188 protein-coding genes, 2 tRNA genes and 2 pseudogenes (2 of these 192 cut by a window edge) are annotated in these 230,686 nt (G+C 68.8%); 90 read left to right on the forward strand and 102 right to left on the reverse strand.

Going from position 1 to position 230,686, the window contains the following annotated elements; genetic code table 11:
* The 6 genes from ABN028_RS04735 to rpsT all read left to right on the forward strand — a co-directional run.
* Window positions 1–1,019, forward strand: the 3' portion of a protein-coding gene (locus ABN028_RS04735; protein ID WP_349695750.1) for a phosphotransferase family protein. It extends 40 nt beyond the left edge of the window; only the last 1,019 of its 1,059 coding nucleotides appear in the window; the start codon falls outside the window, past its left edge; the stop codon is at window positions 1,017–1,019.
* Window positions 1,020–1,021: 2 nt separating this feature from the next.
* Complete coding sequence (locus tag ABN028_RS04740; protein ID WP_349695751.1) at window positions 1,022–2,089, forward strand: ABC transporter ATP-binding protein; 1,068 nt, start codon at window positions 1,022–1,024, stop codon at window positions 2,087–2,089.
* A complete protein-coding gene (locus ABN028_RS04745; RefSeq protein WP_349327613.1) occupies window positions 2,073–2,999 on the forward strand; it encodes an ABC transporter permease in 927 nt (308 codons plus the stop codon). The genes ABN028_RS04740 and ABN028_RS04745 overlap by 17 nt, the downstream gene beginning before the upstream one ends.
* Window positions 3,000–3,174: 175 nt before the next feature.
* Window positions 3,175–4,092 carry an ABC transporter ATP-binding protein gene (locus ABN028_RS04750; RefSeq protein ID WP_349695752.1) on the forward strand — a complete coding sequence of 306 codons (918 nt, stop codon included), beginning with the start codon at window positions 3,175–3,177 and terminating at the stop codon, window positions 4,090–4,092.
* A gap of 46 nt (window positions 4,093–4,138) precedes the next feature.
* A complete protein-coding gene (locus ABN028_RS04755) occupies window positions 4,139–4,855 on the forward strand; it encodes an ABC transporter permease (protein WP_349695753.1) in 717 nt (238 codons plus the stop codon).
* A gap of 431 nt (window positions 4,856–5,286) precedes the next feature.
* Window positions 5,287–5,547: a 30S ribosomal protein S20 gene (rpsT, locus tag ABN028_RS04760; RefSeq protein WP_349327609.1), complete on the forward strand. Its 261-nt coding sequence runs from the start codon at window positions 5,287–5,289 to the stop codon at window positions 5,545–5,547.
* 333 nt (window positions 5,548–5,880) lie between these two features.
* On the opposite strand, the gene holA is transcribed toward rpsT, so the two are convergent.
* The 4 genes and pseudogenes from holA to ABN028_RS04780 form a co-directional block, all read right to left on the reverse strand.
* Window positions 5,881–6,993, reverse strand: a complete 1,113-nt coding sequence (gene holA / locus ABN028_RS04765) for a DNA polymerase III subunit delta (protein ID WP_349695754.1) — start codon at window positions 6,991–6,993, stop codon at window positions 5,881–5,883.
* A gap of 238 nt (window positions 6,994–7,231) precedes the next feature.
* Window positions 7,232–9,553 (reverse strand): annotated as a pseudogene (locus ABN028_RS04770) (ComEC/Rec2 family competence protein); the annotation flags it as partial.
* Window positions 9,550–10,437, reverse strand: coding sequence for a ComEA family DNA-binding protein (locus tag ABN028_RS04775; RefSeq protein ID WP_349695755.1), 888 nt, complete (start codon window positions 10,435–10,437; stop codon window positions 9,550–9,552). The pseudogene ABN028_RS04770 and the gene ABN028_RS04775, both read right to left, overlap by 4 nt.
* 451 nt (window positions 10,438–10,888) lie before the next feature.
* Window positions 10,889–11,872, reverse strand: a complete 984-nt coding sequence (locus tag ABN028_RS04780; protein WP_349695756.1) for a phosphotransferase family protein — start codon at window positions 11,870–11,872, stop codon at window positions 10,889–10,891.
* Between the two features lie 252 nt (window positions 11,873–12,124).
* Between ABN028_RS04780 and ABN028_RS04785 the strand changes: the two genes are divergently transcribed.
* Window positions 12,125–12,655: a pyridoxamine 5'-phosphate oxidase family protein gene (locus ABN028_RS04785; RefSeq protein WP_349695757.1), complete on the forward strand. Its 531-nt coding sequence runs from the start codon at window positions 12,125–12,127 to the stop codon at window positions 12,653–12,655.
* A gap of 86 nt (window positions 12,656–12,741) precedes the next feature.
* Here the strand turns inward: ABN028_RS04785 and ABN028_RS04790 are convergent, their stop codons facing one another.
* From ABN028_RS04790 to ABN028_RS04805, 4 genes and pseudogenes are all read right to left on the reverse strand, one after another.
* Window positions 12,742–14,343 (reverse strand): class I tRNA ligase family protein, encoded by a 1,602-nt coding sequence (locus tag ABN028_RS04790; RefSeq protein WP_349695906.1) that lies wholly within the window; start codon window positions 14,341–14,343, stop codon window positions 12,742–12,744.
* Window positions 14,344–14,605: 262 nt separating this feature from the next.
* Window positions 14,606–15,145, reverse strand: a pseudogene (locus ABN028_RS04795) (class I tRNA ligase family protein); the annotation flags it as partial.
* A 211-nt stretch (window positions 15,146–15,356) separates the two neighbouring features.
* Window positions 15,357–17,921 (reverse strand): leucine--tRNA ligase, encoded by a 2,565-nt coding sequence (gene leuS, locus ABN028_RS04800; protein WP_349695758.1) that lies wholly within the window; start codon window positions 17,919–17,921, stop codon window positions 15,357–15,359.
* A 312-nt stretch (window positions 17,922–18,233) separates the two neighbouring features.
* A complete protein-coding gene (locus tag ABN028_RS04805; RefSeq protein ID WP_349695759.1) occupies window positions 18,234–18,491 on the reverse strand; it encodes an ATP-binding protein in 258 nt (85 codons plus the stop codon).
* A gap of 58 nt (window positions 18,492–18,549) precedes the next feature.
* Between ABN028_RS04805 and ABN028_RS04810 the strand changes: the two genes are divergently transcribed.
* Window positions 18,550–21,834, forward strand: a complete 3,285-nt coding sequence (locus ABN028_RS04810; protein WP_349695760.1) for an AfsR/SARP family transcriptional regulator — start codon at window positions 18,550–18,552, stop codon at window positions 21,832–21,834.
* A 46-nt stretch (window positions 21,835–21,880) separates the two neighbouring features.
* Here ABN028_RS04810 and ABN028_RS04815 read toward each other — a convergent pair whose 3' ends face one another.
* Entirely contained in the window at window positions 21,881–23,773 is a 1,893-nt protein-coding gene (locus ABN028_RS04815) for an SLC13 family permease (RefSeq protein ID WP_349327591.1), read from the reverse strand.
* A gap of 47 nt (window positions 23,774–23,820) precedes the next feature.
* On the opposite strand from ABN028_RS04815, the gene ABN028_RS04820 reads away from it, so the two are divergent.
* The 4 genes from ABN028_RS04820 (at window position 23,821) to ABN028_RS04835 (ending at window position 29,987) form a co-directional block, all read left to right on the forward strand.
* Window positions 23,821–25,491 carry a hypothetical protein gene (locus ABN028_RS04820; protein WP_349695761.1) on the forward strand — a complete coding sequence of 557 codons (1,671 nt, stop codon included), beginning with the start codon at window positions 23,821–23,823 and terminating at the stop codon, window positions 25,489–25,491.
* Between the two features lie 100 nt (window positions 25,492–25,591).
* Window positions 25,592–26,140 (forward strand): Uma2 family endonuclease, encoded by a 549-nt coding sequence (locus ABN028_RS04825; RefSeq protein WP_349695762.1) that lies wholly within the window; start codon window positions 25,592–25,594, stop codon window positions 26,138–26,140.
* A gap of 35 nt (window positions 26,141–26,175) precedes the next feature.
* Window positions 26,176–29,073 (forward strand): SCO1167/SCO6262 family helicase, encoded by a 2,898-nt coding sequence (locus ABN028_RS04830; protein WP_349695763.1) that lies wholly within the window; start codon window positions 26,176–26,178, stop codon window positions 29,071–29,073.
* A complete protein-coding gene (locus ABN028_RS04835; protein WP_349695764.1) occupies window positions 29,070–29,987 on the forward strand; it encodes an SWIM zinc finger family protein in 918 nt (305 codons plus the stop codon). Before ABN028_RS04830 ends, ABN028_RS04835 begins: the two co-directional genes overlap by 4 nt.
* Here the strand turns inward: ABN028_RS04835 and ABN028_RS04840 are convergent.
* Genes ABN028_RS04840 through ABN028_RS04860 form a run of 5 tightly spaced genes read right to left on the reverse strand, consistent with a single transcriptional unit; the run spans window position 29,975 to window position 34,515 of the window.
* Window positions 29,975–30,781, reverse strand: a complete 807-nt coding sequence (locus ABN028_RS04840; RefSeq protein ID WP_349695765.1) for a class I SAM-dependent methyltransferase — start codon at window positions 30,779–30,781, stop codon at window positions 29,975–29,977. The two genes, ABN028_RS04835 and ABN028_RS04840, sit on opposite strands and share 13 nt — an antisense overlap.
* Window positions 30,782–30,812: 31 nt before the next feature.
* On the reverse strand, window positions 30,813–31,592 hold the full coding sequence (locus tag ABN028_RS04845) for a TrmH family RNA methyltransferase (RefSeq protein WP_349695766.1): 780 nt from the start codon (window positions 31,590–31,592) through the stop codon (window positions 30,813–30,815).
* A 58-nt stretch (window positions 31,593–31,650) separates the two neighbouring features.
* Window positions 31,651–32,679 carry a Gfo/Idh/MocA family protein gene (locus tag ABN028_RS04850; RefSeq protein ID WP_349327580.1) on the reverse strand — a complete coding sequence of 343 codons (1,029 nt, stop codon included), beginning with the start codon at window positions 32,677–32,679 and terminating at the stop codon, window positions 31,651–31,653.
* Window positions 32,676–33,803 carry a Gfo/Idh/MocA family protein gene (locus ABN028_RS04855; protein ID WP_349327579.1) on the reverse strand — a complete coding sequence of 376 codons (1,128 nt, stop codon included), beginning with the start codon at window positions 33,801–33,803 and terminating at the stop codon, window positions 32,676–32,678. The genes ABN028_RS04850 and ABN028_RS04855 overlap by 4 nt, the downstream gene beginning before the upstream one ends.
* 40 nt (window positions 33,804–33,843) lie before the next feature.
* A complete protein-coding gene (locus tag ABN028_RS04860; RefSeq protein ID WP_349695767.1) occupies window positions 33,844–34,515 on the reverse strand; it encodes an ATP-binding domain-containing protein in 672 nt (223 codons plus the stop codon).
* A gap of 22 nt (window positions 34,516–34,537) precedes the next feature.
* Here ABN028_RS04860 and ABN028_RS04865 point away from each other — a divergent pair, with 22 nt between their 5' ends.
* Together ABN028_RS04865 and ABN028_RS04870 are read left to right on the forward strand one after the other, a co-directional pair.
* Window positions 34,538–35,365, forward strand: a complete 828-nt coding sequence (locus ABN028_RS04865) for a hypothetical protein (protein WP_349695768.1) — start codon at window positions 34,538–34,540, stop codon at window positions 35,363–35,365.
* Between the two features lie 504 nt (window positions 35,366–35,869).
* Window positions 35,870–37,096, forward strand: a complete 1,227-nt coding sequence (locus ABN028_RS04870; RefSeq protein WP_349695769.1) for a GNAT family N-acetyltransferase — start codon at window positions 35,870–35,872, stop codon at window positions 37,094–37,096.
* 16 nt (window positions 37,097–37,112) lie between these two features.
* On the opposite strand, the gene ABN028_RS04875 is transcribed toward ABN028_RS04870, so the two are convergent.
* Together ABN028_RS04875 and ABN028_RS04880 are read right to left on the reverse strand one after the other, a co-directional pair.
* Window positions 37,113–37,583: a ribose-5-phosphate isomerase gene (locus tag ABN028_RS04875; protein WP_349695770.1), complete on the reverse strand. Its 471-nt coding sequence runs from the start codon at window positions 37,581–37,583 to the stop codon at window positions 37,113–37,115.
* Between the two features lie 43 nt (window positions 37,584–37,626).
* Complete coding sequence (locus ABN028_RS04880; protein WP_349695771.1) at window positions 37,627–38,964, reverse strand: ROK family transcriptional regulator; 1,338 nt, start codon at window positions 38,962–38,964, stop codon at window positions 37,627–37,629.
* A gap of 92 nt (window positions 38,965–39,056) precedes the next feature.
* Here ABN028_RS04880 and ABN028_RS04885 point away from each other — a divergent pair, with 92 nt between their 5' ends.
* The 3 genes from ABN028_RS04885 to ABN028_RS04895 all read left to right on the forward strand — a co-directional run bounded on the left by ABN028_RS04885 (window position 39,057) and on the right by ABN028_RS04895 (window position 45,160).
* On the forward strand, window positions 39,057–40,391 hold the full coding sequence (locus ABN028_RS04885) for an MFS transporter (protein WP_349695772.1): 1,335 nt from the start codon (window positions 39,057–39,059) through the stop codon (window positions 40,389–40,391).
* 64 nt (window positions 40,392–40,455) lie between these two features.
* Window positions 40,456–41,748, forward strand: coding sequence for an MFS transporter (locus ABN028_RS04890; protein ID WP_349695773.1), 1,293 nt, complete (start codon window positions 40,456–40,458; stop codon window positions 41,746–41,748).
* Window positions 41,749–41,845: 97 nt separating this feature from the next.
* Window positions 41,846–45,160, forward strand: a complete 3,315-nt coding sequence (locus tag ABN028_RS04895; RefSeq protein WP_349695774.1) for a M36 family metallopeptidase — start codon at window positions 41,846–41,848, stop codon at window positions 45,158–45,160.
* Window positions 45,161–45,315: 155 nt separating this feature from the next.
* Here ABN028_RS04895 and ABN028_RS04900 read toward each other — a convergent pair whose 3' ends face one another.
* Window positions 45,316–45,945: a mycothiol-dependent nitroreductase Rv2466c family protein gene (locus ABN028_RS04900; RefSeq protein WP_349327569.1), complete on the reverse strand. Its 630-nt coding sequence runs from the start codon at window positions 45,943–45,945 to the stop codon at window positions 45,316–45,318.
* 250 nt (window positions 45,946–46,195) lie between these two features.
* Between ABN028_RS04900 and pepN the strand changes: the two genes are divergently transcribed.
* Window positions 46,196–48,760, forward strand: coding sequence for an aminopeptidase N (gene pepN, locus ABN028_RS04905; RefSeq protein ID WP_349327568.1), 2,565 nt, complete (start codon window positions 46,196–46,198; stop codon window positions 48,758–48,760).
* A gap of 62 nt (window positions 48,761–48,822) precedes the next feature.
* Here pepN and ABN028_RS04910 read toward each other — a convergent pair whose 3' ends face one another.
* From ABN028_RS04910 to ABN028_RS04920, 3 genes are all read right to left on the reverse strand, one after another.
* Window positions 48,823–49,659: a nucleotidyltransferase domain-containing protein gene (locus tag ABN028_RS04910; protein ID WP_349327566.1), complete on the reverse strand. Its 837-nt coding sequence runs from the start codon at window positions 49,657–49,659 to the stop codon at window positions 48,823–48,825.
* A 115-nt stretch (window positions 49,660–49,774) separates the two neighbouring features.
* Window positions 49,775–50,164 (reverse strand): DUF5130 family protein, encoded by a 390-nt coding sequence (locus ABN028_RS04915; protein ID WP_349695775.1) that lies wholly within the window; start codon window positions 50,162–50,164, stop codon window positions 49,775–49,777.
* Entirely contained in the window at window positions 50,151–50,585 is a 435-nt protein-coding gene (locus ABN028_RS04920) for a hypothetical protein (protein ID WP_349695776.1), read from the reverse strand. Before ABN028_RS04920 ends, ABN028_RS04915 begins: the two co-directional genes overlap by 14 nt.
* 140 nt (window positions 50,586–50,725) lie before the next feature.
* On the opposite strand from ABN028_RS04920, the gene ABN028_RS04925 reads away from it, so the two are divergent.
* Complete coding sequence (locus ABN028_RS04925; protein WP_349327560.1) at window positions 50,726–51,655, forward strand: mechanosensitive ion channel family protein; 930 nt, start codon at window positions 50,726–50,728, stop codon at window positions 51,653–51,655.
* A gap of 106 nt (window positions 51,656–51,761) precedes the next feature.
* Here ABN028_RS04925 and ABN028_RS04930 read toward each other — a convergent pair whose 3' ends face one another.
* Window positions 51,762–52,187, reverse strand: coding sequence for an OsmC family protein (locus tag ABN028_RS04930; RefSeq protein WP_349327558.1), 426 nt, complete (start codon window positions 52,185–52,187; stop codon window positions 51,762–51,764).
* Window positions 52,188–52,434: 247 nt separating this feature from the next.
* Here ABN028_RS04930 and ABN028_RS04935 point away from each other — a divergent pair, with 247 nt between their 5' ends.
* From ABN028_RS04935 to ABN028_RS04980, 10 genes are all read left to right on the forward strand, one after another.
* Window positions 52,435–53,448: a LacI family DNA-binding transcriptional regulator gene (locus ABN028_RS04935; RefSeq protein ID WP_349695777.1), complete on the forward strand. Its 1,014-nt coding sequence runs from the start codon at window positions 52,435–52,437 to the stop codon at window positions 53,446–53,448.
* A 295-nt stretch (window positions 53,449–53,743) separates the two neighbouring features.
* Window positions 53,744–55,558 (forward strand): ABC transporter substrate-binding protein, encoded by a 1,815-nt coding sequence (locus ABN028_RS04940; protein ID WP_349695778.1) that lies wholly within the window; start codon window positions 53,744–53,746, stop codon window positions 55,556–55,558.
* A gap of 10 nt (window positions 55,559–55,568) precedes the next feature.
* A complete protein-coding gene (locus ABN028_RS04945) occupies window positions 55,569–56,669 on the forward strand; it encodes an ABC transporter permease (protein WP_349695779.1) in 1,101 nt (366 codons plus the stop codon).
* Complete coding sequence (locus ABN028_RS04950) at window positions 56,666–57,589, forward strand: ABC transporter permease (RefSeq protein WP_349695780.1); 924 nt, start codon at window positions 56,666–56,668, stop codon at window positions 57,587–57,589. The genes ABN028_RS04945 and ABN028_RS04950 overlap by 4 nt, the downstream gene beginning before the upstream one ends.
* A 9-nt stretch (window positions 57,590–57,598) precedes the next feature.
* Complete coding sequence (locus ABN028_RS04955; protein ID WP_349695781.1) at window positions 57,599–58,603, forward strand: ABC transporter ATP-binding protein; 1,005 nt, start codon at window positions 57,599–57,601, stop codon at window positions 58,601–58,603.
* A 195-nt stretch (window positions 58,604–58,798) separates the two neighbouring features.
* On the forward strand, window positions 58,799–59,884 hold the full coding sequence (locus ABN028_RS04960) for an ABC transporter ATP-binding protein (RefSeq protein ID WP_349695782.1): 1,086 nt from the start codon (window positions 58,799–58,801) through the stop codon (window positions 59,882–59,884).
* 129 nt (window positions 59,885–60,013) lie between these two features.
* Entirely contained in the window at window positions 60,014–60,592 is a 579-nt protein-coding gene (locus tag ABN028_RS04965; protein WP_349695783.1) for a globin, read from the forward strand.
* Window positions 60,593–60,743: 151 nt separating this feature from the next.
* Window positions 60,744–62,435: a glycoside hydrolase family 13 protein gene (locus ABN028_RS04970; protein ID WP_349327547.1), complete on the forward strand. Its 1,692-nt coding sequence runs from the start codon at window positions 60,744–60,746 to the stop codon at window positions 62,433–62,435.
* A 346-nt stretch (window positions 62,436–62,781) separates the two neighbouring features.
* Complete coding sequence (locus ABN028_RS04975) at window positions 62,782–63,042, forward strand: hypothetical protein (protein ID WP_349695784.1); 261 nt, start codon at window positions 62,782–62,784, stop codon at window positions 63,040–63,042.
* Between the two features lie 202 nt (window positions 63,043–63,244).
* Window positions 63,245–65,605 (forward strand): glycoside hydrolase family 95 protein, encoded by a 2,361-nt coding sequence (locus ABN028_RS04980; protein WP_349327545.1) that lies wholly within the window; start codon window positions 63,245–63,247, stop codon window positions 65,603–65,605.
* Window positions 65,606–65,661: 56 nt separating this feature from the next.
* Here the strand turns inward: ABN028_RS04980 and ABN028_RS04985 are convergent, their stop codons facing one another.
* The gene (locus ABN028_RS04985) at window positions 65,662–67,047 is read right to left on the reverse strand and encodes a Gfo/Idh/MocA family protein (protein WP_349327544.1); all 1,386 of its coding nucleotides are present in this window, start codon (window positions 67,045–67,047) and stop codon (window positions 65,662–65,664) included.
* 266 nt (window positions 67,048–67,313) lie between these two features.
* Here ABN028_RS04985 and ABN028_RS04990 point away from each other — a divergent pair, with 266 nt between their 5' ends.
* Both ABN028_RS04990 and ABN028_RS04995 read left to right on the forward strand, forming a co-directional pair.
* Window positions 67,314–68,162: a DUF1707 SHOCT-like domain-containing protein gene (locus tag ABN028_RS04990; protein WP_349695785.1), complete on the forward strand. Its 849-nt coding sequence runs from the start codon at window positions 67,314–67,316 to the stop codon at window positions 68,160–68,162.
* Window positions 68,159–68,986 carry a GNAT family N-acetyltransferase gene (locus tag ABN028_RS04995; protein ID WP_349695786.1) on the forward strand — a complete coding sequence of 276 codons (828 nt, stop codon included), beginning with the start codon at window positions 68,159–68,161 and terminating at the stop codon, window positions 68,984–68,986. The genes ABN028_RS04990 and ABN028_RS04995 overlap by 4 nt, the downstream gene beginning before the upstream one ends.
* A 12-nt stretch (window positions 68,987–68,998) precedes the next feature.
* Here ABN028_RS04995 and ABN028_RS05000 read toward each other — a convergent pair whose 3' ends face one another.
* Entirely contained in the window at window positions 68,999–69,409 is a 411-nt protein-coding gene (locus ABN028_RS05000) for an acyl-CoA thioesterase (protein ID WP_349327540.1), read from the reverse strand.
* A gap of 131 nt (window positions 69,410–69,540) precedes the next feature.
* Window positions 69,541–70,089: a YceI family protein gene (locus tag ABN028_RS05005; protein ID WP_349695787.1), complete on the reverse strand. Its 549-nt coding sequence runs from the start codon at window positions 70,087–70,089 to the stop codon at window positions 69,541–69,543.
* A gap of 107 nt (window positions 70,090–70,196) precedes the next feature.
* On the opposite strand from ABN028_RS05005, the gene ABN028_RS05010 reads away from it, so the two are divergent.
* Window positions 70,197–70,730 (forward strand): MarR family winged helix-turn-helix transcriptional regulator, encoded by a 534-nt coding sequence (locus ABN028_RS05010; RefSeq protein WP_349695788.1) that lies wholly within the window; start codon window positions 70,197–70,199, stop codon window positions 70,728–70,730.
* Window positions 70,731–70,736: 6 nt separating this feature from the next.
* Here the strand turns inward: ABN028_RS05010 and ettA are convergent, their stop codons facing one another.
* The 5 genes from ettA to ABN028_RS05035 all read right to left on the reverse strand — a co-directional run bounded on the left by ettA (window position 70,737) and on the right by ABN028_RS05035 (window position 78,469).
* Window positions 70,737–72,419 (reverse strand): energy-dependent translational throttle protein EttA, encoded by a 1,683-nt coding sequence (gene ettA, locus ABN028_RS05015; protein ID WP_349327537.1) that lies wholly within the window; start codon window positions 72,417–72,419, stop codon window positions 70,737–70,739.
* A 205-nt stretch (window positions 72,420–72,624) separates the two neighbouring features.
* The gene (locus ABN028_RS05020) at window positions 72,625–73,296 is read right to left on the reverse strand and encodes a single-stranded DNA-binding protein (RefSeq protein ID WP_349327536.1); all 672 of its coding nucleotides are present in this window, start codon (window positions 73,294–73,296) and stop codon (window positions 72,625–72,627) included.
* Between the two features lie 193 nt (window positions 73,297–73,489).
* On the reverse strand, window positions 73,490–74,782 hold the full coding sequence (gene larA, locus ABN028_RS05025; RefSeq protein WP_349695789.1) for a nickel-dependent lactate racemase: 1,293 nt from the start codon (window positions 74,780–74,782) through the stop codon (window positions 73,490–73,492).
* Window positions 74,783–74,832: 50 nt separating this feature from the next.
* Complete coding sequence (locus ABN028_RS05030; protein ID WP_349695790.1) at window positions 74,833–76,668, reverse strand: ABC transporter ATP-binding protein; 1,836 nt, start codon at window positions 76,666–76,668, stop codon at window positions 74,833–74,835.
* A complete protein-coding gene (locus ABN028_RS05035; protein WP_349327533.1) occupies window positions 76,661–78,469 on the reverse strand; it encodes an ABC transporter ATP-binding protein in 1,809 nt (602 codons plus the stop codon). The genes ABN028_RS05030 and ABN028_RS05035 overlap by 8 nt, the downstream gene beginning before the upstream one ends.
* Before the next feature lie 220 nt (window positions 78,470–78,689).
* Between ABN028_RS05035 and ABN028_RS05040 the strand changes: the two genes are divergently transcribed.
* Window positions 78,690–78,765: transfer RNA gene (locus ABN028_RS05040), tRNA-Arg, on the forward strand.
* 608 nt (window positions 78,766–79,373) lie between these two features.
* Here the strand turns inward: ABN028_RS05040 and ABN028_RS05045 are convergent.
* The 3 genes from ABN028_RS05045 to ABN028_RS05055 all read right to left on the reverse strand — a co-directional run bounded on the left by ABN028_RS05045 (window position 79,374) and on the right by ABN028_RS05055 (window position 82,109).
* Window positions 79,374–80,303, reverse strand: a complete 930-nt coding sequence (locus ABN028_RS05045; RefSeq protein ID WP_349695791.1) for an NAD-dependent epimerase/dehydratase family protein — start codon at window positions 80,301–80,303, stop codon at window positions 79,374–79,376.
* Window positions 80,304–80,390: 87 nt separating this feature from the next.
* Window positions 80,391–81,332: an RNA polymerase sigma factor SigJ gene (sigJ, locus tag ABN028_RS05050; RefSeq protein ID WP_349695792.1), complete on the reverse strand. Its 942-nt coding sequence runs from the start codon at window positions 81,330–81,332 to the stop codon at window positions 80,391–80,393.
* Between the two features lie 465 nt (window positions 81,333–81,797).
* Window positions 81,798–82,109: an EamA family transporter gene (locus tag ABN028_RS05055; RefSeq protein WP_349327529.1), complete on the reverse strand. Its 312-nt coding sequence runs from the start codon at window positions 82,107–82,109 to the stop codon at window positions 81,798–81,800.
* Window positions 82,110–82,143: 34 nt separating this feature from the next.
* On the opposite strand from ABN028_RS05055, the gene ABN028_RS05060 reads away from it, so the two are divergent.
* Window positions 82,144–82,209: transfer RNA gene (locus ABN028_RS05060), tRNA-OTHER, on the forward strand.
* A 268-nt stretch (window positions 82,210–82,477) separates the two neighbouring features.
* The gene (locus ABN028_RS05065) at window positions 82,478–83,383 is read left to right on the forward strand and encodes an aminoglycoside phosphotransferase family protein (protein ID WP_349695793.1); all 906 of its coding nucleotides are present in this window, start codon (window positions 82,478–82,480) and stop codon (window positions 83,381–83,383) included.
* A gap of 1,625 nt (window positions 83,384–85,008) precedes the next feature.
* Here the strand turns inward: ABN028_RS05065 and ABN028_RS05070 are convergent.
* A complete protein-coding gene (locus ABN028_RS05070; protein ID WP_349327527.1) occupies window positions 85,009–85,716 on the reverse strand; it encodes a sulfotransferase family protein in 708 nt (235 codons plus the stop codon).
* An 87-nt stretch (window positions 85,717–85,803) separates the two neighbouring features.
* The gene (locus ABN028_RS05075) at window positions 85,804–86,205 is read right to left on the reverse strand and encodes a hypothetical protein (RefSeq protein ID WP_349327526.1); all 402 of its coding nucleotides are present in this window, start codon (window positions 86,203–86,205) and stop codon (window positions 85,804–85,806) included.
* An 825-nt stretch (window positions 86,206–87,030) separates the two neighbouring features.
* On the opposite strand from ABN028_RS05075, the gene ABN028_RS05080 reads away from it, so the two are divergent.
* On the forward strand, window positions 87,031–87,444 hold the full coding sequence (locus ABN028_RS05080) for a VOC family protein (protein WP_349327525.1): 414 nt from the start codon (window positions 87,031–87,033) through the stop codon (window positions 87,442–87,444).
* Between the two features lie 176 nt (window positions 87,445–87,620).
* Here ABN028_RS05080 and ABN028_RS05085 read toward each other — a convergent pair whose 3' ends face one another.
* Window positions 87,621–88,115, reverse strand: a complete 495-nt coding sequence (locus ABN028_RS05085) for a nuclear transport factor 2 family protein (protein ID WP_349695794.1) — start codon at window positions 88,113–88,115, stop codon at window positions 87,621–87,623.
* A gap of 148 nt (window positions 88,116–88,263) precedes the next feature.
* Between ABN028_RS05085 and sigJ (ABN028_RS05090) the strand changes: the two genes are divergently transcribed.
* Window positions 88,264–89,190 carry an RNA polymerase sigma factor SigJ gene (gene sigJ, locus ABN028_RS05090; protein WP_349327523.1) on the forward strand — a complete coding sequence of 309 codons (927 nt, stop codon included), beginning with the start codon at window positions 88,264–88,266 and terminating at the stop codon, window positions 89,188–89,190.
* On the opposite strand, the gene ABN028_RS05095 is transcribed toward sigJ (ABN028_RS05090), so the two are convergent.
* The gene (locus tag ABN028_RS05095) at window positions 89,132–90,781 is read right to left on the reverse strand and encodes an FAD-dependent monooxygenase (protein WP_349695795.1); all 1,650 of its coding nucleotides are present in this window, start codon (window positions 90,779–90,781) and stop codon (window positions 89,132–89,134) included. The two genes, sigJ (ABN028_RS05090) and ABN028_RS05095, sit on opposite strands and share 59 nt — an antisense overlap.
* 220 nt (window positions 90,782–91,001) lie before the next feature.
* On the opposite strand from ABN028_RS05095, the gene ABN028_RS05100 reads away from it, so the two are divergent.
* The 3 genes from ABN028_RS05100 (at window position 91,002) to ABN028_RS05110 (ending at window position 93,686) form a co-directional block, all read left to right on the forward strand.
* Complete coding sequence (locus ABN028_RS05100; RefSeq protein WP_349327519.1) at window positions 91,002–91,421, forward strand: hypothetical protein; 420 nt, start codon at window positions 91,002–91,004, stop codon at window positions 91,419–91,421.
* Window positions 91,422–91,432: 11 nt separating this feature from the next.
* Window positions 91,433–93,007, forward strand: a complete 1,575-nt coding sequence (locus ABN028_RS05105) for a multicopper oxidase family protein (RefSeq protein ID WP_349327518.1) — start codon at window positions 91,433–91,435, stop codon at window positions 93,005–93,007.
* A gap of 244 nt (window positions 93,008–93,251) precedes the next feature.
* Window positions 93,252–93,686, forward strand: a complete 435-nt coding sequence (locus tag ABN028_RS05110; RefSeq protein WP_349327517.1) for an ester cyclase — start codon at window positions 93,252–93,254, stop codon at window positions 93,684–93,686.
* Window positions 93,687–93,917: 231 nt separating this feature from the next.
* Here the strand turns inward: ABN028_RS05110 and sigJ (ABN028_RS05115) are convergent, their stop codons facing one another.
* On the reverse strand, window positions 93,918–94,829 hold the full coding sequence (sigJ, locus tag ABN028_RS05115) for an RNA polymerase sigma factor SigJ (protein ID WP_349695796.1): 912 nt from the start codon (window positions 94,827–94,829) through the stop codon (window positions 93,918–93,920).
* 157 nt (window positions 94,830–94,986) lie between these two features.
* Here sigJ (ABN028_RS05115) and ABN028_RS05120 point away from each other — a divergent pair, with 157 nt between their 5' ends.
* Window positions 94,987–95,616: an LUD domain-containing protein gene (locus ABN028_RS05120; RefSeq protein WP_349695797.1), complete on the forward strand. Its 630-nt coding sequence runs from the start codon at window positions 94,987–94,989 to the stop codon at window positions 95,614–95,616.
* 397 nt (window positions 95,617–96,013) lie between these two features.
* On the opposite strand, the gene ABN028_RS05125 is transcribed toward ABN028_RS05120, so the two are convergent.
* Window positions 96,014–96,523, reverse strand: a complete 510-nt coding sequence (locus tag ABN028_RS05125; protein WP_349695798.1) for a hypothetical protein — start codon at window positions 96,521–96,523, stop codon at window positions 96,014–96,016.
* Between the two features lie 53 nt (window positions 96,524–96,576).
* On the opposite strand from ABN028_RS05125, the gene ABN028_RS05130 reads away from it, so the two are divergent.
* The 4 genes from ABN028_RS05130 to ABN028_RS05145 all read left to right on the forward strand — a co-directional run bounded on the left by ABN028_RS05130 (window position 96,577) and on the right by ABN028_RS05145 (window position 99,527).
* Window positions 96,577–97,020 carry a phosphotransferase gene (locus tag ABN028_RS05130; RefSeq protein ID WP_349695799.1) on the forward strand — a complete coding sequence of 148 codons (444 nt, stop codon included), beginning with the start codon at window positions 96,577–96,579 and terminating at the stop codon, window positions 97,018–97,020.
* Complete coding sequence (locus ABN028_RS05135) at window positions 96,986–97,384, forward strand: phosphotransferase (protein WP_349695800.1); 399 nt, start codon at window positions 96,986–96,988, stop codon at window positions 97,382–97,384. Before ABN028_RS05130 ends, ABN028_RS05135 begins: the two co-directional genes overlap by 35 nt.
* Before the next feature lie 327 nt (window positions 97,385–97,711).
* Window positions 97,712–98,740, forward strand: coding sequence for an ankyrin repeat domain-containing protein (locus tag ABN028_RS05140; protein ID WP_349695801.1), 1,029 nt, complete (start codon window positions 97,712–97,714; stop codon window positions 98,738–98,740).
* A gap of 250 nt (window positions 98,741–98,990) precedes the next feature.
* Complete coding sequence (locus tag ABN028_RS05145; protein ID WP_349695802.1) at window positions 98,991–99,527, forward strand: GNAT family N-acetyltransferase; 537 nt, start codon at window positions 98,991–98,993, stop codon at window positions 99,525–99,527.
* A gap of 177 nt (window positions 99,528–99,704) precedes the next feature.
* Here the strand turns inward: ABN028_RS05145 and ABN028_RS05150 are convergent, their stop codons facing one another.
* The 8 genes from ABN028_RS05150 to ABN028_RS05185 form a co-directional block, all read right to left on the reverse strand.
* Complete coding sequence (locus ABN028_RS05150; RefSeq protein ID WP_349327503.1) at window positions 99,705–100,628, reverse strand: sulfotransferase family protein; 924 nt, start codon at window positions 100,626–100,628, stop codon at window positions 99,705–99,707.
* A gap of 182 nt (window positions 100,629–100,810) precedes the next feature.
* Window positions 100,811–102,226, reverse strand: coding sequence for a PhoX family protein (locus ABN028_RS05155; RefSeq protein WP_349695803.1), 1,416 nt, complete (start codon window positions 102,224–102,226; stop codon window positions 100,811–100,813).
* A 127-nt stretch (window positions 102,227–102,353) separates the two neighbouring features.
* On the reverse strand, window positions 102,354–102,911 hold the full coding sequence (locus ABN028_RS05160) for a hypothetical protein (protein ID WP_349695804.1): 558 nt from the start codon (window positions 102,909–102,911) through the stop codon (window positions 102,354–102,356).
* Between the two features lie 29 nt (window positions 102,912–102,940).
* Entirely contained in the window at window positions 102,941–103,696 is a 756-nt protein-coding gene (locus tag ABN028_RS05165; protein WP_349695805.1) for a hypothetical protein, read from the reverse strand.
* Window positions 103,697–103,742: 46 nt separating this feature from the next.
* Window positions 103,743–104,225 (reverse strand): hypothetical protein, encoded by a 483-nt coding sequence (locus ABN028_RS05170; protein ID WP_349327497.1) that lies wholly within the window; start codon window positions 104,223–104,225, stop codon window positions 103,743–103,745.
* A 99-nt stretch (window positions 104,226–104,324) separates the two neighbouring features.
* Window positions 104,325–104,519 carry a hypothetical protein gene (locus tag ABN028_RS05175; RefSeq protein ID WP_349695806.1) on the reverse strand — a complete coding sequence of 65 codons (195 nt, stop codon included), beginning with the start codon at window positions 104,517–104,519 and terminating at the stop codon, window positions 104,325–104,327.
* Between the two features lie 5 nt (window positions 104,520–104,524).
* Complete coding sequence (locus ABN028_RS05180) at window positions 104,525–105,091, reverse strand: hypothetical protein (RefSeq protein WP_349327494.1); 567 nt, start codon at window positions 105,089–105,091, stop codon at window positions 104,525–104,527.
* Window positions 105,091–105,591, reverse strand: coding sequence for a MauE/DoxX family redox-associated membrane protein (locus ABN028_RS05185; RefSeq protein WP_349327493.1), 501 nt, complete (start codon window positions 105,589–105,591; stop codon window positions 105,091–105,093). Before ABN028_RS05185 ends, ABN028_RS05180 begins: the two co-directional genes overlap by 1 nt.
* A gap of 619 nt (window positions 105,592–106,210) precedes the next feature.
* On the opposite strand from ABN028_RS05185, the gene ABN028_RS05190 reads away from it, so the two are divergent.
* The 6 genes from ABN028_RS05190 (at window position 106,211) to ABN028_RS05215 (ending at window position 112,580) form a co-directional block, all read left to right on the forward strand.
* Window positions 106,211–108,022 carry a polysaccharide pyruvyl transferase family protein gene (locus ABN028_RS05190; RefSeq protein WP_349695807.1) on the forward strand — a complete coding sequence of 604 codons (1,812 nt, stop codon included), beginning with the start codon at window positions 106,211–106,213 and terminating at the stop codon, window positions 108,020–108,022.
* Between the two features lie 7 nt (window positions 108,023–108,029).
* On the forward strand, window positions 108,030–108,806 hold the full coding sequence (locus tag ABN028_RS05195; RefSeq protein WP_349695808.1) for a hypothetical protein: 777 nt from the start codon (window positions 108,030–108,032) through the stop codon (window positions 108,804–108,806).
* Between the two features lie 5 nt (window positions 108,807–108,811).
* Window positions 108,812–109,633 carry a glycosyltransferase gene (locus tag ABN028_RS05200; RefSeq protein ID WP_349327490.1) on the forward strand — a complete coding sequence of 274 codons (822 nt, stop codon included), beginning with the start codon at window positions 108,812–108,814 and terminating at the stop codon, window positions 109,631–109,633.
* Window positions 109,634–109,891: 258 nt separating this feature from the next.
* Complete coding sequence (locus ABN028_RS05205) at window positions 109,892–110,923, forward strand: ABC transporter ATP-binding protein (RefSeq protein WP_349695809.1); 1,032 nt, start codon at window positions 109,892–109,894, stop codon at window positions 110,921–110,923.
* Window positions 110,920–111,732: an ABC transporter permease gene (locus ABN028_RS05210; protein ID WP_349327487.1), complete on the forward strand. Its 813-nt coding sequence runs from the start codon at window positions 110,920–110,922 to the stop codon at window positions 111,730–111,732. The genes ABN028_RS05205 and ABN028_RS05210 overlap by 4 nt, the downstream gene beginning before the upstream one ends.
* Entirely contained in the window at window positions 111,729–112,580 is an 852-nt protein-coding gene (locus tag ABN028_RS05215) for an ABC transporter permease (RefSeq protein ID WP_349327485.1), read from the forward strand. Before ABN028_RS05210 ends, ABN028_RS05215 begins: the two co-directional genes overlap by 4 nt.
* A 36-nt stretch (window positions 112,581–112,616) precedes the next feature.
* Here the strand turns inward: ABN028_RS05215 and ABN028_RS05220 are convergent, their stop codons facing one another.
* From ABN028_RS05220 to ABN028_RS05230, 3 genes are read right to left on the reverse strand one after another with little or no spacing between them, the layout of a single operon-like run.
* Window positions 112,617–113,876, reverse strand: a complete 1,260-nt coding sequence (locus ABN028_RS05220; protein WP_349695810.1) for an RNA polymerase sigma factor — start codon at window positions 113,874–113,876, stop codon at window positions 112,617–112,619.
* 32 nt (window positions 113,877–113,908) lie between these two features.
* The gene (locus tag ABN028_RS05225) at window positions 113,909–114,244 is read right to left on the reverse strand and encodes a YciI family protein (RefSeq protein WP_349327483.1); all 336 of its coding nucleotides are present in this window, start codon (window positions 114,242–114,244) and stop codon (window positions 113,909–113,911) included.
* Window positions 114,245–114,279: 35 nt separating this feature from the next.
* Entirely contained in the window at window positions 114,280–114,906 is a 627-nt protein-coding gene (locus ABN028_RS05230; RefSeq protein WP_349695811.1) for a dihydrofolate reductase family protein, read from the reverse strand.
* A 431-nt stretch (window positions 114,907–115,337) separates the two neighbouring features.
* Here ABN028_RS05230 and ABN028_RS05235 point away from each other — a divergent pair, with 431 nt between their 5' ends.
* A complete protein-coding gene (locus ABN028_RS05235; RefSeq protein WP_349327481.1) occupies window positions 115,338–115,898 on the forward strand; it encodes a hypothetical protein in 561 nt (186 codons plus the stop codon).
* A 211-nt stretch (window positions 115,899–116,109) separates the two neighbouring features.
* Entirely contained in the window at window positions 116,110–117,252 is a 1,143-nt protein-coding gene (locus ABN028_RS05240; protein ID WP_349327480.1) for a glycoside hydrolase family 183 protein, read from the forward strand.
* Window positions 117,253–117,285: 33 nt separating this feature from the next.
* Here the strand turns inward: ABN028_RS05240 and ABN028_RS05245 are convergent, their stop codons facing one another.
* The 7 genes from ABN028_RS05245 to ABN028_RS05275 form a co-directional block, all read right to left on the reverse strand.
* On the reverse strand, window positions 117,286–118,023 hold the full coding sequence (locus tag ABN028_RS05245) for a transporter substrate-binding domain-containing protein (RefSeq protein ID WP_349695812.1): 738 nt from the start codon (window positions 118,021–118,023) through the stop codon (window positions 117,286–117,288).
* A gap of 113 nt (window positions 118,024–118,136) precedes the next feature.
* Entirely contained in the window at window positions 118,137–118,976 is an 840-nt protein-coding gene (locus ABN028_RS05250; protein ID WP_349327478.1) for an ABC transporter permease, read from the reverse strand.
* Window positions 118,969–119,766, reverse strand: a complete 798-nt coding sequence (locus ABN028_RS05255) for an ABC transporter permease (protein ID WP_349327477.1) — start codon at window positions 119,764–119,766, stop codon at window positions 118,969–118,971. The genes ABN028_RS05250 and ABN028_RS05255 overlap by 8 nt, the downstream gene beginning before the upstream one ends.
* The gene (locus ABN028_RS05260; RefSeq protein ID WP_349327475.1) at window positions 119,763–120,797 is read right to left on the reverse strand and encodes an ABC transporter ATP-binding protein; all 1,035 of its coding nucleotides are present in this window, start codon (window positions 120,795–120,797) and stop codon (window positions 119,763–119,765) included. Before ABN028_RS05260 ends, ABN028_RS05255 begins: the two co-directional genes overlap by 4 nt.
* 121 nt (window positions 120,798–120,918) lie before the next feature.
* A complete protein-coding gene (locus ABN028_RS05265; protein WP_349695813.1) occupies window positions 120,919–123,846 on the reverse strand; it encodes a discoidin domain-containing protein in 2,928 nt (975 codons plus the stop codon).
* Window positions 123,847–123,860: 14 nt separating this feature from the next.
* Window positions 123,861–126,590 carry an NEW3 domain-containing protein gene (locus ABN028_RS05270; protein WP_349695814.1) on the reverse strand — a complete coding sequence of 910 codons (2,730 nt, stop codon included), beginning with the start codon at window positions 126,588–126,590 and terminating at the stop codon, window positions 123,861–123,863.
* Window positions 126,591–126,883: 293 nt separating this feature from the next.
* On the reverse strand, window positions 126,884–127,687 hold the full coding sequence (locus ABN028_RS05275) for an SAM-dependent methyltransferase (RefSeq protein ID WP_349695815.1): 804 nt from the start codon (window positions 127,685–127,687) through the stop codon (window positions 126,884–126,886).
* A gap of 632 nt (window positions 127,688–128,319) precedes the next feature.
* On the opposite strand from ABN028_RS05275, the gene ABN028_RS05280 reads away from it, so the two are divergent.
* Complete coding sequence (locus tag ABN028_RS05280; RefSeq protein WP_349695816.1) at window positions 128,320–129,153, forward strand: alpha/beta hydrolase; 834 nt, start codon at window positions 128,320–128,322, stop codon at window positions 129,151–129,153.
* A 46-nt stretch (window positions 129,154–129,199) separates the two neighbouring features.
* Window positions 129,200–130,288, forward strand: a complete 1,089-nt coding sequence (locus ABN028_RS05285) for a hypothetical protein (protein WP_349327469.1) — start codon at window positions 129,200–129,202, stop codon at window positions 130,286–130,288.
* 112 nt (window positions 130,289–130,400) lie between these two features.
* On the opposite strand, the gene ABN028_RS05290 is transcribed toward ABN028_RS05285, so the two are convergent.
* The 3 genes from ABN028_RS05290 to ABN028_RS05300 are packed head-to-tail and all read right to left on the reverse strand — an operon-like array spanning window position 130,401 to window position 132,985.
* Window positions 130,401–131,186, reverse strand: coding sequence for an ABC transporter permease (locus tag ABN028_RS05290; RefSeq protein ID WP_349695817.1), 786 nt, complete (start codon window positions 131,184–131,186; stop codon window positions 130,401–130,403).
* 15 nt (window positions 131,187–131,201) lie between these two features.
* Complete coding sequence (locus ABN028_RS05295; RefSeq protein WP_349695818.1) at window positions 131,202–131,972, reverse strand: ABC-2 family transporter protein; 771 nt, start codon at window positions 131,970–131,972, stop codon at window positions 131,202–131,204.
* Entirely contained in the window at window positions 131,969–132,985 is a 1,017-nt protein-coding gene (locus ABN028_RS05300) for an ABC transporter ATP-binding protein (RefSeq protein ID WP_349327466.1), read from the reverse strand. The genes ABN028_RS05295 and ABN028_RS05300 overlap by 4 nt, the downstream gene beginning before the upstream one ends.
* 107 nt (window positions 132,986–133,092) lie before the next feature.
* On the opposite strand from ABN028_RS05300, the gene ABN028_RS05305 reads away from it, so the two are divergent.
* Window positions 133,093–133,839, forward strand: a complete 747-nt coding sequence (locus ABN028_RS05305; RefSeq protein WP_349695819.1) for a MerR family transcriptional regulator — start codon at window positions 133,093–133,095, stop codon at window positions 133,837–133,839.
* On the opposite strand, the gene ABN028_RS05310 is transcribed toward ABN028_RS05305, so the two are convergent.
* Window positions 133,789–134,733, reverse strand: coding sequence for a helix-turn-helix transcriptional regulator (locus ABN028_RS05310; protein ID WP_349327463.1), 945 nt, complete (start codon window positions 134,731–134,733; stop codon window positions 133,789–133,791). The genes ABN028_RS05305 and ABN028_RS05310 overlap by 51 nt on opposite strands.
* 141 nt (window positions 134,734–134,874) lie before the next feature.
* Between ABN028_RS05310 and ABN028_RS05315 the strand changes: the two genes are divergently transcribed.
* From ABN028_RS05315 to ABN028_RS05325, 3 genes are all read left to right on the forward strand, one after another.
* Window positions 134,875–136,074, forward strand: coding sequence for an XdhC family protein (locus ABN028_RS05315; RefSeq protein ID WP_349327462.1), 1,200 nt, complete (start codon window positions 134,875–134,877; stop codon window positions 136,072–136,074).
* A 90-nt stretch (window positions 136,075–136,164) separates the two neighbouring features.
* Window positions 136,165–136,506 (forward strand): hypothetical protein, encoded by a 342-nt coding sequence (locus ABN028_RS05320; RefSeq protein WP_349327461.1) that lies wholly within the window; start codon window positions 136,165–136,167, stop codon window positions 136,504–136,506.
* 119 nt (window positions 136,507–136,625) lie between these two features.
* Entirely contained in the window at window positions 136,626–136,892 is a 267-nt protein-coding gene (locus ABN028_RS05325) for a GlsB/YeaQ/YmgE family stress response membrane protein (RefSeq protein ID WP_349695820.1), read from the forward strand.
* A 75-nt stretch (window positions 136,893–136,967) separates the two neighbouring features.
* Here ABN028_RS05325 and ABN028_RS05330 read toward each other — a convergent pair whose 3' ends face one another.
* The gene (locus tag ABN028_RS05330; RefSeq protein ID WP_349695821.1) at window positions 136,968–137,585 is read right to left on the reverse strand and encodes a TIGR03086 family metal-binding protein; all 618 of its coding nucleotides are present in this window, start codon (window positions 137,583–137,585) and stop codon (window positions 136,968–136,970) included.
* Window positions 137,586–137,657: 72 nt separating this feature from the next.
* Between ABN028_RS05330 and ABN028_RS05335 the strand changes: the two genes are divergently transcribed.
* Window positions 137,658–138,128, forward strand: coding sequence for a MarR family winged helix-turn-helix transcriptional regulator (locus ABN028_RS05335; RefSeq protein WP_349327458.1), 471 nt, complete (start codon window positions 137,658–137,660; stop codon window positions 138,126–138,128).
* Between the two features lie 11 nt (window positions 138,129–138,139).
* Here the strand turns inward: ABN028_RS05335 and ABN028_RS05340 are convergent, their stop codons facing one another.
* A complete protein-coding gene (locus ABN028_RS05340; RefSeq protein WP_349327457.1) occupies window positions 138,140–139,054 on the reverse strand; it encodes a LysR family transcriptional regulator in 915 nt (304 codons plus the stop codon).
* A gap of 90 nt (window positions 139,055–139,144) precedes the next feature.
* Between ABN028_RS05340 and ABN028_RS05345 the strand changes: the two genes are divergently transcribed.
* Together ABN028_RS05345 and ABN028_RS05350 are read left to right on the forward strand one after the other, a co-directional pair.
* Window positions 139,145–139,510, forward strand: a complete 366-nt coding sequence (locus ABN028_RS05345; protein ID WP_349327456.1) for a MerR family transcriptional regulator — start codon at window positions 139,145–139,147, stop codon at window positions 139,508–139,510.
* A gap of 183 nt (window positions 139,511–139,693) precedes the next feature.
* Window positions 139,694–140,701 (forward strand): aldo/keto reductase, encoded by a 1,008-nt coding sequence (locus ABN028_RS05350; RefSeq protein ID WP_349327455.1) that lies wholly within the window; start codon window positions 139,694–139,696, stop codon window positions 140,699–140,701.
* A 33-nt stretch (window positions 140,702–140,734) separates the two neighbouring features.
* Here ABN028_RS05350 and ABN028_RS05355 read toward each other — a convergent pair whose 3' ends face one another.
* The 5 genes from ABN028_RS05355 to ABN028_RS05375 all read right to left on the reverse strand — a co-directional run bounded on the left by ABN028_RS05355 (window position 140,735) and on the right by ABN028_RS05375 (window position 145,850).
* A complete protein-coding gene (locus tag ABN028_RS05355; protein ID WP_349327454.1) occupies window positions 140,735–141,898 on the reverse strand; it encodes an NYN domain-containing protein in 1,164 nt (387 codons plus the stop codon).
* 146 nt (window positions 141,899–142,044) lie between these two features.
* On the reverse strand, window positions 142,045–142,704 hold the full coding sequence (locus ABN028_RS05360; protein WP_349327453.1) for a response regulator: 660 nt from the start codon (window positions 142,702–142,704) through the stop codon (window positions 142,045–142,047).
* Window positions 142,701–144,107: a sensor histidine kinase gene (locus ABN028_RS05365; RefSeq protein ID WP_349695822.1), complete on the reverse strand. Its 1,407-nt coding sequence runs from the start codon at window positions 144,105–144,107 to the stop codon at window positions 142,701–142,703. Before ABN028_RS05365 ends, ABN028_RS05360 begins: the two co-directional genes overlap by 4 nt.
* Before the next feature lie 181 nt (window positions 144,108–144,288).
* Window positions 144,289–144,498 carry a hypothetical protein gene (locus ABN028_RS05370; RefSeq protein ID WP_349327451.1) on the reverse strand — a complete coding sequence of 70 codons (210 nt, stop codon included), beginning with the start codon at window positions 144,496–144,498 and terminating at the stop codon, window positions 144,289–144,291.
* A gap of 86 nt (window positions 144,499–144,584) precedes the next feature.
* Complete coding sequence (locus ABN028_RS05375) at window positions 144,585–145,850, reverse strand: DegT/DnrJ/EryC1/StrS family aminotransferase (RefSeq protein WP_349327450.1); 1,266 nt, start codon at window positions 145,848–145,850, stop codon at window positions 144,585–144,587.
* Between the two features lie 273 nt (window positions 145,851–146,123).
* Here ABN028_RS05375 and ABN028_RS05380 point away from each other — a divergent pair, with 273 nt between their 5' ends.
* The 6 genes from ABN028_RS05380 (at window position 146,124) to ABN028_RS05405 (ending at window position 153,607) form a co-directional block, all read left to right on the forward strand.
* Window positions 146,124–147,932, forward strand: a complete 1,809-nt coding sequence (locus ABN028_RS05380; protein WP_349327449.1) for a peptide ABC transporter substrate-binding protein — start codon at window positions 146,124–146,126, stop codon at window positions 147,930–147,932.
* A gap of 127 nt (window positions 147,933–148,059) precedes the next feature.
* Window positions 148,060–149,091, forward strand: a complete 1,032-nt coding sequence (locus ABN028_RS05385; RefSeq protein ID WP_349327447.1) for an ABC transporter permease — start codon at window positions 148,060–148,062, stop codon at window positions 149,089–149,091.
* Between the two features lie 32 nt (window positions 149,092–149,123).
* Window positions 149,124–149,960: an ABC transporter permease gene (locus ABN028_RS05390; protein ID WP_349327446.1), complete on the forward strand. Its 837-nt coding sequence runs from the start codon at window positions 149,124–149,126 to the stop codon at window positions 149,958–149,960.
* Window positions 149,957–150,964: an ABC transporter ATP-binding protein gene (locus tag ABN028_RS05395; protein WP_349327445.1), complete on the forward strand. Its 1,008-nt coding sequence runs from the start codon at window positions 149,957–149,959 to the stop codon at window positions 150,962–150,964. The genes ABN028_RS05390 and ABN028_RS05395 overlap by 4 nt, the downstream gene beginning before the upstream one ends.
* Window positions 150,957–151,760, forward strand: coding sequence for an ATP-binding cassette domain-containing protein (locus tag ABN028_RS05400; protein ID WP_349327443.1), 804 nt, complete (start codon window positions 150,957–150,959; stop codon window positions 151,758–151,760). The genes ABN028_RS05395 and ABN028_RS05400 overlap by 8 nt, the downstream gene beginning before the upstream one ends.
* An 8-nt stretch (window positions 151,761–151,768) precedes the next feature.
* Entirely contained in the window at window positions 151,769–153,607 is a 1,839-nt protein-coding gene (locus ABN028_RS05405) for a polysaccharide deacetylase family protein (RefSeq protein ID WP_349695823.1), read from the forward strand.
* A gap of 24 nt (window positions 153,608–153,631) precedes the next feature.
* On the opposite strand, the gene ABN028_RS05410 is transcribed toward ABN028_RS05405, so the two are convergent.
* Window positions 153,632–154,531 carry an aminoglycoside phosphotransferase family protein gene (locus ABN028_RS05410; RefSeq protein ID WP_349327441.1) on the reverse strand — a complete coding sequence of 300 codons (900 nt, stop codon included), beginning with the start codon at window positions 154,529–154,531 and terminating at the stop codon, window positions 153,632–153,634.
* 225 nt (window positions 154,532–154,756) lie between these two features.
* Window positions 154,757–155,959, reverse strand: coding sequence for a DegT/DnrJ/EryC1/StrS family aminotransferase (locus ABN028_RS05415; RefSeq protein ID WP_349695824.1), 1,203 nt, complete (start codon window positions 155,957–155,959; stop codon window positions 154,757–154,759).
* 260 nt (window positions 155,960–156,219) lie between these two features.
* Here ABN028_RS05415 and ABN028_RS05420 point away from each other — a divergent pair, with 260 nt between their 5' ends.
* Genes ABN028_RS05420 through ABN028_RS05430 form a run of 3 tightly spaced genes read left to right on the forward strand, consistent with a single transcriptional unit; the run spans window position 156,220 to window position 160,236 of the window.
* Complete coding sequence (locus ABN028_RS05420) at window positions 156,220–157,896, forward strand: hypothetical protein (RefSeq protein WP_349695825.1); 1,677 nt, start codon at window positions 156,220–156,222, stop codon at window positions 157,894–157,896.
* Between the two features lie 22 nt (window positions 157,897–157,918).
* Window positions 157,919–158,980, forward strand: a complete 1,062-nt coding sequence (locus tag ABN028_RS05425) for an NAD-dependent epimerase/dehydratase family protein (protein WP_349695826.1) — start codon at window positions 157,919–157,921, stop codon at window positions 158,978–158,980.
* Entirely contained in the window at window positions 158,980–160,236 is a 1,257-nt protein-coding gene (locus ABN028_RS05430) for a dihydrodipicolinate synthase family protein (protein WP_349695827.1), read from the forward strand. Before ABN028_RS05425 ends, ABN028_RS05430 begins: the two co-directional genes overlap by 1 nt.
* A 36-nt stretch (window positions 160,237–160,272) precedes the next feature.
* On the opposite strand, the gene ABN028_RS05435 is transcribed toward ABN028_RS05430, so the two are convergent.
* The 3 genes from ABN028_RS05435 to ABN028_RS05445 all read right to left on the reverse strand — a co-directional run bounded on the left by ABN028_RS05435 (window position 160,273) and on the right by ABN028_RS05445 (window position 164,140).
* Complete coding sequence (locus tag ABN028_RS05435; protein ID WP_349327434.1) at window positions 160,273–161,982, reverse strand: alkaline phosphatase family protein; 1,710 nt, start codon at window positions 161,980–161,982, stop codon at window positions 160,273–160,275.
* Between the two features lies 1 nt (window position 161,983).
* Window positions 161,984–162,709 carry a CDP-alcohol phosphatidyltransferase family protein gene (locus tag ABN028_RS05440; RefSeq protein ID WP_349327432.1) on the reverse strand — a complete coding sequence of 242 codons (726 nt, stop codon included), beginning with the start codon at window positions 162,707–162,709 and terminating at the stop codon, window positions 161,984–161,986.
* A 273-nt stretch (window positions 162,710–162,982) separates the two neighbouring features.
* A complete protein-coding gene (locus ABN028_RS05445; RefSeq protein WP_349327431.1) occupies window positions 162,983–164,140 on the reverse strand; it encodes a C40 family peptidase in 1,158 nt (385 codons plus the stop codon).
* A 280-nt stretch (window positions 164,141–164,420) separates the two neighbouring features.
* Here ABN028_RS05445 and ABN028_RS05450 point away from each other — a divergent pair, with 280 nt between their 5' ends.
* On the forward strand, window positions 164,421–165,470 hold the full coding sequence (locus ABN028_RS05450; protein ID WP_349327430.1) for an aldo/keto reductase: 1,050 nt from the start codon (window positions 164,421–164,423) through the stop codon (window positions 165,468–165,470).
* A 31-nt stretch (window positions 165,471–165,501) separates the two neighbouring features.
* Here the strand turns inward: ABN028_RS05450 and ABN028_RS05455 are convergent, their stop codons facing one another.
* Together ABN028_RS05455 and ABN028_RS05460 are read right to left on the reverse strand one after the other, a co-directional pair.
* The gene (locus ABN028_RS05455) at window positions 165,502–166,740 is read right to left on the reverse strand and encodes a hypothetical protein (RefSeq protein WP_349327428.1); all 1,239 of its coding nucleotides are present in this window, start codon (window positions 166,738–166,740) and stop codon (window positions 165,502–165,504) included.
* 141 nt (window positions 166,741–166,881) lie between these two features.
* Window positions 166,882–167,811, reverse strand: a complete 930-nt coding sequence (locus tag ABN028_RS05460; RefSeq protein ID WP_349327427.1) for an IclR family transcriptional regulator — start codon at window positions 167,809–167,811, stop codon at window positions 166,882–166,884.
* Window positions 167,812–167,936: 125 nt separating this feature from the next.
* On the opposite strand from ABN028_RS05460, the gene ABN028_RS05465 reads away from it, so the two are divergent.
* From ABN028_RS05465 to ABN028_RS05475, 3 genes are all read left to right on the forward strand, one after another.
* The gene (locus ABN028_RS05465) at window positions 167,937–169,379 is read left to right on the forward strand and encodes an MFS transporter (protein ID WP_349695828.1); all 1,443 of its coding nucleotides are present in this window, start codon (window positions 167,937–167,939) and stop codon (window positions 169,377–169,379) included.
* Between the two features lie 23 nt (window positions 169,380–169,402).
* Window positions 169,403–171,010 carry an arylsulfatase gene (locus tag ABN028_RS05470; protein WP_349695829.1) on the forward strand — a complete coding sequence of 536 codons (1,608 nt, stop codon included), beginning with the start codon at window positions 169,403–169,405 and terminating at the stop codon, window positions 171,008–171,010.
* Between the two features lie 94 nt (window positions 171,011–171,104).
* Window positions 171,105–171,746, forward strand: a complete 642-nt coding sequence (locus ABN028_RS05475) for a LysE family translocator (RefSeq protein WP_349695830.1) — start codon at window positions 171,105–171,107, stop codon at window positions 171,744–171,746.
* 95 nt (window positions 171,747–171,841) lie between these two features.
* Here the strand turns inward: ABN028_RS05475 and ABN028_RS05480 are convergent, their stop codons facing one another.
* Window positions 171,842–172,585: a GntR family transcriptional regulator gene (locus ABN028_RS05480; protein ID WP_349695831.1), complete on the reverse strand. Its 744-nt coding sequence runs from the start codon at window positions 172,583–172,585 to the stop codon at window positions 171,842–171,844.
* A 145-nt stretch (window positions 172,586–172,730) separates the two neighbouring features.
* Entirely contained in the window at window positions 172,731–173,393 is a 663-nt protein-coding gene (locus tag ABN028_RS05485; protein WP_349695832.1) for a hypothetical protein, read from the reverse strand.
* Between the two features lie 200 nt (window positions 173,394–173,593).
* Between ABN028_RS05485 and ABN028_RS05490 the strand changes: the two genes are divergently transcribed.
* The 3 genes from ABN028_RS05490 to ABN028_RS05500 all read left to right on the forward strand — a co-directional run bounded on the left by ABN028_RS05490 (window position 173,594) and on the right by ABN028_RS05500 (window position 176,076).
* On the forward strand, window positions 173,594–174,649 hold the full coding sequence (locus ABN028_RS05490) for an MASE1 domain-containing protein (protein WP_349695833.1): 1,056 nt from the start codon (window positions 173,594–173,596) through the stop codon (window positions 174,647–174,649).
* A gap of 132 nt (window positions 174,650–174,781) precedes the next feature.
* On the forward strand, window positions 174,782–175,324 hold the full coding sequence (locus ABN028_RS05495; protein ID WP_349327418.1) for a sigma-70 family RNA polymerase sigma factor: 543 nt from the start codon (window positions 174,782–174,784) through the stop codon (window positions 175,322–175,324).
* Window positions 175,321–176,076: a zf-HC2 domain-containing protein gene (locus tag ABN028_RS05500; RefSeq protein ID WP_349695834.1), complete on the forward strand. Its 756-nt coding sequence runs from the start codon at window positions 175,321–175,323 to the stop codon at window positions 176,074–176,076. The genes ABN028_RS05495 and ABN028_RS05500 overlap by 4 nt, the downstream gene beginning before the upstream one ends.
* Window positions 176,077–176,169: 93 nt before the next feature.
* Here the strand turns inward: ABN028_RS05500 and ABN028_RS05505 are convergent, their stop codons facing one another.
* The 3 genes from ABN028_RS05505 to ABN028_RS05515 all read right to left on the reverse strand — a co-directional run bounded on the left by ABN028_RS05505 (window position 176,170) and on the right by ABN028_RS05515 (window position 180,289).
* Window positions 176,170–177,444 (reverse strand): flavin-containing monooxygenase, encoded by a 1,275-nt coding sequence (locus tag ABN028_RS05505; RefSeq protein WP_349695835.1) that lies wholly within the window; start codon window positions 177,442–177,444, stop codon window positions 176,170–176,172.
* Window positions 177,441–178,445: an alpha/beta fold hydrolase gene (locus tag ABN028_RS05510; protein WP_349327415.1), complete on the reverse strand. Its 1,005-nt coding sequence runs from the start codon at window positions 178,443–178,445 to the stop codon at window positions 177,441–177,443. Before ABN028_RS05510 ends, ABN028_RS05505 begins: the two co-directional genes overlap by 4 nt.
* A gap of 176 nt (window positions 178,446–178,621) precedes the next feature.
* Window positions 178,622–180,289 carry a LuxR C-terminal-related transcriptional regulator gene (locus tag ABN028_RS05515; RefSeq protein ID WP_349327414.1) on the reverse strand — a complete coding sequence of 556 codons (1,668 nt, stop codon included), beginning with the start codon at window positions 180,287–180,289 and terminating at the stop codon, window positions 178,622–178,624.
* Window positions 180,290–180,821: 532 nt separating this feature from the next.
* Here ABN028_RS05515 and ABN028_RS05520 point away from each other — a divergent pair.
* Complete coding sequence (locus ABN028_RS05520; RefSeq protein WP_349327413.1) at window positions 180,822–182,492, forward strand: glycine/sarcosine N-methyltransferase; 1,671 nt, start codon at window positions 180,822–180,824, stop codon at window positions 182,490–182,492.
* 231 nt (window positions 182,493–182,723) lie between these two features.
* Here ABN028_RS05520 and ABN028_RS05525 read toward each other — a convergent pair whose 3' ends face one another.
* The 7 genes from ABN028_RS05525 to ABN028_RS05555 all read right to left on the reverse strand — a co-directional run bounded on the left by ABN028_RS05525 (window position 182,724) and on the right by ABN028_RS05555 (window position 191,544).
* Window positions 182,724–183,761, reverse strand: a complete 1,038-nt coding sequence (locus tag ABN028_RS05525) for a LacI family DNA-binding transcriptional regulator (protein WP_349327412.1) — start codon at window positions 183,759–183,761, stop codon at window positions 182,724–182,726.
* Window positions 183,762–183,795: 34 nt separating this feature from the next.
* Entirely contained in the window at window positions 183,796–184,566 is a 771-nt protein-coding gene (locus ABN028_RS05530) for an SDR family NAD(P)-dependent oxidoreductase (protein WP_349695836.1), read from the reverse strand.
* A gap of 58 nt (window positions 184,567–184,624) precedes the next feature.
* Window positions 184,625–185,728, reverse strand: coding sequence for a zinc-binding dehydrogenase (locus tag ABN028_RS05535; RefSeq protein ID WP_349327410.1), 1,104 nt, complete (start codon window positions 185,726–185,728; stop codon window positions 184,625–184,627).
* On the reverse strand, window positions 185,725–186,810 hold the full coding sequence (locus tag ABN028_RS05540) for a Gfo/Idh/MocA family protein (protein ID WP_349695837.1): 1,086 nt from the start codon (window positions 186,808–186,810) through the stop codon (window positions 185,725–185,727). The genes ABN028_RS05535 and ABN028_RS05540 overlap by 4 nt, the downstream gene beginning before the upstream one ends.
* Before the next feature lie 4 nt (window positions 186,811–186,814).
* The gene (locus ABN028_RS05545) at window positions 186,815–187,753 is read right to left on the reverse strand and encodes an aldo/keto reductase (RefSeq protein ID WP_349327408.1); all 939 of its coding nucleotides are present in this window, start codon (window positions 187,751–187,753) and stop codon (window positions 186,815–186,817) included.
* 252 nt (window positions 187,754–188,005) lie between these two features.
* Window positions 188,006–190,165, reverse strand: coding sequence for a GMC oxidoreductase (locus tag ABN028_RS05550; RefSeq protein ID WP_349695838.1), 2,160 nt, complete (start codon window positions 190,163–190,165; stop codon window positions 188,006–188,008).
* A 419-nt stretch (window positions 190,166–190,584) separates the two neighbouring features.
* Window positions 190,585–191,544, reverse strand: a complete 960-nt coding sequence (locus ABN028_RS05555; protein WP_349695839.1) for an NAD-dependent epimerase/dehydratase family protein — start codon at window positions 191,542–191,544, stop codon at window positions 190,585–190,587.
* 289 nt (window positions 191,545–191,833) lie between these two features.
* Between ABN028_RS05555 and ABN028_RS05560 the strand changes: the two genes are divergently transcribed.
* Window positions 191,834–192,163 (forward strand): type II toxin-antitoxin system RelE/ParE family toxin, encoded by a 330-nt coding sequence (locus ABN028_RS05560; protein WP_349695840.1) that lies wholly within the window; start codon window positions 191,834–191,836, stop codon window positions 192,161–192,163.
* Window positions 192,164–192,165: 2 nt separating this feature from the next.
* On the forward strand, window positions 192,166–192,486 hold the full coding sequence (locus tag ABN028_RS05565; protein WP_349327405.1) for a helix-turn-helix transcriptional regulator: 321 nt from the start codon (window positions 192,166–192,168) through the stop codon (window positions 192,484–192,486).
* A 25-nt stretch (window positions 192,487–192,511) separates the two neighbouring features.
* Here ABN028_RS05565 and ABN028_RS05570 read toward each other — a convergent pair whose 3' ends face one another.
* The 7 genes from ABN028_RS05570 to ABN028_RS05600 form a co-directional block, all read right to left on the reverse strand.
* Window positions 192,512–192,793, reverse strand: coding sequence for an isoamylase early set domain-containing protein (locus ABN028_RS05570; RefSeq protein WP_349327404.1), 282 nt, complete (start codon window positions 192,791–192,793; stop codon window positions 192,512–192,514).
* Window positions 192,794–192,952: 159 nt separating this feature from the next.
* The gene (locus ABN028_RS05575) at window positions 192,953–195,472 is read right to left on the reverse strand and encodes a GH116 family glycosyl-hydrolase (protein ID WP_349695841.1); all 2,520 of its coding nucleotides are present in this window, start codon (window positions 195,470–195,472) and stop codon (window positions 192,953–192,955) included.
* Window positions 195,473–195,484: 12 nt separating this feature from the next.
* Entirely contained in the window at window positions 195,485–196,516 is a 1,032-nt protein-coding gene (locus ABN028_RS05580) for a LacI family DNA-binding transcriptional regulator (protein ID WP_349695842.1), read from the reverse strand.
* Window positions 196,509–196,925 (reverse strand): hypothetical protein, encoded by a 417-nt coding sequence (locus ABN028_RS05585; RefSeq protein WP_349695843.1) that lies wholly within the window; start codon window positions 196,923–196,925, stop codon window positions 196,509–196,511. Before ABN028_RS05585 ends, ABN028_RS05580 begins: the two co-directional genes overlap by 8 nt.
* Before the next feature lie 230 nt (window positions 196,926–197,155).
* Entirely contained in the window at window positions 197,156–197,350 is a 195-nt protein-coding gene (locus ABN028_RS05590; RefSeq protein WP_349695844.1) for a hypothetical protein, read from the reverse strand.
* 299 nt (window positions 197,351–197,649) lie between these two features.
* Window positions 197,650–198,039, reverse strand: coding sequence for a DUF2089 domain-containing protein (locus tag ABN028_RS05595; protein WP_349327398.1), 390 nt, complete (start codon window positions 198,037–198,039; stop codon window positions 197,650–197,652).
* Window positions 198,039–198,794 (reverse strand): hypothetical protein, encoded by a 756-nt coding sequence (locus ABN028_RS05600; protein ID WP_349695845.1) that lies wholly within the window; start codon window positions 198,792–198,794, stop codon window positions 198,039–198,041. Before ABN028_RS05600 ends, ABN028_RS05595 begins: the two co-directional genes overlap by 1 nt.
* Before the next feature lie 185 nt (window positions 198,795–198,979).
* Between ABN028_RS05600 and ABN028_RS05605 the strand changes: the two genes are divergently transcribed.
* A complete protein-coding gene (locus tag ABN028_RS05605; RefSeq protein WP_349327396.1) occupies window positions 198,980–199,204 on the forward strand; it encodes a hypothetical protein in 225 nt (74 codons plus the stop codon).
* Window positions 199,205–199,229: 25 nt separating this feature from the next.
* On the opposite strand, the gene ABN028_RS05610 is transcribed toward ABN028_RS05605, so the two are convergent.
* A complete protein-coding gene (locus ABN028_RS05610; protein ID WP_349695846.1) occupies window positions 199,230–200,240 on the reverse strand; it encodes a tyrosine-type recombinase/integrase in 1,011 nt (336 codons plus the stop codon).
* A gap of 141 nt (window positions 200,241–200,381) precedes the next feature.
* Here ABN028_RS05610 and ABN028_RS05615 point away from each other — a divergent pair, with 141 nt between their 5' ends.
* The 7 genes from ABN028_RS05615 (at window position 200,382) to ABN028_RS05645 (ending at window position 206,111) form a co-directional block, all read left to right on the forward strand.
* Window positions 200,382–200,906, forward strand: a complete 525-nt coding sequence (locus tag ABN028_RS05615; protein WP_349327394.1) for a DUF5994 family protein — start codon at window positions 200,382–200,384, stop codon at window positions 200,904–200,906.
* A 164-nt stretch (window positions 200,907–201,070) separates the two neighbouring features.
* Window positions 201,071–201,985: a fatty acid desaturase family protein gene (locus ABN028_RS05620; protein ID WP_349695847.1), complete on the forward strand. Its 915-nt coding sequence runs from the start codon at window positions 201,071–201,073 to the stop codon at window positions 201,983–201,985.
* A gap of 62 nt (window positions 201,986–202,047) precedes the next feature.
* Window positions 202,048–202,272: a hypothetical protein gene (locus ABN028_RS05625; RefSeq protein WP_349327392.1), complete on the forward strand. Its 225-nt coding sequence runs from the start codon at window positions 202,048–202,050 to the stop codon at window positions 202,270–202,272.
* Window positions 202,273–202,288: 16 nt separating this feature from the next.
* Entirely contained in the window at window positions 202,289–203,152 is an 864-nt protein-coding gene (locus ABN028_RS05630) for a 4'-phosphopantetheinyl transferase family protein (protein WP_349695848.1), read from the forward strand.
* Between the two features lie 9 nt (window positions 203,153–203,161).
* Complete coding sequence (locus ABN028_RS05635) at window positions 203,162–204,184, forward strand: iron chelate uptake ABC transporter family permease subunit (protein ID WP_349695849.1); 1,023 nt, start codon at window positions 203,162–203,164, stop codon at window positions 204,182–204,184.
* Window positions 204,181–205,242: a FecCD family ABC transporter permease gene (locus ABN028_RS05640; RefSeq protein WP_349695850.1), complete on the forward strand. Its 1,062-nt coding sequence runs from the start codon at window positions 204,181–204,183 to the stop codon at window positions 205,240–205,242. Before ABN028_RS05635 ends, ABN028_RS05640 begins: the two co-directional genes overlap by 4 nt.
* Before the next feature lie 53 nt (window positions 205,243–205,295).
* Complete coding sequence (locus ABN028_RS05645; RefSeq protein ID WP_349327386.1) at window positions 205,296–206,111, forward strand: ABC transporter ATP-binding protein; 816 nt, start codon at window positions 205,296–205,298, stop codon at window positions 206,109–206,111.
* Between the two features lie 24 nt (window positions 206,112–206,135).
* Here the strand turns inward: ABN028_RS05645 and ABN028_RS05650 are convergent, their stop codons facing one another.
* From ABN028_RS05650 to ABN028_RS05675, 6 genes are read right to left on the reverse strand one after another with little or no spacing between them, the layout of a single operon-like run.
* Complete coding sequence (locus ABN028_RS05650; protein WP_349695851.1) at window positions 206,136–207,329, reverse strand: ABC transporter substrate-binding protein; 1,194 nt, start codon at window positions 207,327–207,329, stop codon at window positions 206,136–206,138.
* Between the two features lie 8 nt (window positions 207,330–207,337).
* On the reverse strand, window positions 207,338–208,618 hold the full coding sequence (gene entS, locus ABN028_RS05655) for an enterobactin transporter EntS (RefSeq protein WP_349695852.1): 1,281 nt from the start codon (window positions 208,616–208,618) through the stop codon (window positions 207,338–207,340).
* A gap of 44 nt (window positions 208,619–208,662) precedes the next feature.
* Complete coding sequence (locus ABN028_RS05660) at window positions 208,663–208,887, reverse strand: MbtH family protein (RefSeq protein WP_349695853.1); 225 nt, start codon at window positions 208,885–208,887, stop codon at window positions 208,663–208,665.
* A 17-nt stretch (window positions 208,888–208,904) separates the two neighbouring features.
* On the reverse strand, window positions 208,905–219,482 hold the full coding sequence (locus tag ABN028_RS05665; RefSeq protein ID WP_349695854.1) for a non-ribosomal peptide synthetase: 10,578 nt from the start codon (window positions 219,480–219,482) through the stop codon (window positions 208,905–208,907).
* Window positions 219,479–226,759: a non-ribosomal peptide synthetase gene (locus tag ABN028_RS05670; RefSeq protein ID WP_349695855.1), complete on the reverse strand. Its 7,281-nt coding sequence runs from the start codon at window positions 226,757–226,759 to the stop codon at window positions 219,479–219,481. The genes ABN028_RS05665 and ABN028_RS05670 overlap by 4 nt, the downstream gene beginning before the upstream one ends.
* A complete protein-coding gene (locus ABN028_RS05675) occupies window positions 226,756–228,198 on the reverse strand; it encodes a lysine N(6)-hydroxylase/L-ornithine N(5)-oxygenase family protein (RefSeq protein ID WP_349695856.1) in 1,443 nt (480 codons plus the stop codon). The genes ABN028_RS05670 and ABN028_RS05675 overlap by 4 nt, the downstream gene beginning before the upstream one ends.
* A gap of 168 nt (window positions 228,199–228,366) precedes the next feature.
* On the opposite strand from ABN028_RS05675, the gene ABN028_RS05680 reads away from it, so the two are divergent.
* Entirely contained in the window at window positions 228,367–229,329 is a 963-nt protein-coding gene (locus ABN028_RS05680) for a methionyl-tRNA formyltransferase (RefSeq protein WP_349695857.1), read from the forward strand.
* On the opposite strand, the gene ABN028_RS05685 is transcribed toward ABN028_RS05680, so the two are convergent.
* On the reverse strand, window positions 229,298–230,095 hold the full coding sequence (locus ABN028_RS05685) for a hypothetical protein (RefSeq protein WP_349695858.1): 798 nt from the start codon (window positions 230,093–230,095) through the stop codon (window positions 229,298–229,300). The genes ABN028_RS05680 and ABN028_RS05685 overlap by 32 nt on opposite strands.
* A gap of 116 nt (window positions 230,096–230,211) precedes the next feature.
* Window positions 230,212–230,686, reverse strand: partial view of a UDP-glucose dehydrogenase family protein gene (locus tag ABN028_RS05690; RefSeq protein WP_349695859.1) — the 3' end only. It continues 926 nt past the right edge of the window; 475 of the gene's 1,401 nt are visible here — the last part of the coding sequence; its start codon lies off the right edge, out of view — the gene reads right to left on this strand; its stop codon occupies window positions 230,212–230,214.

The following is a 230,686-nucleotide window of genomic DNA, read 5'->3' on the forward strand; positions in this document are numbered from 1 at the left end:
CCGCGCTCCGGCCGGAGTGGCCCGACCTGCCCGATTTCCTTCGTACGCACATCGAGGAACGGCTCGGCGGGCCCGTCACCGCCGTCGCCAACCAGGGGTCGGGTTTCACCCCGGGGTTCGCGTCCCGGCTGGTCTACGGCAAGGGCGGGACCGCGTTCGTGAAGGCGGCCTCGTCCGAGGACAGCCCGGTGATCGCCGACTGCTACCAGGCCGAGGCACGAATCGTCCCACGGCTCCCCGACGGCGTGCCCACGCCTCGTGTGCGCTGGACCTCAGAGCACGAGGGCTGGGTCGTGCTGTGCTTCGACGACGTGCCTGGCCAGCCACCGGCCCGGCCGTGGGACGCCACCGAACTCGCCCGCGTCCTCACCGCACTGACACCGATGGCGGAAGCCCTCACGCCCGGACCACCAGATCTCGTCGTCCCCGCCCTCGGAGACTGGCTGGCCGACGACTTCGGGTACTGGCGCCAGGTCGCCTCCGCGGGCGCCGACGCACCCGACCCACAGGTCGCCGAGCTCGCGACCCTCGAGGACCAGGCGCTGGACGCCCTCGCCGGCGACTCCGTGGTCCACTGCGACCTCCGCGACGACAACGTGATCATGGGCGACGACGGACAGGTCTGGATCTGCGACTGGAACTGGCCCAGCCGTGGAGCCCCCTGGCTCGACCTCCTCTTCCTGCTGATCTCCGCCCGCGGAGACGGCTACGACGGTGACGCCCTGTTCGCCGCACATCCCCTCGGCGCCGATGTAGATCCCGAAGCGGTCGACGCGGCCCTCGCCGGGCTGAGCGGCTACTTCACCCGGTCGTCGCTCGAACCGGCCGTCCCCGGATCGCCGCATCTACGTACGCACCAGGCGTGGTACGCGCAGGCATGCCTGTCCGGATCGCCATACGCCGCGGCTGGGTCGGCTGACGCTTCGCCCGGATCACCAGGGGAACCCCTACGGGCAGGAATGCCACGCCTCGTCCTGGAGATGGACGGTCAGAGGCGCCCCTGTGCACTAGCGTCGTGACCGTGACCGTCATCTCCACCCAAGACCTCACCAAGAGGTTCCCCCGCGTCACCGCCCTCGACCAGCTCAGCATCGAGGTCGGCCCAGGGGTCACGGGGCTGGTCGGCGCCAACGGCGCGGGAAAGTCCACGCTCATCAAGATCCTGCTCGGCCTCGCGCCGGCCACCTCAGGCACGGCCCGCGTGCTCGGCCTCGACGTCAGCACCGACGGTTCGGCCATCCGCGACCGGGTCGGCTACATGCCCGAACACGACTGCCTGGTTCCGGACGTGTCGGCAACGGAGTTCGTGGTCCACATGGCGCGGATGTCCGGGCTTCCGGCCGCCAGCGCTCGCGAACGGACCGCCGACACGCTCCGCCACGTCGGCCTGTACGAGGAGCGCTACCGACCCATCGGGGGCTACTCCACCGGCATGCGACAGCGGGTCAAACTGGCCCAGGCACTCGTCCATGACCCGAGCCTCGTCTTCCTCGACGAGCCGACCAACGGCCTTGACCCGGCCGGCCGCGACGACATGCTGGCCCTGATCCGCCGGATCGGTGCCGACTTCGGCATCTCCGTCCTCGTCACCTCGCACCTCCTGGGCGAACTCGAGCAGATCAGCGACCACGTCGTGATCATCGACGGTGGACGGCTCCTGCGGTCGTCCTCGACGGCTGACTTCACCCGCGCCACCCCCATGCTCCTCGTCGAGGTGAGTGCACACGACTCCGGCGCGGGCACCACTACCGGACGTGACCGGCTCGGCCAGGCCCTCGCCGCCCGTGGCCACGCGGTCTCCCCCGACGGCCGGATGCTGGTGATCGACGCCACCGACGAACGCATCTACGACGTCGTACGCGACACGGCGGCAGAACTCCACCTCGGCCTCGTCCGGATGCAACAGCGCCGGCACCGGATCGAGGAGGTCTTCCGCGCCAACGAAGTGCAGGCACCGAGCCACGTCGACGGAGCCCACCCTGGCGGGGCCCACACCGACGGGGCTCATGTCGACAGGGCTCATGTCGACGCAACGCACACCGACGAAGCCCACAGCGACGGAGGAGCACGGCATGCCAGTGCCCCATGAGCCCCTACCTGCCGGTCCGGTCGGCGCTCCCGCACCTGGTGGCGTCATCCACGACATCGGCTACCGGAACTACGACGGGGCTCGCCTCGGTCGGGCGTACATCCTGCGGTCGTTGTACGTACAGAGCCTCCGGTCGACCTACGGTCTCGGACGGTCGGCAAAGTCCAAGGTGCTGCCGTTCCTGCTCGCCGGGGCGATGCTCCTGCCGGCCGTCATCGTCGTCGCGGTCATGATGTTCGCCAGGCTCCAGGACCTGCCACTTCCGTATGAGCGGTACTTCGTCGTCACCCAGGCGGTCATCGGCATCTTCGTGGCCTCGCAGGCACCGCAGTTGTTCTCCCGCGACCTGCGGTTCCGCACGATCACGTTGTACTTCTCCCGGCCGCTCACCCGGCTCGACTACGTGACCGCGAAGTTCGCCGCTCTCGCGACCTCGATCGCGATCCTCGTGCTCGGGCCCCTGATCGTGTTGTACGCAGGCACCCTGCTGGCGAAGTTGTCCTTCGGTGAGCAGACGAAGAACTTCGCCGCCGGGTTGGCCGGCGTGGTGGTCCTCGCGCTCGTGCTCGCCGGGGTCGGCGGCGTCATCGCGTCCCTCACGACGCGGCGCGGATTCGGCGTCGCGGCCATCATCACGGTCCTCGTTCTCAGCTATTCCGGTGTCACGATCGCATCTGGGATCGCGCAGTCGGAGAACAACACCACACTCGCCGGCTACTTCGGACTCCTCTCGCCGATCACCCTGGTCGACGGCGTGCAGGTGACCGCGTTCGGGGCGGAGTACTCCGGCGTGATTCCGCCACCGGACACGACCGTCGGTCTGTTGGCCTTCGTCCTCACCGCGGCGGCGGTCGTCGTCGGCTCGTTCGGCCTGCTGCTCCTGCGATACCGGAAGGTGGCGAACGCATGAGCGCGAGGAGCCCCCACGCAGGTACGCCGAGGTACGAGGTGTGCCGGAGTGAGGCACCGCAGCGGTCATGCGAAAAGGGGACCAGCATGAGCGTGAGGAGCCCCCACGGAGGTACGCCGAGGTACGAGGTGTGCCGGAGTGAGGCACCGCAGTGGTCATGCGAAAGGGAAACAGCATGAGCGTCGTCCACATCGACCGTGCCTCCCGCTGGTACGGCAATGTCGTCGCGGTCAACGACATCACGATGACCATCGGTCCGGGTGTCACCGGACTCCTGGGCCCCAACGGCGCCGGCAAGTCGACGCTGATCCACATGATGGGCGGCTTCCTGGCGCCGTCAGCTGGCAAGGTCACGCTGGACGACTCCGCCGTATGGCGGAACCATCTCGCCTACCGCCGGATCGGCCTGGTCCCCGAACGCGAAGCTCTCTACGACAACCTCACCGGCTGGCAGTTCGTCCTCGCCAACGCGAAGCTGCACAAACTGCCCGACCCGCGGGCGGCCGCTGCAGCCGCGATCGCCACGGTGGAGATGGAGTACGCACAGGGCCGCCGGGTCGGTACGTACTCCAAGGGCATGAAACAGCGGATCAAGATGGCGACCGCTCTCGTCCACGACCCGCCGGTCCTGCTCCTCGACGAGCCTTTCAACGGCATGGACCCTCGGCAGCGTCTGCACCTGATGGATCTTCTGCGTTCGATGGGGGCGCAGGGACGCACCGTGCTGTTCAGCTCGCACATCCTCGAGGAGGTTGAACAAGTCGCCTCCCACATCGAGGTGGTCGTCGCGGGGCGACATGCCGCGTCCGGCGACTTCCGGGAGATCCGCCGGCTGATGGCCGACCGGCCACATCAGTACGTCATCCGCTCCAGCGACGACCGGCGGCTCGCCTCATGGCTCATCTCCGACGGTTCGTCGGCGGGAGTCGAACTCGACGTACGCGATCAGTGTCTCCGGGTGCAGGCGGTCGATTTCGCCCGGTTCACCTGGCTGCTGCCGCAGATGGCGCGGGACGCCGAAGTCCGGCTCTTCGAGGTGTCGCCGTCCGACGAGTCCCTCGAGAGCGTCTTCGCCTATCTCATCAGCGCGTGAGCACCACAGCGCCGACCCGCCCGGCCTGACCACCTACGAGGATGCCATGAACGCAACCATCGCCAGACTCACGACGAGCACGCTCCTCGGCAAGCGCCGAGTGCTGCTGTTGTTCATCCTGCCGGTCCTCCTCCTGGCGCTTGCCGCGGTCATCAGAGGCGTCGCCGGTCCGGACTCGGTGGTGGGTACCCCGCTGCTGCAGGCGTTCGCTCTCGGCACCATGGTGCCGCTGCTCGGCCTGATCGCCGGCACCGGCGTCATCGGGCCCGAGATCGACGAGGGGTCGATCGTCTACATTCTCGCCAAGCCCGTGTCGCGGCCGATCATCATCGTGACGAAGCTCGCCATCGCGGCTGGCTGCCTGCTCGCCTTTGCGGCCGTACCGACGTTCGTCGCCGCGGTCGTCGTGTCGGGTCTCGACGGGGGTGTCGCTCTCGGGTTCGGCGTGGGCACGGCGATCGCGGGCCTCACCTACAGCGCGCTGTTCCTGCTCCTGGCCGTACTCACCCGGCACGCGGTGGTCTTCGGGCTCGTCTACGCGCTGATCTGGGAGAGCTTCGTCGGCGGATTCGTACCGGGGGCGAAAACGCTCAGCATCCAGCAGTGGGCTCTGGCGGTCGCCGACAGCGTGATCAAGCAGGACGCGATCGAGTCGGTCATGAGCGCGGGCACCGCCCTGGTGCTCCTCGTCGCCGTGACCGTGGCCGCGACCTGGTTCGCGGGCCACCGGCTCCGCTCCCTCACCCTCACCGAGACCGAGTAGGGAGTTAGTCCGGAGGTTGGAAGGTCCGGCGGTCCTGGGAGGCGGCCCGCACCGCACACCCAGCACCGCACACCCGCACACCCGCACCGCACACCCGCACGCCCGCACTCCCTCCAGGCAGCGCGCCCAGACCCGCCAGCTCGCCCGCCGGACTCGGCGGCCCTTGATCATGCCGGTGATCATGAACCGTCTGGGCCGGGGCGCGCCCCCACCTCCGACCACGACAGGGGGGCTTCTACCCGCGGGCCTTCATGATCATCGACCTGATCACGTCTGCGCTGGGTTCCGGCTGGCCACCGACTCGGCCGCCCCCGGGTTCGCGAGTGTAGGCCCGGTTCCGACGGCTGGTAAGCTGTCCGTTCGCGTGTCCGGCCAGGTCCGGCACGCTCCCATCGTCCATCAGCACAACGTCCGATCGAGGCATTGACTCAGTGGCGAACATCAAGTCCCAGATCAAGCGGATCAAGCAGAACGAGCGCCGGCGGCAGCGCAACAAGTCGGTACGTTCGTCGGTGAAGACGGCAATTCGCAAGTTCCGCGAGGCCGCCGACAGCGGCGACGCCGCCACGGCGCAGGACTCCGCCCGCGTTGCTGGCCGGTTGCTCGACAAGGCGGCCTCCAAGGGCGTGATCCACAAGAATCACGCGGCCAACAAGAAGTCCGCCATCTTCAAGCGGGCCGGCTCCCTCTAGTCGGGGCCGTGCCCCCCAGGTCACCTCTAGCTGGCGCGTCTCTCCCGGGCCCCGTGTAGGCGGCGGCGTCTCTTCCAGGTCACGCCGGGCTCGCGACTCCCCACGTCGACTGCGGCCGGCACTTGCTGAGGCTCCTGTCCGCCAGCCGCTCCCGGATCTAGGCGTGCCCGGCCCGCGTCCCGGCTGCCGGCGTGCCCGAGGTGAGCACGGAGCGAGACCGGTGCACCGTACGCCGGAGGGTCACTGGTCAAGTGTGCAGTGATCTGGATCCGAGGTGACCAATCGCAGCCCCTTCTGGTCGAGGAGACGGACCAGGACCCGGGCGATGTCCCGCTAGTGCTGTCGTGCACGGCTCACGGCGAGGACCGCCTTCTCCAGCGCGTAGTCCGCATCGTCGGCGGCCCCCTTGACGTCGGCATCAGCCTGAGCCGCCGCCTGGATCGCCAACGCAAGTCCCTCGGAGTTCCAGCCGCGTAGCTGGGCGCGCAGCGTCTTGAGCTTCCACGGAGGCACGCCGACCTCACGGGCCAGGTCGCCCTCGCGCAGGCCCCGAGGTGCACCGGCGAGCTTGGCCAGACCGCGCAGGCCTGAGGCGAGCGCGGAGGTCACCAGCACAGGGGCGACCCCGGCACGCATCGCCCAGCGGAGTTGCTCCAGCGCATGCGCCGTGCGACCCGCCAGTGCCGCGTCGGCAACCGCGAAGCTGTTGACCTCTGCGCGACCGGCGAAGTATCGGCGGATGACTTCCTCGGTGATCGCCGTTCCGGCGCTGTCGGAGATCAGCTGGGCCGTCGCCCCCGCGAGCACTCGAAGGTCGCTTCCGACCGCGTCCACCAGCAGACCCGCCGCGTCGTCGTTGATGCGGACGCCCGCCGCCCGGCCCTCACGTTGGACGAAACCGGGCAGCTCGTAACTCCTCAGCGGATCACACGCGACGACACGTGCGCCGGCCTTGCGGAGTTTGTCGGCAACGGACCGGCCCTTCTGCCCGCCGCGGTGGACCAGGACCATGGCGACATCGGGCTCTGGACTGCCGGCGTAGCTGAGGACCGCGTCGGTGGATTCGGCCGGCAGCGTCTCGACCGACCTGACCACCACGATCCGTGCGGATGCGAACAGCGACGGACTCGTGAGCTCGGCGAGACTCCCGGGTGCCAGGTTCACCGCGTCGATCTCGGTGAGGTCGGCTCCTGGATCGACCGAACGGACGGCCTCGACTGCCGCCGCGACCGCGCGATCGGCCAGCAGGTCTTCGGCGCCGAGCACGAGCGTGACCCCGCCGAGAGCTTCGCCAGTGGCCGGTGCGGAACGAGATTTGGCTGCCATCGACGTCAGCATCCCACGAAGGTCCGACAATCCTGGTCTCACCTCCCGTCGACCGGGAGGTCCGGCCCGCGCCCGCCTGCGACTCCGCGTGCCCGACTTCAGCGCTGGCAGCCCCACCATCCGTACCCGCGTCGGTTCGTACGCCCTCGTCGGCCGCTCCCCGGCTCACGATGCCCAGCCCACCACGGTCCTTGACGACGGCGATGGAGCCCGCGAGATCGGTCCGCGCCACCGTGCCGCCGAACGCCTCCACCGTCGAGACGGTCGTCGGTGCGGGATGTCCGTAGTCATTTTCGGCACCGACAGTGATCAGCGCGATGGTCGCGCCAGTTGCTCGCAGGAACTCCTGGTCCTGGTAGCGCGACCCGTGGTGAGGAACCTTGAGCACCGTTGCGCGAAGGTCATGGCCGGACCGCAGCAGCGCCCGCTGACTCGGCGGCTCGATGTCACCGGTGAGGAGGATCCGGATGCCCCTGATCTCGGCCATCACCACGACGCTCGCGTCGTTCTCCACCGAACCCTCCTCGTCGTGCGCAGTTCCGGACGTGGCACCCGGAGGCGGCCCAGCCCCTGGCGTCGCAGGGTGCGGACTGAGCACGGTCCAGGTCACGTCGCCTGACCGCCGGCGCTCACCCGCGACGACCTCGGTGACCCGAACCCCGGTTCCGAGCTCCGAGTCACCGACACGTACGGCTTCGCTGGCGGGCGCGTGTGGGCGGATACCGACCTCCCCCACCGTCCTACCGCGCACGACTCCGGCGAGTCCCGCGGTGTGGTCGTCATGGAAGTGGGTGAGCAGGACGTACGGAACCCGCGTGATGCCGAGGTCGGCCAGGCAGGCGTCCATCTTCGCGCGATCGGGTCCGGTGTCGACCACCACGCCAGTGCGGGGCCCGGACCGCAGGACCAGCGCGTCACCTTGACCGACATCGCAGGCGACCAGAATCCAGCCTTGCGGCGGCCAGCCCGTGATCCACGTCATGGGGACGGGCATGCGGACCGGATGGACAATCCACACGGCGGCCGCGCCTGCCAGGACGAGACTGAGACCGCGCCGCCTCAGCAGTGCCGGTGCGGCGAGAACGCCGACGCCGCACAGCGCGACCAGTACCGCGATGCCCGGCCCGCTCGCCGGCCACGACAGGCTCGCGCCGGGCGCACGCGCCGCGAACGCCCCGACCTCGACGATCCACCGGGCCGCCACTCCGGCCAGAAAGCCGGGAACCGAGGCGATGCCAACGCTGAGCGGCGCCAGGATGGTGGCCACCAACCCGAAGACTGTCGCCGGGAACACCGCCGGTGCAGCGACGAGGTTGGCGACGACCGCGACCACGCTGACCGACCCGGACAGGACCGCGACCAGCGGTGTGCAGGCGAGCTGAGCCGCGAGCGGGACGGCGACCGCCGCGGCGGCGAACCGGGGCAGCCAGCCCGCGAGGCTTCCGGTGTAGACCGGTGCCAACACGAGGATTCCCGCGGTGGCGAGGACCGAGAGGGCGAACCCGAACGACCGCCCGAGCCACGGATCGACGAGGAGCAGGGCGAGTACGGCGATGGCAAGGGCGGGAACGCCGTACCGGCGCGATCCCGCCGCGAGTCCCGCGAGGCCGACCAGCCCCATCGCCGCTGCACGGAGAACACTCGGCTCAGGCCTTGCCAGGACGACGAACCCCAAGGCACACAGCACTCCGAGCACCGGCAGGCCCCACGATCGAAGACCGGCCCAACGCGCGAGACCGAGGACGAACGCAAGCACGATCGTGAAGTTCGCTCCGGACACAGCGGTCAGGTGCGAAAGGCCGGCCGTACGGAAGTCGTCGACGAGGTGCTCGGGCATGCCCGACACGTCCCCGACCACGAGGGCGGGCACGAGGCCACGTTCGGCCTCCGGAAGCCCGGCAACCGCGGCGCGAAGACCGGCCCGCAGCCGGCTCGCCCCCTGGTCGAGCCAGCCTGCAGGCTCGACCAGCTCCGGGGGCGACCGGGCGGCGAGGAGGGCCACTTCTCGTTCGCCGGGCCTGGTCTCGGCGAGCCTTCCTACGGTGCGTACGACGGTGCCGGGGTCGACATCGGCCCAGGCCACAGATCCGGTGAGAACGACCGGCGCCTTCAGCCGGGTGGTCGTACCGCGTGCCACGACCCGGATGATGTCCGCCTCCACCACGACGTAGGTGGACCGGAATCCGCGGTTGGACTCCCTCCGCAGCGGATCGGTCCCCACCCGAAGCTCGGCGGTCACCACGGCGGAGTCAGCGGCGAGGTCGGGGAGAGGGCCGCTTCGCGACGCGGCGATGTGGGCGACCGTCACGAGGCACAGGACGCCGCCGCCCAGACAGACCACGGCCAGCGCCGCGGTACGCCGGTGGAACCGCCGCCGCCGATCCAGGGCGATGAACGCGATTGCCACGACGACGAGACCCACCGCCGCGACGACCACCGGCCGGCGAGGCAGCAGCGGAACGACGAGCGTGCACAGCCAGGCGGTTACGGCCAGCGGCACCAGCCGGGCGTCTACCGGCTGACGCGATGCGGCCGGATCGCGTGCCGGGGCCGGAGCCCCACCGCGCCCAGCTGCGGCCGGCGGCCCGGGCCGGCTCGACCTTCCCGGGCGAAACGCCCTCGTCACGCTCCGAACCAGGCGGCCGCGAACCTGGTGAACGACACTCACTGCACGCCTCACACGGTGACCCGGTCACGAAGGTCCGCGTACGTCCGCTCGCCTATCCCGGTGACATTGCGCAGCTCTTCGATGCTGGTGAAGCCGCCCTGCGACGTGCGGAACTCGATGATGCGCTGCCCCAGCACGGGGCCGACTCCCGGCAGTGTGTCCAGTTCCTCGAGCGTGGCGGTGTTGAGGTTGACCGGGGTGGCGGGCAGGCCGGTGCCGGCTGAGCCTGCCGCCGAACCGCCTTGGAGAGGCGCACCCGGGGCGGGTACGCCGGGAGGGGCGGTGACCCCCACCAGGACCTGCTCACCGTCGGCGAGTGGGCGCGCGAGATTGAGTGCGGCCAGGTCGACGCCGTTCAGGGCGCCGCCTGACGCCGAGACGGCATCGATCACCCGCGAGCCTGCCGGAAGCCGGACCACACCTGGCTTGCGGACTTTCCCCGCCACATGGATGACCAGCGTCGGCGGTGTCGGCGAGGCGCTGGTCGCGGTTGCACCTGGACTGGTCGATGCCACCACAGACGCGGTGGCGATCGGACGCTGAGTGACGCTCTCGCGCACCGGTCGCTCGCGGAGCACCATGACGCCGACACCGCCGACGGCGACCAGTAACAGCACGGCGATGACCACCAGGTGCCCTCGCCGCAGACCCCAGGTGGCGACGCCACCCAGCTCCCCGCCGGCCATTTCCTCGTCCGCCGGAATTCGGCCGTCGGCCCGGAACGGATCCTCATCCCGGAACCGATCCTCATCCCGGAATCGGTCGTCACCCAGCAACCGGTCGTCACCCAGCAACCCGTCGTCATGCCGAAGTCGATCGGCATACGGGAAGCGCTTGTCGGGCTCAGGCTGCTCATCCGGCTCAGGCTCATCGGGCACGTCGGGCTCCTCGGGCACGTCGGGCTCCTCCCTCCCGTCGGGTGCGCCGCCCGGCTCCCCCTGAACACGGACCGGGCCGCCCGCCCGGCTCGGCAACCAGCCACCCACCCGGAACTCTCGCGCAGGCGCTCGCCACAGAGCCTGGACGCGGCGCACCGCACGAACGGTGTCGGACCGGACCCGGCGACGAGTGGTGTGGCGACGAAACACGCCACGACGGTAGGGAGATGCGAGCCCGCCGTCCGCGGAAGCTGCCAGACCTGTGGATGAACCAGCTGTTTCGCAGGTTGTGGACAAAATCCGGGCGCCTGCATCTCCCGGACGCCGTGGGCCGAGCCGAGCCGGGCCGAGCCGGGCACCTCACGCCCCCGGCAAGCTCCCGGCCCGTCGTGGGGGCAGGCAAGCCACCTCACGACGTCACCGCTCCTCGGACTTGACGGCAGGTCCTGAGAGGCAGTCGGCAGAATCCTCAGGCCAGAGAGGCCCAAGGCTCAGGCGGCGACTGGGCGAAGAAACGCAGCACCTCGAGCAACCGGCTCAGTGGCGGTGCCGTCCAGGTGCGTTCGTCCGTCCGCGGTTCCTGGGGGGCACCGTGCAGCGCCCAGCTCAGGTGGTACCACAGGATCCGAGCCGCCCAGCCATGCAACGCCTCTGCCCGCGACCGCGCACCCACGCCGGCCAGATACCCCTCCAACGCGAACGGCACCGCTCGCAACGGGATCTTCGCGAAGTCCACCGCCGGGTCGGCCCACGCGGCATCTCCCCAGTCGACGAGCGTGGCCGTGTCGAAGACACCATCCACGCCGCGGTCAGCGCCCGGACCCAGCAGCTCCAGGTCGGAGGCGACGACGATGTTGGTCGGTGCCGCGTCTCCATGGACGACGACGGGTTCCACGTCCGCCGGGCGCCAACGAGCCAGCCGGTCGAACCAGCCGATGAGCCAGCGTGCCGCATCGACGTCGACGTACCCCACCTCCGCCAACGCCTCCACGGTGGGCCGCGGATCCGATTCGTCGTCGACACCCAGCCCCGGCAGTGGCCCGACCCTGCCTCGCACGAGCCGGTGCAGCCGGGCGAGGCTCAGCCCGACCTGACGGTACGCACCGGCCGCCTCCGTCGGCGACACGCCGAGAGCTCCGAGGTCCCGACCGCGGACGCGTTCGATCACGAGGTAGGGCACGCCGACGACCGAACAGCTGTCGTCGTAGGTCACGACGGCCGGAGTCCGCACCCCCGCCCGCCGCGCGGCCGGGATCACGGTGGCCTCCTTCGCCAACTCCGCCAGGCGTGCACCTCCGCCGCGGGGGATCCGGACCACGAGGTGATCGCCGAGGAAGTAGACGTAGTTGGCCGCGCCCGGGGCGGGAGCGGGCACGATGTCCTCGATCGCGATGTGGTACCGATCGGCGATCGCCACCAGCGCGTCGCGTCGAGAATCTCCACGCAGGTCCACGGGGGCCCAGGGTATGTCACGTGCGGCGGTCCAGCCTGACCGCCGCACCTGTCAGTCCTTGTCGGGTGCTGGTCGTGTGACCCGATCCCAGTCTCCTCGGCCACGGGAGGGTCGCGGTGGAATCGTTGACCACGGCCACTCGGGGCGCTCTTCCCGCGCCGGCTTCGTCGCCGGACTCGAAGGCGGTGGCCCCAGCTGTCGAACTTTGTGGTCGACCCGTCGGCGTCGGTGGGTTCTGCCATCCTCGGGAGGATGTACGAAACAGCTGACGAGCTCCACGACCTGCAGACCCTCCTCGACACCTCGCTCCCCCGCTCCAGCGAACACCTGCGGTCGATCGTGACGCCGGGCGAACGCACGCTGACGGCCTCGCAGCTCACGTCCGTCCTCACCGGGATGTGCACCCTCTCGGTCGCCACGGTGACCGCCAGGGGTGAGCCCCGGATCTCCGGGCTCGACGGACACTTCCTGCATGGGCGGTGGGTGTTCTCGACGGCCGGCACGGCGGTGAAGGTCCGCCACCTGCGAGCGCTTCCCGCGGTCAGCGTCGCGCACCTCCGGGGCGACGACCTCGGGGTGTTCGTGCACGGCACGGCGGAGTTCGTGCCGCAGGACCATCCCGACTGGCGGGCGATCGAGGACCATCTGGCCGCGCACTACGGCAGCTCACCGACCAGCTGGGGTGACGACATCGTTTACCTCAGGGTCGCTCCGCACTGGATGGTGGCGTACGCCTTCCAACCCGCCAAGCTCCTGGCCGACGTGGCGAACGGCGACGCCTGATCCACTCCCATGTGCCCGTCGGCCCGCACGGCGGTTGAGGGTCGAACCTGACTCGGCGTCGCCCGTCCCTGTGCACGAAGCTGCCCTCATGCCGGCACGACGTTCACCAGCTTCGGCGCGCGGACGATCACGGTCCGGACCTGGCGGCCGGCCAATGCGGTACGGACCTTCGTGGATGCGAGGGCGCGCCGCCGCAGCTCGTCCCCGGAGACGTCTGGCGCCACCTCGAAGCGGTCACGCAACCGGCCGGCCACCTGGACCACGCAGGTCACCCGATCAGGGACCAGTAGGGCCGGATCCGCTTCCGGATAAGGGATGTACGCGACGGATCCCCTCACCCCGTCGCTGCCGTGCATCCGCGACCACAACTCCTCGGCCAGATGAGGTGCGAACGGCGCCAGCATCAGCACCAGCGGCTCCGCCGCCTCGCGGGGCACCGTGGCCAGGCCGGCCAGATGGCGCGACAGCTCGGTCAGCCGGGCGATGGCGGTGTTGAACGCCAGTTCGTTCATGTCTCGTCCTACGGCGTCGATCGCCTTGTGCACCACGCGCCTCGTGGCCACCGACGCCGGCAGCGCGGAGACCGTGCAGGCGCCGGAGTCCTCGTCGACCAGCATCCGCCACACCCGCTGGAGGAACCGGTGCATGCCGACGATTCCGTGTGGGTCCCACGGCCGCGACGCCGGCAGTGGCCCGGTGGACATGACATACATCCGGAACGTGTCGGCGCCGTAGCGCGCACACATCTCGTCAGGCGTCACCATGTTGCGCAGGCTCTTGCCCATCTTGCCGAGGCTGCGTTCGACGCGCTGGCCGTGGTACCAGAAGGCGCCGTCCCGCTCGATCACTTCGTCGGCAGGCACGTGGACTCCGCGCGCATCGGTGTAGGAGTACGCCTGGATGTAGCCGTTGTTGATCAGCCGGCGGAACGGCTCGCGACTGGAGACATGTCCCAGGTCGTACAACACCTTGTGCCAGAAGCGGGCGTAGAGCAGGTGAAGGACGGCGTGCTCGACCCCGCCGACGTACAGGTCGACGCCGCCAGGATCAGTCCGGCCGGCGTCGGCATCCCCGGTGTCAACGGCGGCTTGCGGGCCCATCCAGTAACTTTCGTTGGCGGGATCGCAGAATGCCGCATCGTTGTCGGGGTCCAGGTAACGCAGCTCGTACCAGCACGACCCTGCCCACTGCGGCATGGTGTGCGTCTCGCGCCGGTAGTCCTTCGGGCCGTCACCCAGGTCCAGGCGTACCGACACCCACTCCGGCAGGCGGGACAGGGGTGGTTCGGGCTCGGCCTCCCTGTCGTCCGGGTCATAGACCTTGGGCGCGAAGTCGGAAGTCGGCGGCAGCTCGACCGGCAGCATCGTCTCCGGCAGCGCGACCGGACCGTGTTCGTCGTAGACGATGGGGAACGGCTCGCCCCAGTAGCGTTGCCGGCTGAACACCCAGTCCCGCAGCCGATATCTCGGCGCCGTTGTCCCGCCGGCCTCCTCCTCCTCGACCGAACGCCCGATCCAGTGGCGCTGCTGGGACTTCATCGACTCCGGCCAGTCGAGGTGGTCCAGATCCGCCAGCAGGCGGTCGGCGTACACGGTGATCCGCAGCATCCACTGCCGCATCCTCCTCGGGTGGACGGGGAAGTTGCCGCGCTCGCTCCGGCCGTCGACGGTGACTTCCTCGTTGGCCAGGACTGTGCCGAGACCGGGGCACCAGTTTCACCTCCACCTCATCCAGGTAGGCCAGTCGGTGCGCGTCGATCACCTTCCTGCGTTCAGGTTCGGTCATCTCCGACCACGGCCGGTCGTCGGGCGTGGGGCGCACACCGGACTGGAACTCCTTCACCAGCTCGGCGATCGGGCGCGCTCTGTCGGCCCGCTCGTCGTACCAGGAGTTGAAGATCTGCAGGAAGATCCACTGCGTCCAGCGGTAGAACTCCACGTCGGTGGTGGACACACTGCGCCGGTCGTCGTGGGCCATGCCGAGGCGGTTCAGCTGCGCCCTGATCGTGGCGATGTTCTGCTCGGTGGTGATGCGGGGGTGCTGGCCGGTCTGGATGGCGTACTGCTCGGCGGGCAGTCCGAAAGCGTCGAAGCCGAACGCATGCAGCACCCGGAACCCGCACATCCGCAGGTAGCGTCCGTAGACGTCGGTCCCGACGTAGCCCAGCGGATGTCCGACATGCATCGCACCGGAAGGCCCGATGAACATGTCGAGGACATAGAACTTTCTCGTGTCCACCCGGCTGGGGACCGTGGCGTCGGCGTCGGTCGGCAGCCTGTCGTCGGCGTTGGTCGGCCCGGTGGCGACGGCGCCGCCTGCCACGGTGTCAACCTCGCCTTGCGCGGCGAGCGAGCCTGCCGGGTTGGCCAGCTGGAAGGTGCGGTGCACTTTCCAGTACGCCTGCCAACGGCTCTCGATCTCACCGGCCAACTCGCCGTTGTATCGGAACGAAGGGGAGGAAGTGGACGGAGTCGTCTCCTCGACAGTCATGATCGGGCTCGCTTCTCCTCGACTGGGCTTTCCGGATCGGAACGACCACGAGCCGCGCCGACGCGGTGCGAGAAGCACCCGCTGCAGGTCAGCGCGGCTGTCTAAGGAGAAGCACGAGTCGCATAACGTCCAATCTAGCGTGCAGGCCCGGTCGGCGGCCACGGCAAACCGGTGGCTGCCCTACGCCGGTCACCACGAACCGTTGGCGGTCTCACCCGGGGACGATGTTGACGAGCTTGGGCGCTCGCACGATGAGCTTGCGGATCTCGCGGCCACCCAACGCCGCCTGGACCTTCTGCGACGCGAGGGCGAGGTCCCGCAGCTCGTCCTCCGAGACGTCCGGCGACACGTCGAACTTGTCCCGCAGCTTCCCGGCGATCTGCACCACCGCGGTCACCGACTCGGCCGCTGCCAGGTCTTCGTCGTACGCCGGCCAGCCCGCCAAGGCGACCGTGGGCTCGTGACCCAGCCGTTCCCACATGTCCTCGGCGGTGTAGGGCGTCACGACGCTCAGCATCACCGCCAGCGCCTCCACCGCCTCGCGCACAGCGGGATCGGCGGGACCGCACCCGCTGTCGATCGCCTTGCGGATGGCGCTGGTCAGCTCCATCAGCCGGGCGATTCCGACGTTGAACTTGAACGCCTCGACATGCTCGGTGAACGTCTTGATGGTCCGGTGCGTGACCTTGCGCAACGCCACATCGCCGGCCGCGACGTCGACCCCCGGCTCACTGGTCACATCGCCAGCCAGCCGCCAGGCCCGCTGGACGAAACGCAGGGAACCAGCCGGCGAAAGGTCGGCCCAGTCGATGTCGTCCTCGGGCGGACCGGCGAACACCATCGTCAGCCGGATCGCGTCGACGCCGTAGGTCGCGAGCTGCTCGCCCAGGTCCACGCCGTTGCCCAGCGTCTTGCTCATTGCCGCGCCCTCGTTGATGACCTGACCCTGGTTGAGCAGCGCCGAGAAGGGCTCGGTGAAGTCGACGGCACCCATGTCGTGCAGCACCTTGACGAAGAACCTGCTGTAGAGCAGGTGCAGGATCGCGTGCTCCACGCCACCGACGTACTGGCGCACCGGCATCCACCGGCGGACTGCCTCGGGGTCGAACGGGCCTTCGGTGTAGTGCGGCGAGCAGTAGCGCAGGTAGTACCAGGAGGAGTCGACGAACGTGTCCATCGTGTCCGAGTCACGCCGTGCTGGGCCACCGCACTTGGGGCATTCGACGTTGACCCATCCGCCCGCCGCGGCCAACGGCGACGTCCCCTGAGGCGCAAGGTCGGAACCCCGCAGGTCGGGCAGCTCCACCGGTAGCTGCTCGTCTGCGACGGGCACCTCGCCGCACGCCGCACAGTGCACGATCGGGATCGGGCACCCCCAGAACCGCTGCCGCGAGATCAGCCAGTCGCGCAGCCGGAAGGTGATGGCGCCCTTGCCGAGGCCCTTCTCGTCCAGCCAGGCGATGATCCGCGACTTGGCTTCGGCGACGTCGAGGCCGTTGATGCTCACCTCGGCGTTGGCGGAGTTGATCGCCGGGCCCTCCCCGACGTACGCCTCGCCGTCGAAGTCCGCGGGCGGCTGCACGGTCCGCACGATCGGCAGGTCGTACGCCTTGGCGAAGTCCCAGTCGCGCTGGTCCTGTGCCGGGACCGCCATGATCGCGCCGGTGCCGTAGTCGGCGAGGACATAGTCGGCCGCGTAGACGGGGATGCGTTCACCGTTGACCGGGTTGGTCGCGTGGACGCCCAGGAACACTCCGGTCTTGGGCCGGTCGGCTGCCAGGCGTTCGATCTCGGTCTCGCGCTTGACCTGTTCCAGATAGGTCTCGAACGCCTCCCGCTGGTCCGGCGTGCAGATCTCGGCCGCCAGCTTGGCGTCGGCCGCCACGACGAAGAACGTCGCCCCGAACAGCGTGTCCGGCCGGGTGGTGAAGACGGTGACGGGCTCGTCGCGGCCGTCGATCCGGAAGTCGACGTACGCACCCTCGGACCGGCCGATCCAGTTGCGCTGCATGGTCAGGACGCGCTCCGGCCAGGAGCCTTCCAGCAGCGTCATGTCGTCGAGGAGCCGCTGGGCGTAGTCGGTGATCTTGAAGTACCACTGGGTCAGCTCGCGCTTGGTGACCGCCGAGCCGCAGCGTTCACAGTTGCCGGCGATCACCTGCTCGTTGGCCAGCACGGTCTGGTCCTTGGGGCACCAGTTGACGAGGGACGCCTTGCGGTAGGCCAGGCCGCGCTCGTAGAACCGCAGGAACAGCCACTGCGTCCACCGGTAGTACGCCGGGTCGCAGGTCTGCAGCCGCCGCGACCAGTCGAAGGACACTCCGTAGCGTTTGAACGACTCGGCCTGGGTGTCGATGTTGGCGTAGGTCCACTCGGCCGGGTGGGCGTTGCGCCGGATCGCGGCGTTCTCGGCGGGCAACCCGAAGGCGTCCCACCCGATCGGGTGCAGGACGTTGTAGCCCTTCTGGAACCAGTACCGCGCCACCAGGTCGCCGAACGCATAGGCCTCGCCGTGGCCCATGTGCAGATCGCCGGAGGGGTACGGGAACATGTCGAGCAGGTAGCGCCGCTCCCTCGGGTCAGGCTCTGCCACCGGGTCGTCACCGGCGAGCCGGTCCGCCCGGAAGGGGTCCATCCGCTGCCACACGGGAAGCCATTTGGCCTGGATCGTCCCGAAGTCGTACGCCTCCGGGCCGCCGCCGGACTGGCCGGTCTCGTGGGGCTGGCCGGTCCCGTCGGGCTGGCCGGTCGGGCTGGCTGAGCTGGTCTCGCTCATCGTTTCCTGCTCCGTCGAAAGGCTGAGGCTGGTGGGCTGCGCTGGACTGCCGTGGCGAGAAGCCAAGCCCTACCGGGCGGCCGCGCCGCCACGCCTGGGCGCCGGTGAACCGGGTGCCCAGAATGAAGAAACCCCTCGCGCAGGAGGGGTTGCCGCGCCGACGCGGTGCGCGCTCGAGTTCGCCGCTGCGGGCACCCGCTTGAGGTCAGCGCGGCTCGATAAGGAGCAGAGCCAGTCGCACGCGGTCAGGGTAGCGCACCCGTCGGCTCGCCCGTCCTGCAGCGTGCTCGGTGTCAACCCGAACCCGGTTGATCAAGGACGGCCAGTCGACGTCGCTGGGATCCGACCCGGTTGAGCATCCGACGGGGTGGGAGGGAGCCGGATCGTGAAGGTCGACCCCCGCCCAGGAGTGCTGGTGACGTCGATCCGGCCGCCGTGTGCCTCGACGAGGTACTTGGCAATGGCCAGGCCGAGGCCGGTGCCACCGGGGGCGCGGCTGCGGGCGGGGTCGGCGCGGTAGAGCCGCACGAAGACGAGGGGCCCATGGGTGTATCGAGTTGTTCGAGCCATCCGGCGTACGTAACAATCGGGCAACAGAGGCGATCGTGGGCGGGGGCGTGGGTGAGAGATGCGCATCCGAATCCTCGGACCACTCGAGGTCCATGACGGCGTTGAGTGGCGGCGCCTCGGAGCCGCCAAGTGGCGGTCCCTGCTCGCGACTCTGACCGTGAACACCGGCCACCCCGTCTCGATCGAACGACTCATCGACGAGCTGTGGGACGACCAGCCACCGCGTGGTGCGGTCAACCAGATCCACGGCTACGTGATGCGGCTCCGCCGGGCCCTCGGCGACACCGACAGCCAGCTGCTGCGCACCCGGTCACCGGGCTACGAGCTCGCCGCGCAGCCTGGTGACATCGATCTGGACAGGTTCCACGACCTGGCCCAGCAGGGGGCGATGGCTCTCGCCGAGGGCGACTCCGACCGCGCGGCCACGCTGCTGGCGGAGGCGCTGGAGCTGTGGCGAGGACCGGCTTTCGCCGACGTCAGCGCGACGACCTGGCTCCAGTCCGAGGTCGACCGGTTGGAGGAGGAGCGGCTCGGGGTCCTCGAGTCCCGGGTCGAGGCGGACCTGCTCCGCGGCCGCCACGACGAGCTGGTGCCCGAGCTCCGGTCACTCCTCGACGAGCACCCCCTGCGCGAGCGTCTCTGGGGACAGCTGATGCTTGCCCTCTACCGCGCCGGGCGCCAGGCCGACGCACTCCATGCGTACCAACAGCTTTATCGCACCCTCCACGCCGAGCTCGGCATCGAGCCGGGTAAGCCGCTACGCGACCTCCAGCTGCGGATCCTCACATCCGATCCCGACCTCGACCACGTCGTCCCGGTGCCCCCGAGCGAGCCGGAACGTTCTGCCGGCGAACCACCACCCACGCCCGGTCGGTCACTCCCGCTCCCCCGCCAACTGCCCGCCGACATCGCCGACTTCACCGGACGTGCCCACGCACTAGCCGACCTCGACGCTCTCCTCGCCGGGACGAGCCCGCCCGGACGTCCGTCACGGAAGCGGAGCGCGGTGCTCATCTGCGCCATCGCCGGCAGTGGGGGTGTCGGCAAGACGACACTCGCGATCCACTGGGCCCATCGGGTCGCCGTCCGCTTTCCCGACGGACAGCTCTACGTCAACCTTCGCGGGTACGCCCATGGCGCGCCGCTCGAACCAGCCGACGTACTGCCGAGGTTCCTCCGGTCGCTCGGCGTCGACGCCGAGGCGATTCCGGTCGACGTCGAGGAGGCGGCGGGCCTCTACCGTTCACTCCTCGCCGACAAGCGGGTCCTGGTGGTCCTCGACACCGCCACCAGCCCCGAACAGGTACGCCCACTGCTGCCGGCGAGCCCCCACTGCGCCGTCGTGGTGACCAGCAGAAGCACCCTCGCCGGGCTGGTCGCGGTCGACGGCGCCCACTCCCTCGACATCGGCCGGCTGCCGACCGCGGATGCCGTCGTACTCCTCGGCCATGTCCTCGGGTCCGAACGGACCAGCCGCGAACCCGACGCCACGGCCGACCTCGCCGAGCTGTGCGCCGGACTGCCCCTCGCCCTGCGGGTGGCCGCCGCCAACCTTGCCGCCAACCCGCACCGCGAGATCGCCGACCTCGTGAGCGAGCTCCGCAAGGACAACCGGCTCGACCACCTGCAGATCGACGGAGACCTGCAGAGCGCCGTACGTACCCTCTTCGACTTCTCCTACGTCAAGCTCGGCGCGCAGGAGCAGGCGTGCTTCCGGCTACTGGGCGTGGTGCCCGGCGGCGACTTCACTGCCGACGCAGTGGCGGCACTGCTGCATACCACGCGTCAGGAGGCCGCCCGCCTCCTCGACCACCTTGTCGACGTCCACCTGATCGAACGCAAGAGCGCCGACCGCTTCGCCTTCCACGACCTGATGCGCCACTACGCGACCGAACGGGTCGAGCAGGAGACCAGCGAGCCCGAACGCGACGACGCCGTGGCCCGGCTGCTCGACTGGTACGTGGGCCAGGCGTACGCGTGCGTCGAGCTCCTCAATCCGCTCTTCCTCCGGCTGCCCGAGACCGAACGAACCGCCGTCCATCCGGCGAACCGCTCAGCATCCCGCACCCCCACCCACCCGATCACCGGTCCGCGCGATCGGTCCGGCGCCCTCGCCTGGCTCGACGCCGAACGCGCCAACCTCGTCGCCGCCGCCCAGCTCTCCTCCGAACGCGCCGACGACCGCCACGCATGGTTGCTCTCCGACGCGCTGCGCTGCTATTTCCACCTGGGGAGCCAGCATGCGGACTGGCTCGCGGTCGCCCGACTCGGCTCGCTGGCGGCGGCCGCCAACGGTGACCTCCACTGCCAGGTCGCGGCGCAGCTCAGCCTCGCCCAGGTCACCTACCACATGGGGAACCATCCGGTCGCCCAGGCAGAAAGCGAGCGTGCACTCGAGCTCAGCCAGCGGGCGGGTTGGACCGAGGCGGAGATCTTCGCGCTCAACCTGCTCGGAGTGAGCCACCTGCAGATCGGTCAGGTCCCACCTGCTGTCGACCGGTGGGAACGCGCCCTCGCCATGGCCCGCTCGCTCGGACGCGACGGGCTGACCTATCTCGGCAACCTCGCGATCGCCTACACCCGTACCGGTCAGCTCGACCAGGCGATCGACAGGCACGGCCAGGTGCTCGCCCTGCTGGCCGGATCCGGGGCGGATGACGGTCCGGACGCCGGGACCACCTACACCGACCTCGGCGAGGTTCATCGGCTGCGGGGCAACGTCGACCTCGCCCGCGAGCATCTCCAACGTGCGCTCGACATCCATCAGCGCAACGGATCGCGGTTCGGGGTCTTCGCCACCTCGTTCAGCCTGGCCGAACTCGACCTCGACCTCGACCGGCCCGCCGACGCCGCACGCCACATCGCGGTCTGCGCACGCACGTGGCGTGCCACCGGCGACACGCAGATGGCCCTGGACCTGCACCTCCTGCTCGGCGACGCCCACCTGCACACCGGTCGGAACACCGACGCGCTCCGCGAGTACGAAAGCGCGGCCGAACTCACCCGCGAGAGCGGCTATCACTATGAACGCGTCATGGTGCTGATCGGGATCGCCGCCACGCAGGCCAGGCTCGGTCGCGCAGCCGAGGCCATCCACACCGCCGAGGCCGCCGCCTGCGATGCAGAGGCGTCGGGCTACCGCCTGCACGAGGCCCGCGCGAGGACGGTGCTCGCCGAGGCGTACCTCTCCAGTGGACAGCTCGCACGTGCCCGGCGGGCGGCCGAAGCTGCCCTGACGCTGCACCATGCCACCGGCCATCATCTCGGCGAGACACGCACCGCGCGCCTCGTCGCGTCCATCGAGAGCGCCGACGAACCCGGTTCACCGGACGGCAACGACTGACTCCAGCACCGACGACCAGAGGTGACGAGCAGAGCTGACGGCCAGGTCAGCCGCCGATCCCGGTGACCACGACCATCAGCGGCAGAAGCAGGGCGATGAGGATGGCGCCGGCAACGTCGAAGGACACACCCGACCGCGCCATCGTGGTGATCGGCACCATGCCCGATCCGTAGACGATCGCGTTCTGTGGTGTCGAGACCGGCAGCATGAAGCCGAACGACGCGGCGAAGGTCGCCGCCAAGGCCGGGACGAACGGATCGACGCCGGCGCCGACCGCCACCGAGATGACGATCGGCACGACCACGGTGGCCGACGCCGTGTTGCTCGTCGTCTCGGAGATGACGATCGCCAACAGGATCGCGAAGATCGTGATCGGCACCACCGAGTCGATTCCGAACACCTCCGCCGACGACGTGCCGATCGTCTTCGCGAGACCGGTACTGCTCAGCAGGGTGCCGAGCACGATGCCCGCGCCGAACAGAAGGATCGTCCCCCAGTCGATCCGGCTCGCCTCGCTCCACGTCATCGTGAACCTGCGCTCGCGCCAGCTCACCGGCAGCAGGAACAGCAGTGAGGCGGCGAGCACCGCGACCATGCCCTCGTCGAGGACGTCGCCCACACTGGTGTACACCTGCGAGTCGTCACCCGCGATCAGCCCGACGACGCCGGGCAGGAGCCACAGTGTCACCGCGGTGCCGAACGCGATCAGCGTGTTGCGTTCGTACGCCGACAGCGGGCCGAGCTTGCGCCGCTCCTCCGCGACGTACTCCTCGAGGCCGTCCAGGCGCTTCACCTCCGGCTTGTTGAGCAGGAGGAGGACGACGGCGAGCACGACGAACATCACCGCCGAGATGGGCAGCGCGGCCGCCATCCAGCTGAAGAAGCTGATCCGCTCCCCGGTGGCCTCCTCGATCAGACCGCGGCCGATCAGGTTGGGAGGGGATCCCACCGGGGTGAGGAGGCCGCCGACGCTCGCGCCGTAGGCCAGCATGAGCAGCAGGGCGACGGCGACCCGCGGGTTGGTACGCCGAGCCAGCAGCTCCTCGCGCACTGTCGCAGGAGCCGCGGCGTCGGCGTTCGCGCCGCTCTGGTTGGTCGTGTCGCCGGTCCGCCGCGAACGCCCAGTCGCACCCGCCACGGTGCCGAGAATCGCGACCGCCGTCGGCAGCAGCATGGCGACGGTCGCGGTGTTGGAGACGAACGCCGACAACGCACACGTGATCAGCCCGAACGCCACGACCGTGCGCGTCGTCGAGGCGCCGACACCGCGGACGGCGAGGATCCGGAACGCGAAGCGCCGCGCCAACCCGTGCCGCAACATCGCCTGGGCGAGGATGAACGCGCCGATGAAGGTGAAGATGGTCGACGAGCCGAACGGCGCCAGCACCTCGTCTGCCGGCGCGACTCCCAACAGGGTGACGACGACGACCCCGATCAGGCCGCCCACCGGCAGCGGGACGGCCTCCGTGATCCACAGGGTGATGACGAACACCAGCACCGCGGCCAGCCGTTGTTGGGCGTCGTCGAGCCCGAGCGGGAGGAGAAGGAAGACAACGAGCAGGGCCGGCGCGACGAACAGTCCGAGCGTCTTGCGGCCCCGTTCGAATCGTTCCTCCGCCGCGGAGACCATCTCCTGGCCCAGCGGTGTCTGGTCTGTCGTCGACGGCGACGAGTTCATGCGGTAACCACCTCCACGGCTGCCGGACGGTGTGCGAAACCGGGTGCCTGCGTAAGAAGCGTGGGACCGTGACCTTTGCGGTAGTCCAGCACAGATTGCCCGCTTGACCGAGAATCGCACGAAGTTGTCGTATTTCGGCCTGACCCGGCCATCCCACGGTGCGGGCAGTGGGGACTCCGGCGCACCGTGCAGCGAGGCCGATGCGGGTCTCGCGGCGGGCATGAAAGGCTTCGCCGCATGAGCGAGCGGATCGGTCAGCACAGCGCGCAATGTGCCTCATGCGCGCTCGCAGCGAAGCGAGGTCGCGCATGAGCCCGAAGAGTCGAGGTCGCCGGCGCGATCAGCGCCGTCCCACCGACCGCCGCCGTGCCCAGCGTCGTACCGCCGCGTCGAGCGAGCGAGTCGACCAGACGGCGGCGTTCGTCTCCCAGGTCCTCCAGGCGGCGGCGCAACTCACCACCCTGACGTCGCCACTCGAAGCGGAGGCGTTCGCCTCCAGTGTGGCGGGGGCGTGGTGGCAGCAGAGCGGGAACGCGGCGTACGGCCCCACACTCGTCGCCCGCGCCCAGCAGGCGGCCACGCCGGAGGCGGCGGCGCTCCTGCACGGTCTCGCCGCCGTCACCGAACCCGGCCTCGATGCGGCGGCCCGAGCCGCCCTCGACGACCTCGCGAAACACGACCTTCCCGCGCCGGCATGGGCGACGACGGTCGGGCGTGCGCAGGTGCGGGAGTGCTTCACCGTCGACGACGAGCTGGGAGATGCGAGCCAGGTCATCCTGTCCTATTCCTACGCCGACGAACCCGCGCACGCAGTTGTCGTTCTTGTCGACCACAACCTCGGCGGCATCGCCAAGGACATCTGGGTCACCGACGCGACTCCCCTCGTGGAGAGGGTCAGGGCGACGGCCGCCGAGGACCCCGGGCTGCTGCTGGCCGACGCCGATCCGGCCGCGCTCCGGCCGCTGCTCGCCGACGCGATGGCCGCGACCGACCAGGCGGTCGAACCGCCGGTGAGCGACAACTTCCCGCAGTTGCGTGCGCTGTTGCTGGCCCGGGTCCGCGCGTTGCCCGACGGCGGCACCCGACCCGACGTTCCGGCGTGGTCGGAGCAGGACCAGCACGACCTCGTCGCCGAGTTCGTCTCCTCGCCCGAGGCCGCGGCCCTGGCGGAGGAGGCCGATGCGCGAAGCGACGCGCTGGAGGCCATCGCCCTCGAGTTGGTGGCGTACGGAAGTGAGCACGACCGCGGGCGCCCGCTCCGGGTCAGCCCGACGAAGCTCGAGGTCTTCCTGCTCGGCTGGCTGCCCATGACCGGGCTGCTGGACAGAGGTTTCGCGAGCCACATGCCTGCGGTGCTTCCCGCCTGGGTGCGGTTCGCGGCCAGGCGTACCTCCCTTTCCGCCGAACCACTTGCCGAGACGTTGACGGCGGCGGAGACCTTCGCACCCCAGTTCGTCGAGGCGTACGACGATCCGGACCGCTGGGGACCCGCCCGGGTCGCGGTCGAGTCGATGCTCGCCGACATCGACCCGGAACGCGACGACGCCGACGAGGTCTTCGCCCGCCGGATGTTCGCGCTACCGGAGATTCCCGGGCCGGACTTCGACGCCGACGACGAGAGTTCCTTCCTCACGGTGACAGAACGGGAACATCCCGAGCACGCCGCCGTCCTTTCCGATCCGTCCGCCGACCCGGTGGTCGATGGCGTCAACGTCCGCCTGCAGGCGGCGACCCATGCCGCTGTCGCGCGGCAGCTGTGGTTCGACGATCCGCCCGAGGTGTGGACCACTGCGCAGCGCCTGCTCGACGCCGGCTACGACCGGCACAACATCCTGCATGCGCTCATGTACGTCCTGACCACGCAGATCCAACAGACCGTCGCGGCCGGAGCACCGGCGGATCCGGACGCCTACCGGGCCGCTCTCGACGCCCTGCCGGAGTCGTGGGAGAAGACGTTCGCGCACAAGGCCGGCGACTGAGGCATCACGGACCTGTGGATGGCCGGATGCTGTGGATGACGCGGCGCGCGACCTTGATCATCTGCGGCAGCATTGGACGGCATGACCCACGGGAGGAAAAATGACTGCTGTGACGCAGTTGCCCTACGGCCGGGCGTTCACCTGGGCCGATCTCGAGGCGATGCCCGATGACGGGCACCGTTACGAGCTCATCGACGGGGTGCTCATCGTGAGCCCCGCACCGCGCCCGCTGCATCAGCGGGTCGTCGCAGAAGTGACCACACTTCTGAGGGAAGGCTGCCCACCCGAGCTCGAGGCCCTGCCGGGGCCGGTCGACGTACGCCTCGCCGAGGACACGGTCGTCGAGCCGGATGTCATCGTCGCCCGGCGTGCCGACCTCACCGACCGGGGGCTGCTGCACGCCCCGCTCCTCGCCGTCGAGGTGCTTTCGCCCGGCAACCGGGGAGTCGATCTGGTCTCGAAACGGAACCGGTACGAGAGCAGCGGCTGCCTGTCGTACTGGATCGTCGATCCGGACATCCCCTCCCTGCTCGAGCTGCGGCTCCGCGACGGGCGCTACGTCGAGACCGCCCATGTCAAGGCCGACGAGGCCTTCCACACCGACGCTCCCTACGCCGTCAGCTTCACCCCCGCCGCGTTGATCTCCTGATCCCGCTGTCGGTCCCGACCGCTATCGTGCGAGGGGTGCCGAGCCAGATCGAGGCGGTCTTCGTACCCGCTGATCCGCCCCGCGCCGGCAGGCTCGCCCTGTGGCACACGACCGGTCCTGCTGCCGGTCACAGCGACGTCGACACGACCATCGAGGTGGTTGTTCCGGCCGGTTCGCGCGTACGCCGGTCCCAGGTGCCCGCTCGGCTGGTCCCGATCACCGACGCACTCGACCTGTTGGCCGCCGTACCCACCCAGGAGGCGAGCGTCTCCCTCCGCGCGTGGTCCGCCGCCGCCTTGGCGGGACTCGGCCTGGTGGCGCGCGGCAAGCTGGTGCCGTCCAGGAGCCCCGGCGGGTTCGGGGCCTGGCAGGTCGGACCACTCGAACCGTCCGACCGCGCCTGGGTCCGGGAGCTGGCGGCCGCGATGCCACCGGCCGCCCATGCGATACCGCTGCCCGGTACCCAGCCGGTGCGGTTGCCTGACCCGGAGGGGGCGGTGCTGGCGTTCTGGGACGCCATCGCCGACACCTTGGCTCGCGGCGGGCGCGACGGCAGTGAGGACGGTGACGAGCGGGGCGACGGGCAGGCGTCGACCGGTGTGGCGGCGTTCGCGGCGAGCGAACCCATTGCGTTGACGGGTGACACCGGCTGGCTCGACGAGATCGGCCAACTCGACCACGCGGGTGCTCGGCTGGTCCTGCGGATCGAACCGCCCGAGTGCCTTGACGCAGAGCTGGCTTACCCCGGCGAAGGATCGGCGACCACCGGTGCGGCCGCGCGCCCGAGTGACGCCACCACGGAGGCGCCCGCCGGCAGCGAGGACGCGCCTTTCCGAGGTGTCCTCCAGCTGCGCAGCGTCTCCGACCCCAGCCTGTTGGTCGACGTCGCCGACCTCTGGGACGCGCCCGCGGTCGTCCTCGACCGGCTGGGGTCGCGAGCCGAGTCGGATCTGCTGCTCTCCCTCCGCAGGGCCGGCAAGGCCTGGTCGCCGCTCAAGACCGCGCTCGAGGCCTCCCGGCCGACCGCGATCGACCTCACCGACGCCGACCTGGACGACCTGCTCTCGACCGGTGCCAGCGCACTCGACAGCGTCGGAGTCGAGGTGTTGTGGCCGAAGGACGTCTTCGGCGCCGGTCTGGAACTCAAGGCCCGCGCCACCGCCACCCCGACACCGGCGGGCGCAGGCAAGACACAGTTCACCCTGGCGGACCTGCTGGAGTTCCGCTGGCAGCCCACGCTCGACGGCGAGGCGCTGACCGACGACGAGATCGCGGCGCTCGCCGCCGCCAAGCGTTCGTTCCTGTGGCTGCGCGGACGATGGGTGAAGGTCGACAGCCACCTGCTCGACCGGCTCCGCCGGCGTACGCACGATCGGATCGGTGGCGCACAGGCACTCGCGGCCGCGCTCACCGGCGAGCTCGAGGTGGCCGGGGATCAGGTGGAGTTCACCGCCGACGGCCCGGTGGCCGACCTGGCCGAGGTCCTGTCTCGCGCCACCGGCGACCGGGACCTCGACCCGCCACCTGACCTGCAGGCGACACTGCGCCCTTACCAGCAACGCGGTCTGGCCTGGCTCGCCCATCTCACCGGGCTCGGTCTCGGTGGCTGCCTCGCCGACGACATGGGCCTGGGCAAGACCGTGCAGCTCATCGCGCTCCACCTGCACCGGCGCCCGCTCGGGCTCGGGCCCACGCTGGTCGTCTGCCCCACGTCACTGCTCGGCACCTGGCAGCGCGAGCTGGCCCGGTTCGCCCCTGACACACCGGTACGCCGCTACCACGGTGGCAGTCGCCGCCTCGATGACCTCGCGGACGACGAGGTGGTGCTCACGACGTACGGCGTGACCCGGCGCGACCATCCCCGGCTGGCCGAAACGCCATGGGGGCTCGTCGTCGCCGACGAGGCGCAGCACGCCAAGAACCCGCTCGCCCGCACCGCCCGCGCGCTGCGGTCCATTCCCGCCGCCGCCCGCGTCGCACTCACCGGCACGCCGGTCGAGAACCGACTGTCCGAACTCTGGTCGATCCTCGACTGGACGACTCCGGGGATCCTCGGGCCCCTCGAACGTTTCCGGCACCGGCTCGCGGTCCCGATCGAGCGCTACCACGATCCGGCGGCCACGGAACGGTTGAGCCGGCTCACCCGACCGTTCCTGCTGCGACGCCGCAAGTCCGATCCCGGCATCGCGCCGGAGCTGCCGCCCAAGACCGAGAGCGATGTGGTCGTCTCGCTGACGACCGAGCAGGCCACCCTCTACAAGGCGGTCGTCGACGAGGTGATGGCCGAGGTGCAGCAGGCCGAGGGCATCGCGCGCCGAGGGCTCGTGTTGGCGCTGCTCACCGCACTGAAGCAGGTCTGCAACCATCCGGCGCAGTACCTCCACGAGGCCGGACCGCTCCCCGCCCGGTCGGGCAAGCTGGCCGCCCTCGACGAGCTGCTCGACGTCATCCTCGCCGAAGGCGAGTCGGTGCTGATCTTCAGCCAGTACGTCGAGATGTGCCGGCTCCTGCAGGCGCACCTCGAAGCCCGCGGCATTCCACTACTGTTCCTCCACGGCGGGCTCGGCGCCCGGAAGCGGGAGCAGATGGTGGCGGCGTTCCAGGCTGGCGAGGCGCCGGTGTTCCTGCTGTCGTTGAAGGCCGGCGGTGTTGGCCTGACGCTCACCAGGGCCACCCATGTCGTGCACTACGACCGGTGGTGGAATCCCGCCGTCGAGGACCAGGCCACCGACCGCGCGTACCGGATCGGCCAGAACCACGCGGTCCAGGTGCACCGGTTGGTCACCGAGGGCACGCTCGAGGACCGGATCGCCACGGTGATCGACACCAAACGCGAGCTGGCCGACTCGGTGGTGGGCAGCGGTGAGGCCTGGATCGCCGAACTCAGCGACGCCGAGCTGGCGGACCTGGTCGCGTTGGGAGACCGACCGTGACTTCTACCCAGGAGCCGTGGTGGGCCGACCGTGACGAGGAGGACCACCGGCCGCCGGCCGCGCGTGGGCGTGGGAGTCGGCGGACGTTCGGGCAGTCCTGGTGGGGCGGGCAGTGGGTGAGTGCCCTCGAGGACCGCGCCGCACTCGATCCCGGCCGGCTCTCCCGTGGCCGTTCCTACGCCCGGCGTGGCGCTGTCGACCGGCTCACGCTCGCGCCGGGACTCGTCATGGCCTCGGTCCAGGGAAGCCGTGCCCTGCCCTACACGGTCACAGTCCGGGTGACGACGTTCGACAAGGACGAGTGGACGCGGGTACTCGACGCGATCGCCACCCAGATCGGCCGCGTGGCGGCGCTGCTCGACGGCGAACTCCCACCGGAGGTGGTCGATGACGTCGGCGGCACCGGTCTCGGACTGCTGCCGGGTCCGGGCGAGATCCAGCCGCGTTGCTCCTGTCCAGACGTCGGGGATCCCTGCAAGCATGCCGCAGCGGTGTGCTACCTGATCGCGGATGCGATGGACGAGGACCCGTTCGCGGTCCTGCTCCTGCGCGGACGGCCTCGTGGCGAGGTGTTGTCGGCGCTGCGGGCCCGTCGCGCGTCTGCCACACCCGGGAGCGGACGTACGTCCGACGACGACGCTGCGGCGACGGTGAGGTCGGGCCGCGCCGGCGACCTCGCCGAGGTCGCTGGCGTCGTCGCCCGGGACGCCTACGCGCGGTCGGGCGATCCCCGACCGGCCGTCCCGGTGCCGCCGCTGCCACCGGACCGGCCGAGCCAGCCGGTCACCGTCGCGGTCGATCCCCCGCCGGGGTCCGGCATCGACCCGGAGGCGCTCCGCCTGCTGGCCGCCGCTGCCGCCGAACGGGCGTGGCGGCTCGCTACCGCCGACCCACCGGGCCCTCAGTCGCCCTGACCACGAACAGCGCGGTCGACTCCCGTCACCGTGGGAAGGACGAACGAACCGTTCGCCGTCTCGGGGCACGCCCGAAGGTAGCCACGGATCCGGGCAAGGACCTGTGCGCGTTCGTCCTCGGCCATGACGATCAGCGACGATCGGGTCGCCGTCCGTGCCACGAACGCCTCGGACGTCAGCTGCTGCGGCGACGCGAACTCGGCGCGCTCGACCGAGTCGAACGGCTCATGCCCCGCCAACGTGCTCTGGTCCTCCTGCCAGGTCTCCAGGTCCCTGGGGAGCTCCGACACCTCGGCGAGCCCGGCGACCCAGGGCACGCGTACGTCCTCGAGGTTCCACAGTGCACCGACCACTCCACCGGGTTTCAGCACCCGGGCGATCTCAGCCATCGCCTGGTCCATGTCGAACCAGTGGAACGCCTGACCGGCCACCACCGCGTCGACGCTCTGGTCAGGCACCGGAATCCGCTCTGCGCGCCCGCTCAACGTCTGGACCCGCGGCAGCCTGCGGCTCAGTTCGGCGAGCATCGCCGGATCGGGCTCGACGGCGAGGACCTCCGCCCCTTGTGCCACGAGAACCTCGGTGAGCTTGCCCGTGCCCGCCGCGAGGTCGAGGACGGCGAGCCCGCGCAGGTCGGGGGAACCGCTGTCCGTCACCGGGTCCAGCGCCCAGCGCACGGCCTCGACCGGGTAGCTCGGCCGGTTCTCGGCGTACGCCTGGGCCTTGGTGCCGAAGGCCGTCGCCCGGTGGGGTGCCTCGGCGCTGCCGCCACGTTCGTTCCCGATGGTCTCCACGCCCGTCAACGTATCCGAGCGGCGTCGGCCGTCAGGACCGGGCGCCGGCGGCCGTGGCCCGACGTACGACCTCGAACGAGACGACGGCCGCGGCGCTGGCTACGTTCAGCGACTCGACCGCGCCCGGCATCGGGATGCGTACCCACTCGGCGACATGGCGCCGGACGTCTGCGGTGACACCCGTGGTCTCGCTGCCGAGGACGAACGCCACGTGCGAGGGAAGCGGCAGGTCGAACAGCGTGGCCGGAGCGTCGGCGGACAGGCCGACCAGCGCGTAGCCCGCCTCGACCAGCCGTTCGGCCGCGTCCGCAGCCGTCTCGCTGCGCAGGATGGGCGCCCGGAACGCCACGCCGGCAGACGCCTTGACCACCAGTGGATCGATGCCGGCGACCCCACGATGCGGTACGACGATGCCGTCCAGGCCGGCGGCCGTGGCTGTCCGCAGGATCATGCCGACGTTCGCCGGCGTGGTGATCCCGTCGAGGAGCAGGAGGGTCCGCGGGCGTTCGTGGTGCCGTCGGTCGAGCGCCCCGGCGAGGGACCGCATCTGTGGGGCGACCACGTCGGCCAGAACGCCGTTGTCGTGACGCGGGCTGCCGGACAGCAGCGAGATCCGCGCGGGCGGGACGCGGACGACCGGAATCCGCCGCGCCTCCGCCGTCGCCACGATCTCGCGAACGGAGGGCCCACGCGCGCCCTCGGCCACCATCACCTTGTCGATCGTGAGTCCGTCGTCGGTGAGGGCCGCGAGAACCGGCCGGAACCCGTACACCGTCACGAACCGGTCCTTCGGCGACTCGTCTTCCCGCACGCCCGCAAGTCTCCCCTGCGGGCCGAACGACGCTCAGGCCGACCCGCCCCGTCCCCTGCTACGCCTCGAGGGGGAGGCGGACCGGCTGACCGGTCTCGACCGACTGGTACGCGGCGAACGCGATCTCGGTGGCGCGGTAGCCGTCCCAGCCGTCCGGGCTCGGCGCCCGGTCCTCGCGGATCGCGGCGATGAACTCGGCCACCATGCCGGCGTCGGCATTGGACCCCCATGGCACCTGCGCCACATCCTGACCACCGCTGCGTCCCGGCCCGTCGTGGTAGGACGTCAGCGTCTGGGCGAACGCGTCCGCGGTCGCCACGCCGTCGTCGCCGACCAACTCGAGCGTCACGCCGCCCCAGGTGGTGAAGGACTTCGGCCGGCTCCAGCTGCAGTCGATCGTCGCGACCGTCCCGTCGGTGAACGTCACGGCGATGTTGCCCGCCGTCTCGACCGGCAGGTCGGGGTAGAGGATCCGGTTGGTCTGGGCGTAGACCTCGACCGCCTCGCAGCCGAGAATCCAGCGCATCAGGTCGGCCACGTGGACGGTGTGGTCCATGACCGCCCCGCCGCCGGCCAGGTCGGGATCGACGAACCAGCCACCCGGCATGGTGCCCGGGTTGGTGCCCGCGATGCCGTGGATCCGGCCGAGCGCGCCCTCGCGCGCCAGGCGTTCCAACCGCGCGATGGGCAGGGAGAACCGGACCGGGAACGCCGTCATCAGGCGTACCCCCGCTGCCTCGCAGGCCGCGATCATGGCCTTGCCGTCGGCGAGTGACGTGGCGAGCGGCTTCTCGCAGAGCACATGCGCGCCCGCCGCGGCGGCCTGCTCGGTGAGGACCCGGTGGCCGGCGTTCTCCGAGCAGATGACGACGCCGTCGGGGCCCCAGTCGAGGAGTTCTGCGTACGACGACACGAACGGAATCCTGTTCGTGTCGGCGATCCGCTTGCCGCGCTGGGCGTCCTCGTCGGCGACCCGCAGCTCGATGTCGGGCCGGCCGGCGAGCAACCCGGCGTAGCCGGCGCCGTGCAGGTGGGCGAAGGACAGGATTCCCAGCTTCAGCGGCCGCTGTTCCGGTGCGGTCGTCATGACGTCGCCACCTCCACCTGCTCGGACAAGGACTGCGCGGACGAGGGAGCGCTGCCCTGATACGGATCGGGACCGACCGGCAGCTCGATCGCCCGCCCGGTCTCGGCGGACTCCACGGCGGCAAGGGCGATCGCGAGGGCAGCGCGGCCGTCCTCGGCGCTCACCCGTGGTGCCGGCCCGCCGCGCATCGCCGCGAGGAACTCGCGGAGCTCGGCGGCCCAGGGATCCTCGTCGAGCATCATGCCGGCCGAGCGGGCCAGCTCCGGCGGCGCCGTGCGGAGAGCGGCCCGCTGGTCTGTGGCGTACTCCAGCAACCCCTCGCTGCCGGCCAGCTCGAAGCTGGTCCGGAACGGCACGCCGGTGCGGGCCCACGATGCGGTGAGGTGCGTGATCGCGCCGCTCGCGTGGGTGAGGATCGCGTACGCATGGGTCGCGCCGTTCTGCGGTCCCGACGGTCGGAGGGTGCGGGCGTAGACCCGGACGACATCGCCGGCGATCCACCGGGCGTAGTCGATGTCGTGGATCATCACGTCGCAGATGATCCCGCCGGACCGGACCATGTCGTGGTACCAGCGGTCGGCACCAGGCATGCCACCCTCCCGGCTGAGCCGGAGCACCGCCGGTTGCCCGATCCGGCCGGTGGCGACCGCTGCCTGCGCGGCGGCGTACTCGGCGAAGAACCGCACCACCTGGGCCACGTGCAGCTGCACGCCCGCGTCCCGTGCGGCCGCGACCAGCTCGTCCGCCTCCGCGACCGTGCGGGTCAGCGGCTTCTCACACACCACCGCGCGGCCAGCTCTGACGGCGGCGAGCGCGAGGGTGGCATGGCTGTCGGTCGGCGTACAGACATCGACCACGTCGACGGCGGAGTAGAGGTCGTCCAGGTCGGCGTGGACGACGACGCCGAGCTCGTCGCGGGCGCGGTCCCTCGCCTCCGCGACGCCGTCGTAGCCGTGCACCTCGACACCCAGCCGGCGCCAGCCGGCGATGTGGATGCCTCCGATGCCGCCCAGTCCGACGACACCAACGTGTGAAACCTTCACCGGAGCGGTTCCCTTCGCCCGAGAATTTTCGTACGACCATATGCCTAACGTCCCGGCGCCCTCGTGGGAAGCCCCGTCCACAGCCCGGAATGCCGCCCGCGTGATCTTTTCCGCAGCGGGATCATTCCTCGGCGGCGGCTCCGGCGAGGCGGGGCAGGCGGGCGAGTACGCCGGGGAGCGGGCCGACCGACACCACCCCGAGCCGCCGGGTCGCCCGGGTCACCGCGACGTAGAGGTCGCCCGCCCCACGCGCGGACTCCGCCAGGACGCCGGCCGGATCGACGACGATCACGGCGTCGAACTCCAGCCCCTTCGCCTGCGCCACGGTCAGGACCGCCACCCGGGAGTCGAGCACCGACGCGGTGCCGCCCGCGGCCGTCCCCGGTGCGAGAGGCCCGAGCGCGGCCGTCACCTCGGCGAGTCGCGCGGACGGCACGACGACGGCGACCCGTCCGGCTCCGGCCAGGTCCTCACCGTCGTCATGCGCGGCCGGGTCGGTGACCGCGCGCAGTTCCGCCGCCACCAGGTCCGGGAGGACACCGGCCAGTTCGCCCGCGTCGACCTGCCGGCTCCACGGCGGCAGACCGTTCCGCACCGAACGCGGCGGCTGCAGCCCGGCATCGATCGCCGCGAGTATGTCGCCGGCGAGGGCCATGATCTGCTTCGGCGTGCGGTAGTTGACCGTGAGGCGTTCGGTCCGCCACCGGCCGCCGGCGTACGGATCGAGGGCGTCCGCCCACGACGGCGCTCCCCCGGGCGCGCTGGCCTGCGCGAGGTCGCCGACGACCGTCATCGACCGGGCGGGACACCGCCGGATGACCATCCGCCACGCCATCGCCGAGAGTTCCTGCGCCTCGTCGACGAGCGGACACCATCTCGGCGACCGGGCCGATGTCGTCCGGGGTGGCGGCGAGCTGTCCGTACTCCGCCTGCATCTCCATGGTCGCGCGGACGTAGGCGAACTCTTCCGCCGCTGTCTCGCGCTGCCGGACGGCGGCGCTGGTCGCTCCGGCGATGGTCGCGTCGAGGTCGCCGAGTCGCTCCGCGGCCTCGTCGAGCATCGGGACGTCGGCCGGCGTCCACGGGTGCCCGGGTGCACGGACGAGGGCGGCCCGCTCGGCGGCGGTGAAGTCCGGCGCCGCGGCGTCCAGGCGTTCGGGGGAACGGAAGAGATCGGTGAGGAGCTCCTCCGGGGTCAGCTCCGGCCAGAGGTCGTCGAGCACGTCGTGGACAGCGGGCGACGAGCGGAACTCCTGGCGGATGTCTTCGACGTCAGCGGGGCCGAGCAGCTCGGCGCCCAACCTCGCGACACCCTGCGCCGTGAGGTCGTCGAGGATCTCCCTGACGAAGTGGCGCCGCATCCGGTTGTGCTGGTCCTCGCCGGTTTCCAGCGACCGCGCTCGCACACGGTCCCGCGCGCGGCGACAGACCTCCACCGTCAGGGTGTACGCCTCTTTCTCCACGACGATCTCGAGGTCGGTGTCAGGCACCCGCTGGCGTTGGCGTACCGCGGTCGCGAGGACGTCAGCCATCCGCTGGTCGCGCTTCACCCGTTCCGTTTCGGCGGGCTCGTGCCCGGTCGCGACGACGCCGGGATACAGCTCGCCCACGGTCGCCAGCACGGCCTCGGTCTCGCCGAGTGACGGCAGCACCTGGTCGATGTAGCGCATGAAGGTGAGGTTCGGGCCGAGGATGAGCACTCCACGCTTGGCCAGTCGGGTGCGATGGGTGTAGAGCAGGTACGCCGCCCGGTGCAGGGCCACGACCGTCTTGCCGGTGAGCCTGACCCAGGCGCATACTCGCCCTTTCCCGAAGGGCATCGAGACGGTCGTACAGCATCGAGACGTACTGCTGTTCGGACGCGATCTCCGTCGACAGTTGAGTTGACGGAGAACTGGAATTCGCGGTATTATTTGTCTCGTTCATTTCTCCTGCCGAATGCTGATCAAAAAGCTTGTCCTTTGAATTCGCGAACGAAATTCCAAAGATAACAAGACCTTCGGCGGTTCCGCCAGAAAATGGCGAGACGGTTATCGCACAAATCCTTTCGAGCGCCGCGCCAGGTCCGAGATCGGCTGCGGAAAACCTGCTGGGCGGGTGTCGCTCGCATCTGGTAGGCATTGGCTCGTGATGACAAGCAGGACGCGATGACCGTCCAGATGCAGCCGCTCGGTGCCGACGCGTGGACTCACGTGGTCCGGATCATCGAGATGTCGTTCGGCTCCGACTGGCCGGCAGACGAGCAGGATGTCGATCGGGCCCGGTTCGAACCCGACCGGAGCATCGGCGCCATGGACGGCGACGAGGTGGTCGGCCACACCTGCGCCTACTCCTTCACGATGACGGCGCCTGGTGGGCCCCTCCCGGTCGCGGGCGTCAGCATGGTGGGAGTCCTCCCCACGCACCGGCGACGCGGCGTGCTGACCGCGCTGATGCGCCAACAGCTGACGGCGCTGCACGAGACCGGGGCCGAGGCGGTGGCCGCGCTCACCGCGTCCGAACCCGCGATCTACGGCCGGTTCGGTTACGGACTGGCGTCCGAGGTCGCTTCTGTCGAGATCCCACGGGCCCACCGGTCGCTCCGGGCCGTCCCCGGATCTCGCGAGGTGACCCTGCGGTATGCGGACAAGGACAAGGCGCTCGACCTCTGCGCCGACCTGCGCGAACAGATCGTCGCGACCCGGCCGGGAATGTTCAGGCACACCGAGCCGTGGCGCCGCGGTGAGGTCGCCGACCCGGCAAGCATTCGACACGGTGCGAGCCCGTTGCGGTGCGTCCTCGCCGAGCGTGAGGGGCGAACGATCGGCTACGCCTACTTTCGTACGAAGGCATCGTGGAGCCAGCGCGGCCCGGACGGTACGACCGTGGTCGAACGGGTGCACGCCACCGACCCCGCGTCCTCCGCAGCGCTGTGGGGATTCCTGCTCGACCAGGACCTCGCGTCCACGACAACCCACCGCCGCCTCGCCGTCGACGACCCGCTGCTCTCCCTCCTCGTCGACCTCCGGCAGGCGCAGCTGAAGATCCGTGACGGCCTGTGGGCCAGGCTGGTCGACGTCGGTCGTGCGCTGGCCTCGCGTACCTATGCCACACCGGTCGATGTCGTGGTCGAGGTCCGCGACGACTTCTGTCCATGGAACTCCGGCCGCTGGCACCTTGCGGGTGACGCGACCGGGGCCTCCTGCGGAAGGGTCACCCGCGAGCCGGACCTCGTGATCGACGTCGTCGACCTCGCGGCGGCGTTCTTCGGCCGGCCGGTTCTCCACTCCCTCGGAGCCGCGGGTCTCGTCGACGAACGCACGCCCGGCAGTCTCGCCGCCCTCGACAGGGCGTTCCGCCACGACCCGCTCCCCTGGCTCGACACCCCGTTCTGACCCAGGCCCTGTCCTGCTACCCGGGCAGGGCAGGGACGACGCCGGTCTTCTCGTACGCGGCAAGCATCGCGATCCGTCGGGCGTGGCGCTCCTCGGCGGAGAAGCCGGTCGTCAAGTACGCCTTGACAAAGTGCGTCGCTTCGTCGGGCGTGTGCATGCGGGCGCCGATCGCGAGCACGTTGGCGTCGTTGTGCTGCCGGGCCAGCCGAGCGGTCTCCTCGCTCCAGGCCAGGGCGGCCCGCACGCCAGGGACCTTGTTGGCCGCGATCTGCTCGCCGTTGCCGGAGCCGCCGAGGACGATGCCGAGACTCCCGGGCTCGCCGACGACCGCCTCGCCGGCGCGGAGGCAGTACGGCGGGTAGTCGTCGTCCGGGTCGTACGTCACCGGTCCGTGGTCCACGACCTCGTAGCCGTTGTCGGCGAGCCACCGACCCAGCTGCTGCTTCAGCTCGAATCCCGCATGGTCCGATCCCAGGTGCACACGCATGAGGCAGAGTCTGACAGCCGCGGACCTGCCGAACGCCACCTCCCTACCGGGTGAAGGTGTCGCGATGGACGCGATCGAGCGCGACGAGCACGGCACCTCGGAGCACCGGACTGTCCGCGACACGTGCGCCCGCATCAGGACCAGCCGCCGGCTCGGGCGCTGGCGGCCCTCCTACGGTGGCCGCGACGACCTGGGTCGGAAGCGGCACGGCGTCGGCCAGGCGCTCGGCCACCCGGTTGGCGAGCTGGTCGCCGCCGGCCCGGCCCACCTCGCCCGCCAGGACGAGGTACCCCGGATCGAGCACCGCGCAGATCGCCGCCGCACCTGCCGCCACCCGATCGGCCACGGCATCGAGGAATGCCGCGGACCCGGGCATCGCGTCGGGCCCGACCGCGGCCGCCACCAACGCACCCGGCGACGCCGTCCCATCGCGCTCGCCTTGCCCATGGGGCTCGCCTGGGCGGTCAGGTAGGTACGTCGCTGCCAAGTCGCTCACCGCCGCACCACCGGCGGTGTACTGGAACGACCCGCCGGCGCCCGGCAGGTAGGCCAGCTCCCCCGCGCCTCCGGAGGCACCTCGCAGGAGCTCTCCGTTCAGGACGATCGCCGCCCCGATGCCGACGTCCAACCACAGCAGGGCGAAGGTGTCCCGTCCACGTGCCGCGCCCAGCCGGTGCTCCGCCAACGCGGCGAGATTGACCTCGTTCTCGACCAGGACCCGGTCCCCGTAGCGCCTGCGCAGCCCAGGTAGGACGTTGGCGTGCCAGGTCGGCAGCGTCGCCACGAAGCTGAGGTCGCCCGTCGCCGGATCCACCAGCCCGGGCGTTCCGACCACCACCATCCGAAGCTGGTCGTCGAGCAGGCCAGCGTCAACGAGTGCTCCGTCGAGCGCCGCCCCGACAATCCGGTCGGGCGCGATGGCCGGGTCCTGACAGACGGCGGCCTCTCCCACCAGGCGGCCGGTGGCGTCGGTGAGGATCGCGACGACGCTATCGGACCGGACCTCCACTCCGGCGACATGCGCACGCTCGGCGACGACACCGTAGAGCGTGGCGTTCGGGCCGCGCCGTTCCGTCCCCGCTTCGCCCACGGGCGCGACCAGTCCCGCGGCTTCGAGCCGGTGGACCAGATCAGAGACCGTCGGCCCGGACAACCCGGTCAGGTTCCGCAGCTGCGCACGGGTCAGCGGGCCACGATCGAGCAGGAGGTCGAAGGCGAGTCGGTCGTTGATGAGCCTCGCGGTCCGGGGTGTCGCAGGTGCAGCTGCCGACAGGGCCGACTCCTGCGCGGCCGACTCCTGCGCGGCCGACTCCTGCGCGGCCGACTCCTGCGAGGGCGGTGCCGGCGAGGAGAGGGCAGCGGCTGTCCGCGACCTGGTCACACCACTTTTCATTAGGAACCCTGCCTGTTAATTTCAGCGCAAGTTACCCGCGCGACCCGCGCATGGCAACTACCTCAGCTCGAAGGACTCCCGTGCCGCAGCCGCAGGACCTCGGTGCTCGACGCCAAGCCCGGTCCGCTCGTGCTCCGTCGTACGCCCTCGCCGGCTTCTTCGCCATCGTCGGCTTCCTTCCGGCCAACTGGCTGGTCCGCGTCCCTGACGTCAAGGACCAGGTGGCGGCGACCGCGGGCGAACTCGGTCTGGCACTGCTCTGCGGATCGATCGGTGGGCTCGCAGCGACGTTCGCCGCGGGGCGGTTGTGCGTGCGCTTCGGGACCCGCCGGGTCCTCGTCGTGGCGGCCACCCTGCTCAGCACGGTGCTCGTCCTTCCTGCCCTCGCGATCTCGCCGCCCACGCTCGGCGCCGCCCTCGTCGGCTTCGGCGTCTCCCAGGCGATGTTCAACATCGCGCTCAACAGCACCGCGGTCGAGGTCGCCATGGACAGCGGCAACCCGCTGATGCCAGGGCTGCACGGCATCTTCAGCGTCGGCGGCCTGGCCGGCGCCGCGACCGGCGGCTACGCGGCGGCGCACCTCTCCCCCGCCGTCCACCTCGGTCTCACGGCGGCACTCGGGCTGCTCGCCACGATCTGGTGCGGCACGATCCTGCTCCGATCAGTTCGTTCGTCCGCCGGAAAACCGGATCGTGGGGTCCCGGGCACGACGACGAGTACCGACGCGGGTACCGACGCCGGCGACTCCACCCCGACAGACACTGGCACCGACACTGGCACCGACACTGGCACCGACACTGGCACCGGTCGGAAGGAGTGGCGCGCCGTCCGGTGGGTCGTGCTGCTCTTCGGCGTGGTTGCTGCCTGCACGGCGTTCAGCGAGTACGCCAACAACAACTGGGCGGCACTTCACCTCCGCGAGGATCTGGGCGCATCAGCTGCCGTCGCGGGATACGGATACGCGGCGTATGCGGGCGCGATCGCGGCGGGGCGTTTCGCGGGCGCGTTCCTGATCCGCCGGCTCGGCGACACCACCGTCCTGGCCGGAGGCTTCGCCGTCGCCGGCGTTGGCATGCTGGTCGCCGCCTGGGCGGGACAGCTGCCCGGCGGGCTCCCACTGGCGTTCGGCGCCTATGTCGTGGTCGGCGCCGGACTGGCCAACGTCTATCCCCTCGCCATCTCGCGTGGCGGGCTGCTCGGCGGTCCCCGTGGCGTGAGCCGGGTCTCGATGATCGCCGGCCTCGGCGTGCTCAGCCAGGCGCCCGTCATCGGCTTCCTCGCCGATCGCGCGGGACTGCCGGCCGCCCTGTCGAGTGTGGTGGTCCTCACGGCCGTCGGGTGCTCCCTCGCCCTCGCCCTCCGCTTCGCCATCGTCCCGACCACCCGACCCCAGGCAGCGAAGTCACCCGCCTGACCACCCGACGCCAGCCAGCGAAGTCATCCGCCTGACCACCATCTCCCTGTCAGGAGACCCGCCCGTGCCCGGAACGTCCGCGACGAGCCACCTGCCCGTGACCCGGCTATACCCGCTCACGGTCCTCTTCGCCGCCGACGGCGTCCTCTTCGCGAGCTGGGTCGTCCGCGTCCCCGAGATCAAGGAGCAGGTGGGTGCGTCGGCCACCGCACTCGGACTCGCGCTGCTCTGCATGACGTTCAGTACGGCGGTGTCGATGTACGTCGGCGGCCGCCTCTGCGTACGCCTCGGCACCCGTGCCCTCATCGTCGCGACCTTTCCCCTGGCCTGCGGCGGGCTGATCCTCCCCGCGCTCGCGCGGTCGCCGGTCCACCTCGGCGCCGTCCTCCTTGCGTTCGGGGCCATCTACGGCGTCCTGGTGGTCGCGCTCAACAGCGCGGCGGTGGAGGTCGAACGTGCGACCGGCCGGGCGATCATGTCTGCGTTGCACGGTCTGTGGAGCCTCGGCGGACTGGTGGGAGCCGTCGCAGGTGGGCTCCTCGCCAACCGCCTCGACACGCTCGGCCATCTCGGAGCGGTGGCGGCCGGTGGACTTCTCGTCGTCGCGGTGACCGGACGACGCATGCTCCGGTCCGCTGCGGCCGATCCGAACCGCGAGGCCACGACGGCGCACGCCGCCGGTGCGGTGCCAGCCCTGGGCGCGGCAGAACCCGCGCCGGTCAGCACGGGACGCCCTGCCGCGCAGCGGGCCGGCCTGCGTACCGTCGTGATCCTGTTCGGGATCGTCGCCCTGTGTACGGCGTACGGCGAGGGCGCGGTGGGCGACTGGGCGGCCCTGCACCTCCGCGACGCCCTCGCCACACCGGCCGGAATCGCCGCGTACGGCTTCGGCGCCTACTCGGTCGCGATCGCCGTCGGCCGGCTGACCGGCGGATGGCTCATCGCGTGGTTCGGTGAGGCACAAGTACTGATCGGCGGCGCGGTCCTCGCCGCCGCCGGGATCCTCGCGACCGCATGGGCTGGCGGGTTGGCCGTTGCGTTCGGCGGGCTGGTCATGGTCGGCCTGGGGCTCGCCAACATGTACCCCATCGCGATGGCCCGTGCCGGTGCGATCGGCGGATCGCGCGGCGTGGGACTGGCGTCGACCATCGGCAACGTCGGCATGCTCGGAGGACCGCCGGTGATCGGGTTTCTCGCCGACCAGATCGGACTTCCCGGCGCACTGAGCACAGTGGCCGTTCTGGCGATGGTCGCGGCCGGCCTGGGATTCGGCCTGCGTACGCACGCTGCGGGCCCGCGCGCCCGGCGCACCCACGGCCGCAGTCCCGACCAGCCTGATTTGGCTACTCTCGGTTAATTTTTTCGCAATTTCCCGTTCTCTGCGTAAGCACCCGGTTAATGGGGCATTCTCAAATGGCGCGACCGGGGTGGGCTTCGGTCAACGGAGGACTGTCATGCGACTGCCCGGCAGTGTTGCGCGGGTCGTTCAGAAACCTGCCGTGGTCGCGGGCGAAGTGTTGCTCGTCGCCGCGATCGGCCTTGCCGGAGTGTCGCCACCGGCGATGGCCGAGGGTGGGCCGTCAGGATCCGACGAGGTGGGTGGGCTCGATCGCTCGGACCCGGCCCCCGACCTCGACAACCGCGTGGGTCGGGTCGCACCGTCCGAGCGGCAGCTCGACCGAGTGGAGGCGCTCGGAGCCGACGTACGGTGGACCCGGTTCGGCACGCCGGCCTCGCTGGTGCCGCGCGGTTCGGCGTTCACGTCGAGCCGCGCGGGCGGACCGGTGGCGGTCGCGCGCGGGTTTCTCCGGGACAACCGCTTGCTCTTCCGGATGTCCGCGGGTGCGGTGCGCCGACTGGAACTGGTGCGCGCCGGGCCGCTCGCCAACCTCCGTTCGTCCCCCGGCGTTAGTGTGGGGACAGATCCGGCGACGGACGCCGACACAGGTGCCGTGACGGGTGCCGTTGCCGGCGCGCAGTCCGGCGTTCCCGCCAGCGGACCGCAGGTGGTCCTGCTCCGGGAAAGCTTCGGCGCCCTGCCCGCCGGCGCCGGTGGCCTGATCGCTCTCGGCGTCGTGGGTCGGGACATCACCTACGTGTCTTCCTCCGCCTTCGGCAGCGCGCCCCCGCCGGTTGCCGCCTCGCTCACCCCGACCGAGGCGTGGCTGTTGGCGGCCGACGCGCTCGGGCGACCGGTAGCTGCCAACGCCGTCGGCCCGGTCGCCCCGGCCGACGACCACCGGGACTGGACGAGCTTCACGGTCGCCGGATTCACGCAGGTCCAGCAGGCCCGGCTCGTCGCTGTTGGCCTTCCCTCGCAAGGCGTCCGGCCGGCGTACGAGGTCAACGTCGTCGACGTCCAGGACGGCACCGCGCTGGCCTCTACGTCGTTCGTCGACGCGGTGACCGGCGACCTGCTGCTCCGGCACGACCGCGTTTCCCAAGCGCTCGAGGGGGACGACCCGCGAGCGCCGGTCACGTCCGCCTATGGACCGGACTGCCAGCCGGGTTGTGGTGTACGCCTTGCGCGTACCCCGGTGAACCCGGTGTGGGAGGCCATCCTCCAACCCTCGATGTCGGGGATCATGACCGTCGACGATCTCGGTCCGGCCACCAAGGGGTTCACCGGCGGAAACGCCGAAAGCAACAACGCACTGGCGTCGCCCGCCTGGACCAGTCCGCTGGCCCGAAGGGTCCCCGGACGGGCCGCCGACAACCCGGCGACGATGGCAACGAGATGGACTGACGCCTGGCGCCGCTCCGGGTGTGACATCTCCGGCCTCCGCCCCGGTGGCAACGACGTGGGAGCAGCGGTCGCCAACGTCTTCCACCTCCACAACGAACTGCACGACTGGACGTACCAGCTCGGTTTCACCGAGGACGTCGGCAACCTGCAGCTGGACAACAAGGGGCGTGGCGGGCTTGGTCGCGACCGCCAGACCGGCTTCATCCAGGCCGGCGCCCTGACCGGCGGCTACCCCACCTATCTCGGGCGCAATGACGCCAACCAGGTCACCCTGCAGGACGGCATACCGGCCATCACCAACCTCTACCTCTTCCAACCGGTGGCGGCCCGGTGGTACGGGCCATGCGTCGACGGTGCGCTCGATCCGACGATCGTCGCCCACGAGTACGCGCACGCCGTGACGAACCGGATGGTCGGTGGACCGGACGCCGGGCTCACGACCCCGGAGGGCCGGGCGATCGGGGAAGCGTGGTCGGACCTGCTCGCGGCGGAGTACCTGTGGGAGTACGCGCGTACCGGCCCCGATGGGAGCTCGCCGACCGCGATTGGTGCCTACGTCGCCGGCAACAGGATCCGGGGTGTTCGCGACCACCGGCTTGGGAGGAGCCCTCTCACCTACGCCGACACCGCCGGCGCTGGCGACCCGAGCGGGGCCGACCCGAGCGGGGCCGACCCGAGCGGGGCCGAGCTGGTCAGGAACCGCGCCAGCGTCTGGGCCGCCGTCAACTGGGACATCCGTTCGGCCCTGATCCGGAAGTACGCCGACGCAGCCACGGCCGAGGGCGCGAATCTGGGGCGACACTGCGCAGATGGTGCGGTTCCGGTGACCGCGTGCCCCGGGAACCGGAGGTGGGTGCAGCTGCTGTTCGACTCGCTCCCGCTGCTGCAGAGCGACGCGTCGATGCTGGACGCGCGCGACGCACTGCTCGCCGCCGACCGGATGCGCTTCGACGGCGCGAACGCCACCGAGCTGTGGCGGGCGTTCGCCCGTCGCGGTCTGGGGGCCGAGGCTCAGCCGCCGTCCGTCGGACACGCGGCGGTACCCGACTTCACGGTCCCGGACTCGCTGTCCGGCGGCGAGCTCCGGGCCGCGACGCTGGTCGTCGGCGCCTTCAGCCATCCGTACGGCACGCCGGTCCCGGTGCGCGTCTTTGTGGGACAGGCGGTCCACCAAGCGGTCCCCGCCGCCGACTCCGATCCCACGACCGGGCTCGATCGTGAAGTGCGGTTGGTGCCGGGACGCTACGCGCTCACCTGGTCAGCACCAGGGTTCGGCATGGGACGGGCGAGTGTGACGGTGTACCCGGGCCGGACGCGGTACCTGTCGCTGCGCCTACACCCCAACCTCGCCTCGGCCCGCAACGGCGCGGAGGTGACGAGTACACCGGCCGACATCGGGGCGGAGTCGGTCATCGACGAACGCGAAGGTACCGCCTGGACGATCACCAGCGATGACCGGATCGACCGCGACTTTCGATCCGTCCGCCGCCTCGACGGGGTCGGCGACGACAGCGCTCCAGCCGCGGACGGGGCCGAGGGGGGCGAAAGCGAGGGGGACGGGAGCGCAGGGAACGAGAGCGGCGACGGCCGAGCCGCGGTCGCCGTCGACCTGGCCGGGCGCGACCCGGCATGGGTGCGCGCGGTCCGCGTCAGCGCGATGACCCATGACCGGTTCACCGCGCTGCGTTCGTTCGCCATCGAGGTCTGCACCCAGCAGCTGCTCGCTCCCTGCGCCGTCGACCAGCACGACCGGTGGCGGCGCATCTACACGTCTCCGGATGCGGCCTTCCCCGGCACAAGGCCGCGCCCGGTGACCCCGGACCTGACCTTCCGCGACTTCGACGTACCGGACAACCAGGCAACCCACGTGCGCCTCGTCGTCCTCGAGACCCAGTGCACCGGCAATCCCGAGTATCACGGGGAACAGGAGTCTGACCTGCTGTCGATGTCGGACTGCCTCACCTCGTCGAAGGCGGCCACCACATCCGTCGCCGAGCTCATGGTCTACGGAGTTGATCCGTGATCGGCAACGCGGTTCCGTGATCATGTCCATGATCATGAAAGTTTTCGGGCCATGTGAGCCCGTTTCCTTCATGATCACGAACATGATCACCGTCATGATCACCGGCGACGGTCACGCAGATGGTCGCCCGGGGCAGTCGCCGGAGAGGCGACGGGTCAGTCGAAGACCGGGCCTCGCGTCCGGCTGCGCTTGAGCTCGAAGAAACCGTCCGTACCGGCGACGAGGAGTACGCCGTCCCAGAGCTTGCCGGCGTCCTCACCGCGCGGGATCGGTGACACGACCGGGCCGAAGAACGCCGATCCGGCCACCCGGATCACCGGCGTACCCACGTCGTATCCCACAAGATCCATGCCCTCCTTGTGGCTCTCGCGGAGGGCGTCGTCGTAGTCGTTCGTGTTGGCCGCGTCGACGAGGTCGGTCGACAGGCCGGCCGCCTCGAGCGCCTCCTCGAACGTGGCGCGCTCGCGGGGCTTCTTCTCGTGGTGGAAGCGGGTGCCGATCTCGGTGTAGTACCTGCCGAGGACCTCACTCGGGTCCTCGCCGTCCTTCTCCGCCTGCTGCGCGGCCGCGATCGCGATCCGGACCGCGCCCCACGAGGTCTCCAGGCCCTTCTTGTAGTCCTCGGACAGGTCTCGGCCGGAGTTGAGGACCGCGAGACTCATGACGTGCCACTGAGTCTTCACCGGACGTACCTTCTCCACCTCCACCATCCATCGGGAGGTGATCCACGCCCACGGGCAGGCCGGGTCGAACCAGAAGTCGGCGGTCTCTCGTTCATCGCCCATGCTCACTCCATCTCCTCAGGAAATCCTCGACACGTCCTCGGCACCTTCTCGGCGTACTCTCCGTACCTCGCCCACACCTTCTCCGCACATTTCGGGCATAGCAACCGCGGGCAGACACCGGACGCACACAGCGGCCGGGAACCGACGACCCATCATGGGCAACTTCACCGCCGACGTGCGACATTCCCCAATTGACCGGCCTGCGCAACTCTTTCGCGACGGTGACACCGCGCGTGGAAGGATGAGGGCCATGCCTGGCACGAACCTCACCCGCGACGAGGCCGCCACCCGCGCCCGTCTCCTGTCGGTCCACAGCTACGACGTCGAGCTGGACCTGTCGTCGGCGCCCGACCCGGGGGCCACGACGTACTCCTCGACGACCGTGATCCGGTTCAGCTGCACCGAACCCGGCGCGAGCACATTCGTCGACCTCATCGCTCCCCGAGTCCGTGAGATCGTCCTCAACGGGCGCGCTCTCGACCCCGCGACGGCCTACGCCGACTCACGGATCACCCTCGACGACCTCGCCACCGACAACGAGCTGCGGGTAGTGGCCGACACGAGCTACATGAACACCGGTGAGGGCCTGCACAGGTTCTTCGATCCGGTAGACAAGCTGCCGTACCTCTACACCCAGTTCGAGGTGCCCGACGCGCGGCGGGTCTACGCGACGTTCGAACAGCCCGACCTCAAGGGCACCTTCGCGCTCACGGTGACCGCACCGGCCGACTGGCAGGTCGTCTCCAACTCGCCCAGCCCGGAGCCCCGGCGGCTGCCGGCGCGGGAGAGCGCCACCGCGGTCTGGGAGTTCGCGCCGACGCCCAGGATCTCGACCTACATCACCGCACTCGTCGCCGGGCCCTACCACGTGGTCCGGGACTCCTACGCCGGTCTGGCAAACGAGATCCCGCTGGCGGTCTTCTGCCGGCAGTCCCTGGCGGAGTACCTCGATGCGGACGAGATCTTCGACGTCACCAAGCGCGGGTTCGCGTTCTTCGAGGAGCAGTTCGACTACGCCTATCCGTTCGAGAAATACGACCAGCTCTTCGTACCCGAATACAACATGGGTGCGATGGAGAACGCCGGCTGCGTGACGATCCGCGACGAGTACGTCTTCCGCAGTCGGATGACCGACGCCGCCTACGAGGGGCGCGCCACGACGATCCTGCACGAGCTGGCTCACATGTGGTTCGGCGATCTCGTCACGATGGCCTGGTGGGACGACCTGTGGCTCAACGAGTCGTTCGCCACCTACGCGAGCACTCTCTGCCAGGCGGAGACGACCCGCTGGGCTCACGCATGGACGACGTTCGCCAACACCGAGAAGACCTGGGCCTACCGACAGGACCAGCTGCCGTCGACCCACCCGATCCAGGCCGTCATCGGCGACCTCGAGGACGTCCAGGTCAACTTCGACGGGATCACCTACGCCAAGGGCGCCAGCGTGCTGAAGCAGCTTGTCGCCTGGGTGGGGCGGGACGAGTTCTTCGCAGGGCTGCGCCACTACTTCAAGGCCTACGAATGGCGCAACGCCACTCTCGCCGACCTGCGCGTGTGCCTGGAGGAGACGAGCGGTCGCGACCTCGTCGCATGGAGCAAGGAATGGCTCGAGACCGCCGGGGTCAACACCTTCCGGGCGTCGTTCGACGTCGACGACAAGGGGCGGTTCACGTCGTTCGGCGTGGTCCAGTCGGCCGCGACCGAGCACCCGACGCTTCGGTCCCACCGGCTCGCGATCGGCCTGTACGACCGCACCGATGCCGGCCTGGTCCGGCGTACGCGGGTCGAGCTGGACGTCACCGGCGAGCACACCGACGTACCCGAGCTGGTGGGGCTCTCCCGTCCTGACCTGATCCTGCTGAACGACGACGACCTGACGTACGCCAAGATCCGGCTCGACGACCGGTCGTTCGCCACCCTGATCGGGCACATCGGGGAGTTCACCGACTCGCTGCCCCGCTCGCTCGCCTGGACCGCCGCGTGGGACATGTGCCGTGACGCCGAGATCCCGGCCCGCGACTACATCGCTCTGGTGCTGGGCGGCGTGGCGGCAGAACCGGACATCAACGTTGTCCAGCTGCTGCTGCGTACTGCCGGCACCGCGGTCAACGTCTACACGGCGCCCGTGCGCCGGAACGAGGCACGGAAGACCTGGGCCGACGGCCTGCTCCCGCTCGTCAAGGCCGCCGAGCCTGGTAGCGACCACCAGCTGGCGTTGGTCCGGACCTTCGCCGGCGCCGCGCTTGCCGAGCACGCCGACTTCCTGGCTGGGCTGCTCGACGGCTCGGAGGTCCTCGACGGCCTGGCAGTCGACGCCGAGCTACGTTGGCGTCTTGTGCAGAGCCTCGCCCGACTTGGCGTCTTCGGAGAGGCCGAGATCACCGAGGAACTGGAGCGGGACCGTACGAGCAAGGGTCAGGAGGCGGCCGCACACGCCCGGGCGGCGCGGCCCGACGCCGCTGCCAAGGCGGACGCCTGGCGCGACGCGGTCGAGCGCGACGACATCCCCAACCAGACCCAGTTCGACACGATCCGGGGGTTCTGGCAGCCGGGACAGGAGGACCTGCTCGCGGGGTACGTCGACACCTACCTCGACGCGGCAGGTGCGGTCTGGGAACGCAAGGCCAACGAGATGGCCCAGGCGGTGCTCGTCGGACTGTTCCCCCGCCTGCTGGCCACCCAGGAGACGGTGGACAAGGTGCAAGCCTGGGTTGACAACACCCAACCGGTGCCGGCGGTACGCCGACTGGTCGGCGAAGGGATCGCCGATCTGCAACGCGCGCTGCGTGCGCAGGCCCGCGACGCCGAAGGCTGACCACGGGCAGGTGCCTGGCCGGGCGACCTCCGCGTCGAACGAGGCCAGGCCCGCGCCTCCGTTCAGACCCAGCGGGAGATCTCGGCATCGAAGTAGGCCCGGGTCGCGGCGGCCAGCTCTGCCGGCCAGGCAACGCCCGCCGCTTCGAGGGTCGCCCTGCCCGCTGTCTGCCACGCGTCGGCAGTGGCCCGCATCGCCTCGATCAGGACACCCGGAACGACGTCGAGCGGCGGAAGGTCCTCGAGCACCGACCGCTGCTCCGGCGTCAACTTCGAACTCCACTGCTTGACCCCCATGGGAGGCAGCGGCTGGTTGGCCTGGACGAACAGTTCGTAGAGCATCTGCCGGTGGCTCTGGACACCCATGATCCCGAGCAGCCAGTCCTCGCGGGCGACGACGGCCGGCGGAAAGTTCGCCATCGTCCGGTAGAACTCCTCGACCAGGAAGGCCATCCGCTCCAGATCAGGTCCCGCCCGGTCGACCGGCGGCGGCACCTGAGCGTCGAGGCCATCGTGGTCGACGACCACGACCCGCCGGCGAAACGGCGTCGTCGCGAGTCGACTGACCGGCTCGACCACCACGTCGAGTCGCAGGCAGTCGGTGGTCAGCGAGTAGAAGCTTCCCGGCATGTCCGGGATCTGTCGAGCGAGTAGAACCGGTGTGATGGTGGCGAGCCAGTCGCGCCAGCTCTCTGCGTACGCCTCGAAGTCGTCGTCGCGTACCGCAATGATCACGTCCAGGTCTGACCCGGCGTCGGCCACGCCGCGCGCCAACGAACCCGAGAGCCAGAAAGCACGGAATCGCTCGTCCTCCCGTACGACGGCGAGGAGGCGACTGAAGAGTGCGCGGTAGCCAACGGGGAGCGGTTCGAGAGCTGCTGGTAGCGGTTCTGTCTGCACGGCGCTCACCTGTTCGGTCGCTCGGTCGCGTGGACAATCACCTGGCGCCCGCGTGGACGGGACCACCCACCCTCGCTCGCGCGCTCACTCCATTGTGGCGATCTGTCGGCGGACCCTAGGACTCGTCGAGATGGGCGGTCCTGGGACGCCGGGCGTGCTCACCAAGCTGCTGCAGCCCGGTGACGATCCCGCCCACGAGATCGCCGACAGCGAACGCCGACTGCATGGCCAGGACGACGAGCCGGCAGGCATCGTCGGACAACACCCGACCGGCATCCCGCCCCGTCAGGATCTCCATCCGCCGGGCGGTGGGGTCGACCAGGATCATGACAGAGCGCGCCGGGTCCGGGAGCGCGGCGTGCGCCTGGGCGGCGAAGGATCGCAGATCGCCGTCGACATGGCCGACGTAGGTGGAGAAGGTCAGCCCTGAGAGCTCGCCCGCGATGCGTACCGCACGCTCGACCTCGGCGCGCTCACGTGGGCTGAACGTCTCACCACTGGCCACCGGCGCCACCTCGCTCGGTGGAGGGTGATCCCTCGAGCGCCGGCCCGGACTCCTCCTCCGATGCACTCGCGGACGCGACCGCGGGACGGTCGCTGGACGTCGAACCTGTGCCCGCGGCGAGTTCGCCGGCGTCAGGGTTGGCGCCGAACCATTCCGGCCGGCCGGACCAGGAGAGACCAGGCTGCTGGCGCGCGCCGCGGATCATTCCGGGCGCCATGACGAGCAGAGTGATGATGACGAAGAGCCCGACGGGAATGCCGACGAAGATGCCGATCACCTCGAGCGGGGTCATCGCCACGGCGGTCCCCTGGGCCGTCGCCCCGAAGGCGGTCGCCGCTCCCGTGAGGAGGAACGTGCCGGCACCGCTTACCACGACTGCCGACGAAAGGAGCCGCCTGACCCTCATCTGACTGTTCATCACGGGTGCCACCGTACCGACCCGGACCGACCAGCGGGCGCTCGGCCCGGGCCCGCGCGCAACCCGCCTCGTGGCTCCGCGTCACATGCGGCATGTCCTGCCCGCGGGGCCCCGGATCGGCACGGTCTCGTGGCCCCTGCACAATGAGCCGGGTGGTGTATGCGCTGACCTGGAGCCAGTTCGCCGACAAGGCCGAGGTGCCGGCACGGATCGCCTTCCTGCTGATCCTCGGCGTCGTCATCCGCCTGATCGTCAATCGGCTGATCGACCGGTTGGTCTCCAAGACCGCTGGCCTCGCCCCGCCCAAGCACTTCTTCGGGAGCGAGCGGGCGGCCAAGATCCTCAGCACCAACGCCACGCTCTATCACGAACGCCGTGCGCAGCGGGCCCAGGCGCTGGGCTCGCTCTTCAAGAGCGTGACGACTGTGGTGACCGCAAGCGTCATCGTGCTGATGATCCTGGAGATCCTCGGCTATCCCCTGGGCCCGGTCCTCGCGAGTGCCGGCGTGGTCGGCGTGGCCCTCGGCTTCGGGGCCCAGAACCTGGTCAAGGACGTCATCTCGGGCGTGTTCATGCTGCTCGAGGACCAGTACGGCGTCGGGGACATCATCGACATGGGCGAAGCCGTGGGCACGGTCGAGGGTGTCGGCCTCCGGGTGACGCGGCTGCGCGGCTTCGACGGGGTCCTCTGGCACGTTCGCAACGGCGAGGTCATCCGGATCGGCAACCGCAGCCAGGGCTGGTCGAGCCTGCTCCTCGACGTCGAGGTGGCCCCCGACGAGGACATCCCCCAGGTGGAGGAACTGATCAACGGCGTGGCGCAGGCGATCGCCGAGGACGACGCGTTCCGCGACAACATCCTCGAGGTGCCGAAGGTGGTCGGCATCGAAGCCGTGACGGGTAACTCGATCACACTCCGCGTCATCGGCCGGTGTGCGGCCAACCAACACTTCGGGGTCCTGCGCGAGCTCAGGCTGCGGCTCAAGGCCATCTTCGACGCCGAGGACATCCGGGTACCCGCCCCGGTATGGCCCGACCATCAGACCGGAACGACCGGAACGGCGGCTCCGTAGCAGGCGGCCCTCTCGAGGCTGGCCGACCCGTCGAGTTGTCGGAGGTCTGCCGCGCAGAAGCAGGTGAGCCTCCGACAACTCCGCATGGTGACCGAGCCGGTCCAGCTCAGACCAGGGCGGCGTCCAGGGTGATCGTCGTACCCGCGAGCGCTTTGGAGACCGGGCAGTTCTCCTTCGCCGTCTGGGCGGCCTTGGCGAAGGCGTCGGCGTCAAGACCAGGAATGTCCGCCCGGACCGTCAGGTGGATGCCGGTGATGCCCTCCCCCGGTTGGAACGTCACGTCGGCCTTCGTGTCGACCACGCGCGGCGGCGTCCCAGCCTGGGCGAGACCGTGCGAGAGCGCCATCGAGTAGCACGTCGAGTGGGCGGCCGCGATCAGTTCCTCGGGGCTGGTCTTGCCATTCGGGGCCTCGGAACGCGCTGGCCAGGTGACGTCGTAGGTCCCGAGACCGGACGAGTCGAGCGAGACCCGACCGGCTCCCTCGATCAGGGAACCTTCCCAGTGGGCGTTCGCGGTCCGCGTGGTGGCCATGGATCCTCCTGTCGGTTCCTGCATGGTTGTTCGGTCGTACGTAGGCCATCTTGCCGTGGCACCCTGGTGGCGATTTCCACCGGTTCCCCCTGCTGGCTATCCTTACCGAAAATCCGCTCGCAGTTTCGGTTCCGACTTTCGGTCGGCGCCGTTGACCAGGACCAGGGCAGGCCGTCCCGCCGAGCCCGGAAGGCTGGTCCGAACCTTCGCTCCGCCCGCGTCGACCGACCACTCGACGGGAGGCCAGATGCCCGGATCCGCGGGTCCTCGCACAGTCACGCTCGCGGCCATCGCCGCCGAGGCGGGGGTTTCCGTGCCGACCGTGTCCAAGGTGCTGAACGGCAGGCATGACGTGGCCGCCCTCACGAGGGCACGGGTGGAGGAGTTACTCAGTCACCACGGCTATCTCCGCAGCCGCACCCGCCAGGCGACCGGCCTCATCGACCTCGCCATCGACAATCTCGCGACCCCGTGGGCGGAGGAGATCCTGCGAGGGGCGGTCGAGACCGCTGAGTCCGCGGACTTCAGTGTCGCCGTGTCGATCCTTCCGTACGCACAACCCTGGACGCCGTGGATCGACCGGATCCTGCGCCGTGGCAGCGACGGCATCGCCGCGGTCGTCAAGCAGCTCGGGCGCTCGGACCTTCGCCGGCTGCGCGCCGCCGCCATCCCGCACGTCGCGGTGGATCCCATGGGCGACTGCGGACCCGAGACGCTCTCGGTCGGTGTCACGAACTGGCAGGGCGGATTCGACGCCACGCGGCACCTGCTCGACCTCGGTCACTCCCGGATCGCCGCGATCTCCGGGCCGACGGTCGTGGAGTCGGCACGCGCTCGACTGGCCGGGTTCCGGTACGCGATCGAGGCGGCCGGACACGCCGTCGACCCTGCCCTGGTGACACCGGCACTCTTCACCCGCGAGGAGGGACAGGCCGCCGCCGGCAGGGTGCTCGACCACCCCCACCCACCCACCGCCATCGTCACCGGCAACGACGAGCAGGCGATCGGGGCGTACCAGGCCGCCCATGCCCGTGGGGTCCGGATTCCCGACGACCTCAGCGTCGTCGGCTTCGATGACATCCCGATCTCCCAGTGGCTGGACCCGCCCCTGACCACCGTCCGGCAACCGCTCGCCGCGATGGCTGCGGCAGCGATGCGGATGCTCGTCCGCCAGATCGCGGTCGGGGCATCGGAGCCGAGCCGGATGGAGTTGGCCACCACCTTGGTCGTACGACAGAGCACCGCACCTCTCCGTCGGTGAGACGGTGGCGCGGGGGGCCACCCTCACGCAAACCCCACCTGCCACAGGGGCACCCTCACCCGAACCGCACCTGGCGCCGAGAGATCCCCCCACCTCAGCGCCACGGCGCGGAAGCGCAAGCTCAACCGGGTCGTGACCCGCAATCACTTGACCGCGACGCCGCGACCACGGCAGCATCGCGATCACTTACCGCCCAGGCGTGATCAGCGGTAGAAAGTTTCTCCCCCCGTGAGCGCCCCGCCTGGGAGCGCCTGACCCGAGCGCTCGGCCCGAGCGCCGTTCCGAGGAGTGTCTGATGCGCATCGCGACGGCTCGATGGCGTCACGCGACCGCCCTGCTGGCGGCGTTCGCGTGCGTCACGGCACTCGTCCTCCCCTCCAGCGCACGCGCCGAGGAGGAGCAGCCCACGCAGCTGGTCGTCGCGGCGTCGCAGTCGGTCGACACGTTCAACCCGTTCATGTCGTTCTTCGCGATCGGCTACACGGTCGCGGGGTTGAGCTACGACTCGCTGATCGACTGGAGTGCCACGGACTTCAATCCGGTCCCAGGCCTCGCGACCAAGTGGGAGGAGTCGGCGGACCACCTGACGTGGACGTACACGATCCGCAAGGGCGTGAAGTTCTCCGACGGCACTCCGCTGACGGCGCGCGACGCGGAGTTCACCTACAACCTGATGATGACCGACGAGGACGCCCGCGCGTCGTCGTCGGACCTGGTGGAGAACTTCTCCAGCGTCGACGCCCCCAACGACACCACCCTGGTCATCAGACTCAAGCGCCCGACCAACCAGATGCTGGCGCTCGACAACGCCATCGTCCCCCGGCACATCTGGGAGAAGCACGAGGGCAAGGTCGGCGACTTCAAGAACTTCGACTTCCCGCTGGCCGGCTCGGGACCCTTCCAGGTCGTGGAGTTCAAGACCGACCAGTTCATCCGGCTGAAGGCCAACAAGGATTACTGGGCAGGCGCGCCGGCTTATGACGAGCTGGTCTTCCGCTACTACAAGACGCCGGACGCGAGCGTGCAGGCGCTCATCGCCGGCGAGGTCGACGTGGTGAGTGGCCTGACGCCCGCCGCGTACAAAGCCCTCGACGGCAAGGCCGGCATCACCCTCAACCGGGCGGCGAACCGCCGGTTCGGCGCCATCACGTTCAACATGGGGGCGCGTACGAAGGACGGCAAGGAGTTCGGCGACGGCCATCCCGCACTAAAGGACAAGGCGGTCCGACAGGCGATCCACTACGCCACCAACAAGGACGAGCTGATCGCCAAGGTCAATGACGGCATGGCTCTGCCCGGCATCAGCTACATCCCGCCGATCTTCGACACCTACCACTACGAGCCGAGCGACGCGGACAAGGTGACGTTCGACATCGACAAAGCCAACCAGATCCTCGACGAGGCGGGATACGAACGCGGGTCCGACGGGATCAGACGCATGCCGGACTCGGACGAGCCGCTGAAGTTCCGCCTGCACAACCATTCCGACACACCGTCAGAGGCGACCGACTCCGAGTTTCTCAAGGGTTGGTGGAAGCAGATCGGGATCGAGGTGACGATCGAGGCCGCCGACTTCACCAAGCTCAACGACAACCTCTACCTCGGCCGGTACGACATCATCTTCTCCGGCTGGGGGGTCGGCCCCGACCCGACGTCGATCCTCAGCCTGCACACGTGCGGCGTCCTACCCGACGACGCGAGCGGGACGCAGCGCGACACCGACACCTTCTACTGCAACCCGGCCTACGACAGGCTGCACGAGCAGCAGAAGGCCGAGAGCGACATCGCCAAGCGGGCGGCGATCGTCAAGGAGATGCAGCGGATCCTCTACACCGACGCCCCGGTCATCACTCTCCGCTATGCCGACACGCTCGAGGCCTACCGCAGCGACCGCTGGACCGGGTTCATCAAGCAGCCGTCCACGCGGGGCATGATCTCGGGCCAGCAGGGCAACTGGGCGTACATGTCGGCCAGGCCGATCGAGGCCGAGGATGCTGGCGGCTCGCGCGTCGCGCTCTTCGTCGGTGGCGGTGCCGCTGTCGTGCTGATCGCCGCGGCCGCCGGGTTCGTCGTCGTACGCCGGCGCAAGACCGCGGACGAGCGGGAGTAGCCGGCCACTCATGGCGATGGATCCATCGCTGGTGGCGCGGTCCGCCGACTCGAAGGGGTCGGCGGACGCGGCCACCGGCGGACCGGATGCGGCCGGCGGGGACCCAGGCCACGAGGGTGCCGGGGCCCGCCCGGGTGCAGGCGGCTTCGCCCGCTACCTCCTGAGCAAACTCGGTGGTGCCGCGCTCTCGTTGCTCATGGTGGTGTTCTCGGCGTTCTTCCTCTTCCGGATCCTCGGCGGCGACCCGGTCGACGCGCTGACCCGCGACGTGCCCACCACGCCGGCCGAACGCGCGGCGCTACGGGAGAAGCTCGGCCTGGACGATCCGCTCGGCCTGCAGTTCCTCACCTACCTGCGGGGGGTGGTGACCGGCGACCTCGGCGAGTCCTACCAGTACCAGCAGCCGGTCACGACCCTCATCCTCGAACGCCTCGGCGCCACCGTCCTGCTCACCGGCACCGCGCTCGTGCTGGCCGCCTCCCTCGGGTTGTGGATCGGGACGCGGGCGGGTTGGCGCCAGGGCAGCAGGTTCGACAAGACGCAGGTCGGGGTCTCGCTCACGCTCTGGTCGGCGCCGACGTTCTGGTTCGGGATGCTCGTCATCATGGTGTTCGCGCGCTATCTCGGGCTCTTTCCGATCAACGGCATGGTCGCGCCGCGTACCCCTGACGAGTTCTGGCCGCAGACGCTCGACACCCTGCACCATCTCGTCCTGCCAGTCGTCACGATGACGGCGGTGATCTACGCGCAGTACGTCCTTGTCATGCGGTCGTCGATCCTCGACGAGATGGGCAACGACTACCTCACGACGGCGCGCGCCAAGGGCCTGCGGGACGCCCAGGTACGCAGCCGGCACGCGGTACCCAACGCGCTGCTGCCCACGGTGACGCTGGTGTTCCTCCAACTCGGGAGCGTGGTCGGCGGCGCGATCCTCACCGAGACGGTGTTCAGTTGGCCGGGTCTCGGACTGCTGGCCTACCAGGCGTTGAAGATCCCCGACCTGCCACTCCTGCAGGGGACGTTCCTGTTCTTCTCCACCGCGGTGATCCTCGCCAACACCGCAGCCGACCTCGTTTACCGGTTCCTCGACCCGAGAGTGCGGCACGCATGAGCACCACCGGGGCACCCGACACGGCCGGGCTGGCATCGGGTCGCGCGGTCGCCTGGGAGCGACGCAAGGCGGCCTTGACGCGGTTCTGGCGTGACTACCGGCGGCAGCGAGTGGGCGTCGCCGGGCTCACCGGCATGGTCCTCATCGTCGTGCTCGCGCTGGCGGCACCGCTCCTCACAGACGAGAGCGGCCTCGACGTCACCCAGGTCACCGGCGAACGCCTGGAGGCACCGAGTGCACGCTTCCTCCTCGGTACGGACGAGTCCGGTCGGTCAGTTCTGCTCCTCATCCTGTGGGGGGCCCGGATTTCCTTGCTGGTCGGCGTGACGGCGACTCTGCTGGCGATGGGCATCGGCACCCTCGTCGGTATCGCGGCGGGGCACTTCGGCGGGTGGTTCGCGGGGTTGCTGATGCGGATCACGGACTGGTTCATCGTTCTGCCGCGGCTGGTACTCGCGATCGCCCTCGCCGCGGTTCTCGGACCGAGCCTCACCACGATCATCGTCGCGATCGGCGTCACGTCGTGGGCCGGCACGGCACGGCTGATCCGGGCGCAGACTCTCGCCGTGGAAGCCCGTCCGTACCTCGAACGCGCCAGGGCCCTCGGTGCGGGTCACTGGCACCAGATGACCCGGCACGTCCTCCCGAACGTGATGCCTCTCGTTCTCGCCAGCACCACCCTCGAGGTGGCGAGCGCGGTCCTTGCCGAGGCGACATTGGCGTTCCTCGGGCTGGGTGATCCGTCGCGGATCTCGTGGGGCGGCATGTTGAGCCGGGCCAACTCCTCCGGAGCGATCACCTACGGCGCCTGGTGGTATCTCCTGACACCCGGCCTCGCGATCCTGGTGGTCGTCCTGTGCTTCACGCTGTGTGGGCGCGCGCTGGAGGCCGTCTTCAACCCGCGGCTGCGGGGGCGGTGAGGGCTGGCGATGGTGCTCCTCGACGTCTGCGACCTCGCGGTCACCTACCACGGCACCCGTGGCGACGTACCGGCCGTGCGTGGCGTCGACCTCACCCTCGACGTCGGTGAGACGCTCGGCATCGCTGGCGAGTCCGGCTGTGGCAAGTCGACGCTCGCGTTGGCGCTGCTCCGGCTCCTTCCCGCCGGTACGACGGTGACCGGACAGGTGCTGCTCGATGGCGACGACGTACTCGCCATGTCGTGGGGACAGCTCAGGGCCGTGCGATGGGCCGGCAGCTCGATCGTCTTCCAGGGTGCGATGCACGCGCTCAATCCCGTCCACCGGATCGGTCGACAGATCGCCGAGCCCATCCTGCTGCACGAGAAGGTCACCGAGGCGCAGGCCCATCAGCGGGCGGCCGACCTTCTCACCCAGGTGGGCCTGCCGACGTGGCGGGCGGCCAGTTACCCGCACGAACTCTCCGGGGGCCAGCGGCAGCGGGTCATGATCGCGATGGCTCTCGCCTGCTCGCCGCGGCTGATCATCGCCGACGAGGCGACCACGGCGCTGGACGTGATGATCCAGGCCCAGGTGCTCGACCTCATCGCCGGCCTCGTCGCCGAGCGCGGGATCGGTCTGCTCATGATCAGCCACGACCTCTCGGTGCTGTCGTCCACCTGTGCGCGGCTCGCGGTGATGTACGCGGGCCGAGTCGTGGAGGTCGGTCCCGCCCGGTCGGTCTTCACCTCCCCGGCGCATCCCTACGCGGGAGCGCTGGCGGCGGCGTTTCCGACCATTGGTGACCCGGGCTCGCGTGGGCGCCCCCGCGGGCTGGGCGGCGATCCACCCGACCCGGCCGCGATCCCGTCGGGGTGTCCGTTCCATCCGCGGTGCCCGGTGGTGCTGCCGGGGTGCTCGACGGCCGACGTAGGTCTGTGGCCGGTCGACGGCGGTGACCGTCGCGCCGCCTGCGTACGCGCAGCCGGGGCGCCGCCGTTGTCGTCGGGCTCGCCGCACGGGTCCGGACAATGACCACGCTGAGCATGACCGTGCCGAGAATGACCACGCTGAGCATGCCACCGGGACCCGACACAGGCATGGACGCCTGGTCAGACTCCACAGGGCTGCTCAGCGTGGTCATTGGAGGCTGGCCCGCGAGGGCGAGGATTTGCTGGCCTCCGGTCGAACACCCACGAAGCAGCGAGGCGGAAAGGGAAGGAACGCCGCATGAGCGAACCGATCCTGTCGGCGCGTGACCTGCGAGTCGACTTCCGCGTCCGTGGTGGGCGGACCGCCCGCGCCGTCGACGGCGTCCACCTCGACCTCGCCCCCGGTGAGGTCCTGGCACTCGCCGGCGAGTCGGGCTGCGGCAAGACGACCCTGGCGCGGACCCTGCTCGGCCTCGTCCGCCCGTCCGCCGGCACGGTCGCGTACGCCGGCCAACCGCTGACCTACAGCACCGGCGCTCTCAAGGCGTACCGGCGTTCGGTCCAACTCGTCCTGCAGGACCCGACGGGCGCGCTCAACCCCCGACACACCGTCTACGAGGCCGTCGCCGAGGGGCTGCGCATCCACGGGATCACCGGCAACGAACGCGACCGGGTGGCCGACGCGCTGGCAGTCTGCGGACTGCGCCCGCCGGAGCGGTTCTTCCTGGCGTACCCCCATGAGCTGTCCGGTGGGCAGCGCCAGCGCGTGGTGATCGCGGGTGCTCTGGTCCTCGAGCCGAAGGTGATCATCGCCGACGAGCCGGTGGCGTCGCTCGACGCGTCCGTCCGGGGCGAGATCCTGGCGCTGCTACTGCGGCTGCGGGAGGAGTTCGGTCTGGCGGCGCTCGTGGTGACCCACGACCTCGGGCTCGCGTGGAGCATCGCCGACCGGCTGGCCGTGATGTACCTCGGGCGGATCGTCGAGACCGGTCCGGTCGAGCGGATCCTCTCCGATCCACGGCATCCGTACACGCGTGCGCTGGTGTCGGTACTGCCGGACTCGCCGATCGCCTCGCCGATCGTCCTCGCCGGCGAACCACCCGACGCGACGCAGATCCCGGCCGGGTGCAGGTTCCATCCCCGGTGTCAGGAGCTCGCGTCCGGCGCGGCGGAGGCCGCCGGCGTAGCCGAGTCCTGCCGGCGTACCCCTGTGGAGATCATCGAAGCCGGCACCACCGCCAGCGTCGCCACGACGCCTCCCGAGCCCGGTGCCGCCGAGCCCGGTGCCGCCGAGCCCGGTGCCGCCGAGCCCGGTGCCGCCGAGCCCGGTGCCGCCGGAGTCGCCTGCCACCTCCATGCCGCCCGCGTCCTGGGGCGGACGTGATCATGTGCGCGCGATCATCCCCCGCGATGCGCGGCGCATTCGGCGTGCAACATGGCGAATTGCCGTGCATCGTCCAGGTATCCGGAGCGGTGTTCACTGACTTGGTCCCGGTTGTCACAATGGACGGCGATGAGCGAGCAACCGCAGAACCCCCAGGCCGGGCAGGATCCGGACGTCGGCATCCCGATCACGGGCGGCGCGGACGCCCCGGAACCCGATGCGTACGCCGGCACCTTCTACGCCGCCATCGGTGGCCACGAGACGTTCGTACGCCTGGTCCGGCGCTTCTACGAAGGCGTCGCGGACGATCCTGTCCTGCGTCCGCTCTACCCTGAGCCCGATCTCGCCGGGGCCGAGGAGCGCCTGCGGATGTTCCTCGAGCAGTACTGGGGCGGTCCGCGCACCTACTCCGAGCAGCGAGGCCATCCGAGGCTGCGCATGCGGCACGTCCCTTTCGCGGTGACCGACGATGCCCGCGACCGGTGGCTCGCACACATGCGCGCGGCGGTCGACGAGCTCGCCCTCGATCCGGCGTACGAGAAGGAGCTCTGGGCCTACCTCGTCATGGCCGCCAACTCCCTGGTCAACACCGGACCGACCGACACCGGACCGACCGACACCGGACCGACCGACACCGGTCCGACCGACGCTGGTCCGGCCGACCCCGGACCTGCGGCGCCGGGCCAGCGCCCCAACCTGCTGCGCTGATCTGGTTCCCAGCCACATCCAGACCAGCCACATCCAGACCCAGCCAATCCAGACCGTGAGACGCTCGGCCGACGAGCCAGCCCAGCCGAGCTGACCGACCGCAGCCCAGCCGAGCTGATCGACCGCAGCCCGACCGCACCGAGAGGCCGTCATGACCACGACACCGCCCGCCGCATGGTGGCGAACCGCCGTGATCTACCAGATCTACATCCGCAGCTTCGCCGACGGCAACGGCGACGGCATCGGCGACATCGCGGGGATCCGGTCCCGACTCCCCTACCTCGCGAACCTCGGGGTCGACGCGGTCTGGATCACCCCGTGGTACGCCTCGCCGATGGCGGACGGGGGCTACGACGTGGCCGACTTCCGGGGCATCGCACCCGAGTTCGGAACCTTGGCCGAGGCCGAGGCGATGATCGCCGAGGCGCACGCGCACGGCCTGCGGGTGATCCTCGACATCGTGCCCAACCACACGTCCGACCAGCACCCGTGGTTCGTGGCGGCGGTCGAAGCCGGACCGGGTTCGGCGGCCCGGGAGCGGTACTGGTTCCGTCCTGGCCAGGGACCCGACGGCGCACAACCTCCCAACGACTGGCGCTCGGTCTTCGGCGGCCCCGCCTGGACCCGGGTCGACGACGGCGTACCTAACAGTGAGCACGACGAGGCGCAACGCACCGGTGCGGCCGGCGACTGGTACCTCCATCTGTTCGCCTCCGAGCAACCGGACCTCAACTGGACCAATCCAGAGGTACGCGACGAGTTCGCCGACATCCTGCGCTTCTGGTTCGACCGTGGCGTCGACGGGTTCCGGATCGACGTCGCCCACGGGCTCGACAAGCACACCGGCCTGCCCGACATCGGCCTCGACGAGGAAGAGCTCCTCGCTGAACCCGACATCGCAGACCACCCGCACTGGGACCGCGACGGCGTTCATGAGATCTACCGTGAGTGGCGCCGAATCGCCGACTCGTACGCCGACACCCCGGAAGGCTCCCGGGTCTTCGTCGCCGAAGCGTGGGTACGCACCGAGAGCGACCGGCTGGCCCGCTACCTGCGACCGGACGAGTTGCACACGGCGTTCAACTTCGACTTCCTCAAGTGCGCGTGGAACGCCGCGGACCTCCGTCGCTCCATCGACCACAATCTCCAGACCCTCGCCGCAGTAGACGCACCTTCCACCTGGGTCATGTCCAACCACGACGTACCACGGCACGTGACGAGGTACGGCCGGGCGGGCGGCCTCCTGCGGCGGCGGACCGCCGCCGACGGTCCCGCCGACATCGCGCTGGGAACCCGCCGTGGCCGCGCCGCCGCACTGTTGATGCTTGCCCTGCCTGGCAGCGCGTACGTCTACCAGGGCGACGAGCTGGGCCTGCCCGAGGTGGAGGACCTTCCGGTCGGAACCCTGCAGGACCCGATCTGGACCCGCAGCGGTGGCACAGTACGCGGCCGCGACGGCTGCCGGGTCCCGTTGCCGTGGACGGGTGACGCCCCGGCGCTCGGGTTCGGCTCGGCCGCGCCGTGGCTCCCCCAGCCGGCTGAGTGGAAGGCGCTCAGCGTCGATGCACAGACCGGCGACACGGAGTCGGTTCTGGAGCTCTACCGGACGGCGCTGGCGCTGCGCAGATCGCTGCCAGGGTTGGCAGATGCGACCTTGCGGTGGCGGAACGATCTCGCCGAAGACCTGTTGGCGTTCGAACGGCCCGGCCGTTTCTGCTGTGTGGTCAACTTCGGCACGGATTCGGTTGCCCTGCCGCCGCACGAGAAGGTCCTGCTGTCAAGCGGCCCGCTCTCCGGTGACGAACTCCCGTCGGACACGACGATCTGGCTGACACTTTCCTGAGCACCGGAAGTCGCCAGAGTATCCACCCGGCAGAATCCATTCGCCGTACTCCTGCCCGTCCTTTCCGGTTTACCGCGGAATTCCAGCGACGGCCGCCGGCTCCCGAACACGGGACCCGGGGTCGTTGTAGTTCAGGAATTTCTCGACCCCGAACGTCGATTCCACATCATCGAAACCCACCGCGTCGACCCTCCCCACCTGACGACGCGCACCTCGAATCCGCGCTTGTGCAGGTGCCGGTGCCGGCCTTGACACCTTCCTCTCCACGACGTACCTGACGCACACCAGCCTGGTCCAGAATCGGTCGAGCGGTTTTGGCGGTGGACTGTTCAGCTTCGCCAGCGAAGTGGCGGCCAACGACAGCAAGATCAACGCGAACTCCATCGCCAGTCCAGACGGCTCGGGCGGCGGCATCATTGCCGTCGTCGGCAGCAACGTCGCGCTGCACCACAGCGAGGACGGAGGGCGGGACGGCCGAGGTCGACGAAAAGTCGGAGATCACCAAGAACCGGCCATCCAACTGCGCGGACGGCGGAGACCCGGTCGAGAACTGCTTCGGCTGATCCTCGGCTCGGGTCAACGCAACCAAACCGTGAACGACAACTGAACTCACACACATCCGGTCGCTTTCCGGCTCGACACGTTCGGCCCGGGAAGCGACCGGACGCATGTGTGCCGGCGGACAGCGGCAGAGCTGGCGGAAAGATCAAATCTCTGACGAGCCGAAAACATCAGATGTACGATCGAAGGCCAGTCCGAGCCACATCCCGACCACCGTCAGGAGGCTCGTCATCACGTCCATCCGATCGATGGCTGAAGACACTGCCACCTCGTTTCCCCATGCCCTCACCCTCTGGTACCTCCAACCCGCGACCGACTGGGAAAGCGAGGCACTTCCGATCGGCAACGGGCGGCTGGGTGCCATGGCGTTCGGCGGAGTCGCCACCGAACATCTCCAGCTGAACGAGAAGACCTTGTGGACAGGCGGTCCTGGCGCTGTGGAGGACGGCCACCCCTATGCGTACGGCCTCTGGGAACGGCAGCGAGCGGGCGCGCTGCAGGAGGTGCGCGACCACCTGGCCGCCCACGGCAGCGCCGAACCCGCCTGGCTGGCGGAGAAGCTTGGCCAGCGGGACTGGGCGTTCGGTGCGTACCAACCGTTCGGTGACGTGTACATCGACGTGCACGACGCGGGCGTCAGCGCCGACAACTACCGGCGCAGTCTCGATCTCACCACCGCGATCGCCCGGGTGGACTACGACATCGACGGCATCCACTACTCGCGTGAGCACCTCGCGAGCTACCCGGATGGCGTCATCGCTTCCCGGCTGGAAGCGAGCCAGGCCGGAAAACTGTCGCTGACCGTGCGTTTCGAGTCCCCGAATCCCCACGCACGGGTGCACGTCAACGACGGCCGGATCACGATCCGGGGATCCCTTCCCGACAACGGACTGCGCTACGAAGGTCAGCTTCTCGTCGTGGCCGAGGACGGTTCCCTGCTCGACGGCGAAGACTCGGTGACAGTCAGGGAGGCCCGGGCCGCGACGCTGCTGCTCTGCCTGGGAACCGACTATGCCGAACGCTATCCCAGCTACCGTGGGAAGAAGCCCCATCGCAAGGTTTCGCGCCGGATCAACGCCGCCGCGGCGCAACCGTACTCGGCTCTGCGTACGGGCCATGTCACCGACTACGCCGGGCAGTTCGGGCGGGTGCGTCTGGACATCGGGGCGCCCCCACACACGACGGTTCCCACCGACGAACTGCTCGCTGGCTACGACGGGACTGGCCCGGACTCTCGTGCGCTGGAATCGTTGTTCTTCCAGTACGGGCGCTACCTGCTCCTTGCCTCGTCGCGACCCGGTTCGCTGCCCGCCAACCTGCAAGGCGTGTGGAACGCGTCACCGACACCGCCATGGTCGAGTGACTATCACGTCAACATCAACCTGCAGATGAACTACTGGCCCGCCGAAGCCACCAACCTGGCCGAGTCCGTCACCCCGCTCGTCGACTTCATCGATGCGTTGAGACCAGCCGGTCGCGACGCCGCGAAGCAACTCGACGGAGCCAGCGGCTGGATCGTCGGCAACCAGACCAATGTCTGGGGGTTCGCCGGCGTACGCGACCACCCGACGTCGTTCTGGTTTCCCGAGGCGGCAGCATGGCTGTGCCGGCACCTGTGGGAACACTACGAGTTCGGCGGTGAGGTGGATTTCCTTCGTACGAAGGCATTTCCGATCATGGCCGAGGCGGCACTGTTCTGGCTCGACTTCCTCGTACCCGACGTCAATGACGGCCTGCTGGTCGTCTCGCCGAGCTACTCACCCGAGCACGGACCGGTGACGGCGGGGGCCTCCATGGCGCAGCAGGTGGTGGCAGACCTCTTCGCACACACGATTGCGGCGAGCGAGGTCCTCGGTGAGGATCCGGCGTTTCGCCGGCGGCTCGCCACCGCACTGCGGGGACTCGACCCCGGACTCCGGATCGGTGGCTGGGGGCAACTGCAGGAGTGGAAAGCAGACGTCGACGACGCGACTGACGACCATCGGCACGTCTCGCACCTCTACGCACTCCACCCTGGCGGACGGATCTCGCCCAGCAAGACTCCGGAGCTGGCCCAGGCTGCCATGGCGACCTTGCGGGCGCGCGGCGACGGCGGCACCGGGTGGAGCAAGGCGTGGAAGATCAACTTCTGGGCGCGACTACACGACGGTGACCACGCGCACCGGATGCTGCGCGAGCTTCTGCGGCACTCCACGCTCTCCAACCTCTGGGACACGCACCCACCGTTCCAGATCGACGGGAACTTCGGCGCGACAGCCGGGATGGCGGAGATGCTGCTCCAGAGCCGGTGGGACGGCGAGAACCGAGCGACGCTCCACATCCTCCCCGCACTGCCCTCCAGTTGGCGCCAGGGCACCGTCACCGGCCTGCGTGGCCGCGGAGGCGTCATCGTGGACATCGCGTGGGCGGGCGGACTACCTACCCGCATCCACTTCTCCTCCCCCGGCCGGGACGTCAAGCTGCGGCTGGTGAGCACGCTTTTTGCCAACGGTCGCTACGTTCTCATCCAGTGCGCGACCGGCGATCTCGTCGACCATCACCGCAGTGGCACTCTGGTGACGATGCAAGCCCGGACAGGCGAGCGGTACGAAGTCGTGGCCACCGGCTGACCCCACTCCCGTCGCCGCGCCCTGCCACTCACAACAGCCTGGCGCCCGCCTTGCGGTCAGCGTCCGCCGGGGAAGTCGACGAGATCGCGGATCCGCACCGGCAGGCCGCTCGCGAAGGAACGGTTCGCCGCCGCGCCGACCAGCATCGCGTACGCACCGTCGACGTGGGTCGCGGCACGGCCGAGCGGGTCGGCCTCCTTGACCTCACCGAACAGGTCGTTGAGCAGGCGCCGGTCACCACCACCGTGACCGCCGGCGCCCTCTTCGACCTCGACCGGCTGGGGCACATCCCACAACGGACGGATCATCAGCTGCGCACGGTCGATGGGCGGCGCCTTCTTCGCCGCACCCGCGCCAGGCTTGTTCGGATCCTGCGCCGTTCCACTGACGTACGAACGTTCCTCGACGTTGAGCTCGAGGCGCCCTTTCGTACCGTTGAACATGACGCGATAGCCCTCCCACGGGGAGTACGCCGTGAGGTGGTAGGTCATCGTCGCGCCCGTCGCGTAGCGGACGAGCACCGACATGTCGTCCTCGATGCTGATGCCGTCGGCGAACACGTTGCGGTCGCGCAGGTAGCCGTCCTCGTGCTCGGCGTCGAGATAGAGCGCGCGCAGGGTCGGGTCGTCGGCGAGACTGATCGCCCAGGGATTCTTCTCGCCGTCGGGGCTGCCGTGGCTGCGATAGCTCCGGACGACCTCGCCGCGGCGTTCGGCGTTGTCGCGGCCGTAGAAGCGGAGGTCGCCGAATCCGAACACCGTTTCCGGCACTGTGCCGAGCCACCAGTTCACCAGGTCGAAGTGGTGGCTTGCCTTGTGGATCATCAGGCCGCCGGAGTTGCGCTTGTCGCGGTGCCACCTGCGGAAGTAGTCGGCGCCGTGCCGGGTGTCGAGCAGCCACTCGAAGTGCACCGACTGAACGTCACCGATCGCCCCGGACTGGAGGAGGTCCTTGACCGCGGAGTTGCGCGGCGCGTAACGGTAGTTGAACGAGACGGTGAGTTTCTGGCCGGTCCGGTGCTGGGTGTCAAGGATGCGTTGACACTTGTCCGCGTCGGTCGTCAGCGGCTTCTCGGAGATGACATCACGGCCATTCTCCATCGCCGTGACGATGTAGTGGTCGTGCGTACGGTCGACCGACGTGACGATCACGGTGTCGACCCGCTCCTCGTCGAGCATGCGGACGAACTCGTCCGGTGCGTACGTCGGAATCGGGGCGATGCCGTAGGAGTCGGCGAACTTCTTGTTGTAATAGCCCATCCGGGTCTGGTTGGGATCGCACAGCGCAACCAGCTGACCGCTCTCGTGATACTCGGTGAGCAGCGCGGTCGTAAACATCCGGGACCTGGAACCCAAGCCGACCACGGCGTACCTCGCCCGCTCGCTCCCACCGGCCTGAACCGTCGCAGCTGTCGGTGCCTTCGAGGAATCCTGCGTGGTCATCCGAACTCCTTCCGGCAACCGCTCGGGTCGCCGTCGTGCCGGTCATCGCGTGGGTGTGCGACTCTCACGCCGTCCCGCGACGCTCCGCCTGGTAAGCGCTTTCTCGGCAAACTAGACCCAATCAAGTCCCCTCGCAAGGTGGAGCGCCGGAGCCGACCAGGACCGGCCCACTCGCCAGCAGCACGTCCCGAGGCGCCACCGTCGACCATGGAGCCCGGTCGGGCGGTAAGCGTTGCCGACTCGCCCCAGCGCTCTAAGCTGTCGCCGTGACACAGCTGCCTGAGCCAACCGACCCGAAGGGACGGGTCGAGCCGACTGCCTCGGCGGGGCACGTCGAGCCCACGGAGCCGAACGGCCCGCGTGATGTGCGCGCCTCGGACGCCGACCGGCACCAGGTGGCCGAGCGACTGCGTGACGCGGCGGGCGACGGCCGGCTCACCCTTGATGAGCTGGACCAACGTCTCGAGGGGGTCTACGCCGCTCGGACCTACGCCGAGCTGGACCGGTTCACCCATGATCTTCCTGCCGTCGACCCGGCGACCGGGTTGGCCGCACGCCCGGAACCAGCGGCGGCGCCTGCCTACCGCGGCACCCTGCCGGGGCAGGCGGTGTCGATCGCCTTCATGTCCGGGGTCAACCGCCGTGGATCCTGGGTGGTCCCCCACGCACACACCGCCGTCGCCTTCTGGGGCGGGGTCAACCTCGACCTGCGGAACGCCCGCTTCACCCAGCCCGAGGTGACCATCCGAGCGTTCGCGATCATGGGTGGCATCGAAGTGATCGTGCCGGAGGACGTCGACGTCATCGTCGACGGTGTCGGGATCATGGGCGGCTTCGACGACAGCAGCGACGTGGTCGAACCCGACTCCGGGGGCTCGGAGGACGATCGGCGCCCCGCACTCCCCCACACCGGCCACGGCAGCCACGTGGGCGCCGCCAGCCACGGCAGCCACAGCCACGCGGAGCCTGGTCAGGACGGCGCGGAGAACGCGGACAGGGGCCACGCCACCGGCGGAACCGTTGCGCCGCGAACCAGCCGGCCGGTTGTCCGCGTCACCGGACTGGCGTTCTGGGGTGGCGTCAACGTCAAGCGCAAGGCCCGCCCCAGCCGATGACCGCAGGGCGCGGCGTGCTCCTGCCCTCACTCGACCTGATCCGGCAGACGATCATCGTCGAGACCGCCTACACCCTTGCCAGGCTGCGGATCTTGGAACGCCTGCCTGGCAATCCGATCGGGGTCGCCTACCGCCACGTCGACGACGGGGTGGTGGCGATGATGGCCCGGCACATCCCTGGGTTCAATGCCGTGACCGGACTGCGCTCTGGACTCGAACGGCACGTCGCGCCGCTGGCCGAGTGGTATCGCTCCGCGGGCATCCAGACGCAGTTCGAGCTGGTCCCGGGCACCTACGACAAGGAGCTCGGCCGGGAGCTCAGCCGCCTCGGATACTTCCAAGCAGGCTTCCACACCTCGCTCATCCGCGAGCCTGAACCGCTGGGTGGCGACGCGGATGCGGCGGACGCTGCTGCCGCCGTCGAGCGGGTCACGACGGCCGAGCAGTTCGATGCCTTCCTCGACGCCTACACGGCCGGCTGGCAGATCCCGGAGAGAGCCGGGTTCAAGGCGAACGTACAGCCTTGGCTGGGCCTTCCCGGGTGGCAGCTCTACCTTGCGCGGGTGGATGGCCGGCCGGCGGCGGCAGGCATCCTCTTCCTGCACGACAAAGTGGGTTACTGTGCCGACGCGGCGACCGATCCGGCATTCCGGCGCCGCGGCTTGCAGACCGCGCTGCTCCGACGCCGGATCGCGGACGCGCACGCGGCCGGTGTCGAGTTCGTCTGCAGTGGCGCCGACTACCTCTCGACGAGTCATCGCGCGATGGAACGAGTTGGCATGCGCGTGCAGTTCGTCCGCGCACTGTGGCGCCAGCTCGGGTAACACGCCTGGCCGTCACTCGTCGCCGCGGTACCGCTCCAGCCACGAAAGCTCCTCCGGGCTCAGCCGGCGTGGCCGGTCGAGCTCGGCGTCGTAGGCCGCCAGCACACTTCGCGCCGAGGCGTAGCGCGTCGCCTCGTCGCTCACCTCATAGTCGATCGTGAACGACGAGGAGCGGATCGTGGTGACCCAGGTTTCGACGGTGATCGGCTCCGGCCGGTAGACCAGGGGACGCTTGTAGTCGATCTCATGGCGTACGACGACGAGTTCGCCCTCGAAGCTCTTCACGCCCGCCTGCCGGGCGCCGTCGAAGAACAACGCGACCCGTGCTTCCTCCAGCAGGCGCAAGAATTCGACGTTGTTGACATGACCGTACGAATCCATGTCTGACCAGCGCAGCGGGCACTGGAACACGAAGGGCGCCACCCCGCGATCCTCTCAGGCCTGGCGATGACCGCTCGTGGGGGGATCGCAGGGTCTCGGTGCGGACGCGCGACAGCTCCCTGGCGTCGCTTGACCTGCCCGATGTCCTACTCTGCAGGACGGCGCCCGTGGTCCTACTTCTGCAGGACGGCCTGGACGGACAACTGGACCGACACCTGGTCGCCGATGAGGAGCTTCTCGCCGCCGAGAGGCACGTTCGTGTCCACGCCGAACGCCTTGCGGTCGATGGTGGTGGTCGCATCGAACCCGGCACGCGTGTTGCCGTAGGCGTCCTCCTCGACGCCGAGGAACTCGGCGGAGAGATCGACCGACCTGGTGACCCCCTTGACGGTGAGGTCGCCGGTCAGGACAAAGCCGTCGCCGTCGGGCTTGATCCCCGTCGAGACGAAGGTCATCACGGGGTGGTTGTCGATGTCGAGAAAGTCTCCGGACCGCACATGATCATCCCGTTGCTTGGTGCCGGTGTCGATCGAGGCGAGCTGAATCGACACCGTCGCCTTGGACGCGGCCGGGTCCTCGGCGACCTCGATCGTCCCGTCGAACTCACGGAAGGATCCACGCACCTTCGTCATCAGGTGACGGACCGTGAAGCCGACCTCGGAGTGTGCCGGATCGATGGCCCAGGTCCCGGCGACGAGCGCGGACGTCGTGGCAATTGTCATGGTTGCGAGGTCTCCTTCAGGCGATCCCTATTGAATCTTCAACTACATTGGGTCCGACCCTAGCGGACGTTCGTTGAATCGTCAACCATGGCGCTACGCTGGTGGGCATGACGACGCCTCGGTGGCTCACGGCCTCACAGCAGCGGATCTGGCGTACCTACCTGTTGGGGGCGGCCCACCTCATGGAGCGGCTTGACCAGGACCTGGCTGGGCTCGGCCTGTCGCTGCCCGAGTACGAGATCCTGGTCCGCCTGTCAGAGGCGCCGGACCGGACGCTGCGAATGGCGGAACTGGCCGAGTCGGTCCACCACTCCCGTAGCCGGCTCACCCACACCGTCTCCCGGATGGAGACTGCCGGTCTCGTCGAGCGCCACTCGTGCCCGTCGGACCGGCGCGGCGTGCTCGCCAAACTGACCGACACGGGTTACGACAGGCTCGTCGAGGCCGCCCCGATCCATGTGGCCGGCGTGCGTGACGGGTTCGTCGATCTCGTGAGCGACGCCGACTTCGAGGCGATCGGTCGCGCCTTCGAGTCGGTCATCAGCCGCGGCGGTCAGTCCACCTCATCGCACAACACCCCGACGCGCGGTGCCGAGTCGCGCGGTGCCGAGTCGCGCGGTGCCGAGTCGCGCGGGACCTAGGCCAACTCAGTCGCGGGTGAGGCGGCGGTAGGTCACCCGGTGCGGCCGCGCCGCCTCGGGTCCGAGTCGCTCGATCTTGTTGGCTTCGTAGTCGGCGAAGTTTCCTTCGAACCAGAACCACTTCGCCGGGTTCTCGTCGGCGCCCTCCCAGGCCAGGATGTGGGTCGCCACCCGGTCGAGGAACCACCGGTCGTGTGACGTGACGACGGCACAGCCAGGAAACTCCAGCAGAGCATTTTCCAGCGACTGGAGGGTTTCGACATCGAGGTCGTTGGTGGGCTCGTCGAGGAGCAACAGGTTGCCGCCCTGCTTCAACGTCAGCGCGAGGTTGAGTCGGTTGCGCTCCCCGCCTGAGAGGATTCCCGCGCGCTTCTGCTGGTCGGGACCCTTGAACCCGAACGACGCGACGTACGCCCGGCTCGGCATCTCGAAGCTTGCGACCCTGATCCAGTCCAGGCCGTCTGAGACGGCCTCCCAGACCGTCTTCTCCGCGGGGATACGTCCTCGGCTCTGGTCGACGTAGGACAGGCTGACCGTGTCCCCCACCCGCAACTCTCCGGCGTCAGGCTTCTCTTCGCCCACGATCATCTTGAACAGGGTGGTCTTGCCCACCCCGTTCGGGCCGATCACGCCGATGATGCCCGCTCTCGGCAGCGAGAAGGACAGATCCTCGATGAGGACCCGGTCGCCGAAGCCCTTCGTCAGGCCGGTCGCGTCGAGCACCAGGTTGCCCAGACGGGGGCCTGGAGGGATCTGGATCTCCTCGAAGTCGATCTTCTTGGCTCGCTCCGCCTCGGTCGCGAGCTCTTCGTAACGCTGCAGCCGGGCCTTGTTCTTGGCCTGGCGCGCCTTCGGGTTGGACCGGACCCATTCGAGCTCCTGCTCGAGGATCCGCTTGCGCTTGGCGTCCTTGCGACCCTCGACAGTGAGCCGCTCCTGCTTGGTCTGGAGATAGGTCGAGTAGTTGCCTTCGTAGGGGAAGGTCTTGCCGCGGTCGAGCTCGAGGATCCAACCCGCCACGTTGTCGAGGAAGTACCGGTCGTGCGTGACGGCGAGGACCGTGCCGGGATACGCAGCAAGGTGCTGCTCGAGCCACTGGACGCTCTCGGCGTCGAGGTGGTTGGTCGGCTCGTCGAGCAGCAACAGGTCGGGTTGGGACAGCAGCAGCTTGCAGAGCGCGACCCGCCGCCGCTCACCACCGGAGAGCGGGGTGACGTCAGCGTCCCCCGGCGGGCATCGGAGAGCATCCATCGCCATCTCGAGGCGCGAGTCGAGGTCCCAGGCGTCCCGGTGGTCGAGCTGGGTCTGCAACTCCCCCATCTCGGCGAGGAGCGCGTCGTAGTCGGCGTCCGGATCGGCGAGTTCGGCAGAGATCTCGTTGAACCGGTCGAGCATCGCCTTCGTGTCGGCCACGCCTTCCTGGACGTTCTCCAGGACGTTCTTGTCCTCGGTCAGCGGCGGCTCCTGCTGGAGCATTCCGACAGTCGCGTCGGCCGCCAACATCACGTCACCGTTGGAGGGCTGCTCCATGCCGGCCATGATCTTGAGCAGGGTCGACTTGCCCGTGCCGTTCGGGCCGACGACGCCGATCTTCGCTCCGGGGAGGAACGAGAGGGTGACGTTGTCGAGGACGACCTTGTCACCGAGCGACTTGCGGACGCCGCGCATCGTGTAGATGAACTCGGGCACGTGGCATTCACCTTGGAGAGATCGGGGGGAGAACCAGACAGATACCTATCCTGCAACATCGCGTCGAGACCGGCGCTGCCGGGCGGCGTCCCGTGCCCGCCACCGGCGGGGGGCTGGCAGGGCACACCGTCAGGCGGGCGGGCTGCCGCCCGGCAGCTGTCGAGATGAGACGGTCACAAACCGCCTATCTCGGACGGGCCGCCACTCAGGCGGCCCGCTGGTCGGCGCCTGCCGAGGACGCGGCGGCGGCCCGAGAGGCTCGACCGCCGCTGCGCGGTTGCGTGGGCAGCGCAGCCGCTTCGGCGCTGGGGGCGCCGACGTCTTGGTTTGTGGTTGCTTCCGAACCCGGGCTGGACTGAGGCGTCGCCTGCCCAGTTGCCGAGCGCGGTGCCGTGGTCGAACCTGGACCGGGTGCCGTGGTCGACGCGTCGGTTTCGTCGTTCAGCGGCACCGAGTCAAGGCTCCGCGCGAGCTGTTCGGCGACCTTGGCGTCCGATGGCGTGTCCACGTGCTCGCGCCGGGTGCGCCGGAACGCCGAGGTTCCCCGGGACAGGTCGTGACCGACGACCTGGGCCTCGATCTCGACAGACGTTCCGCTGCGACCGTCGTCGCGCTCCCACGGCTCCACCCGCAGGCGGCCGGTGGCCACGACCGGTTCTCCCTTGCGCAGGCTCGCCGCCACGTTTTCGGCGAGAGCGCGCCAGCACACGACAGTCACGTATGTCGTGCGACCGTCGACCCAGCCCCCCTGACTCCGGTCGAATCGCCGCGAAGTCGACGCAAGCCGGAACGACGCGAGCGGAGTGCCTCGATCGGAACGCAGGAACCGGATCTCGGTCGCGACGTTGCCGGCAATGCTGATCATCGTCTCGTTCATGTCTGACCCTTCTCGTGAACTGTGCTCACCACGATGGCGGAGCACGATCACCTGCGGGCCGCGGCGGCGTTCGGGTGTGGAAAAGACCGCCGATCTGGGTCCTGTGGACAAAACCTGGCAGCGACGGAACGCACCAGCCAGCCAGCCAGCCAGCCAGCCAGCCAGCCAGCCAGGAAACCTGTCAGCCAACCAGTCAGTCAACGAGGTACGGAATGGTCTGCGGTCCCTCCGGAAGGACACAGACCCGCGCCGCTTCACCCGCGGCGTCCAACGCCTCCTCGACCGTCTTCTCGACGTCGGCCGTGTGGTCCAGGTGGGCGGCGCGCAGATCGTCAGCCGAGAGGTACGACGTGTGCACGACGACCCGGGCCTTCGCCTGGACCGCTGCCTGGACCTGCACCTGCCACTGGTCAGGGACGGTGTGGTCACGTGCGGCGATGCGTTCGAGCAGGGCCTCGGGCGACGGTGCCGACGTGAGCACCTCGCGGTAGGAACCGTGGTCCGGGAATCCGTCCCGGCACTCGGCCGCGCACACGATCACACCTCCCGGCTTCACGACCTTCGCCGCGGCCGACATGCCCTTGACCGCCTGGTAGAGGTTCTGGTCCAGCGGGAAGCCGGAATTCGTGGTCAGCACCACGTCGAACGCCGCGTCGACCGGCGCCATGGCGTTGTCCTTCGCCGCCGCGCAGGCGGCCCTGTGCATGGCGAACAGCTCGCCTGCGTACGCACCGACGATCTCCTGGTCTCGGTTGAGGATCACGTCGAACGCGAAGTCGACACCCGTGGCGGCGGCGATCGCGCGTACGTCGTCGTGGACCGGGTTGCCCTCGGTGATCCCCCACGTCGCACGCGGGTCGCCGATCCGGGCGGCGTCGTGCAGCGTCAGCACCGTCTGCAGGCCGGCGAGCCCGGGCGCCACGAGCTTGGGCCCGCCCGAGAAGCCCGCGAAGAAGTGCGGCTCCACGAAACCGGTGGTGAGGCGTACGTCGGCGTCGACCCACGCGCGGTTGAGCCACACCGGCACGTCGTTGCCGTGACGTCCGCACCAGACGAGCTCCGCGTCGTTGCGCGCGTCATGGTTGACGATCCGGACACGGTTGACCACCGCGTCGCCGAACATCGCCCGCAGCTCCGCGTCGGTGTTCGACCGGTGGGTGCCGGTGGCGACCAGGATGGTGACGTCCTCCGGTCGTACGACGTCTGCCAGCTCGGCAAGCACCGCCGGGATCATGAGGTGCCGGGGTTGCGGCCGCGTGCTGTCACAGGCGGAGATGGCGACCGTCTGTCCCCTGCGTACGACCTCGCGAAGCGGCGACCCGGCCACCGGGTGGCGGAGCGCGTCGGCGAGGGTGGCGGCCGGATCCGCGACCCCCGGCCGGTAACGCGGCTGGACCAGCGCCGTGCGGTCGGCAGGCAGACGTACGTCCAAACCGCGCTCGCCATAGGCCAGCCGCACCGTGATCGAGGCACCCGCTCCCGCCATATCGCTCCCCTTCTCGCCCGAAGGTCGTCGACCCCGACGGTACGCCACCCTCAGCGATAGGCGCGGGCCTGCATCTCGAAGAGCTCGGCGTAGCGGCCGCCTCCGGTGAGGAGCTCCGCGTGGCTGCCCGCCTCCGCCACCTGCCCGTCGACCAGCACCACGATCAGGTCGGCCATCCGTACGGTGGAGAACCGGTGCGACACCAGCACCGTGATCCCGCCCGTCTCACGCGCAGCGATCCGCGACGCCTCCGCGAAGCGTTCGAACAACGTGTGCTCGGCCTCGGGGTCCAGCGCCGCCGTCGGCTCGTCGAGCAGCAGGAGCAGGCACCGGTCGCGCATGAACGCCCGCGCCAGCGCCAGCCGCTGCCACTGCCCGCCGGACAGATCGACACCGCCTGTGAACTTCCGGCCCAGCTGGGTGTCGAGTCCGCTCGGAAGCCCTTCGATGACGGGTTCGGCGTCGCCCCGGAGCAGGGCCGCCTTGATGGCGGCGTCGTCGGTCATCCGGCCGGTGTCGCCGAGGCCCACGACCTCACGTGCCGGCAGCTCGAACTTGACGAAGTCCTGGAACCCGGCTGACATCCGCTTCCGCCATGCGTCGGGGTCGATGTCGCGCAGGTCGGTGCCGTCGACGAGTACCGCGCCGGTGGTGGGGTCGTAGAGCCGGGCCAGCAGCTTGACGAGGGTCGTCTTGCCGGCGCCGTTCTCGCCGACCAGCGCCACGGTCGATCCCGCCGGCAAGGTGAGGTTGACATCGCGGAGGACGGGCTGGTCCGAACCCGGATAGCTGAACCCGACGTCGCGCAAGGTGATGCCCTCGCGCAGCTTCGCCGGTCCGGGATCGCTGCTGCCCGACCAGGAGTTGTCGGCGGCGTAGCGACGCAACCAGTCGTACCGGGCGAAGCTGCGGACGATCTCGCCCATCCAGTAGACGTTGCCGGCGATACCACCGGCCAGTTGGTCCACCTGGGGAGCAACCAGGATGATCAGGACGACGTCACCTGCCGAGAGCCGGCCGGCCTGCGCCATCCACAGCGTCCAGAGGATCGCCGCGCAGTAGACGAGTCCGAAGCAGATCCGGACGGTCCCGTCGAGCACCGCCCCCTTGCGTAGGGCGGTCTCCTGGATGTCGAGGCGTTCGTCCATCAGTTCGGTGAGCCGCCTGGTCAGCACCGGCCGCAGGCCGAAGACCCGCACCTCGAGACCGCTGCGAGGGTCCTTGGAGATCTCGATCAGCCGGTTCATCACCCGGTCGTGCGGCGTCGTCCGCTCCATGGCGTCCTGCGATCGCTGGAAGCCGCGGAAGGCCGACCAGACTCGGCTCAGGCCAAGGATCGGCAGCAGCAGGAGCACCGGATGGACCGACCCGAGCAGACCGAGCACGGCGACCGTGTTGGCCGCCGTGCCGACCACGAACAGGAGGAGTTCGAAGCTGACGCCCAGCCGCCATGCCTGGTCCCTGATCAGCTCGATCTTGTCGGCGACGTCGGGGCGTTCGTGATGGACGATGCCCGGCACGGAGACGGTGACGTCGAGGACGTCACGGTAGATCTGCCCGGAGACACGTTCGGCGGTCGTGTCCTGCACGGGTCCGCTGATCACCATGCCCACGAACATCACGCCGAAGCCGGCCAGGATCACGGCCATGCCCCACACGACGGTGGCGGAATCATGGCCGGTGAGTCCGTCGACCAGGAGTTTCACGCCGTAGGTCTGGGCGGGAGCCGTGACCGCCTGCACGGCGGCCAGCAGACACTGGGCGACGACCAGCAGCGGCGCCGCCCGGAACGCCGTCGCGACCCACAACCGCAGCGCGCGGAGGGTCTCCGGCATCCGCAGGGACTCGGGGGCGCGCGCTGAGTCCGTCCGGACCCCCTCAGGCACGGGACACACCGTCCTCGGTCAGATAGCGCTCGGCCTGGAGGCCGAACATCTGGGCGTAGCGGCCCCCTTCGGCCAGCAACTCCTTGTGCGTACCGGCCTCGACGATCGCACCGCGGTCAAGGACGCAGATCCGGTGCGCGTCACGGACCACGGAGAACCGGTGGGAGATGATCAGCGACGTGACGCCTGACGTGAGGTCGAGGTAGCGATCGACGAGTTCGGCCTCGGCGCGTACGTCGAGCGCGGCGGCCGGCTCGTCGAGCACCAGCACACCCGCTCCGGCGTCGACGGCGAAGAGCGCCCGGGCGAGCGCGACCCGCTGCCATTCCCCGCCCGACAGGTCGACACCGCCGTCGTAGGTCTTGTCCAGCACGGTGTCCCACCCTGCCGGTAACGCGGCGATGGTCTCGGCGATCCCCGCTTCCGTCGCCACCTTCGTCACCGCGGCGCCGTCGCCGGCGTGTTCGTCCGCGCCGAAGACGACGTTGTCGGTTGCCGAGAGCGGGAAGCGGAGGAAGTCCTGCACGATGGCGGCGATCCGGCGCTGCCAGGCAACGAGGTCGAGCTCACGCAGGTCGACCCCGTCGACGGTGATGCGTCCGGTGGTCGGCGCGTAGACGCCGGCGAGAAGCTTGACCAGGGTCGACTTGCCGGCGCCGTTGACCCCGACCAGGGCGAGCGCTTCGCCGGCACGGATGGTGAGGTCAAGTCCGGCCAGGACATCGACCTCCGACCCCGGATAGCGGAAGGTCACGCCTTCGAATCGGATCTCCTCCCGCGGCATCGCGGCCACCGGATGCCGGCTCCCCTCACCGGTCTCGGGATGGCGTTCGGCGATCAGTCCCGGCAGGTCACACATCGCGCGGTAGGCCGTCAGCGCACGCCTGACCTGAACGGCCGCGAATCCGTTGTACGACGCCCCCACGGCGAGGATCGCCGGCACCGCCGTAGCCACCTGGGTGAGTGGCAACTGGCCGGCGAGCGCGGCCCGGCCGACGAGCACGATCGCGAACGCATGGGCACCGAGGTGCAGCACACCCACGGCCGCCGCCACAAGGGTGCCTCGGCGCCGGGCCTGCCAGATCGGCCGCATCGCGTCGAGCCACTGCGCGACGTACCGCTCCACCAGCCACGGACCAAGACCGAACACCCGAAGCTCCTTGGGCGCGTCCCGCATCCCCAGGTCGAAGAGGTACCCGGCCCGCCGCGCACCCTCGGTCAGCCCCCACCAGGAGTCGACCTCGCCCTCGAGCACCCGCCGACGGTGCCATTCCATGAACAGAGTCACGGCCGTGAGGCCGGCAGCTACCGGCCAGGAGAACATCCGGCCCACCAGGACCGCCGAACCCAGCAGCGTGAGCCGGCTGCTGAGGAAACCCGGCAGGATGCGGAGTCCGAAGCTGACCTGGTAGCCATCCTTGCCCTTGGCCCGCTGCTGGGCGTCCTGAACCTCGGGATCCTCCAGATGCCTGATCCGCCACGGAGCCAGCAGCGGATCAGTCACGCGTACGCCGATGTCCCGGCTGATCCGATTGGACATGCTCCACTCGGCGGCCTGGCGGATCGCTGGCAGGGTTGTCTCCACGACGAACACGGTCAGCAGGGCGGCGAGCAACCAGCCGAACGCCACCATCGACATGGCCCTGGAGCCGCCAGTAACGATGCCCGGAACCGCGCCGACGACCTGCCCGACGAGGTAGGTGAGGAGGACTCCGGTGCTGGCTGCGGCAACGGCGAGGGTGAGCGCAAGAACGGTGCTGCCACGAGCGACCCGGTAGGCGTACCAGATCAAGGCGAACACAGCGACGACCGTAACGGCGGCCACCGACAGGGACAACGCAATTACGCTTCGCGCGTCACCTGCGGCCCCTTGCGGGAACGGCCGACTCCACGCCCGCAGACTCTCTCCGTCGCGTGGCTCCGACTGATCATCGACGGGTCGTCCGGCGAGTCGCAGCGACTCACCGGCCGGTCCAGCGAGAGATCCGTTCCGCTCCTCGGTAGAGTTTCTAGCCGCGCCTGCGCCCGTAGCTCAGTGGATAGAGCACCGGACTTCTAATCCGATGGTCGGAGGTTCGAATCCTCCCGGGCGCACCAACTGACCTGCGAAAACGTCGCCTCTTGCCTCCGACAAGCCGGTCGACCGCGCCGCGAAGCTAGATGTGTGTCCCGGTGCGCGCCCCTTCGGTCATGCCAGTAAAGCCGCAGTTGGGTGAAAAGACTTGCGGCTCAAGGATCTCGGCCCGGAGAGCCTGCCGTAGACCCGGTGGCCTGAACGTGTGTCTCCGGTCCTGCGATGCCGAGACGATCCTTGCCTCGCTGATTCCCTGGACCGCTGGCACGTCGCTGGGGGTCGATCGACCGGCGGGCCAGGGCTAGCATCGCCACGTAGGCCGCTCCCCCGCGACGTGGCGGCCGCGCGAACCTGCGAACAGCCGAGCGCCACGGGCATGCACGGCGCGAAACCGAAGACCGTGCGGCCCCGACCGTCCATCGGCCAGGCCACGGTGCGTACCTCTGTGTCCACGTCGAATGCCGGTTGCTGCGATCGCAGCCGTTGCTGGGGGCGTTCAGCTTTATCCGTCGGTTCGCGGTGAACCGCCCGGCCAGGTGTCCAGCGCCAGGACCAGGGACTTCCTACACGGCATCCGCGGTCGCAGCGAAGTCGGCTTCGCGCCAGACGAGGATACCGATCTCCGCGGTGGTCACCCCAGGAGGCCTTGTCGCCAGGTGGGATGTGCGGGATGCCAACCCAGTTCGCGCTTGGCCTTGGCGTTGGATGCGCCGCGCAGCTCCGTCATGAGCACGACGCCGGCGGGTCCGGCGGCCATCCGTCCGATGAACCTGGGTACGCGCATCGGCTTCTTGACGCCCAGCATCGCCGCCAGTTCCGGCAGCCATTCGGCGACCGGGGCGGGCTCGTCGTCGACGATGTTGTAGACACCGCGGCCGCCCTTCTCCACCGCTATGACCGTGGCCTCGGCGGCATCGGCGATGTGGATGAACGACCACACCCCGCCGCCGTCGCCGACGACCGGGAACTTGCGTTTGCGGATCATCTCGAGCTGCTGGGAGCCCGGCGCCATGGAGGTGCCGGGTCCGTAGAACCCGCCGTAGCGCAGCACGATCCCTTCGGTCCAGGCGGCGCCCAGCACCGCCTTCTCCAAGTGCTTGATCGCGGCGATCATCGGGGCCATCGGGGCGATCGGTGAGTTCTCCAGGGGGTCTTGTTCGTTCTTGATCGGCCCGCCGGTCCGCGCGTAGGTGAACGCGCCGTTGCTCTGGGCGACGAAACGTCGTACTCCTGTGGCGCGTGCGGCCGCGAGCAGGTTGTCGTTGCCCTCGACCCGCAGCCGGTCGGTGGCGGCGAAGCTCTGTTCGAATTTGCGGAGATCGACGTGCCCGATGGCGGTCAGCTGGTTGACGATCACCTCTGGGGCCGCTTGGCGCACGGCCTTCTCGACCTGGGCGCGATTCAGCGCATCGGCGATGACCGGTACCGCGCCCAGCTGTGATGCCTTGGCCTTGTTGGAATCACTGCGGATCATGGCGAACACCTCGTGTCCCGCATCGACCAGACGCGGCACCAGTTCCTTCCCCATCGCTCCGGTCGCTCCTGCCACCAGCACTCTCATCGTTAGCTCCTGTTCGGTTCAGGTCCGGATGTGTCGCTTGAACCGGATGGCCCACCGATTCCTGACAGGAGCCAAAGGTGATACCCGTCACATCATGAGCAGGGGTTCCCCATGGTTGGCCGCCGCCCATTGCTCGGTCGCGCGTTCGAGCTTGTCAGGGTTTGCCTGCATACGGCAGGCAGTGATGCCCTCGGCGGTGACCTCCAGGCACATGATCGCGACGACCCGGCCTGCCACGACGGCCACAACGGCGGGTTCGCCATTGGCGGCCCAGGCGTATATCTCGGACGAGCCGCCGACCATGGCGCGCTTGGCCTCGGCGGGCTTGAACAAGCCCCACACGAACTTCGCGACCGCGACGGCTCCCTCGAACGCCTTGGTGCGTGCCGGAGCCTTCCCTCCGCCGTCGCCGATGGAGATGGCGTCCTTGGTGAGCAGGCGTACGAGCTCATCGGTCTGGCCACTGGTGGCGGCCGCGAGGAACTCCTCGACGATCCGCTGGGCGGCGGCCTGGTCGATCTCGCCGCGGGCTTTGCCGTACGCGACATGCTTCTTGGCACGGTGAAAGATCTGCTGGCTGGCGGCCTCGGTGATGTCGAGGATCCCGGCGATCTCCCGATGCGGGTAGTCGAAGGCCTCCCGCAGCACGTACACGGCCCGCTCGTTGGGGGACAGGCGCTCCATGAGGGTGAGGACCGCATACGAGACCGATTCGCGCTGCTCAGCGGTGTCGGCCGGGCCGAGCATCGGGTCCCCGGCGAGCAGCGGCTCGGGGAGCCATCGACCCACGTAGGTCTCGCGCCGTGCCCGCGCGGAGGTGAGCTGGTTGAGGCACAGGTTGGTGAGGACCTTCGTCAGCCAGGCCTCGGGGACCTCGACGCGGTCGACGTCGGCGGCGTGCCATCGCAGGAACGTGTCCTGCACGACGTCCTGTGCCTCGTCCGCGGAACCGAGCATGCGGTAGGCGATGGCCTCCAGGCGCGGCCTCGATCGCTCGAACCGGTCAACGTCGTCCGCTGTCAAAGGCACGACCGGATCGTACCTAGGATCCGGCATTGGCGATGTGCAGCGCCTGTTTCTCAACCCGCTTGTGCAGTAGCCATCCCGAAGGCACGCGACCCCGAGAGCGAGCCACGGGCGCGCGGTAAGTGTCTTGCTTCAGCACCGACCGCACGCACCGCTCTTTGACCTTCGGACCAATCTTCTTCGGCATGGTTCGCATCCTCCCAACTCACAAGGATGCGGCATCAAACCTGGGGCGCTTCATTCGGCAGCGGCCCAGCGGCGATCGGCTGAAGAACGACGCGAAGGACGCGGTCCATCTGGCACGGCGGGTCAGGCTCCGGACCTCGTTCATCGAGGTCCGCTCGACGTCGACGTCACCACGACGTGCACGAGATTGCGGGACCCTTGCGAGGAAGGGGGCCACGTGCCCCTCGAGACACTGCCCCTGCTCGACCAGCCGACGACCGTCGAGTGCTGCACGCCGCCGGGTCACCTGGCCCTCGGTCCCGTCGGCGCCGTCACCACGCCGAGAGCACCCCAACCGACGGATCCGGCCTGTTGCCAGGGCGCGAAGATCAGCACTGTGCCGCCGAACCCGAGTACCAGGCCGGCCAGCCGGACCGGGCGGATACCGCGCTCGGTGCCGATGGCGAGGCCGAGCAGCAGCGACCAGAGCGGCGTGGTCGCGTTCAGCACCCCGGCCACCCCCGAGTCGATCGTCTGCTGGCCGATGCTGAACATCGTGAACGGCAAGGCGTTGCAGAAGAACGCCGCCACGACCGCCGACGAAGTCCTCGCCAACGCTAAGAACACTTTGGCGTCATCCGACTGACCACTAGCTCATCGGGTAGAGCAACGGGCTTTAACCCGTGTGTGCGGAGTTCGAGCCTCCGGCGTGCCACCGCGATGACGTGCAGGTTTGAGGTTTCAACGAGCATCTGATCGTGCCCATGCGTCACGGATGCGTCAAGTAACTCGCGATTTCGCGCGTTCACGAGCGCACGAGCCTTGCAGGACAACGACTTTTGGGGCTGCGGCGACCGGCCGAGCGAAACGCGGCGTGACGCCCATCATGTCGCCTGGACAGTGGCAGACACTCCTTCCCCTAAGATCGCCTACGGGGAAGCCGTCTGTTCAAGTACGAGTTAGGCACACCAAGGGGCTGATGCATGACGACTGCGCTTCGAATTCCGGATCGGTTGGCGCACATCGTCGTCTCGGCGTTCGGCGATGTCGGACGCAACTGGCTGGCGCGACTACCGAGTCTGGTCGCTGACGCGGCGTGTGCCTGGCAGCTGCATGTGGGCGCCCCGTTCGAGCCGGGCGGCAACGTCGGGTGGGTTGCTCCCGTACGTCGAGCGGACGGCAGCGACGCGGTGTTGAAGGTGGAGTGTCCGGGTCATCGCAACCCCTGGGCGGCGAAGGGCCTGCAACACTGGGCTGGTCGCGGAGCGGCGCGACTTTTCGACTCCGACGAGGCGAGCCAGGTCTTGCTGCTCGAGCGGTGCGTGCCCGGCACGAACGGTGATGACCTCGACGTCGCGACCGGGAACAAGGCCGTTGCGTCGGTACTCGCCGAGCTGCACGCAGTCGAGCCTCCTGCAGACGACGAGTTCGAGCCACTCGCGAGGTTGGTGGAGCGCTCCCGCGAGACGATGTGGGACTGGTTCGATCGGTTTGAGCCGCCGGTGGATCGAGGCGTCGTCGCGCAGGCGGACGAGCTGTTCACGTCCCTGACCTCGTCTTCTACGGACACGGTGCTGCTCCACGGCGATCTCGGGCCGAGCAACGTGGTGCTCTCGGAGCGTGGATGGCTGGCGATCGATCCGTATCCGGTGCTCGGTGATCGCGCGTTTGACGTGGGGCACTCTCTGTCGCGGTGTGACCTGCGTGACGCGCGGGAGCAGGTCGCCTTGTTTGCCGATCGTCTGGATCTTGATGCGCGACGCATCGCGGGCTGGACCTTCGCGTGCTGTGTGGAGCTCGCGCTGGAGTGCAGGTCGGTCGGAAACGCGAGGGGATTCCGCGAATGCCTCGAGCGTACGGAACAGCTCTCATCGCAGCGCCTGGTGTAGCAAAGCTCAGGGATCTAGAAAGGGTGGCGTCTCGCTCGGGCAGATGGCGACCCGCCTAGTGACAGCCCAGCTGGACCCCGAGCGCACAGCCGCTGTCGACGTAGACGGTGTGCCAACTCTCACCGGCCTCGACTTGCCGTCCAGGAGCGTGCCCAAAACCGCACTCTCCGCATCAAGATCCGCCGACTCAAAAACGATCGCCCGATACTTGAACATCGCCCAGGCCACAAGGTCACACTCCTCAGATCCGCCGTTGTGTTTTCCTAGCACTCACGCAGCCGAGCCGCCGAGGCCGATCCTGGCGCCGGTCCATGGATGGACGATAGACGGGTTCGCGGTCATTCGGCCGGCCGGAGCACGGGATGGTCCATCCGGGCATAGGCGTTTCCGCATGCCGGGCGGAAGCAAGGACGAACCTGCTATGAGGCCGTGTTCATCAATCAGGGAGCGGTAAAGTCAAGGCTCCATTTCACCGAATGGGCAAGGTAGGCACCGCGGGAGTACTTCCTATGAACAGGGACGAGAGTTGCGGCTCCGACAGCTCAGGCCAAGCGTTGGAGGTGAGGCCGGGAGCGAAGCTGGAGCGCACATACTCTGACAAGGACTATGTTGAGGAAGCCAGGAGCTTGATCAGGCAGGCAAAGAGCCTCGGTTTCATGCTCGCGGAGATACGCTGGGCACCCGATCGGACGCACATCCAAGTCGGGATCGAACCACACGTCGACCCAGACAGGGTTCGACGGCTTGAACACCGCATTCCCTACACCATCGGTAGAGGGCACCCCGGCGTACCACTTGGCTGCTCCACGATCTAGCAGACCGGACATCGGTGTCCCTGGTGGGCATCGGCACCTGCGACGAACCACGACTGGTCCGACTGGATGCCCGCTGCAAGATCCACCATGCCGCGCGGGAGCCCCGTGGAGTAAACGCACCGGACCCTGGGGTTGCGCCGAGGAGAGATGCTTGTGCGCTCGACGCACATTCCCGGAGGCTCCAGCCGGCCCACCGGGGCGTCCCATGCTGTACGGCTCGCCTGACCCCAGTGTGACCCCCCACGATCCCAACCTTCTACTTACGTTGAGCGCGCCATCTGGGCAGCACGCAAGCGCGATCCGGCACCGCGAAAGTTGCTCGCCCGGTCCTTCTCATCCGTTGGTCGGAGGCTCGAATCCTCCCGGGCGCCACGCTGACAACCTTCGCCCATCGGCGGAGTGACCTGGCGAGGTCCGACTCGACATGGCAACCCGGCTGCACCTGAGCACTGCCACCACACCCTCGCCGACCGGCAACTGACAGTCATCGCTGCTAAATCACGTGGGGTATCACACGGGCGCTGGCACACCGAGCGCCACCATCGTGAACAACCAGTGGACCTTCGGTCATCGCCCAGCCCTGAGCCGCCGTCGACTGGCCCGTACCCGTACAGCCGGTCGGGTCAGTCGAGCGGACTCTCGTCGATCGACGTCATGCGATTGGCCGGCCTGCTCGAGTCGACGGACTGACTGCACCATGGTTTGTTTGCGCACACCCGCGCGGACGGCGAGGTCACGGCTCGGGATTCCCTCTGTCGGGACGAACGGGAACACCTTGGCGTCCCCGGACCCGATGTCAGCGAAGCCCGCTTACCTGCCGAAGAACGGCGATACCATCTCGCCGCCGGACATCAGACGTTCGAAGTTTTCCTGCATGGCCTGGGTGTCGTTCAGTCGCGGGAAGGGTTCGCCCGCTGGCGGCTCGACACCGAGGAACTCACACAGCGGGCCCCAGCCGTCACGAACGTCGAAAACCAGCAGACGTTCGGCTGGCAGGGATTCCTTCACCGTCGACACGTGCCGGTTGAACGCCTCGATGGCGGTTTGTTCGTCAACCTCGTCGACGCCGAAACGCCAGTCGCTGCCGAACAGCGAGCGACCCATCATGTCGAGCACGGGAAGCATCCCCCGCATGGAGCCGACGATTGCGGCGGCCTGCTCGGGCAGCTTGGTGAGGTCCAACCTTTCCAGGTCACCGTTGCGGGTGGTCAGCATGCGGAAGCTGATGAACCAACGCTCGGGATCGCGCACAGTGAGGAGCACCTTCGCCTCGGGATAGGCCTCGGCTTGCTCACGCCAGAAGTGGCTCGCCGGCCAGTCCAGCGTGGCCCGATATCCAGCCAGAACCCGATCCCAGTCGAGGGTCTTCCCCTCGACTGCCGGCAACCACCGGTCCACATGACGGTGCGTGAACACCTCGTACATGTGGTAGCAGGGGTCGAACCCGAGCTTCTCGAGCGCGGCCTTCGTCGACGTGGTGCCGGTACGCGGTAGCCCGGCCCCAATCACCTTTACCATGCAGTTTCCTTCCCTAAGCAACAGATGGTTGGCAGTACTCGAGGTGAGGCACGGTTGCCGCACCTCGCGCTCAGCCCGTTTCCTGCGTCATGCCGCGGCGGCCACATAAGCTCGGCCAGCCAAGGCCCGGCCGAGCTGAAAGACGCTTCCGCCGAACATCAGGACGCCCAATGGGACGTGTAGGGTCGTCACGTGCGCTAAGCCCAGCGCTATCTGCGCCAGCGTGGCCCCAAAGAACCCGACCGCATACAGCACCGTGGGTCTGGGCGGGACGCCGGCTATCCGCCACGCCAAGACGGCGGCGACCAGGTGCAACAACGCCATGGTCAACACTCCATACGCCGAAACAGTGTGCAGTACGCCTCCGCCGGGCGAGGACAACAGCAGGCCGGCGGTGATCGATGCGACGAAGACGGCCAAGGTTTGCAGGGTGATCGCGACGCGCAGGAACATAAAGTTGCCCTGCCTGACCGTCGTGGGCGTGGACATGGTGGGCATCCCTTCTCCATCTCGAGGCGTACGACCTGGTGTCTCGGTAGTCCGACGAAACAACCCACCGGAATGTGAGGCGACACGCTCACGTCACAATCGAGTGCGCTGTTTCGTCGAACTGGTGAGGCTGTTGCGACCGAGGGAGTTGTCGCCACGATGAGCACCCAGTCCGGGCCAGGACATGACCGGCTCGTTCCGGGCCTGAGCGCGATCATGAGCGAGCGGCGTCGACCAATCTCGCCTACAGACTCCTCGGCTCGTTGGCCGACGCCGAAGACGTCGTACAGGAGGATCTGGACCGACTTCGCTGAATGGCGTTCTTTGAGCAGTACGACGACTCAAGCCCTCTGAATGTGAGGCGGTCGCCGAAGGTGCCGTCGAAATCGCGACCGAATCCGAGCCAGGCGGCCGTGCACGGAATGGCGCCGTGGCTGCGCTGACGTACGGTTCATGACAGGCATCCTCGTACACCGCGGTGGCGATCTCCCCGGGTGCTTCGCCCGCGATCGACAGTCAGTTCTGGCGAGCTGAGTCACTCGCCCCCATCGATGGCGCCCCACGCAGCTGAGGAGAGCTTCCGGACCTCACCGGCAGCCTTAGGGTCCCGGTGGTGTCGATCCCGACCAACACTCGATCAACGGCCCGCGCACCGGTGTCGGATACCACCAACATCCGGTGTCCGATTACACCTCCATAGCCAATGCCGTGGTGCGTGGCGAAGCAGGTGACCAAACCGATCAGGAATGAAGAAGCGCCGGTCACTGAGCCGTACGTAGCGTGGTTGTCATGTGCATCACCGGATATCACCAAAGGGGACAACGCATGAAAGCGCATGTGAGCTCGATCCTTCTCGGCGTCCAGGACATGGACCGGTCCAAGCGGTTCTACACGGAGGGTCTCGGCTGGGAGATTGAGCAGGACTACGGCGTCTCGGTGTTCTTCGGGTCGGACGGCCGGGCGCTCGTCGGCTTCTACGGCCGAGAGGGCCTGGCCGCAGAGGTGGGCGCGAACCCGGAGGGCAGCGGATTCAGCGGGCTGGTTCTCACCTACGTAGTCCGCAGCGAGGCGCGGGTCGACGAGATCATCGCCGAGGCCGAGAAGGCCGGCGCCACGATCCTCAAGCCCGCCTCCACCAAGCAGTGGGGCGGGTACGGCGGTTCGTTTGCGGACCCGGACGGCTACATTTGGGACATCGGATACAGCGCCCAGGGAGAGAACCAGCCTTACGCGGAGTAGCTGCCGAGAGAGCTTGTGGCGAGTGCGGGTGGAGGTTGTCCCGGACTTCGTCGAACCTGAGGTGGCGTCGCGGTAGTCGTGGTGTGGGTCTCCAGTGTGGGCTTGTGATCATGGACGGGCGGGCAGAGATCCTCCTGCCCGCCATGATGGCGGGCAGGAGCCCGAGGGGGTGGCGGCTAGGAGGCTGCTTGTGTCGAGGTCTCGTTCGCCTCGGCCGGCTTCGTCAGGTCGACCTCGACACGGGGTGAGCCGGTGAGCGGAGTCGTGTCGAAGTAGCGGACTTCGAAGACGCGTTCGGTGAACTTCCATCCGTCAGGTGTGCGGCGGTAGCGGTCGTGGAACAGGCCGTGGTTGAACATCGATCGGCCTTCGTTGAGGCGCCCGAGTTCACTGACGTAGGCCCGACCGGACGCTGTATCGCCGTCGACCTGGATCGTGCCGGGATGGGTGGTTTGGATGAAAAATTCCCATACGCCGTCGAGCCGGTGGGTTCCAGCGCGGATCTGCTCCGCTCCGGACATCTCGATATTCGCAACCGGGATGCGGTACACGGCATCGTGGGTGAACAGCGACGCGACTCGGTCGTTGTCGCGCATCATCGCGGCATCGGTGAACTCGGCTTGCAGGGCGAAGATCTCGAAGCGGTCGGCGAGTGCCTGGTAGTCGCTCATCTGGTTCCTCCTTTGGGGAGTGGCGTTGCCAGCTACGACGACCCGCCGCCGCGGATTGTCAGGCGTCCCGGCCCGCCTGACATTTCGGCCCGTCATCTTGTCGATGAGGTAAGAGCTGAGACGACGAGGGAAGGTGGCTGCGGCACCCATGGAGAACCGAAGCGAGGGGAGCGGCCTGCCCGATCCGGCGATCATGAGCGAGCGTCGGAAGCTGACCAACCTTGCGTATCGGCTTCTTGGCTCGCTGTCGGATGCCGAGGATGCGGTCCAGGAGGCGTACACCCGCTGGTACTCCATGTCCGAGGAGCAGCAGGCATCCATCGAAACGCCGGGTGCGTGGTTGTCCAAGGTCACCAGCCGCATCTGCCTCGACATGCTCGGCTCGGCTCGAGCCCGTCGGGAGCGTTACGTCGGCCAGTGGATCCCGGAACCGGTGCCGGCGCGGGCCGAATGGGTTGGTCTTGCACGCGATGGCGGGACGACCGTCGATCCGGCGGATCGGGTCACCTTGGACGAGTCGATCAGCATGGCGTTTCTTGTCGTACTGGAATCGATGACTCCGGCCGAACGCGTCGCGTTCATCCTGCGCGATGTCTTCCATTTCCCGTTCTCCGACATTGCCGAAATCACCGGTCGGACGCCGGGGGCGTGCCGGCAGCTGGCCTTCAGCGCCCGTCGGCGCGTCGACGCTGCGCAGCCTTCTGCGACCCCCACCGTCGAGCAGGCGAGGATCGTGCGAGACTTCAAGCAGGCGTGGGAAGCCATGGACATCCAGGCTTTGATCGGCTTGTTGGACCCGGACGCCGTCGCGGTCGGCGACGGCGGTGGTATCGCCCGTGCGGCCCTCGAACCGCTCACTGGTAGCGGACAGATCGCGCGCACCTATGCGGAGTTCGTCCGGCTGGCAACCGACGCAACAATCCTGGAGCGTACGGTCAACGGCCAGCCTGGATTGGTCGCACAGCAAGACGGCCGCACGGTCACCGTGTTCGCCTTCGATATCGTCGCCGGAAAGATCAGACACATCTGGGCCGTTCGCAATCCGGAGAAGCTCCGTTCCTGGACTGAAGGCTGAACTGAGGGCTGATGCCGGAGCTTCCTGGTGGGATTTCCCCTCCACCCTTCGGGTCGGCAGCGAATCGGGTGAGGGCGTCCCGGGCCGCCGCCGGGTTCGGACCGAGATCGGCGATGTGCCCGTCCGGTCGGACGAGGACGAATCCCCCACGACGCATCCCGTAGGCGGCGCGAGCCGTGCCGTCGGGATCGGAGCCGTCGTCGACGCGGACGATGACAAGGTCGGTGTCGGGCATGTTGGTGTGCGATTGGAGGTTCGAGTCGGACTGGGCGCCGGCAGGGTCGAAGATGATCAGAGTCAGGTGGTCGGGTCCGATATGGTCGTGGATCGTTCCTGCGCCCACCGGCGTATCGGGTGCGCGGTCACCGGTAACCGGCGCAGCGGTGGCCGGTCGTGGCAGCCGGCGACGGGAGTAACTCACGTCGAGCTGGGAGTTCTGCCGACTGCTGCGCCGGGCGCCACCCTGGCTCCTGCTGGCCGCACTGAGCAGGAGGTCCCGCCCGGCCCGGGCGAGCGGGTTGCGTAGCGCGAAGATGCGGCGCCGGATTTCGACGTCGCGAATTGTCGCCTCAGCCGCAGGCCGTCGTTCGGTCTGATAGTCGTCCAGCAGCTCGGTTGGGGCTCCGCGGTCGACGCGGGCCAACCGCCAGGCGAGGTTGAACGCGTCCTGGATGCCGAGGTTCATCCCCTGGCCGCCGAACGGTGGGAACACGTGCGCCGCGTCGCCGGCAAGGAAGACCCGACCCTTCCGGTACTGGTCGGCAAGGCAGACCCGGGTACGAAATATCGACGTCCAGTCGGCCCGAGAGATGCTGATCTGCGTCGGTCCCCTTGATTGCAGAATCCGTTCCAGGATGTCGGGAGTCGGTTCGGGCACGCTGCCGTGGCGCGCCCGGTCGGTGACGTCGACGAAGATGCGCCACAGATGGTCCGGGCCGGGCAGACGCATGAGCATCAGAGGGCCCTCGGGGCCGAGCCACATTGCGCTGTCCTGGATCGGTGGCGCCGGATCAAGGACCGTATCGCCGAGGTAGTACGTCTCGCCGGTGGCTACCCCGGTGAACGGGATTCCGAGCTGTTCCCGAACCCTGCTCCGGGATCCGTCCGCACCGACCAGCCACCGCGCCCCCAGCCGCCGGCCATCGGTCAGCCGAGCGGTGACCGATCGGTCATCCTGGGTCAGCTCGTCCAGCTCGCAGCCCGCGTCAACCGGGATCTCGAGCTGGTCGAGACGCTGACGCAGAATCGCCTCCAACCCCTGCTGTGGCAGCACGTAGGTGTACGGATAGGCGCTCTCCGGGGGCACCCACGGCATCCGGACCAGCTCGTCGTCGCCGCGCATGATCGATGCTCCGGTCAACGTGTAGGCAACCCGGGCGATGCGGTCGGCGAGACCGAGGCCGGCGAGCAGTTCCATCGAGCGGGCTTGGAGACCCAGCGCGCGCGAACTCTCGTTCGGCTCGGTGCGACGTTCCACGACCCGGCAGGACACCCCGTTCGCGGTGAGAACCAGTGCGGCGACCATTCCTGTCGGTCCGGCGCCGACGACGAGGACGTCGGGCTGGTCGGTTTCCGGTCGATCGCTACCCATCGCGTCCACCTCCGCAGGATCTGTTCATTGATCGGCTCATCTCCTTCCGACTCGCTCAGCAGGTGATGGCACCTGGTCCGGAGAGCTCGGTGTCTCACTCGTTCCGACGACCCAGACCCGCGACTTGTCAGGAAGGCGCACGTTCCTGCTGACAGTTCGGGCCGCCATCTCGTCGAACGGTTCGAGTCACCACCGATCAACCATCTCCTCGGGAGTCACGATGGCGATCACGACTACGACCGGGATCACGGCCTGGTCCAAGCCGCGACGGCTGGCGTTGCTGGTGAATCGGATGATCGTGAGCGTTCACGCGCTGGCGATCTTCGGCCAGCCGGTGTTCGCCGGCGGCTATCTGAGCGGAGACTACGACCTGCTGTGGCCGCACCGCTGGGGCGCCGACGTCGTCTTCTCCCTCGGCTTCGTCCAGCTGGTGACGGCCTTGGTGCTGTGGCTGCTCCGCGGACCGGCCTGGCTGCTCATTGCCAGCCTGCTGATCGCGGCAGGCGAAACCGGCCAGTACTTCGCCGGGCTCGCGGGCGCCCTCGACCTGCACGTCCCGCTCGGCGTCGCTCTTGTCACCGCGATTGTGCTGACAACCGTCGCCGTGTGGCGGCCGCAACGATGGCGGGTGGAAGGATGACCCGACAGAGCATGCCTCGACGGACGCTCCTGGGCTTGTCCGCCGGGGCGGGAATCGCGCTCGCCGCCGGACTGACCGGACCGCGGATACTGCGCCACGGTGGGCGCGGGAGCGGTGAGCTGTTGCGCAGCAGTATTCCGTTGCCGGAGCCGTTCCAGCAACCGCTGACGACCACACGGGTGCTCCAACCCACCCGGACGACGGGCGACACCGACTACTACCGGATCGTGCAGCGGGAGTCGACTGCCGAGATCATTCCCGGCGTCCGTACACCGATCTGGGGCTACGAGGGGACCTTTCCCGGACCGACGATCGAGTCCCGCAAGGACCGAACCACCGTCGTTCACCACCGAAACGAACTTCCCGTCCCGACCGTGGTCCACCTGCACGGCGGGCACACCCCTGCCGACTCCGACGGTTACCCAACCGATCTCCTCACACCAGCCGCCGGCTGGGACGCCGACCATGCCGGCCACGGCGACCATGCGGGCGGCATGCACGACGACCGGGCGCGGATCGCGCACCGCGAACGTGACTACCGCTATCCGCCCCAGCAGCGCGCCGCCACGTTGTGGTACCACGATCACCGGATGGACTTCACCGGCCCCGCGGTGTACCGGGGGCTGGTCGGCTTCCACCTGATCCGCGACGACGAGGAAGACGCGCTGGACCTGCCATCGGGCGAACGTGAGCTGCCGCTGATGATCGCCGATCGTGCCTTCGACGAGCACGGCGCCTTCGCCTACCCGTCCCTCGACCCGACCCTGCGCACGACCCCGGGCGTTCAGGACGCCTACGTGGAGGGCGTGTTCGGCGACGTCATTCTGGTCAATGGCGCACCCTGGCCGGTCCACGAAGTGGCAGCAGCCAGATACCGACTGCGCGTCCTCAACGCCTCAAACGCCCGCCGCTACGACCTGACCCTGGACCCGCCGCCACCCGGCGGCGCCGGCTTCGTCCAGATCGGCAGCGACCAAGGACTCCTTGACGCACCACGTCGTCACGAGCACCTGCCCATCGCACCGGCCGAACGCTACGACCTGATAGTCGACTTCAGCCGCTACCCGGTCGGCACCAGGGTCACCGTCCGCAACCGCCTCGGCGCCGGGCCGACCGCCCGAGTGATGCAGTTCGTCGTCACCCGCCGCGAATACGATCCGAGCCGCATCCCGCGGAAACTCAGCGACCTTCCGCGACTGACCCGCGAGCAGGCCACAACGGTTCGCGAGTTCAGCTTCCACAGCGGCCCGGTCCACGGACACGCAGGCTGGCTGATCGGCGGCAAGCCCTTCTCGCCGGATCACATGGCGGCGACGCCTCGGCTCGGAGATGTCGAGATCTGGCGGTTCGCCGCCGACTTGCATCACCCGGTCCATCTGCATCTCGTGGGATTCCAGATCCTGACCCGCCATGGTCGCCCACCGGGACCGTACGACGCCGGTCACAAGGACACCGTCGACCTGAGGCCGGCCGAAGCAGTCGAGGTGATCACTCGATTCCACGGCTACCGAGGCCGCTACGTCTTCCACTGCCACAACGCCGAGCACGAGGACATGGCGATGATGGCGAACTTCGAAGTGATCTGACCACCTGCGACCATCTCCAGCCGTTCACCACCCGCTGCCTGACAAACCGGGACCGTGGATCGTCATAACCGGCGAAGAGCAAAGAACCTGACCGCCTGGCAGAAGGGCATCACGTGAACCTCCGTCGGACTGACCCTGCTGATGATCGGCAGTGTCACCGTTCACATTGACTGACTGCTCCGCCGTAGCGCCAGTTGCGGCCGAAAGTGGCGCGACCCTTCACTCGCACAAGAAGAAGGTCCAGATGACATCAACCCAGGAATCAACGAACAAGGAGGCGCTCCGCCGCCTCAACGCAGCTCTCAACAGCGGCGACCCGCACGTGATCTCGACGACGATCGACGAGGTATTCCAACCCGACGTGATCATTCGCACGCCACTGAGGGTCGATGCCAGCGGCAGCGAAATGATGAAGCAACTGTGGGACGTACTCCTACGCGGATTCCCTGACCTCCACGTGACGGTTGAGGACGTGATCGCCGAAGGCGACAAGGTCGTCAGCCGGAACACCGTGTCCGGCACCCACAGAGGCGAATACATGGGCGTTCAACCCACCGGCAAACACATCACCTGGAACGAGATCTTCATCGGCCGCGTCGCCGATGGCCGAGTCGCCGAAACCTGGGGAGTCGTTGACGTCGCCTCACAGATGCGCCAGCTCGGGCTAGTTTCCTCCTGAGAGCCGTGGCCGCCACGGACGGGACCGAATTCGAAGCCGAGCGTGCGCGGCTCGCCGCCATCGCTGGCCGTCCCAGGCGCAACCGCCGAGCCCGACGCCCTGGTCGAGGGAACCCCTGTGGCCGACGAGCTTCGCGATCATCAAGATCACGGTCGCCAATGGGCAAGCAATCCGCAGTCGGTGAACGCACACACGGCGTCGGGCGTCTTACAAAGCCCAGGGAGACGCACCTCAGCCCTTCGTCCAACGGCGGAGTTTGTCGGGGTTGCGTACTACCCAGATGTGCTTGATGCGGTTGCCCACGACGTCGAACGCGAACACCGTCACGGTGACGCCGTCTTGCTGAGCCACCAGGCCGGGCTGACCGTTGACCGTACGTTCCAGGAGTGTCATGTTGTCGAGCCTGCGACGGGCGAGTTCGGCCCAGGCGTGCGCGATCTGCTCGCCGCCTTCGATGGGGTGCAGGAAGGTCGTGGCGAGGCCGCCGCCGTCGGCGGTCGCCGTGGCGTCGGGGTCGAGCAGACCGATGAGGGCGTCGATGTCCTTGGCCTCCCAAGCCCGCTTGAAGTCCCTGACGACGCCGGTGGGCTGGGCTGCCGGAGTCGTCGCGGAAGGCTGCGAGGCCCGGATGCGGCGGCGGGCCGAGGAGGCCAGCTGGCGGCACGCCGCCGGGGTACGGCCGACGATCTCGGCCACTTCGGCGAAGGAGTGGCAGAACACGTCGTGCAGGATGAACGCGACGCGTTCGGCCGGGGTCATCGACTCCAGCACGACCAGGAACGCCAGGTTGACCGACTCGTCCAGGGTGACCCGGTCGGCAGGGTCGGTGACGGTGCCGTCGGGGAGCGGCTCGGGGATCCATTCGCCCACGTACGCCTCTCGCCGGACCCGTGCCGAGCCGAGCAGGTTGAGGCAGATGCGGCTGGCGACCGTCGTCAGCCAGGCGCCGGGAGACTCGATGGCGTGCTGCTGCTGCTGGGACATGGCGTACCAGCGGGTGTAGGTCTCCTGGACGGCGTCCTCGGCCTCGGCCAGGGAGCCCAGCAGCCGGTACGCGAGATTGATCAGGTGATGCCGCTCGCTCATGATCGCGTCCAGGCCCGCGTCGGGCCGGCTCTGTTCTGGCTCGGATCGGGTGGTCATGGTGCCGTCGGCCCCCTCTGTCGCATCGGTCCTCACCAGTACGACAAGACGGCGCACCGGAATGTGAGGCGACACACCGGCCTCACATTCCTGAGGGCTGTGTTGTCGAACTGGTGAAACCAACACATCATCCAGCGAACAGGGAGCTCAGAGCATCATGACCACTTCAGTTCCGGAAACACCCTTCGCCGACGCGGCGCCCGGGCGTCGTCTGGAGCGGGCGGCCGCCGCGCTGACCGCGAGCGGTTTCACCGTCGAGATCCTCGATGACGCCGCCGCCGCGCGTAGCCGTGTCAAGGAGCTGGTCCCGGAGGGCGCAACCGTGTTCACCGGGGCCAGCGAGACCCTCCGCCTGTCCGGCATCGATGAGGACATCAACACCGGTGGGCGATACGAGGCCGTCAAGCCGCGCACCCTGGCCATGGACCGCACCACCCAGGCGGACGAGATCCGGCGGCTGCGCGCCAGCCCTGACGTCGTCGTAGGCAGCGTCCACGCGGTCACCGAGACCGGTTCCCTCGTGGTCGCCTCGGGCAGCGGAAGCCAGCTGCCCAGCTACTCCGGCGGCGCCGCCCGCGCGATCTGGATCGTCGGGGCGCAGAAGGTGGTGCCCGACCTGAGCGCCGCGCTGCGTCGCGTCGAAGACCACTGCCTGCCGCTGGAGAACGCCCGCGCCCAGGAGGCCTATGGGTGGCCCAGCGCCATCAACCGCCTTCTCATCCTCAACGCGGAATACCAGCCTGGACGCGGCACCGTCCTGCTGCTCCGCGAAACCATCGGCTTCTGAACCACCCGTCCGGGCAGCGGGCCCAGATCCTCCAGCCGGGTGACAAGCCGATCAGACGTTGCGTCGGGCGTCCGAGTGCTGGTCAGGGGGATGTCCTCGGCGGCCGCGACGGCACGCTGGGTGGCGGACTTGGCGCTGGCGCCGGACTGGGCGTCTGCGAGGGTCGTGTGGACGGCGCCGATGGAGCCGGTCGCATCATCGAACAAGGCACGCACACCGACCTCATCGCCGCAGGCGGCCAGTACGCAGAGCTCGACCAACTACAAGCGCGCGGATACCACTCACTCATCGAACCCCGCGCTTGAAGATGCACACCGCCCACGTCGTGGACGGCCAAACGAAACGGGGCTGAGCCGCCTACGCTCAGCACTTCCCTTTGATTCCCGTGAGCGATCGCCTAGCCGGGACGGTTTTTGAGGAGTGGGCGGGCGACGTTCCACAGGTCGCGGACGCCGCGGTACCACCCCAGGACGTACGCACCACGGAGTTCAGGGTCGTCGTCGAGCGGCGCGTTCCACACCGTGTCATCGCGTTCGGTGAACGTGTCGGGAAGCTGGTCCTGCCAGCCCTCCATCTCGCCTGAGTCGGCCGTCAGCGGGTCGAGGTGGTCGACCCCGGACCAGGTCTGCTTGAACTCGTTGAGTTCGCCAAGCGTCGCGACGTCGATGGCCCAGGCCTCTCCGGCCTTGACCCCTCGCTGGTACCACTTCTCCCGCTCGCCCCGCAGCCGCTCGATCAGCCGCGCGACCTTCGTATCGACGTTGTCCGCCACGAGGGTGGGTCCTTCCACCATGTCCAGCTCCTTCTCCAGGGCAGCCGCGCACACCTTCGAGGCGTTCACACGATCCCTTAGCCGGTCAAGACGCTCGTACAACGCTTCGGGGATGCTGATGTTGAGTCGGGCCATGGACCTCTCTCGTTCCTCGCGAGTGGCCGGAAGCCTAGCGGGAGATGCGCATCATGCGCAAGAAGCGCATCACGCGCATCGTCTTCGGGTGCCGGTTCGAGCGACTCGACTATCGGGGTCGGATGACGGACGCCGTGCTGCGCGCACCCACTCCGCGGATCGACGCCGCAATGGTCGCCACCGGAGCAACCGCTCTCGAGGTGGCCGAACAGTGCATGTTGCCGGCCCCGCGACTGATAGAAGCCGACCTCCAGGGCGTCCTGGCTGGAGTTCCGGTGACGCTGGAGACCGTTGTCCCGGGCACCGCCGCCTGGCCGCCACCCTCGTCGGCCGAACGGCTGCGTACCGCCGGCGCGGCCCTGGCACGCGTGCATGCTGTGGCGATGGCTCCGCGTGAACCTGCCGTTCCGGCCACGACCGATCGCCGTGGACGACTTCGCCGACGACCGCCGTGCGGACCGGATGCCGACGACACCACTGCTGCGGAAAGCCGATGAGCTGATCACGGCGCATGGCCTGCCGCCCGGCGAGCCTGTCTATGTCCACGGCGACGTCTGGCCCGGCAACCTCATCTGGACCGGCGACGACATTGCGGCGCTCACTGACTGGAAGACCGCCGGCGCCGGCGCACCAGGGGTCGACCTGTGCGAGCTCCGCAAGCAAGTCGCGATCACGTTTGACCCAGAAGCACCCGCCCACGTGCTCGACGGCTGGGAGCGTGCAGCCGGCACGAGAGCGCGTGACGTCGCCTACTGGGACGCCGTTGCCGCACTCAACACCCCCACCGAGCTGTACGACGCGACAGCAACCGCGCGTCGTGACGCGTTCCTGCGATCGGCCCTGTCCAACCTCGGTCTCTGAGCCGTAGACATCGATCGGCGTCCGCCGATGGGAGGGACCCGGCCAATCCTCTCCCGGAGACCTCCCACAGAGGTAAGCGTCAAGACGATCAGGCGAGTAGCCGGCGCCTACCTCGACCGACATCCGTTGGTCCGGCGTACGGACTGCGTGGGCGGTCGCAAGCGTTGACCGTGACAGGCCGGCAACTGTGGCCGTATAGTCGTTCTTGCGCTGGAGGGCGCTGCCGGGTCCGCGGGCAGGACTGAGTCCACCTCCGGCTTTCGACTGATTCTTGTTGGCCTCTTCCTCGGCCTGAGCGCGGACCGCAGGCATTCGGAGGGAGACGGCATGTCTTCTCGTACGCTTCCCGTGCGTCCTGATCTCGACCAGCTTCGTCGGCAGGCGAAGGATCTTCACCGAGCCGCGGCGGCCGGTGAACCCGACGCGCGGGCGCGGATCAGCGTTGTTTCACCCGAGATCTCACTCCACACGGCACAACTCGCGTTGGCCCGGGAGTACGGATTCGCCAGCTGGCCACGACTTCACAGCGAGGTCAAACGGCTCCGACTCATCGCGGACGGGGACGTCGACGGGTTCGCCTCCTTGGTGGCCGCAGATCCGGCTCTCGCGACGGACGGCATCCGCTTCCCCGACAGCGACACGACTCTCCCGGCTTTGCAGTACATCGGTATCGGGCTACTCCACGGCTGGTGGAACCACCATCGGCCAGGCGACCTGACCCGGGTCCTGCTCGCCCAGGGTGTCTCCACGAACGGAGACGGAGAATCACCTCTGATCACCGCAGCGAGCCATGGCGAACCCGAGATGGTACGTGTCCTCATCGACGCCGGCGCGGATCTGGAGGCGACAGGACCAGCCGCGCCCGGCAGTGGCACCGCACTCGCGCATGCCGTGCACTACGGCATTGTTCCCGCCGTCGACATACTCGTCGGCGCCGGTGCGGTCGTTCACGATCTGGTCGAGGCGGCAGGTGCCGGCGACATCGACCACTACGGTCTGGCTGACGTCACGCACGAGATCCTGGTCGGTGCTTTGCGCGCCGCAGCCGTGTGCGAGCGGTTGACGGTTATCGACCAGATCCTCGATACCGGTCTGGATGTCAACTCTGAGTTCCGGACGCTCACTGAGCCTGGCGGCGGCACCGCCCTGCATTGCGCGGCGTGGGAAGGCAAGGACGCCAGCGTGGCACACCTACTTACGCGCGGTGCCGACCCCAACCGCAGGGTCGAAGGCGTCGACCCCATCAGGAACGCCACACCGCTGGCCTGGTGCAGACACCGCTCCGGCGTCGGTCACGGCGGCAACCACACCCAGGTCGAGGCAATCCTCGAGCCAATCACGAACTCGGCTTCGTGATGCGAAGTTGCTCAGGGCATGGTCACGCAGGCTGCGAGCTGCAAGGTGAGGCTGGAGCGGTAGGTCATTGCACGGTCAAGCACGTACTCGAGGACTGGCCGGACACGCGCTTCCCGAGGATCGGCATGGTCAAGGCGGCCGCTCGGCGTGCGGCGGTGACGAGGGTCTCGGCGTCGCACCCGCCACCGTGCGTGGTGCGGCGCGCAAATCCCGTGGACTGCCCGGGCCGCGGCCCCGCATTATCGGCGGCATGTCCTCTCACCAGATCCGCTTCGCGGAGTTGTCCCGTAAGGCCATGTCGGCGTTGCTCGCTGACGACCTCGCCACGGCCCGGGCGGAATCCGGCGTCGAACTCGGCCGGTTGTTCGTCGACGATCGCGCGAAGTGGCTCTGGAACTACCGGCTCAAGCAACTCGAGACCGAGCCGGAAGCCGCCGCGTGGATCGCCCGAGTGGTGGTCGCCGGGCCTGACGGCGTGGTGATCGGGTACGCGGGGTATCACGGACCGCCGGACGACCGGGGCATGGTAGAAGTCGGGTACACGGTCGACCCGGGACACCGGCGGCAAGGCTATGCGACAGCGATCCTTGCCGCGCTGCTCGAACGAGCCGCCGCCGAACCGGCGGTACAGGTCGTACGGGCGTCGATCAGCCCGGACAACGAGGCATCGCTGGCGACGATCGCCAAGTTCGGCTTCACCAAGATCGGCGACCAGTGGGACGAAGAAGACGGCCTGGAACTCGTCTTCGAACGCCCCGCTTCACCCTCGCCAACAGCCAGTCCGTGAGGACCTGACACAGGCCCTGCCCCGAAGCCGAAGTCGCACACGCTGTGGTCGGCGTCGGATGACCCCGCCGGCAACCGTCCGTACTTCTCCTCCCAGCGCGGAAGCACCGGCTCCAGTAGCGGCGGCACCACCTACGAGGTACCCGGCCCGCTCCGCACTTCTCCCTGACCCCGCCGGTCAGCTCGGGTACGGCTGGTAGGAAAGCCTGTCCATGACGGGTGCCAGCCGTTGCTGGAGTGCCGCCGCGTCCAGCGGGGTTACGTAGTCGCGCCACTCCTTCGTCTTCGTGGTGATCTCGCCGAACAGGTGCGGTGCGGCGCGGCGCCTGGCGAGGTCGGGATTGGGCTCGCGGACGATCTCGAGATCGAACGGCTCTCCGATGAAGTCGCAGATGCCTCGCATGGTCTCGTCCGGTTCTGCGGTGAACTGCTCATAGCGAACCATCAGAAACGAGGCCGGCACCTCAGCCGCGGCAGCCAGTGCCAGCGTAGTGTTCCTCGCCCACCGCTGCGCGAACGCCGTCGGCTTCAGCGCCGCCCAGCGCGCCGCCACGGGATCGACCCGTGCACGGCGTACGTACGAGGTGTAGACATCGACCGGGTGCCGGTGGATGTAGATCAGCCGGGCCTTCGGGTAGCACCGAAGCAACCTGTGGACGTAGTTGACGTGGCTGGGTGTCTTCTCGAGCACGCGCTTCACGCCACGAGCAGAGCGCACATGGTGGAAGTACGAACGTACGACGAGCGGATGTCCGCTGGCCGTCCAGATGCGACTCCGGTGGCGGGCTGGTACGCGGCGGAGCGCGGCCTCACCGGCTGCCAGCAGCGGTCGCAGCGGAGCGATCGAGGTGAGAAACGCCTGGTACCGGTCGTCGTCGTGGGCCATGTGGCCATACATCGTTCCGGGTTCGCGCGGCCCGAACGACGCCGCATTCTCGACGTGCACCATGATCTTGCTCTCCCACAGGTTCTCCGACCGCGGGCGAAAGGCCGGATGCTTCTGCATGCTGCGGTAGAGGATCGTCGTGCCGCTGCGTGCCTCGCCGACGATGAAGACCGGAGCGGTTACTCGTTCGGTCCGGGAGATCTCCAGCAGATTCACGGGCGAACGTTACTGGCAAAAGGTGAACCGAAGGTGAAGAGGGTGGCGAAGTCCGCCGGCCGCGACGGCGCCCTGCTCGAAGGGAGCGCCGTCGCGGCCGGCCTCACCACTCTCCGTTCGTTCCAGGGAACTTCCACGACGGCGTGCGTGAACACCCCACCAAGATCCCCTGATGATGTGGCTCAGAGTGAGCCGTTGAGGAACGGGCCGGTGATGGCGAAGGTGATTCCCGGGCTCTGCGCGTTGGCGAAGAGCCAGTTGCCGTTCTTGGGCTCGAACGTCGACCCGCACCACTCCGAGCCGGAGTAGTTGCCCGGCGCGACCTTCTTGCCGGGAACGCCCCCGGCCGGGATGACGACCTGGTTCAGCGCGAACGGGAAGATCTCCCCGTCGGTGGTGAGCCCGTGGAGGTACTCGCCCTCGCTTCCGTCCTCGCACAGCACGATGCCGCCGCGCGGGCTGACGCAGATGTTGTCCGGGTTGTTGAGCACCGCCCGGTCCGGTGACGCGAACAGCACCCGCATGCTCTCGCTGGCCGGGTCGTACTCGAAGACCTGGCCCTGTCCCGAGGGGCCACCGCTCGTCGAGACGATGTAGACCCGATCGTTGCCCCACCACGCACCCTCGAGGCGCCGGAACACCGCCGCGCCCTTGGCTTGACCCTGCAGCGCCGGACGAATTTCGCCCGGTGCGTAGTCGGGGTTGTCGATCGTCACCCACGAGGTGCTGTACTCCGTGCCGGTGTCGTCAGCGTAGGTCGTGTAGGACGAGCCGTCAGCGGTCTCCACCACGAGCATCTGCAGCTCACCGCCCGCAACCAGCTCACCCCTCTTCACCGGCAGGTACCGATACAGCCCGGAGGGCGTCGCGTCCTCGGTGAGGTACACGATCCCGGTGCCCGGGTCGAGTGCGACGGCCTCGTGACTGTAGCGACCCATCCCCGTGAGTGGACGTGGGTCACCCTTCCCGCCGTACGGCACCTCGAACACGTAGCCGTGCCGGGTTCCGTTCGGCGCGATCTCGGTCGTCTCCTCACAGGTGAGCCAGGTTCCCCACGGCGTCGGACCGCCCGCGCAGTTGCGGATCGTGCCGGACAGGCTGGCGTACGACTCGAGGAACTTCCCCTTGTCAGGATCGAACACCAGGTTTGTCGTGCCCCCGCCCGCCGTCGGGTTGTACGCCCGGTCGACGAACGCACCGTCGTACGCGCCCCGCTCGTGGTTCCGGACGATCGCGACCTTGCCGTCGGGACGGCGGAACGCCGCCATGCCGTCGTGCGCGCTCGGCGTCGGCATGTCGTCGGACATCGGGTCGCCGGTCCAGCCGTAACTGATGTACTCGAACCCCTTGGGCAGCCGGAGCAGCTCGAGGCCTGTCGTGTCGTCCTTGACCGGATAGAGCGGGCCGTAGTCAGGGCTCGACGCTCGCTTGCTCATCGGCGCCGCACCCGCGGTCCGCGCCCCCAGCGCCTCCAATGGCCCGAGTGCGAACAGCGACGCGGCGGTCGCGACTCCGCCCCGCAGGAACTGCCGCCGGCCGGAGCCGGCGCCTGAGCCCAGCGGTCCGGGGTTGGTGCTGCCTGAACTGGTGTCTGTCACGTGATACTCCCAGCGCAAAACGAAACGGTCACGTGACGTTAGCCCGGCACACGACGGCTGCGCCCCAACAGCAACCGAAGACTTCCCGAACAGTCTGAGACCACCGGCTCCGGTAGGTGTCGGGGGTTCAGCTGAGGTACCGCCGGCAGACCGACTTGTACTCGTAGTCGCGGCCACAGCTGTTGTAGACGTACGTCCTGCCATCGGAACATATGACGCTGTCGATGTCGCCACCGGTCTGGCCCCTTCGCCAGACCCACGCATTGATCACGCGGGAGTCGGACAGGTTCCAACATCGATAGTCGCGACGGAAGTCCTCATACTCACAGTCGGTGCGGCGCTCACCGTCCGTCCGGTGGCGGTTGTACGCCCGCTGGCAGAATCTCGAGCTGACGCGCGCGGAGGCGGGGTTGCACCAGCGCCAGTTGGTTCTCCTTGTGGACGTGCTGTAGTCCGCACAGTGAGTCCAGATCTGCCAGGGATGACTCCCGTAAAGCCATGCCTCGGCCCTGTTGCGACCAGGGAGCAGGTCAAGGGCGCCGATTCCGAGAACCATCCCTGTGGTGAGTACGCCTCTCAGCACGCTTCGACGGGTGAGGACACGATCCATGATGAGTTTCCTGACCGCGCTCGGTGTCGCGTTGGCAGGCGGCGTACTCGCACTGGGAATGGGCTCAACGCTCATGGTTGCCTCTCCTCGTGTCTGGTGCCTCATTAGTCTGTCCAGCTGAGCTCGTTGACGTTGAAGAGGAATTCCAGCCCGTCTTTCCAGTCGACGTTGAGCTCCGCCTCGCCGCTGAGCGTCGTCACCGTGCTCGGCGTTGCGTGGAGCAGCACGATCTTTGAAGGCTCCTGCGGGGTCGAGGCCACGTCCTCCATCCAGACCTCGCCAGTCGGAACCGGCGCGCCCGACCAGTCCGGAACGAGCTGATGGGCCGTTTCGGGCTTGCGGATATCGAGGAATCCCACGCCCGGGATCTTCTTGCTGACGTCGAGAACCTCCACGCGGTCGACGGCGGGGGCGGTCGGCCTGACGCAGAGGCCTTCCGGACTGTCCTCGAAGTACAGGCGGGCGAAGTACCGCAGGGCGTCCGAGCCTGACATCCTGGGATCGGGCAACCAGGTCGCCACCTCGTGCCACGGCCCTCGCCACACCGCCAGACCCTGCTCGGCGGTCTCGCAGTGGCCGATCAGGAGGTGTCCGCCCTGTGCCTCGACAACGTTCGCCCAGCGACCGCCGATGACGCGTTCCAGCACCATGTCATAGTTCCCGACGACGGTGATGTGAAGGTCCCGCAGCTGCAACCCGTCCGGCGTACCTGCGTACGGACGCTTCGTGGTGACCTGTACCGAGGCGGACCAAGGCTCTTCGAGGTCGTAGCCTGCCGCGTCGACGGTCAACCATCCACCGTCCGGTGCCCGGAAGCGGGCCCGCGTCGCCGAACTGATCGGTCCCGGATGGTCTCTCACCGATCTCTCCTCCTGGTACGCATGCGTGGGTGAGCGGGGCTGTCTCTCAGGCCGCACCGGCTACTGCCGTGTAGAGGAGCGAGCCATAGGCGAGAGCAGTCGCGAGCGTCATCAGGGCTCGAATCGAGGTGTCGTATCTCGCGAGCGATTGGTCCCACCGGCCGTCGTCGCCGTAGGCGTGACGGGACAGCACCATGAGTGCGCGACCAGCCCCGAAACCAACACCGGCGAGCAGCGCCGCCGGCCATCCCGCCACCAACAGCACGCCCGCGGCCAACACGTGGGGCAGCCCGCTGGTCATGTACGTACGAACACCAGATCCCATCTCGAAGCCAAAGTGCAGGGCGCCGTAGCGGGCGCCGTCGGCTGAAATCGACTCGGGCACCTGGCGCGCATTCTGAGGAAGACGGAGCCGGAATATCCCGAACTCCTGGAGAGCGATCACCACGAACACGGTGAGGACGACACCTACGGCCAGCCGGACGGGAAGCAAGGGACGCAGCAATGACGTACCGAGCGCGACGGCCACCAGGCTGGATGTGAACCCACCAACCAGTAGGCCGGCAGAAAACCACCATCGAGAACCCCCTCGCCAGACCGACGAGATCAGCATTGCTGAGTTGTAGCTTCAAACCGATCCCGAGATCGAGTATCCGGCGGCCAGCGCCACCACCACCCACGACAGGGCACCCGGTGGATCCGCTACTGCCTGCCAGGTCGCCACACCGATCGCACCGAGGGCGATGCCGAGTCCCGGTGCGAGCGGATGAGCAAACGAACGTAGCAGCCCGGACCGTCCGCTGCGCTGTCTCGCCGTCGCCATGGCCCTCAGCTACCCGACGAGTCGGACAGTGTGGGTTCGGACGGGCCAGGCTCGAGTGGGGTGACCTTCGCCATCCTGCTGGCAATCTGAGAGACCACGGCGCGCACCGCCTCTTCGGATCCGGTGGGTTCGGCAACGACGACCCTTCCTTGTCGATCAATTGCGACGATCGCCGGCCGCCAACCAGGGTCAAGTCGGCTGTAACCGCCGGCATCGGCGACGTACTCGACCCGCTCATCTCGCTCGTAGGACTCACTTCTCGATCGTCCGAGAACGACAAATGTCAGGGTGGGTGATCCAGTTGCCGCGAGCTGGGCGAAGACCGGGGCGACCTCGGCGCAGATCGGGCAGTGTTCGTCGACAAGGAGTACGACCGAATACGCCGTCCCACCACGCGGCCGTACGGATGCAGGGACTTCCCGTAGCACCGGAGCCGTACCCGGGCCCTGCGCGACCGGCCGGGCGAGACCGGACTGGATATCACGGAGCTGGCGCAACAGCCCTGCCATCGCAAATGCGAGAACGATGAGCGCGAGCCACGCCAAGACGACCGCACCGACGAGAGCCTCCATCAGATCCTCCGAGACGACATGCCGGGCAAGACGCGCGCCGCGACGGCGACAACCAGAGCCGCGCCCATGAGGGGCACCGAAGTCAGCGTTACCAAAGGTTCAGTCGCCAAAACGGCAGTAGCAGCGGCGGCGACCGCGAACACCCCAGCGCGAACGAGGATCTGCGCGCGCACCGGTCCGTCGCCAAAGCAGCCGCACGGCACTGGACCCCGCCCGAACCGTAAGAAGGTCAGGTAGCCAAGGAACAACCCATAGACGCCTGCTTCGGCGAAAAAAACCGTCTGCCGCACGAACGGGAGGGTCAGAACTGTCACGCAGGCACCTGAACCCACACCGAACTCCACACCAACCAGCCCGACGGCGAGGGTGCGGTGCAGACGGTAGGGCACCACCCGCTGCGCGATCAGGACCGCACGCAGCCTGGTGAAGTGCAGCATGTGTTCGACAGCTGCTGTCAACAACAGCAGCGCCCCACCGACTGCGACCGTCGCCGACACCATGGCCGGGATGGTCGGGAGGCTAGGTGACCACATGCGCCCCTCCCCACCGCTTCTCTGCCTGACCTGACTCCCACTGAGCACGACGCGCCCGACAAGGAAATTCCCACGGCAGCGGCATGCCTTGAGGGACCTCGCGAGATTGGCGACATTCAGGTGATCGCCGAATGTGGAGAGTACGCTCGCGTGCCCGCAGACACGGGGCGTCTACTGTGTAGCCAGTTCGGAGACAAATGCCCTTGCGGGACCTACGGCTGAGCGCAGAAGGTACTCAGCAGCCCAAGCGGGCGTCACCGCGTCGTCAGTGCGGGGAGTCGCGCTTACTGGGGACTGCACCTGGAGATGGGACTAGATGCGTGGCGTGCGCGGCCGCTGGTGGTCAGACAGAAGACAATTGCCACCTTGGTCATCCTCATTCTTTTGTCAACGCCATGACGCCGGCGAAGGGGGTCATAGCACCGTGAGCGTCTTCGGTCACACGGTTCTCGTGCGGACTACTCACGGCTCGGATCACCGCAGGAATTCCAGCCCTGGAATCCGTCGATGTTCGTTGGATACCCGATCTGCATCCTGAAAAGCCCAACCGTCATGCAGTTCAACGGCCAAACGTCTAGGGATATCTATGAATCTTTCGGACATCGTCGTCTGCTCATTCCATACCGCGGACGAATATTACCGAGGGTGTGCTACTTCGCTCCGGAGGCACCTCGAGCGTATCGGCGTCGCCTACAGACTCGAGGAGATCGAGAAGGCGGCCGACGAGGACTGGGCCGACATCTGCCGCAAGAAGATCGGGTTCCTCGCCAGGGTTTGCGACGAACACCCGGACAAGAAGGTCTTCTGGATCGACGTCGACTGCGCCCTGTTGGAGTTGCCTACATATGTCGCCGGGTTCACCGCCGACATCATCGGGTTCCAACGCGGGTTCGGCTCCCCCATGCGCATCGGGTACGCCAATCGCACCAGGTTCTGGGAGCCCTGCTTCTTCGGGATCAACACCACGCCGAGTGCGCGGAAGTTCATCCATGACGCCGACCTGCTGGAGCAGAGTGCCGAGATCAAGGCCACGGATGACTACTTCTTCGAAGAGTCCTGGCGCTCCAACGCTCCGCGCCTGTCGTTCCAAGTCATCCCGTCGGCTGCCGTGATCTCCCATGCACAGGTAACCCCCGGCGGCGTGTCCACGTTCTTCTCGTTCGGCGCCAGCGGCAACGTCTCGAACTTCAAGCACAGGGTGAAGCAGCACGGTCGTCTGGGCGGCTCCGACTCGGTGCGGGCGCTGCGAGGACTGCGGCATCAGGCACTTCGTGGAGCCAAGCTGATGGAACGGAAACTTCCGGACCGGGCCGCCCGGTGGCTGCGCAAGGTCGCCGACACCTGCGGTATCACAAATGTCTTGACCGGTGGTGGCCTGGTTGGCGACCGGTTGGCCCTGAACGGTGCCGGATCCCCGCACCGCAGTCGAATTGTCAGCGAAATGATCATGGCTGGTCAACGAGGTGAGGTATCCAGGGTCGACGAGGCGTTCAGCCGGTTGGCCTCGAGCCGAATACCCTCCGATTCGGAGATCGCCGCGAAACGGGCAGCCGACGCGTTTTCGGTGTACGCGAGCAAGAACCCAGACGCGGACCCGATCAGACTGGCCTGGTGGCCGCACCCGTTCCCCGGGAACTTCGGCGACTGGCTGAGCCCGCTGATCCTCGACGGCAAAACAGACCGGTCAATTCTCTATCAGAGCCCAACCGCACCCATGCATGAGCCGCACATCTTCTCGACCGGCTCCATCGGACGGTTCATCAAACCCAGCTCGATCGTCGTCGGCACGGGCATCAGCAGCGCCGACATCCAGATCGACCGAAGGGCGCGCTACATCTCCGTTCGTGGTCCCCTCACAGCCGAACTCGTCCAGCAGTGCGGCGGGCCGAGCATCGAGAGCTTCGGCGACCCCGGGGCACTCATCGCACGCGCCATTCCGGTGGAACGCGGCTTGACGAACGGCAGGATCGCCCTGGTGCGGCACCACAAGCACGCCAACCTTCCTACCGCCCTCCCAGAGACCATGGACGAACTCACCGTCCTCCGGTCACACCCCAACGAGATCCGCTCGTTCGTGGCCGAGCTGAATGGGTACGACGCCGTTGTCACCAGCGCGATGCACGTGATGATCATCTGCCACAGCTACGGCATCCCATGCTGTTTGGTCACCTTCGAAGGTTTCGAGTCGGCCGTCCACGGCAGCGGAATCAAGTACAGGGACTACTCTCTCGGCGTCGGGCTGGGAGCGGTGTACGCACCCATCCCGATCTCCACGGATCTGCGTCGCGTCGACTTCGACTCCATGATCTCGAAAGAGAAGATCACGGAGAGTAAGTTGGATGAAATCGAGCAGGCCATCGCCTCCGGGATTGCCACGTACCTCTCGATGAGCGCCTAGGTTCGGCATGCTCGCGCACCTGCTCACCGCGTTCAGCAGGCTGTTCACGACCCGCAAGAGTCGGACGGTGGTCGGCCTTCTCATCGTGGTCACCGCGACGCTTCCGGTCGCGGAGATGCTGGTGCTCGAGATGTTCTCATCACTCATCATCGATGGTCCGGAGGCCTTCACCCAGGACACCGACGGTGCGATTCTGCAGATCGGGATCTTCCTCCTTGCCTTCGGTCTCACCCGAGGTGTCCATCACCTGGTCCGGCTGGTACGCGTACGTGTCTTCCGGGACGGCTTCGAGATCGCGGGACGAACGCGAAGCCCCAGCCAGGAGAGCTGGGAATGGGCACTGGCGTTCGAGTTGTCCGGCGTCCTCGTCAGCCTCGTCCAGGCGGTGATGTTCAGCACGCTGTTCCTCTTCATCGACTGGCCCACGGGAGTGGTCAACATCCTGGTGGTCGCCGTTGTGCTGGCCCTGGTCTCCGCGATCTACCGTCGGCAGTTCGCCCTGCAGAAGGACTACATCACGATGGGCAACCGCCCGGGAACGGTCGCGATTCCCCAGCGAGTGGGTGGGCGAGTGCGACATGCGGAGTTCGGCGCGATGCTGGCCAGCGTCGGCATGGTCCTCGTGCTGGTGTACATGCTGCTCCGCACTCTGCTCGGCGATATCACCAGCGCGAACGCCATCGTGCTGTTCCTTGGCTTACGTCTACTCTCCGGGCAACTCGGGACGCTCTCGGCCAGCATCATGCGGTTTGCTCGTGCATCGGCTCGACGAGGGGACAACTGATCACCATGCCAAATGCGACTGTCCTGACGATCGCGTACTCGACCATGGCGGCGAGGGCACACAACATCTCGTTGGCGGGCATTGCTCCGGACAACGAGGTGCTGGTGTGCGTTCAAGGGGGACCGCTGCCGTGCGACGGCGAGTTGGCACGAGCGCGCGTCATTCCTGTTCCCGGTACTGGGGTCGCGAAGAGCCGAAACGCGTCAATCGAGTGTGCGCGCGGGCGCTACCTGCTGTTCGGCGATGACGATGTGACGGTGAATCTCGCAGGCGTTGGTGAGGGGATCCGCCACCTGCAACGAACCGGCCATGCGCTGGCCCTCGGGCAAGGGACGGATCCGTCCGGATCGATGCGGAAGAGGTATCCACGGCACGTGACGCCCCTGACTCCGTTCAACTCCGCCAAAGCGGCGACGTACGAAATGCTGATCGATCTGTCGCAGGTCCGGGCCAAGGGCGTACGTTTCGACGTGCGCTTCGGCGCGGGTACCGACCTCCATCTCGGCGACGAGTACATCTTCATCATGGACCTGTTGCGGGCTGGACTTTCCGGTGATGCCGTGCCCGTGATCTTCGGGACACACCCGCGGGTGAGCTCGGGCACCCAGTGGGGCAGCCCTGAGGACAGCCACGCCCGAGCGGTGGCTCTCAACCGGGTGTTCGGAAGATGGGCTCCCTTTGCGCGTATGGCGTTCGGTCTGAAGAACGCCACGAAGTTCGGCAGCTGGCGCGCGCTCGAGACTTTCCTCACCAACAGTGAACTACCCCCCGCCGACGCCCATACCAGGTGGGCCACCATGTCACCGGGCTCCACGTCGGAGCGTTAGAAAGTGGTTCGCGAGACCGTGTGCCGGCCGAAGGGGTCGTCGTCGTAGCTCGATCCTCGCCTGCCACGCGGACCTTCGCGCGAAAGGCGATGGACATGGGTTTTCGGAATGCCCTAGTGTGCAGGTGGCAGCCGCACGCCGGAAGTACCTCAGGGGATGACACCGCCGCGGCGAGGTATCGGTGGATCAGCTCTGCGCTCTGCGCATGGACGCTGCCCGGTCCGAACCATCCCCTGTCCTCGAGAGCGGTGCTCACACGTGACGTCCGTTCAAGCTTGCTTCGATCAGCCTCCTGTCATCGCGGCGGCTGAGCTCACCAAGACCTACAAGTTCCATCAGCAGGGCGCCGGACTGGCGGGTGCGGCGAAGAGTCTGGTCCGCCGCACCTACGAGACGCGCCTCGCCGTCGACAAGATCACCTTCACCATCAACCGCGGCGAGGTTGTCGGGCTGCTGGGCCCGAACGGCGCCGGCAAGACCACCACGCTGAAGATGCTCTCCGGCCTCCTCTACACGACGTCCGGCGACCTGGAGGTGCTCGGCTACACGCCGTCGGACCGCAAGCACGACTACCTGCGCCGGATCGCACTTGTGATGGGCCAGAAGACCATGCTCTGGTGGGACGTCCCCGCCATGGAGAGCCTCCTTCTGCACAAGGACATGTACGGCCTGTCCACGGCCGAGTTCGACCGCAACGTGACCGAGCTCGCCGAGCTGCTCGAGGTCCAGGACCTGCTGAACGTCCAAGTCCGCAAGACCTCCCTCGGCGAACGGATGAAGCTCGAGCTGATGGCGGCACTCGTGCACGGGCCGGAGATCCTGTTCCTCGACGAGCCGACGATCGGTCTCGACGTCGTGGCGAAGGCCCGCGTACGCACGTTCCTCACCGAGGTCAACAAGCTGCGCGGCACGACGATCCTCGTGACCAGCCACGACATGGACGACATCGAGGCGCTCTGTTCGCGAGTGATGATCATCGACCACGGGCGGCTTCAGTACGACGGTGGCCTCGACGAACTCGTCCGAGCCGCGCGGCCGCGCAAGCTGGTCCAGGCGACGTACGCGCACGCCGTCGACGGCAGCCGACTGGCCGACCTCGCCGGCGTCACCGCGGTCGACAGCACTGACCAGGTGGTCAAGCTGGAGGTAGAACGCGAGCGTGCCGGCGAGGTCCTGGAGCAGCTGACCCGGATCGGTCCACTGGTCGACCTCGATGTCACGGACACCGACATCGAGGAGATCATGCGCGACCTGTTCCTCCGCCGCAGCACGTTGGGGGATCCCTCATGACCACGCTGCTGCGCAATCTCCGCGTCCTGCGAAGGATGACCGCCGCCAACATCGTGCAAGCCTCTGTGTACCGCGGCGCGTGGCTCATCTTCATGGCCGCCAACATCAGCGTGCCGATCATCTCGTTGCTCATCTGGCGAACAGCAATCGCGAACGGCGCGCAACTCCCGGTTGACGAGCGGTACGTCACGACCTACTTCGTGCTGCTGAGCTTCGTCACGATGGCGACCTCCTCGTGGCTGACCGGGTTCCTGGCACGCGACATCCGGCTCGGCAGACTCTCTACCTGGATGGTTCGGCCGGCCTCGTTGTTCCTCGGCTTCGTCGCCAACAACGTTTCCGAGAAGATCATGAAGCTCTTCGCCCTCGCGCCGATGGTCGGGGTGCTGTGGTGGGTCTTCCGGGATTCGATGAACATCCCTGCCGGTCCTGGTCGGTGGGCGCTGTTCGCGGTCAGTCTCGTGCTCGGCGCCGTCCTGGTGTTCACGATCGACATCATGATCGGCTCTCTCGCGTTCTGGATGGATGACGTGCTGGCGATCGCGCAGGCGCGGATGCTCATCGCCAACGTGCTGTCCGGCTCGATCGTGCCGCTCGCCCTGATGCCCGACTGGTCGCGCGGATTCATCGACAACCAGCCGTTCCGCTACACGGTGTCGTTCCCGGTCGAGATCGTGGCTGGCAATCTCTCTGGTGCCGATCTCCTTGCGGGCCTGGGCATTCAGCTCGCCTACGTGCTCGCGTTCGGAGTGGTCGCTCGCGCCGTCTGGTCGAACGGCATCCGTGCGTACTCGGCGGTCGGCGCATGAGCAGCGACCGAACGTATGCCGACGAGCGGCGACCGCTCGACCGGAACTGGCTGCACCGGCAATGGCGCCACCTGCGGATCTGGCGGGGATTCTTCGCGCGGGCCGTCGTCCGCGAAACCCACTACCGGGCGCACTTCGTGACCACATTGGCCGTCGGGATCGTACAGCTCGGGCTCGGGATCGTTCCGATCCTCCTGTTGTACGGGTACACCGACGACGTGCGCGGCTGGTCACAAGCCGAGGTGATCACGCTCGTCGGCATGTTCCAGATCGTCACCAGCCTGATAGCGACGTTCGTCGCGCCCAACCTCAACCGGATGACGACCTATATCACCGACGGCGAGCTCGACGGCGTGCTCCTCCGCCCGGTGTCGAGCCAGTTCTACCTGACGGTGCGGTGGATCAACGTCGCCGAACTCGGCAACGTCGGTGGCGGCGGCCTGGTGCTCGTGCTCGGCCTCGTCCTCTCGGGAGCGACTCCGAACGCCCTCGAGATCCTCCAGGCGATTGTGCTCGCTACCTGCGGCCTGGTGCTGCTCGCCTGCGTGTGGAGCGCGTTGTCGTTCCTCGCCTTCTGGCTGCAGTCGGTGAACGCCATCGCGTTCATCTATCTCAACCTGGTCGATTCGGGTCGGTATCCGCTGGTGTTCTTCCCGATCGGGGTGCGCGCGTTCCTTACCTTCGCGTTCCCCGTCGCGTTCGCGTCGACGTTCCCGGCGCAGGCCCTCCAAGGCGACCTCGGGTGGCTGCCGGTCGCGGGAGGTCTCGGCCTCACCGTGATCGCGGTGGCACTCGTCCGCGCGCAGTGGCGGTACGGGCTCCGGTCCTACTCCAGTGCCAGCAGCTAGTCAGGACTTTGTCAGGGCGGATGGGCCCCGGCCTGTCTAGCCGGCGTCCACCTCGGCGAGCCGGCCGGCGAGGAACGCGCGTTCGGCGTCGTTGTCGGCCAAGGTGATCGCGCGTTCGTACGCCGCCGCGGCGTCGGCGTTCCGACCCAGGCGACGCAGCAGGTCGGCCTTGACGGCCGGCAGGTAGTGGTAGGCCGCGAGTCGCGGCTCGTGCTGCAGAGCCTCGATCTCGGCCAGCGCCGCCTCCGGGCCCCTCACCATCGCGACCGCCACGGCCCGGTTGAGCGCGACCACCGGCGACGGCCAGATGTGCGACAACTCGTCGTAGAGCACCAGGATCTGGGCCCAGTCCGTGTCGCTGTAGGTCGGGGCGGTCGCGTGCAGCGCCGCGATCGCGGCCTGCAGGGCGAACCGGCCGGGACTGCCACCGCGAAGCGCGCCGTGAACCAGGTCGTGCGCCTCGGCGATCGCGTCGGCGTCCCAGGCCGACCGGTCCTGTTCCTCCAGCAGGAGCAGGCGCCCGTCGGGGGTGGTGCGGGTGGCGCGGCGGGCGTGGTTGGCCAACAGCAGCGCGAGGAGTCCCTGGACCTCGCGCTCGGCCGGCATCAGGTCGCGCAGCAGGCGGGCCAGGTCGAGCGCGCGGTCGGCGAGGTCGTTCCTGGTCAGCGCGGGCCCCGTCGGCGCGGTGTGCCCGGTGGTGAAGAGCAGGTGGATCGTCGTGAGGGCTGCGTCCAACCGTTCCGGCAGCGCGTCGGGAGCGGGTATCCGGAACGGGATCCCCGCCGAGGTGATCTTCTTCTTCGCCCGGGTGATTCTGGCCGCCATGGTGGCCTCGGAGACCAGGAACGCCGCCGCGATGTCAGGGGTCGTCACGCCGCACACCAGCCGCAGCGTGAGTGCCACCTGCGCCTCGGTGGCAAGAGCCGGGTGGCAGCACAGGAACACCAGCCGTAGGCGGTCGTCGGGCAGCGCCCGGTCGGCCGCGGGGTCGGCCGGAGGGTCGGCGTCGGTCGGCGTCGGCTCCACCAGCAGGTGCAGCTTCGATCGCAGCGTGCTCGCGCGGCGGAGGATGTCGAGCGCGTTGTGCCTTGCCGCCGTGGTCAACCAGGCGCCCGGCCTCGCGGGTACGCCGTCACGCGCCCACGCGTCGAGCGCGGCGGCGTACGCGTCCTGGACGCAGTCCTGCGCCAGGTCCAGGTCGCGGGCGACGCGGACCGTCGCGGCGAGCACGGTGGCCCACTCGCGACGGTGCGCGTCGGCGACCGCCTGACGGACCGCCTGCTGGTTTGCTGTCACACCGCGAGCACCTGTCACACCGCGAGCACCTGTCACTCCCCGAGCAGCGGCCGCACCTCGACGGCGCCCGCCATGATCGGGAGCAGCTTCCCGATGGCGATCGCCTGCTCGAGGTCGGCTGCCTCCACGACGAACCACCCGGCGAGCACCTCCTTGCTCTCCAGGAACGGACCGTCGGTGACGAGGCCGTCTTTGTGGATCGTCCGGGTGGTGGTGCTGGGCTGCAGCGCCGGTTCGTAGACGATGCGCGCGCCCATCGCGGCGATCTTCTCCCCGGCGGCCATGTTGGCTTCCATCACCTCGGGCGGGATGTCGGCGACGCCTCCGGGAGTTTCCTGCTCGTAGATCAGAATCGCGTACTGCGGCATGGCTTCGTCCCGTTCTGTCCAATCGCCTCGGATGCTCACCAGTTACCGGTCTCCGGGCCTATCGCACCGTACTCGACCGTGCCCTCGCGTACGTACGTGCTGACGATGACACCGGTGCTCAATGTTGCGTTCTCGACCAGCTTGAGGCCGGCCGGGACGGTCCCCTCCGAGAAGAGCCGCTTGCCGGAGCCGAGGAGGACCGGGAGGACCAGCAGGTGGAACTCGTCGACGAGGTCGTGCCGGAGCAGGGTCTGGATCAGCCCGCCGCTGCCGTGGACCTGGATCTCGCCGCCCTCGCCTTGCTTGAGCTTGCCGACCGCCTCCGGGACATCCCCGGTGAGCAGGGTCGAGTTCTGCCACGACACGGTGTCGAGAGTCCGTGACGCGACGTACTTCGGCAGGCTGTTCATCCTCGCGCCGATCGGGTCGTCCGTCCCGGCCAGGGGCCAGGTGGCGGCGAAGATGTCGTAGGTCCTGCGCCCGAGCAGGAGCGCGCCGGCCCTGCCGGTCACCGAGGGCACCTGCTCGAGGAACCGCTGGTCGATGTGGGGGACCGCCCAGCCGCCGTGCTCGAACCCGCCGTCGCGGTCCTCGTCGCCGCCGCCAGGCGCCTGCACGACACCGTCCAGGGACATGAACGTGGTCACCATCAGTTTCCGCATGTCACTTCCTTCGCTCGTACGTTCGACGCCGGTGGTGACGCCCTCACCAAGGACGGCGAACGGGGCCGGCCGAAATCGACAGCGCGTCCGGGAAGAATCCGTGGGGCATCTGCCCTGCGCCCCTCCCTTTACTCGCGCCGAACTCCCCCACGGCCGATCCCACCGCGCGGCCACCCGCCCTCAGGGGCTCCGCATCTCTCAAGGGCTCCGCATCTCTCAAGGGCTCCGCATCTCTCAAGGGCTCCGCATCTCTCAAGAGCTCCGCATCTCTCAAGGGCTCCGCATCTCTGGCGACATCCCGATGGCATGGAAGTGACAGCCCTTGCTGGTTCGCTGCCTCTGCCTGGCGCGGGCCACGGGTCCGGCGACCAGCGTCGCGTTCACCATGCCCGGTGAGAGGGCGAAGACAGCAAAGCCAAGGGAGACCACACATGAGTAAACGGATCCGGCTGCTCGGCGGCGCACTCGCGCTCCTCGCGGTAGGACTGATCACTCCCAGCATCGCCAATGCTGCGGAGGAGCCTCGGTCCGGCTCGGAGGCGGCTGGCGTGACCGCGAGCGCCGCAACGCGGAGCAAGCTCCACGAGCTCGTGACCCCCGGCCGCAAGGGATTCTTCTACTCGGCGAACCCCACCGAGGTTCGCCGGGCGGTTTCGAACGGATTCCGCAAGACAGACCGCAACCTCGGCTACGTCCGGGTGAAGTCCGCTGCCGGCGTGCTGAAGCTCTACCGGCTGCGCTACAAGGCGAAGAGCTCCTACATCATCACGGCCTCGCCGACCGAGCGCCACCGGTTGGCCAGCTCGGGCAAGTTCGTCTACGAGGGCGTGGTCGGCCACGTGTCGAAGACTGCCGGATCGTCGAGGTTCCAGATCTTCCGGGTTTCCCGCAACGGCTCGTGGCGCGTCACGAACAGGACGCTGGCGCGGCAACTCAGGCAGCAAGGCTGGCACGTCGACGGCAGCCTCGGGTTCATCTCCAAGACCAGGTAGGCACCGCGGTCGTGGGGTGTCGGCCGCATGAAGGCATGCGACACCCCACACCTTCCTACCGGCTGCTGACGTTCGCGATGGCGTGGACAGGTTCGCATGGACCGGTCGGGCGCCCTCCCGAACGAACAGCGTCGCCGTGGCCGACGTGGTCGACAAAATCCGCTAGAGTTCCGGTCTGAGGATTCGGGAAATCGTTTTCTACCGCGAGGAAGTGAGCGACCACATGTCCCACCCGATGCCATCGTCTGACCGTCCACTCTCGAGCATTTCGCGTCGACTCCTACTCGGGGGCACCGCCGGTGCGATCGGCACCGGCATCGCCGGGGGTGCCTGGTCCCCGGCCGCGGCCGACCCACTGGAGTATCCGCCGGTCTATGCGGACGGGATCAAGATCACCAAGGTCAAGAACCTCACCGGCCCCGACATCACCGGGAAGTTCGGACTGGACTGGGTCGACCTCGGCTGCGTGACCCGCTGCCCCGACGGCCGGTCGCTGTACGTCTTCGGCGACAGCTTCAGCGGCGAGAACTGGGGAGACAACTGGCGCTCCCCGACCGCCCTGTGGTCAAAGACCCGCGTCCTCGAGCGAGGGGTGACCTTCTCCGGCGCGGTCGGTGGAGTCCCCGCCGCGCAACTCATCCCGTATGAGCACGGCGATGAGATCTCCACGATCATCCCCTCGGACGTGATCACGATCGGCGACACGATCTACCTCCACGCCGTGGTCAACCAGGGCTTCGGCAACGTGATCTGGAGCGGCATCTGGACCTCGACCGACAACGGGGCGACCTGGCAGGACTCGGGCGCCCGGTTCCCCGGCGATGCGTACAACAAGATGTGGAACCTGTGCACCTGGGAACTCGGCGACGACGGCTGGGTGTACGTCTACACCGCCGAGTTCCTGCGCGAGAGCCCGATGATCCTGCATCGCGTACGTCCTCAGGACCTCACCAACCCCGACGCGTGGGAGCCCTGGGGCCGCGACGGCGACACCTGGCGATGGGGCGCCGGGCCGGACACGGTTATCGACGACATCATCGGCGAAATGTCGCTGCGCAAGCTCGGCAAGCGGTGGGTGTTCACCTGGTTCGACGGCCCTCACTACCGGATCAGCGCCATGGTGCTCGACCACCCCACCCAGGACCTGCGGCAGACCGAGCGGGTCACCCTCCTCCACGGGTCGGGTTGGGGCAACCAGGACACCAATCACGTCGCGCAGCTGTACGGCAGCTACGTCATACCCGGGTCGACACTCGACGACCTGCACCTCACGGTCAGCCAGTGGAACACCAGCGACAACAGCATCTACCACGTGATGCAGTACCGCTTCCAGGGTCTCGATCGCCGGTTGTAGCAGCCGGCGTGGAGTCGTCGTCCCGGTGAGGAGCTACGTCCGCCATTCCGGCGCGAGCGGGGCGACCGTGGCGTCGGCTCGATCCGCGCGCCGGAGAGCTTCGGCGACGAACCCGTTGGCCTTCAGTTCCTCGACCAGGTCCCGGAGGAACCGGACGGTCTCGGGCCGACGCGTCGTGGTCGTACCCACCGCCTGCTGGATCTGCATGAACGGATCCTCGATGAGGCGGACGTCGTCGTGGCTCGCCACGAACTCGGCCACCGGCTGCCGGATACCGGCCGCCACCTCCAGGCCCTGGGCGCGGAACTCGTCGACTCCCTCCAGTCCGCGCACAACGCTCGCGTGCTGAAGGGTCCGGGAGAGGAACAGGTCGTACGCAGACCCACGCTTCACGCCGATCCGCACGCCCGGACGGTCGACGTCAGCGACCGCGGTGATGTCCGAGTCCAGGCGGACGGCGAACACGCCGTCGATCACGACGTACGGCGCGGTGAAGGCAACTTCGGCTTCGCGTGCGGGCTCGACGGCCAGGAAGCAGAGGTCGGCATGCCCTGCCGCCATCGCGCCGTAGGACTTCCGCGCCGCGTCGAAGCAGATGAGCTCCACCTGGCGGGCGAGGCGCGCACCGACCTCGCGCGCGATGTCGACCGTCACACCGGTCGGCGCCGCGGGCGTGCCCTGGGCCAGCACCGGGTTACCCAGGTTGATCGCGGCGCGCAGGGGGCCCGTCGGGGCCAGGTCCTTGGCGATGGCCGCAGTCACGATCGTCATGGAAGCGAGCGTAGCCGTGGAGTGGTTGTGTAAGTCCGACCCCTCGATCCAATGCCAGGTGATGCGCGACCTGACTGACGCAACCCGCCGCTAGCGTCCCGGGCCAGGTGCACCTAGTGCCCCGGGCTGGAGTAGTGGCGCATCTGCCGATGGAAGAAGCCCACAGCGGCGACGTACAGCAACAGTCCGATCGCCGGTGACGCGACGGCAACCCAGGTCGGCACGAACAACTCACTCGTCCGGTGCAGCAGCACCGCGGCCGGGAAGAACGCCGCGTACGCCAGTGGCAACACGAACGTCAGCAGGTACGCGACGCTCCGCGGTAGCACGCTCAGCGGGTACGGCCCGAACGTGACGAACACCGTGTCCGCCATCTGCAGGATGGGCGAGCTGACGAGGAGCCGGAACGTCAACGAAGCGATCGCCAGCATGACAGCGGACTCGACGAAGGCACTGCCGACCACGGCGGCGACGAGGAACGCGACCGACCCGACCGACCACGCCACCGGCGCGGCCACTGCCGTGACCGAAAGGACGACGAGGCCGAACACGAGGTCGCCCACCGCCGTGACCTGGAATCGCCTTGTCAGCAGCTGAATCAGCGGATTGACCGGCCGCAGCAGGTAGCGGTCGAACTCCCCCTCCCGCACCACATGGTCCGTCGCCCACAGCTGCCCGGAGAGCACCCCGTGCAGTGCGTGCCCCATCGATCGGATCCCGTACACGAAGGCGACCTCGACGAAGCTCCACCCGCCGATGCTGCCGAACGCGTAGACGATCACACCGACGAACGCCAGGGACACCGCCTCGTAGCAGATCGCCCCGACCGCGGTCATCGCGAAGTCCGCGCGGTACTGCACCGCCGATGCCAGACCGATGCGCACCAGCACGGCGTACTGCCGCAACGCCGACGGGGGCTTGGCGAGGTCGGCGAAGTCAGCGAGGTCAGCCACCCTGAACGACCACCCGATGCCGCGCCCGCGACCACAGCCACGCGCAGAGCGCGCCCAGCACGACGATCCACAGAGCCTGTACGCCGAGCGCCGCAGCGAGACCGCCAGGCGGCCGGCCGAAGTAGACCGAGAGTGGCGTGTACGTCGCCGCCTGGAACGGCAGAACGCCGGCGAGCACCTGGAGCCAGCCGGGCATGAACCACAGCGGCAGCACCGCACCCGACATGAAGGTCCGTACGACGAAGAGCGCCATGCCCAGGCCGCCCACCTCCAGCGTCCAGAACGACGTCAGGGACAGCAGCAGCGTGATCAACTGCGATACGCCGAACGCGAGCAGCAGACTCACCGCGAACCCCGCCCCGGCACCGGCGCTCGCAGGGGGCGCGAGCCCGCCCACGATCAGGCCCGTGCCGAGCCCGATCGCGACGGTCGGCAACGCGCCGACGACCTGCCCCGTCTGGACCGCGAGGTTCTGCGTCAGCAGGCCGATCGGGCGGGTGAGGTCGACCCCGATCAGGCCGCTTCGCACGCGGGACTCGATCGACCAGTACGGCGACGTGTCGAGCACGCCGGCGACGGTGAGCCCCAGCACTGCGTACCCGACCGCCGTCTGCACGTCCGCGCCGGCGACCGGGCCGTCATGACCTGAGTAGATCGCGCGCCACACCACGCTGTAGAGGGCGATCTGGAGGGCGAGGACGAGAAACGACAGGAGCATCGACGCCCGATAGGCCCATGGCGTGAGCATGCCGATCCGTGCCTGGCTCAGCAGCGGCCGCAGTGCGTTCATCCCGGGCTCACCGGCAGACCGCGCTGGGTGTAGATGCGGCCGATGACCGCCTCGAGTCGCGGCTCGACCACGGACAGGTCGACGACCGCGTGCGCCGCCGTGACCGTCGCGATGACTTCCGGCGCCCTCACCTGGTCGGAGCGGAAGCGCAGCGTCACGACCGGCCCTTCCCGCCCGACCTGCTCCGCACCGGCCACCGTGACGTCCGCCGGCTCGGCCAGCGTGACGACGAGATCGCGGTGCGGCGCGTACTGCGCCATGAGCTCGCTGAGTGCGCCGTCGTAGAGCACCCGGCCGTGGTCGATAAGGACGATCCGCCGGCACAGCTGCTCCACGTCCTCCAGATCGTGGGTCGTGAGAACAACCGTGGTGCCGCGCTCGGCGTTCTCATGCGCGACGAACTCGCGGATGCGCTGCTTCGCTACCACGTCGAGGCCGACCGTCGGCTCGTCGAGGAAGAGCAGTCGCGGTTGGTAGAGCATGGCCGCGGCCAGATCACCGCGCATCCGCTGTCCCAGCGAGAGTTGACGAACCGGCGCGTCGAGGAAGTCCTCCATGTCGAGCAGCTCCACGAGCTCACGCTGCCTCTGGTCGCCCTCCCGCGTGGGTACGCCATAGAGGTCCCGCACCGCGCGAAACGACTCCCGCAGCGGCAGGTCCCACCACAGCTGGCTGCGCTGACCGAACACGACGCCGATGTTGAGCGCGTTCGCCTTGCGTTCGCGCGACGGGTCCTTACCCGCGACCGAGACCGTGCCGCCGGTGGGCGTGAGAATCCCGGTGAGCATCTTGATCGTCGTCGACTTCCCGGCACCGTTGGGCCCGAGATAGCCGACCAGTTCGCCGTTGCCGATGTCGAACGAGACGTCGTCGACGGCCCGAATCACGTCATGCTCGCGGCTGAGGAAGGTGCGGAGCCCGCCCAGTCGGCCGGCGATCCGCTTGGCTCGGCGGAACTCCTTGACCAGCCCAGCCGCCCGCACGAGGGGGCGCTGGGCGGTCTGGGGCGTGGCTTCCTGCACGAGGGACACCGGCGCCACACTCTCAGACGGGTCCCTGGCCGGCAAGCGAATTCAGCGGCGCGACTCGCCTGGTCGCCTGCGCCACCGACGGCCGGCCTCGCTGCCGGGTGCCCCGATTGCGCGGCAGAGGTCACCGGACGATCAGCCGGGTGGGTCCGTCGATGCTGACCCGGAGCCGGACGGCCCCTGACGCGTCGGCCGTGACCTGCTCCTGTGCTCTCGGCCCACCGCTCGGCGCGGATACCGTCGCCTGGTAGCGGCGTCCCGGGCGCAGGCCTTCCACCTCCAACGACAGCGTTGAACGCCCCGGTTCGCTCGTGTCGAGCCGCACACCGTTCCGGTCGACGGTGATGTCGTAGCTGCGGCCGCGGAAGGTGAAGTCCTCCACCGTTGCCCGGCTCATCTGCCGGGGTAGCTTCGGAGCAAGGCGTAGCCCAGCAGCGGACGCGTCCGCGCCGAACACGGTGTAGATCATCGAGGCGGGCACCAGGCCGGACTCCGGGAACGGCCCTGTGGTGCCCAGGCGCCAGTCCGCTCCGTAGGAGTTGCGGGGGCGTCGCTCGATCTCGTCCACAGCGTATTCGTCGGCAATAGCGAGCATCCGCGCGAAGGCGTCGTCGACGCCGCGGGTGCGGTGGCGGGCCAGGATGTCGTAGAACGACGTGTAGAAGATCGCCCCACCGTTCTCCAGGTGCTCATCCCACGCGGCGGCAGCATCGAGGGAGATCGCGCCGCCGACGTCGTTCCACCAGTACGGCTTGCCGGCCGACTCGATGGGCACGGTGTTCGCGCGGGGAGCGAAGGTGAAGTGGTAGATGTCGGCTCCGGTGGACCGCTCTCCCGAGATCGTGCGGTCTCCGTCCAACCATGAGAGGATCCGTTCGGCCTGGCGCTGGCTCGCCAGTCCGTAGGCGATCGCCTCCAGGTTCAGGAAGGTGAGTCCGAAGTCCCACACCGTGCCGTCGATGTCGACGGTGGAGACGAACCGCCCCTTCTCCTCACTCCAGAACGTCTGCCGGTACTCCCTCCGGACCACGGCGGCCAGCTCGGCGAGCCGGTCGGCCTCCGCGTCGTTGCCGCGCAGGCGGTACAGGTCGCTCATCGCCTGGGTGGCGGCGTAGAAGTAGAGGTTCGTGTACGGCTCCTTGTAGCCCATCTTGAGGTTGTCCCAGTAGTTGCTGGGCTCCCCCGCCGGTGTTCCGTCGTTCTCGTCGTTGTCGATGACGAGAATTCCGCTCTTGGCACCGTGGCCCTCCAGATAGCGCCACGACTCGACGATCTTCTCCCAGACTGTCCGCCCCTTCGACGCGTCTGTGTTGAAGGTGTCCTGCCGGGCCAGCTGAACACGCAGCGATCGATCGCCCTCGGTCGGGTGGCCGTCGGTGAATGCCTGCCATCCGACCTCCACGTCCTCGTCAGTGCTCCACCAGTGGATCGGCCCGTCCGGGTCGGTCATCTCGAGGTAGTACTCGCCCGGCGGCTGCGGAGCATCGAACGTGACGTACTGCCAGGACGCGTCCGGAACACTGTCGAACCGGCGGGTGCCAACGAGCTCACCACCGGGACCGCCGCGGTAGACCGACAGGGTCATGGCGGAACCCTGCGCTCCGAACGTGGGAAAGCGCCCACCGACCGCGGTCCACTCCTCCTCGACCGCGAAGCTCTGTCCGAGGCTGCCACCGTCTGGTACGGCCGGCGTGGTCTTCGTCGCCTCATATCCGACGATCGTCGGTACGTCTGCGGCCTTGGTGGTGTCGACATCAGCGAGGAAGTCGGGATCGTCCCAGACCGCGATCCGCCACGCCGCCAGAATGTACATCGGACTCGTGGTCTGATGCAGGGCATTGCCGCTCGGCCAGCGCGGGTTGTCGCCCCAGGACCACACATACCCCTGCGGATTCTGCGGATGCCCGCGTACGCGATCCTTCAGTGCCTCTCGGTATCCGGCCTCACGCGACCAGAGGATCTTGCGCGCCATCCACTCGAAATAGTTCGGCTCGTTGCCGAACTGGTAGACCGAGTCCTGTCCGTCGGCGACCGCGCCGTACTGCAGCCACATCTCGTTCCATCGGCGATCGAAGTCGCCCGGAAGGTTCGTCCGGAACGGCGCGCCGACCTCGGCGCCGATCTCGGCGAGACGGAACGCATGGACGCCGTCCGCGATCTGGTCGAGGCGCGTGGCCACGACCCGCAACGCGGCGGCGCGGACGGGTTCGAAGCGGAACGTCTGCACACCTGGCTTCGGCTCATGACCGAGGTGAGCCTGACCGGCGATGTCGGTGAACGTGGTCCCGTCGGTGCTGTACTGCAGCCGGAAGTCGATCGGAAACCCACGGCCGCCCGACGCCGGAAGGAGCGACAGCGCGCTGATGTCATGGAGCTTGGCGAAGCGGACCGTCACGCTTTCAGTCGTTGTCGGGTCCGCGGTCGGCGTCGAGCTCCAGTAGTCGCTCCCGCCACCGTCGATGAGCACCCGCGCCAGATGCCCGGGTGCTTCGGTGGACACCTCGACGTCCTCGACGCTCGCTCGCCGATCGGGCCGTTCGGCGTCGAGGGCCTCGACCGTGAGCTCGGCGAGTTGCAGCGAGTACCGCCCCTCGTCGTCACGGCCCAGGCGGCTTGCGTTGAGGCGTACGTAACGCGCGGACGTGCCGCGGAAGTCCACGATCACCTGCCCCCAGCCACCCGGTTCGGCGCGGGAGACTCGGCTGTCGGACACGTCCCGCCAGTGCTCGCCGTCGGCACTCACCTCGATAGCGAAGCGTTCGGGGAACCCGTGCGACCCCTCCCGGGGATAGAGACGCACCCGGTTGACGTGGTGCCTGACCTGCCCCATGTCGACAGCCACCCACTCATGCGCGTGTGGACTGTCATGGGCGGCGCTCGTGTAGTGGGTGAAGATGTCACCATCCGTGATTCTCGCCGGATCAGAGTTCGGCGCCACCGATGAGGCCGCACCCACGCGGCCGGAAATCCTCATGCCCGTCGCGGTCGTGGGGCACACGACCGCGAGCAGGACAGCGACCAGCAGGACCACTGGGCCACGTCGTCGGTGCACGTGTGCCTCCTCCTTCACGGCTGGTCCGGGCGGGTCCGCGAGACGGCGACGCGCGCCACGCACAGATCGTCCGTGGTCGCGAGTCGCAGGTCTGCTCCACCGTTCTGCCGGTTGGCGAACCGTACGTCGGGCAGCTCGAACGTCGTGCTCACCCACGCGTTGGTTCCAGCCGTCTGCCTGGCGCCGCCGTCGGTGTAGGCACCTTCGACCGCGCCCGTGGGATCGTTCGAGTCGTAGTGGAGGCTGAACGACAGGTCGGGTGCGTCGAAGTACTCCACCGAGACGAACGCGGAGGTGTCCCGGGCGTCGAACAGAAACGTGTCGTCGACCCGCAGATAGAAGTACGACGATTCCCACTGGGTGAAGAGCGGCCGTCGGCACTCGCGTTCCGCCACGGTGTCAGGGGTCGTCTGCCCGTCGGCCTGCTCCACCAGGTCCAGCCCTCGTGGCTGGTTCTGCTGTCCGAGCACGACGTCGACCTCCGCTGCATCGGCGTAGGACCGCTCGACGACCGTCGTGACAAACGTCCTCCGCCTCGTCTGCCCTTCGTACCGGAGAACTGCCGTCACGGTGTGCTCGCCCAGAGGCGTGTCGGCCGGCACCGTGACCTCGACAGAGACGCGTACCGTCTCGTCCGGCCCGACGGAGAACTCGCGCTCGTCCGGCTCGACACTCCATCCTGCGGGGAGTTCGAGGGCGAGCGTCGCCGTGACCGGCGTGCGTAGGTAACTCGTCGCCTCGAAGAGGAGTGTCGACGCACCACCCTCGCGGGCGGCGACGGTGAGCAGCGGGGTCAGGAGCACCTGGTCGAGCAGATAGTGGCGGACGAGCGCGTAGAAGGTGTGTGCGTCGACGACCTCCACACCTGCCTCAGGGATCTCGGCCCGGACCGCGGCCACCACGTCCCGATGCCAGCTCGGCGACATGAGGATGGTGCGCATGCTGTGGAACTCAGGAACGAACGGCGGCGCGGCGACGTCACCGTCGAGGTAACCCCGGAATGCCGCCGCCCCCTCGGCCACGGTTCCACGGGGCAGGTCACCCCTCATCCGGACGTACGGCGTCTCGCCCACGAGTCCGAGCGGCGGCACTTTCTGGGCGGCGAAGCCGTCCGGCGAGAAGTCGGCGTAGGCCTGCAGTGTGGCCTCGTCCATCGGCGGCGCGAAGCCGTCGATGATGAACCCGGTCACGGAGAGATCCCACCGCTGATAGTGCGCGCGGCAGTGCTCACGCCACGCCGCGACACCGGACGGGAGACCGGAGAACTCTCTCGGCTCGGTCAGCATCCCTGGATTGATGTACCCCGCGCCGGAGTCACCGGCGATGAACGTGTCCTTCTCGGTCGCGGTACGGCGAACACGGTCCATGGCCACCGGCATCCGGGCGGCGAGATTGGGGTTGAACGCCCAGTTCAACGGCACGCTCCCCCGCGCCGGATCGTCCCACAGGTAGGGCGTGGTCTGATAGATCCAGGCCGCCGAGTCGTAGTCGCCGACGTAGAGCATCACGTAGCGGCGCGGCACCACCCCACCATCGGCATCGAGAAATCCTCGGGCCCGAAGCTCATCAGCCGTCGGCCTGGGGCCTTGCGGATAGTGCGACCGAAGCCGCGCATGCCGAAACACCGACGCATTGGCCATGCCGTCCAGAGTCTCCGCGTCAGCGTCGGCATAGGCATTGAACGCCGAGATGACCTGGACGAATCGCCACTCCGTCGGGACCGGGTCATGTCCGCCGGCGTTCCCTACGCTCGTGTACTTGTACTGCCAAGGAACGAATCCGTGCACCGGGACGAACGTGCCGCCGGACCGCTGATGACCCACGCGGAGGATCTCCTCCAACGTGCGCTGGTCGGTACCCACCTCCTGGGCTCGGTCGTCCACCGGCGTCTCGTCGTCCCACGGCAGCAGGTCGAAGAAGAATCCGCGCCGGGAAACCAGGTAGTCGTGGTTGGTCAACAAGGTCTGGGGCAGTTGGCCCTTGGGATCGTTCAGCCAGTACGCATCGAGGTAGTACGCGAACTCCGGTACGGATTCGCCTGAGCGCAGGTACTGCTCGACCGCCCACAGGTACGCGTCACACTTCGGGCTTCGGGTGGTGGCGCGGTCGGTGTCTGGAATCGTTCCCTGACCGGTGAAGAGGGGCGAACCATCCGGTTGGATGAGCCACACCTTGACCGGCAGCCGGAGCTTTCCTGACCCGTCGACATACCGCTGGAAAAGCGATCCCTCCGTGCGGTCGTAGCGGATCGCCACGACATCACGCGCACCCGCCACCGTCGAGGCGACGTTCGACGTGGCCGGCACCGCCGGATCCCACACCACCGCACCGCGCAGCAACGGCCGGAACGTGGACACGAGTTCGTCCAGGCTCGCTACCTGCCGGATCTCTCGTCCGTCCAGCAACCCACCTCGCTCCTGCAACACGTCGAGCCAGTACGCGTCGATGTCGATGTCGCCGAACTCGTTGTGGTTGAGGAAGTGGACATAGAGCCGTGGGTGGGAACGGTTGACGATTCCCTGCAGGGTGGCGACGAAATGGAGTTCGTCGTATGCCCGTCTGGCCTGCGTCGGATCAGCGAGGTCGAGGTCGTGCAGGCCGGCAAGGTCATAGACCAGCAACGGTTCGCTCGCGCTGTCTGGAGCGGTCGACACCGCCGCCGAAGCCGGTGCACCACCCAACGCCACCGCCCCGACTCCGGCCAGTCCGAAGCCCAACACATGACGCCGGTTGACACTGGGCACGTCACCCTCCCGACACGTGCGAATCACCGAAGACAAGGTTCCACCGAACGGAAATGCCAGGCGTGCTCGCAGCCGATGGACGAGCGCCTGTCACGCTAATGTCGCGGTTGGGCATGTCAACAGCCGCTTGCGGTCACGCGAGGGGTTCGCGGAGCACGGTGCAGCGTCGATGCGTCTGCGGGGAAGCGCCAACGACGGTCAGAGGTTCAGCTGTCGTCCGGAACACTCTCCGCAACCGAGGACGTCCCTGTCGTGGCCGTGACCTGCCCCCTTTCTGCGGAGGCGACGGCCTGCTACCGCTTGCGGGCCAGCGCGGCGTAGGCCAGCCGCGAGCTGTCGTCGTCGGCCACCTCGGGGTCCTCGGCCCCCCACAGGCCGATGTGGACGACGGCCGGATCGCCGCCTTCGTACGGTGGCTGGATCTCCAACCCCTTGAAGAACCGCTCCACTTCTGCGCGGGTCCGCGGGTAGGCGTCGTAACTCGGACCAGCCTGCTGCAGCGTCTTGCGCCAGGTCTCCTCCTGGTAGTCGGAGGTGACGGCGGACAGGGCGAGGTAGGAGCCGGTCGGAACAGCGTCCATGAAGTGGGCGATCAGCCCCCACGGATCGTCTTCGTCGGGCAGGAAGTGCGTCACGGCAACGGCCAGGACGCCGACAGGCTGGGTGAAGTCGATCAAACGCCTGGTCTCCTCGTGCGCCAGGATCGCCTCAGGTTGCCGAATGTCACCCTGGATCGCGGTCGTGTCACTCGCCCCGGCGAGGATCTCGCGTGAACGGGCGACCACGGCCTGATTCACGTCGACGTAGACCACCCGGCCGTCCGGCCTGGCCTCGGCGACCACCTCGTGGGTGTTGCGCTGAGTCGGCATGCCGGACCCGAGATCGAGGAACTGCCGGATCCCCAACTCGTGCGCCATCCGCCTGACCGCCCGCTGCAGGAATCCACGGTTGGCCCAGGCCGCCAGGATCACGTCGGGCATTGCCTCCTTGGCACGCTCCACAACCGCCCGGTCAGCCGCGGTGTTCGCCGTACCGCCGAGAGCGGCGTCGTAGACGCCGGCAGGCGTCGGCGTCAGGGATCCTTCTGCGTCGCTCATCGAGTCTCCGTCGGGGGAAGCATCAGTCGACACCGGTCCAGGTGGAGCCGTCCAGCTCAGCCGCCTCGACGGCCATTGCCATCGCGGCAATCGCGGCACACCGAGTGGCCTTGCCTTCGGTCCGAGAACTGGCCGTCATCATAGTCCACCGTTAGGATGCCGTGATCATGAACGCCGGACCGCGGCCGTTCACCAGCCGCTCAGCCGGTCCGTCCGCACGTTCGTGGTGACGGAACGGGTGTGCCTCAACGTACGACCCTCAGGCGTGACACCACCGTGGAGGAACAGATCGTGCGACGTTGCATACGCTCGGCCGCGCTGCTTGCGGCGACGATCCTGGCATCGACGGCGGTCATGGCGATGCCGGCCAGCGCCGCACCCAAAGATGTAGGTGCCGCAGACAGCGGGTCCACCTGCGCGGGGCTCAGCACTCCGCCACTGCCGGGGGTGGACACGCCGCGGGCTGCCTACGACTGGCAGGGGGCGTGGCAGAGTAGAGAGGTCTACATTCCCTCGCGCGGCACCGGGTCGTGCCTGTTCGCGACCGTCTTCGCCCCAGCTGAGCCAGGGAAAGAACGCCTACCGGCGGTGGTGATCGTTCCAGCCGGACTGTCGACGCAGAACGAGTTCCAGTGGGCGGCCGCGACCTCGCCGGCCATGGGTACGTCGCGATCACCATCGACCCGCAGGGTGTCGGGCGGTCCGACCTGCTTGCGCACCCGGCCTGTCGTGACGGCCTTCCCAACTGCGGTGACCTCGACAACCTGTTTCCCGAATCCGTACTCGGCAGCCAGACCGCCCGCGTCGACGCGGTCCGGAGCGGACTGGACTACCTCGCCTCACCGGCCAATCCGTTCGCCAGACGGGTCGATTCCCGCCGCATGGGCGCGGCAGGGCATTCCCTCGGCGGCTCCGCGGTCAGCTCCGCACAAGAGGTGGACCGTCGCATCCGCGCCATTGTCGCCTGGGACATGCTCTTCGCGCGGCGGTACCCGGCACTGACCCTGGATCCCTGCAAGACGTTGCTCAACCTTGCTGCCCGGGACGTCTCGCCTCGGGCGCCGGCGATGAGTCTGAACTCCGACGGTGGTCGCCCGTTCTGCCTCACCGGCGACCCCGAGTATCAGCGGTGGGCGGGCTTCGAACCGTGGCGTGCCGCCGGCGTTGCCTCGATGTTGGTCCCCATTCGCAACGCCGAGCACATGGACTTCGCGCAGCAGGCCGGTCCCGGCCAGATTGACCTCGGACTTCCCGCGACCGGCAGCGAGGCCGAGCTCAAGGTGTTCGCGTACTACACGCGGGCCTGGTTCGACCGCTACCTCGCGGGTGACTCGAGCGCGACCGACCGACTGGTGGCCCCCCGGGTCGACGGCCGACCCCGCGACCAGGTCGTGAGCACCTGGCTACCATCCGCTGCCTACCTCCCGCAGGACGGCATCGACTGCCCGGGTCTGTCCCGCTGCTGACGCCCGCCACGTCGGAGGCAGCCGCTAGCCAGCAAGGAGCTTCCTCATGGAGCGGACCCGTGCGGTCCATCTGGTGGGCAGCCTGCCCCCGGACACAGCGGCGGTCGACGAAGGCATGCGCTTCTTCCTCGACAACGCCGGGCCGCACCTGCGCGGCTTGCTGCCGAGTGGCGAGACGCGCCGTCGCGGCCTGTACGTGGCGCCGATGGTCGACGGACTGGCGACGCATCCCGCGCTGGAGTACGTGACCAGAGGCGACTGGTCGACCCTGACGGCACGTCCCACGTATCGGCTCCGCCGGGGCCGATCGCTGCGGGACGCGCCGCTCGATGATTATCTGGGATATTTCAAGGAAACTCAGGAGGCGTTACTGGCCTTCAAAGAGATCAGCGCCGAATACGACAGGTCTTACCTGCGGTTCCAGGTGAGCGTGCCGAGTCCGCTGAGTTTTTCGTTCATCGCCTTCAATCACCGCGTCCTGCAGTTCTACCAGCGCACCGGCGACTCAGCCGGGAGAATGTGGCCCTACTATCGGCCGGTCGTCGAGGCCACCGGCCGCGAGATCTCCCGGATCCACGAGCTGGCCGGCGACGACGTGGTCTTCCAGCTGGAGATACCTGCCGAGACTCTCCTGGCGGCCAAAATGCCACCGGGCCTTCGGCGGATTGTCGTCGCCATCGCTGCCACAGCAGTCACCAACCTCGCCGTCATGACTCCACCCGGATCGCGGCTCGGCGTTCACCTGTGCTTTGGCAGCCTGCACAGCAAACCTGGGGCCAGACCTCGCTCCACCACGTCCATGGTCGACCTGGCCAACGGCATCGTCGATCGCTGGCCGGCCGAGCGGACGCTGGAATTCGTCCACATCCCGATGGCCGATGGTCCGAGTCCCCCTCTCCACAAGGCCTACTACGAGCATCTGCGCCGCCTCAGGCTCCCGCACAAAACCCGACTGATCGCGGGAATAGCGCACGAGTATCAACCGCTCGACGAGCAGCGGCGGGTGCTCGCACTGGTGGAATCGGCTTTCGGCCACCAGGTGGACGTCGCTTCGGCGTGTGGGCTAGGTCCCCGGGCCGACCAGGCCGCAGCTCGGAGGGCAATCGCCCGCGCCATCGACCTCGTCACCTCCTGATCGCCCGAGTCGTGGCAGGGCATCCGGCGCCAACTCTCGACGCTTGCTGGCGCCTCGCGGTCGACCACCCTGCAGAAGACGCACGTACCCACGCGGGATCCCCTTCCGCTGCTCAGCTGGTGGCGCTCGTGTAGCAGCGTAGTCCGGCTCGCCAGACGAGATGGGCGAGAAGACAGCTGCCGACGGCGACACCCACGGCCATGAGGACGACGAGGAGTTCTCCGCCGTTCAGGAGAGCTCCCGACGGGACGGTCGCGAGGAACGCGACGGGCAGCACGTAGGTGAGCAGCAGCCGCAGCGGTCGGCGGTAGACGTCGACGGGATAGCGGGCAAACTGCCAGACAGCGTCATAGACGGCGTCGAGGCTCAGGCCCAGCGCCCAGAACACGGTGGCGGCGAGAATCGTGCGGGTGGCCCACATGACCGCGGTCGCGGCGAGAAGCAGGACCAGCCATGTGGCTACCCCGACCGGCGTCACGGTAATGCCCGCGTGGTGGACGCCGTACGCGACGACGACACCGCCGAGTCCCACCTGGGCAAGTGCCAGCGGCGCACAGCTGCTGAGACTTGCGAGGAAGATCGCGGGCGCGGGTTGGGTCAGAAGCGCATCGAATCGGCCGTCCTTGACGTGGTTGCCGAACCACTGCAGGTTGGGCTCGACGAATGCCGCGCGGAGTCCGCTGACGATCTGGAACGTGCCGAGGAGGGCGATCGCCTCACCGGGATGCCAGCCGCCGAGTGTGTTCGTACGGGTGTAGATCATTGCGAGGGCAACGAGTGCGGAAGCGAGCGCAACCACGGTGAGGACGACCTCGAAGACGAGGTCGGCGCGAAAGGCGATCTGGCGACGCAACGACAACGAGAACAAGGTCCCGAACAGCCGGATCAGTTTGAGCATGGTCGTCTCCTCCTCCTACGCGCCTACTGCGGTGAAGCGGCGCAGGCCGGACCGCCAGACGGCCACGGTCAACCCGGCGAGGGCGATCAGCCAGCCCAGCTGAACGCCGTACGCCTGCACGAGCTCGGCCCCGCGCAGGGTCCCCGCCGCGATCTCGGCGGGCATGCCGAGCATCGACCAGAACGGAAGAGCCTGCCCGACCACCCGGAACGGCTCGGGCAGGAACCCCAGGGGCGCGGCCGTACCGCCGAGCAGGAAGATCAGGGTCTCGCCGAGCCCCACCACGCCATGTGCGCGTTCGGTCCACAGCGCCGACAGCGCGAGTGCGTACGTGAAAAGGAACCGCAGCGCGGCGGCGACCAGGAGTGCGGGCAGCGCCACCGCGATCCCCACCGGGTCGAGCCGGACACCGGCGACGGCTCCCGCGACCACGATGAGCGGTATGCCGAAGATCAGGTGCCAGAACCGCAGACCGATGTTGGTGCCGAGGTAGTCGATGACGACGGGCTGCGGCTGGACGAGGTTGTCACCGAGACCACCGTCGTAGATGCCGTTGGACAGGGTGTGGTGTTCGTAGGAGACCGTCACCAGTTGGACCGCGAGCAGCACGACGTAGTAGGTGGAGACTGCCGAGTCGCCTGGCAGGGCAGCCGACCAGATGAACAGGCCGAGCACAGGCGTGACCGCCTGCCCGATCACCCAGGTGATCACCGACGACCGCCAACTCCACTGGGTCAGAGTGCTTCGCCAGATCGCGAGGCCCACCAGCCGCACCATCCTGCTCATGCCACACCGGCCCGGTAGAACCGGTCCATCATGGTTTCCAGCGGCGGGTCGGCCACGGTGAGATCGATGACAGGAACCTCGGCGAGGAGTCGACTGGTGATCTGGGGCGCGTCTTCCCGAGGAACGCGAAGCGTCACCTGGCTCGGGTCGGAGTCGTCGAGCTCTCCATAGTCATTCCATGACACCGACGCCGAGTCGTCGCCGGTGGTCACTCGCAGCAGCTTGTACGGCGACAGCTGCGCGGCCAATGCGGCCAGCCTGCCGTCATAACGCAGCCGTCCCTGGTCGATCAACACCACCCGTGGGCACAAGGCCTCGACCTCGGCCATGTAGTGACTGGTGAGGAGCACGGTGGCGCCGGTCTGGGAGGCGTAATCGGCGATGTAGCGGCGGAACGCCACTGCCGCGGAGGCGTCCAGGCCGATGGTGGGCTCGTCCAGGAAGAGCACACGAGGTCGGTGCAGAAGTGCCACTGCCAGCCCGGCGCGCATCCGCTCCCCGAGGCTCAGGGCGCGCACCTGTCGCGGCAGGAGTGGCTCCAGGTCGAGCATGTCCGTCAGTTCCTCGACGTGGGAGCGGAACTGGGCGGGGGCGATGTCGTACAACAGGCGCCGGTAGCTGAAGTTGTCCAGGACGGTCAGTTCCGTGGGTCCAGCGATCGGCTGGCTTCCTCGTACCAGCGCGATCTGGGTGAGGAACTCGTGCTGGCGTCGCATGGGCGCGAATCCCAGCACCCTCGCCTCCCCCGCGGTCGGGTGCAGGATGCCGGAGAGGATCTTCATGGTCGTGGTCTTGCCGGCGCCATTGGGCCCGATGAACCCGACGAGCTCGCCGGCTGCAAGGTGGAACGTCACATCGGCCACCGCTTCGATCTGCCGGTACTCCCGCCGCCACAGCGCACGGAACGCAGCCGCGAGCCCGGCCGGGCGTACCGGGGCCCGGTAGGTCATCCCCAGCCCATCCACCGCCACGACCGGATCGGATGTCCCACACTCTGTCTTTCCAGCCATCATGGGAGTTACCGTATGTGGCTCCAGCCAGTTGAAAGGTTGACCGGCCTTCTCACCTCTGGATCACGCCTGAAAGGGCCAGAACCTTGCAACCGCGGTTAAAGACCCACGTGAAGGCGCTGCGGCCGGTCGACCTGGCTCGCACAGCCGGGATCAGCCCGTCGCTGGTGCGCACGTACGAACAGGTGGGCTTCCTCCCCGCCGCGGATCGCAGTCCCAACGGCTACCGCCGCTACACCGACGTTCATGTGGAAGCACTGCGGGTGGCTCGATGTCTGATCGCGGGGTACGGCTGGCAGCGGGCGCTTCAGGTCATGCGCGCTGTCCATGCCGGCGACAGCGCCGCCGCGCTCGCCGTCGTCGACGCATGCCACGCCGAACTCCACCGCCAACGTGCCCAGATAGACGAGACCCTGCGCACCCTCGAACGCATCTCGCGCACCCAGACCCGCGCTCCTCGCGTCACGGCCGGCCGGGTGGTACGCATCGGCGCCGCCGCCCAACTCGCCGGCGTACGCCCGTCCGCGTTGCGCTTCTGGGAAGAGCAAGGACTTCTACAGCCGACCCGTGACGGCACGACGCGCAGCCGCTACTACGACCACGAACAGATGCAACGCGTCCAGATCGTCGCGCTCCTGCGTGCCGCCGGCTATCGCTTCGATGGCATCCGGTCCGTTCTCGACGACCTCGCCACCAGCCGGCCGGCACAGGCCCTGGCCGCCCTCGAGCAACGCCGCCGCTCCGTCCAACGCGCCAGCCAGCAGACGATGCACGCGACCAGTGCCCTCAACGGCTACCTTCAGAACTCAGTTGAGCTCGATCAACCGATGGGCGTCGGCGATCACCTGACGACGTAGCCGGTCCGGTTCGACCACCACCACGTCGCCACCCAACGACCGCACCAACCCCACCGCACCTTCCCAGTCTTCGGTGTCGAACTCGGCTTCCACCCACCCGTCGGCATCAGGCGGCGACAGCGACCGGGTGCGAGCGAACGCCCAACCTGCCCGGATCCGCGCGTGGTCACGGAGCCGGAGCCGGACCGGGTAGGTCGGTAGCAACTTGGCGTAGGCGTCCTGCGACTGCCGCCAGAACGTCACGAGGTCGAACTCGTCCGGTCGGGCGAACGGGACGGCTGTCACCGTCAGGTCGCGCATCCGGGAGACGCGGTAGGTCCGGAGCTTGTCGTCCCGCTGCCCGATGAGATACCAGTGCGCGCCCTTGCGGACCAGGCCGTACGGCGCGACCTGCACGGTGCCGACGGCTGTGCCGTACCGGATCTTGACAACGCGGTCGTCCCAGATCGCCTGCAACAGCCGAGGCAGCACGGGCGGCGGGTCGCCAGGGACGGGACCCCAGTAGCCACCCAACTCGACGTGGATGCGCTGCCGGGCGTGCTCGGCATGCTCACGGGCGGCCGGCGCGACCGCCGCCAGCAGCTTGAGAATCAGACCGTCGCCGGGATCGTCGAGGCCGAGGTCGGCGAGGATTCCGCGCGGCTGACCGACGATCATGGCCAGCGCCTCGGTCGTGGACAGGCCGGTCAGGCTGGTCCGGTAGTCGTCCACCAGAGCCCACCCGCCGGCACCGCCACGGGTCGAGTAGACCGGTATGCCGGCGGCCGACAGTGCCTCCATGTCGCGGCGGATGGTGCGCGTCGAGACCTCCAGCTCCTGAGCCAGCGTCGACGCCGACACGATGCCCCGGCCCTGCAGCCGGAAGACGATGCGGAGCAGCCGGTCAGCACGCATGGGCACAGTCTGGTGGATCTGCCCTCGCTGCGTACCATCAAGGCGACCAGGAGCACCGCACCTCGCGTGGGTCGCAGCTCGATCAATGTGCTGCTGGGCACGAGTGTCGCGCGAGGGAGGCGCAGGTGGGAGTGATCACGCATGCGTGAGGTGCTCGACGATCTCGTTCGCTGGTGGGAGGCGGACGAAGCCGCCGGCATGGGCACCGTGGTCGCGACCTGGCGCTCGGCACCCCGTCCTGTGGGGGCGGCGATGCTGGTCGGCCCGGACGGCTCCGTAGTCGGCAGCGTCTCCGGCGGGTGCGTCGAGGGCGCGGTCTACGAGGCGGCCCGGCGCGCGGTCGACACTGGCCGACCCAGCCTCGAGCGGTACGGCGTGAGTGACGACGACGCGTTCGCGGTCGGTCTGACCTGCGGTGGGGTCCTCGACGTCTACATCGAGCGGGTCGACCGGGCGACCTTCCCGGAGCTTGGCGACGTGTCAGCGTCGATCCGTTCGGGCGAGCCGGTCGCGACGGTCACCACTGTCGGCGACGGCTGCGCTGGTGCAGGTCCCAGCGCGGCTGCTGGCGCCACCGCAGCCACCGGCACCGGTGCGCGCGCCAGTGCCCCTCCGGGCGATCGTGTCGGCCGGCACCTCGTGGTGTGGACGGACCGGGTGGCGGGAACCCTGGGTTCACCGCGTCTCGACGCCGCCGCGACCGATGATGTCCGAGGCCTTCTCGCGACCGGGCGGAGCGCCGCGCTGCACTACGGCCACGACGGCGAACGCCGGGGCGACGACCTCACGCTCTTCGTCGCTTCGTACTCTCCGCCTCCGCGCATGATCGTGTTCGGGGCGATCGACTTCGCCGCCGCCGTCGCCCGGGTCGGCGCCTTCCTGGGCTACCGGGTGACCGTGTGCGACGCCCGTCCGGTGTTCGCCACGAGCCGCCGGTTCCCCGAGGCCGACGAGGTCGTGGTCGAGTGGCCGCACCGGTACCTCACCGGCGAACGGGCGGCCGGCCGGATCGACGAACGCAGCGTCGTCTGCGTTCTCACCCACGATCCGAAGTTCGACGTCCCGGTGCTCGAGGTGGCGCTGCGGATGCCGCTGGCCTATGTCGGTGCGATGGGTTCCCGGCGTACGCATGACGACCGGATCGCGCGGTTGAGGGAGGCCGGCCTGACGACTGAGGAGCTTGCGAAGCTCGCGTCACCGATCGGACTCGACCTCGGGGCGCGTACGCCGGAAGAGACCGCGGTGAGCATCGGCGCGGAGATCATCGCGGCCAGGTGGGGCGGCACCGGTGGACGGCTCGGCGAGATGGCGGGACGCATCCACCACGAGGGACCTGCCTGACGGTGTCCCGCTGGTTACCCGGCTTCGCGTCCGATATCCGTAACGACGCGGGCTTTATCGACCGCCGTCCGCCGGATACGTTTCTCATCTATGGCCGAGCCTTACACGTACCAGATCGACCTATTCGACAAGGACGCATGGCGGACCAGCACCACCGCGCAGGACCGGACCGTCGGGGACCGCGCCAGTGCCGACATCGCGCGCGCGATCCTCGAGGACTGGATCATCGACCATCCCAGTGACCTTGCCGGCGGAGGACGGGTAACCGTCTTCGATGATCCGTCCGACTACCCACCGGATGAAGGCGCACGCGTCCGGGTTCTTGTCTTCCGCGAGGTTGCGGAGGATTCCGGGCCCGCGCAACCCGCCGCGGCGGCCTACCTTCTCGCCGACCCGGACGCCGAGGATCCGCACGCCTGGGTGAATCCCTGACGCCCCACTGTCACCTGTGCTGGGAATCGCTGCGGTTTCGAGTGGTGCGAGCGGGTAGTACAGCCCGGACCGCGATGGCCGATCGTCGGCCACGAGAGACACGAAGGGCGCCACACATCATGGGCATCATCGCCTTCCTCATCCTCGGACTGATCTGTGGAGCGATAGCCAAGTTCCTCCTGCCAGGCAAAGACCCTGGCGGTTTGATCGTCACGCTCGTCATCGGCGTCGCCGGCGCCCTGCTCGGTGGATTCCTGGCCGGGGTGCTGTTCAACACCAGCCCCATCGATGAGTTCTGGGACCTCTCGTCCTGGCTGACGGCGATCATCGGCTCCGTTCTCGTCCTGCTCGTCTGGCGCGCTGTCGCGGGCCGGACCCGCCGCTGAGCGGTTGAGCGGTGGGAGCCCACCTGCGACGAACGTCTCCGGACACCGCTATCTGACCCGCCCAGGCCGCGCGGCTCAGAGTCCGGGCGTAGGGGCCTCGCCGGGCCACGCGGGCGAGCGTCCGAGCAGCCGCAGGATTCGATCGAGCGGGTCATCCGCGGGAGTCGACGGCAGCCGGGGACGGAACGACGCTCCAGGCAGCGTGCGAAAGTCGCTGTCCGGCACTGCTTCGGCGACCGGCAGGGCGGCGTGGAGAAGGTCGGCGTCGAGCTTCCATGGTTGCCCCACCGAGCGTGCGACGTCCCAGCCGTGCACCACACAGTCGACGAAGTGGAAACTGATCGCCTGGGTCGCGGGGAGGGGCTGGTCGGTCAGCTCCGAGAGGAAGAACGGCTGGTCCAACACACCGTCCGCCGCGAACGCCGTCATGACGTGCTCGGTGGCGGCCGTGTGGTCGGCCATCGGGTCGGCGCCGAGCGGACCGACTTTCCAGATCGCCGGGTCGGCGCCACCTCCCTCCGCAGCCGCCGCGAAGCCGTGGTTCTGGACGATCATGTGCGCGAGCAGGTCGCCCAGATTCCAGTCGGCGCACGGAGTCGGCCGCGACAGGTCGTCATGGGTGAGGCGCGACACGACCTCGATGGTGGCTTCGGCCGCGCGCCGGTGCTCCGCGCGAAGGTCAGGGATGCTCATAATGCCTCCATTAATATGCGTGCGCTTACGATCTGCTAGAGCACATGATTTGTCAAGGCATATCGTCGTTCCATGCGGAGGAAGTCCACGTCGGGAAGCCGCCCCACTCGCCCCGACCTCGCGGCACTGGTCGCGCCGTTGGGCCGCACCCTGATGGCGGCCGAACTCCCGGTCCTGCGTGCCCACGACCTGTCGATGTGGGGCTATACCGTTCTCGTCCGGCTGGAGGACGAACCGGTGCGTACGCAGGCCGCGCTGGCTCAGGCCATCGGCGCGGACAAGACCAGGATCATCCCCATCCTCGACGACCTGCAGGACCGCGGCCTGATCCGCCGTGAGCCCGACCCCGACGACCGTCGGGTGCGTCTGGTCTCAGTGACCGCGAAAGGCCGTCGGGTTCGTACGTCCGCGCAAGACGCCATCCAGCGTCAGGAGGAACGGCTGCTGGCTCGAGTGCCTGCCGCCGACCGCCGCGCGTTCCTTCGCGTCCTGCAGGAGCTCTCCAGGGTCTCCGCGGACGAGTTCATCGACCCGTCCGCGTAGCCCAGGGACATTCACGAAGATCCGACCTGCGCTCCACCTGCGGTCAGCTCCGTGGCGATCGCGAGGAAGCGCTCCAGCGTGGCCGACCTGTTGTCCACCGACCAGGCGAGTGCCATGTCCCAGGTCGGTATCCGGTCACTGAGCGGGCGATAGGTGACAAGGTCAGGGTCGACGTCCGGCGTCGGGGCCAACATCAGCGACACCCCAAGGTTGGCACCGACCAGCGCCACGATGGTCTGGGCATCCCCCGCCTCCTGCACGATGCGCGGAGTGAAGCCGGCCCCGCGGCAGTGGTCGATGATCGCCTCGTAGCCGGTCGACCCTTCCTCCCGGTGGTAGACGACGAAGGCTTCGCCGGCCAACTCAGCCAGCGAGATGCGACGTTTGACCGCCAGTGGGTGGCTCGCGGGGAGGACAGCCACCATGGCGTCCCGCGAGATCACCCGGGTGTGCAGTCCGCTGTAGGCGTTCGCCGGTTGCTGGGGGCGGAGGAGTCCGACATCGAGGAGACCGGCCTGGAGTGCCGGAATCTGTCGCATCGTGGTCATGAACCCTGCCTCCAGCCTGACCTCCGGACAGACCGCCCGAAATCGGCCGACGAGTCGGGGAACGGCTGCGTAGGTCGCGGACTGGACGAAGCCCAACCGCAACGTCCCGATCTCACCACGGGCCGCGCGCCGGGCATCTTCCGCGGCCACGTCGAGCTGCCCGAGGATCTCGCGGGCTTTGCCGAGGAAGATCTCGCCGGCCGGCGTCAGGGCGATCCGCCGGCGGGCGCGGCTGAAAAGTGGTACGCCGAGATCCCTTTCCAGCGCGGCGATCTGACGGCTCAGCGTGGGTTGCGCCATGTGCAGCCGCGCGGCGGCCCGGCCGACATGCATGTCGGCCGCCACTTCCACGAACGCCCTGAGTTGGTAGACCTCCACGCACCACAGGATGCCTCAGAGAAGCCACGCAGCGGGACCGGGCGCCGAGGAGCTTGACCCCAGGCGTACATCACCCCCGATCATGAGGGCATGACGTCGTACGAACCGGCGGAGGCGTCCGAGCGCACGGGCCTCAGCCTGGACACCTTGCGCTACTACGAACGGCTCGGACTTTTCGGCCCGGTGAGTCGCACGGCCGGTGGTCGGCGGATCTACACCGACGGCGATCTCGCCTGGGTGCAGCTGCTGGTCTGCCTACGCCGGGCCGGCCTGGGCATCGCCGACCTCCAGATGTTCATGGGCCGGCTCCGTAACGGTTCGACCAGCTCCGGAAGCGTGGTCGAACTCCTCGAGAACCACCGCGCCGAACTCGGTGGCCAGCTGGCGCAGCTGCAGACGGCCCTTCGCGTGCTGGACGAGAAGATCGCGCACTACCGAGCGACCGACGGAACCTGAACCGCCGGAGCCTAGGACCTGGAGCGCGCTCCAGGTCAAGGGATCCGGACGAGTGTCCGCACCCATACCGCGTACGCATGACGTACGACCGGATTCTGCATTGGACGCGCCGGTCCTCGGCTGCCTACCGTTCCACCGCGACGTCCGCGCATGGTCGGAAGTCGTTCGCTGGAAGGAATCCCTGTGGACTATCGCTTTGTGGGCAGTACCGGCCTCGAGGTCAGCGAGCTGTGCCTCGGCACCTGGCGGTTCGGCGACGAGTCCGACGAGCAGACCAGCCACCGCATCCTCGACGAGTTCGTGGCGGCCGGCGGAACCTTCATCGACACCGCCGACGTCTACGGCTACAACCGCTCCGAGGAGATCATCGGCTCCTGGCTCAAGGGCCGCGCCCGCGACGACCTCGTGATCGCCACCAAGGTCTATGGCGAAGCCGGGCCGGGCCAACTCGTCCAGGGCGCCGGACGCAAGCACATCTTGACAGCGGTCGAGGCGAGCCTGCGGCGGCTGCGCACCGACTACATCGACCTCTACCAGGTCCACGTCTTCGATGACGTCACACCGTTGAAGGAAACGCTTTCGACGTTGGACGGTCTGGTGAAGAGCGGAAAGGTCCGGTTCGTCGGGGCCTCGAACTACACCGGCTGGCAGTTGCAGAAGTCGATCGACCTGTCCCGCCAGCATGGCTGGGAGCCGTTCGTCTGCCTGCAGCCGTACTACAACCTGCTCGGCCGTGACGCCGAGTGGGAGCTGCTCCCGATCTGCCGGAACGAAGGTGCCGGCCTGATCGCCTACAGCCCCCTCGCCGGCGGTTGGCTCTCCGGCAAGTACCGCCGCGACCTCGGCGCCGCGCCGGCGGGCACGCGTGGTGAAGTGGACGGAAGCTGGCAGCGGCGCGACACCGACGAGACCTGGCGGGTCGTAGACGCCCTGCTCGCAGTCGCCGACGAGGCAGGGAAGACACCCGGTCAGGTGGCGTTGCGCTGGCTGCTGCAGCGACCGGGCGTCACCGCACCCATCTTCGGCGCGCGGACGCTGGAACAGCTGCGTGACAACCTCGGCGCCACCGGATGGACGTTGAGCGAGGAGCAGATGGACCGGCTCACGCAGGCGAGCGACCGTCCGCTGCCCTATCCGTACGAAACCCAGGCTCTGCCACAGTTCCAGCGCCGCCTCCGCCACCCGGCCTGATACCCAGCGCTTTCGTGACCCGGTAGCTCGCGGTCAGGCTGATCCGCACATGGCGCAGTCGCCACGCCGGCGGAGCCAGTACGCGAACGCCGCCGCGGCCAGTGCGGCGCCCCACAGTGGCCAGAACATCTCCGGCAACCAACCCGCGACATCACTGTCACCGCCCGGGAACATGGCGGCGAAGCGGCCGGTGACGGCGAAGCGGACGAACATCACCCCCGCGGAGGCGACGACGACCGACACGATCCCGGCCGGCACCACCGCCAGCATCACCGGCACCCGCCGACCGCGCAGGCCAACCATCCACCACGGGAAAACCTCACCCCACCGCTGGACCAGGCCGAGCGTGAGGATGGCACCGGCCACGGCCAGCGTCGCGAGCCCAGCTCCCAGGTAGACCGCCGCACCCAGTTCGTCGAGCAGCTCCTGGGTGACGCCCCACGGGATCCCGAGCGCCCAGGCGTACCTCGTGGCCGCGTAGCCCACCGGTATCGCCACGGCGACGCCGACCGCCCAGCGTCCCCAACGCGCCGCGGCGGCCGGGGAGGTCCACGCACCGTCCCGGCCGGTCCGACTCCGCCCACATGCGGCGCACCCACCGGTGATCCTGCGATGGTGAGCGATCGCCGCGACGAACCACGCCAGTCCGGCAACGCTGAGGACCGCCATGTTGACCACCGGCCAGTACCAGAGGACGACCCCTTCCGGGGCGGCTCCGGCCATGGTCAGAACCAGCATGATCGGCGTGTAGGCGATGGTGGCGAGCAACCGGTAGTCCGGCAGGACGACTGCCAGCGTCAGGCCGAGCCCGATCGCCAGGCCGCTCGGTATCCGGGCCACCAGCGTGGTCGCCAGGGAGCGGGATCGGCCGGGCGGTCTGGCGTCCGGTCCCCGCGAGCCCGGACGAACGAACGCCATCACCCAGGCCAGGACGACTCCGAAACCGGCGAGCCCGGTGAGGATGCCGGCGCCGACCCGGGGACTCCAGAGCCCCAACAACGACAGTCCTCGCACCTCGTCCACCGCGGGATCGGCGGGGTTGCCGCCCGCTCCGAGCAGCCAGGCGATGCCCAACCCGAGGTAGGCGAGCGACCAGGTGGCGGCGACCGGTAGCGCGAGCGCGGTCCATCGCCGGGTAGGTCTGGACCGCGGGGCGACCGGTCCTCCTGACCGGGCGTCGTCGACATGGACGGACATGAGGATCTCCCTTCTGCGGGCGCCTGGGCCGGCGCCGTCGAGGAAGAGCCTCGCTGCGGTTGGCGCGCATGACGTCGACCTGCGGTCGCGACCACGTACGCCGAGGGAATGACGTCAGGAAGCCGGAGTGGCTAGGGCGACACGACCTACGAGCCGGGCCGGACGAGACCGGACTCGTACGCAAGAACGACGGCCTGCACCCGGTCGCGTAGCCCGAGCTTCGCGAGCAGGCGGCCGACATGGGTCTTGACCGTCGCCTCGGACAGATACATCCGGCTGGCGATCTCGGCGTTGCTGGCACCGGTCGCCACCTCGACGAGGACCTCCCGCTCCCGGTCCGTGAGCCGCTCCAGCGGGTCGGGACCGGTACGGGGCCCCGGGAGGTCCCGGGCCACATGGGCCAGCAACCGCCTCGTCGTGGACGGCGCGAGGACCGAGTCGCCGGCGTGGACGGCACGGATGGCGGACAGGACCTCCTCGGCCGGTGCGTCCTTCAGCAGGAAGCCGCTGGCTCCGACCTTCAGTGCGGCGAACGCGTGCTCGTCCAGGTCGAACGTCGTGAGGACGACGACCCGCGCTCCGTCCCGGTCACGTTCCAGCAGCCGGCGGGTCGCCTCCACACCGTCCATCCGCGGCATGCGTACGTCCATCAGCACGACGTCGGCGGCGACGGTCGCCATGAGGTCGAGCGCCTGCGCGCCGTCGCCTGCCTGGCCGACGACCCGCATGTCGTCCTGGGAGTCGACGACCATGGCGAGGCCGGTGCGTACCAGCTCCTGGTCGTCGACGAGCACGACCCGGATCACGTCGACGCCTCCCTCGCGCGCGCCGGCAGGTACGCAGAGACGGCAAATCCCCGGCCCCCGGATCCTCGCGGCTCGGCGGGCGGCACGACGCTCATCCGCCCACCCGCCAGCGTCACCCGCTCGCGCATGCCGACCAACCCCTGACCGTCGTGTCCGCCCGGCGCAGTTCCACTATCCCGAACGGCCGCACCATCCCGAACGGCTCCACTATCCCGAACGGCTCCACTATCCCGAACAGCCCCACCAGCCGATGCGGCTCCACCCTCCCGCGTGCCGCCGTCGTCGGTCACCGCGATATCGAGCCCGCCGTCGATCCAGGTGAGCCGTACCGACGCCGAGGCGTCGCGGGCGGCATGCTTGACGACGTTCGTGAGCGCTTCCTGGACCACCCGGAAGGCCGCCAGCGAGGCGGCGCGATCCAACGCGAGAGCGGTCCCCGTGGTCGTGAGCTCGACCGGCAACCCGGACGCGCGAACCCGTTCCACGAGGGCCGGAACATCGTCCAGCGTCGGCTGAGGCGTTGTCTCGGCCACCTCCTCGTCGCGACGCAGAACCCCCAGGACGGTACGCATGTCGGCCAATGCCTCCCGCCCGGTGCCAGCGACCATCGCCAACGCCTCGACGGCACGGGCGGGATCCTTCGCGGCGGCGAACCGGCCGCCCTCCGCCTGTCGCACCATCACCGCCAACGAGTGGGCCACGACGTCGTGCATCTCTCGCGCGATCCGCGACCGTTCCGCTGCCGCCGCCTGCTCCGCCCGCTCGGCCCGGTCCTGCTCGGCACGCCGCGCCCGCTCCTCCAACGCGACGACGTAGGCCGCCCGGATGCCCCGGAACCGCCCCAGGCCCCAGGGCGCCAGGACGGCGGCGACCAGCGCAAGCAGGACGAAGAGCCGCCAGACAGCGCTGTCCGTCCCGCTCTGGCCGGCCATCCAGTCCCCCGGGAACCACAGCCGGACAGTGGTGAGGACCGCACCGACGAGACCGATCACCAAGGCGATCGTCGGCCAGGGACGCCGGGAGTACGCGGCGACGGCGTACAACGCGACCGGATAGACCAGGGCGCTGGGAAGCAGGATCGATGGCACCGAGTCGACGCCCAGCTCTCTCGCGCCCGGCCCGGTGAAGTCGGGCGCCAGCACGAGGGCGAGCATCACGAGGCTGCAGGAGAGGTACGCCGCCACCGGCCAGGTCCGCCGGGTGACGATGGTGAGGTGCCCGATCAGCACGAGACCGATCACTCCGACCCTCGCGGCGAGGGGCCACTCGGCACCCCACACCAGGGTCACAGACGTCGGGCCGATCACCAACAGGAGGGCCACGGCGAGGACGGCGTCGCCTGCCCAGGTGTGCCGGATCACCCAGTTCTCCACGGTCGGCAGGCTCACCGACGGTCGCTCCATCCGGCCGATCCTAGGCTTCGCCCGTCGTGGCGACGTCAGCCGGCGGGATGACGGTCGTCAGCCTCGAGGCGTACGCAGCCCCTACCCGCCAGGCTCGCTGGACGTGGGCGTCGACGGGGCGATCCGGTTGCGCGTACAGACCACGACGGAGACGGCCATCTGGACGTCTCCGAGACAACCTCTAGAAGGCGCCGGGGAATCCGCTGCCATCGACGTCCCGGACGTGATCGAGCGAGGTGTCGCGCTTCTCGATCCCCCGGTTGACGTCGGCGTCCAGCTGCCGCTGGCGCCTCTCCCTGCCGGGCACCCAGGGCAGACTCGCCCCGCGCTGGCCGAGGTAGACCAGCACGACAGCCAGGACGATGATGCCGATCAGGATCCCCATGAGCATGCCCATCATGGTGGCACCGTCCGGCCAGGCCGTCCATCGAAGGCCGTAGCGCGGGACAGACGCCGGTCCGCACACGCCGCCACTCGTCACCGGCGGGTGAAGACGTGGTGCACCTTGTGGATCGCCGCGGCGATGTCGTCCACGTCGCTCTCGTCGTACGCCTCGTTCCAGGAGACGACCACCAGCCGCTCGTCGATCAGTGACTCGGCCACCGGGCAGATCCCCCTGTCGTAGCAGGGCTCCTGGCTGGCCGGTGGTGCGGTGAGGGGGTAACCGGAGCCGCCGTACGTACGCCGTTCGGCGAGCACCGGGGTGCGGTAGACCGGTCGGGTCAGGTATCCACCGGACGCCGGGATCCCCTCGGCGGCCAGGGCCCTGCCGTAGTCGTGGTTGGTGCCGCCCGCCGCCTCCGCGTCGTCCACCAGCAACGGGTACTGCCAGTACGACATGCCGCCGGTGTCGCGTGGCGCGCGGAGTCCGGACAGTCCGCTGATCGCGTCCGTGAGCCGCAGTGCGGTGGCCCGTCGCGCGGCGACGACGCCGGCGAGCTTCGGCAGCTGCGCCCGGGCGACCGCCGCCTGCAGCTCGGTCATCCGGTAGTTGGTCGAGAGGAACAGATGGGTGCGTTCGTCGGTGTCGCGCGGCCATCCTTTGTCGGCGAACAGGCGCATCCGCCGGGCCAGCGCAGGATCGTCGCTGATCGACAGCCCGCCGTCGCCGGCGGTGATGTGCTTGGACTGCTGGAGGCTGAAGCATCCGATGTGTCCGATGGTGCCGGCGAGCCGGCCGTCGTCGACCCGGGTGAGGTACGCCTGGGCACAGTCCTCGATGAGGACGATGCCGTGTTCGTCGGCGACTGTCCGAAGCTCGGCTGCGGGCGCGGCGGAGCCGAACAGGTGGACGACGCAGATCGCCCTGGTCCGGGACGTGATCCGCTGGCGTACGGACTCGACGTCGAGGTTCCCTGTCGCGGGATCGAGGTCGGCGAAGACGGGTACCGCGTTCTGCAGCAGCATGGGCAGCACGGTGCCGGCGTCGGTGATCGGCGTGGTGATGATCTCGTCGCCTGGTTCCGGGTCGACCGCCGCGACGGCGAGATGCAGGGCGGCCGTTCCGGAGCTGGACGCGACGGCGTGGCCGATGCCGTAGTAGTCGGCGAACTCCCGCTCGAGCGCGCGGGTCTCGCCGCCGACCGTGCAGCCGAGCTGGCCGGACGCGATGACGCGGCCCAGCGCCTCCAGCTCCTCGGCACCGAGCGTCCTTCCGCCGGCCTGGTTGACGGTCGGGAAGGGGGCCGTGCGGACGGGGTCGCCGCCGTCGCGCGCCAGTGTGCCGTTCGTTCGCCCCGTCACGAAGCACCTCCAGAAGTCTTTCGGTTGCGGTCTGGACCTTATCTCGACCACTCGGCTCACGGGCCGGCGAGCCGCGGCGCTGTCCGGTGTTGGAAACGGTCGTCCGTGTACCTGTGTGAACTGCTGATTGCGTCCTGATCTCGCGCATTGACACGGACTTGGGCGAGCCCTACGGTCGTGACCGGATGTCTGTCGGGGGTCGGACACACTCGATTCACTTGGGCCCGGAAACCCACTGCGCACGATGCCTGTGGGGCGAAGAGAGGTTCACCGATGGACAAGCGCGCCGCAATGTGGGTACCACCCGTGGGAATGTCGCGACGGGAGGTTCTCCGGATCTCCGGCCTGATCGGGCTGGCCACCGGCGCGTGGTCACTCACCGGATGTGGGCTGTTCGACGGTGGTGACGTCGAGGGGACGGACAGTCCCGGTAAGGGCGGCAAAGACACATCGGTCCTGCGGATCAGCTTCGTTCCCGTCGAGGTCCTCGACCCGCAGGTCATCACCAACGGCATGTGGATTCTGACCCGCGGCATCCTCGAAGGGCTCGTCACCCAGAACGAGTCCGGTGACGACGTGGTACCGGCGGCCGCCACCGAGTGGTCGGTGTCACCGGACAACCTCACCTACACGTTCCAGCTCCGCGCCGACGCGAAATGGTCCAACGGCGACCCGGTCACGGCGCACGACTTCGAACGCACCTACCAGCGGCTCTTCACCCCCGCCGGGACCAGCGCCGGTGGGACCACGCTGGGTGCCAACTCCTACCAGGCGTCCACCGGGATCAAGGGCGCGGAGGAGTTCCTCGCCGGCGTGCTCGAGGACTGGTCGAAGGTCGGCGTGAAGGCGACCAGCGACCGCGAGCTGGTGCTGACCCTCGCCAACCCCAACCCCGACTTCCTGCTGGCCCTCACCCACCCGGCGCTGTTGCCGCTGCACATGGACTCGGTGGAGGCCAAGCCCGACGACTGGCAGAACCCGCCGAACTTCGTATCCAACGGTGCGTACGCGGTACAGAAGTGGACCAAGAACTCCAGCATCCTGCTCGTGCCCAACACGCACTACTGGGACCGGGGGAACGTCCACCTGGACCAGATCGACGTCAAGCTGGTCGAGCCCAGCGCCACCGGGACGGCCACCGTGCCGTACGAGAACGACGAGGTGGACATCCTCGGGATCTCAGACGCCGACATCCTGCGGTTCCAGAAGGACCCGGAGCTGTCCAAGCACCTGAAGTCGGTGAGTACGTACAGCATCATCTATCTCGCGAAGCTGCGCAGCGAGAACCCCGCCCTCGACGACGTACGGGTCCGCAAAGCACTCTCCCTCGGCCTCGGCCGGGAGTCCCTCGCCGAGGTGAGCCCTGGCCTGCATCCCGGTCTGTCCCTCGTGACCGAACGCACCGCCGGCTGGGATGACAGCATCGCGGTCCAGGAGGACATCGACGAGGCGAAGCGGCTGCTCGCCGAGGCGGGATACCCGGGCGGCGAGGGCCTGCCGGAGATCAAGGTCCTGGCCGGAGTGCAGACCCCGATGGTCGAGGCCATCGTCGACACCTGGAAGCGCAACCTCGGCATCAAGGCACGGGCGGATGTGGTCGAGGCCGGCGTCTACGTCGAGCGCCGGTGGCAGGTGCAGAAGGGCGACTACATCGGCTTCTACTACGGCTCGTTCGCGGGTCTGCCGACCTGGCCGACGATGGTCGGCACCCTGTGGTCGCCCAAGGACGTCCAGATGATGAGCCTGCCGGCCGACGTCTGGCAGCGGTACCAGAAGGTCCTGGCGGACACCAAGCTCAAGCCGGCGCAGAAGACCGCACAGCTGAACGCGATCCTCGCCGAGGAGTCTACGGCCGACTCCCGCCGCCTCGCCGATCTCGTCACCCAGGCCAAGGCAGCCGACGAGAGCACGCAGCTCGAGCTGTTCAAACAGGCGGCGAAGCTGCGGGAGGAGCAGTACCTCTTCGTCCCGGTCGTCTGGGCCGACATCTTCTTCGCCGTCCGTCCCACGGTCACGGGCGTGCAGCTGCGGCCCTACCCGGACTTCTTCTACCTCAAGCCGCTCGGCCTCACGGGCGCCTGAGCGGGTCGGACAGCGGGACCGCGCCTGCGGACCGCCCAGCAGGGACCGCACAGCAGGGCCGCCCAGCAGGACAGCCCAGCAGGACAGCACAGCGACGCTCGGTGGCGTACGGTGAGGAGGTGAACGGGTGGGATTCGTTGTGTACGTGGCGAAACGGGTCGTCCGCCTGATCGTCTCACTCGTGGCGGTCTCGATCATCACCTTCACGCTGCTGCAGCTGGCCCCGGGGAACTTCGCCGACATCGCGCGGGTGGCGAGTGGCGCGACGAACATCGGCGGCGCCGGTACGGAGCAGATGGTCGGCGAGCTGCAGGCGCGTTACGGCGAGCAGGTGCCGGTCTGGAAGCAGTACCTCATCTTCATGAAGGGCGCGGTCACCTGGGACTTCGGTCCCTCGTACAAGTACGCGACCCTCGACGTGCAGGAGATCATCGCCCAGGCGTTCCCGGTGTCGGCGACCCTCGCGGTCATCGCGGTCGTCCTCGCCCTGCTCATCGCGGTGCCCGTCGGGGTGTTCGCCGCCCTGCGCCAGAACTCCCTCGGCGACGCGGGAACGATGTTCGTGGTGACGCTCGGGCACGCGCTGCCGAGCTACCTGACCGCGGCGTTCCTCGTCCTGCTGTTCACCGCGACGCTGCACGTCCTGCCGTCGAGTGGATGGGACGGGCCGCAGAACATGGTGATGCCGGTGCTCGCGCTCGCCCTCGGGCCCGCCGCCGTCCTCGCGAGGTACGTACGGTCGTCGATGCTGGAAACCCTGCGCGAGGAGTACGTCACAGCAGCACTCGCCAAGGGCGGACCCCAGCACGTCGTCATCATCCGGCACGCCCTGCGCAACTCCCTGATCCCGCTCGTCACGGTGGTGGGTCCGTTGCTCGCCGCGTTGATGACGGGGACGGTGTTCGTCGAGGCACTGTTCCGGATCCCGGGGCTCGGGCTCTACTTCGCCGCCGCCGCGGCCAGCCGGGACATGCCGCTCCTGATGGGCACGGCGTTGTTCTTCGCCCTCATCCTCATGGTCACCAACCTCGTGGTCGACCTCATCTACGGCGTCCTCGACCCGAGGATCAGGAGTGAAGGGGGGTGGGGACGATCGCAACCGCGGAAGGACTCGACGCAGGTCGAAGCGACACAGGCCGCGACGACGCAGGCCACGTAGCAGCTGCCACGGCCGAACGCGCCCGTGGGCCGATGGCCCGCGCGTGGGAACGCTTCCGGCGCAACCGGCTCGCCCTGGTCAGCCTGGTCTTCTGCGGTCTGCTCGTCGTCGTCGCGCTCGCGGCGCCGCTGCTCGCGCCCCACCACTACGCCGAGACCGACTTCGCGAACAAGCTCGCGTCGCCGGGCACCGCCGGGCACCCGTTGGGCGCGGACCTGTTGGGACGGGACATCGCGAGCCGGCTCGTCTACGGCCTTCGTACCGCCCTGATCGTCGCGTTCGGCGCCGAGCTCACCGCGCTCGCGCTGGCGTTGCTCATCGGTCTCGTCGCGGGGTATCTGGGCGGGCGGATCGAGCAGCTGCTGATGGCCCTGACCGACGTGATGTACGCCTTCCCCAGCTACCTGTTCGCCGTGGTCATGGTGACGGTCCTCGGCCGCAGCATCTTCGCCCTGGTCCTCGCGATCGGGATCGCGTCGTGGGTCACGCAGGCCCGGCTGGTGCGCGCGCAGGTGCTCACGATCAAGCAGCGGGAGTACGTCGAGGCAGGACGCGCGATGGGTGCCCGCGGCCCGACCATCGCGGTCCGCTACATCCTGCCGAACGCCATCGGCCCGATCCTCGTCACGACGAGCTTCGCGATCCCCGCCGCGATCGCCGCCGAGGCCGGCCTCGCCCTGCTCGGGCTGGGCGTCCAGCCACCGACGCCGTCCTGGGGTCTGATGATCGCCGAGGGCACCCGATACCTGCTCGCCGCGCCGCACCTGCTGGTCTTCCCGGCCGTGCTGTTCGCCCTGACCCTGCTGGCGTTCACCTGGGTGGGCGACGGCCTGCGGGACGCGTTCGACGCGAGTGGGGACCAGCGATGAGCGGCGAAAAGCAGACGGCGACCGAGGCACTGCTGTCCGTGCGCGACCTGCGGACACAGTTCGCCCGCACCGGCGAACCCCTGCGCGCCGTCGACGGAGTGAGCTTCGACGTCGAACCCGGCAAGGCCCTCGCGATCGTCGGCGAGAGCGGCAGTGGCAAGAGCGTCACGGTGCGGAGCCTGCTGCGCCTGTTGCCACGCACGGCCCGCATCACCAGCGGTCGGGCGTACTTCCGTCCCCGTGGCGGGGACGCTCGCGACCTGCTGGCCCTCGGTTCGCGCGCGCTGCGACGGATACGTGGTCGTGACATCGGCATGGTCTTCCAGAACGCCATGGAGGCCATGAACCCCACCCTCACCCTCGAGCGTCAGCTCACCGAACACCTGCTCTGGCACGGCATCTGCGGCAAGGCGGAGGCGCGGGAGCGTGCGGTCCGTGCCCTCGGTGACGTCGGCATCCCCGAGCCGGAACGCCGGATTCGTACGTACCCCTTCCAGCTCTCCGGCGGCATGCGCCAGCGCGCGATGATCGCCATGGCGATGGTCACCGAGCCGGCGTTGCTGATCGCCGACGAACCCACGACGGCCGTCGACGTCACCGTGCAGCGGCAGATCCTCGACCTGCTCGCGGGTCTGAAGGACCGTGGCACCGGCGTCATCATGATCACCCACGACCTCGGGGTTGCCCGGTACTTCTGCGAGGACGTCGTGGTGATGTACGCCGGTCGCGTGGTCGAAAGCGCACCCACCCGGGACCTGCTCGACACACCGCGTCATCCGTACTCCGTCGGGCTGCTGGACTCCAGCGTCGAGCTGGGTGCGAGCGCCCGGGCGCTCGCACCGATCCCCGGAAGCCCGCCCGACCTCGCCCGGCGGCCGGAGGGTTGCCCGTTCCACCCGCGGTGTACGAAGGTGGAACTGCCACGCTGCCAGACCGAGCAGCGACTGGTGCAGCTCGGCGACAACCGGACGGCCGCCTGCTGGAAGGCGGTGGCGCATGCCTGACACGAACGACGTGTTGGTCCGCGCGGACAACGTGACCAAGGTCTTCTCCAGCCGGGCCGGCGCGGTCCGCGCGGTCGACGGTGTCACTCTCGGGGTCCACCGCGGTGAGACGCTCGGCCTCGTGGGCGAGAGCGGCAGCGGCAAGTCGACCGTCGCCCGCCTCCTGATGGGGCTACAGCCGCCCACGTCGGGGCGGGTGCTCTTCGACGGGCACGACCTCGCGACCCTGCGCGGACGGGCGCTGCGGACGACGCGCCGACGGATGCAGATGGTGTTCCAGAATCCGTACGGCTCACTCCTCCCCCACTACAGCGCCGCCGGCAACGTGATGGAGCCGATGCGCCTGCACGACAACGGGAACAAGGAGTCCCGGCGAGCCGAAGCGCTGCGGCTGCTCGACCTCGTGGGCGTGAGCCCGCGGTTCGCCGACCTGTATCCACGGCAGTTCTCCGGCGGACAGCAGCAGCGGATCGCGATCGCCCGGGCGCTGGCGCTGCAACCCGACCTCCTGGTGTGCGACGAGCCGACGTCCTCCCTCGACGTGTCGATCCAGGCGCAGATCCTGGCGTTGCTGCTCGACCTGCGGACCGAGCTGGGACTCACGTGCCTGTTCATCTCGCACAACCTGGCGGTTGTCGAACGCCTTGCCACGCGGGTCGCCGTGATGAACCAGGGGGTCGTGGTGGAAGAGGGTTCGACCGCGGCACTCTTCCACTCGCCGCAGCATCCCTATACCCGCACGCTGCTGAGCGCCGTCCTGCCGGTACGCGGCAACGCAATCACCATGCCGACCTGAGGAGTTCCGTGGGATCCGCCACCCGTACTCTTTCACCCGCCCCGATCGGTCTCGTCCTCGACGACGGTGCCGCCCAGGCCGCCCACCACGAAGGGCGAGACGCGTGGTGGCTCTACACGACCGAGGTCCTTGATCACGTGCGGCTGCCGTACGACGTCCTCGCGCCCGACGCGCTGACAGGGCTTGGGGCCGCCACGGCCGACGCACCCGGTGTTCTGGTCTTTCCACACCCGCCGTCCTTGGATGCCGCTGCCGTTACGGCTGTCACGGGATGGGTGGAGCGCGGCGGGGCTCTTGTCCTGTGCGGCGGATCGGGAACGCTGGTCGAGCTCACCGGCGTGACGGCCGGATCGCCAGTCGCGGACGGGCATGTGGAGATCGTCAAGGGCGCCTTGACACAGCCGCCGGACGTGCCACTCCATGCGTACGGTGGTGTCGAACTCGCACCTGGCGATGGCGGCGACGTCCTTGCGAGGTGGACCTCTGGCGTGGCGGCGATCGCGGCGCGCAGTGTCGGTCGAGGTGTCGTAGTCGTCTGCGGCGTCGATCTCTGGCAGTCGATCGTCCGCATCCAGCAGGGGTTCCGGGTCGAGCAGGACGGCGCGCCGGCCGCGGACGGCTCGTGCCCGGTCGACGACGGCATCCTCAAGTGCGACGACGGGCTGCCGCTGTCCTACGAGCGGGACCGGGCGCTGCCGCCCGGCGAGGCCGGAGTGGCCGAAGGGCTGTTCCCGCACGAGTATCCGCCACCCGCGGCGGCGCCGATCTTCCACCGCCCGCAGGCCGACATCTGGCGCCGGGTGTTCCTCACGCTGGTCCTTGACGCCGCCGAACGGTGTGGCGTCGTACTCCCCTGGCTCTTCTACTGGCCAGCAGGGGTCCCCGCCGTTGCGCACATGTCGCACGACTCTGACGGCAACGTGTCGGAGTACGCCGCGACGGCACTGGAGGTCTTCGACGAGGTCGACGTCCGCGTGACGTGGTGCCACGTCTATCCCGGCGGTTACGACCCGGCGATCGTGCAGGCGATCGCCGACCGGGGGCACGAGCAGGCCCTGCACTACAACGCGATGGAGGACGCCGACATCGCGTCATGGGGATGGCCACAGCTGCGCGCACAGTACGCGTGGGCGCAGGCCCTCACCGGCCGGGAACGCATCGTCTGCAACAAGAACCACTACACCCGCTGGGAAGGCTGGCACGAGTTCTTCGTCTGGTGCGAGCGGATCGGCATCGAGATCGACCAGTCCCGCGGGCCGAGCAAGCAGGGCGACGTCGGATTTCCGTTCGGGAGTTGCCATCTGTGGTTCCCGATGGCCGACGCGGCTGAGGCGAACCGGCGGATCGACGTCCTCGAACTTCCTCTGCACACCCAGGATCTCGCCTGGGCCGGGCACGAGGCGAACCGTGACGTGATCCTCGACCAGGTGCTGGCCGAGCACGGCGTCGCGCACTTCCTCTTCCATTCGCCGCACCTGCACCTCCGGCCGCCGACGCGCGCCGCATGCGTCCGCCTCGCCGCCGAGGCCAGGTCGCGCGGCATGGTGTGGTGGACCTCGGAGCAGCTCAACTCCTGGGAGCGCCGCCGGCGTGGCGTGCGGCTCGACGTCACGGGTGACGCGGATGGCGCCCTGCGGGTCGCCGTTGAGACCGACGAGGCGTTGGACGGCGCCGCCGTCCTGCTCGCGGTGCCGGGGCTGGCCGGCGATGCGGCGTTCACGGTCGAGGCAGGTGCCGGGACCGCGACGGTCGTGGTCCGGCACGGCCGGCCGTTCGTGGAGCTGGCGACGGACCTGCCCACCGGCAGCACGTCGTTCCTCCTCCGGCAGGTGCGCGGCGTCGGCTGACGTGCGGGACGGCTCAGGGAGGGCTCAGGGTGAGCTCTCGGCGAGGACCTCGGCCAGCGCGTGCGAGGTCTGGCGGATCATCCCGGGATTGGTGTCCCAGTAGTACGCCAGCCCGGAGACCGCCTGGTAGAGCGTCCAGCCCCGGCCACGCAGCCACGACGCGTCGTCGACGTCGAGCTCGGACCGGTACCTTTGGCGGCTGTCGCCTGCGAAGACGTTCCATGCCGGCTGTAGGTCACACGCGGGATCACCCACATTGAGGCCACCGAAGTCGATCACCGCTGACAACCGGCCGTCGACGACGAGCAGGTTCCCCGGGAGCAGGTCGCCGTGCAGCCAGACGTCCTTGCCGGCCCAGGGCGGAGCGGCGAGCGACTCCTCCCACGAGCGCAGCGTGGCATCGCCGTCGATCCGGTCGCCCAGCTGGGCGATCGACCGCCGGACCTGCTCGTCGTGTTCGGCGAGTGGTCCACCTCGACCTCCACGCGGTCGCGGGTGCGCACCGGCCGTGTCGATCTGGCGCAGTGCCGTCACGAACGCGGCGAGATCGACGGCCGCCTGGTCCAGATCCTCGAGTGTGCCGTTGGCGTTGTCACCGTGCAACCATTCGTACACCGACCAGTCGAAGGGATAGCCCTCGGCCGGCCGGCCCGTCGCCACCTGCACGGGAAGTGAGAGAGGCAGGTGCGGTGCCAGCTTCGGCAGCCACTCCGCCTCCTTCGCCGCCTGTTCGGTTGCCCAGCCGATGCGCGGGAGCCTGGCGGACAGATGATCACCGAGTCGGTAGATGTCGTGATCGGTTCCGTACGACACGACCAGGCTGATCGGCAGATCCGCCCACTGGGGGAACTGCCCCGCGATCAGGCGACGGACCAGCTCGGCGTCGGTGATGATCTCGTCGGTATGCATCCTGGTTCGGCCCACCGCGGCATCCTTGGTGAGCCACCCCAGTCCCTGCAACCGGATTTCGCCCCGGCAGGCGAGAGTGCTCGCCCAGTGGCCGACCCGCAAATGACCACGCTGAGCACGCCTGTGGTACCTGGAACAGGCATGGACGCCTTCATGAGGTGCACAGGCCTACCGGGCGTGGTCATTGCGCGTCAGTTGGTCCCTGCCGCCCTCAGCGGAGCCCCTCAGACGAGGTGGCCCTCAGTCGAGGTGGCGCAGGACCTTCTCGATGGCCGTGGCGACGTCATGGATGTCCTCCTCGGTGCCGAGAAGGACGGGTTGCGGCAGCCACACAGTGTCAGAGGCCAGCAGGTCTGTCGCCGGCAGCTCCGGCTCCGGGTACGGCTGCCCCAGCCGGCCCGTGATCGACGCGATCTCCGCGCGGAGCGCACCGTTGCGATGCAGGCCCTGGTACCCGCCCGAGCAGGGGATCCCCTCCGCCGCCAACGCTCGTACGAAGGCATCGCGGCTCTCGGCACCACCGATGCCGGGCAGCCGGAACACGAACAGGTGCCAGCCGTGCGCGGTGACCGACGTGACGGCATCCGGAACCCAGACCCCCTCGACCTTCCCCAGCAGCTCGGTGAGGAGGGCGGCGTTGGCGGACCTGACGGCCTGCTGCGCAGGATGGCGCCGCAGCTGGACGCGCAGGATCGCCGCCTGGAACTCCGTCAGCCGCAGGTTGTAGCCGAGCCGCTCGTGCTGGTACCAACCGCCCCCGCTGACCCTGCCGACGTTCGCCAGCGAGTAGAGGTGGTCGGCGAGTTCGTCGTTGTCGGTGACCACGGCACCGCCCTCGCCGGCACTCATGTTCTTGCTGGTCTGGAAGCTGAACGTACCGACGGTGCCGATTGCCCCGACCCGCCTCCCCTGCCACTCGGCGCCGTGGGCCTGCGCGGCATCCTCGACGATCGCCAGGCCGTGCTCGCGGCCGAGGTCAGTGAACGCGGTCATGTCACACGGACGCCCGGCGATGTGCACAGGCATCACGGCCTTCGTCCGCGGGGTGAGGGCCGCCGCCGCTGCGGCCGGGTCGAGGAGGTACGTCGCGGGATCGAGGTCCGCGAAGACCGGGACCGCCCCGACGAATGTCGCCGCCGCCGCGCTGGCGATGAAGGTGTAGGACGGGACGACAACCTCGTCACCGATCCCGACACCGACCGCACGCAACGCCGCGGCGAGTGCCAGCGTGCCGTTGCAGACACAGACACAATGTGCCGCCTGCTGGTAGGAGGCGAACTCCCGCTCGAAGGTCGCGACCACCTCGCCGTGCGTACTGCCCCACTCGCCGGAGGCGAGTACTTCGGCGATCGCCCGGGCCTCCTCGTCGTCCGAGCTGGGCCACCGAGGGAAGGGCGTTGTGCGGACTGGGCTGCCGCCGTTCTGGGCAAGCAGTGCTGACATCTGCGGTCACCTCGGCCTCGGGCTGCTGCGTACGGCTCGGAACCTGCAGGATCGCCGCCAACCCGATAATGGGTCAAGACCGGATATCACGTGATGGCCGTTGCCGGTCTGGACAGTTCACCCCGTCGCTCGGGACGGGGACAGGATCTTGACCAGGTCCCGGTGCACGAGTTACGGTCAGGCCCTAAACCCATGGAGGTCACCGGACCGCGTGCCCGCTGTGCGCCCAGCCCCTTCGCTGTGGTGGAAAGGAATCCGCGATGCCCGGCACATCCTTCGAGTCCCACCCCGCGAGCCCGCACTCCACGGGTCAGCACTCTCACCCCGCCATCGGGAGTTCCCCGCTCACCAGCCGGCGGAGCCTGCTTGCCGGAGGTGGCCTGCTCGGCGTCGCCGCCGCCACCGGTCTCGGGATTTCTGTACCACCCGCCCGCGCGGCGTCGGAGTCGGCGTCGGCGTCGGCGTCGGCGTACGACTACACGTCGCGGGAGACGTTCGACACCTTCGACCGGATCTTCCACGAAGGTGGGGCCAGCGGTCAGCCGGACGAGCCCAACGAGGCGGGTGGGCTGGCGTGGGGTCAGTCGTACGTGCTCCTCGGGTTCCTCCGGATGTACGAGGCCTACCGAGACACCTACTACCTCGACCGGCTCATCACCAACGTCGACCTCATGCTGGACCAGCGCGACAGTGTGCGTGGCGTCACCGACTACCGCGGCCGGTCGCTGCCTGCCTGGCGGGCAGCGAACCCTTACACGGTTGGCACCGTCGAGCTCACCGACTCCGCCGGACACCCGGTCCTGGAGGTCCGTAGCGCGCGGGCCTATGCCGACACGGCCACCGCGATGGTCAGGGCCGGCAGCAGCGCGGACTCGTTCACCCTCGAGGTACGCAACGCGCAGTACGGCTACGTGGACACGTTCGCGAACCTGGTAATGGATCCGGCGAGCCCCGACTACGCGGTCAGGCGGGTCTACGACGCCTATCCCACGCTGACGATGACGACCGCGCGTGACCTGCGGGGCACGGGCGACGAGAGTGGGCTTCCAGGGCACGGGACGTTCAGCTTCGGCTCCCAGCCGGTGATCTTCGCCGTACACACGGGGATGGTCACCTATCCGGTCGCGGCGTACGTGCGGACCGTCTACGACGACCCGAAGCTGCGTAACAACCCGCACTACAAGGGAAAGGCCGACGAGTACCTCGCCGCCGTCACCGCCGCCGTCACCGTCCACGACGACGAGTGGCGGGAGAGCGACGGACTGGGCTACCTCCAGTGGCCGAAGGGAATGCCGGTGCCGTACGACGGCACCGAGCAGCCGGTCAACCAGAGCACCGCTCTCGGCCAGACCTACGCCGAGCTCGCCGCGGCGACCGGGAGCGCGCGATACCGGTCCCGGACCCGGGCGATGGCCCGGATGGTCGCCACGCAACTCACGGTTGACGGCGACCAGGCGTACGTCTGGACGTACTGGCCGAAGTTCGGCGTCATGTACGAAGGCTTCGCCAAGACCGGGTCTCCGGACACCGACGTCTCGGCCTACACACCGGCGTACGGGTCGGGTGGCGTCGGCGCACAGCAGATCGAGGATCTCAGCCACGGTGCGATCAGCGTGGAGTTCGCCGCGTTGGCCTTCCGCGAGAAGCTCGCCTTCGACGGCTCGGACATGGCGAGGTTCGCGCGCACCTATGCCGACAACCTCGCGACCGAAGCCGATGGCGTCGCCACGACGTTCGTCCGGGTCGACGGAAGCGGCGCTCTCGCCACGTCGGGTCAGTACCTCCAGGCGCCGCGCTGGCTGCCCGTGGTCCGGTGGGACGACCGGATCTTCCCCCACTGCCGCGCGGTGTACGTCGACCACGATGTCCAACCGGGCTACGGTTCCGGCCTGGCGGCGATCGGCTATCTCAACTGGGCCGCCCGCGGTCGTACCTGAAACTCGGCGGCCTACCGTGGTCGTGTCGTACGAACCGAAACTGGAGCGCAAGGTGTTCGACAACGAGGCAGATCTCGAGGACCGGCTCGGCGAGCCCTCACCGGCCCTTGTCGCCGAGCTCGCCGACTTCGCCGGCCTGCGAGGGGATCTGGTGGTACTCGGGGCAGGCGGCAAGATGGGCCCGAGCCTGTGCCAGCTGGCCCGGCGCGCTCTCGACGCGGCCGGACGCGACGACATAGCTGTCGTCGCGGTGTCCCGGTGGTCCAACCCGGCCGTGGAGCAGGGCCTCCGGGCGGCCGGTGTGGAGACGCGGAGGTTCGACCTCACTCCCGACGCCGACCTTGCCGGACTGCCGGACGCGGGCGCCGTGGTCTACATGGTGGGCGCGAAGTTCGGCTCGAGCGGGCGGCCGGCCCACACCTGGGCCGTCAACGCCCTCCTTCCGGACGCCGTGGCCCGGCGGTACGCCGACGTCCCGATCGCCGCGTTCTCCACCGGCAACGTCTACCCGCTCGCCCCGGTGTCCGGCGGCGGCTGCACCGAGTCGGATCCGCCGGGGCCGGTCGGCGAGTACGCCATGTCGTGCCTGGGTCGCGAGCGGGCCTTCGAGTACGCGAGCATCGAGCGCGGCACTCCGGTCACCCTGATCCGACTCAACTACGCGGTCGAGATGCGTTACGGCGTCCTCGTCGACATCGGCACCGCCGTCCGCGACGAGAGACCGGTCACGCTCTCGACGAGCCACGTCAACGTGGTCTGGCAGCGCTACGCCAACGAGGTCGCGTTGCGCAGCCTGCGGCACGCGTCCACGCCGGCACTCGTTCTCAACCTCACGGGGCCCGAAACCGCGTCGGTACGACGGATCGCCACCCGGTTCGGTGAACTGCTCGGCGTCGAACCGAGCTTGTGCGACGACGAGGCCGACACGGCACTTCTCTCCGACGCCGGGCGGTGCCACCGGATGTTCGGCTATCCCGACCTGTCCTTGCAGGCGTTGGTGGAGGCGACCGCCGACTGGCTCGCCAAGGGTGGAACGGTGTGGGACAAGCCGACGAAGTTCGAACGCCGCGACGGAGCGTTCTGATGGGGTCGACCGGGCTGCCAGGATCGACCGGGCTGCCAGGATCGACCGGGCTGCCAGGGACGACTGGGCTGCCGGCGTCGACGGGGTTGCTCCCTGCCGCCGAAGCGCGGTCGCTCGCCGACGGCTGCGTGATTCCGGCGCATCCGCTCGCTCTCACCCCGCAACGCCGCCTTGACGAACGCCGCCAACGGGCGCTCACCCGCTACTACCTCGCGGCAGGCGCCGGCGGTGTCGCGGTCGGCGTCCATACGACGCAGTTCGCGATCCGCGGGGCCGGGCTGCTCCGCCCCGTCCTCGAGTTGGCCCGCGACACGATCGACGAGACGCTCGCCGCGCCTTCTGCGGCGGGCGTTCAGCGTCGGCCGTTCCTCCGCATCGCCGGCGCCTGCGGCGAGCTACGGCAGGCGATCGCCGAGGCCGAGCTCGCCGCGAGTCTCGGCTACCACGCGGTGCTGCTCGGTCCGGCCGGCGGGCCGGAGTCCGACGAGGCCGACCTCCTGCTCCGCGCGAAGGCCGTCGGCGAGGTACTGCCGATCGTCGGCTTCTACCTCCAGGAGGCGGTCGGCGGGCAGCGGCTGTCCCGGCGGTTCTGGCGGGAGCTTGCCGAACTGCCGAGCGTCGTGGCCGCCAAGATCGCCCCCTTCGACCGCTACCGCACGCTCGAGGCCATCCGGGGCATCAGCGAGTCCGACCGTGGATCCGACGTCGCGCTCTACACCGGCAACGACGACGCCATCGTGGCCGACCTCCTGACGCCGCTGCACCTGAACGTCGGCCAGCGGTTCGTCCGACGGCAGATCGTCGGCGGCCTCCTCGGCCAGTGGGCGGTGTGGACGCACAGCGCGGTCCGGATGCTCGAACGCATCCATCACGTCGTACGTGCCAATGGTCCGGCCGGACCTCCCGGACAGGCGGAGCCCACCGAATCCGGCACCGGCTCCCCCGCCGAGTCGGACTCCCCCGCCGAGTCGGACTCCCCCGACACAGACGATCCGGTCACCCTGCTCGCGGAAGGCGCCCAGCTGACCGACGCGAACGCCGCGATCTTCGACGCCGCGGGCAACTTCGCCGGTTGCATCGCCGGCGTCCACGAGATCCTGCGCCGCCAGGGCCTCCTGGCCGGCACCTGGTGCCTCGATCCGGACGAGACGCTCTCGCCGGGCCAGGTCGCCGAGATCGACCGGGTGTGCATCGCCTACCCCCACCTGACCGATGACGCGTTCGTACGCGAACACCTCGACGACTGGCTCCGCTGAGGTTCAGCGCGGATCGCGGGGACCGGATCGCTACCGCTAGGGTCCTGGCGCGGCCGACCCGGGCCGCGGGCCGTACGCGGTCAGGAACTTGTCGCGGAACGTGTCCATCCGCCAGACCGGGGCATCCGGGTGCGGCTCCAGGCCGTCCTGCCACCCCCAGCCGGAGATCCGGTCCAGCACCTTCTGGTCGCGGGCGACGATCGAGATCGGTACGTCCCGGCTGGGGTCGTGTCGGGTGACGGTCGGGACGGGCTGGTGGTCCCCGAGGAACACGAGCACGGTGTTGTCGTCGCCGTAGGTCTCGACGTAGGAGACGAGGCTCTCCACCGAGTACGCGATGGATCGTGCGTAGGCGGTGCGTACCCGGTCCGCGTCGTTCCGCGCGTCCTCGGGGTCCTTGTCCGCCTTGCGCATGGCGTCGTAGACCGAGCCGTCGCCGGCCTCGTCCCAGCTGACCATCTCGGGCAGGGGAACCCACGGGTTGTGGCTGGAGGTCAGGACGATCTCCGCCATCAACGGCTTGCGGCCGGGTGCGCTGCGCTCCAGGCGTTCGAAGGCCGACAGGGTGTACTGGTCGGGGATGCCTGACCAGCCGTAGGGCGCCCCTTCGTACCCGAGGTGGCGAGCGTCGTAGATCCTGTCGAACTCGTAGAACTTCCCCTCCGGCCAGGCCCGGGTGGTGCCCGGGAGGATCCCGACCGTCCGCCAGGCGTTGGTGCGACGAAAGGCACCGGTGAGGGTGAGACGCTCGCGCGTGGTGACAGTGCGGTAGCGCTGCTCACTCTTGATCCACAGGCCGGACATGAACGTGGAGTGGGCGAGCCAGCTGCCGGCACCCGTCGCCGGGGAGGTGAGGAAAGCGCTCCGGGAGGAGAACCCGGCCGCGCGCAGTCGGCTGGTCCCGTCCGTGAGTGTGGCGCGAACCCGCGACGCCAGCTGTGGGTCCTTGACCGCGCTGCGGCCGTAGCTCTCCACGAAGGCGACGATGACGTCCTTGCCGCGCAGTCCGGTCAACAGCCGGTCGGCGGGCGTGTCGGCGAACGCGTCGACGGTGCTCTGCCTGGCGAACGCCTGCCGGTCCTTCAGGGCCGCATCCACGTAGTGCACGCGGTTCCGGACGATCGCGCTGGTGTTCTTGGTGGCGACCGACACGTCGGCGATCTGCACACCGAGCGTCACGCAGATCATCCAGGCGGTCCCGAGGATCAGCGCGGTCCGGGTCGCCACCGGCCGATGATCGACCATGAGGTGGCTGAGCCGGACGACCGCCAGGGCCATGAGGACCGGCAGGACAAGGGCGACGAGCACGGCCCCGACCGCGGCGGCGAGCGCGCCGACCTGACCGACCGACTCGCCGAGGAACTCCACGGCGTTGGCGACCAGGAGCCAGTCGAGCACCAGGTCGAACGGCCGGTCGAGAATCGAGTAGAAGCCCATGTCGAGGAGCTTCAGGAGGGTCAGCACGCCAAGCGTCGCCCCGGCGACCGCAGCCACGACCCGCCTCGGCCTCGGCGCCAGGGCCAGCAGGATGGCCGCGCCGAAGATCCCTTCCAGCGGAATGCGCGCGAACGCGCCAGGGGCGAGGTGGGTGAGCTGGTTGGGCAGGAGGAGGGCGACGTGCACGAGCGCCGCGGCAAGGGCGGTGGTCGTCCACCGTGCGGCCCACGCGGCCCGCGGGTGTCGGTCCCGCCAGCGGTCGTCCGCGATCTCGGTGTCCTCGCGGCCCGGGGCCGCATTGTCTGTCACGTCAGGCGGCAAGATTCCGCCCGTGCCGCCATTGCCACCACACGGACTCCCCGAACGAGCAGATGAGCAGAAACAGCGCCAGTGCCACGACCGCGAACTCGACCGACCTCGGCAGCAGGTCCGCACTGACCACGACGAGCACGACCCCCTGGATCACTGCCACGACCTTACGCGCATAGAGCGGCCGCAGCGGCGTACGCAACCACGGCTGTCGCCAGCTTGCCGCCACATAGGCGTACCGCATGCATCCGATCGCCAACACCCAGGCACCCAGGGACGGCGCGACGAAGATGCTGAGGACGAGGACAAGGAAGGAGTCGGCCTCGATGTCGAAGCGCGCACCGAACTCCGACGCCGTCCCGGTACGGCGGGCGACCCTGCCGTCGACCCCGTCGAGGATCAGTGCCACCGTCGCGAGGGCGACCATCACCGCCGGTGCGCTCCCCCCGATCCGGTCTGCGGCGATCGCCGTGATGCCACCGATGAGCGTCAGGCGCGTCAGGGTGACGCGGTCCGCCGGGCTGAGTGACCACGTGCCAGAGCGCCGGAAGGCCGCGCCGAGGACCAGCCCGCCGAAGACCGTGAACGCGATCCCCGCCACCCATCCCGCCAGTCCCAGTCCCAGGTACGCCCACAGCAGGGTGAGCAGAACGGCTTCGGCGACCGCGGCCGTCACCAGGTCGCGACGATAGGCATGGGTGCCGCTCGCGACCGAACCCACACGCACGTCCCACAGCCGCCTCACGGCCCCGCTTTCGCCCATGTGATCAGCCGCCATCTCGTTTTCCACGCCGCGGACCCGGACACCCGCTATCCCTCGTTCGCTTGTGACGAGCGAATGGTTCATCTGCGCCGAGGTCCAGGTGCGGAACGTCCAAGCGGGTCGCGTTGAGCGATCAGGCAGGCCCGTTCCGTGACCTCAGCGTCGACACGGGACAGCCGCACACGATAGCCCGGTCGGCCGACCTTGGAGCTGCGGCGGCTGGAGACGAAACGCCACCTATCCTGGCCGGGTGGCGCCGGCGTAGGGCATGTAGTCGATGTTGATGTACTCGACGTTGTCGCCCGGTTTGGGTGCGTGCAGGACCTTGCCGTCCCCGGCGTAGAGGCCGACGTGGTGAAGGTCGCTGTAATAGAACACGAGATCACCCGGCCGCAGGTTCGAGCGGGCAACCTTCGGCGAGCTGTCGTACTGCCTGCTCGACGAATGGGGCAGGGAGACACCTGCCGCCTCCCACGCCTTCATCGTGAGGCCCGAGCAGTCCCAGCTGTCCGGTCCGTCGGCGCCGTAGACGTAGGGCTCGCCGAGTTGGTCCCGGGCGAAGGCGAGCGCGATCTCACCTCTGGTGCGGTCGGGTGTCGGCGACGGTGTGGGAGTGGGCGACGGCGACTTCGTGGGCGTCGGAGACGGCGACTTCGTGGGTGTCGGCGAAGGCGACCGGGTGGGCGTCGGTGTCGGGCTCGGTGTGCTGCGTTCCTCGGCGCGGGACGCCCGTAGCCTCGCCTGGCGCCGACGCTCCGCCTCCTCCAGGCGCCGACGCTCCTCGGCGGTGAGCCGGTCGAGAATCGCCTGGGCCCTGGCGGCGTTGCGGAGGGCGGCCTTCCGGCGTTCGTCGGTCTCGTCCCGGGCCATCCGCAGCTCGTCGAGTTCGTACCCCAGGACCGCACGCCGTTCGGTCAGGTCGGACTGCTCGTCCTGGAACCGACGCAGCAGGTCCGCCTGCTGGCGGGACAGCGCCTTCAGGGTGGTCATCTGCGCCAGATAGTCGGCGGGGCTGTCGGCGATGAACACCTGGACGGTGGGGTCGAGGCGACCGCCCGTGCGGTATTCGGCCGCCGCGAACTCCCCGATCTGGCGACGCATCGCCTGGACGCGCTTCTCCTGGCGGGCGACGCCGCCGGTCAGGCTGCGGACCCTGCGGTTCATGGCGACCATGTCGTCTTCGAGCTCGTTGGCCCGCTCGGTGATCAGCTCGGCCTCGTGGTAGAGGTGGTCGACCTGTCTCCTCACCTCGTTGATGTTGCGCGTCGGCTCGGCCGAGGTCGGCCCGGGCACGCCGACCACCGCGGCAACGGTGGCGGTGCCGAGTGCGACCAGCGCCCGCCCTTGTGGATCCCGACGGCGACGGTGCTTCGGTGCAGGGCGGTGCTTCGGCACGGGTGTACGCCCTTCGTCCTCCCGCCGGCCTGCCCAACGGGAAAAAGACGCCTGGCTCCACGGGGAATCACCTGACCCGACACCCGTGCGAATCAAGCATCCAGATGCGTCGTACCGACCGAGGCGGCCTCCCCACTCGGACCGACGCTTGGGGCTGGACTGTAGTTACCGTTTCGTGATCCGGCAACCCCTCGGGCCTACGCGCGGACAACGCCGAATGGCACGATGACAGTGATCTCTGGACGGCCGCGACCCGCGACAAGGACGAAGGACGGCGTACATGACCTACCGCACCCTCGGGCGTACCGGCGTGAAGGTGAGCCCGCTGACGCTCGGCACGATGATGTTCGGCGCCTACGGCAACCCCGACCACGAGGACGGCATCCGCATCATCCACCGTGCCCTCGACGCCGGCATCAACATCCTCGACACGGCCGACGTCTACTCCCAGGGCGAGTCCGAGGAGATCGTGGGCAAGGCACTTGCCGGCGGCCGGCGCGACGACGTCGTCCTCGCGACGAAGTTCCATGGGCGGCTCGGCGACGACCCGAACCACGCCGGCAACTCCCGCCGGTGGATCGTCCGCGAGGTGGACAACAGCCTGCGCCGGCTCCAGACCGACTGGATCGACCTCTACCAGGTGCACCGGCCGGAGCCGGACACCGACATCGACGAGACGCTCGGGGCGCTCAGCGACCTGGTCCACCAGGGCAAGATCCGTTACTTCGGTACGTCGACCTTCCTGCCGTCGCAGCTCGTCCAGGCGCAGTGGGTGGCCGAACGCCGGAACCGGGAGCGACCGGTGACCGAGCAGCCGCCGTACTCCCTTCTCGCCCGCGCGGTCGAGCGCGAAGTGCTGCCGCTGGCCGAGGAGTACGGGCTGGGCGTACTCCCCTGGAGCCCACTCGCCGGCGGCTGGCTCTCTGGCCGCTACCGGCGTGGCGAGGAGCCCACCGCGGTGTCCAGCCGGGCCGCACGGCAACCGGCTCGCCATGACCGGTCGCTGCCGGAGAACGCGCGCAAGCTGGAGGCGGTCTATGCCTTGACCGAGCTGGCGGACGACGCCGGCCTGTCGCTGATCCAGCTCGCTCTGGCGTTCGTCCTCGAACATCCGGCAGTGAGCTCGGTCATCATCGGCCCGCGCACGATGGAGCACCTGGAGTCGACTCTCGGCGCGGACAAGGTGTCGCTCTCCCACGACATCCTCGACCGGATCGACGAGATCGTGTCGCCGGGAACGACCCTCAACGAAGCTGACGCGGGCTACCAACCGCAGGCGATCGTGGACGCCCGCCTGCGCCGCCGCAGCTCGTCGCCGGCAACGCCGTGACGCGGTAACGCGGCTTCTGGTCGGATCGCGTTCAGAGCTCGAGGCGGTAGATCACCGGCGGACGACCCATCTGGCCTTCGGCGAGGGTGCCGACCGGGACGGCGGCACCGGCGCGTTCGAGGCGCTTGAGCAGCCGGCGGGCACTGCGTTCCTGGATGGAGAACGCCTCGGCCACCTCGGCGGCGGTCACCTGGGCGTCGGCCCCTTCGACGAGACCGCGCAACGCCTGGAGCGTTCCGCGGCTCATGCCGAGCCGCCGGGCGAGCCGACCGATGTCCGTAGGGCCGGGCTGGTCGGTTCCTGGGCTCCGGGCGAGGACGATGTCCGCGTCGTGCGGCCCGGCGAACACGGCCGCGACCTCGCCGTCGGCCCTGGCGCGGGCCAGCGCCCGGGACGCGCGGGCGGCCGCCTCCCCGGCTGATCGGGCGAGCCCCAACCCGACGTGGACCGATGTGTGGCGAGCGGCGAGACGTTCGAGGAACGGCGCGGCCGTGAAGTCGGCGGTCGCGCGTTCCAGCGGTCCTCGCGTCGTCACCAGGAGGTAGCGGTCCTCGTCGATCCGAACGACCGCCCCGCCGAGCTCACCCAGGTCGCGTTCTAGCGCCCCGTCGGCCATGTCGAGTTCGACGAAGCCCAACGCCACCTGGGCGTCGGAGTCGTGTGCGCTGCGGATCCGCAGGGCCAGTGCATCGACCGCCTCCCGGATGTCCCGCGGCGCGGGGGCCAGCCGGACCACCGGCATCTCCTTGCGCAGCACGTCGTACGCCGACCGCAGGCAGGTGATCGCGACAGTGGCGCCGTGCCGCTGAGCGGCTTCGCGGTGGAACGCCACGACGTCACGAGAGCGTACGGAGGCAACGTATTCCATCGTGCGTACGGACGTCTCGGCCAACCCCGCCTCGGCGAGCGTCTCCGCGACCTCCACCGGCTGCAGGGTGTCGATGCTGACCAGGCTGAGGTCACCGCCGTCGCGCGAAAGGCGCAGTAGCGCCGCCAGGAGGGTGACTCCGCTGTAGGAGACGTGCCCAGAGGGCAGGACGTCGGCGCGTTCGGCGGTCGCGATGGCGTGCGGCACCACACCGGTGAAGAGCCAGCCGTCGACCTCGTGCCCCCGCGCCCGGATGATGCGAAGGGTCTCCTGCTCCCAGCGGTACGGCAACCGGATCGCCCGAAGATCGGCAGTGTCGTCGACCACGGACGCGACTCTGGGGACGAGATCGGAGGGTCCGACGACGCCGACCGTCAGTGGTGCCCGCACCACGACGCCCACCTGGTACGCAACCTCATGGGCGTAGGTTACGGCCCGGCCCCAAAGGCGCCGACGAGGACACCCTCACTCACCGGTCTGGCCCATGCCGCCCCGTGTCGCTCCCGTGTCGCTCCAGGCGGCGGCGAGGCTGGCCGGGGGTCTCTACCGTTGCAGCGCCCGGGCGCGGACCTGGGGGTGGAATGCCTGTCGGCCGCCGATCTCGACGCTGACCGCCTGCGCGGTTGTCACGAGGTCGGCGAGGATCGAGTCCATCGCCGTCCGGTTGAGCCGCACACTCGGTCCAGTCACCGAGATGGTGGCAACCACCTGGTCGGCGTGCCCGCGCACGGGAGCCGCGAGTGTGTTGACGCCGACGATCGTCTCCTCGAACGCCGCCGCGTAGCCCCGCATCCGCGCGGTGCGCACGGCCTGCACGAGTTCCACCGGCAACGGCGGTCGTACTGGCGAGACGTCGCCTGGAGTCCGCTCGCGCGCGATGCGTTCCACGTCGTTGTCGGCCATCCCGGCGAGCACCAGGCGGCTCGGTGCCCCACTCCACAACGGATATGGCCGACCGATCTCGAACGTACGACGTAACTCGGCGTTGCTCTCGACCTGGTCGATGTGCATCACTTCCTCGCCGACCGGGATCGACAGGCCGACCGTCTCTCCGGTCCGGTCACGCAGTCGGACCATGTGCGGCAGCGCGACGGCCCGCACGTTGATCCGGCGTTGGTAGGCCATTCCCAGCGCGAGCGTTCTCGGCCCGAGCCGGTAGCGGCGGTTCGCCGGATCCTGGATCGCCAACTCGGTCTCGACCAACCCGCGCAGCAGTCGCTGCACCGAACTCTTCGGCAGGTCGACGCGACTGGCGATCTGCCGGATCGTCAGGTCGGCCTCGGCCTTGCCGAGTGCGTCGAGGACCTGCACCGCTCGCCCGAGCAGTCCGTTCACGGTCTCAGCCCTTCTCTCACCCTGCATGGTCTCCCGGGCGGTCTCGGTCCGCTGTCCCAGCGAGGGTTGACCGTCCGCGGCGACGAACGACACAGTAGTGACGTCTGTCCCGATCTGAAGCTTGTTGTCCTTTTCCACGGGACACAAGGGTTCTGTGGGTCCAGTGCGTTGCCGGGACAGCAGTGTTCGCGGAACAACAAGGCGGGACGCCAGCGGAACGCAGCAGGCCAGCGGCACACTCCGGTCGCACCCGGGAGGTCGACATGCCTCGGAACCCATTCACCAGCGAAGGCCCGAACGACGGAACCGGCGATGAACCTGGCGCCGGAACCAACGGCCGAGTTGGCGACGGGAGCAGCGACGGTGTAGGCGAGGGGCGGGAGGCGTCCATCCGCCAGGTAGCGGCGGCGAGCCTCGCCGGCACCGTGGTGGAGTGGTACGACTTCTTCCTCTACGCCACGATGGCGGGACTCGTCTTCAACCAGGAGTTCTTCCCCACCTTCGACCCGCTGATCGGGACGCTGGTCGCGTTCGGCACGTTCGCCGCGGGATTCGTCACCCGACCGATCGGGGGCGTGCTGTTCGGCCACCTCGGCGACCGGCTCGGCCGCAAGCCGATGCTCGTGGTCACGATGATGATCATGGGGCTGGCGACGTTCGCGATGGGTCTGCTGCCCACGTACGCACAGATCGGCGCCGCGGCTCCTGTCCTGCTTCTCATCCTGCGGATGCTCCAGGGCATCGGGCTCGGCGGCGAATGGGGCGGCGCGATCCTGCTCTGCGTCGAGCACGCGCCGGACGGCAGACGGGGATGGTTCAGCAGCTGGCCGCAGCTCGGCGTGCCGGTGGGCTTGCTGTTGTCGACGCTGGCGATCAGCGGGGTCGGGCGGCTCGGTGACGCGGCCCTCGTCGACTGGGCGTGGCGGGTGCCGTTCCTGGCGAGCATCGTGCTGGTCGCCGTCGGCCTCTTCATCCGGCTCCGCATCAGTGAACCCCCGGCCTTCCAGCGGATCGTCCGTACGAGACAGCGGGCCCGGGTCCCGCTCCTCGACGTCGTACGCCAGCACCCGAAGATCACCCTGCTCGGCATGGGCGCCCGGATGAGCGAGAGCGTGACCTTCAACGTCTACAACGCGTTTCTCGTGACCTACACGGTCGCCGTGCTCGGCCTGCCGAAGAGCTACATGTTCGACGCCCTGATCGTCGCCTCGGTGGTCGGCTTCTTCGTCATCCCCCTCGCCGGGCGGGTGTCAGACCGGGTGGGGCGGCGGAAGGTCTTCATGGCGGGGGCGCTGCTGGCCGCGGTCAGTGCGTTCCCCATCTTCGTGCTCGTCGACACCGGGTCACGGTGGCTGATCATGGTCGCGGTCGTCGTCGGCTGGGGAATCGCCGCGTGCACGATGTACGGGCCCGAGGGCGCGATGTTCGCCGAGATCTACCCGACCCGCGTCCGCTACAGCGGGATGTCGGTCGTCTACCAGATCGGGGTGCTGCCGTCCGGTGCGGTCGCACCGCTGATCGGCACGGCGTTGGTCGCGAGGTTCGACGGAACGTCCTGGCCGGTGGCGCTCTACGTCCTTCTCATCGCACTCATCACCGTCGTGTCTCTCGTCTTCCTTCCCGAGACCTACCGCCGACCCGTCGACGACGCCGGGCCGCAGGATCCCGATCCCGCCCCCTCACCCGTCGTGGCTGAAGACCGGTAACCGGTGTCGTCGAAAGGTTTCCCGTGACTCGAACCTCCCCCAACATCGTTCTGATCCTGGCCGACGACATGGGTTTTTCCGACATCGGCTGTTACGGCGGCGAGATCGAGACGCCGCATCTTGACCGGTTGGCGCGCCAGGGCACGAGATTCACGCAGTTCTACAACACCGCGCGTTGCACACCCTCGCGGGCATCGCTCGTGACGGGGCTTCACCCCCACCAGGTCGGGATCGGCATCCTCAACTTCGACGACAGTCCGGACGGCTATCCGGGCAATCTCTCGGAGCACAGCGTCACGGTCGCGGAAGCGTTGTCCAGTAAGGGATATGCGACGTACATGTCCGGCAAGTGGCACCTGGCGAGCGACATGGAGACGCCCAACGAAGCCTGGCCCACCCGACGGGGGTTCGACCGCTTCTACGGCACCCTCGAAGGTGCGGGCAGCTTCTACCAACCACGCACCCTGGTGCGCGGCGAGCGGAACGTCGAGGACGAGGGCCTTGATCCCTCGTTCTTCTACACGGATGCGATCAGCGACAACGCCGTACGGTTCGTCGAGGACCATGGGGCCGACTCGTCCGACCGTCCGTTCTTTCTCTATCTCGCCTATACCGCACCGCACTGGCCGCTGCACGCCCATGACGAGGACATCGCGAAGTACCGTGGCCGGTTCGACGCCGGATGGGACACACTCCGTCAAGAGCGTCTTGACAGGCTGGTCGCCGAGGGGATCCTCGATCCGTCCTGGAAGTTGTCCTCACGCGATGCGAGGGTAGCGGCGTGGGACGACGTGCCGGACAAGGAGTGGCAGGCCCGGCGGATGGAGGTCTACGCCGCCCAGGTCGACCGCATGGACCAGGGCGTCGGCAAGGTGGTCGCCACCCTCGAACGCCTCGGCCAGCTGGACAACACGCTCATCGTCTTCCTGTCCGACAACGGCGGCTGCGCGGAGGAGATGCCGCCGGAGGAGGTGAAGGAGTTCGTCACGAGCTTCGTACCCATGAAGGAACACACCCGCGAAGGCGATCCGGTCGTGCCGGGAAACGTTCCCGGCACGATGCCCGGGTCCGAGGCGACCTATCAGAGCTACGGCCGGGAGTGGGCGAACCTGTCCAACACGCCGTTCCGGGAATACAAGCACTGGGTCCATGAAGGCGGCATCGCGACGCCCCTCATCGTGCACTGGCCGGCCGGGCTCGAGGAGAGCGGCGCGACCAACCATCATCCGTACCAGCTCGTCGACGTCCTTCCGACTCTCCTCGACGCGGCCGGCGCGACCTACCCGGAGGAGCGCTCAGGGCACGCGGTGCCGCCTGCAGAGGGCGTGAGCATGATGCCCGCCCTGCGCGGAGAAGACGTCGCGGATCGTCCGTTGTACTTCGAGCACGAGGGAAACTGTGCGGTACGCAAGGGCCGGTGGAAGATTGTCCGCAAGCACGGAACGCCGTGGGAGCTCTACGATCTCCTCGACGACCGCACCGAGCTGCATGACCTCGCCGACCAGCATCCCGACCTGGTGGCCGCACTGGTGAGCGACTACGAAGCCTGGGCAGGCCGGTGTGGTGTCATCCCACGCGAACAGGTCCTCGAGCTCTACCGCCGCCGCGGCCACGGCCTGCCCCCGGAGTGACCTGAGCCCTCGACGATCGACGGCGAGGACAGGTCCGCCCGCGGGCAGGGCTTGTGCAAAGGCGTCCTCGGCATGCCCGCTGTACTCTCCCGACATGGTGTCTTCGGAGCAGTTGGCCGCCTTCGCGGTGGCATCGTTCATCGTCATCGTGATCCCCGGGCCAAGTGTGCTGTTCGTTGTCGGTCGCGCGCTGGCCCATGGTCGGCGTACCGCCCTCGCCTCGGTCGCCGGCAACGCCGTCGGCATGTATGTCGTCGCGGTGTGCGTAGCCCTCGGGATCGGGCTCATCGTCGAACGGTCAGTGCTCGTCTTCGCGATCGTGAAGTACGCCGGCGCCGCGTACCTCGTCTGGCTCGGCATCCAGGCGCTCAGGCACCGCCGCAAGCTCACCCCCGAGATCGGTGGCATCGGCCATGCACCACGCAACCTGGTGCGCTCGGCGTCGGAAGGATTCGCTGTCGGCGTCGCCAATCCCAAGGCCTACATCATGTTCGCCGCGATCCTCCCTCAGTTCGTCGACCGGCCGTCCGGCCACATCCCGAGCCAGATGCTCGTGCTGAGCGTCGTCCCGTTCCTCATCGCGCTGGTCTCCGACAGCGGCTGGGCGGTCACCGCGAGCGCGGTCCGCTCGTGGTTCGCGCGGTCGCCCCGGCGCGCCGAACTGGTCGGCGGTGTCGGCGGACTCTCCATGATCGGGCTCGGACTGTCCACGGCCATGACCGGCCGCAAAGACTGACCGGGATCACCACCAGGCCGGCCACCGCGCCAGCCGTACGACCTGGCCGTCCCGCCCGAGGCTGGACATTGCCGGGACGTAGCCGGACCCTGCCGTCAAAGGCCGGTGTCCTCGGCGATCGCGGCGTCCCCCTCGATCTCGAAGACCACCCGAAGCACCCGCGGATTGGACCACGTGGCGGCGTACTCCCCCAGCTGCCGAGTACCCCCGATCCGGTTGAGGCTCTCCGCGTACCAGCACGGGCGCGGCGCGTCATCGCCCAACAGCGCGGCGACCTCGAGGTCGGGCACGTCGAGTGACACGTGGTGCCGATACCTTCGCAGTGTCATTCCGTACGCCTGGGACAGCAAGGTGTAGAGCGACACGTCGTCGGCCAGCCGCTCCTCGATACCGGCCAGCCGGTTGCCGGGCAGCACGGTCGTCCACACTCCGGCCACGACCCCGTCGACCAGGTTGAGCCGGCGGACCTCCACGAGTTCCCCACCGGCGGCGACCTCGGGCTCGTACGGATGCTCGGGCCGAGGTGCCCGCCTGCGCACGCCGAGCAGCTTGGTGCCAGGCGTCGCACCGGCCGCGACGACGGTCGCGGCGAAGCTCGGCGGCAGGTCCTTGCTGATCACGTAGTCGATGCGCCGCCGCACGAAGGTGCCCGACCCGCGGATCCGCTGGACCAGGTACCGATGCTCCAGTTCCTGCAGGGCGGCGCGGGCGGTGAGGCGACTGACGCCCTGGCTGGCGACGAGTTCATGCTCCGAGGCCACCCTCGTGCCGGATGGTACGTCGCGCAGCTCCCGCGCCAGCTGGTCGGCCAGCTGGAGGTACGTGGATCGGCTTGTCATGACAATCACCTCCCGTCCGGCAGGAGAGTAGTCGTAAGCCTCGCGCGGATGCGCGCCGCCGGGACGGACGAGGCGATGCTCGCGGGAGCCGCGCGCTATGACGAGCAGGGACCCCGATGCGCCGAGGAGCCGCCTCGGACTGATCTCAACGCCGCTTGGGGTTGTCGCGTCCCGGCGGCGGCGCGGGCCTGTCCGAGCCGATGTCGGCGCGAGCATGGGTGAGAAAGTCGTTCTTGGCGCGTTGCACGCCCGCCGGGTCGTCACGGACGAGATCGATGAACCACCGGTCCGCCGCGAACCTGACGTCGGACGGCGCGAGCAGGCGTACGACCTCGCGCGCCTGGGAAAGGTCTTCGCGGAGCTGTGCCTGCCGGGTGGTCACCTCATTCGCCGCGCTGGTCGCCAGTGCGGTCGTGACCGCCATCGGGTCGGTGGCATCCAGATCCGCCTGTGCGTGGTCATTGCGTGCATGGCGTGAGTCGCCCGGGGCGGCGACGTTCCTGGCATCCGGCCGCGGGGCACGCAGATCGGTGACCACCCGTTCGTACTCGCTCGCGAGGCTCATGAACCGGGCATATGCCTCCTGCCGTTCAGCCAGCAATCTGCGCCGCTGCCGCTCCTCCGACCACGCCTGCCAGTTGTTGCGTTGCTCGACTGCCTGTCGTTCGAAAAGTTTCAGGGCACTCTTGTTGCTCCGCCACGAGGCGATCAGTTGCACGATCAGCATGATGATCACGACAGCGAGCGCGAGGGCGGCGATTCCGATGCCACGCTGGACGCCCGGGTCGAGAGCGTTCCACCAGTCCATACCGCCACCATGCCGCCCGCAGCATGTCTACGCGGCGCATTTCCAGTTCTCCGTCCGCACCGGCTGCCATTGTCTCGGTACGAATGTTCCGAGACACCGAAAGCTGGCATCTGGGTAAATGCGCAGATGGTTCACATGTCCCTTTGTGGCGGCTTTGGAGAAAGCAGAGCCCACAAGAAGCTGGCGTACAGTTAATCGTCGTGGTAAGCCAACGAGCGATCCGCACACATCTGGTCACGGTTCTCGTGATGGTGGCGCTCGCCGGGGTCTATCTCGGAACCGCGCTGCTCGGCGTTCTGCAGGAGTTCGGCTCGGGAACCCTGCGCACCATGTGGCCACCGACCGGTGTCGCCCTTGCCGCGCTGCTGTTGTTGGGTCCTCGGATGTGGCCGAGCGTCGCGCTCGGTTCATTCCTCGTCAACCTCATCATTCTCGACCATCCACCGTTGGTGTCCGCCGTGATCTGTCTGGCGGCGACCCTCGGGGTCGTCCTCGCGGTCCTCCTGCTCCGCATGGCACATTTCCAGAACGGATTGGACCGGCTACGAGATCTGCTCGCCCTGGTATTTCTGGGCGCGATCCTGGGAACGTTGGTGAGTTCGGCGATCTCGGCCGGGACTCTCTATATCACCGGTGCGCTGCCACCGGAGACCTTTCTCACCGAATGGTTCCTGGACTGGACGAGCACCGCGGTAAGCGTCCTCGTCATCACACCCTTCATCCTCGTCGTGAGTCGACTGAGGTGGCCACGACAGCTCCGACTTCGCCGGGCCGCGGAGGCTTTCGCGATGCTGGCAGTGGCCGCGCTGGTGACACTGGCCGCGGTGCATAGTTCCACCGAACTGTTGTTCCTGGTGTTTCCCGTCCTCATCTGGGCGGCCGTCCGCTTCCAGCTCGCGGGCGCCAGCGCGGCCGCCTTGATCACCACGATCGTCGTGTCCCACGGCGCCGTCGGTGGTTTCGGGCCGTTCGCCGGTGGCGACGAGTTCACCAATCTCCTCACCATCCAGGCCCTGGACGCGTCGTCCGCGCTGACCGCACTCGCCCTCGCAGTGACCATCGCGGAACGCGACCGGGCGCACTGGGCGGTCGAGAACGCGGCCACCCAGCTGGCGAGTGTCGTTCACCAACTCGATCACCGGCTGCGCCCACGACCGCTCGCACCTCAGGTGCGCGCCATGGCGGACCAGCGGGGGGCTGAAGCCGGGGCAGCGGGCAGTGGCGAACCCACGTCCGGCGTCGCGGACCACGGCTGACGGCGGCGATCTTCTCCGACCACCTGCGGTTCTGAGCACCGTCTCTGACACCCCCGGGCGGCCGGATCGCCATAGCCGTCCGTACAGGGCGATCAGTTGAACGCTGCATCACCGGGCGACGTAGTGAGCAGCATGACGAAGTTCGCGGCGCGGGAGGAGGCTCTGGTCCGGGCCCTCTACGCCGAACACGGCGAGCACCTGCTCGGCTACGTCCGCGCCCTGGTCGGCGGCGATCTTCGCAAGGCCGAGGACATCGTGCAGGAGACCCTGCTCCGCGCCTGGCGGCACTCGGGGAAGCTCACGACCGATACCGCTCGGCCGTGGCTGTTCCGGGTCGCTCGCAACCTCGTCGTCGACGGCCACCGAGCCGCCACGCGGCGTCCCCGTGAGGTTCCGGCCGAGCTGCCGGGCGAGCCGCCGTTCGAGGGCCTCGCCCAGCGTGAGGGTCCCGATGACATCGACCGGGCACTGCTCGCCTGGCAGGTCGCGGATGCGCTGAGAGCGCTCACACCAGCGCACCGTGAGGTCATCGTCGAGCTCTACTTCCGGGACAGGTCAGTGGCCGACGCGGCGGCTGCCCTGCGCATACCAGCCGGAACAGTCCGATCCCGCTCCTACTACGCCCTCCGGGCGTTACGTCTGGCCCTGGAGGAACGGGGGGTGACCGCACCGTGAGCTGCACCCACGCGCCCCGGCTGGGGGCCTACGCCCTCGGCGTCGACGATCCGGAGCGTCGTGCGATCGAACGCCACCTCGCGTCCTGCGCGCATTGCCGCGCCGAGCTGTCCGACCTCGCCGAGGTCGCCGCGATGCTCGCGACCGCGCGGTCCGCCGGCATCGTCGACCCCGAGGTCAGCGACGCCGAGGTCGGCGACGCCGAGGTCAGCGACGCCGAGGTCATCGACATGAGCCAGGAGAGCGAAGCGGTCGACGACCTGCTCGACCGCATCCTCGCCGCGATCGCGACCGAACGCACCGACCAGGCCGCCAAGGTGAGGGGCGTCCGCTGGCGGCGCCGCCGCGTTGCCCTGGGCATCGCCGCGGCGGTCGCGCTCGGCGGTTCCGTCGTCGGGGTGGCGGTGGCGCGTGGCGAGCTGCTGACACCGGACCACACCCCACTGGTGGCCGGCAGCTCGGCGTACGGCGTCATCGCCACCACCAGCGTCCGCGACGAGCCCTGGGGCACCCGGATCGACATGACCCTGCATGGCCTCCCACCGCTCACCTCGTGCCGCCTGGTCGCCAAGGCACACGACGGCCGGACCGAGACCGTGGCGTCGTGGCGGGTGACCTACGACGACGGGCTCGACGTCGAGGGCATGAGCGAGTTCCGCGCCGCCGAGCTCGCCGAACTCCAGGTGATCGACACCGCGGGACGCCGCCTGGTCACGGTCGCGGCCACACCGATCCAGAGGCCGAAGCGATGAGAGTACGCATGTCCCGGCGCCGGCTCGGGAGATGGCGGCGACGACGGTCACCATGAATGCGGTTACCGAGCCCCGCCCGTGTGGAGGTTCCGCTCACCGTCCGGCGTTCCGCGCCACGAGGTGGTCGACGATGTGGGCGGCGTCGTCACCGACGCCGGCCAACACCGACGACGGCTCGGAATGCAGCCACGGCAGCCCGACCGCGTAGAGCCCCGGATGGGTCGTGACGCCTCGCTCGTGCCGCGGATAGCTCCATTCGTCGAGGATCGGGAGGTCGACCCAGCTGAAGTCGAGCTGGTAACCCGTGGCCCACACCACGGTGGTGACGCCAGCGGCGTCGAGGTCGAGCTCGGTCACGGTCTCCGGCGTGAAGTCGTCGTACGCCGGACGGTCGTCCGGTGGTGCGTCGATGCCTGCGGCGTCGATGTAGGCGTCGAACAGTGGCCGGAACTCCTTGTCGAAACCGGTCTCGGCGAGGGCGAGCCGCTCGGCAAGGTCGGCCGAGAACCCGACCGCCGAACCGGACGCCCGCTCCAGCCGTCCGTACAACCGGATCCCCTGCCGGGCGAACTGCCGCAGGCTGATGTCGTGCCCGCCGTCCTTCCCGGACAGGTGCGGGTCGCAGCCGAATCTCGCCGCCGGCGAGGGCAGGTCGGCGACGGTCGGGAACGGCACACCCACCTCGGCGCCGTGCAGGAACGTCTGCATCAGCCACCAGACGACGTCATGTCCCCGGTAGCGCCGCGGAGCGCTGGGACAGGTCGAGACGGCAAGGTGCACCTCGCGCCCGGCGTCGTGCAACTCCTCCGCGATCTGCGTACCCGACTGTCCGGTGCCGACCACGAGCACTCCACCGTCGGCGAGCTGCGACGGCCGGCGGTAGTCCTGGGAGTGGATCTGCAGGAGGTGCGGTGCGAGCTGCCCGGCGACCGGTGGAACCTTCGGCACCGGGTAGGCGCCGGTGGCGAGAACGACGTTGCGCGCGAGGAACGTCGTGTCGTCGGTCTCCGCCACGAGCCCGCCGTCGACGGCGGCAAGTCGGCGTACGGAGGTGCGGAAGCGGACGGGCGCGTGGAACGACGCCGCGTACTTCCGGAGGTAGTCCACCACCCCCGCGCGCGGCATGAAGGCGTCAGGATCGGGGCCGTCGTACGGCATGCCGGGCAGGACCAGCGTGAAGTTGGGCGCGACGAGACAGAAACTGTCCCAGCGATCGTGCCAGGCACCGCCCAGCGTGTCCCGACTCTCGACGAGCAGGTGCGGGACACTGGCCTGGGTGAGCCAGTAGCTCGTGGCGAGTCCCGCCTGTCCGGCCCCGATCACCAAGGTGTCGACGGTTTCCTGCGTACGAACGGACGGCCGGTTCATGACGCGCTCCTGACGACGCTCTGGGCAGAAAGTGCGGAACGGAGCGCCCCGAGGAACTTCTCGGGCGCCTCGACCGCCGGGTCGTCGCCGCAGTCCTCGATGACGTGCAGCGGCCAGCCGTACCGTTCGCTCACTGCCTGGGCGACGTGGAGCGGCGTCGCGAGGTCCTGGCGACCCCAGACGAGGGTCGTCGGGACACTGATCCGCGCCAGGTCCTCGGCCGGGATCGCCGGTCCACCGAACGCCGCCATGAGCGCGCGGAGGCTCGACTGCACGCTCGGCGTCTGCGCGCGGTCGACGTTGTACGCCCGGAAGTCGTCCCAGTGCCCGCCCAGCCGGCTCTGGAGCGTGTCGAGGTCGAGCGCACAGTGCTGCCACAGCCGGTCGTGGGAGCCAGGTGTGGGTTGGCTGAGGAAGTCGTTCAGAGCGACGCCGAAGTCGGGCGCCGGATCGAACGGTACGAGGCCCAGCGCGTCGACGAGGACGAGACGGTCGAGCCGGGAATCGGAGCCGCTGCCGCCGGTGTCTGCGCTTCCTGCGTTTCCTTTGCTTCCTGTGCTGCTGTCTGTGCGGTTTCGACTGCGGTGGTCGGCGGCGAACCGTGCGGCGATCGCACCGCCCAGCGCGAACCCCACGAGCGTGGGCGGCGACGCGCAGGTCCGGTCGATCAGGTCGAGGAGCCAGTCGAGCACCCGGTCGGCGTCCAACGGCGCGCCGGTTACCTCGGTGGCACCCTGGCCGGGCAGGTCCGGCGCGATGACGCGACGGTTGGCCACGAGGTCGGGGAGCACCCGGTGCCAGTGCGTGGCATTCCCGCCAGGGCCGTGCAGCAGGACGACCGGTGGACCTTCGCCGCCTTCCAGGACGGCGGTGGAGATGTCGCCCAGGTCCAGTCGTCGCTCGACGACGCCGATCCCCGCGAGAAGCCGCTTCCGAGCCTCGGCCGGCGGGTCGCCGCCGCTGGTGGCGGTCCGGCCGGTGGTGTCGTTCCCGCTGGTCATCACGTAGCTCCTTGATCCGTACGCACGCCCACGGTGCGCCTATCGGCACGCTAGGAGGCGGGAGGGTCGTCCCGCATCGGCAGAACCTCGCAGGTCAGCGGCTTGGCGGGGAGGGGATGGCGCCGGACGTGGGTATTCCTGCGTACGCCTCGGTGGAAGGCGGAAGCGCTGAGGCGTTACACCAGGTCGTGCTCGTAGGCGTAAGCCGTGGCCGCCGAGCGCGACGACAGGCGCAGCTTGCCGAAGATGTTGCTGAGGTGGCGGGCCACCGTCTTCTCGCTGAGGACGAGCTCCTGCGCGATGGCACGGTTGGTTCGGCCGGACGCCACCAGCCTCAGGACCTCCAGCTCGCGAGCCGTCAGCCCGCCCGCGGCCTCCGGGCGGCCGACCGGCGGCGTCTCCCCTTCGGGACCCTGAGGAGGCTCGCTCAGCGCCCGGACCCGCTCGAGGTCCGGGGCGGCGCCGAGGTCCTCGAAGACCGCGCGGGCGGCGTCGAGCTCCAGCTCCGCGGTGTCCTCGTCGCCGAGTTGGCGGCAGGCGAGGCCGACGAGCACCCGGGCGCGGGCGACGTCGTACGGCGCGTCGACCTGGTGCCAGGTCCGCAGCGCTGGCCGGAGCGCGGCCAGGGCTGCCTCGGCGTCGCCTCCGGCGAGGGCGGCGGCACCCTCGGCCTGCGCGGCCGTGGCGCGCAGGAATGGTGCGGCGACGTCGCCTGCCAGCGTGGTCAGCTCGGCCGCCCCTTCCCGGGCCGCGTCGATGTCGTCGATCGCCAGCATGATCTCGACGTACGCCGCGAGGAGGCGCGGGCGGCGCACGCGTTCACGCTCCGCCTCGATGGCACGGCTGATCGCGGCGGCGGCCGCGCCGGCACGGCCCTGGGCGAGCCGTAGCTGCGCCAGCCCCGGCTGCGGCGGGCGACCCCAGTGGTTCGCCTGCCGGTACGCCTCCTCGGCGAGGCCGTACTCGCCGCGCAGCCGGTGCAGCTCCGCCCGCTGGTAGTACGCCGCCCCGGCGGCAGGGTGGCCGTGGGGAACCAGGAACCGGTCGCAGGCCTGGCGTACCTCGTCGATGGCGTCCGGCCAGGCACCGTTGACCTGCATGATCTCGGCTCGGTGCACCAGGCACTGCCCGCGGTAGGGCACCAGGTCAGGCTGCGACTCGCACCAGCGGGTCAGCGCGGCCGTCCACTCCCGCGCCCGCGGCAGGTCGAAGATCTCCTGGCAGGCCTCGATCACCGCGCAGTAGACGACCCCGACGACCATCGGCCCCACCTCGCCGGACGTGACCGCGACCATCACCTCGTCGAGCAGCGCGACACCCGCAACCGGGTCGCCGAGTCCGATGAGCGCCTGCCCGCGGCCGAGCCGACCGATGGCCAGCAGATCTACGTCGCCGCATCGCTCGGCGATCTCGGCCGCCCGCCGGAAGAGGTCGTACGCATGTGCCGCGTCGCCCTCGTCAAGGCTCCGCAGCGCCGCGGGCACGAGGAGGTAGCCCTGCACAGCGCACTCGCGGTTGGCCTCGTCGACGAGGCGCTGGGACCGGGCGAGCCACCCGCTGCCGCGGGCGAAGTCACCGCGCTGGAGGAGGAAGAAGCCGAGCCAGAACCCGCAGCGCGCCGCGTCCTCCGGGCGAGCGTCGTCGACATATCCGCGGTGCGCACGCGCCCATGACTCTCCGTCACCGTCGCCACCGATCAGGTAGCCCGCGATCGCCAGGCGTTCCAGGTCGTCCGGACCGAGGGGCGCCTCGCCGTCGGCCGCGGTCAGAGCCAGGTGCGCCTCGGACCACGCGTGCCGGTCGTAGGCCGCACGACCTCGCTCCAGTGCGTCGGATCTGCTCACGTGCGCCCCCATGGACTGGTGCCGCCACGGGGGCGACCAGGATCCGGCCCGCCGAAACGGCTCCAGCACTTTACCCGAACTCCGGCGGACACCACAGAGGCACCCTCAACGGGTGGAAGGTGAACATCCCGAAAAATCATGCAATGCCATATCCGGACAGATTCCTTCAAGGCAGCGAAGACGCGGAATCCCCTACCCCACAAGGGGATTCCGCCGCTTGTCTGTACGGTTCTGTACGATGCAACAGACAGTCAATAGACCACTCCGGACATGTGTTGATAAGTTGGACCCACGTCGCTTAGCTTTGGTCCCGCAGGCCGCGGTTGGCACAATTCGCTGTGGCGCCCGCGGCCCGGCAACGACGCCGGGCCGATGGCGGGATATTTCCCGAAGCGCGACAGCCATGCGAGACCCATTTTGAACATGGGTCCGAATCCGGCCGAAAGCTGACGATCTCGAGCACCTGGGAGTGCATGCTGTGGCGCGAAAGGTCCAGGACCCTGCCCGATCAGCCACCGACACACACACGCCTTTGCCTGACCAGGCGAACGGGTCTGCGAGTCATGACGAAGAAGGCCAGCAGGAATTCGGCGACAACCCGATCGAGGTGCGCGACACCGACCACTACACGCAGGAGTACGTCACCAGCTTCGTCGAGAAGTGGGACGAGCTGATCGACTGGAAGAAGCGTGCGCTGAGTGAAGGTCGGTTCTTCATCGACCAGTTGAAGGCCCGCAACGTGCGCACCGTCCTCGACGTCGCCACTGGCACCGGCTTCCACTCGGTACGCCTGCTTGAAGAAGGCTTCGAGACCGTGAGCGCCGACGGCAGCCCGCACATGCTGGCGAAGGCGTTCGAGAACGCACGGGAGCGTGGCGGCCACATCCTGCGCGTCGTTCACGCCGACTGGCGGTGGCTCAACCGCGACGTGCACGGGGAGTACGACGCGATCGTCTGCCTCGGCAACTCGTTCACGCACCTGTTCTCCGAGCGCGACCGACGCAAGGCCCTCGCCGAGTTCTACGCGATGCTCAAGCATGACGGCGTGCTCATCATCGACCAGCGGAACTATGACGCACTGTTAGACGGCGCCTACTCGAATCGGCACACGTACTACTACTGCGGCGAGGAAGTTTCGGCCGAGCCCGAACACGTCGACGACGGTCTCGCCCGGTTCCGCTACACATTCCCCGACGACTCGCAGTACCACCTCAACATGTATCCGCTGCGCAAGGACTACATGCGTCGGTTGATGCGTGACGTGGGATTCCAGCGGGTCGATACCTATGCGGATTTCCAGGACACTCACCCGGAAAGTGAGCCGGATTTCTTCATCCATGTGGCGGAGAAGTCCTATCGCGCGGGAGATGAGATGACTGAGACCTATTCCTCAGCGGTCCACACCGCACGTGACTACTACAACTCCGCTGACGCCGACACGTTCTACGCGGCGATCTGGGGCGGCGAGGACATTCACGTCGGACTCTATGACGACGCGACCACCGATATCGCGGCGGCAAGCAGGCGCACGGTCGACTATCTTGCCGACAAGCTCGACCTCCCGCCGGGTACCCGGGTGCTCGACCTGGGATCGGGCTTCGGCGGTGCCGCGCGGCAGCTGGCGGCGAAGCATGGCTGCCACGTCACCTGCCTCAACCTCAGCGAGGTGGAGAACTCCCGCAACCGCGAGCTGAACGTCGACCAGCATCTCGACCAGCAGATCGAGGTCGTCGACGGGTCGTTCGAGGACCTTCCGTTCGAGGACAACCGGTTCGACGTCGTGTGGTCACAGGACGCGATGCTGCACAGCGGTGACCGTTCCCGTGTCCTGGAGGAGGCGGCGCGGGTCCTCCGCCCGGGCGGCCAACTGATCTTCACTGACCCGATGGCGTCGGACGGGTGCCCACGGGAGGCGCTCCTCCCGATCCTGAAGCGGCTGAAGCTCGACACGATGGGTACGCCGGCCTACTACCGTCGCGAGCTCGCTCGCCTCGGGTTGGCCTCGGTGGAGTTCGACGACCTGACCCCGCAGCTCGCCGCGCACTACCAGCGGGTACTCGACGAGACCACGCGGCAGGAGCCGGAGCTGGCGAGCCAGATCAGCCAGGACTACCTCGACAACATGAAGGTCGGGCTCCAGCACTGGGTGACGGGCGGACGTGAGGGCCACCTCGTGTGGGGCGTCTTCCTCGCTCGCAGCTGATCTGGGGTTGCGACCGCCGCCTGGGCGGAGCGGCAAATGACCACGCTGAGCATGCGTACGGATCCCGGGACTGGTGTCGACACCTGTTGCGGTACCACAGGCATGCTCAGCGTGGTCATGTGCGGCTCCCGCGGCTGGCATGCGCGGGCCCCCGCGGCTGGCGCATGTGCCGCCTCACCCGGCGGCGCGCCTCCGTGGAGCCTGCCTGGGTACCCGTGACTGCCGGCGACGTCAGCGCGGGGACGCGGTGCTTTCTCGGACAACGAGGCTGGTGGCGAGCTCGATCCGGATCGGATGTTCGGCGTCACGCTCGGCCTTCTCCAGGACCGTCCGGGTGGCGAGCTGGGCCATCTCCGACAGCGGCTGCCGGACTGTGGTGAGCGGCGGCCACAGTACCTCGCAGAGTTCCACGTCGTCGAAGCCCACGACGCTGAGATCGTCGGGAATGCGCAGCCCGCGGTGGTAGGCCTCGGCGTAGACCCCGCTCGCCTGGACGTCGTTGCCGGCGAAGATGGCGGTGGGCGGGTCGTCCAGGTCGAGCAGCTGAGCGACGCCTCGACGACCACCGTCGGCGAAGAAGTTCCCGAATCGCACCAGCGACTCGTCGATCCCGATACCGGCACGCCGCAACGCGGCCCGGTAGCCGTCAAGGCGTTCTTGACTGCACAGCAGCTCCGGAGGGCCGGTGACGATGCCGATCCGCCGGTGGCCGAGTTCGACCAGGTGCTCGGTGGCGGCCAGCCCACCGGCCCAGTTTGTCGCACCGACGCTCGGGATCGCCGGGTCGAAACCACCTACCGGATCCACGAGGACGAACGGTGTGTGCATCGCCGCCAGTCGTTCGGCTGCTGCGGCCGGCAGCCGGGACACCACCAACACCACGCCGTCAGAGCGGCGTGCGGCAAGGGTCTGCAACCACGGACGCGCGTCAGCGTTGCGGTTGTGCGTCGCGGTGATGACCAGCCCGGCGCCGCCCCGGTGCGCCTCCTGCTCCGCTCCACGCAGGACCTCACAGGCCCACGGCGAGGCGAGCTCGGTGATGACGAAGTCGACCAGGCCGACCCGCTGGCGCGGTCCCGCGCCACGCCGGCGATAGCCGGACTCGGTGAGCAGTCCCTGGATCCGGGCGCGCGTGGACGGTGCGACGTCCTCGCGGCCGTTGAGCACCTTGCTCACCGTGGACACCGAAACTCCCGCCTCGCGGGCGATCTTGGCGATCGTGACCATCGCCTTCGGGGCCGGCGGCCCCATCGTCCCAGGGGTCCCCATTGCCTGAACGGTGTTCGACCGCTCGTCCGTACCGTTAGATCCAGCCACCGTCAATCACCCACATCTGATTCGTACACATCCGGCTGTCGTCGGCCGCGAGCCACAGGACGAGGCGGGCGACGTCGGCCGGTACCAACTTGTCCTTCAGGCACTGGGATCGCGCGATGCGTTCCTCGGCCTCGGGTGTGATCCAGGTCCTCACCTGGCGTTCGGTCATGATCCAGCCCGGCACCACGGCGTTGACCCGGATGCCGTCCGGGCCGAGGTCGCGGGCCATCGCACGCGTGAGCCCCTCGATGGCGGCCTTCGCCGTGGCGTACGCAGGAAGCCCGCCGAACCCGCCGCGCCAGGTGATGGAGCCGAAGTTGACGATCGAGCCCCCACCGGCCGCACGCATCATCGGCGCAACCGCCTGCATGGTGAAGAAGTGCGGGCGAAGGTTGACGGCCATCTTGTCGTCCCAGTACTCAGGGGTCACCTCGTCGACCGCGTGGCGATCGTCGTTGGCCGCGTTGTTGACGAGCACACGGATCGGACCGATCTCCTGCGCCGCGTCGGCGATGCATCCCTGCAGCGCGTCGATGTCGCGGATGTCGCAGACCTCGAAGCGGGGAGCGGGTGAACCCTGAACCGCGACCTGCTTCGCGAGCGCGGCGCCCGCGTCGCCATCGATGTCGACAAACGCCACTTTCGCACCCTGTGCGGCGAACTGTGAGACCAGTTCGGCGCCGATGCCAGTGGCACCGCCGGTGACGAAGACCGCCCGGTCGCGCAGGCTGGGGTACCTGGCGTACTCAGCTGGCACGGGCACCACTTCCTTTCTGCAGGTCCGGCCTCTCAGCAGACTCGCCCTTTCTGCAGGATCAGCTCTTCGGCAGGATCACCGCGCGCCCGACCGCTCCATCGACGAGCGCGCGGTAGGCGTCGTTGACACCGGTCAGGGGGTACGCCTTGCCGAGCAGGTCCTCCAACGGAAGCCGCCCCGCCTGGTAGAGCGCGAGCAGCTTGGGGATGTCGGTCAGCGTGTTGGCCGAGCCGTAGAGACTGCCGATGACCCGTTTCTCCTGCTGGACAAGCTCGTTGAGCGGCACCTGGAACGTCGCGCCGACCTTGCCGAGTCCGATCGCGACGACCGATCCGCCGGTACGCAGGCAGGACAGCGCCTCTTCGATCGTCTGCGTACGGCCGATCGCCTCCAGCGCCCAGTCGACGCCGCCGGGGCAGATGTCGTGGACGGCGGGGACCAGGTCGGTCGTACTCACGTCGATCGTGTGGGTCGCTCCGAAGCGGGTCGCGAGCGCCAGCTTGTCCGGCACGACGTCGGCGACGATGAGCGGGTGCGCGCCGGCGAGCTTCGCGCCGATCACGCTGGAGAGCCCGACACCGCCCGCGCCCAGCACCAGCACGCTCGCTCCCGCGGCGTTGCCCACCACGTTGAGCACGGCGCCCATGCCGGTGATGACCGCGCAGCCGACCAGCGCGGCGATCCGGAACGGGATGTCGGTGGGGACGCGGATGACCGACTGCTCGGCGACGACGCAGCGTTCGGCGAAGCAGGACACTCCGAGCAGGTGTTTCACCTCCTGGCCGGAGTCGAGGCGGAGCCGGGTCGTGCCGTCGAGCAGTCCACCGGTCGCCTTCTGGATCTTCGCGGACTCGCACAGCGCGGGACGCCCCTCAGCGCAGAACCTGCACCTGCCGCAGCGGGGGCGCCACATCAGGACGACCGCGTCGCCCGGGCTGACGGTGGTGACGCCGGGTCCGACCTCCTCGACGATGCCGGCACCCTCGTGACCGGGTACGGCGGGTGTGGGACAGGCGAGGTCCCCGGTCATGTAGTGCAGGTCCGTGTGACAGACACCCGCCGCCTCGACCCGGACCAGCACCTCGCGCTCCCGGGGGGCATCGAGCGTGACGTCCTCGATGGCCAACGGCCGGCCTGGTTCGTAGAACACCGCTGCCTTCATCGCGCCCACGCCTCCTGGCTGGTCGTGACGGAGTCCTTCGTCCGCACGGACTCGCCGATCGCCAGGCTGATCAGGTGGTCCTGGCAGGCCTCGGCGAGCGGATAGGGCGGCGGCGCCTCGTCGCGGCACCACTGCGCCGTCTGTTCGAGCAGGGAGGCGACGGCGATCTCGTCGTCAGCCAACCGCGCACCCTGGAAGGCGTTGCGGTAGACGACCCTTCCCTCAAAGCTCACGTGGTCCAGGTCGAAGCCCTCGAGGTTGAGGTCGATCCCGGACTGCCGGCGGACGAGGAAGGACTCGACGGGCGTCGTCGGGTCGGCCATGCGTACGACGCGGTCGTCGACGATCTCGCCGTGTGATCCGCGGACCACGATTCGCCTGCTGCGCAAGGGATTCCACCACTGGTTCTCGGTGAAGTCGTAGAGCCCGACGGACCCGCCGAAGTCGAGCGTCGCGAGCGTGGTGGCGAGGTCCTGCGGGGTGCTGTCACCGGTCCACCCGGCGGGCGTCAGCGGATTGACCAGGGGAGCTGAGAACGCCTGCGCCGAGACGGTGACCGGCGCGAAGCCAACGCCGAGCAGGTGTCGGATCATCGACACCGCGTGGTAGAGGTGGGTCGAGGAGACGTGCGCCGACGTGGCCTTGCCGATCACACCGTCGCGTACCAGGGCGAGTCGAGCGGCGTGGCCGGGATAGGAGATGTACTGCTCGGCCACCTGGACCAGACCGCTCGTGCCGACCGCCGCCCACAGGTCCCGCAAACCGTCCAGGTCCGGTGCTGGCGGGGTCTCGGCCAGCACCGGCATGTCGAGCGCCACCAGGTCCCTGGTCGCCTGCGGCGTCACGGCCCACGGCACCGAGACGATCACGAAGTCCGGCCGGTCGGCCGCCACCAGGTCCGCGATCGTACGAATGGTGCGTACGCCCCACTCGGCCTCGACCTCGGCGCCACGTTCGGCGGTCCGCGTCACCACACCGGTCACCTGGAACCGCTCGGGCATCAGCCGCGCCAGGCGTAGGAAGAACGTCGAACGCCAACCACTCCCGACGATGCCGTAGCGCGCCGCGGTTGCGGGACTCACCAGGTCACCCCCACCAGGTCTCGGCCGCCGGGACGAGCCCTTCCAACTCGGTCCACAACACGTCAGGGACCGGCCACCGGGCGAGCTCGAGGGTCTGCTCGACGCGTTCGGGCGCCGAGATGCCGACGACGGTCGACGCGATCCGGCTCTCCCGCATCGAGAACTGCAGTGCGGCGGCGGCGAGCGGGACCTCGTGCGCGGAGCAGGCGCGTTCCATTGCGGCGACCCGAGAGAGGAGGTCCGCGCCGCCCGGGCGGTAGCCGTACTTCGGTTGCGCCTTCGGGCCCTTGACCAGCATGCCGCCCGCGTAGGGGGCGCCGTTCAGGACCGCGACCCCGCGCGCGGCCGCGTCGTCGAGCAGCGGGCCGGCCGACCGGTCCAGCAGGGTGTAACGGTTGTGGGTGAGAACGACCTCGAAGACACCCGTACCGACGTAGCGGCGCATCTCGTCGATCGGTCCGCCGGCGACACCGAGGTGGTCGACGACACCCTCGTCCCGCAACGCGACCAGTGCCTCGACGGCCCCGCCGGGGGCCGTCGCCTCGCTGAAGGAGATCCGCTCCGGATCGTGCAGGTGGAGGAGTTGCAGGTGGTCGACGCCCAGGCGTTGGAGACTCTCCTCGACCGAGATGCGAACCCGCTTGCCGGAGAAGTCTCCGGTCGCTGGGTCGGGATCGACCTTGGTGGCGAGGACGAACCCGTCCGGTAGGCCGCCGATCTCGCGGAGGGCCGTGCCGATCCGGCTCTCGCTCGAACCGTTGCCGTAGCCGTTGGAGGTGTCGACGAAGTTCATCGGTCCCTCGAAGACATGCCGCATCGTCGCGACCGCGCGGTCGGTCTCCACTTCGTACCCGTAGAGGTTGGGCATGCTGGCGAGCGGACTCGTACCGACGCAGAGTGGCGTCACGGCCAGGCCGGTCGATCCCAGCTCCCGGGTCTTCATCGCTCTCCCTGGATCAGCTGCCGACGCACGGTTGACTCGGGACCTGTGGTGCGGCGTCTTTCGAATCCCGGCCGAAAGTTGCGATTGAGTGCTGGGGACGGTAGTTCGCGTGACGCTCGCGCGTCAAGATGCTCCTTCCGCGACCGGCCAGCGAGTTCACGCCTGGCAGACACGACTCATCGCTACGGTCCCGGCCACGGGACGAGGAGGGAAATCGACCGAAAACTTTCGGACTCCGGTCCGACAGACCGGTCACCTCACCATGTGGTCCATGACCCGCATCGCGTTGGCGAAGATGGTCAGAACCGGGTTCACGCCACCGTTCGTGACGTGCAGCGAGCCGTCGGCAACGCGCACGTTGTCGTGGCCCCAGACGCGTCCCCACGGGTCGGTCACCGAGCTGGCCGGGTCGGTCCCCATCCGCGCGGTTCCGGCCTGATGCTGTCCAGAGCTCGGCCCGCCGTGGACGGTACGCCGGCGACCCATCCCCTGCGCCACCGTGGCGCCGCTGGCGTCGAGCCACTCGGCGGCGCGACTGGTCAGGAACTCGTGTGCACGCAGGTCCTCCGGGTGGAGGGAGCCGGACAGGCGGGCCACCGGAATACCGAGGCGGTCCTTGACGTCCGGGTCGAGGCGTACCCGCGCACCGGCCGTCGTGACCTCCTGGATCGGGCCGGCCAACCGCTGTGCGCGCGGAAGGTAGTGACGCATCAGTCGCTTCGCCTCGCGGCCGTGCAGCGGTAGGACTCCGGCTCCGCGCAGGTTCCCGTGGGTGCTCACCGGCGTGGGCACGAACTCGTTGGCGAGCATGCCACCGCCGACGATGCCGGGGTTGTGGTGCCGATAGTCGTTGGTGGCGATGGCGGGACCCGGCCCGAGCCCGTCGTTCACCGGGTCGGGGAAGAACCCGGTCGCGCCCACGTAGACGTGGCCCTGCAGGTGCCGGCCCACCTGGTCGGTGTTGTTGCCGAGACCGTCAGGTTCCTGGGTGCTCGTGCTGTTCAGCAGCAGCCGCGCGGACTCGATGGCGCCGGCCGAGACGACGAACTCGCCGGCGGCGACCTCGTGGCGCCAGATGGCACCGTTCGTGGCTCCCACCAGGGCGACGGCCGTCACGCGACCCTTCGCGTCGGTGACCAGGCGCTCGACCCGGGTCCCGGTGAGCAGGCTGGCGCGTCCTGTCGCGAGCGCCCGTGCGAGGACGGTGTTGTGCGCACCGTTCTTCGCCTCGACCCGGCAGGCGAAACCCACGCATTGGCCGCATCCCGCGCAGGCGTTCCGGCCGTTGTAGGGCTGGGAGTTGATCAACAGCGGGACGGCGAGGGTGCTGATCCCGAGCCGTTTCGCCCCGTGCGCGAGTACCTCCGCGGGCCTGGTGGACGGCACCGGAGGCATCGGGTAGTCGCGGGCCCGCCACGCACCTGACGTGTCACCCTCCGCGCTTCCACTGACGCCGATCTCCCACTCGGCGCGGTCGTACCAGGGCTCCATGTCGGCGTAGGTGACCGGCCAGTCGGCGAGGGCGCTGCCGTCCGGGATGCCGTACGTACTGGCCATCGCGAAGTCCTCGGGCGCGAACCGCCACGCCTGGGCACCGAAGACGCGGGTTCCACCGCCGACGGTCATCGCGTTGGCACCCCAGCGGCCGTCGGTCGGGACGAGTGGGATGACGGTGCCGGCGACCTCGAGCGTCCGCGGGTTGTCGGCCGCGGGCGGTGCGGTGCGATCGTCGAAGCCGACGCCGGTCCTGGCGTTGCGGAGGTGATCTGTGGCGAGGTGGTCGGCGCTGGGCAGTTCCCCGCGCTCGACGACGAGGACGGTACGCCCGGACTCGGCCAGGGCACAGGCCGCGACCCCTCCCCCGGCCCCGGACCCGACGACGATCGCGTCGTACCGGTCCCGGAGCTGGTCGCGCCGGATCACTGCCGAGCGGTCGAGGACCTCCGGCGTACTCACGCCCTCGTCGGTGCGCACGCTCGCCGGCCACCCGCCCGGAGGGTCGGGTGACCAGCCGAGCATCCGCCACGACACCGCTTCGAGGTTGCCGCCGTTGCCAGGATCGGCGTAGTAGCCGTGCTGGACGAGCGTGGCGAACCAGGGGTAGTCCCGGTCCTCGGCCAGGGAGTCCAGCACCCGCAGCCGCTCAGGCTCGCCGGCGGAGACGAAGTCGCCGATCCCGAGTTCCTGGGTGGCCGCGACGACAGCTGCGACCGCGTCGCGGATCCGTGGCAGCCACTCGCGGCGGTCGGCGGTGAGGATCGTGTGCAGGAATCCCAGGCCTCCCGACGCGGCCGCCGACGGCCACTCGTCGGCGGGCACGATCGTGTCGACCAGGGCGGTCAGCAAGTCCGGAGTCGCGTCGGCACCGATGAGGTCGGCAAGCAGCTCAGCGTGTTCGCGGGCATCAGGCATGGCAACTCCTTCTCCACTGACAGATGCGAGGCTAGGTCCCTTGCCGGCATACGGCGAAACTGATCACGCATACGTGGTCACCTTCGGCTCTCGCGTGTGTTGGTTGGCCGGTCGACAATGCGGGCCGGTTAGCGGTGCCGGTGGCTCGCCGGGGCCGGTCAGCGGCGCCAGGTTTTGGTCAGGGGACGCCGAGCCTGGTCATGCCCCCGCCGTGCCCGGTCGCTCACCTGCACAGGATGCTCGCCGACGCCGGGCCAGGCCACTTACCTGGCTGACCAGGCCAGAAAAACCAGGGCCAGGCAACGACACCTCGCCAGCGCCCATTCGCCAGGCTGACCAGGCCGCCCACCGGGCTGACCAGGCACCTAATGGGGCGACACACTCGGCCCGACCAACACGGCGCACTCGGCCCACGTGGATCAGTCGAGGGCGGGGAGCTCGCCCTTGGCCGCGTACCACGAGACGGCTTCGTAGACGGCCTCGAGCGAGGTGTACCGCGGCCGCCAGTCCAGCAGGGCGGCCGCCTTCGCCACCGACGAGTTCGGGCTGTGGGCGATGTGGTTCCACGTTGCCTCGGCGTCGGCAGGCTCCACGGTGTCCTTCCATCGTTCGTACGGAAGGAACTCCAGCCGGGCGTCCTGCCCGTACCACCACGCGACCGACTCCGCATAGCCACGCAGCGTCAGCGCCGCCGGTGAGACCACATGGAAACTCTCACCCACCGACGCGTTCCGGCGTTCGAGCGCCGCCATGAACGACCGGGCGACGTCATCGGCGTGCACATGATGGAGCGTCTCCAGGCCGAAGTTGGGAAGGGCCAGTGGCTCACCCTTCGCAAGTTGCGCGAACACGCTGAGCTGCAGGTGACCCGCCGGGTTGATCGGCCGCCAGCCTGGCCCGACAATGTGGCCCGGATGCAGGATCGTGGCCGGCAGTCGGCCGGTGCGCGCCTCGGTGAGGAGGTACGCCTCGATCGCCGCCTTCTTCACGCCGTAGTCGCCGAACGGACGCCGGGGTACGTCCTCGGTCATCGGCGTCTCGATCGCCGGGCCGTGCACCCAGATCGTGCCGCAGTGCAACACATGTTGGACGCGCCCGCGGAGTGCCTCGCTCAGCTGACGGGCCGAGTCCGGCTCGAAGCAGATCAGGTCGATGACAGCGTCGGCGCCGAGGTCGGCGATGCGCTTGCCGAAGGTCCCGGCCTCGTCCTCCGCAACCCGGTCGGCGACGATCTGCTCCGTCCGCTCCCACACCGACCGGCGGCGGTAGGGCTCGCTCTGCCCGCGACTGACCGTGACGACCTCGTGGCCGGCGTCGACCAGGAGGGGTACGAGGTAGGAGCCGATGTGCCCGCTCGCTCCGATGACGACGACCCGCATGTCAACCCGTCCTTTCGTCCGACATTTGTGCCCCATGTCGGCACCAGACTAGCCCCGGGCTGACGCAGGGCTCGTGGTCCGCAACCATTCCGGCAGGGTCTCAGGCACCCCGCGGATCGGCGAATCTCTTGGGGACGACGTGCTAGATGGCCTTGTTTTGCTGGGCTTTCAAGACTCGGATTGTCGGTGGTCGCTCCTAGCCTACGGATCAAGGTCGACGGAATGCTGGCCAACGTAACAGGACGGGCATCCACGTCCTATATCACGCGTGTTATAGTCTGGAGGTTCGATGTGGCAGGTCGTTTACCGAGAAGAGGCTGAGCAGGAACGACTGGCAATGCCGAGGGTGGAGCGAAATGCATTGATCCATGCCGTAGAGAAGCTCGAAGCGTTCGGACCGCGGTTGGGATACCCCCACACGAGTGCGGTGCAGGCCTTTGCCGGGTTGCGTGAATTGCGCCCAAGGGCTGGTCGAAGTTCGTGGCGGGCCCTTTACAGCCAGATCGGTCACGTGTTCGTCATCGCCGCTATCGGGCCAGAGGCTCAGGGCGATCGTCGAGGCTTCGAGCGAGCTGCTGCGCGGGCACTTGCCAGGCTTGCAGAAGTGGAGGAGGACTGAAGATGCCGAAGCTTTCAAAGATGAGGAGTGCTCAGCAGATTCGCGCCGAGGATCTGCGAGATGCGGAGGTGCGGGCGGAGTACGACCGCACCGCGTTAGCACATGCCGTCGCCATGCGCGTGATCAAGTACCGGATCGATCATGGCCTGTCGCAGACGGCGCTGGGTCGCCAGCTCGGCATGGCGCAACCGGCTGTTGCTCGCCTCGAGGCTGGCGAGCACGAGCCCTCGCTGGAGACGCTGTCACGGCTCGCGCGTGGCCTCGGCGTCGAGTTTCATATCGACATCACCCCGGACGCTCTCGGCCTCCGCGAAACCGCGTGACGGTCATCCAACGGGCGCCTGTACGTCACAGGCGGATGATGCACCCGTCGTGGTCTCGTTCGCCCTCGGGGTCGTCGAACCACCGGCCGCCCGATCCGAGGTACCGGAACCGGATCTCCTGGCCCGCCGGCACCGTCACCGTGACGCTGCGCGTGCCGTTGCTACGGCGGACGAGTCGATGCCGGCCCGGCGTCCAGTCGTTGAACGTCCCGACAGCCGACACCGGACCGTCGTGAATATCGTCGGGCAAAACGAGCTGAACCTTCGCCTGTTGGCCGTTCTGCTGGGCAAGGATGCGGATGGGCACGGGTTGTCTTCCTCTCTGGATCCTGCAGGAGGCGCCTGCGGGATCGTAGGCAAACAACCTTGATCAACGGTCGCCGACACCACACCCGAAACGTAACCGTGACGAAATCGCTCCGCCCTGGTAACGCGCCGCCGTCGTACCCACCCACATCACGCAACATCAAGCCCGAACCAGCGCCTCGATCTGCTCGCCCGCCCCGACCTCGCGGTCGCCGAGATCCACTGCACCCACCCCCGCCAGGGAAAGTTCGCGGACGCGGAGCGTGCCCTCGATCACGTGCACGGTGACGTCGACGCCTGCCTCGCCGGGCCGCTGGTCCACGGTCCCCCAGGCGTCACCGTTCGACCAGAACCACCGCACCGGCGACGACCCGCCTTCGGCGTTCGCTGCCGCGAACCGCAGGGTGCGATCGACACCGTCGTAGGCGAATCCGGTCCACGCGGGAACCAGTCCCCAACTCGCCATCGCGCGGACGTAGTGGTGCCCGCACTCGGCCTCGTCGAACGGATTCCGCCGCCGCCCGTCGAAACGACTGCGAACGGTCTCCACAACGCCGAGCGCCTCGCTCCGCATCCCCTCGAAGATCATGCCGACGGCAGCCGTGTACTCCAGGCCGGTCCACACCTCGTCGAAGTACGGGAAAGGCCGCGCCGGTCGGTTACCTCGCGGGTACGACGCCACCACGAGACCGGACTCGTCCCCCAACGCATAGCTGCGCATCGGGTTGAAGTGACCTGCCATGGTGTCGCGCCTGTTGTGGCGCAGGATGCTGGCGAAGGTGGTACGAATGTGGGCCGGGTCCAGTAGATGCCCGAGTCCACACAGGTGCGCGAGTTTCTGCCCCACAAGCTGGTCGGCGAGACACCCGTCGCCGATCTGCAGTTCCGGTTCGACGAGATCCTTCGCCCCGATACCGGCCAGTCGCAGGCCTGGGGCGATAGCGTCCTCCGACCCCGGCGGGCGGATCTCGTGCCGGTAGTAGTCGCCGTTCCACAGATGCTGGTCGATCCACTCACTCCCCCGCTGGAAGAGATCGCGACAGGTCGCCGCGAATTCCTCCTCACCCAGATAGCGGGCCATCTCCTCGCATGCACGCAGAGCCGCGAGGTACCACGCACCGATCTCCGGGTTGGGTCCGAAGTACTCCACGTCCATGGTGTTGTGCTGCGAGCCTTCCATCACGCCGTCCCGATCGGCGTCCCAACCGCCCCGGATCCACGCGAACTCCAGCGCCTTGCGTGCCTTCGGCCACAGAGTGCGGAGCAGTTCGTCGTCGCCGGACAACCTCCACTCGCGGTAGAGCTTGACGAGGCAACCCATCTGGCCGTCGGCGGCGGCGGCGCCTGGTTCGGCGAGGGCGCGTTCCAGTGGCAGCTGGATGCGGAAACTCATTCGCCCGTCGTCGGCCGTGCCGTAGAGAAACTCGACCTCGCGTAAGGATCTCGCCATACCGCCGAACAGGAATGGTGTCGCCTGCTCGTAGTTCCACACGTGTGTGCAGCTGCCCATGCAGCAACCTACGTCGTCGCTGCACCCTTCCCAGCCGAAGAACCTACCGTCGGCGGTACGAAAGCACGTCTGCGTACGCAACGTCGAAAGGTTGGACAGCGCGGCGTCCTTGACCGACTCTGGCAGGTCCGACCCCACCAACGCGTCGACGAACGCATGTGTGCGCCGCTCCAGGTCCGGGAGCACAGCCGCCGTCTCGGCCGCGACCTGCCACGCGTCGGCGTACTTCGTCGCGTAGTAGTTGCCCACCGTCAGCTTGCGGTCCCAGTCCGGTCGGTTGGGGAAGTGCCACGCGAGGAGGAACGTGAACTCGTGCGTCTCCCCCGGTGTCAACGTACGCTTGACGGCGACGGAGGCCATCGGCGCATCGTTGTCGCTGGGCCGTTCGTCGAGCTGGCCGTCGGTGGTGAAGTCATCCCAGAAGTCCAGCAGCTCGCCACCCCAGGTGTGGTCCGCCCAGCCCGTCCGCGTGCTCACCGAGTCCTCGCCCAACGCGACCAGAGCGAGCGAACCCCACTGCTCGGCTGACTGATCGACTCCCTCCGAGGAGAGAAACACGCCCTGGCCGAAGGGCCCCTGGCGTACGACGTTGCGGTTGCGGTCCGGCTTGCCATCGGATCCATCGGTGCCGACGAAGTTCTGCAGGGTCCCGGCGAGGGAGACGTCGAGGTCGTGGTCGGCGTTGTTGCCGACGACATAGCGCAGCACCGCGACCGGGATGCCGCTCGCCTCGGTGTCGGCAGGCACGAGCGGGTTGAACGCCTGCAGGCGTACGGAAACGGGAACGTCGGGGTCGTCAAGGACCACTTGCCCGAACGGATAGGCCGCCAGGAACTCCGAGCTGGCGAAGCGTGGCAGGCCGTGGTTTGCCACCGCTGAGCCGTGGCCACCGCCGTAGAGCACGAGGTCGATCGGCCCCTCCAGCGCGCGGGCGACGACCTGCCCGCCGTCGCCACCACCACCAGCCGTCGGCGCTGTGCGCAGAGCAAAGAAGCTCCACTTCGGCGCGAAACCCTTCGCCGGACGATTGACGACTTCCCAGTCCCGCAGGTCACCGCGACCGCCCAGGCTCACCGTGCCGGTGCCGATGCCGCCGAGTGGCATTGCCAGCTGGAGCGACCGTTTCGCGTCGTAGCGGGTGAGTACGGGCCAGTCGAATGATTTAGCCATGGTGCAGGCTCCTCACGGTTGTGGTCCTCGGGAACTGTCGCGGACCCGGAGTTCGGTGGGCAGGGTGACCGCCTCCACCGGTGCGGTGCGGTCTGCAAGCCGGCGCTGCAGGAGTCGAGCCGCCTCGGTGCCGAGCAGGTACGTCGGCTGCTCCACGATCGTCAGCGCAGGCGCCATCAGCGGGGCCCAGGGTGAGTCGTCGAAGCCGACCACTCCCACCGCATCCGGGACGTCGACACCGCGTTCGCGCAACGCCCGCATCGCACCAGCGGCCATCAGGTTGTTGGCGACGAAGAACGCATCCGGCGCCTCCGCGAGGTCGAGCAGCTCGCCCGCCGCGACATAGCCACCCTCCACCCGGAAGTCGGTCTCGCGGACGAGACGACGGTCGACCTCCTGCCCGGCCGCGCGAACCGCGGCTGCGTAGCCCTTCCGCCGTTCGGCCGCCGTCGTCAGCTTGGACGGACCGGAAATGCATGCGACCCGTCGGTATCCCGCGTCGAGCAGGTGCCGCGTCGCAAGTCGGGCGCCTGTGTAGTTGTCGACGACGACGGTGTCGACGTCCTCGTCGCGGATCCGCCGGTCGATCGTCACCACCGGGACGTCGTGGTCGCGGAGCATGCTGATGTCGGTGCGGTCCGACGCGGGGGCGATGATGACGCCGGCCGCCTGCTCGGCGAGCACGACATCGAGGTAGCGGCGCTCGCGCGCGATGTTCTCGTCGGTGTTGCACAGGACGACCGAGTACCCCTCGTGCAGCGCGACCTCTTCGACACCGCGGGCCACCGAGGTGAAGAAGGGATTCTCGATGTCGGAGATGATGAGCGCCCACACGCTGCCGGCCTGGCGACGCAGGCTGCGGGCCACCCGGTTGGGCTCGTAGCCGAGTTCTGCCGCCACCTTTCGTACCCGGTCGGCCAGTTGCGGGTCGACCGTCGGCCGGTTGTTGAGCGCCCGCGACACGGTGGCCGCGGAGACGCCCGCTCGGGTCGCGACATCCCTCATGCGTACGCGGCGACTGCCCGCTCGCCCCTTCTCAACCATCGCTGGTCTGTCCCCCCGTGTCGTACCGATCCGCGTTTCGCGCCGTAGCCGTCAGCGTCCGGTTGGTGGCCCCGGCTTCCGACGCGGCCCGAACGAGAGGCCAACCGCGCAACCCACCGGACGTCAGGGAAAACGCCGAGAGCCCGGCCGGCAGGAGCAGCACCATGACGGCACCGTCGGCGGCGAGGGGAACGAGCAGCCACTGGTGATCGGGCAGAATCGTGGCGGTTCCGAGGAACGCCGTGGCCGCTGTGCCAGCGGCGAGTCCCAGGCGAAGCCCCAGTCCTGCGTACCGGCGGACAGCGACGGCGAACGCCTGCAGGGACCCGGCGTCGCCGCGGACCAGCCGGTCGGTGGTTGCCGACATCGCGGCCCACAACGGTGCGGTGAGGATGCTGACCCGCTCCAAACCGAGTAATCGATTGCCGGCGAGATTATGACCGGTGCAGGTCCGTGTCAATACAGCTGTGCCATCCCGGCCGCGATCCAACCCGGGCCTCGATCCGCTCCGGAACCAGGTCAAGGTCATGCGCTAGCAACCCGGCGTCCGCTCAGTCGTCCTTCACGTCGAACCCGCGAGCGGTTCTCGCCAGCTCGACGAAGCCCAGCCGGTGGAAGAGTGTCAACTCGGCCACCTGCTCAGGGTTTGGCGTACTCCAGCAGCCGGTCGACCCAGGCGAGATCCAGCGACTCGGCCACGAGCCCGAACAGCCACGTCGCGATCCCCTGCCGTTGGTAGGCATCCAGGATGTGGAGATTGCCGATGTCGGCCCAGCCGTCGTTGCAGGCGACGGGCCCGGCGTCAGCGAGGTTCTCGACCTCGATGTAGCCCACACTTTCCTCGCCGAGGTAGGCATCCAGCGGGTCTCACCGGCGTCGCGGTAGCCCACGTTCACCCGGTCATCGTCGGCGTAGCGGAGCAGATGGCCCGCCGCGACCAGGCGCTCGCGCTGGTAGGCGACCAGGGTCGTGCGTTCTCTGACCCACGGATCGACAATGGCCTCACCGGGCTCCCGCTCGAGCTGGTTCAGAGCCGTGCTCACCGACACCGACATGCCGGCGCCCGGACGCCACGCCGAATTCCGCGTACGCAGGTGCCACCGGCCGCTTCGTACAAGGAATCTGCGTACGACCTATCGACTCCGGCGCGGGCTGAGCTCGTCGAGGGCGACGTCCACGTCGAGCTCGCCACGGGCGACGGCGTCGAGGAGCTGACGCCGGTCGGTCGGCCGGTCCGGTGGGCGGGGTGTTATCCCGAGAGCGGCGAGGAGGTCCTCCAGCCGCGCCCGGGCGGTGGGGTAGCTGACACCGAGGTGGCGTTCGAGCTCCTTGGTGTTGCCTCTCGCCGCGAGGAAGACGCGGAGCAGGTCGCGCTGCGCGTCGTCCAGCGAACAGAAGTCGCAGTGACGGAAGTGTCCGCGCACCTCCGTCTCGCAATGCTCACACCTGAGGCCGGCCACCGACAGCGGTTGCTGGCAGGTCGGACAGCTCTGCGGCGGTGGGTAGGTGCGTGCCTTCGCCATCAGCGTTCCGTACCGATCGCGACCGAGCCGAGGTTGCCGGTGACCTCCAGCCGCGCGGTGCCCTCGCCGAGGGTCCACTCGCCGCGTCCGACCTTGTGCAGGCGTTGGTCGACGCCGATGTCCGCGGCACACCGCACCACCACGCGTACGTCGGACTCGGGGAAAAGCACGATCCGCAGGTCACCGGCGTTGGCGTCGATGGTCGAGTGGCCGCGGGTGAGGGCGCACTTGACGACGGCGTCGCCGACATTGAGACGAGTGCGCAGGACACCGCGAAGCCCAATGAGCCGCGCCTCGCCGCTGTTGACCTCGATGTCGAGATCGGCGTTCGCGGGCACGACGAGAAGTCCCTCATCGCCCACCTGTCCGGAGACCTCGGTCAGACTGCCGTTGTGGCGCAGGGTGCAGTTGTTCGGACCCTCCATGCGAGCCTCGGAGGCCGTGGTGTCGCCGGCGACTTCGACCATGCCCCCACCGGACAGCTGACCCCGGACAGTGAGCGCCGGCCACTCATCTTGGCTGCCCTCCGCGGATGGGACATGCGCGGATGAGGCGTGGGTGGGCTGGGCATCGGCGGGCTGAGCATCGGCGGGCTGGGCGACCGTGCGTAGCGGAATCGTGGGTTCGGCGACCGTGGGTTCGGCGACCGTGGGTTCGGTGTCGTCGAGGGCGGCGAGGTGAAGTTCGGCCTCGTCCGTCGTCAGATTGCCTCGAGCCAACTCTGCCAGAATTGTTCGTCTACGCTCGTCAGTCATGGCAGTTAGTAAATCGTTGGTTTTCACAATGTCAATCATTCTGAGGTAACATCTTCCAGACTGGCCACAGGGAGGACATGGCGTGGACGACGCAGGCAGGCCGACTCCGGCCTTCGGGCTCTGCCACGAATTCCGCCAGCGGTCGCCCATGGCGCTCACTGCTGGAGGCGCCCCCGGATCGGCCGGTGCCCGCGCCCACCGGTAGCCGGCTGCGGCGCGCGGACTACCTGGTCGGCGACCCCGCCACCGTCGCCGCCGCGCTGGTCGAGCTCCACCGCCAGGTTGCGTTCGACCAGTTCGCCTTCTGGGCAAGGCTTCCCGGCCATACCCACGAACAGGCGCTGCGGTCGATGCGGCTGTTCGCCGCCGAGGTCGAACCTGCCGTACGCCGGTCCATGGCGAACCGCTGAGCGATCCTCGACGGAGGTTCCGCGTTCACGACCGTCGATCCCGTGCCCCGCGCCGACTGGTGCCGCCCGGCTCCGGGAGCAGCCTCAGTGCCTCGGTCCGGTCGGTCGCCGACGGCTCGGTGTAGCTGCGGGTCGTCTCCAACCGGGCATGGCCGAGCAACTCCGCGACGAGGACGAGGTCGGTACCTCCGCGGACGAGGTTGGTGCCGAAGGTGTGCCGCAGGACGTGCGCGGTGACCGCGTCGCTCTGGCCCGCCGCCGCGGCGATGCGGGCGATGATGTCGCGCGCTCCGCGTACCGTGAGCCGGCTTCCGCGGTGGTTGAGGAACAGAGCCGGAGTGCTGCGGGCACCCGGCCAGTCCGCGCGTTCGGTGAGCCAGCGCCGAAGGTCGTCGCGCAGCTTGGGGTGAACGGGGACCTCGCGGATCCTTGTGCCGACGGAGCCGCCGTGGTTACGGATCCGGAGAAGACCCGCCGTGCCCCTGATCTCGACGTCGCCGATGTCGAGCCGGACGGTCTCTGCGATCCGGGCACCGGCATAGAAGGGTATGGCTGCAAGGGCCCGGTCCCGCGCAGACGGATGAGCCTCGACGGCGCGTAGCCAGCACAGCTGAGCCTGCTCATCGAGTGCGCGGGGCGGAGGTGCCGTCACGTCGACCCGCTGAGCGGCCGCCCGCCCCATACCGCGCCGGATGTAGAGATCGTCGACAGCACTCAGCGCGTTGTTGATCGATGCCGGAGCGAGGCCGGCCACGGTCACCAGGTGGGTACGCCATTCCCGGACGGCACGGTCCCTGACGGCCGGGTCGGAGAGCGGGTCGCCGCCGGCATCCGTAGCATGCAGCCAGGAGTCCAGCCACACGAGGTACTGGCGGACCTTGGAGGCATAAGTCCGCCGGGACTCCGGCGACAGCGGCGCCTGGGCGAGCTCGGCGACGTAGATCGCGTGGGCAGACTTCAGGGCGGCCGGGAGCGGCACGGGTCCGCGCCGGTGGCGTCCGGCCACGGCGTACCGAGGTCCCCTTACAGCATTCACGCCGCGGATTCTACTTCCGAGAATGGTGGTTCTCGGAAGCCTTGCCGCGTAGTCTCGTGATATCCGTACGTACAGACTCAGCCTGTGGCCGCGGGCGACGCCTGCACCAGAGGCCTCTCGGCCTCGGAAAGGTGGACCGCGGTGACGTTCATCCATGGTGGCTACAAGCATGGTGGCCAGAAGCGTGGCGGCCAGCATCCCGCGGCTGCCTCGCCCGCCCCGCCGGCACCACGCGTGCAGTGGTCACCCACCCTGTCACGTCAGTCGCTGGTCCACGGTGGCTGGTGGCCCAGATCCATCGATCCGTACGCCGAACTGCCGGGGCTGATCCTCGCCGTCGACGATCGTCTCCTCGCGGTGACGAGTGTGATGCTCGGCATCCACGGCTGGGACAGCCGACCGCGCCAGATACGCGTCGCGGACCGCACCATCCGACTCAGCTGGTTCACGACCCAACCGGACGCACTCCTGACGGTGATGTGCGCCGAGAAGTACCGGGTCGACCTGCTGGTGATTCCTTCGGCCACCAGCCCCGCCGTCGCCGAGGCGGCGATGAACCTCGCCACACAGGCCGCGAACACCACGCCCGCACCGAAGATCCTCGCCGAAGCCGCGGCAGTCGTCGCCCGGGATGCAGCAGACCCGGCGGACGGCGGTGAGGCATGAGCGCGGCGTCGGCCGGACCGGGCGGGGCGACCGCACTACCACGACGCGGCGAACCAGCGGACAGATCCACGGGAGGCGGTAGTGACTACGCCGCGTTGACACGCCGGATTCGTGGGGCAGGGCTGCTTGATCGGCGTCCTGGACACTATGCGGTGAGGTTCGCGGTGACGCTTGGGCTGTTCGCGGCGGCGGGGTTGGCGTTCTTCGCGGTGGGCGACTCGTGGTGGCAGCTGCTTGTCGCGGTGGGACTCGCGGTGGTGTTCGCCCAGATCGCGTTCCTGGCCCACGACGTCGGGCACCAGCAGGTGTTCGCGTCCAAGCGCCGCGCCCGGCTGGTCGGGCTCGCCCTGGGCAACCTCGGGATCGGGTTGAGCTACGGCTGGTGGATCGGCAAGCACACCCGGCACCACGCCAACCCCAATCACGTCGATGATGATCCTGACATCGGCGTCGGCGGGATCGCCTGGACCAAACACCAGGCCAGCCAGCGACGCGGCATCGCCTCCAGGACCTTCGCCAGCTGGCAGGCGTTCCTGTTCTTCCCGTTGCTGTTGCTGGAAGGACTCGCCCTGTTCGGCTCCGGCATCCGCGCTCTGTGGCGCGGTGAGGTCAAGCGCCCGGGAGTCGAGATGTTCCTGCTCTCGGTGCACGCGATCGGCTGCCTCTCGGCACTGTTCCTGGTGCTCTCGCCCGGCAAGGCGCTCGCCTTCTTCGCCGTGAACCAGGCCGTCTTCGGGTTCTACATGGGCTGTTCGTTCGCGCCGAACCACAAGGGCATGCCGCTGCTGGAGGAACGACTCGACTTCGTGCGCAAGCAGGTCCTCACCTCCCGCAACGTGCGCGGCGGATGGTTCGTCGACCACGCCCTCGGCGGGCTGAACTACCAGATCGAGCACCACCTGTTTCCCAGCATGCCGATGCCGAACCTGCGCCGCGCCAAACCCCTGGTCGAAGCGTTCTGCCGTGAACGCGGCATCGCCTACCACGACACCGGACTGATCCGCTCCTACCGCGAGATCCTCGCCTACCTGCACGAGACCGGAGCCAGCCTCCGCGCGCCCCAGCGGGCACTCTCCTGACTGGTCGGCAAGGTCGGTGAGCCTGGCGACATACCTCGCCGGCCACTCTAGAGTGCTGAGACATGGCATCGATTGTTCTGCGGGTGCGACTGCTCAGCGGCGCGCAGCTGGATCTCACCTACGAGGAACCTGAGGTCACCGACTCGGAGCAGGTCGTCGAGCACGTCATCTCCCGGCTCGCCCAGGACACCGGTGTGCTGCGTACCCGCCATGGTGACCGCCTCGTCGTGTTGTACGGCCGTGGTGTGGCCTCCATCGAAGTGACGCCCCGTGGTGCGGTTCTCTGACCATCGAGGACCGACGATGGTGGAGCCGACGGAGCAGGGGCCTGAGCTGACGCCGGCGCGGAGGGCAGCCGGCCGGGCCGGTGACGGCTGTGACGTCTGGTGCGCCACCCTCGCATCCCTCGAACGTCGGCATACCGTGCTCCTCGATCCGGTCGAGCGCACCCGGCGTACGGCCTACCGACAGCGCGCTGACGCGGACCGTTTCACGCTCGGACGTGCGTTGGTCCGGATCGTCGTCGGCGGTGCGCTGCGGATCCCTGCGGCCGGCGTACGGCTGGACAGCACCTGTGCAACTTGCGGCGAGCCCCATGGCAAGCCGCGCCTCCTGCACGAGGGGGCGCCGGGCGTGTCGATCACGCACGCGGGTGACCGCGTACTCGTCGCAGTGAGTACCGCGGGATCCGTGGGCATCGACGTCGAGTCGCCAGGCGGCAGCGGCGGCGGTGGCAGCGGCAGCAGTAGCACCGCCGGACGCGATGTCTCGGACCTCGCCGCATACGTGCTGACCCCCGGCGAGCGTGCCCACCTGTGGCAGCTCCCGGCGCGGCGCCAGCACGCCGCGTTCCTGCGCTACTGGACGCGGAAGGAAGCGCTCGTCAAGGCCACCGGACGCGGGCTCGCGCACGACCTCCGACGTATCGAGGTCTCCGCGCCCGACCAGCCGCCGCGGGTGCTGTCGTCGACCGATCCGGATCATCCGGCGGAGGTGTTCGCCCTCGCCGATCTCTGCCTGCCGGAAGGCTACGTGGCGTCCGTCGCGGTCCTCGCGAGCGGGCGTCGGCCCTTGGACGTCCGCTTCCACGACGCCGACCCGCTCCTGCGCAGGTGGAACACCCGACCAGGTGAAGCGTCAACAATGCCGCCCTGCGGCTTAGGCTAGCCTTACCTGGTGACCAGGGTCCGGCGTGCGGCGCACTCGCGTACCGCCCGGGTCGCCGGCCTTCTCGCCCTTCTCGTCCTGCTGCTGCTCGCTGTTCAGCTCAGCCTGATGGTGGGAGCGAAGCCGATCTCCCCCGCCGTGGTCTTCGACGCGCTCCACCACGCGAACTCCTCGACCGACCACCAGATCGTCCGGGAACTGCGCGTTCCACGTACCCTGCTCGGCCTCGCCGCGGGCGCCGCGCTCGGGCTCGCCGGCACCCTGATGCAGGCGCTGACCCGCAACCCGCTCGCCGATCCAGGGATTCTCGGCATCAACGCCGGCGCGGCTGCGGCCGTCGTCGCGGTGATCTCGGTCTTCGGCGTCTCGGCGTTCTCCGGCTATGTCTGGTTCGCGTTCGCCGGAGCGGCCCTCGCGGCCGTCGTCGTGTACGCCCTGGGCTCGGCCGGCCAGGGAGGCGTCAACCCGGTCCGCCTCGCTCTGGCCGGCACCGCCGTGGCCTTCGCCTGCGTCGCCGTGACGCAGGCGGTGATCACGCTGGATCCCGAGGCGTTCAACGAGTTCCGGTTCTGGATCGTCGGCTCGCTCGCCGGCCGGGACGCCGGGACGCTGGTCCCGCTCCTGCCCTTTCTCGCACTGGGCGCGCTGCTGGCGTTGGGCCTGGCGCGGGCGCTCAACGCGCTCGCTCTCGGCGAGGACACCGGCCGGGCCCTCGGCGCCCACGTCATCCGCACCCGCGCGATCTCGGCGGTGGCGATCGTGCTGCTCTGCGGAGCGGCGACGGCGGCGGTCGGACCGATCGCGTTTCTCGGCCTCGCAGTCCCACACGCCGCCCGGCGCCTGGTCGGTGCCGACCACCGCTGGATCCTTCCGTACGCCATGGTTCTGGCACCCCTCCTGCTGCTGGTCTCCGACATCATCGGTCGGGTCGTGGTGAGTCCCAGCGAGGTGCAGGTCGGCATCGTCACCGCGTTCGTGGGCGGTCCGGTGTTCATCGCACTGGTGAGCCGGCGAAGGATCGCGGCGCTGTGACCGTCGTACGCACGTCGTCAGGCACGCTGGTGCTGCGCAGCGAGCGTCCCCAGGTGTCGGTGCGCGTGCACGTCCGCACGCTCGCCGTCGTGGCGGTGCTCGTCGCTGCCCTGACCGGCATCGGAGCGGTCGCCCTCGCCGTCGGCGACTTCCATGTGCCCCTCGCCGACGTCGTCCGCAGCCTCAACGGAACCAGCCTGGTCCCCGCGTACGACTACGCCGTCCGCGACCTGCGCCTGCCGAGGTTCGTGACCGCCGTGCTGGTGGGAGCGGCGCTCGCGGCCAGCGGCGCCGTCTTCCAGCACCTCACCCGCAATCCGCTCGGCAGTCCTGACGTCATCGGATGTACGCAGGGAGCCGCCACCGGTGCCCTGCTGGTCATCCTCGTCACCGGTGGCGGCTTCACGCAGCTGGCCTTCGGAGCTGTCGCGGGCGGTCTCGCAACGGCGGCGTTCGTCCTCGTGGTGTCCTGGCGTCGCGGCCTGCACGGCTACCGGCTCGTGCTCGTCGGGATCGGGCTCGCCGCCATGCTGCTCGCGGTCAACAACTTCCTGCTCGCCCGCGCCAACCTGGAGCGTGCCCAGGTCGCCCAGGCGTGGCTGATCGGCAGCCTCAACGCGCGCGGGTGGGAGTACGCCGGACCGTTGGCGCTCGCCCTCGCGGTCCTGCTGCCCCTGGTGCTGGTCCTCACCCGGGCGCTTCGCCTGCTCGACCTGGGCGATGAGGCCGCCCGCGCGTTCGGCGTACGTACCGGGCGGGTGCGCGCTGGCCTTCTCGTCCTCTCCACGGCGCTCGCTTCGGTGGCGACGGCCGCCGCGGGGCCGGTGATCTTCCTGGCGCTGGCCGCGCCGCAGATCGCGAAGCGGTTGACCCGGGCGACCGGGCCGATCGTGGTGACGTCCGCGCTGACGGGAGCGCTGCTGCTGGCGATCAGTGACCTCGCGGCACAGCGACTGTTCGCGCCCACGCAGCTTCCCGTCGGCATCGCGACCGGTGCCGTGGGCGGCGTCTACCTCGGCCTTCTGTTGGCGACCCAGTGGCGATCCGGTCGGTGGTGAGAAGGCGTGGGAAAGCATGCGTACGAAGGGCTGACAGCCTTGGAGGGACCGCGATGACCGAACCGCTCCAGCCGGCCAGAGATCGTCTGCGGGCCGAAGCCGTCAGCCTCGGCTACGACAACCGGCTCGTCACCGATGACCTGACGGTGTCGATCCCGGAAGGTTCGTTCACGGTGATCGTCGGCCCGAACGCCTGCGGAAAGTCGACCCTGTTGCGTGGCTTGGCCCGGCTCCTGGCTCCGCGCCACGGAACTGTCTACCTGGACGGGCGGTCGATCCAGTCCCTGCGTTCGAAGGAGGTTGCGCGCCGGCTCGGGCTGCTGCCGCAGGGATCTCACGCGCCGGACGGCATCACGGTGGCCGACCTGGTGGCGCGCGGCCGCTATCCGCACCAGCGGTTGCTGCGCCAGTGGTCCGCCGACGACGAACGCGTCGTCGCGCAAGCCATGGTTGACACCCGCGTCGACGACCTCGCGGACCGGCTCGTCGACGAGCTCTCCGGTGGCCAGCGGCAGCGGGTATGGCTCGCGATGGTGCTGGCCCAGCAGACGCCGATCCTGCTCCTTGACGAACCGACGACCTACCTCGACATCGCCCACCAGGTGGAGGTTCTGGACCTGTGCGCCGGATTGCACCGGGATGGTCGGACGCTCGTCGCCGTCCTCCATGATCTCAACCAGGCCTGCCGGTACGCCACGCATCTCGTCGCCATGCGGGGCGGATCTCTTGTGGCACAAGGAGATCCGCGGGAGATCGTGGACGCGCACCTGGTGGAGGAGGTGTTCGGCCTCGCCTGCCGGGTGATCGACGACCCCGAGACCGGTACCCCGTTGGTGATCCCCGCGGCCTCCCGCCACCGGATCGGATGAGGGCTCACGCGAAGCCGCTCCGGATCAGGAGGCCCGGGAGCGCAGCTTCGTGAGGATGCCTTCGAGGGTGTCGAGCACGGCGAGCGCGCTGCTGTAGCTCACGGTGTAGAAGTTCGGCATCGGGAACACCGCCTCCTCCTTGACGGCCTGGAGGTTCTCCCAGCCAGGCTTGCCCGTGAGCGCACGCATCGGCTTGACCAGCGCACCGGTGTTGTCGGCCTGCGCGACGATGACGTCGGAGTCGTCGATCAGCGTGAGCTGTTCGAGGGAGTACGCCTTGCCGGTGCCGGTCTTGCCGATGGTCGCGTGGCCGAAGCGCACCCCGATGTCCTGCAGGATGACGCCGATCCAACCGTCCGGGTAGAGAAGTGACCATTGACCTTCGCCGTAGGAGACCTCATAGAGCATGCTCCACTTCGTCCGCTCGAGGACGTCGGCGTAGTCGCGTTCGAGTCCGGCAGCGCGCTCGGTGTATTGCGTACGAAGCTTCTCCGCCTCGGCCTTGCGCCCCACCGCATCGGCGGCCTGGATCGCGACCTTCGTCCAGTCCGACGTCTTCTCGGCCATGAGGACAAGGGCCGGCGCGATCTTCGGGTACTCCTTCATCAAGGGGTCGGTGTAACCCGGCACGCCGTTGACGAGGATGAGATCCGGCTTTGCCGCAAGGACCTTCTCGATGTTGATCTCGACCCAGGACCCGATCGAGGGCAACGCCTGGTACTTCGTCAGGACGTCGCCTGAGATGAAGGTCTCCAGGTTCGGGATCTCCGCCGCCGCGGCCGGCGTGTATCCGACGTCGAGAAGCGGTGCGGCCATCTGGTAGCTCGTGCACACGACGCGTCGCGGTCGCACCGGAATCTCGACCGTGGTCCCACCGGCGGTCTTGAACTCGCGGGTGGTCGGCTGCCGCGACCGTTGCGGCGTACGACCTGTGGAGTCGTCGTCAGGTCCGCACGCCGAAAGCCCGAACGCGGCGGCACCTCCCAACGCACCGAGCACCAGTCCCCGCCGGCCGAGCGACTTCGATTCGGCATACGCCATCGGTGAACCCACCATTCCCTCATGTTGAGCGACGTGCCGCTGCCCGGCCGTACTCCTCGCACCTGCGGTGAGCTCACCTGGTGCACCCCGGCCACATTCCTCGTCCGGAGCACGGGTGACCCAGTCACCCGTGCCTCCGGCGACCCTGCGCGGCGGCTCCGCAAGCCATCTAAGCATGGTTAGCCTTACCTTACAAGCACATCCTCGGCTGTCCCGTCGCCGCTCTCCTCCTCCACCACACCGGCAGACGTCACCCTGCGGAATCCGGGCAACGCCACCGCGACGAGCACCACGACACACGCGCAGAGCAGGCCACCCACCACCACGGCGGCGCTCGGCCCCACCACACTGGCGGCACCCCCTGCCACCACGCTCCCCGCGGCCGGACCCACCGTTGCCTGCGCAAGCCAGAAACTGCTCACCCGGCCCATCAGGTGGTCAGGCGTATGACGCTGCAACAACGAGCGCTGCAGGATCTCCGACAGGATCATCCCCAGCCCCGCGACACCCAGGAACACCAACGCCAGTGGAAGATGCCGGCTGAATCCGAATGCCGCCATACCCAGTCCCCACAGTGCCATCGTCCCGGTCAACGCCCGGCCGGGCAGGCGGACCCGACCCACCCATCCGCTGAACGCCGCGCCCAGGAACGCACCGACCGCAGGAGCCGAGTAGAGCAGGCCGATCGTGCGCGGGTCGCCGTGCAGGACCCGTTCGCCGATCTCGGGAAAGACCGCGTACGGCAACGCGAACAGTCCGCCCGCCACGTCCATCAGGAGCAACCCGCCGATGACGCGATTCCGGCGTACGAACGAAAGTCCCTCCCGCATCGCCCGGATCGGGTGCCGATGCTCGACCGCCGTCGGCGGGCGACGGCGAACCCGGACGGTGAGTGCCACCTGGACCACCGTGGCCACGCAGGTGATGCTGTAACAGAAGGCGACACCGGGCCCCGCGATGATCATGCCGCCAACCGACGGGCCGACCATCGTGCCCACCTGTGTGGTGATCGCGGTGAGCGCACCAGCGGCCGCCAGCTGGTCCGGGGTGACGAGGTTGGGCGTGATCGCCAGCAGCGCCGTCTCGCTGATGCCGTCGATGACACCGATCGCCGCGGCACACAGATAGACGACCCACAGCCTCGGTTCGTCGGCGAACGCGTTGAGCGCAAGGGCCGCGAACACCGCCGCCGCGGCCGAACGCGACAGGACCAACAGCTGGCGGCGTTCGTACCGGTCGGCCAGGATGCCGCCGGCCAGTGTCCCGGCGAGCAGGGTCGCGCCGGCGGCGGCATTCACCATCGCGACGGCCAGGGAGGAGTGGGTGAGCTGATAGACCTGGACCGACAGGCCCACCAGGGTGAGGCTGATGCCGAGAAGCGCGATCACCCGCGCCCAGAACATCAGGCGGAAGTCCCGACTGGAACGCAACGGACGCAGGTCCATCGCGAGCGTACCTAAGCGCATGTGAACTACTTCTGCTCGACCGTCATCGCCTTTCTGGTCGCTGCTCATCGACTCTTCTGGTCGGCGTTCATCGCCTCGATCAGTGAGGCCGGCCGCATGTCGGTCCAGTGCTCCTCCACGTAGTCGAGACAGGTCTGGCGGGACTCGTCCTGGACCACCGGCGTCCAGCCCGCGGGAATGTCAACGAACGAGGGCCACAGGGAATGCTGACCCTCGTCGTTGACAAGGACGTGGAAGGTACCGTCGGGATCATCGAACGGGTTCGTCATGGGTCTTGCCTTCTCCTTTACGTGGTGTGGTTCTGCTGGCCGCCCGCGGCGCGCCGTTCGGCGCTGTCGCGGAGTCTCGCGTCGACGATCGGCGCCCACGCGGCGAGGGGTCCGGGGTCGGTGAGCTCGGTATGCAGGCAGGCGACGTCGTAGGTATCGATCCGGCCGGAGACGTACGCCTCCCAACGCCGGGGGGTCAACGTCGTACCTGCCTTGTCCGCGGTTGCGGCGACGAACAGGATGTCGCCGTCGACGACCTCATGCGTGGCCTTGCGCATCAGCGTTGACGCGTGGGTGGCGACGTCGACGACGGCGGAAAGGATGGTGGAGTCGAGCGCTGCCGCCGGTCCCGAGGCTGTTCCGTCGCTGTCCACCGCTGTGAGGCTGCGGAGCACGGTCGTCCTGTCGAGCGGACCGTCGCTCGCCAATCCAGCAAGGCGGGACAGGAATGCAAGGGCGTCCTGTTCGGCGTCGAGATCCCCTGCCGCCCGCTCGGCCTCCTCGAGCGGATACGCGTCGACGAGCCCGAGGAAGGCGACGTCCGCACCCTGGGTGCGAAGCTGGGTGGCCATCGTGTGGGCGACGAGCCCGCCGAACGACCAACCGAGCAGATGGTACGGACCCTCCGGCTGGACGGTGCGGATCAGGCCGACATAGTCCGCTGCCATCTCGTCGATCGTGGCCGGCATGACGGTGCCGGGATCGGCGAGGCCACGGGCCTGCAGGCCGAAGACCGGTCGTTCGTCGTCGAGGTGGCGGAGCAGGCCGGCGAACGGCCAGGCCAGTCCGAAGAGTGCGTGAACGCAGAAGAGCGGCGGAACCGTCGGGCTGGCGGATTCACGCAGAGGCAGCAGAGTCCGCAGCGCCGAGCGCCCCGTGGCCTCGGCCCGGCCCGCCTGGTCGAGATACTCGGCGAGCTGGGCGACCGTGGAATGGGCAAAGAGCTCCGCGACCGACACCTTGCGGCCGATCGCCTTCCGGACCCGGTGGATGAGTCGGATCGCCAGCAGGGAGTGGCCGCCGTGGTGGAAGAAGTTGTCGTCGATGCCGATGGTGGGCAGGTCGAGGGTGTCGGCGAAGAGTTCCGCCAGCTCCTCTTCACGCGGATTCCGTGGTGATCGTCCGCCGCCGGTGGTCGAGGCCTCCGGCGCGGGCAGGGCAGCGCGGTCGAGTTTGCCGTTCGGCAACCGCGGTAGCTCATCGAGCACGACGTAGGCCATCGGCACCATGTAGTCCGGCAACTCCGCCGCCACATGCGCCCGCAACTCCGCCGCGTCTACGCTCCTCGGAGCCCCAGCCACAGCCCCAGGCCCAGCCACAGCCCCAGCCACGACATAGGCGACCAGCCGCCGATCCGGCACCCCACCTGAACCAGCAGCCGTCTCCTGCACGGCCACCGCGGCCCGAGCGATCGCGGGATGGCGCAACAACACCGCTTCGATCTCACCCGGCTCGATCCGGAACCCACGAACCTTCACCTGATCATCGACCCGACCCAGAAAGTCCAACGACCCATCCGCCCGCCACGCCACCAGATCCCCGGTCCGATACATCCGCTCACCCGGACCCCCGAACGGACACGCAACGAACCGCTCCGCCGTCAACCCCGGCCTGCCCAGATAACCCCGCGCCAACCCGTCCCCCGCCAGATACAACTCACCCGCCACCCCGACAGGCACCGGCCGCAACCCCGGATCCAACACATACGCACGCGTATTCACATCCGGAGACCCGATCGGCAACCGAGACCCCGACCATGACGGATCGCACCGCCACAGCGTCGAGTTCACCGTCACCTCAGTCGGCCCATACGCATTCACCATCACCCGACCCGCCGCCCACCGCCCCGCCAACCCGGTAGGCACCTCCTCCGTCCCCACCACCAAAGACGCCGACCCCGGAAACTCCACACCGTCAGGAACCGTCGCCAACACACTCGGCGGCACCACCAGATGCGTCAACCCATGCTTGACAGCAAACTCCGCCAACCCCTCGCCCGCACGCGCATGATCCGGCGCCACCACCAACGCCGCCCCCGACAGGACCGCGAGGCTGAGTTCTGCGAACGTCACATCGAAACCAGGCGAAGCGAACTGCAACACCCGATCCCCCGGCCCCGACGGAACCGTTCGGTTGAACACCTCCACGAGCGAGGCGACCCCAGCGTGCGGAACCACCACACCCTTCGGACGCCCCGACGAACCCGACGTATAGATCACCCACGCCGGATGGGCGAGGCGCAACGGCGACACCCGCTCCGCATCCCCCACACCGTCCGGTGACAGACCACCCAACTCGACCACGGTCTGCTCGTCATCAGCCACCACCCACTCCACACCGGCCAACTCAGAACCCCACCGCCCAAACGTCTCCGCATCCGTCACCACCACCGACGGAACCGCATCACCCACCACAAACGCCAACCGCTCCACCGGATACGACGGATCCAACGGCAGATACACACCACCCGCCTTCACCACCGCCAGCAACCCCACCAACCACGACGCCGACCGCGGCAACAACACCCCCACCACCGACTCCGGACCCACACCACGCCGAATCAACAACCGCGCAAGCCGATTCGCCCGCCCATCCACCTCCCCAAACGACAACCCCACCCCCTCACACCACACCGCCAACGCACCCGGATCCCGACACACCTGACACTCGAACAACTCGGCCAGCGTCGCGGACAGCACACCAACCTCGGTCGCGTTCCACCCCACCAGCACCCGTTGCCGTTCAGGCGGCGACATCAGGTCCAGGTCTCCGAGCCGTCGCGTGGGGTCCGACACCGCAGACTCCAGCAGTCGCAGCAACCACTCCACGAAGCGCTCGACCGTCTCCGCCTCGAACAACTCGACGCGGTACTCGACGAGTACCGTGAGTTCCTGGGTGTCGAGATCCTGGGTAAAGCTGAGCGCGAGGTCGAACTTCGCCGTTCCCGTACTCACAGGTTCGAACCGTGCCGCAAGTCCGTCGAGGTGGACGGGCTCGCTCCGCATCTGCCCGTGCGCCACCATCACCTGGAACAGCGGATGCCGGCCCGCCGAACGAACCGGGTTCACCGCCTCGACGACCTGCTCGAACGGCACCTCCTGATGATCGAACGCCGCAAGGCCGCCTTGACGCACCCGCGCGAGCAGCTCAGCAAACGACGGACTCCCCGACGTGTCCGTCCGCACCACCACGGTATTGACGAAGAATCCGACCAGCTCGTCAAGAGCAGGATCGTTTCGACCCGCCACCGGCGTACCCATCGGGATGTCCGTCCCCGCACCTGCTCGCGTGAGGACGGCGGCAACGCCCGCCTGCAGCACCATCAGGAGGCTGACGCCGGTTCGTCTCGCCAACGCCTGCAGGCAGTCGCGCAGCTCATCTGGGACGGGAACGCTGACTGAGCCACCTGCCGCGGAGGCGACCGCCGGCCGGGGACGGTCGGACGGCAACTCCACCTGCTCCGGCAGTCCCCGCAACGTCTCGCGCCAGAACGTCAACTGCTGCGCGGCCACCGACCCCGGATCGTCGGGATCACCGAGACACTCGCGTTGCCACGCGGCGAAGTCGGAGTACCGGACGGGCTGTGGACGCCACGACGGCTCCTCCCCACGCCGTCGCCGGTCGTACGACGTGGCGAGATCGCGCAGGAGCGGATCCATCGACCATTCGTCGACCGCGATGTGATGGAAGAGCAGAAGCAGGACACACTCCTCCTCGGCAAGAGCGAACACCGTGGCACGGACGGGTGCTTCTGAGAACAGGTCGAACGAGTACGCCGCCGCTGCGGACACCTCGTCAGCGAGGCGGCGTTCGTCGGTCTGCACCCAGTGCGGCCCGACGGCGGCGTCGTCGACGTCCACGACCACCTGCGTCGGGTCCCCGTCGATGTCGCCGAACAGCGTTCGCAGACACTCGTGGCGTTCCACCACATCCCGCAGGGCTGCGGCGAGGGCTGCCCGGTCCAACTGTCCGCGAAGTCGAATCGCGACCGGCACGTTGTACGTCGGGTTCGGGCCCTCGGCCGCGAACTGGTACAGCAACCGCGCCTGCTCGGTCGAGACGGGCACCGATCCCGCATGGTCGCGGCGGCGCAGTGCCGGACGTGCGGACCTCGCGCTCTCGAGGTGGTGGACGAGCCCGGCGATGGTGGGGGAATCGAAGAGCGTGCGAAGGGTGAGGTCGGCGTCGAACACCTGCCGGATCCGGTTGATCAGCCGGATCGCGAGCAGGGAGTGGCCGCCGAGGTGGAAGAAGTTGTCGTCGATGCCCACCGAAGGACCCGCCGCCGGTGTGCCGAGGACGTCGGCGAAGATGCCTGCCAGCACCTCCTCGCGGGCGTTCCGAGGCTTTCGTCCGTCGCGCAGGGCCGGCAGCTCGGGAGCGGGAAGGGCCGCCCGGTCCAGCTTGCCGTTCGGCAGCCGCGGCAGTGCCTCGATGACCACGTACGCCGACGGCACCATGTAGTCCGGCAACTCATCCGCGAGGGCCGCGCGCAACCTGGGGGTGTCCGGAACGCCATCCTCGGAAGGCACGAGATAGGCGACGAGCCGCCGGTCGGGCACGGCGCCTTCCTCGGCGAGCGTCTCGTGCGCGACCACGGCGGCGCGGCTGATGCCAGGATGCCGCAGCACCGCCGCCTCGATCTCCCCCGGCTCGATGCGGAACCCGCGCAGCTTCAGCTGCTCGTCGACGCGGCCGAGAAAGTCAAGGTTTCCGTCCGGCCGCCACCGCACCAGGTCCCCGGTGCGGTACATCCGCGCACCCACGTGGTCGCCGTACGGACACGCGACGAACCGTTCGGCCGTCAAGCCTGGCTTGCCCAGGTAGCCCCGGGCCAACCCGTCTCCCGCGAGATAGAGCTCGCCGGCGACTCCGACGGGCGCCGGCCGTAACGCCGGGTCCAGTACGTACGCACGCGTGTTGGCATCAGGGACGCCGATCGGCAGCCGGTGCCCGTCCCAGGACGGATCGCAACGCCAGAAGGTCGAGTTCACCGTCACCTCGGTCGGACCGTACGCATTGACCATCACGCGGCCGGACGCCCACCGAGCGGCCAACCCGGTTGGCACCTCCTCGGTCCCGACAACCAGCGAGGCCGACTCGGGGAACCCCACGTCCGCCGGAATCGTCGCCAACACACTGGGTGGCACGACGAGGTGCGTCAACGCGTGCTTGACAGCAAAGGCGGCGAGAGCGTCTCCCGCACGCGCATGGTCAGGGGCGACCACCAAGGTAGCTCCGGACAGCACCGACACGCTCAGCTCGGCGAACGTGACGTCGAAGCCAGGTGAGGCGAACTGCAGCACCCGGTCACCTGGGCCCGACGGGACCACGCGGTTGAAGGTCGCCACCAGCGAGACGACGCCGGCATGCGACACCACGACACCTTTGGGGCGTCCCGTCGACCCTGACGTGTAGATCAGCCAGGCGGGATTCGTGAGCCGAAGCGGAGAGCGTCGCTCCACGTCCGCCACCTCGGTCGGCGCGAGGTGTGCCACCTCCGCGGCCGTCGACTCTTCGTCAGTCACCACCCAGGTGCGGCAGGGAAGCTCGGAACTCCACCGTGCGTGGGTTTCCGTATCCGTCACCACCACAACGGGTGACGCGTCGGCCAGGACGAAAGACAGCCGGTCTGCTGGATACGACGGATCCAGCGGGAGATAGGCCGCGCCGGCCTTCATCGCCGCCAGCAACGCGACCAGCCACTGCGCCGACCGCGGCAGCAACACACCGACAACCGACTCCGGACCCACGCCTCGCCGGATCAGCAACCGGGCAAGCCGGTTCGCCTGCGCCTCCACGTCGGCAAACGACAGTCCTCCCCCGTCGTCGGACACCGCCAACGCCGCCGGGTCACGCCGGACCTGGCGTTCGAACAACGTGGGGAGCGTCTCGGGCGCTGCGGAGATTGCCGTGTCGTTCCACTTCGCCAACACCCGCTGACGCTCGTCTGCCGGCAGCAACTCCAAGCCGCTGAGCGGTCGGGTGGGATCGGTGACCGCGGACACCAGCAGCCGCACCAGCCAACGCGCGAAGCGGTCGATCGTGTCGGCATCGAAGAGGTCCGTGCGGTACTCGACGAGACCCTGGATGCCGTGCCCGGTCACGCTCTCGACAACGTTCACGGTGAGGTCGAACTTCGACGTTTTCGTGTTCACGTCGACAACGCTTGTGGAAAGCCCTTCCAGAGTAGGGATGTCGTGAGCGTACGCATGCGCGAGCATGACCTGGAAGAGCGGATGGCGAGCCAAGGAGCGGACTGGGTTCACCGCCTCGACGACCTGCTCGAACGGCACCTCCTGATGGTCGAATGCCGCAAGGTCGCCTTGACGTACCCGTGCGAGCAATCCGGCGAACGACGGGTCACCCGAGGTGTCCGTTCGCAGAACCACCGTGTTGACGAAGAACCCCACCAGGTCATCGAGACCTGGATCGTTCCGACCCGCCACCGGCGTACCGATCGGGATGTCCGTCCCCGCACCAAGCCGGCTCAGCAACGCCGCAAGCGCGGCCTGCACCACCATGAAGACGCTGGAGCCGGACTCTCTGGCCAGCCCTCGGATGTGTGCGTGCAAGTCCACCGGAATCGAGAATCGTGCGACCGCCCCTGCGTACGACGCCACCGACGGACGCGGCCGGTCGGTCGGCAACTCCAGCTGCTCCGGAAGTCCTCGCAACGCCTCCCGCCAGAAGTCGAGTTCGCGCGCCACCAGGGAGGCGGGGTCCGTCTCGTCGCCGAGGACCTGGCGTTCCCACGCGGCGAAGTCGGAGTACTGGACGTGCAGTGGCGCCCACGTCGGCGTACCTCCGGCGCGGCGCACCGCATAGGCGTGGGCCAGTTCGCGGACCAGCGGATCGACCGACCATTCGTCGACCGCGATGTGATGGAACAGCAACAGCAGCACATGTTCGCGCGCGCCGATGGCGAACAGGTAGGGCCGCAGCGGTATCTCCCGGGTCAGGCCGAACGCGTACCTCGACGCGGCTGCCAGGTCATCGGGCAGCGCGCCGGCGTTGGTCGCCACCTGCCGAAGATCGACGTCGGCGTGGTCGGGATCGAGGATCCGCTGGCCGGCGGTGCCCGCGGCACTCTCCACCGAGGGGAAGACCGTGCGGAGGCTTTCGTGCCTGCGTACGAGGTCGCGCACCGCCTGCTGAAGGGCGTCCCGATCGAGGTCGCCGACAAGTCGGAGTGCGAAGGGCACGTTGTACGCCGGGTTGGTGCCTTCGGCGGTCTGCTGGTAGAGCAACCTCTGCTGCGCGGCCGAGACGGGGAGATCACCCTCCCGTATGGACGGCCGCAGAGCTGGCCGCTCGACCGTCGGGGTCGCGAGACGCTCGGCGAGACCGGCGACGGTCGGGGCGTCGAAGAGGGCGCGAAGCGAGAGGCCGACACCGAACGTCTGGCGAATCCGGTGGATGAGTCGGATCGCCAGCAGGGAGTGTCCGCCGTGGTGGAAGAAGTTGTCGTCGATGCCGATGGTGGGCAGGTCGAGGGTGTCGGCGAACAGCCCGGCGAGGAGCTCTTCACGCGGATTCCGTGGTGACCGTCCGACGCCGGAAGTCGTCGACGCCTCGGGCGCGGGCAGGGCGGCGCGGTCGAGTTTGCCGTTCGGCAGTAACGGCAGTGCCTGGAGCACGACGAACGCCGAGGGCACCATGTAGTCCGGCAAGTCCGCGGCCACGTGCGCGCGCAGCCTGGCGGTGTCTGGAACGTCATCATCGGACGGCACGAGATAGGCGACCAGCCGCCGGTCGGCCATCACACCGCCGTCGGTGGACGTCTCGTGCGCGACCACAGCGGCTCGGGCGATGCCGGGATGCCGCAACAGCACGGCTTCGATCTCACCCGGCTCGATCCGGAACCCACGAACCTTCACCTGATCATCGACCCGGCCGAGGAAGTCCAGGGAACCGTCCGCCTGCCACGCCACCAGATCCCCGGTCCGATACATCCGCTCACCCGGACCCCCAAAGGGGCAGGCGACGAACCGCTCCGCCGTCAACCCCGGCCTGCCCAGATAACCCCGCGCCAACCCGTCCCCCGCCAGATACAACTCACCCGCCACCCCGACAGGCACCGGCCGCAACCCCGGATCCAACACATACGCACGCGTATTCACATCCGGAGACCCGATCGGCAACCGCCGCCCCACCCACTCAGGATCACACCGCCACAACGTCGAGTTCACCGTCACCTCAGTCGGCCCATACGCATTCACCATCACCCGACCCGCCGCCCACCGCCCCACCAACCCGGTAGGCACCTCCTCCGTCCCCACCACCAAAGACGCCGACCCCGGAAACTCCACACCGTCAGGAACGGTCGTCAACACACTCGGCGGCACCACCAGATGCGTCAACCCGTGCTTGACAGCAAACTCCGCGAGAGCCACCCCCGCACGCGCATCCTCAGGCGCCACCACCAACCCCGCACCCGAGAGCACCGACAAACTCAGCTCAGCAAACGTCACGTCGAAACCAGGCGAAGCGAACTGCAACACCCGATCCCCAGAACCAGACGGCACCACCCGATTGAACGTCGCCACCAGCGAGGCGACCCCAGCGTGCGACACCACCACACCCTTCGGACGCCCCGACGAACCCGACGTATAGATCACCCACGCCGCATTCCCCAACCGCGACGGCGACACCCGCTCCACGTCATCCACCCGAACCGACGACAGACCACCCAACTCGACAACGGTCTGCTCGTCGTCGCCCACCACCCACTCCATACCGGGCAGCTCAGAACCCCACCGCCCAAACGTCTCCGCATCCGTCACCACCACCAACGGAACCGCATCACCCACCACAAACGCCAACCGCTCCACCGGATACGACGGATCCAACGGCAGATACACACCACCCGCCTTCACCACCGCCAGCAACCCCACCAACCACGACGCTGACCGCGGCAACAACACCCCCACCACCGACTCCGGACCCACACCACGCCGAACCAACAATCGCGCAAGCCGATTCGCCCGCCCATCCACCTCCCCGAACGACAGTCCACCCCCAGCATCCAACACCGCCAACGCACCCGGATCCCGACACACCTGACACTCGAACAACTCGGCCAGCGTCGCGGACCGCACACCAACCTCGGTCGCGTTCCACCCCACCAGCACCCGATGCCGTTCAGGCGGCGACATCAGGTCCAGAGTCGACACCGGACGATCCGGCTCCTCGACCATGCCGGCGAGTACGCACAGCAACTGCGTGGCGATACGTTCCACCCGGTCCTCGTCGAAGGCATCCGTACGGAAGACGAACTCCAGCCTCAGCTCGCCGTCGCGGGGAAAGGCGACGAGGGTGAGGGGATAGTGCGTCGCGTCCCGGCCCGACACCCTGGACACCCGAAGGTCAGGCGTGGAAGGGAATGCGGCCGGATCGTACGGATAGTTCTCGACGACCAGCAACGTGTCGAACAGGTCCCCGCCACCTGAGTCGACACCGCCAGCTGCCGCATGGATATCGGCCAACGGCACATGATGATGCTCGATCAGCTCGGCCTGTTCGGACTGCAGAGCCGACAGGAAGTCCCTGACCGACGTCGTACGACCAGTCCGCACCCGTACGGGAATCGTGGTGATGAGAAGCCCGACGATCTCTTCCGCGCCCGCAAGCTCGGCCGGCCGGCCCGACACGGTGGCCCCGAAGACCACGTCGTCGCGTCCGGTCAGCCGCCCGAGCAGTAGACCCCACGCGCCCTGCAGGACCGTGTTCTGTGTCAAGCCGTGCTTGCGCGAGAACGCCGTGATCTCCGCCTGCAGTCCCGCCGGAACGTTCGTCACGAGCCGCCTGGGTGGTTCGGTCGCGGAGGTCAGGTTCCCGACCGTCGACAGCCGGGTTGCTCCGGCCAAGCCGGCAAGGGATCGCTGCCAACGGGCGCGGGATGCGGCGCGGTCGCGCCCCGCCACCCAGGCGAGGTAGTCGCGGTACGGCACGGCGGCCGGGAGTCCGTGCGCCTGGCCACCCTCGGCGTACGCCGCCATCAGTTCACGCACCAACACCGGCAAGGACCACCCGTCGACCACCAGATGGTGGAAGGTGAGGATCAGCCGATGCCGGCGGGGGCCGAGCCGGACCAACGCGCACCGCATCAGGGGCGGCCGAGTCAGATCGAAGGGAGCGGCGCGGTCCGCGTCGGCGATGCGTTCCGCCCCTGCCTCATCCGTCGCCCCTTCCCCTTCAGTCGCCGCCCCTTCAGTCGCCGCCCCTTCAGTCGCCGCCCCTTCAGTCGCCGCCCCTTCAGTCGCCGCCCCTTCAGTCGCCGCCCCGTCTGTCTGCGCTCCGTCTGTCGCCGGCACGGCGCGCCAAGGGACCTCGACCGTACGCACGATGGTCTGGACCGGCTGGCCCGACCGCCGCTGGCGGAACGCCGCGCGCAACGACTCGTGCCGATCGACGACGCTGATGACCGCGGAACGAAGGATGTCGGGCCGCAGCTCACCGTCGAGGTCGATCAACAGCTGGACGACGTAGTGTCCGGCCGCGTTCTCCTCGAGCGTGGCGTGGAAGAGCAACCCTTCCTGCAAAGGGCCGAGCGGAAGGACCGCCTCGATCCGACCCTGTCGACTCGCGGTCATGGCCCCTCCCAGGCGAGATCGTCCTCGAACTCGGCCAGCTCGTCGGGTGCGAGCGCGATGGCCGGCGGTGCGGACGCCACTACCTCCTGGTGCGGTGTGGCGTGTCGGGCGAGGGCCGCGACGGTGCGGTGTTCGAACACGTCCCGTGCGCTGAGCGACAGTCCCGCCTTCCGCGCGCGGCTCACCACCTGGATCGACGTGATGCTGTCGCCGCCGAGTTCGAAGAAGCCGTCGTCGGCACCCACCTCGGCCAACCCCAGGACGTCGGCGAAGATCGCCGCGAGAGTCCGTTCGGTGTCTGTCGTCGCCGCCCGCCGCGCCGACCCACGCTCGGCGATCGCACCGAAGTCCGGCGCGGGCAACGCGTTCCGGTCGAGCTTGCCGCCCGCGGTAAGCGGCAGAGCGTCCAGCAGGACGAACGCCGCCGGCACCATGGCATCGGGCAGCCGCGCCGCTACGCCCGCGCGGAGGTCCTTTAGCGACACCGCGCCAGGACGGCGGGGCACCACGTAGCCGACGAGGTGACGCTGCCCGGGCCGGTCCTCACGCACGACGACCCGGGCTTCTCCGACTCCCGGGTGCGCGGCAAGGGCGGACTCGACCTCGCCCAGCTCGATCCGGTGGCCGCGCACCTTCACCTGGTCGTCCGTACGCCCGAGGTAGTCAAGGGCACCGTCGGCGCGGCGGCGGACGAGGTCGCCGGTGCGGTACATCCGCGTACCCGGTGGGCCGAACGGGTTCGCCACGAACCGTTCCGCGCTCAGACCAGGGCGGTGGAGGTATCCACGCGCGAGCCCCGCACCACCGAGATACAACTCGCCCGTCACCCCGTCCGGGACCTCGCGCAGTCCGCGGTCGAGGACGTACGCCTGGGTGTTCCAGATCGGATGCCCGATCGCGGGTGCCTCGCGAAGGACCTCCGCGGCGGTGTCGCCCGGGCTGTCGACAGAGTTGTCGCCCGGGTTGTCGACAGGGGTGAGGTCTGCTGCGGTCGACCAGATCGTCGTCTCCGTCGGGCCGTACAGGTTCGTCACCCGGCGGCCGCACTTCACCAACTCCGTTGCGAGCGAGGCGGGCAGTGCTTCACCTCCGACGAGAATCCGCAGGCGCGGCACCGCACCCGATTCCGGTGCCGGACCCCCGACCACCGGCACCCGCCCCTCCGGGCGGTCGGCGAGAAACGCCCGCCACAGCGTCGGTGTGGCCTGCATGACCGTCGCCCCGGACCGGTCGGCCAGGTCCCACAGCGCGGCAGGATCCCGGACCGTCGCCGGCTCCGCGATGACCACGGCGGCCCCGACGAGCAACGGGAGATAGAGCTCGAGACCCGCGATGTCGAAACCGACCGTGGTCACCGCCAGGAGCCGGTCGCTGCCGTCGAGGGCGAAGCGTTCCCGCATCGACAGCAGGAAGTTGACGAGGGCCGCGTGCGAGACCACGACACCCTTGGGCTTGCCAGTGGATCCGGACGTGTAGATGACGTACGCGGCGTTGGCACCTGACGCCCGCACCGGGTCGCCGTCACGGTCCCCGGCGTCAGCGTGTCCGCCGTCGGCGTCAGCGTGTCCGCCGTCGGCGTCAGCGTGTCCGTCGTCGGCGTCAGCGTGTCCGTCGTCGGCGTCAATGTGTCCTTCGTCGGCGTCAATGTCCGCGCCCGCCACACGGTCGAGCGGCGCCTGGTCGATGAGGAGGGGGCGGATCGGCATGGTGTCGGGCAACCGGACGGTCGATGTCGTACTCGTCAGCACGCAGACCGGCGCCGCGTCCGCCACCATCGTGGCAATCCGCTCGCCTGGTAGGTCCGGATCCAGTGGGAGGTACGCCGCACCCGACTTCAGGACGGCGAGCAGCCCCACCACGAGGTCGATCCCCCGCGGCAGCGCCACCGCCACGATGCGTTCGGGACCGGCGCCATGCGAGGCAAGCACCCGCGCCAGCCGGCTCGACCGGGCGTCCAGGTCCGCATAGCTGAGGTCGACGCCGCCGCAGGTCACGGCGGTCGCGGCCGGCGTCCGCCGAGCCTGCCCCGCGAGCAGCTCCGGCAGCGTGGCGTCCGGGACCCGCACCGTGGTCGCGGCCGCCGCCGTCGCGAGCCGCGTCCGCTCAGCCGGCAGCAGCAGGTCGGACGTACCGATCGGATCGTCCGGACGTGCGGTCACGGACTCGAGGACCCGCAGCAGCCGCTCCACGAGGGCTCGGGCGGTCGCCTCGTCGAACAGGTCGGTGCTGTACTCGAGCGCGCCGTACACACCACCTCTGCCGGCCCGCTCGGACAGGTACAGCGTGAGGTCGACCTTCGCGACACCGACATCGACTGGAACGGGTTCGCTGCCAACGCCGGGCAGGGCGAGGTCGCCACCGGCGTGCTGCTGGTGCACGAGCAGCACCTGGAACAACGGGTGCCGTGCCGCAGATCGGACCGGGTTGAGCGCGTCGACGACCCGCTCGAACGGCACGTCCTGGTTGTCGAACGCCGCCACGTCGCAGCGCCGGACCCGGCCCATCAGCTCGGCGAAGGTGGGGTCGCCGGAGGTGTCGGTACGCAGCACCAGCGTGTTGACGAAGAACCCGACCAGCTCGTCCAGAGCGGCGTCGGGCCTCCCCGCGACCGGCGTACCGATCGGAACGTCCGTCCCCGCGCCGAGCCTGGTCAGCAGGACGGCCAACGCCGCATGCAGGACCATGAAGGACGTGACACCGTGCCGGCGGGCGACCGCCCGGATGTGCGCGTGCAGGGCGGGCGGCACGTCGACGGGCACCCGGGCACCACGGTACGACGCCACCGCCGGGCGCGGCCGGTCCGTCGGAAGGTCCAGCTCCTCCGGCAGGTCGCGCAGCGTCTCGGTCCAGTAGCCGAGCTGGTCGCCGCCGATCGTCCCGGCCGGTGCGCGGCCATCCTCGAAGCCCAGGAGACGACGCTGCCAGAGGGTGTAGTCGGCGTACTGCACCGGCAACCGTGACCACCCGGGTGGGCGCCGCTGGCTGCGCGCCTCGTACGCGGTGGCGAGGTCACGCAACAGTGGACGGGCCGACCACTCGTCGGCGGCGATGTGGTGGACAAGCAGCAGCAGCACCTGCGTGTCCGGCCCCGCCCAAAACAGCCATGCCCTGATCGGCAGCTCGTGCGCCAGGTCGAACGCGTACCGCGCCGCCTCCCGCAGCCGATCGGTCCATGCGTCCGGCAGCGACTCCCCTGCCGAGGTGGCGTCGTCGACCGTACGCAGCTGCACGAGCGCGCGCGCCTCGGCTTCGGGCAGGACACGCTGGTACGCATGGCCGTCGGCCTCGACGAAGACCGTCCGCAGGCTCTCGTGCCGCGCCACCACGTCGGCCAGGGCCGATCGCAGCGCCCCGGTGTCGAAGTCGGCGGTCAGCCGCACCGCGACCGGAATGTTGTAGACCGGGCCCGGCCCGTCGAACTGGTCGAGAAACCACAACCGCTGTTGGGCGTACGACACCGGCAAGGGGTCGGGCCGTGCGGTTGGCGCGACAGGCTCCACCGGTGGCCGCACCGGACCGCCCCGGCTCCGCTCCAACCACGCCGCCAGGCTCGCGACGGTGGGCGCGTCGAAGAGCGCCCGGATCGGGACCTCGGTGTCGAGCATCCGCCGGATCCGGCTCACCAGCATGATGCCCAGCAACGAGTGCCCACCCAGGACGAAGAAGTCGTCGTCGACACCGACCCGCGGCAGGTCGAGAATCTCGGCGAACAGCTCGCACAGCAGCTGCTCGACCGGCCCGAGTGCGGTGCGCTCGTGGGTTGCCGGCACCCGCGCGTCATCCCGTTCACGGTCGCCGTCGGCGTGGGGGTCGACACCAGCGTGGGTGTCGGCGCGGGGGTCGGCGCCGGTGTCAGGGTCGGGCCGTGCGCGGGTGCGCCGTCGCGCTCCGTGGGCGAGTGGCTCGAGGTCCCCTACGGGCCGCCGCGGGTCGGCCGCGATGTCCACCAGCACAGCGTCCAGCGCGCGGACGATCCGCGCCGCGCGATCGGGCCCGATCACCGAGGGCTGGTACGCAAGTCGTACGGACAGCTCCCGCCCACGCGGGACGACGGTCACGGCCAGCGGATAGTGCGTGGCGTCCCGGCGTTCGATCCCGGTCACGGCCAGTTGGTCGACTGCCGGAATGTCTGCCTGGGGATAGTTCTCGTACGCCAGCAACGTGTCGAAGAGCTCGCCCTGCCTTCCCCGACCGTCCTGCCTCGCCGCTCCGTGCCATCCGCCGGCACGCTGGATCTCGGCCAGGGGCAGGTGCTGGTGAGCGAGTAGCCGGACCTGCGCGTCCTGGATCCCTTCCAGGAAAGAACAAACCCGCACCGCAGCGTTCACGCGCACGCGAACGGGGACCGTGTTGATGAACAACCCCACCGTCGTCGCGGAGCCGGGCAGCTCCGGCGGGCGTCCGGCGACCGTCGTCCCGAAGACCACGTCGTCGTGGCCGGTGAGCGCGGACAGCACCGATGCCCAGGCGCCCTGGAGAACGGTGTTGAGGGTCAGCCCGTACGCCCGGGCGAGCGTGGTCAACGCGGCGGACGTCTCGACGTCGACCCGGTGGTCGATCACGTCCGGCGGGCGGACGGACTCCACTGGTGGCACCTCGGCGGGGGCGATCGTGGTCGGGTCGGTCACCCCGGAGAGGTCCCGCCGCCACGCGTCGACGGCCGCCTGCCGGTCCTGGGTGGCGAGCCAGGCAAGGTGGTCGCGCGGGTGGAGCGAGGGTGCGGGGGCGAGCGTGGTGCCGTCCGGATCGTCGTACAGCAGGAGCAGGTCGCGGACCAGCATCGGCAGCGACCACCCGTCGACCACCAGGTGGTGCACCGTGAGGACGAGCCGCGCGCGGGCGGAATCCCTGCGGAGCAACGACATCCGCAGCAGCGGCGGTGTCGCCAGGTCGAACGGCCGGCACCGGTCCTCGTCGGCGATCCGGTCCGCCTCACCTGGTGCGGCCGGGCTGCCCGTCGCGGCCGCGTCGACGGTGCGCCACGGAACCTCGGCCTCGGCCGCGATCACCTGGACGGGCGTACCGTCCACGGCGTGGTGAAATCCCGCCCGCAGGCTCGCGTGGCGGCGTAGCAGGGACTGGGCGGCGGTACGCAGGCGGTCGGCGTCGATGTCGCCGGCGAGGTCGACGAGCATCTGGATGACGTACGCCTGACCGGAAGGGTCGAGCGCGGCGTGGTAGAGCAGGCCTTCTGCCATGGGGCCGACCGGCAGAACCTCGTCGGCAGGACCCGCAAGCCCGGTGACGAGTTCGGGTGTCGCCAGGTCGGTCGGCTGTCCAGGAGTCGATCCGCCCGGGGGTGCGGCTGCCGAGCTCGGATCACCGCCCGTACGCAGGACGGTCGCCAACCGCGCGGGCGTGGGGTGGGTGAAGACGTCGGCCGGGGTACACACGAGTCCTGACGTACGAAGTCGAGCGACCAGCAGCATGGCCTGGATGCTGTCTCCGCCCAGGGCGAAGAAACTGTCCCGCACACCGACCTGAGGCAGGTCCAGCTGCTCCGCGAAGAGCCGGCACAGCCGCTGTTCATGCGGGGTCGTGGGTGCGGCGGCACCTACCAGCGCGGCGAAGTCCGGAGCCGGGAGGGCCGCGCGATCCAGCTTGCCGTTGGCGGTGAGTGGCATCGCGTCCAGCCGGACGTACGCAGCCGGCACCATGACGTCCGGCAACCGCGCGGCGAGTCGCTCGCGCAGGACCTCGGGGTGGGGCAGAGCAAGCGAGGCTGCTCCCGCTTCGGCACTACCAGGTTCGGCACTACCAGGTTCGGCACTACCAGGTTCGGCACTACCGGGTTCGGCGACGTAGTAGGCGACCAGCCGGTCGTCGCGTGCCAGCACCGCTGCCGCCGCGACGCCGGAGCAGCCGGCCAACGCTGCCTCGACCTCGCCCAGCTCGACCCGGTGACCACGCAGCTTGACCTGGTGGTCGGCGCGTCCGGCGTAGTCCAGTGCTCCGTCGGCCCGCCAGCGCGCGAGGTCGCCGGTGCGGTACATCCGCGCGCTCGGAGCACCGTACGGATCGGCGACGAAACGCTCCGCCGAGAGCCCCGGTCGGTCCAGGTAGCAGCGCGCGAGCTGGACGCCGCCGAGATACAGCTCGCCCGTCTCACCGATGTCGACCGGCCGCAGAGCGTCGTCGAGTACGCGGACGCCAGTGTTCCAGACCGGGCGCCCGATCGGGACGGGTCCCGGGGCGTCCGGCCTACACGCCCACGCGGTCACGTCGACCGCGGCCTCGGTCGGCCCGTACAGGTTGTGCAGCGCCGGGGCCACGTCCGCGACGGAACCGAACACGGAGAAGTACCGGTCCCGCAGGTCGGCGGGCAGCGCCTCCCCGCTACACACGACGCGGCGCAGCGACCGGCACCGCGATGCGACGTCGGGCTCGGCGAGGAACACCCGCAACATCGACGGAACGAAGTGCAGAGTCGTCACCTGCTCGGCCTCGATGAGCTCGGCGAGGTAACCGGGATCCTGATGGCCGCCCGGTTTCGCCACGACGAGCGTCGCGCCCGTGATGAGCGGCCAGAAGAACTCCCAGACCGACACGTCGAAACTCGCCGACGTCTTCTGCAGGACCCTGTCCTCCGGTGCCAGGTGGTACTCCCCCTGCATCCACGCCAACCGGTTGACGATCGCCCGATGGGTGACGACCACGCCCTTGGGGCGACCGGTGGATCCGGAGGTGTAGATGACGTACGCCGGATGGTCGGGCCGCGCGCGGTTCTCGGGTCCCAAATCCGGAGCGGGGCCCACCGCCTCGCTGACACGTCCTGCGGCACGTGACGCCGCTTCCACCGCGGGCAACGCTGCGGCTGGTTCGAGCGACGCAGCGCCCACGTCGAGCACGGGCACGCTGTCGGCTGTGAGGGAGTCCGCGACCTCGACGCTTGTCAGCACCGCGGCCGGGGCCGCGTCGCCGACCATGAACTCCAGCCGCTCTGCGGGATAGTCCGGGTCCAGTGGGAGGTACGCCGCGCCGGCCTTGTGCACCGCCAGCAACGCGACGACCAGCTCCACCGAACGCGGGACCGCCACCCCGACGATGCGTTCAGGTCCGGCGCCGTAGCGGACCAGTGTGCGGGCCACGTGCCCAGCCCGTTCGTCCAGCTCGGCGTAGGTGCAAAGGGAGCCCTCGAACCTGACCGCCGTCGCGTCGGGCGTCCGGCGTACCTGCTCGGCGAAGAGCTCCGCCAGCGTCACGTCCGCCACGACCCGGCAGCGTCCCTGCGTCCACCCCTCATCCACCTGGGGCGGCGCGTCCGAAGCCGCCGTCATGACGCAGAGGAGGCCGATGCCGCGCTGACGGCGTACTCGCGGGTGGCCGGTTGCCCGCCGCTTGACCGCTCCCCCGGTCGGACCGACCGCTCCGCGGACTGCTCGGACCGTTCCGCGCGCCCGGTCGCCGCGACCGACGCGAGGATCTCTCCTGCCCGCACGGCGGTGTTGGACAGGAGTGAGGACGTGATGCCGTGCGTGTGTTCCGTACCGCCCTGCAGGTAGATCCCGGCTCTCACCTCGGGCGCCGTCACCACCCGGTAGTCGCGCCCGACGCTCAGTCGCTCGGCCGAGTCCCTGCGGAGATGGCGGGCGACATCTCCCAGCAGACCCGCCGGATCGGCCGGCTGGTAGCCGGTCGCGTAGACCACAACGTCGGCGTCGAGCACCTCCTTGTCCCCCGTCGTCAGGGACTCGACGACCGTGCGTACACCGGAAGGGTTCTCGACCACCTCGGCCACCCGGGAGGCGTTGCACACCCGCAGGCGCTGGTTGCCGAGGACCCGCTCCTGGTAGACGCGGCGGTAGAGCTCGTCGATCAGGTCGATGTCGACGACGGAGTAGTTCGTGTTGGCGTGGTAGTCGAGCAGCGTCCGCTTGACGTCCTCAGGCGCGCCGAAGAACTCGTCGACCGCACCGGGATCGAAGATCCGGTTGGCAAAGGCGCTGTCGTCGGCGGGACTGTAGCCGTACCGGGAGAAGACCCCGCATACCTCGGCGGACGGGAACCGCCCGTGGAGGTACGCCGTGACCTCCGCCGCGCTCTGCCCGGAACCGACGACGACGAACCGCTCGGGAGTCGGCGTGGCGGCAGCCAGGTTGTCCACCTTGTCGAGCAGTTCACTGCTGTGCCAGATCCGCCGTGACGAGGTGGCACCCTCGGGAAGGTACGGCCGCAGACCGGTGCCAAGGACGAGGTTCCGAGCGCGGTAGACGGCACCCTGCGACACCTCTTCCGAACCCTGGGCATCGCGCGGACCCGACGCGCGGCGGACGTGCACGTCGAACGCCGTCAGCGCGCCGCCTTCCCACACCGGGCGTACGCCGACGACCTCGTGCCCGTACGTCACCACGTCGTCGACCTTCGCGGCGGCCCACTCCAGGTAGTCGTGAAACTCCACCCGCAGCGGGAAGAGGTTCTTGTGGTTGATGAAGTCGACCAGCCGTTCCTTCGCCTGCAGGTAGCACAGGAAGCTGAACTCACTGGTGGGATTGCGCATCGTCACGAGGTCCTTCAGGAAGGACACCTGCATCGTGGCGTCGTCGAGCAGCATGCCGCGGTGCCAGCCGAAGTGGGGCTGGCGTTCGAGGAAGACCCGCGTGGTGGCGTCGTCCGGTGAGGTGCTGGCGTTGTGCTCGGCCAGGCCGATGGCGAGCGCCAGGTTCGACGGGCCGAAACCGACGCCCACGATGTCGTAAACCGACGGCTGACGGCACACGGTCTGAGCTCCACTCCCCTGTGACGAACCCGTACGCTCGACCATTTCCCTCTTTTCATCGGAAAGGTGTGCGAACGCCCCGTTCTTGGCAACCCCGGCATTCGCGACTTAGGTAAGCCTTGCTTAACTATGGCGAGTTCCTGTCCGCGATGCAAGGAGAAGTCCCTCATGCGAGTCGTCATGTTCGGCTACCAGACCTGGGGCCATCGCACCCTGCAGGCCCTGCTCGACTCGGAGCACGAGGTCGTCCTCGCGGTCACCCATCCGCCGAGCGACCATGCGTACGAGAAGATCTGGAACGACTCGGTGGCCGACCTGGCCGGACGACACGACGTGCCCGTGTTCATCCGCAGCCGTCCCGGCGACGACGAGCTCCTGGCCGCACTCAAGGACGCCGGTCCCGACGTGATCGTGGCCACCAACTGGCGCACCTGGATACCGCCGGAGATCTTCGCCCTCCCCCGACACGGCACGCTCAACGTCCACGACTCGCTGCTGCCCGCCTACGCCGGCTTCGCCCCTCTGCTGTGGGCGCTCATCAACGGCGAGGAGGAGGTGGGCGTCACCGCGCACATGATGGACGACGACCTCGACGCGGGCGACATCGTGCTCCAGCGGGCCGTACCGGTGGGGCCGCGGGACACATCCACCGACCTGTTCCACAAGACTCTGGAGCTGTTCGGGCCGATCACTGTCGACGGCCTCGCGCTCATCGCGTCCGGGCGTACCGACTGGGTGCGACAGGACCGCTCGAAGGCGAGCTTCTTCCACAAGCGCTCGATCGAGGACAGCCGGATCGACTGGGCCTGGCCCGCCGAGGACCTCGACCGGCTCGTACGCGCGCAGTCCGATCCCTATCCGAACGCGTTCACGTTCCACCGCGGCAATCGGCTGCGGGTAGTGGAGGCTTCAGTGTCCGAGGGGCGGTACGGCGGTACTCCGGGCAGGATCTTCATCCGCGAGGGTGATGGCGTCGTGATCGTCGCGGGTGCGGACGCCCGGCGCGGTCACCACCACGGGTTGGTTCTTCGGCGCGTACGTACGGACGACGGCGACGAACTCCCGGCGACGGACTACTTCCGCACCATGGGTGGCTACCTCACCAGCCACCCTGGAAAAGCGGGACGTTGATCGGTTCGGTGTCGAAGAGGCTGTCCACCACCCTGCGCCGGCAGCGGGGCCACCCCTGCCTGATCGTCGACGACGGTGGGCCGGCCGCCGACTCGGCCACGGGCAGGCGCAGCATGCCGTTGTACCTGGCAGGCGGCCGGTTTACCGCTGATGTCAACTGTGACGGCCCGGCTGCCATGCGTCGAGGATTCTCTTGAGTCTGAGCGTGCAGGTTCGCGATCTCGACCCGAGCCACCCACTGGATCGGGTCAGCGTCGTGGTCGTCGGCGTCGGCATCGAAGTCCTGCCGGATGTGGTACGAAAGCCCGTCCGCCTCGCGATAAGCAACGCCCAGACCACCCTGCTCGACGATCAGAGGCCATTCCACGCCATTGGCAATCGTGTCTTCGCTGCCATGCTCGACCACGACCGAGGCGGCTTCGGGCGACATCGCACGGACAGCGAACATCAGGTCCCAGGTCCGACCGGTGGCGAGCTGGTAGATGTGGTTGACGATCGCCTCGGTGTCGCGCAGACGTCTCGGACACCCGTTCATGGCACGGTCTGTACGGCTGATTACGACGAAATCGGCTGGGAGCTCCTCGAGGTGGCGTTCGACTTCGATTCGGTCAGCCTCGATCCAACGCAAGGCGTTGTCGAGATCGGAGTACAGGACGACCGACGGGTCGAGGGTCGAGGGTCGAGGCCAGCCGAACCGCTTCTCGGCGATGCATCCCGATGTGCTCAGCAGCCGGCAGTGCGGCCGCGTTCGACTCACATCGATCACACCGCCATCCTGGCCTACCGCCCTCGCGTCCGGCCAAGGCCGGCAGGCCGTCGCTGGTCAATCAGGGCGGCGAACCTCCACGTGCGCCGGCGTCCGGACGGACCGCTGCGCGGTCCCTATGGCCGACCCACGCTCATGTACGTGAAGCCGGTGTCCCGCATTCGCTTCGGGTCGAGGAGGTTCCGGCCGTCGAAGATCAGCGGGTTGCGCATCGTGACCCGCGCCGCCGCCCAGTCGACGTCGTTGAGCTGCGGCCACTCGGTGACCACGATTACCGCGTCGGCTCCAGCCATCGCCTCGGCCGGGTTTGCGTGCCGGGTCGTCGACGTCCACGGTTCGACCTCGGCAGGGCGGGCCAGCGGGTCCCAGCAGTGGACGTCGGCACCCTCCGCAAGCAGCCGCGAGGCGACGACGGTGGAGGGCGCCTCGCGCATGTCGTCGGTGCCTGCCTTGAAGGTCATGCCCAGCAGGCAGATCCGGCGGCCCTTGAGGGTGCCCAGCTCGTTCTTCAGCCGCTGGATGGCGCGCCGCGGCTGCAGTTCGTTGACCTCGATGACCGCGCTGAGCAGCTGGAAGGGATGGCCGTTGTTG

Origin of the sequence: Actinopolymorpha sp. B17G11, from assembly GCF_040196095.1 — a bacterium.
In the GTDB taxonomy this organism is placed as follows: Bacteria; Actinomycetota; Actinomycetes; order Propionibacteriales; family Actinopolymorphaceae; genus Thermasporomyces.

Bases quoted from the DNA above. Each gene is read 5' to 3' on its own strand.
- ABN028_RS05125 (WP_349695798.1), bottom strand. From the start codon at position 96,523: ATGGCCCGACTCAACATCAGCATCCCCGAAGCGTTGTACGAGCGTCTT.
- ABN028_RS05085 (WP_349695794.1), bottom strand. From the start codon at position 88,115: ATGAGCGACTACCAGGCACTCGCCGACCGCTTCGAGATCTTCGCCCTG.
- leuS (WP_349695758.1), bottom strand. From the start codon at position 17,921: ATGAGCGAGACCAGCTCAGCCAGCCCGACCGGCCAGCCCGACGGGACC.
- ABN028_RS04750 (WP_349695752.1), top strand. From the start codon at position 3,175: ATGAGCGTCGTCCACATCGACCGTGCCTCCCGCTGGTACGGCAATGTC.
- ABN028_RS04810 (WP_349695760.1), top strand. From the start codon at position 18,550: ATGCGCATCCGAATCCTCGGACCACTCGAGGTCCATGACGGCGTTGAG.
- larA (WP_349695789.1), bottom strand. From the start codon at position 74,782: ATGGCGGGAGCGGGTGCCTCGATCACGGTGCGGCTGGCCTATGGCGAG.
- ABN028_RS05510 (WP_349327415.1), bottom strand. From the start codon at position 178,445: ATGACCAGCGGGAACGACACCACCGGCCGGACCGCCACCAGCGGCGGC.
- ABN028_RS05565 (WP_349327405.1), top strand. From the start codon at position 192,166: ATGCCGAAGCTTTCAAAGATGAGGAGTGCTCAGCAGATTCGCGCCGAG.
- ABN028_RS05290 (WP_349695817.1), bottom strand. From the start codon at position 131,186: ATGCTCAAACTGATCCGGCTGTTCGGGACCTTGTTCTCGTTGTCGTTG.
- ABN028_RS05555 (WP_349695839.1), bottom strand. From the start codon at position 191,544: ATGCGGGTCGTCGTCATCGGAGCGAGCGGGCACATCGGCTCCTACCTC.
- ABN028_RS04755 (WP_349695753.1), top strand. From the start codon at position 4,139: ATGAACGCAACCATCGCCAGACTCACGACGAGCACGCTCCTCGGCAAG.
- ABN028_RS05545 (WP_349327408.1), bottom strand. From the start codon at position 187,753: ATGAAGACCCGGGAGCTGGGATCGACCGGCCTGGCCGTGACGCCACTC.
- ABN028_RS05100 (WP_349327519.1), top strand. From the start codon at position 91,002: ATGGCGATCACGACTACGACCGGGATCACGGCCTGGTCCAAGCCGCGA.
- ABN028_RS05430 (WP_349695827.1), top strand. From the start codon at position 158,980: ATGGGGTCGACCGGGCTGCCAGGATCGACCGGGCTGCCAGGATCGACC.
- ABN028_RS05625 (WP_349327392.1), top strand. From the start codon at position 202,048: ATGGCATCGATTGTTCTGCGGGTGCGACTGCTCAGCGGCGCGCAGCTG.
- ABN028_RS05390 (WP_349327446.1), top strand. From the start codon at position 149,124: ATGGCCCGCGCGTGGGAACGCTTCCGGCGCAACCGGCTCGCCCTGGTC.
- ABN028_RS05595 (WP_349327398.1), bottom strand. From the start codon at position 198,039: ATGGCGAAGGCACGCACCTACCCACCGCCGCAGAGCTGTCCGACCTGC.
- ABN028_RS04970 (WP_349327547.1), top strand. From the start codon at position 60,744: ATGACCACGACACCGCCCGCCGCATGGTGGCGAACCGCCGTGATCTAC.
- ABN028_RS04745 (WP_349327613.1), top strand. From the start codon at position 2,073: ATGCCAGTGCCCCATGAGCCCCTACCTGCCGGTCCGGTCGGCGCTCCC.
- ABN028_RS05465 (WP_349695828.1), top strand. From the start codon at position 167,937: ATGCCTCGGAACCCATTCACCAGCGAAGGCCCGAACGACGGAACCGGC.
- ABN028_RS05300 (WP_349327466.1), bottom strand. From the start codon at position 132,985: ATGATGGCTGGAAAGACAGAGTGTGGGACATCCGATCCGGTCGTGGCG.
- ABN028_RS05550 (WP_349695838.1), bottom strand. From the start codon at position 190,165: ATGCCTGATGCCCGCGAACACGCTGAGCTGCTTGCCGACCTCATCGGT.
- ABN028_RS05450 (WP_349327430.1), top strand. From the start codon at position 164,421: ATGACCTACCGCACCCTCGGGCGTACCGGCGTGAAGGTGAGCCCGCTG.
- ABN028_RS04895 (WP_349695774.1), top strand. From the start codon at position 41,846: ATGCGACTGCCCGGCAGTGTTGCGCGGGTCGTTCAGAAACCTGCCGTG.
- ABN028_RS05650 (WP_349695851.1), bottom strand. From the start codon at position 207,329: ATGCTTAGATGGCTTGCGGAGCCGCCGCGCAGGGTCGCCGGAGGCACG.
- ABN028_RS05010 (WP_349695788.1), top strand. From the start codon at position 70,197: ATGACGACGCCTCGGTGGCTCACGGCCTCACAGCAGCGGATCTGGCGT.
- ABN028_RS04955 (WP_349695781.1), top strand. From the start codon at position 57,599: ATGGTGCTCCTCGACGTCTGCGACCTCGCGGTCACCTACCACGGCACC.
- ABN028_RS05295 (WP_349695818.1), bottom strand. From the start codon at position 131,972: ATGAGCAGGATGGTGCGGCTGGTGGGCCTCGCGATCTGGCGAAGCACT.
- ABN028_RS04995 (WP_349695786.1), top strand. From the start codon at position 68,159: ATGACCGCAGGGCGCGGCGTGCTCCTGCCCTCACTCGACCTGATCCGG.
- ABN028_RS05215 (WP_349327485.1), top strand. From the start codon at position 111,729: ATGAGCAGCGACCGAACGTATGCCGACGAGCGGCGACCGCTCGACCGG.
- ABN028_RS05325 (WP_349695820.1), top strand. From the start codon at position 136,626: ATGGGCATCATCGCCTTCCTCATCCTCGGACTGATCTGTGGAGCGATA.
- ABN028_RS04870 (WP_349695769.1), top strand. From the start codon at position 35,870: ATGACCGTCCAGATGCAGCCGCTCGGTGCCGACGCGTGGACTCACGTG.
- ABN028_RS05005 (WP_349695787.1), bottom strand. From the start codon at position 70,089: ATGACAATTGCCACGACGTCCGCGCTCGTCGCCGGGACCTGGGCCATC.
- ABN028_RS05370 (WP_349327451.1), bottom strand. From the start codon at position 144,498: ATGCTCATGGGGATCCTGATCGGCATCATCGTCCTGGCTGTCGTGCTG.
- ABN028_RS05140 (WP_349695801.1), top strand. From the start codon at position 97,712: ATGTCTTCTCGTACGCTTCCCGTGCGTCCTGATCTCGACCAGCTTCGT.
- ABN028_RS05230 (WP_349695811.1), bottom strand. From the start codon at position 114,906: ATGCGGAAACTGATGGTGACCACGTTCATGTCCCTGGACGGTGTCGTG.
- ABN028_RS05080 (WP_349327525.1), top strand. From the start codon at position 87,031: ATGAAAGCGCATGTGAGCTCGATCCTTCTCGGCGTCCAGGACATGGAC.
- sigJ (WP_349327523.1), top strand. From the start codon at position 88,264: ATGGAGAACCGAAGCGAGGGGAGCGGCCTGCCCGATCCGGCGATCATG.
- ABN028_RS05415 (WP_349695824.1), bottom strand. From the start codon at position 155,959: ATGTCAGCACTGCTTGCCCAGAACGGCGGCAGCCCAGTCCGCACAACG.
- ABN028_RS05505 (WP_349695835.1), bottom strand. From the start codon at position 177,444: ATGAACCGGCCGTCCGTTCGTACGCAGGAAACCGTCGACACCTTGGTG.
- ABN028_RS04980 (WP_349327545.1), top strand. From the start codon at position 63,245: ATGGCTGAAGACACTGCCACCTCGTTTCCCCATGCCCTCACCCTCTGG.
- ABN028_RS05195 (WP_349695808.1), top strand. From the start codon at position 108,030: ATGCTCGCGCACCTGCTCACCGCGTTCAGCAGGCTGTTCACGACCCGC.
- ABN028_RS05020 (WP_349327536.1), bottom strand. From the start codon at position 73,296: ATGAACGAGACGATGATCAGCATTGCCGGCAACGTCGCGACCGAGATC.
- ABN028_RS05310 (WP_349327463.1), bottom strand. From the start codon at position 134,733: ATGCGTGCTGACCGGCTGCTCCGCATCGTCTTCCGGCTGCAGGGCCGG.
- ABN028_RS04875 (WP_349695770.1), bottom strand. From the start codon at position 37,583: ATGCGTGTGCACCTGGGATCGGACCATGCGGGATTCGAGCTGAAGCAG.
- ABN028_RS05420 (WP_349695825.1), top strand. From the start codon at position 156,220: ATGCCCGGCACATCCTTCGAGTCCCACCCCGCGAGCCCGCACTCCACG.
- ABN028_RS05105 (WP_349327518.1), top strand. From the start codon at position 91,433: ATGCCTCGACGGACGCTCCTGGGCTTGTCCGCCGGGGCGGGAATCGCG.
- pepN (WP_349327568.1), top strand. From the start codon at position 46,196: ATGCCTGGCACGAACCTCACCCGCGACGAGGCCGCCACCCGCGCCCGT.
- ABN028_RS05070 (WP_349327527.1), bottom strand. From the start codon at position 85,716: ATGGTAAAGGTGATTGGGGCCGGGCTACCGCGTACCGGCACCACGTCG.
- ABN028_RS04850 (WP_349327580.1), bottom strand. From the start codon at position 32,679: ATGACGACCGCACCGGAACAGCGGCCGCTGAAGCTGGGAATCCTGTCC.
- ABN028_RS05580 (WP_349695842.1), bottom strand. From the start codon at position 196,516: ATGGTTGAGAAGGGGCGAGCGGGCAGTCGCCGCGTACGCATGAGGGAT.
- ABN028_RS05275 (WP_349695815.1), bottom strand. From the start codon at position 127,687: ATGAGCGACGCAGAAGGATCCCTGACGCCGACGCCTGCCGGCGTCTAC.
- ABN028_RS05330 (WP_349695821.1), bottom strand. From the start codon at position 137,585: ATGAGCATCCCTGACCTTCGCGCGGAGCACCGGCGCGCGGCCGAAGCC.
- ABN028_RS05380 (WP_349327449.1), top strand. From the start codon at position 146,124: ATGGACAAGCGCGCCGCAATGTGGGTACCACCCGTGGGAATGTCGCGA.
- entS (WP_349695852.1), bottom strand. From the start codon at position 208,618: ATGCGCTTAGGTACGCTCGCGATGGACCTGCGTCCGTTGCGTTCCAGT.
- ABN028_RS05335 (WP_349327458.1), top strand. From the start codon at position 137,658: ATGCGGAGGAAGTCCACGTCGGGAAGCCGCCCCACTCGCCCCGACCTC.
- ABN028_RS05345 (WP_349327456.1), top strand. From the start codon at position 139,145: ATGACGTCGTACGAACCGGCGGAGGCGTCCGAGCGCACGGGCCTCAGC.
- ABN028_RS05630 (WP_349695848.1), top strand. From the start codon at position 202,289: ATGGTGGAGCCGACGGAGCAGGGGCCTGAGCTGACGCCGGCGCGGAGG.
- ABN028_RS05245 (WP_349695812.1), bottom strand. From the start codon at position 118,023: ATGACGATCGTGACTGCGGCCATCGCCAAGGACCTGGCCCCGACGGGC.
- ABN028_RS05065 (WP_349695793.1), top strand. From the start codon at position 82,478: ATGACGACTGCGCTTCGAATTCCGGATCGGTTGGCGCACATCGTCGTC.
- ABN028_RS04950 (WP_349695780.1), top strand. From the start codon at position 56,666: ATGAGCACCACCGGGGCACCCGACACGGCCGGGCTGGCATCGGGTCGC.
- ABN028_RS05285 (WP_349327469.1), top strand. From the start codon at position 129,200: ATGGAGCGGACCCGTGCGGTCCATCTGGTGGGCAGCCTGCCCCCGGAC.
- ABN028_RS05660 (WP_349695853.1), bottom strand. From the start codon at position 208,887: ATGACGAACCCGTTCGATGATCCCGACGGTACCTTCCACGTCCTTGTC.
- ABN028_RS05670 (WP_349695855.1), bottom strand. From the start codon at position 226,759: ATGACGGCGGCTTCGGACGCGCCGCCCCAGGTGGATGAGGGGTGGACG.
- ABN028_RS04820 (WP_349695761.1), top strand. From the start codon at position 23,821: ATGAGCCCGAAGAGTCGAGGTCGCCGGCGCGATCAGCGCCGTCCCACC.
- ABN028_RS04825 (WP_349695762.1), top strand. From the start codon at position 25,592: ATGACTGCTGTGACGCAGTTGCCCTACGGCCGGGCGTTCACCTGGGCC.
- ABN028_RS05095 (WP_349695795.1), bottom strand. From the start codon at position 90,781: ATGGGTAGCGATCGACCGGAAACCGACCAGCCCGACGTCCTCGTCGTC.
- ABN028_RS05135 (WP_349695800.1), top strand. From the start codon at position 96,986: ATGCCGACGACACCACTGCTGCGGAAAGCCGATGAGCTGATCACGGCG.
- ABN028_RS05130 (WP_349695799.1), top strand. From the start codon at position 96,577: ATGCGCAAGAAGCGCATCACGCGCATCGTCTTCGGGTGCCGGTTCGAG.
- ABN028_RS05395 (WP_349327445.1), top strand. From the start codon at position 149,957: ATGAGCGGCGAAAAGCAGACGGCGACCGAGGCACTGCTGTCCGTGCGC.
- ABN028_RS04860 (WP_349695767.1), bottom strand. From the start codon at position 34,515: ATGACGGTCGTCGGCGACCTCGCGCAGGCCAGCGCGCCCGGGGGAGCG.
- ABN028_RS05665 (WP_349695854.1), bottom strand. From the start codon at position 219,482: ATGACCGCGAGTCGACAGGGTCGGATCGAGGCGGTCCTTCCGCTCGGC.
- ABN028_RS04865 (WP_349695768.1), top strand. From the start codon at position 34,538: ATGACCATCCGCCACGCCATCGCCGAGAGTTCCTGCGCCTCGTCGACG.
- ABN028_RS04945 (WP_349695779.1), top strand. From the start codon at position 55,569: ATGGCGATGGATCCATCGCTGGTGGCGCGGTCCGCCGACTCGAAGGGG.
- ABN028_RS05255 (WP_349327477.1), bottom strand. From the start codon at position 119,766: ATGAACGCACTGCGGCCGCTGCTGAGCCAGGCACGGATCGGCATGCTC.
- ABN028_RS04935 (WP_349695777.1), top strand. From the start codon at position 52,435: ATGCCCGGATCCGCGGGTCCTCGCACAGTCACGCTCGCGGCCATCGCC.
- ABN028_RS05235 (WP_349327481.1), top strand. From the start codon at position 115,338: ATGAGTAAACGGATCCGGCTGCTCGGCGGCGCACTCGCGCTCCTCGCG.
- ABN028_RS05145 (WP_349695802.1), top strand. From the start codon at position 98,991: ATGTCCTCTCACCAGATCCGCTTCGCGGAGTTGTCCCGTAAGGCCATG.
- ABN028_RS05525 (WP_349327412.1), bottom strand. From the start codon at position 183,761: ATGGGGACCCCTGGGACGATGGGGCCGCCGGCCCCGAAGGCGATGGTC.
- ABN028_RS04900 (WP_349327569.1), bottom strand. From the start codon at position 45,945: ATGGGCGATGAACGAGAGACCGCCGACTTCTGGTTCGACCCGGCCTGC.
- ABN028_RS05225 (WP_349327483.1), bottom strand. From the start codon at position 114,244: ATGCCGCAGTACGCGATTCTGATCTACGAGCAGGAAACTCCCGGAGGC.
- ABN028_RS05495 (WP_349327418.1), top strand. From the start codon at position 174,782: ATGACGAAGTTCGCGGCGCGGGAGGAGGCTCTGGTCCGGGCCCTCTAC.
- ABN028_RS05480 (WP_349695831.1), bottom strand. From the start codon at position 172,585: ATGACAAGCCGATCCACGTACCTCCAGCTGGCCGACCAGCTGGCGCGG.
- ABN028_RS04785 (WP_349695757.1), top strand. From the start codon at position 12,125: ATGTACGAAACAGCTGACGAGCTCCACGACCTGCAGACCCTCCTCGAC.
- ABN028_RS05210 (WP_349327487.1), top strand. From the start codon at position 110,920: ATGACCACGCTGCTGCGCAATCTCCGCGTCCTGCGAAGGATGACCGCC.
- ABN028_RS05175 (WP_349695806.1), bottom strand. From the start codon at position 104,519: ATGGCGACGGCGAGACAGCGCAGCGGACGGTCCGGGCTGCTACGTTCG.
- ABN028_RS05365 (WP_349695822.1), bottom strand. From the start codon at position 144,107: ATGGAGCGACCGTCGGTGAGCCTGCCGACCGTGGAGAACTGGGTGATC.
- sigJ (WP_349695796.1), bottom strand. From the start codon at position 94,829: ATGACCACCCGATCCGAGCCAGAACAGAGCCGGCCCGACGCGGGCCTG.
- ABN028_RS05190 (WP_349695807.1), top strand. From the start codon at position 106,211: ATGAATCTTTCGGACATCGTCGTCTGCTCATTCCATACCGCGGACGAA.
- ABN028_RS05160 (WP_349695804.1), bottom strand. From the start codon at position 102,911: ATGAGCGTTGAGCCCATTCCCAGTGCGAGTACGCCGCCTGCCAACGCG.
- ABN028_RS05355 (WP_349327454.1), bottom strand. From the start codon at position 141,898: ATGTCCGTCCATGTCGACGACGCCCGGTCAGGAGGACCGGTCGCCCCG.
- ABN028_RS05045 (WP_349695791.1), bottom strand. From the start codon at position 80,303: ATGAGAGTGCTGGTGGCAGGAGCGACCGGAGCGATGGGGAAGGAACTG.
- ABN028_RS05645 (WP_349327386.1), top strand. From the start codon at position 205,296: ATGACCGAACCGCTCCAGCCGGCCAGAGATCGTCTGCGGGCCGAAGCC.
- ABN028_RS05560 (WP_349695840.1), top strand. From the start codon at position 191,834: ATGTGGCAGGTCGTTTACCGAGAAGAGGCTGAGCAGGAACGACTGGCA.
- ABN028_RS05120 (WP_349695797.1), top strand. From the start codon at position 94,987: ATGACCACTTCAGTTCCGGAAACACCCTTCGCCGACGCGGCGCCCGGG.
- ABN028_RS05180 (WP_349327494.1), bottom strand. From the start codon at position 105,091: ATGGAGGCTCTCGTCGGTGCGGTCGTCTTGGCGTGGCTCGCGCTCATC.
- ABN028_RS05320 (WP_349327461.1), top strand. From the start codon at position 136,165: ATGGCCGAGCCTTACACGTACCAGATCGACCTATTCGACAAGGACGCA.
- ABN028_RS04960 (WP_349695782.1), top strand. From the start codon at position 58,799: ATGAGCGAACCGATCCTGTCGGCGCGTGACCTGCGAGTCGACTTCCGC.
- ABN028_RS05600 (WP_349695845.1), bottom strand. From the start codon at position 198,794: ATGACTGACGAGCGTAGACGAACAATTCTGGCAGAGTTGGCTCGAGGC.
- ABN028_RS04985 (WP_349327544.1), bottom strand. From the start codon at position 67,047: ATGACCACGCAGGATTCCTCGAAGGCACCGACAGCTGCGACGGTTCAG.
- ABN028_RS04930 (WP_349327558.1), bottom strand. From the start codon at position 52,187: ATGGCCACCACGCGGACCGCGAACGCCCACTGGGAAGGTTCCCTGATC.
- ABN028_RS05535 (WP_349327410.1), bottom strand. From the start codon at position 185,728: ATGAAGGCAGCGGTGTTCTACGAACCAGGCCGGCCGTTGGCCATCGAG.
- ABN028_RS05315 (WP_349327462.1), top strand. From the start codon at position 134,875: ATGCGTGAGGTGCTCGACGATCTCGTTCGCTGGTGGGAGGCGGACGAA.
- ABN028_RS05575 (WP_349695841.1), bottom strand. From the start codon at position 195,472: ATGGCTAAATCATTCGACTGGCCCGTACTCACCCGCTACGACGCGAAA.
- ABN028_RS05075 (WP_349327526.1), bottom strand. From the start codon at position 86,205: ATGTCCACGCCCACGACGGTCAGGCAGGGCAACTTTATGTTCCTGCGC.
- ABN028_RS04965 (WP_349695783.1), top strand. From the start codon at position 60,014: ATGAGCGAGCAACCGCAGAACCCCCAGGCCGGGCAGGATCCGGACGTC.
- holA (WP_349695754.1), bottom strand. From the start codon at position 6,993: ATGGTGGGGCTGCCAGCGCTGAAGTCGGGCACGCGGAGTCGCAGGCGG.
- ABN028_RS04940 (WP_349695778.1), top strand. From the start codon at position 53,744: ATGCGCATCGCGACGGCTCGATGGCGTCACGCGACCGCCCTGCTGGCG.
- ABN028_RS05185 (WP_349327493.1), bottom strand. From the start codon at position 105,591: ATGGTGTCGGCGACGGTCGCAGTCGGTGGGGCGCTGCTGTTGTTGACA.
- ABN028_RS05110 (WP_349327517.1), top strand. From the start codon at position 93,252: ATGACATCAACCCAGGAATCAACGAACAAGGAGGCGCTCCGCCGCCTC.
- ABN028_RS05485 (WP_349695832.1), bottom strand. From the start codon at position 173,393: ATGGACTGGTGGAACGCTCTCGACCCGGGCGTCCAGCGTGGCATCGGA.
- ABN028_RS05200 (WP_349327490.1), top strand. From the start codon at position 108,812: ATGCCAAATGCGACTGTCCTGACGATCGCGTACTCGACCATGGCGGCG.
- ABN028_RS05680 (WP_349695857.1), top strand. From the start codon at position 228,367: ATGCGAGTCGTCATGTTCGGCTACCAGACCTGGGGCCATCGCACCCTG.
- ABN028_RS04925 (WP_349327560.1), top strand. From the start codon at position 50,726: ATGAGCCGGGTGGTGTATGCGCTGACCTGGAGCCAGTTCGCCGACAAG.
- ABN028_RS05400 (WP_349327443.1), top strand. From the start codon at position 150,957: ATGCCTGACACGAACGACGTGTTGGTCCGCGCGGACAACGTGACCAAG.
- ABN028_RS05475 (WP_349695830.1), top strand. From the start codon at position 171,105: ATGGTGTCTTCGGAGCAGTTGGCCGCCTTCGCGGTGGCATCGTTCATC.
- ABN028_RS04805 (WP_349695759.1), bottom strand. From the start codon at position 18,491: ATGGCTCGAACAACTCGATACACCCATGGGCCCCTCGTCTTCGTGCGG.